The following is a 230,686-nucleotide window of genomic DNA, read 5'->3' on the forward strand; positions in this document are numbered from 1 at the left end:
TCCAGTGTCCGTTTGAATTCTTCTTTGATTTGATCAGGACGAACAAATGTATGACCATCATTTAAGGTCATTTCCCGAACCCGTTGCAACCCTGATAGTGCCCCTGATTTTTCATAGCGGTGCATCATTCCTAATTCAGCGATCCGAATTGGTAGTTCACGATACGAATGGATGTCATTTTTGTAAACCATCATGTGATGCGGGCAATTCATTGGTCGTAGAACCAGCATTTCGCCATCCCCCATATCCATTGGTGGGAACATGTCCTCGTGGTAATGATCCCAGTGCCCTGATGTTTTGTATAAATCCACGTTTGCCATGATTGGTGTGTATACGTGTTGGTACCCAAGGCTAACTTCTTTATCCACGATATAACGCTCGATCGTACGACGGATCGTTGCTCCTTTTGGCAACCAGAAAGGCAAACCCGCGCCGACTTCAGGGGACAACATAAACAATTCTAATTCTTTCCCTAATTTACGATGATCGCGTTCTTTTGCTTCTTCTCGTAAACGAATAAATTCCTTCAAGTCTTTCTTATCGAAAAAGGCTGTTCCATATACCCTTTGCATCATTTGATTATCAGAACTTCCACGCCAATAGGCTCCGGCTACTGATAACAATTTGTACACTTGGATACGACCTGTCGATGGGACATGAGGGCCGCGGCATAAGTCAACAAATTCTCCTTGCTGATAGGCAGTAATCGTTTCGTCATCTGGTAATTCTGTGATCAACTCAACTTTGTATGGATCTTCAGCAAAAAGAGCCAAAGCTTCCTCTTTTGTTAATACACGTCGTTCAATTGGCAGATTTTCTTTAATGATTTTCATCATTTCTGCTTCGATTGCTGGTAGATCTTCCGCAGTTACTGGGTTTTCCCCATTGTCTGTGTCATAGTAAAAACCAGAATCAATTGCAGGTCCTACTCCAAAATGGATCGATGGATAGAGTCTGCGCATGGCTTGAGCCATTAAATGAGCTGTCGAATGACGAAGTAAACCTAAGGCGTCTTCATGATCGGGTGTCACGATCTCAATCGTTGCATCTTCTTCGATCGGACGTGAAAGATCGATCAGTTGTCCATTGACTTTTCCAGCTAAGGCTTTTTTTGCAAGACTTTTCGAGATACTTTCAGCAATCTCTTTAGTTGTTACCCCAACAGCAAATTCTTTTTTTGCGCCATCAGGAAATGTAATAAATAATGACATATGAATGTCCTCCTTTGAATGATTTCAATCAATAAAAAAGTCCTAGTATCGGTTACGATACTAGGACGATCACTCGTGGTTCCACCTATTGTTCGAAAACAGAAAAAGTCTGTTTTCCTCTTCATGAGATAACGGTTCAACCGCCTCCGTTTCGACAGAGGTCTAAAAAAGTGGTCATCCTTTGGTTTTCTTCCAGGAAATTTTCAACCAAGATTTCCCTCTCTTATCGAAGACTCTCAAACTCAGGTGTCTTTTTTATTGATCGATTATGGCTCAATTAAACCACTACCTACAAGAAAAAGCAAGAGAATTATTTCCAATCGCCATTCACAGCATAAGTTCCTTGCTTCATTTCATTGATGATGACATGGATATGCTCCTTAGGGGCACCCGTATTTTTATGGACCGCCTCAGTGATTTCTTTCATCATATTCGTCAGTTGTTCTTGCGAACGCCCTTCAACTAGTTCGACATGAATAAATGGCATACGATTTCCTCCTTTGTTTGCTTTTGATTATACACCTTTTTCAAAAAGACAAAAGCTATTCCCATGATTTCCAAAGAAAAACGTGTCTTTATTCCTCCTGATACACGACAGAAAACTTTTCACAAACGCATAGCATTTGATCGTGAAAAGACAACCCCGCTGAGGCATAAGCTCGTCGAAAAAAAGCTTCATGAACACGGCGCCAATAAGCCAAAGTGCGATCTCCTTCCCCTTCTAAAAAGGCAAACGCTGCTGTCACTTCATCAAATGGCACGATCGACACTGACTCTAAATAAAGAACAGCTCTTGGTACATCCGAACCATCTAAAAGGACACTATACGTTTCTGATTGTGGCAATGCTTCTTGCTCGATTTCATAGAGCGCAGCGGCGGAGGTCGTCGCTGTCTTTTTGCCAGCTAAAACAAGTGCTGCCAGTTCATCCGCCATTTCTGAAGTATCACCAAAGGACCAAGCATCTTCATAGGTCAGAGAAGATTGATTTCTTGGATTTGCTTTTAAAAACCGCTGCCAAAACGCTTGAATCTGACTGTCTTTTATTTTTGGTTCTCTGGTCTCATCTGCCAATTTTTTTCACTCCAATACTTCGTATATGTTTGGACATTCTCAGCTTCTTGCCAATCATAGGCCAACCCTAATTTCTCGCTGATTTTCTTTGCTTGCTTATCAAATCGTTTTTGCATCTTCAAAAGGGACTGACCGCAAGCAGTGATCGTGGAAAAATCAAGCAATGAGGTCAATTCCCGCCACTCCTTTTCCGTTAGAAACGACTGCAGGTATTTATGATTTTTCCCAGTACTCACCTGAAATTGCTGAGCATGGGCAACAAACAAATCTTCAATCCATAACAACTCTTGCCAACAAATGGTATATAAATGATCCGCAGCATAAATCAGCTGCTTTCGAAGCAGCCCTTTCACAACATACGTGCTTACCCACCAAAATTCATTGCAGTGTTCTTGAAAAGCGGCTTGGGTCGGGCGCTTGATCCAGTAATGCGAATGATTTGCTTGATTAGCAAAACTTAGTAATTGGTCTGGATCAAGCAGCGGCTGCAAGCCTGGTTCTTTAGCAAGACGATCGACCAGTGCAAGAGGACAAAGCATGAGATCGATTCGTGCTCCGTCTTGAAAATGCATTAAGTAGGTAAAACAACCACCCAAGCTGGGTGGATAAATCGTGCTAGCTTCCGGTGTTTGCCTGATCATGATTGATCCAAAGGCTTCTAACCATGAAGAATCATCGACCAAAGGCTGAATATCCTCCATCACGAAGACCACGTCAAAATCCTGCAAAATATCTTTTGGCGCCTGTGGATCGGTCCGTGAACCAGATAAACCGATGGCACGTGCCCCAACACGTTTCCCAACAGACAGGATCAATTGGCGCAATTCTGCTTCTTCTCTCACCTTTTCCACCTCTATTTCGTTTCGTTTTTGAACACCTAAGCTCTTTTTATAAATATTAGCATAGTTTCTTTTTTTCCACGACATTCACAGGGAAAATATGCTATAATTTTATGTCGCAATTTTTTTAAGGAGGATCCTTCGTGAACGAACGTCAAAAAGAACAACAACATGTCAATGAAACCATTGCTCTGATCCACAGAGAACAAGCGATCCTTTCGCAGCAAAAACAAGAATTAGCCGCTAAAATGGATGATCAATTAAAAGAAATCGCCGATAAGAAAATTCGCGGAGGCGACAGTGAAGCCTTTTATGAATCAGTTATCGAGTACCAGCAGCATGAACAAGAACTGCTGATCAAGTATCAAACCGCAGAATCACAAGAAAAACGCGTCAAAACCCTAACAACGATGGCAGGCAATCCCTACTTTGCTCGAATCGATTTCAAAGAAGAGCAAGAAACCGAGACCCTCTATTTAGGGATCGCTTCTTTACGAGACAAAGAGGAAGAAACGATCGTCATTGACTGGCGCGCACCGATCGCTAATCTTTACTATGAAGGAGAACTTGGTGAAACATTCTACGAAACAGACACCGACCGTTTTACGGTAGAGCTGCTCTTAAAACGCCAGTTTAAAATTCAAAATGGTGAGATCTTATCGATGGTCGATACTTCGGAGATCATCAATGACGAATTTTTATTGGAAATCTTGGATGAGGCCTCTTCTTCTCAAATGCGTAACATCGTTTCAACGATCCAAAAAGCACAGAACCAAATTATTCGTGATACCACCAATAAATTTTTACTGATCGAAGGGATTGCTGGAAGTGGGAAAACCTCTGCTTTATTGCAACGGGTCGCCTTTTTACTTTACCGTAATCGCAAATGGCTGGACGAAAAACAAGTCTTGCTGTTTTCACCCAATCATTTGTTTTCTGACTATATATCCATGGTCCTGCCTTCATTAGGGGAAAGTGAAGTGCCCACAAGAACCTTCCACCACTTTATCCAATTGATTCTGACTGGCTATGAAGTAACAAAAGAAACCCAACAAGAAGAGAACTTTTTAAGCGGCGACGATGATGCCATTGAAAAAATCAAAAGTAGTCTTTTCTTGGTGGAAAAAATCAACCGTTATGTCCGTTCGATTGCACCGATCGGCCCCTTGTTCCGTGATCTAAAAATCCAAGGGCAAACCTATTTGACAAAAGAACAGATTCGCCGCTGGTACCAAGAAACCAATCATGAATTGCCGATTTACCAAAGAACCCAACTGCTTCAAACAAAATTATTAAAAAAAATCGGCGGCTTGGAAAAAGATGAAGCCAAAAAAGACTGGGTCAAAGAAGCGACCGAAGAGCAATTGCAACAAGTATTTACCAACGATCCTCATCAAGAATACAGCGAAGAAAACGAACGCCGTTTGCGGAAGAAACTCAGACAGCAGATCGTCCGTAAGAAGTTCCGTTCCTTGACGCGGGGAGTGAAAAACTTTCAGTTTATCAACCAAGCCAAGCAATACTTACACTTTTTACAATCGGTTGAGTCTGCTGCAGTCAAAGAAACTGGCATCGAGGCTGCGGCTTGGCAGCAAAGTATTGCCAACATTCGCCAAGGAATGCGCCAAAGACAAATCAAACAAGAAGACGCCGTTTTGTTTTTCTTACTGATCAAACAGCTTTATCCTGTTCACGTCGAAGAAAAAGCTCGGTTTATCTTTATCGATGAAATGCAGGATTTTCCACCAGCACAAGTGGCTCTGCTGCGTCAGCTTTATCCAAAGGCTGGTATCACCCTGTGCGGCGATTTGAACCAAAAAGTTTATGGCAATGAAACGATCGTCGGAGCATTAGCAGAATTATTCCCCCACGAAAGCGTGAAACGTTATCAATTGAAAACCAGCTATCGTTCGACTAAGGAAATCACAGATTTCGCCAATCAATTTTTAGTTGGCAGTGATCAAGTGGAATTGACGGCTCGTAAAGGTGCGGTACCAACAATTGTTAAAGGAACTGAATCTGAAAATCTGGCTTTCCTAGAAACCAGTATTCGAAAGGCAGCGGAGAATCAGCGTTGGCGCACCGCGATCATTTGTAAAACCGCAAAGGATTGCCAGCAGTTATATGCCCAGCTGACAGAAACAATGCAGGAACAAGTGCAGCTGATCACCTCTGAAGAAGACTTCATGAAACGCAATGTCATGATCTTCCCGGCCTTTTTAGCAAAAGGGCTAGAGTTTGACCAAGTATTTGTCTGGACACCAGGTGCCACTTTCGCGACTGAACAAGACCAATTGATTTTTTATACAATGGCGACACGGGCGATGCATCAGTTGACCGTCCTTACCCAAGAAGAATTGCCGCTTCTAGTGAAAGCTGATCCTGCCACTTATCAGTTTCAAGAAGCATCACGGATTGACGAATAACCTAACAAAAAAACATCACAATCGACTGATTCTCAAATGAAACCAGCCGATTGTGATGTTTTTTAGCCTTTTAATTCGCCAATAAATAAGCGGGTTTCTGGATAACGCATCCCAACGATTGTTAAAATCATCTGCAGCTCAGAAACGTGTTCCGGATCTTCTGGAACAAATAATTTTGTATGACGTCCGATACTGCCATTATCGATCAAACGATGGGTACGATTCCATTGACTAAATTCCTCGATCGTTGTAAAGCGACTAAGAGGAAAACCAGCACCGTCGAGAATTTCCGTCAATCGAAAAAGCACATAAGAACTATCGATCACCAATTCTTTTCTGTGAGGTAAAGCACGCGTTCGCTTATAATCAATAATTGCTTTTTCTGGTCGGTGTTCCAAAAGCCAATCCAACAGCATGAAGAACCCTTCCATTCGATAATCATCGATAAAGAGCCGTTCAGAGTATTCCGACATGCGAAAGACCAAAGGAATCAAGAATCGCTCTTTATAAATTAACAAGGGTGCGCGATCAACGACGACATTTAAATAACGATTCAAATAAGAAGAACCACGATAATCGCCTAGACGATACCCTTCCACCCCATACTTTTGATATTTCCGACAAAGAGCCGAGCAGTCAGAAATCGATACAGACACTTCTGCTAGCTTTTCAAAACCACTTAAGATTCGATTAAATGGCTCTAAAACGATTTTTTCTTCCATGTCTGCCCCCCTAACGAGTTGTTTGCTTATGTAGTAAATCATAACATATAAAATGTCTGGAAACCAACTGAAAAGACGATGAATATTGAAGAATTTTCAAGAGAAGTGCTTCTCGCTCTCTTGTTTTTTTCACTTGACTAAACAACGGAAGGTTGATGAAAAAAACACCAAAAACTGGCAGCCAGATCACCTCTAGGCTGCCAGTATGTCTTATTCTTCAGCGTCTGCCACATTGTGATAGACATTTTGAACATCTTCAAGATCTTCTAATACATCGATCATTTTTTCGAATTTTTCTAGATCATCGCCAGTTAAGGTTACTTCATTTTGAGGAATCATTTGCATTTCAGCAATTGAAAATTCGGTGATTCCTTTTTCTTTCAAGGCTTCCTGAATGGCATGGAAGTCACTTGGTTCACCGTGAACGATAATTTGTCCATCTTCTTCAACAACATCACGAACATCGATCTCTTTGTCCATCAAGTATTCTAAGATTTCATCGGCATCGTCACCAGCAAAGCCAAATAATGCTGTGTTATCAAACATATAAGCAACTGCCCCAGAAACACCCATATTCCCGCCGTTTTTACCAAAAGCGGCCCGAACATCGGCTGCGGTACGGTTGACGTTGTTTGTCAAAGTATCGACGATCACCATTGATCCATTTGGTCCAAATCCTTCATATCGAAGTTCTGAGTATTGTTCATCGCCAGAACCTTTGGCTTTTTCAATCGCACGGTCAATAATGTGTTTTGGCACATTGTAGGTTTTCGCACGTTCGATAACAAAGCGTAATTTTTGGTTCGCGTGAGGATCAGGATCACCCGATTTTGCTGCTGCGTAGATTTCGATTCCAAATTTTGCATAAACTCGGCTATTGTTTGCATCTTTAGCAGTTTTTTTCGCTACGATATTTGCCCATTTACGACCCATGATTTCACTTCGCTTTCTTGTTTTTAAAAATCCTTATTCATTATACTTGTCAAATGGCGTTCTGTGAAGCAATTTTCACTTATTTATCAATAAAAAGCGGAATTCTTCGAAAATTTTGTTCTGAGATTTGAGCATTCCCTTGCTGATAAATCTGGTCGATCCGCAATGACAAGCCGTAGCGCTGTGCTTCTTTCTTACCGAATTTAGCGATCAGCGGCAGGGTCAGCTCTTTTTTGACTTCTTTTAAATAGTGCTGCCCTTGCTTTGTATAGCCTAAGACTCGAATAAAGGGATGTGCTTGGGCTTCCTTCATTTCAGCTTTTGTCACTTGGAACAATACATAACAAGCAAGACGCTGCAGTCTCGTTTGGGTATAGCGTTTTGTCTTTAACAACTTGATAAAATCTGCAAACGAATCCGCCGCAGTCACATATTGTTTTAGTCGATATTCTAGTCCTTCTTCCATCTGGTAAATAGCAGCTAATTTTTCGAGGGGGGCAGAAATGATCTGGTATTGAAGATACGGCCAAAAGGCTTCCCAGTCGACTGTTGTTTGCGAAAGAAATTTTTGTGTTGCTTCAGGAACAAAATCCACAACAGCTTCACCTTGTTTGAGTCCTTGACGAATGGCTGTGGCACTAGCGATCGTTGGATGCTTAAATTGTTCTGAATGATAAGAGGCCGCAATTCGTTGAATGGGAACAAGCCTCATTGGTTTTTCATAACACAACACTTCCCGTGCATACGCCATACCCAACAGATGATTCGGCTGGTCTTTTTCTGCATGGTACTCAGGATAAAGCTCACTGAGGACCATACTCATTTTTTGACTATAGGTAGCATTTTGCCTAGCTATGCGTTGAAATGCGTCATCGATCATCCGCTGATTTTCTTTTTCAAACTGAGCGAACTTTGCATAGTCAAAGGGTTGTTTCGCATCTGTACCAAAACACAAAGAATCACATTGCAGATTTTGTAAGATCCTAATCGCTCCCGCTGCAAAAAAATCAGCAGACTGGACGGCCCAAGCGGATGGCAGTTCAACGACCAAATCGACGCCATTTTGCAATGCCGCTTGGGCTCGTTGCCATTTATCGATGATCGCCGGTTCACCACGCTGTAAAAAATTTCCACTCATCACGGCTACAATGACATCGGCGTTGGTTTCTTGCCTGGCTTTGTCCACGTGGTATTGATGGCCATGGTGAAAAGGATTATATTCTACGACTAGTCCGCAAGCCTTCATCGACATCCCTCCTGTTTTACATAACGGTTACTTATGGCAGACAAAAAACCAGCGACGACTTTTTTCATTTGGTTTTGTATCGATAAAATCAGCGTAGCATTCAACATTAGCAAAACCAGCATTTTCTAACATTCTTAAATAGCTTTCGAGAGGATAGGTTCTTTCTTGATGAAGCTCATCTAAGCGTTCAAACAACCCATTCTCTTGTGCAACAAAAAAGGTCAAGAAATGTTCAATGCTATGGTCTTTTTCTCCTTGATAGCTTTCCCAAAGAAAGGCAAATTCATCCGTCTGGTAATGGTAGCTATAATCAGGAAACACTTCATTGATTTGATATAAGGAATGCACATCAAATAAAAAGACGCCATCTTCTTCTAAACAACTGTAAACACCATCAAAAACTTGCTGCACACTCTGCTCGTCTTCCATGTAGCAAAGGGAGTCAGAATAGCAAGTAATAGCTTGATAGGTGCCAATATCTACGAGATCCAGCATGTCACCCGCAACAAATTGCACAGCCGCCTCTTCTTTTTCAGCCCGTTGACTAGCGATCATCAGCATCTCTTCTGAAAGATCTAACCCAGTCACATCAAACCCAGCCTTGGCAAATTCAACGGCTAACGCACCGGTTCCACAAGCCAATTCTAACAGCTGTTTTCTTTTTCCTAAATGACGACAAGAAAAATCCAGCCACTTTTTATAGAGACTGGAATCCATTACTTCGTCATAGACAAATGCGAAGGTTTCGTAAGCCATTACGCCACGACCCATTCATTAAGATCCACAAGCGGCGCATCAGACCATAATTTTTCTAGGTTGTAAAAAGCACGTTCTGAGGCACTGAATACGTGAACGATTACGTCACCTAAGTCGATCAAGACCCATTTTCCACCATCTTTTCCTTCGACACGGCGAACAGATACTTGACTTTCTTCTTCTTTATCGATGACTTCATCAATGATCGCATTGATTTGACGTTCACTATTTCCTGAACAGATCACAAAGTAATCTGCTAGCAAAGAGATTTCCCGCACATCTAATGCCATAATATCTTCGGCATGTTTTGAATCGGCGGCTTTTACAGCAATTTCTAATATTTTCTGACTATCTATGGTAATTCCCTCCTATATTTGGCTACCCAAAAATTGTAGGTTTCGATCGTTTTTGGGTAGATAACTGCTTCTGTTTCGATCAAATGAAGCAAGGTATGTTTCGTTTCGTAAGCAACAGCGGCATCTAAGTCGATCATTGCGATTTCCCTAGCCTCAACGACTCCAGGAAACGTACGCCCGGGTTCGATATAATCTGCTACATAGATGATTTTATCTAGTAGGCTCATCTTGGCAGCTCCGGTTGTGTGCAAACGGATCGCTTGTAAGATTTCTTCGTCATCGATTTCTAATTCTCGTTGAACGAAATCAGCACCGACGAGTCCATGCCAGATAGCATTGTTCCAGTTCAAGAGATCCAATTCAAATCCGTCTCTACGAATGACTAATTGAAATTCTTCATCGCTGCGTTCCTTCGCATAATCATGCGTCAAAGCAGCGATGCTGGCTTTGACCGGTGAAGCACCATATTTTTCCGCAAGGGCAACGGCCGTTTTTTCGACACCCAACACATGCTCAAAGCGCTTTTGACTCATCTGCATTTGGACCTTTTGCATCAAAAGTTCCCGTTCTGCTTGTGTGTAGTGTTCACTCTTCATCCAAGTACAACCCCTTTTCTTGAATATAGTGTAACACATTATCTGGCAATAAGTAGCGAACCGAACAACCTTGTTGCACTTTTTTACGAATTGTTGTTGAGCTGACATCCATTAGAGGAATATCGATCCAAATAATCGGGTATGGGCTATCGATTGGCACTTCCGGGCGGCGAACCCCCACAAAAGTTACCAATTCCATCAGCTCATCGATTTGATGCCATTTTGGTAAATAGTTCACCATATCCCCGCCAATGATAAAATAATAATTAGTATCTGGATTCTTAGCTGTCAATTCCCGCATCGTATCAACCGTATAACTCTTACCTTTTCGTTCCAACTCAATGGTCTCTACAGCAAATCGCGGATTATCGGCGATCGCCAACTTCAACATCGCTAAACGATGCTCAGCGGGGATTGTCTTTTTCTCATCAACATGAGGCGGTAAATACTCAGGCATGAAATAAACTTTATCCAGCCCTAATGCTTGCCCTACTTGCTCACCCATGACCAGATGTGCGTAGTGTACTGGATTAAAATTTCCACCAAGAATGCCCACTTGCTTTTTCGGTACAAGTTCTTGTGTTTGTGTCTCTAAAACCGTTTGTACCTTTCCAAATGTTTGTCCTTGCATGCCTTCTCCCTCCTAAATTGAACGAACTTTGCTTGAAATCGTTTGGTATTTTTCTTTACTAGACGGTTTGAATAAAACGATCACTCGTCCGATGATCTGGACCACTTCACAGCCAACTTTCTCACGGATCGTTTCAGCTGCTTCGTCAGCAACCTCATCGGTATTTTGGAGTAATGAGACTTTGATCAATTCTCGTTTTTCTAGTGCTTCTTCAATTTGCGCCATCATCGCGTCATTCAAGCCGCCTTTGCCGATTTGAAAAACCGGGTTTAGATGGTGCGCTTCACTTCGTAAAAATCTTTTTTGTTTTCCTCGTAAGTCCATATTCTTCCTTCTTCCTTATACTAATGCTTTACGTCTAAGCACATCGACACCCTTTGGCGCCCACCCGGCGATGACACATGGTTTGGTGATCGTGATCCAGCCAAGTCCAGCAAAAACGATATCGGTTTTTTCTTTGATTGAAAATTCGAAACGGACGAGTTCAGGAAAATCCGCCACTTCATCGGCTCGTGGCGGCTGCAGCAGCCCACCAACATGTTTCTCATAAAATTCATCGGCTTTACTTAATTTGGTCCGATGGATCGCCACATCATTCGCTACATAGGCAACAAACGAACTTCGTTCTCCTTGTATGAAATCAAAACGGGCAAGTCCCCCTAAGAACAAGGTTTGTTCAGGGTTCAATTGATACACTTTCGGTTTAATTTCTTTGGCTGGTGCCACGATTTTCAGATCTTTTTTACCTAAATAGTGTGCCATTTGATGACGATGAATGATTCCTGGTGTGTCGATCAAAAAGTGCCCGTCGTCCAATGGAATCTCAATTTTATCCAATGTAGTTCCAGGGAATCGCGAAGTGGTGATCAGCTCGTTGATCCCTGCTGTTTGTTTGATGATTTGATTGATCAATGTTGATTTTCCAACATTCGTCACACCAACCACATACACATCACGACCTTCACGATACGTTTCGATCGCTTGTAGCAACGCTTGGGTTTCACCCGGTTTCTTGGCACTCGTCAACAATACATCGACGGGTCTTAAACCGACTTCGTGAGCCCGTTCCTTCATCCATTGGGTCATTTTCGATTTTTTCAAAGATTTCGGTAAAATATCCACCTTGTTGCCCACTAATAAAACAGGATTATCACCAACAAAGCGGTGCAGTCCTGGGATCAATGAACCATTAAAGTCAAAAATATCGACGACATTAACGATCAAGGCGTCTTTTTCCCCGATTTCATTCAGCAAACGTAGGAAATCATCGTCTGTCAGCGCGACATCTTGAATCTCATTATAATGGCGCAAGCGGAAGCAGCGTTGACAATAGACTTCTCCTGATTCAAGTCCTTTTTCTAATGCAGATTGCGGGGTGTACCCCAATTCGTTAGGATTTGTTGTTTGAATCAATGCCCCGCAGCCGATACAGTGAATTTGTTCGATTCCTTCTGTCATATTAAATTCCTCCACGCCATTTTAACTCTGGGTTGTGTTTCAATAAATAGTTCATGATTTTTCTTTCTGCTGCTCGATTAAACTGGGTTTTCCAAGAATCCGTTGGGATCACTGGTTTCACTAGAATGCTGCGAACACCAGCACGATTGGCACCTCGTACATCCGTCATAATCTGATCGCCGATCATGACAACCTCTTCTTTTTTCAAGCCTAATTGCTGATACCCTTGTTTGATCCCTCTTGAAAAAGGTTTTAATGCGCGGTGTACGTACTTTAAACCAAAAGGCGCAACAGCCCGTGCCACGCGTTCACTATTGTTGTTAGAAACGACAATCACCGGTATGCCAGCGTTTTTCATTTCCAATAACCAGTTTTTTAATTCTTCGGTTCCATCAGGATTATTCCAAGCAATCAAGGTATTATCAAGATCGGTCAAAATCCCTTTGATCCCCTGTGCCTTTAGTTGGCTAGGGGTGATTTTATAAATCGCATCGACCATCCAAGTCGGTTTATAATTTGAAAACATAGAATCTCCTTTACTATCTGATTTCTTCGCATGTTAAAAGTCGGCGACTAGTCATCGATCCACATAGTCGATCTTTAAAAAGAAACCGTACTAGCTGTTGACAAGCAAGCAGGCAGTTTCTAAAAGGATCAGACCTCTTCAACCTGTAATTATACAATAGAATCTTTTTGAATACTAGCAAGTGCGCTAGTTTCTGCAGGTTTCTTGTAAAAGAACTGAAAAACGAAGGTGTCGAAACAACAGTTTGTTCCATCACTTCTTTAAAGTAGTCTTTTTTTCCGTCAAAAAAGCATCCTTTTACTGAAAGGATGCTTAGAAAAAGTCCAAAATTGTCATTTGCAACTGCGAGCTTCTCGCATTTTACAATACTTTACTTAAAAAATCAATGGTTCTCGGGTTTTTCGGATGATCAAAGAGCTGTTCTGGCGTTCCTTCCTCCATAATGATTCCCTGATCCATAAATAAAATCCGATCCGCGACTTCCTTCGCAAAGCCCATTTCATGAGTGACGATGACCATCGTCATTCCTTGCTGAGCCAAACGCTGCATAACGGACAATACTTCGCCAACCATTTCAGGGTCTAACGCAGAAGTCGGTTCATCAAAGAGCATCACATCCGGTTCCATCGCCAAGGCACGTGCAATAGCGATCCGTTGCATTTGTCCACCAGATAGACTTTGTGGATAGGAGTTTGCCTTATCAGGCAGACCTACATCATTCAATAGTTGCTTTGCTAGTGTTTCAGCAGCTGGTTTTGCTACCTTTTTGACTTTCGTCGGGGACAAAGTAATGTTTTCTAAAACCGTCATATTCGGAAAAAGATTGAAATTTTGAAAAACCATGCCCATTTTTTCCCGCATTTTATACAAATCATTCTTTGGATCGGTAATATCGGTTCCTTCAAAAAAGATTTTTCCGCTTGTCGGTACTTCTAGTAAGTTTAAACAGCGTAAGAACGTGCTTTTTCCTGAACCAGATGGTCCAATCACCACAACGACTTCTCCTTGCTCGATCGTCGTTGTGATCCCTTTTAGCACTTGATTGCTGCCAAAGGTTTTGTGTAACTCTTGAATATCTAACATCATAGCTTGTCTTCTCCTTTTAACGACGATAGCCTTTTCCTAGTTTCTTTTCCCATAAACTCAATAGTCGCGAAGTCGTAAACGTCAAGATGAAATAAATGACCGCCGCCACATAGAAAGGCGTTAATGGTTGGAAAGAACTGGTGACAACGATCTGCGCACTGTTCATCAGCTCGTAGATGCCGATCGTTGAAAGCAAAGAGGAATCCTTGATCAAAACGATAAATTCATTGCCTAGTGGCGGCAAGATGTTGCGTAGTGCTTGTGGCAATACGACATAACGCATCGTTTGAAAAGGCCGCAGCCCTAAAGAACCAGCCGCTTCTGTTTGACCGTAATCAACGGCATTGATTCCCCCTCGGACGATCTCAGCAACATATGCCCCAGAATTAAGCGAGAGCGCAATGATTCCAGGAAATAACCGCCCAAAATCAAGACTCAACACACCGATCGAGACTGTCGGCAAGGCAAACATGCCTTGCAAAAGACCAAAAGCGATCAATATCTGCACCAACATTGGTGTGCCGCGGATGACTTCAATATACGCATTAGCAAACCAGCGCAAAGGCGTCACTTTTGATAATTTCATTAGGGCAAAAATCACCCCTAGAATCGTTCCAAAGATCACGGTGATGATAGAGATCACGATGGTGATCACCACACCAGAAAGAAAATAAGGGTAATATATCGCTAAAAAGGATAAATCCATAATTGTGTCTACTCCGTTCTATCTATTGCGCCGCATTTTCGTTGGCTAGATCTGTGTTCTTTTGTACATACTCATCGATTGTACCATCTTCAATCAATTCTTTCAAAATACTGTTTAGCTCTTCTTGTAGTTCGGTACTCCCTTTAGGTAAAGCAATTGCATAAGAATCGCCTTCAGACGCTTCTAATGCTACATCAGTGATCACGAGGTCATCATTTTGTGCAACATACGATTCAGCCACCGCACTTTCAAGCACCAAACCGTCGATCGATCCTTGTTTCAATTCATTGACTAGATTCGGAACTTTGGCGATGGAAACCAATTGCGAATCCGCTAATTGGTCTTGAACGATCATTTCTTGGATCGAGCCTTTTTGAGCGCCCACCTTTTTGCCAGACAAGCTTTCGATTGAATCAAATGCCGACTCATTGTTTTTATTAACAACTACTTTTTGTTCTGGTGTAAAATAGTTATCGGTGAAATCAAAAGTCTGTTTACGTTCGTCAGTTGCTGAGATGCCTGAAACAGCGATATCGGCTTTTCCTTGTTGCAAAGCAGTCAAGACAGCATTGAAATCAAGGTCCAAAATATTCACTTCGACACCAAGACGATCAGCGATCTCATTGACCATATCGATATCTGCGCCCACGATCGTATCTTTGCCATCAATCAAGGCATGAAATTCAAAGGGGGCAAAGTCAGCAGAAGTTGCCACATTTAACACACCGGCTGCTTTGATGGCTTCCAATTGGTTATCCGCCGAACCGCTGGCACTAGAACTGCCAGTACTCGATGAGCCGCCATTTCCACAAGCTCCTAAAACCAAAATCCCCGTCAATACAACAAGTGCTCCAAATAATTTTTTCATTAAAAACGCTCCTCTTCAAAACAAATATTTATGCAATATAATCTTCTTATATTCAGAATATATACATAATAGCACAGAATAATTAAATTTTAAACTAAAAACTTCGTCATTTGCACGATTTATTCAATAACACTTTTAATAAAAAAATACTAGGATACCCTCTCTCTAATCAGAGTGGATATCCTAGTTGTTAAAATCGGCGAAAACGCTGATACCTTGCCTCAAGCAATTCTTCTGTTTGCAACGTAGAAAGTTCAGCGAGTTTCGTTGAAATTGCCGCTTTCATCTGTTCCATCAATTGCTCTTTCGGTAAAAAGGCCTCTTCATGGGTTTCAGCAATCACTTTTTCAATAACGCCTAATTCAAATAGTTCTTGGGCAGTGATCTTCATTAAACCAGCAGCTTCTTTGGCCCGGCTACCATCTTTCCATAGGATCGAAGCAAAGCCTTCGGGAGATAAAATGGCATAGATCGAATGTTCCATCATCCAAACCTCATCGCCTAATGCCAGTGCTAAGGCACCGCCGCTGCCGCCTTCACCAATGATGATTGCCAAGATCGGCACCGTTAAATCGGACATTTCCATCAAGTTACGGGCAATCGCTTCACCTTCTCCCCGTTCTTCCGCGCCAATACCACAAAACGCCCCTGCTGTATTGATCAATGTGACCACAGGTCGCTGAAATTTTTCTGCTTGCTTCATTAGGCGTAACGCTTTTCGATAGCCTTCAGGATGTGGTGAGCCAAAGTTTCTGCGTAAATTTTCAGGTAGATTACGGCCTTTTTGAATACCGATCACGGTCACTGGCTTGCCATCTAAACAAGCTATCCCGCCAACAACGGCTTCATCTTCGCCAAACAGACGGTCTCCATGAAACTCTTCAAACTCAGAAAAAATGCCTTCAAAGTAATCCAGTGCCGTCAAGCGGTCTTTGCTGCGAGCGAGTTCAACGATTTCGTGGGCTGCTCTAGTCATTGCGATTCCATCCTTTCCGCGTATGCAAAGAAATCAAATGGTAGATTTTCTCCCGCAAGTTCGTCCGTGGAACGATTTGATCGACAAAGCCATGATCTAACAGGAACTCTGCCTTTTGAAAATCTTCAGGTAGTTCCTGACGAATGGTTTGTTCAATCACACGTCGTCCAGCAAAACCGATCAATGCTTGCGGTTCTGCCAGGATGATATCCCCTTCCATCGCAAAACTAGCGGTAACGCCACCGGTGGTCGGGTCCGTTAAAACCGTTAGATAAAACAAGCCAGCTTTACTGTGGCGTTTTACCGCCGCAGAGATTTTTGCCATTTGCATCAGTGACAAAATCCCTTCTTGCATCCGAGCCCCACCCGAAGCGGTAAAAAGAACAACTGGTAGCTGTTTTTCGATCGCACGTTCAAACAAACGGGTGATTTTCTCCCCCACGACCGTTCCCATACTGCCCATGATGAAATTCGCATCCATGACACCGATTGCTAACGGCAATCCTCGAACTTTGGCTTCTCCCGTTAGAACAGCCTCATGCAAACCAGTTTTTTCTTGCATTTGTGCGACTTTATCCAGGTACCCTGGGAAATCAAGGGGATCTTTTGTGGTAACATCTGTGTCCCATTCTTCAAAACTTTTTTCATCAATCGTGATAGCGATCCGTTCCCAGGCGCTGATCCGGAAATTATACCCGCAGTGGGGACAGACTTTTTCTGCCCCCATCTCCTTCGTATAAAGCGTTCGTTTGCAACTAGGACATTTCGCCCAAAGATTATCTGGGACGACTGGTTCGTTCGTTGGCAGCTGACCTCGATTAGGATTGATGCGAATGTAGTTTTTTTTCTTAAATAAAGCCACTCAACTTCCCTCCTATTGTTCAGGTGTCCAATTTGGCAAAAATTCCTCTTGTAAAAAGGCGGTTGTATAGTCTCCCGCAATCACTTTCGGGTGACTGATCAAGTCCATTTGGAATTCTGCATTCGTAATGACACCATCGGTCACTAATTCAGCTAATGCCCGCTGCATTTTCATCAATGCTTCAAAACGGTTCTCGCCGTGAACGATCACTTTAGCGATCATGGAATCATAATAAGGCGGGATCGTATAGCCGGAATACATGGCACTGTCTACCCGTACACCCAAGCCTCCACCAGGCAGAAATAAATTGTTGATCTTTCCTGGTGACGGTGCAAAATTGAAGGCTGGATTTTCTGCATTGATCCGACATTCGATTGCCGCACCTGTCATCTTGATGTCTGTTTGTGTCAAGCCTAGCGGTTCACCACTAGCAACTTCGAGTTGTTTTTTGACTAGATCAATGTTCGTCACCATTTCAGTGATGGGGTGTTCCACTTGGATTCGAGTGTTCATTTCCATGAAATAAAACGCCCCAGTGTCTGCCATTAAAAACTCGATCGTGCCGGCATTGCGATACCCTACCGCTTGTGCGGCACGTACCGCTGCTTCTCCTAGCTCTGCTCGTTTGCTTTCAGAAATCACCACAGAAGGAGATTCTTCCAACACTTTTTGGTTGTTGCGTTGCAGCGAGCAATCGCGTTCACCAAGGTGGATAATATTACCAAAAGAATCACCTAACACTTGCACTTCTATGTGTCGAGCAGGGTAAATGATTTTTTCAATGTACATTTCATCGTTGCCAAATGCCGCTTTCGCCTCTTGCTGTGCCGAAGCAAAATGATGTGGTAACGCTTCTTTATCGGCGACTTTCCGTATCCCTTTACCGCCACCGCCGGCTGCTGCTTTGAGCATGACCGGGTAACCAATCTCTTCAGCGATCGTTAAAGCTTCTTCCACATCAGAAATCGCGCCTTTGCTTCCGGGAATGACCGGTACTTCTGCTTCGATCATCAAGCGTCTTGCATTGATTTTGTTTCCCATTGCATCGATAGTCTCACTCTTTGGCCCAATAAAGACGATATTGCATTCCTCGCACATCGCAGCAAAACGGCTATTCTCTGAAAGAAAGCCAAAGCCGGGATGGATCGCCTCAGCCTTTGTGACGATCGCAGCGCTTAGGATCTGCTGTACATTCAAATAAGAGTCAGCTGCTTTGGCAGGTCCGATACAAATCGCTTCATCGGCAAGCTCTGTGTGCAACGCTTCTTTATCTGCTTCTGAATAAACGGCGACCGTTTGAATACCTAATTCGCGACAAGCGCGAATGATACGTACGGCGATTTCGCCACGGTTTGCGATCAATACTTTAGAAAACATGTCTCACCTATCCAATCATGAAAGTCAATTCTGCTTCCGCCACTTTTTTCCCATCAACATAGGCAATTCCTTTGCCGATGCCGGCTGCAGATTTTACTTTGATTATTTCTACTTCTAAGATCAAGGTATCGCCTGGTGTTACTTTTTTTCTGAATTTTGCTTTGTCTAAACCGCCAAAGTAGGCAGTTTTCCCACGAAAGTCTTCCAATGACAATAATGCCACAGCACCTGCTTGCGCCATTGCTTCCACGATCAATACTCCAGGCATCACTGGTTCATGGGGAAAATGGCCTTGGAAAAACGGCTCATTAATGGTAACGTTTTTCTTCGCAATGACCCGTTTGCCTTCTTCTAACTCCTCAACGCGATCCACTAAAAGCATCGGATAACGATGAGGGATGATTTCTTTGATTTCTTGAATCGTTAATGCGCTCATTGCTTTACCCTTCTTTCACACGGAATAATGGTTGATTGAATTCAACGATTTGTTCGCTTTCAACCAAGACTTCAACCAATTCGCCATCGACGTCGCTGACGATTTCATTCATGACTTTCATCGCTTCAACGATACAAAGAATATCGCCTTTTTTCACGTGATCGCCGATTTGCTTAAAGTTATCTTTGTCAGGACTTGGTTTCAAATAAACGACACCCACTAATGGAGAGACAACTTCTTTGCCCTCTAAAACAGGTTTTGCCGTTTCTACTGTGTCCGGTGTTGCTGAGACAGCAGGCGTTGGTGCAACAGGAGTTGACGCAGCATTCGCTGCAGGAGCAGGCGCAGGTGCAGAGGATGCACTTTGTAGCCCACTTGTCGTATTTTTATTAAAATAAAGTTCAAATGTCTCTTTTTTTAATTGAAGCTCAGTTAACGTCGATTGATCGAATTGGCTGAGCAGCTCTTTTACCTCATGTGTTTCCAATTACGCTTCCTCCCAACGTTTCAACAAGATCACTGCATTATGACCGCCAAACCCAAGTGAATTACTCATGGCATAGGTCAATTCTGCTGGTTGGCTTTGATTGATAACAACGTTCAAGTCGATCTCAGGATCTTGTTCTGTCACGTTGATGGTTGGTGGAATAAATTGATGTTGTAATGCTAATAGTGAAGCAATGGCTTCGATTCCGCCAGCCGCCCCAAGCAAATGACCAGTCATTGACTTTGTACTGCTAACATATGGTTTTTTATAGTCTTCGCCCAATCCGTATTGGATCGATGTCGCTTCTGCACTGTCATTGGCGGGCGTGCTTGTACCGTGGGCATTGATGTAGCCAACTTCAGCCGGGGTGATCGATGCTTCTTGCATCGCCAATTTCATTGCTTTTCCGGCACCTGATCCATCAGGATTTGGCGCAGTCATATGGTAGGCATCACAGTTCGCACCGTACCCTACGACTTCACCTAAAATCGTTGCCCCACGTTTTTGCGCATGCGCCAATGATTCTAAAATGAAGACGCCAGCGCCTTCACCCATGACAAACCCACTACGATTTTTATCAAACGGAACGGAAGCTTTGTCAGGGTCTGATTCAGTGGTTAACGCCGTCAGAGACGCAAAACCAGCGATACCGATTTCACAGATCGTCGCTTCTGAACCACCAGCGATCATGACATCTGCGTAGCCATGCTTGATGTTCCGAAAAGCTTCACCGATTGAATGGGTACCAGAAGCACAGGCGGAAACAGTCGTCGTACAAATGCCTTTCGCACCTACCCGTAACGCAATGTTGCCGGCAACCATATTTACGATCGACATCGGTACGAACATTGGTGATACCCGATTTGCTCCTTTGTCATGCATTCGAATCACTTGGTCTTGAATCGTTGGCAAGCCGCCGATCCCCGAACCAACCATCACGCCAAAACGATCCACATCAATGGTTTCTGTATCTAACTTCGCCATTTCCATCGCTTCTAAGGCCGCATAAATTCCATAAATGGAAAAAAGATCCATCCGCTTCGTATCTTTTTTAACGAAGTACTTTTCTAACGGAAAATCTTTGACTTCAGCGGCAACTGAGATCCCTGTTGCTTCTGCGTCAAATTTTGTAATCGGGCCGATGCCGTTGGTCCCGTTTTGTAAACTTGCTAAAAAAGTTTCTGGGTCATTTCCGATTGGAGAAGTGACGCCGTATCCTGTAACTACTACTCGATTCATCTTTTCTTCCTCCTACCCTTGCATTGCCATCCCGCCGTCTACACTGATCACCTGACCAGTGATGTAGGGGCTTTTTGCTAAAAAGACTGCTGTTTGCGCAACATCCTGTGTGGAACCAAAACGCTGTAATGGAATATTTGCCAATGATTGTTCTTTGACTTTATCCGACAGCACTTCAGTCATCTCTGTTTCGATAAATCCTGGGGCGATCGCATTGCAGGTGATCCCCCGAGCGGCACCTTCACGAGCGGCAGATTTCGTAAAACCGATCACGCCAGCTTTACTTGCCGCATAGTTGGCTTGCCCGATATTTCCCGTCAAGCCGACCACACTCGTCAAATTGATGATGCGGCCTTCTCGCAACTTCATCATTTTTTTCAACGCGTGCTGCGTCATATTGAAGGTACCAGTCAAATTGATTTTGATCACTGAATCAAAATCTTCGGGTTTCATTCTCAACAATAATTTGTCATTCGTGATTCCGGCATTATTGACTAAAATGTGGATCGGTCCGACTGCCGCTTCTGCTTCCAAAAGCATGGCTGCCGCTTGATCAAAATCAGAAATGTCCCCATTGATCGCTACACATTTCACGCCGTAGCTGGTGATGCGATCGATCAGTGACTGGGGAATTTCTTTTCGTCCATTTAAAACGATATTCGCTCCTTCTTTGGCAAAGGCTTCCGCGATGGTAAAACCGATCCCTCGCGAGCTACCAGTTACAAAGACGTTTCTATTTTGCAGATCCATAAATTCCTCCTAGTTGAATCGGGCTAGTGTATCTGCCAACGTTTGGCTATCTTCTACACGCGCAGTCTGGATTTCTTTGTCTATTTTCTTCATAAAACCGCTCAATACTTTTCCTGGTCCGATCTCGATGACTTGTTGGATGCCAAGCTGCTTCAGTGTCGCAATGCTTTCGTAAAAACGCACTGGCGATTTCACTTGCAGCGTCAACAGTTCCTTGATTTGGTCTTGCTGCATCGGCTGCGCGGTCGTATTGCTGATGACAGGTACTTGCAACTCATCAAAGGTAATTTGAGCTAATTCCTGTGCTAATTGCTGCGATGCCGGTTCCAACAAAGCAGTATGGAAAGGACCGCTGACATTTAAAGGAATCACCCGTTTGGTTCCAGCAGCTTGTAACAATTCCACCGCTTTATCCACTGCCGGCGCTTCACCGCCAATGACGATCTGCTGCGGCGTATTGTAATTCGCTGGTGTCACGATCCCCACTTGACTTGCTTCTTTACAGATTTCTTCAATCGTTTCAGCGGGTGTGTTCATCACAGCAACCATTTTCCCAACACCTGCAGGCGCCGCACTTGCCATATACCGACCGCGCTTTTGCACCAATGCGACTGCGGTCTTGAAATCAAGCGCGCCACTAGCGACTAAGGCTGTATATTCACCTAAACTTAAGCCAGCAACAGCATCTGCTTCGATTCCTTGCGCATCCAAAAGTCGCCAAAAAGCTGTGCTTACTGTTAAAATGGCAGGCTGTGTATATTCCGTCTGGTTTAAACGTTCGTTTTCAGTAAAGCATAACTCGGCCATATCATATCCTAGAATAGTGCTGGATTGTTCAAACGTCTCACGAACGATTGCTTCTTGGTGATAGAGCTCTTCCCCCATTTTGGGGTACTGTGCACCTTGACCGCTAAATAAAAAGGCTGTCTTCATCTTGCACTCCTTCATTACTTTGTTCGTTGTTGTTGGAGAACATGGATTCTTGCAGTTCGTCTATGAATCAGCAAAAACACGTTCTTAAAAAGGAAAGGCTAGGCTGTCTGCCTAGCCTTTGTTTTATGCTTGTTGTTTTTCTACATATTTAACTAGATCTTCAACGGTTGTGATACCATCTTCTGTTTCGATCTTCACATCGAATTCATCTTCGATCTCGTTAATGATTTGGAAAAGATCCAAGCTGTCTGCTTCTAAATCTTCTTGGATGTTCGTGTTCAATTTGATTTCTTCTTTTTCTTTTCCTAATTCTTCTGCTACGATTTCTTGAATTTTTTCGAATACCATGTGTATATTCCTCCAATGTGTTTTTCAATAGTAATTTTGTTTCGTGAACAAGTTATAAGGTGGCTAACATAGTTCCCCATGTCAATCCGCCGCCAAAACCTGAGAACACCACTTTTTGACCACTGCCAAGGGACAGTGTACCTCGTTTGATTTCTTCATCTAGCAATAACGGAATCGAGGCTGCCGAAGTATTGCCATAATCTTGCATATTTTGCAAAAATTTCTCACGGGGTTGCTTCAGCTTGCGAGCAACTTTGTCTAAAATGCGTGAATTTGCTTGGTGAAGCAAAAAATAATCAATTGCTTCATCTTGTATCAGATCATTGATCGAGGCGACCACATCACGCGTCGCAAAATCAAAGATTTCTCGTCCAATCATTTGCATACAAGCACTATACGCCGGAGCGTTTTGTGAAAAAGGATTCTCATTCGTGCGAAAACCAGATGTTAAGGACATGCCTCGCGTCCCATCTGCTTTTAAAGACTCTTTGAGCAAATGCTGCTCTGAAGATGCTTCCAACAATAGACCGCCGGCACCATCTCCGAATAAAACAGCCGTCGAACGGTCGTTCCAATCCAAGACTTTTGAAAGTACTTCTCCACCGATGACCAATCCTTTTTTAGCGCCCGTTCGAATCAGTTTTTCAGCCATAGACAATGCATACACGAAACCAGCACATGCTGCACTGATATCAAAAGCAAAGGCATTGACTGCCCCAATCGCCCCTTGGACTTGGCAAGCAACCGCCGGTGTATTGAAATCCGGTGTGATCGTCGCTACCAAGATAAAATCCAGACTTTCTGCTGAAAGCTGAGCATCTTGCAAGAGCGTTTGAGCGACGCGAATACAAAGGTCTGAAGTGTTTTCGCCGACAGCGACTCTTCTTCGTTTGATTCCCGTGCGAGAATGAATCCATTCATCTGAAGTATCCATCAAATTTGATAGATCATCATTTGTTACGATTTTTTCTGGAACATAACTTGCAGTCGCGGTAATTTTTCCAAACATATTCATCCATTATTCTCACTTACTAATCTTGTAAAAAGTCATGCAGATTTTTCAGTGCTTTCAACAGTGCCTGTTCCTCTTCAGGAGACATCTGACTCAAGACACCCTTCACCATCTCACGATGAAAATGCTGATGAACACGATAAAGGAGTTTTCCTTTTTTCGTCAAACCTAGTTTGACGACTCGCCGATCATCTTCACTGCGAATCCGTTCTACATATTCTTTTTTCACCAAACGATTGATCGCGATGGTCAAAGTCCCAACAGTGATCGAAAGCTCTTTGGCAACTTCAGTCGTGGTCTTTTTTTTGTACATCCCGATGGCTTCGATGGTATGCATTTCGGTAATTGAAAGGTCTTTGAATTGAGATTTTTTCAATTCAGATTCTTCAATCACTAAGATGTCATTAAAGACGCTGACTAAGTAGTCATTAACTGTTTCTAAATTGGGTTCCATAACCTTCACCATCCGAATACTTTGATAATCAAATCATTTGATAGTCAAACTATATCGGAAGTTATTGAGAAATGCAAGAATTTTTTCGAACTTTTTTTATTTTTAAGCGCATTTTTATTTAAGAATTGATTTTCTAAGATTTTAAAAGCTGCGAGTTGACAAAATAATCCGTTTCCGTTATAGAGAAATTTCCTTTGAATGTCAAAGTTTATCATTGCGTTGCTTCCACTCTATTTCTAATTTTTTCTTGTCAATGGCCAGCAAACGTTGCTCTCTTAAGCTTCATCTGCTACTCTTTGAAGGAAGGAGAGGAAAGATCGATGAATCCGAACAAAGAGTTTCTAAAAAACAAAGCAAATGCACTCCCTGAAAGGCCTGGCGTTTATCTAATGAAAGATCAACACAACGAAGTCTTGTATGTGGGAAAAGCCAAATCATTGAAGCAGCGTGTCGTTTCCTACTTCCGAAAAAACCAGCAGCATGCCAATAAGGTGCTTCGACTTGTTTATAATGTCGTTGATTTTGAAACGATCGAAACAGATACAGAATTGGATGCACTATTACTTGAATGTCGTTTGATCCAAGCTTTTCATCCTATCTACAACCGACAAATGAACCATTCAGCGAACTATTGCTTTGTTGATTTGACGAATCATAGCTTCACGATCACTCAAACACCACAAATTGGCAGTTATGGCCCCTTTCGGCAAACAAAAAAATTGCCTGTGTTGTTTCAATTATTGTCAGAAACGTTTCAATTGCCGACTGTCAACGAACTGACGCTATTAACCTTACGTAAACAACTCCCTCAAATGGAGGCGTATCCCTTGGAAGAGAAGTGGCGAGAGATCGGCTGTTTTTTTGCAGGAAAGAAGACAGACTGTTTTTCACTCCTTAAAAAACGCTTGGCATACCTGATTGATCACTTATTGTTTGAACAAGCTAGTGTACTGCAGCGAGAGATCCATTTAGCAGAAAGCTTTTACCAAGAAATCGTGAGGGTCAATCAGTTCATTCAAGAACCGGAAGTGATTTTTTCGATTCCCCTTGACTTAGAGGAGCCAGTATCACAGACGACTCAACTCAAATACTATCAAGTCAGCTTTGGTAAGTTGATCCAAACAAACATTCTTTCTCCCGAAGAAACATTCCAGCCACTTCCGCCATCAAGCGCTGCGCTGCCTTTAGCCCCGGAAGATCTCGATCCATTAGGGATCATCCTTAATCACCTGTACCGCCAAGAAAAAGCAGCAGATAAATAAAAAACAGCAAGCCCAAGTAGGCTTGCTGTATAGAAATGAGAAAGCGACGACGAACGTCCCACTCATTCTTATTGGATCAAATCATAGATTTCCATGGCTACAATATCAACATTATCAAATTGATAAGATTGACTTGATTCTGCTTCCGTTAATTCAAACGTTTCTGTCGAATTGTCATAAGTAACGGTACATTTTTCGACGCCTTCTTTTTCAAAACGACGTACTTGAACTTCATTGTCTTGCGCTTCGACCATCGCTTCTAAACGTTTGATGATAGCGACTAATTGCGAACTTTTCATTCGTAAGCCTCCTTTTTCTGTCCGTTATATTGTATCAAAACATCCTCTATCTTGCATTGATTTTTCGTATTTTTTTTGTCATTTTAAGATTTTTTTCCATCTTGCCACCAAAGTTTAATCAGCGCCTGCGTTCCGTCATTTTCATAGCCTTTTTCAGCCAACTGATCATACAATTTTTTAGCTAAAGTGGTGCTCGGCAAATCCAATCCCATCTTCTTAGCCTCATCCAAAGCGATCCCCAAATCTTTGATGAAATGTTTGACAAAAAAGCCTGGTGAATAATCCTCTTTTAGGATACGAGGACTGTAATTCGTCATGGACCAATTGGCTGCCCCACCGCCAGAAAGCGTGTCAATCACTCGTGGTAAATCAAGACCGGCTTGGTTCGCATAGACCAGCATTTCTGTCATCCCCGTCATGGTTCCGGCAATCATGATCTGATTGGCCATTTTCGTATGCTGCCCCTTTCCTGCCCCTCCTTGAAGTTGAAACGTCTTTCCTAATACTTCAAAAAGTGGTTTTACTTGTTGGTAAGCTTCTTCATCGCCACCAACCATAATCGTTAGCGTGGCATTTTTGGCACCAAGGTCACCACCAGAAACTGGCGCATCGATACTCGCAGCACCTTTTTCCTTCGCTGTCTGATAGATTCGTTCTGCCAAATCAGGTGTACTGGTGGTAAAATCCACCAATGTTTTGCCCGTCACAGCCGTTTGAAAAATCCCTTGAGGCCCATAGTAAACTTCTTCAACGTCGGATGGATACCCAACCATTGTAAAGATGATTTCACTTTCTGATGCAACTTCTGTTGGGGTGTCACACCAAATTGCTCCATTCGCAACGAGTTCATCTGTTTTTGCTTTCGTCCGATTGTAAACATTCACTGTATGTCCTGCAGCTAAGAGATGACCAACCATCGCTTGACCCATGACACCAGTACCGATAAATCCTAATTTCATGCAGATCCCTCCAAAATAAAAAAGTTCATGTCTTTAGTATACGCTAAAAACATGAACTTGCGAAAATTTTCTGTTTAATCGATCGTTCGGCGAAAAGCCTTTAATTTGACTTTGAATTTTTCTAACGTCTGCTCGGTTTCTTTCTCGATGCGTTCGGTTTCATAATAGGCAACCATATCATGGTAAAAAGACAGCATCGACTCACCAAAGCGTAAAGCCGAGATCTCGTACATCTTCCTAGAAAGAACTTCGGGATCAGCAGGAATCTTTTGTTCATAATAATCAATAAATGCTTTTGCGAAATCCCGATCACTCTCATAGGTGACGCCTAACGATGGATCATCGATCAAGGTGTTTAAGTAATCATTGCCTTCAACGACTAATGGGGTCCCAGCAGCCATTGCTTCCGTGTATGTCAGTCCTTGTGTTTCTGAAGTGGAGGCACTGACGAAGTAATCGGCAGCGTGGTAATAGATCGCCACTTTATCATTCGCCACTTCGCCGACAAATTGAACATGGTCAGTTAGCGCCATATCCACCACTTTTTCTTCTAATTTTTCTTTATGCGGACCTTTCCCAACGATCACTAATTGCGCATCAGGAATCTTGGTTAGAATTTCCGGCATCCCATCGATGATCGCTTGGATATTCTTTTCATAAGAAATACGACTGAGGGAAAGCAGCATGGGTTGATCCTCAGTGATACCTAATTTCTCCCGCAATTCTTTTTTCATTTCAGATGTAATGTCCGGTCGACGAAACTTCTCGACTTCGATCCCTGTGGGGATAATCCGCATCGGTGAAACAACACCATACCCCCTCAGCGTATCGATGACTCGTTCACTTGGACAAACAACACCTGTCGAGTGGTTGGCAAATAGCCGCGAAAGATATTTCACGTGAGACGGCCGTAAGACCTTCCCATTGGCGATGTAGTGCAAGTAGTCTTCATACATCGTATGGTAGGTATGGATCACAGGAATTTGCAATTTGCGCCCCACCATTTTCCCTAACATCCCAGAGCCAAACTCGGTATGGGTATGGATCAATTCCAACTCTAACTCTTTGGCGATCAAATAGGCATACAACATGCCGCGCACTACGATTCGCCGATCTTTGAAGGACACAAACGGGACACTTGGCATGCGAATGATATCTTCTTCGTCCAGATCAGCATTGGGATCGGTCGTAGTAAAGATATACACTTTATGGCCTTTTTTCTCAAGCTCTTCTTTCAATGTCTTGATCGATGTCGCCACACCACTTACCTGGGGGAAGTAGGTGTCTGTAAAAAATCCGATTTTCAAAACGGTACCTCCAAACTTTACATTAGTTTCTTTATTCCGTATTCATCACTTTTGTATAAACTTCTTTTAGCTCATATCCGATTTCATCAATACTCTTTTGCTTGGCCGTTTCATAACCCGCTTCACTTAACTGTGGCAACGTGCCATCTACGATTCCTTTGATTTTCTCGATAAACCCTTGATTGGTTTTCTCCATGTATGCATTGTGCCCATTGCTTAGCCACCCTTTATATACTGGAATATCCCGAACAAGCACATTTTGGTGGCTGGCTAACGCCTCAAGGACCACGATCCCTTCTGTTTCTTCATAGGAAGGAAAGAAAAACAGATCAGCCGCTGAATATGCCCCTTCGATGATGTCTCCTTTGATATAGCCGGGAAACAGCACATTTTCTGGATGGTCTTCATTGACAAGGTCGCGGATCTGCTTAGGAATCGTCATCATTGGTGTATGACCAAACCAGATAAACGTATATTCAGGCAATTGTCTAGCTATTTCTACAAAATCAAGAATGCCTTTTCGTTCAAAAAACAAACCGACCGATATAATGACTTTTTGATCAGGTAAAAGCTGAAAATACTCACGAAAGGCTTTTTCTTTCTCATGATCCGGCTGATATTTGTCAAGATCGATCCCGTTTGAGATCGCTTCTATCGGCACTTGGATACCATACCCTTCCAAAAGTTCTTTCGAATAAGGGGTCGGGGTGATCAATTGATCGGCTCTGGAATAAAGATTGATCAAATATTTTTTATATAATGGCGAAAGCTGATTTGAACCGATAAATGAATTCCGAAAATCCTCTTCTGTAGAATGGGCATGGTAAATCACTTTTTTTCCTTGTCTTTTGGCTTTATTGACCATATGCATACTATTGATTCCATACGTGTTGATGTGAAGAATGTCATAATCCTCATCATTTTTATCAAGAGTAAAAGGAATCCCGACAGATGTCAGCGCTCGTTGCTGATGGGCCAATGCGCGACCGATACCTGATTTAGCTAATAATTTTTCTCCTTCAAAATAAAGAAGTACTTTCAAAGATGATTCCTCCTTGGAAATGCTTATATCTGATATTAGTATACCATAGGCGATCGCAGAGATACTCCTACCATGGTCCTAGATTTTGTTCCCCATTTAACCATGATACGGGAAAAACTCAGGGAATCATAGCTTAATTCCAAGATATGACAAAACTGTTCGTTTTCTGAAAAAAGTAGTAAGTTGTTGCAAGTCAAATCAAACAAAATGTCTTCTTAAAACAAAAAAAGGCAACAAGCAAAAATTGCTTGTTGCCTAGAAATGATTATTTTACATACTGTTCGATTAACTCTACAACTTCTTCCATTGTATCGCAATCTTCTAATGCACGTTTTGCTAATTCTTGCATGTCAGTGGTTGACAAACGTTTCATTAAGCTACGTGTTTTCAGAACAGATGTTGCACTCATTGAGAACTCATCTAAGCCCATACCTACAAGAAGTGGCACAGCAGTTTGATCGCCGGCCATTTCTCCACACATACCAGCCCATTTGCCTTCAGCATGCGCTGAATCGATCACGTTTTTGATCAAGCGTAAGATGGATGGGTTGTATGGTTGGTACAAGTAAGACACGCGTTCATTCATGCGGTCTGCAGCCATTGTGTATTGGATCAAGTCATTGGTACCAATACTGAAGAAGTCAACTTCCTTCGCAAACTTGTCTGCTAAGACAGCTGCTGCTGGAATTTCGATCATGATTCCGACTTGGATCTCGTTAGAAATCTCAACGCCTTCGTCAATCAATTTTTGACGCTCTTCTTCATACATTTTCTTCGCTGTACGGAACTCTTTCAATGTTGCCACCATTGGGAACATAATACGTAAGTTACCATGAGCAGAAGCACGTAACAACGCACGAAGTTGGGTACGGAACATGTCGTCCCCAAGTTCAGACAAGCTGATACGCAATGCACGATAGCCTAAGAAAGGATTCATTTCATGAGGCAATTTTAAGTAAGGAAGTTCTTTATCGCCACCGATATCCATTGTGCGGACAACCACTGGTTTTCCAGCCATTCCTTCTAGAACTGCTTTATACGCTTTATATTGGTCTTCTTCTGTTGGGAAATCAGGAGAATCCATGTACAAGAATTCAGTACGGTATAAACCGACTGCTTCTGCACCATTGTTGTGGACACCTTCTAAATCTTTTGGTGTACCAATGTTCGCAGCTAATTCAAAGTGCTTACCATCAGCCGTAACTGTTTCAGCATCTTTTAATTTTTCCCACTCTGCTTTTTGATCTGCGTAGGCTTTCCCAGCTTCAACAAATTCAGCCGCTTGGTCATCTGTCGGGTTGACGATAACGTCACCGATAATGCCGTTAACAGCTAAGATGTCGCCCGCTTTCACTTTTGCAGTGATCTCCATCGTTCCAACGATTGCTGGGATTTCAAGAGAACGTGCCATGATTGCGGAATGAGAAGTACGTCCACCGATATCTGTTACAAAAGCTTTAACAAAGTTGCGGTCTAATTGTGCGGTATCACTTGGTGTCAAGTCATGCGCAACAACGACTACTTCTTCGTTGATCATTGAAGGATTAGGCAAAGTCACATTCAACAAATGCGCCAAGATACGTTTAGCAACATCTTTGATGTCAGCTGCCCGTTCTTGCATGTAAGCATTGTCATCCATTGCTTCAAACATACCAATATACATGTCAGTAACTTCTTTCAATGCAGCTTCTGCATTGACTTTGTTATCTGTCACGTTTTGTTTGATTTGACCGATCATCTCAGGATCTGAAAGAACCATTAAATGAGCATCAAATACTTGTGCTTCTGCTTCACCTAAAGTTTGCGCTGCTTTGTCGCGGATTTGTTGTAATTCCGCTGTTGACTTCGCTAACGCATCATCTAAGCGTGCTTCCTCTGCTGCAGTATCTTCAACTGATACTTTTGAAAAAGATAAATCAGGTTGTACTAACAGGTAGGCTTTCGCAACGGCTACACCATCACTAGCAGCAATTCCTTTTAGCATCTCAACCATTATTCAGACAAACCTTCTTTTTTCATTGTTTCTACGATTGCAGCGATTGCATCTGCTTCGTCAGCACCTTCAGCAGTGATAGTTACATCAGAACCTTGGCCAACACCTAATGACATTACGCCCATGATTGATTTAAGGTTTACTGATTTACCTTTGTACTCTAAGTTGATATCAGAGTTGAATTTGCTTGCTGTTTGAACCAATAATGTAGCTGGACGTGCGTGAATCCCTGTCTCAGCAACTACGTGAAAATCTTTCTTTTCCATATTGATCAATCTCCTTTATGATACGTTTTTTTGTGTGAAGGCAAAATTTCCATGCATGCAATGATACCCGAAAAAAATCGCCCTTTCAACTGTTAAGATTACCATTTTTTTCCTCGATAGACAACCGTTTTCTCTTAAATAAACGATTGAAATAAATGTCCTATTTATTTTCTTGCACGTAACGGTAGATGATCTTCCCATTTAACCCCGCTTCTCCGACAAAAGAAGACCGGTCTTCCAACTGGAGCCAGACATCTCTAAACGCCAGAAATTCCGGCTGTTGGACAATCAATTCTTGGATCTCTCCATTACGTAAACGTACTACTTCTGCAGCAAAATCTCTGTTCTCCAACGTCTATTCTCACCTCTTTCTTTCTATTATATAGGAATTACTTTTTATTTAAAAGACCGCTTCTATAAGTGAAATCGAAGGGAAAATTTTTAAAGGTAAAATTCTTGCAGTCTGACAAAAAGTTAGTATAATAGAATTATGGTCAGTAAAGGTCAATAACACATTACCTTGAAGGTGACCGTTACTTTGCCCACAGCCCCTTTTCTTTTACAAGCAATCAAATGCGCCGTAAAATAGGGTTGTTGGAACAAATATGAAAGGTCGTGAATCTATGCTTTGTCAAAATTGCGGCAAAAATGAAGCTTCAATTCATTTATATGCCAATGTCAATGGTCAAAGAAAACAACTCGATTATTGTCAAAGTTGTTACCAAAAAATAAAAGCACAATCTGGGAATGCTGCAGCTGCAATGGCGCAAGATCCTTTTGGATTTGGCAATCTTGATGATTTATTCCGTCAAATGTCTCGTCAAATGCAGCAAGGAAATCCCCCTTATGAACAAACCCCACCGACACAAACTGGCGGTAACGGTTTTGTTGGCGGGCAACCACCACGCAATAACCAAGCGCCTGCGGGTCTGCTGGGAGAATATGGCATCAATATCACTCAAATGGCTCGTGATGGTGAAGTCGATCCAGTGGTCGGTCGTGATTCAGAAATCAAACGCGTGATCGAGATCCTTAATCGCCGAACCAAGAATAATCCTGTATTGATTGGTGAACCTGGGGTTGGGAAAACTGCCGTTGTTGAAGGGTTAGCCCAAAAAATCGTTGATGGTGATGTGCCACAAAAATTGATGGAAAAAGAAGTTATTCGTTTGGACGTTGCGTCGCTTGTTCAAGGCACAGGTATTCGTGGCCAATTTGAAGAACGCATCCAAAAATTGATCGAAGAAATCAAGCAAGCGGAAAATGTGATCTTGTTTATCGATGAAGTCCATGAAATCGTTGGCGCTGGTGCAGCCGGCGACGGAAATATGGATGCTGGAAACATCTTAAAACCAGCTCTTGCCCGTGGAGAACTACAAATGGTCGGAGCAACGACGTTAAATGAATACCGCATTATCGAAAAAGACGCCGCTTTAGAACGGCGTTTGCAACCAGTACGTGTGGATGAACCTTCTGTGGAAGAAACCATTCGTATTTTAAAAGGCCTACAACCGCGTTATGAAGATTACCATCATGTGAAATATACGGATGAAGCGATCGCAGCTGCCGCTACCCTTTCTAACCGTTACATTCAAGATCGATTCTTGCCTGATAAAGCGATCGATCTGCTAGATGAAACAGGTTCGAAGAAAAACTTGACGATCCAAATCGTTGATCCAAAAACGATCGAAAAGAAATTACAAGAAGCGGAAGAACAAAAACAAGCTGCCTCTCGAGAAGAAGATTTTGAAAAAGCTGCTTACTATCGCGATCAAATCAACAAGCTTCAAAAAATGAAAGAACGTCAAATCAGCGAAGAAGAAACGCCTGTCATCACCGAAAAAGACATGGAACAAATCGTTGAAGAACGGACAAATATCCCTGTTGGGGAATTAAAAGAAAAAGAACAAACCCAGTTGAGGAATCTTGCGGATGACTTGAAAGCTAAAGTTATTGGTCAAGACGAAGCAATCGACAAAGTTGCAAAAGCGATCCGCAGAAATCGGGTCGGTTTAGGCAAACAAAACCGTCCGATCGGCTCTTTCCTATTCGTCGGTCCAACCGGTGTCGGGAAAACCGAATTAGCAAAACAATTAGCTTATGAAATGTTTGGTTCTGAAGAATCAATGATTCGTTTCGACATGTCAGAATACATGGAGAAACACAGTGTATCCAAATTGATTGGTTCTCCTCCAGGCTATGTTGGCTATGAAGAAGCAGGTCAATTGACTGAAAAAGTTCGTCGGAATCCTTACAGCTTGATTCTATTAGATGAAGTAGAAAAAGCCCATCCTGATGTATTGCATATGTTCTTGCAAATTCTCGATGATGGTCGCTTGACCGATGCTCAAGGACGTACCGTCAGCTTTAAGGACACCTTGATCATCATGACAAGTAATGCCGGAACCGGCAAAGTTGAAGCTAACGTTGGCTTCGGTGCGGCGCGTGAAGGTATCACTCGTTCCGTTTTGAATCAATTGAATAATTACTTTACACCAGAGTTTCTCAACCGCTTTGACGGCATCATCGAATTTAAAGCTTTAAGCAAGGAAAACTTGTTATCGATCGTGTCTCTCATGCTGCATGAAGTCAATCAAACCCTTAGCCAACAAAAACTGCATATCGACGTTCCACAAGACGTGCAAGAAAAATTGGTGGATCTTGGTTACAGTGCAACGATGGGGGCTCGCCCATTGCGTAGAACCATCCAAGATCAAATCGAAGACGGCATTGCAGAATTTTATCTTGAGCATCCACAAGTACATCAACTAAAAGCACAATTAGAAGATGCAGATAAAATCATTGTGACCTCCGCTGAGTCCCCTGCACCTCTTGAAGAAGCCAATCCGGCTTCTGAAGAAGAAGCATCGGAAACAAACGAGTAACAAGCTGCCAAAACGTGTAACGAAACGTTTCCTTTGCCAGACAACCATGTTTTGCCAAAAAATTGGGTAATTCCGAGTTGTCTGGCTTTTCTTTTGAAAAAAAACGCCCTATAATGTTATTAATAAATACATAGAATGTGAGGTGAGTCTGGTGAAATTAATCAATGTTACGAACAGCCATTCTCGACTAGTATTGAATCAACTTGAAAATACCGACGCGGAACTTGTAAAGGTTTACACAGCCGGAGATACAACCGTGATCTTTACCTCAGCGCCGAACCACAATGAAATTTTGCTGATCAATAAAAAAAGAACTATTCGCCCGACGGAAGTTGAAGAAATCAAAAATTACTTCTTGAAAAAATTACCTGATGGCTCTTATGATCCTGCAACGATCTCTGTGATCCAAATGCCCGAAGTGGTGGAAATCTCCATCAAAAAAACATTATCCTCATCACGTTAGCTTTGCCTGATCACGGGTTTAAAAAATATCTATAAAAGGTGACTGTCGCAGCCCTCTTTTATAGATATCTTTTTTTGTCTTCTCTCTTCCTTCTATTGGTTAGTACTTCGACCAACGATACCTGATGTTCAAGTAAAAAAAGAGAGCCATACGCTCTCTTTTCAAGTATATTTATTAGAAATCATCGACTGGATCATCACATTTAGATTGTGCCAATCCTTGGTACTATGAACATTGCCAAAAAATGTGAATTTCTGCGACTCATTATGGATTAGCACGCCATCAGAAACCAATATATCTGAGTCTCCTAAATTCGAACTAAAGTGAATCACATTTTCATTGTAAATTTTCAACAGTTTGTTTTTAATGACCGGAATATATTCTGGATGGTTCAAAAGAGAAATACCAATGCGAATCGGTTCCTCTTCCTGGATAGGTAAATAAGACGCTGTGATCTGAGCGATTTTCCTTAAGAAGAGGGCTTCTTTTTCTATTACAAACGAATGGCGCTGCAAGGCAGCTGCAATCAGCTCTTCCACCTCTAATACTCGTTCGTTCGTAGAGGACAAATCTTCAGTAGACACAAAACTATCCAAAAAGAGATGAAGACAGCCCCATGTATTCATCACTAATTCATAGGTAATGAATTCTTCGATCTCTTTAGAAAGATTATACTTTTGCGACAAGACAGCTACAACATCGGCAGAAAATTCGACCAGCGGATTTCCTAAAAGATTTCTCAGCTTTTGGCCCAAAAGTAGTTTTTCTTGATCCGAGATCGTTTCAGGTATGAAAAGAAAAACCCAGAAATGATAAAAAATCTGTTCTTTCTCAATATCTTGCTGACTTCTGATCGGCAGCAGCTTGATCACTTGCTTTTCCCCATCTAGTTGCTTGATTTGCTCATAAATAGTGATGGAAGCATCGTCTAACTCGTTGACAATATAGCCTCTCAACACCGCATTTTCAATGATTGAAAACATAATGTCGTGCTTCACTTTCGTGGTTTTTAACGGCTCATATTCTTTAGCTGCTAATTCAACGCTGGCACGGGTTCGCTGATTGATGTATACATTACAAGCCATGATCTCAACTAAATAATGGTACATCCTCACACACGGCTCTGCCCCTGTCAAATCAATGGAATCTGTATTGTTATTGATAGTAATCGGAACATTTTGGATAACCAGCATTTTCTTAAGATAGCTGATCAATTTATAACAATAAGAAATACTAAAAATCAATTCTTCCGAGATGTCCACCATACGGGTCTTTCTTTTTCTTAACAAATAGGATAATAGACGATAATAAGGAGATTCTAAGAAATATTTTTTCTTTAGATTCACAAAAATATGCAGGCTTTGTTCTTCATTTAATTCTCGTGACAAATAAACAGTTCTCTTTTTCAGCAAAAAAATTGACTCGTCAAAAGTCGTAAACTCTCTCATATCTTCGGCGATTTCATTGATCAATATTTTCACCTGATACAAAGATTTGTTTGTCGTTTCACATATTTTATCGAGAGACAGCTGCTTCTCCAAAATGATATTTCTAACAACAGTTAATTTATCGACCTGTTTTTTGGTTAAATAAAACCTATACAATTTTTCTATATACTCCAAAATTTTTTACCCGCCTTATTTAAAAAGTATCCCAGTATCCAATTATAGTAAAATAAACTTAAATTCAAGCCTCTTTTTTCATTAAACGGACAATTTTAATAAAAACTTCAGAAAAATCCCCTCTTCTTTAAAACAGTACGGGTGAGAAAAACTTGTGAAACGATTCTTATTTTTTGTAACATAAAAGTGTTGGAAACCATGAAAAAGAACCTGTGAATTAGCTGTTTCCATAAACTTAGAAAAAATTCGTATTCTTTCATTGATTGGTAAGTGACTTGGAGAGTAAAATCATTTTCTAGCTGGACAAACTTCTTTGAGGAATCAAGTTCATTTCAAAGAGCTTGTAATAAAATATCTTCTCTTTTTAGCCAGCAATCTTTGTATTCATAAATGTTGATGATCGACAATTCATCACTCATTTGATTGATTGACCGCATGATTTCTTCATCATCCGAATCAACATTGCCAATGACATGCAAATCATAATGAACACCAGATTTATCCACGCACTCAACGATATAGCTGATCACATCTCCCCAAAAATGTTCCAATCGATGAGTGCCGCCTGCTTTTTCTAACCTTGAACGTTCAGCGATACACAAAACGTTTTTCGAAGAGTATTGCAAGATGTTGATTTCCCCTAATGATTGTGCTAAGTAGTCAAGAACCGATTGGCGATCATCTTCTTGATCCACAATTAAATTTCTCTCTAAAATCGTATTCGTCTTGTTGCTGAAAAAGCGCACAGTCAACATGGTAGCATTCTTTTGTCGACTGAAATTTATTCTGGTTTGCAGCATTTTGATTCACTCCTTAAAAGAACTTTGATCCTCTGCTATTAAGGATATAGTAAGAACCAGCCGATTTTTATCGTCTTTTTTTCAAAAAAACTACAAATAAAATAATCATTGTTCCTCATTTTTCTTTCTACTGACTTAAAGACCTGTTAATTAGAAACGAGTAGCAACTTCATAAAAATAAAAGAGACAAAAAAACTCTAAGGTTTCTTCAAAGAGTCTTATTGTATATTCTCCTAATATTATGAATCCTACTAAAATCTAGTATTGATGAGATAGTGATTCTAAACAGCTAATTTTTTTGAAATATTTTTAAAATGAAACAAGTACGGATTTATAATTTTAAGCTTGAAGCAACCTTTAATATCTCTGTCCCGTTAAGGTAGAAGATTTGTAGGTACAGATTACAAATTGAATAAAAACATTAATTGATAATTTTCAAATCTATGACTTTGATTGCCTATTCAATAGAAATGCATAAATAGAACAATACGTTCAATCCCCACCTATGCAATAGTTCATACTCGTAAAACTACTTCTATAAATAGTATCTTAAAAATGATAGAAGATTGTATTCTACTGAATTGCAGATGTTCACGAAAGAAATAACAGATATGAATCTTCAGAACTGATTCCCCTGACAGCGACTGATTCAGAGCAAATTCTCAGAGACTGCGAATAACAATATAATTACTTTGCTAGGTCGAATCCTAGTTGGAACGACAATTCTTTCAACTCTGAGAAGATCTTGACTTAAAATATTAGCCAAATTGTAAAATTGCAACAAAATTATTTTCATATAAATCATTACCGCACGGACAATTGCTACACAGAAAAATATGTGGACTTGATAATCAACATCACTTGACTACTAGAAAATTTGATTAAATTATTTTATAAAAAATCAGATTAATAAAATACTTTCTACTTTTTCATTAAAAATAGCGCAAAAACGGATAATAACTTAATACATCATCATTGTATACTTTATTTAAGCAGTAAATCATCTGCAAAAATTAAAGTGAGGTTTTATTATGAAAAAAGTTATTTTGGGTACTACATTGGCAACATCTTTACTACTAGTAGGAGGAATCACTGCGTCAGCAGATGTTGCTATGCCAGAGGTTCCCTCTGTTCCATTTGCTGTTACTATAACAGAAGGAACATCTAGTTTTGCATTTAATGATATGAATTTAAACGAAACGTTCGAAATAAGTCCAGCATTATTTGTCAACGGAACAATGACAGGAACTATTGAAAACGTTGGCGGAACATTAACAAACTTAACTCGTTCAGTTAATAAAGTTACAATTACAGTTTCTTCTGATTCTGAAGGAATCGTTATCACCGAAAATGGTGATGTTGCCGTTGAAGCAGAAGCTATTTCCCAATCAGTAGCTACCAGCGTAGATACAACTTTCACATTCAATCGTCAAACTGCTTTGCTAGATGGCACACCCACTATCACAGTTACTGCATCAGATACTACTGACTTAGACAATGGCCAAGACCTTTAATTCTTAAAAAGGATAACATATGGATAAAATATCAAAACACAGAGACTCCTTTCTAAGAGTTTCTGTGTTCTTCCTCATATTGACAATAATCGCAAATATAAATATAAGTATTGCAACAGCGAATGAGACAACGAATACTTTAAAACTATCGCTTAGCAATACCGAATATGAGACATCAAGAAATACTATTACTCTTCCTTCTGATATTGATAAAAAGTATACATTTGAAATTAAATTGGAAAACATCGGAGCTGGTGATTCATCAATAGTGGTCACTCCCTTTGCTTCAACTGCTATTTCAAGAGAATCCTCTATTTTGTACACTTCGAATACAGAGAACCTTCTCGATGATAAATACGACTTTTCAAATTATGTTACTATCGCTTCAGAAGCTATAGACGAAGAGAATCAAATAGAAATTGCTCCTAATGAATCTGTTGGTGTCAGCATTACCATAAATGTTCCAGACGACATAGAGCTTGAAGGTACTGTAATGGGTGGAATTAATTTTAAGCAAATATTAGGTGTTCAAACAGCTGAAGATTCTATTAGTATTGCGTCTGCCTACGAGTCTATCATTTTTATCAACTTAATTTTTAGCAAATATGAGGATATTCAAGATATTATTTATCAAGATTTCTCATTTGTTGCTCTTCAGGACACGATAAACCTACAATTTTATGCCCTCAACTATAATCCTATTTTAGGCAACTTAAACAATGCGCTCTACGAACTAATAAACCCAAATGGAGAAACAATTGCCTCTGGAGAGTTAGCAAATTCCGTTCTTTTAACGCCGTTAACCAAATCAAGAATGCAGATTCCTTTAATAGACGATAGTGAGCTTATTGAAGGCGAATACCGTTTAACAATAGAAACAACTAGAAAAGCGATCACCACTACTTTTTCTTATGAGAAAGAGGACTTGGATAACTTCAAAAAAGAGAACCGTCCAACGAACGCTGCCAACGTTCAGACAAATAATCAAATCCTTATCTGGATCATCTTTGTTCTCATTGCAGCGCTAGCAACTGCAGTCATCTACATTTTAAAATCAAAAAGAAAAAGAGAGGGCTAGTTCCTCTCTTTTGCTCTGCTTCTACTTATTCCATTGGTCATCAATTATTGAGAGATTCCTTTTTAAAGAAATGTTGCGTATCTTCTCTCCATGGTTTCCTCTTTAGGAAGAAATAGAAGAAGTGAGACAAGAAAAACTGCTCATATCAAATAAGCGGTTTTTCCTAATATAAATCTAAACATATTTTTTTCAATGATCATTTCTTTTGAAAAAAATGTTGCTGTCTCACATTGGCTTTTCTTCCCTAAAAAAAACTCAGTACCAGCCTCATCCTCAACATCACTGATTGAATCTTCTAGTTTGGTAGAATCCTTATCAAGCGAGTCTTCTTCCAAGTTTGCTTGCTCGTCGTAAATAGATTCTGCTTCTTCCTTTTGGCTCTCAGAATCATCTTCGATGCCATTGTCTTCTTGCTTTTCATCGTCTTGGTCTTCAGTCATTAAATTCTCATCCGACATCTCTTCTTTTTCCTCATCCGTCTGATTCATTTTTATATCTTTCGTAAAGGTCTCTGAATCATCAATTGCTGTAAAAGTGACTGATAGGTAGTACTCAGAGTTGGAATCAAGATATTCCTTTATGTTCAATGTTGCAGCTACGTTAAGAATCATTGATGCTTCATCAGTATCCTCAATCTGAATGATTTTCTCTTCCGAACCGTTCACGCTGTTTAGTTCTGCTGAAAATGCCTTCCCGACAGCTGTGATCTCTACGCCAAAAGCACCTTCACTGCCGTTGCTATCGACGGTCAGCTGAAGATCTTGTGTGGTTTTCAACAAATAATAGTGTTCGTCCTTAAAGTCAATCGTGTTCAAATCAAAAATCAACGTTTCGGAAACCTCATCAGCCGCAGCCTCTACTGTTGGAAAGAAAAATATCGCCGAAAATATAAATAACAAACTTTTTAGCACTACATGGTCCCCTTTCTTCTTTCAGAAATCACTTTTATTTAACAAATAATCATTCGCTTTAGCAAAATCGATCTATAGATAACTAGTAGACTAGCAATGAGACTAATTCATTTTGGAGTTATGAAGCCATGGTTCACCAACTGAAAACTTAAGCCATCTGTTAGAAGTGCTTCAAATGAAGTTTTAAGGGCTATAACCGAATCATGCTCAGATAAAGAAAGTTTAGTCTTCACTAGTAGCATCTGACAAAAAGAACTTGTCCCTCGATCAAATGATTAAATGACCTCTATCACTGGCAATCTATTCTCTGCTTTCCCTCTACTTTCAAACAAGTGAAAATTTCCTGAATCACCAAATGTGCCTATGATATTTTTCTATTCATTTCAAGTGCACTTCCTTGCGGTCATCTTTAATACTACGCTCTTTTTCCAACTCTTTTTATCTTCTTTTAAAAGAATGTTTATAAATTAGGATAATTGTCTGATCATTGGACCATTGCCCCAATCACACAGCCTTCTTTCTGTATCAAAAGCACGTTTTCAGCAAAAAAAAGCCCCTTCTTATCCATTTTGATAAGAAAGGACTTTCTACGATCGTTCAATTCAAAAAGATCAGCCTTACGTACAGAGTTGCGCATACCTAGACAGGCTCGCGGGAAACGGCTCTTACATCAAACTCTTCAATTCGACATCTGGGTACTTATCTGCGAACCAACGCATCGCAAATTGATTCTCAAACAAGAACAATGGCTGGTCGAAACGGTCTTTCGCTAAAATGTTACGACTGGAGCTCATACGCTCATCCAAGTCTTTCGGATCGATCCAACGGGCGATCTTGTGGCCCATTGGGGTCATGATGACTTCCGCATTGTACTCATTCATCATGCGATATTGGAAAACTTCAAATTGCAGTTGCCCGACAGCACCGATGATATACTCATCACTAAGATACGTCTTGTACAACTGGATAGCCCCTTCTTGGACCAACTGATAGATTCCTTTATGGAAAGATTTTTGCTTCATCACATTTTTCGCAGTAACTTTCATAAAGAGTTCCGGAGTAAACGATGGCAGCTCTTCGTAAGCAACTTTTAGTCTTCCTTCATAGATCGTGTCACCGATTTGATAATTCCCCGTGTCATAGACACCAATAATATCTCCGGCGACAGCTTCTTCAATATTTTCACGGGTATCAGCCATAAATTGAGTCACATTGCTGAGTTTCATTTTTTTGCCAGTACGTTCTAAAGTAACGTCCATGCCTCGTTCAAAGGTTCCTGAACAAATGCGGACAAAGGCGATCCGGTCACGATGGGCAGGATTCATGTTTGCTTGGATCTTGAATACAAACCCAGACATTTCTGGTTCATAAGGACTGACTTCCTCACCAGCTAGTGTTTTATGTCCGTAAGGTGCTGGTGCAAAAGTCAAGAAGGTTTCTAAAAAGGTCTGTACGCCAAAATTTGTGAGAGCAGAACCAAAGAATACAGGGGTTTGATCGCCCCGAGCGATTTTTTCTGTATCAAAGGCGTCGCCAGCTTCTTGCAGCAATTCCACTTCTTCTAAAACTTGTTGGAACAGCCCATCTTCGGCAAATGGATGATCTGCTGGGAATTGACCATTTTCATCTAGGGCAACTAAACGTTCCCCACCGTGATTGTCAGGACGGTAAAATTCGACCCGTTGGTTGTGGATATCATACAGTCCTTCCAAGCCTTTCCCCATGCCGATCGGCCAATTCATTGGAAATGATTCGATCTCTAAAAGATCTTCTAGTTCTTCTAATAATTCTAATGGTTCGCGGCCATCACGGTCGAGTTTATTGATAAAAGTAAAAATCGGAATACCACGTTTTTTAACGACCTGGAAGAGTTTTTTCGTTTGTGCTTCGATCCCTTTTGCGCTATCGATCACCATGACAGCACTATCCACCGCCATCAAGGTACGGTAGGTATCTTCAGAAAAGTCCTCATGCCCAGGGGTATCTAAAATATTGACCCGTTTGCCTTGGTAATCAAACTGCATAACGGAACTGGTAACGGAGATCCCCCGTTGTTTTTCGATTTCCATCCAGTCGGACTTTGCGAAATTACCAGTCTTTTTCCCTTTGACCGTACCAGCTTGGCGAATCGCGCCACCGAATAATAATAATTGTTCTGTAATGGTTGTTTTCCCCGCATCCGGATGGGAAATAATCGCAAAGGTACGGCGACTATCGACTTGTTGTTTTAATTTTGGATTATCCATTGATTCTATTGCTCCATTTCTTGTATTTACAATGCGAACAGTGTCTATTTTAGACTGTCGCTAGTTTTCTGACCAAATCAGTATATCATGGATAAGGGTGATAAAAAAGCAAAAAAAGACAAGAAACCCCTTTGACTACTCTCTTTTAGAGAGTTAGGCAAAGGGCGCTCCTTCCATTTTGATAGAAATAAATTAAAATGCTGGCAATAAGGTATCGCTATGCTCGTTTTCTAAAAACTCACGAACTTTATCGCTAGTCATGGCACGGCGCAATACAGCGATTTTTTCAGAATCTTGATTGTCTTCTCGAGCAACCAATGAGATAGCAAAGCGATCATCGATGGTCTTTTCTAAGAAAAGGGCATCTGCTGGTTTCAAACCGATTTTCGCGATATAGGTTGGGTAATTGTATACCAAAGATACGTTTGGTTCATCATAGGCTTCCGCAAGATTCAGTAAATCGACAGATAACCACTCAAAATTTTTCGGATTTTCGGTAACATCTTTAAGTGTTCCATTGACACCAACGCCTTCTTTAAGGGTGATCAATCCTTCTTCTGCTAAAATCGCTAACGCTCGACCTTCATTGGACACATCATTTGGCAATGCGACTTTCGTTCCTTCTGGAATATCATTGATATTCGTATACTCTTTGGAATAAAAACCGACTTTTGCGTTGTAGATTTTATCTAGTGCCACTAGGTTTGCATCTTTTTCTTCATTATACATTTGCATATATGGTTCATGTTGCGCAAAGTTAGCATCGACCTCGTCATTATTCAGCAACTCATTGTACTGGATATTGTCATTGACTTGGACCAATTGGATTTCCCAGCCATCTTCCACTGCTTCAGCTGCAACCTTTACGACATCGGTCATTGGCGTCGTTTGCGAAGCGACCTTGATGATTTTCTCTTCGCTCGCTTCATCAGAACCTGTACCGCAAGCCCCCAATACACCTAATGCCAATACACTCAATCCTAAAACAAATCCTTTTTTCACTTTCATTCCTCCTATTTTCGTTTATCAAGTTTTCTTGCTGCTTGATTGCCAATCCCTTGCAGGATAAAGACCAAAAGAATCATGATGATAATTGCAAAATACATCACGCCATACTCATAACGCTGGTACCCATAACGGATCGCAAAATCGCCGATACCGCCGCCACCAACGATCCCCATCACCGTCGAATAAGAAACCATGCTGACTGCTGTCGTCGTTAAAGATAAAATCAAGCCGCTTCTAGCTTCCACTAGTAAAAACGACCAAACATACTGCCATTGACTGACACCAAGAGATTTCGCCAAATAAGAAACTTCTTCTGGAACATCCAACAGCACTTGCTCCGTCAAACGAGCAAAAATACTCATAGCAACGATGCTCAAAGGAAAACTGGCGGGAATCGGTCCAAATGAGCTGCCTAAAAGCATCCGCGTCAACGGGATCAACGCTACAACAAATAATAAAAAAGGAAACGAGCGGATGATCGTCACAATGAGATTCAAACACTCATAAAGAAATGAGATTTTTTTCCCTCGGCTGCGACTGAGAAAAAGCCAGACACCTAACGGTAGACCTAAGACAATGGCTGCGAGCATCGAAATGCCCATCATGATCGCTGTTTCTTTCAAAGATTGCAGCAATTCAGGCAGATAATACAAAATACTCTCACTGATCGTCATGCAGCAGACTCCTCTCCACTTTGCTCACATAAGAGCTTTCAATGCGGACGATTGGTTGTGGCTGATTGGCAAACTCCGCCTCAAAGACGGCGTCCTCCAATACAAACACACGTTGACAAATTTGTCGGACGGCCGATAGCTCATGACTGACAAAGACGACAGCTGGTTGAAACGTCTGTTGAACTTTTTGCAGCAAAGCAAGAACATCGGCTTTCGTATCTTCGTCCAGCGCACTAGTGGGCTCGTCACACAGCAAGATTTTTGGCTCACGGATCAAAGCCCGTGCAATAGCCACTCGTTGTTTCTCTCCGCCGCTTAACTTGGCCGGATAGATGTGGGCCTTATCTTCCATGCCAACAAACGAAAGCATCTCAAGTACCATATCTGCTGACTTTCCCATTAACTTCAAGGGCAAATAGACATTTTCGAAAACGGTTCGATTGTGTAACAGATTGTAATTTTGAAAAATCATGCCGATTTCTTGTTGTGCACGTAGCAGATGCTTTTTATTCGATGTATCGATTTTTTTGCCATCAAAAAGTAATTCCCCGCTGTCTGGGGTTTCAATCAAGTTTAAAAGCCGCAACAACGTCGATTTTCCTGATCCGCTTTTGCCGACGACCCCAACGATTTCTCCTGCCTGAACAGAAAAAGACAAACCATCGAGAACCTTTCGATCGTAACGCTTTGTGAGATTGATCGCTTCTAACATCTTTTTCCTCCTAATCAAACAGCAATGCTAAAAATTCAGAAGCGGTCATCTGATGGATAAACTGATCGATGGCGATTCCCTCTAGCAAGCGGCTAATGGTGCTTTTTTCAAAATCAATACCTTGCAACATCGCTTCAAGTTCACTGATCTCTTTTTGTCCAAAAAAATCACCGGTAATTTGAATCGCTGCAATCTTGCCTTTGTTGACAGTAAAATCGACTTCAACAATCCCAACCTGCTCAAACCGCTTTCTTTTTTGCCATTCGAAAGCAGGCGCTTCATTAAAAATCCACTCATTATTGGCATATCGTTCTTCAAACAGTGTTTGGATCGCTTGTCGATCGGTTTCCGTTAAGACGATCTCTTGCTCACTGATTTCATCAATCGATTCTACTTCATAGATTCGGCAAAGCAGTGTATCTCGAAATTCCTTGGTATCCATTGATTGGTATTGCTCTGCCAAAAAGGGCTTGATATTCGTCACACTTTTCCGAACTGATTTCGTGGCTTTAGAAGCAATTTTTTCTTGGGCAACATGTAGAACTTTCGTCAATTCTTCTAGATCCACATCATACATCAATGTGCCATGGGAATACGTCCGGCCTTTTTTTGTATACATCGCATTGCCAGAAAACTTTTTCCCATCAATGAACAGATCATTACGGCCATGTACTTCAACATCCTTGGCTCCCATTGCCGCTAAGCCTTTCATGATAGGTTGTGTTGCACTTTGATAGTCACCAAAGCTCGTGGCATCTTTTTTGGTGACAAAACTAAAACTCATATTGCCTAGATCGTCATAAACCGCTCCACCACCAGACGTTCTGCGAGTCAAAACGATCTTACGGCTTCTTAGATAGTCAAAATCAATCTCTTGATACGCATTTTGATTTCTGCCGATTATAACACATGGTTTTTGTATGTATAACAGAAGACAAGGCTCCGAAACATCTACGTTATTCATCAAATACTCTTCAGTCGCCAAATTGTAACGGATATCTTCACTAAGCATACGGTAAAATTTCATTTCAAGCCCCTCATTCTCATTATATTTCTATGGATATTCTCGCTTTTCTTACGGAAAATTGCAATCAAACTGCTTAACGATAAGATACACGTGTTTTTTTATCTGTTTTTAAACTGTATTATTCAATAAATTTATCGTAACCGTTTCTTCCATACAAATCAAGGGGAATACGTAAAAAAACGAACAAAAAAGACCAAAGCAACTGCCTTGGTCTTTCTCATTTCATTTATACGGAACTTTAACGGCGAGGCTCATCTTCCTCAAAATCTTTACGGAAATAGCGCCGCTCTTCCTCTGGTTCCACTTCCCCTTCTTCCGGGTCGTGGAAAATCACCCGGATCTTCAAGACGCGTGATCCTTCCATTTCTTCAGAGATCAGCTTCACATTGTCCACTTCGAAGGATAGTTTTTCTCCTTCATCGGGGATTAATCCTAAAGCAGTGATCAAATATCCTGCCATCGTATCCACATCACTCATATGCAAGCTCATGTTGAAGGCTTCATTAAAATCATCGATCAACATGCGTCCTTGGATGACATATTCTTTATCAGAGATTTTTTCATAAAGCTCTTCGACTTCATCTGATTCATCATCGATCTCGCCGACGATTTCTTCTAGCAAGTCTTCTAGTGTAACCAATCCAACGACGCCGCCATATTCATCAAGCAAAATCGCCATTTGGTTTTGGGTTTTCTTTAATTCATAAAGCAAATCATCGATAAAGACCGTTTCTGGCACAAACAATGGTTCCTGCAGGATTTGTTTGATGTCCATCATATCAAAGCCGTATTTGTACGCACATTTCAAAAGATTTTTGGTATGTAGAATCCCTACGACTTTGTCTTTATCTTCATTATATACAGGAATACGAGAATAATTTTCTGCTAAAATTTCAGTCAAAATTTCTTCTACTGAGTCATTGATGTCCACCATAAAGGCTGAGGTTCTAGGAACCATGACTTCCCGGGCGACTTTCGTGTCTAATGAAAAGATCCCTTGCAGCATCTCTAATTCATCTTCTTCAAAGACCCCTTCTGTTTCCAACATATACCGCATTTCATCACGGGTCATCTTCGTGTCTTCATCGTCAAATTCCATTGGAGTGATGCGCGCCAATAAACTTGTCGAAGCAGATAAGAACCAGACGAAAGGTTTTGCAATAATCCCGATCGTTCGAATGACACCAGAAGTGAACTGGGCAACTTCTTCTGATTTGTTCATGGCGATCCGTTTTGGATACAACTCACCGAAAACGATCGACACATACGTCAAGATCGCTAAAACAATAATGTTCGCTAAGCTTTTAGCCGCCGTCCCTCCACCTAATAAAGGTGCCAAACGGGTCGACAAGGTATCTGCCAGAGATGCCCCAGATAAAATATTCACCAAGGTAATCCCAACTTGGATCGTTGACAAGAAATTTGTTGGATTATCAATGATTTTCAATAATTTTTGTGATTTGACATTTCCTTCTTCCGCTTTTTGCTCCACACGGTTTTTGTTAACTGAGACAACTGCGATCTCAGAGGCCGCTAGAAAAGCGTTGATCAATGTCAAAACGATCAATAATAAAATTTGCGCTAGAAGCGACTGACTCTCGGGGTCAGCATTCATAATAGCATTCTCTCCTTATTTTTTCATTTTCTAAAAAAAATCGTGGGCTTAGCCCACGATAAAATCCTATCACAAAGTTTTTTTCTTTGCAATAAAAAACACCAGTCATTGATTATTCGATCAACCGTTCCTGATTTTTCTTAATTTTGTCGTCTTTGATCAGGCGAACAATAAAGACGACGATCGTTCGGCAAATCGCATAAAATGGCACACCTAGGAAAATCCCCAGCAAGCCAGCTAGATTTCCAGCAACTAATAAGACCAAAATGATCGTTAACGGATGGATCGCCAATGATTTTCCGATTACATTCGGGTAAATAACATTTCCGTCTAATTGTTGGACGACCAGAACCACGATACAGCATAATAATGCGCGAAATGGTTCATCAAAGACCGTCACTAACACCGCCGGAATCAAACCAAGATATGGACCTAAATAAGGGATCAAGTTTGTGACGCCTGCAATTACCCCAAAAAGAAAGGCATAGTTAACGCCGATCATCCAGTAACCAATAAACGTGAAGGTAGCGACAAAAATACATTCGATCGCTTGCCCACTAATGTAATTGGATAATGTCTTGTTTAAGTCACCTAGCAACCCAACAATCTGATCTCGTCTTCTTTCTGGAAAGACAGTTTTCAGATTAGGAACTAGCTTTTCTCCATCCTTCAACATGTAAAAAAGGATGAATGGGACTGTAACGATGATCATCGTCGCGGAAGCAATCGTACTGACGATCGATCCTAAGCTAGTGGATAACCCACTAAGAAACTGCTGCAGCAAAGAACCATAAGAAAGATTTAGGTTTTCTAACTGCTGCGCGATATCGATTTGTTTGAAAAATGGATCATCTGCGATTCTTGAGATCCAGCTTTCCATATTTTTGGCAAATGTTGGAATATTTTCCGCCAATGAAGTAATCTGACTCACCAGATTAGGAATAACGCTGACGAAAATCAAGATGATTGCTGCTACTAATAACAATAGAACCAATATGACAGCAAACAGTCGTTTTATTTTTGTCGTTTTCATCAAAAATAGGACGATTGGATTTAGCAGATAATACAGAAAGCCAGCAATCAATACTGGTGCAAATAAAGTAGAAAAAAACGTGCCGATCGGTGCAAATAGAAAATTGACTTTACTTAACACAAACACGAGTGTCACTAAAACCAATGCCTCCAATGACCAAAAGAACAGTTTTGATTGTTTGAATTTGTCGAACAAAAGATTCCCTCCCTTTTTTATAACATTATAGTTGATTTTGTAAAAAAAAGCTTGCGACTTTAGCCGCAAAAAAAAGAAATTTGTAAAAAAAGTGGTATACTAATAAAAATAACGGAGAAATCATAGCTGAGGTGAGTTTTTTATGCATGTCGCACAAACAAAAGATACGCTAAGTGAGATCTATTTGGCGTCATTGAAAATACGAAATCAAGTGTTCGTGAAAGAGCAAGGGGTTCCATTAGCATTAGAAGTAGATGAAAATGAGGCATTGGCTGTTCATTTCGTCTTATATGACGATGACAATGAAGCAGTCGCAACCTTACGTTTTTTACCGATCTCTGATCATGAGGTGAAGTTGCAGCGAATGGCGGTCCCCGCTGCTCATCGAGGTTCAGGTTATGGCAGACAACTGATCGAAGGTGCGGAAGCCTTCATTCAAAAACAAGGAATCAAAAAAGTCACTTTAGGGGCACAAATAACCGCCAAAGAGTTTTACTTGAAGTTAGGCTATCAGCCTGAAGGCGATGTCTTTTTAGACGCGGATATGCCCCATATCAAAATGAGCAAAACCTTTAACGAGAAGTGATTCCTTAAAACAGCGACCACAAAACAGATCCTTCCTCTGTTTTGTAGTCGCCGTTTTTTATTTCTCTGCTTCAATGATCTCTTCAATCGCTGCCAGCAACGCTTGCGCCACCCTTTGATCATACCCTTCACTTGTAATCATTGCCAAATCATTGTCACTGTTCAAATAGCCTAACTCCAATAATACTGCTGGAAGATATTGTTCTCGCAACACATAATAGTTACCAAAACGAGTGCCGTTGGAACTCAATGCCACCGAAGAACTCAAATTGGCAGTGATCGTTTCTGCCATCTCTTTTGCCCCAGTATAGTAATAGTAAGTTGTCAGTCCTTGAATACTGTTTGGTATTTCTGAATTATCGTAATGAATACTGATAAATAAATCTGGTTCTTCTGAAAGCGAAGCAGCGGTGATATCAGACAGCGAGAGATAACGATCTTCAGTGCGTGTATAACTGACTTGAATACCTGCTTCTGTCAACACTTCGCCGATCGTTTGGACCGTTGCTAGCGTCAAGTCTTTTTCCATGATCGTTTGATCCGTTGACAGTGCCCCAGAATCTTCGCCGCCGTGACCTGCGTCAAGGACGACTTTGAAGTTCGATAGATCTTTTGGGATTGCCGAAAGCGCGACTTCTTGAATCGATGCTGATTGCTTTTCAATATAACCAGTTACCCCATCGTCTGTTTGAATTTCAACCATGTCTTCTGTTTGACTGATGAAGGTTGCCCAACTTCCCCGATGGATTTTCCCAATGACTGTCTCTTGACTTGTTGACTGATAAATCGGTACATAATCGTTCTCACTTTCAATCACTGCATCGTATTCTGAGGGATCTACATAAATTTGAACCATACTGGCAGTCTGAGCGGTCTCTTCAGTTTGAGCGTTAAGCTCAGTTTGAGAAGTACTTTCTTGACTCTCCTCACGAGCGGATTGGTCGTTTCTCAACACAGCAAACCCCGCTGCAAAAAGCAGAATCATGGTGGTCCCGATAACAAGCTTCCCTTTTTTCTTCATGTGCTTCCCCCACTAATTTTCTTGGTCTCTCTATCATGGGACTGTCAGCTTAAACAGAACTTAAAACCTGCTGATTGAAGCATTCCATTAGAAACACAAAAAAACTTCAACCAACTTGGTTGAAGTTTCTTGGGAAAAATGAGCGATCCGACCCATTTCACTTATTTTTGAGACAACTGCTTGTAGCGATCATACCAAATGTCCACATACCCTTGCGAAAAGGGTCCTTTGCCATTATTGATCCAATCTACTAAAATTTTGACATTTTCTTTCAAGATAAAATCAATGTCTTGCGGATATTGCATAATCTTACTGTGCAATTCATACTCATCCACATCTAGTAAACGTTTCTCGCCATCAGGAAATACTTTGATATCAAGGTCATAATCGATATATTTCAATGCCTCTTCATCAAGTAAATACGGTGAAGCAAGATTACAATAATAGGAAACCCCCTTTTCTCGAATCATTGCAATAACATTAAACCAGTATTTTTTATGAAAATATACAATTGCTGGTTCACGGGTAACCCAGCGTCTTCCATCTGATTCGGTCACTAATGTATGATCGTTGACCCCTATCACTGAGAATTCACTGGTCTTTAAGACCATCGTATCCCGCCACGTTCGATGCAAATTGCCGTCATGTTTGTAGCTTTGAATGCTGACAAACTCTCCTTCTTTTGGAACTCGCATAGCAACCCTTCCCTCAGCAAGAAAACTTGCGTTTTGTTTGGGTGTTCATTACACCGACATCGTTAATATTATAGCAATAAAAGAAAGCTTTGCCTAGAAATCTTTATCGAGTTTCTGATATTTCTTTAATTGATCCACCAATTTCTGCTGGGGTTTTGGGAAAACATAGTTTTGAAAGGATTCTTTTGCTGCCCATTCGCTGTCTTGTAACGTGAGCTCTCCACGTTTTCTGCCGTAAAATAAAAGGACGTGCCATTTCAAATGACTAAAGATATGAGTGATTTCGCCAAAATGTCGTTTTTGCCAAACGACAGGTAGATCAGGAAAAATCTCGAGCGCATCATCTTCGGCAATCAAATCCAACTGCAGCTGCTCCTCTTTTGCCCATGTTCGCTGCAGAGCCTCGTACTGTTCTTTCGTCACTTCTACCAAAGGAAAATGCCACATAGAAGCCAATAAGCCTGTTTCAGGTCGCTGCACGAGTAAAAACGAGCCTTGATCTTCGATGGCGCCTGCGATGTAATAGACATCTTTTGGCTTTGCTTTTTTCGATTTCACTGGAAAGTCTGTTTGTCGATTCTCCGCATAAGCAAGACAATACTGACTGATGGGACACTCTTCACATTTCGGTGTGGTGGGTGTACAGATTCGTGAGCCAAGATCCATCAAGGCTTGATTAAACTCGCCGGGTTCATCGGGAGAAATGATCGTTCTCATCGCCTCGTCGAATGGTCTTCGGCTGCTGGCTTTCGCAATATCTGCTTCGATACAAAATAACCGACTGACGACCCGCATCACATTTCCATCGATTGCCGGTTCTGGCAAGCCAAAAGCTATACTGCCAATGGCTCCAGCTGTGTAGGGACCAATTCCTTTTAATGAGCGAATCTCTTCAATTGATTGGGGCATTTCTCCGTCGAATTCGGCAACGATTTGCTGGGCGGCAGCCTTAAGGTTACGGGCACGAGAGTAATAACCTAAACCTTCCCAAACCTTTAAAAGCTTTTGTTCTTCGGCTGCTGCCAAGTCTTGGATCGTCGGGAATTGTTCCATAAAACGATAGAAATAGCCAATCACTGTCTCCACTCGTGTTTGTTGAAGCATGATCTCTGAGATCCAGATTGCGTACGGATCGTTGGTCGCCCGCCAAGGCAGATTGCGTTTTTCTTTATGATACCAAGTTAAAAATGTTTCTTGGAACGTCTTGATTTTTTCTACATCCCAAGTTTCCCATTGCTTACTCATCCATTACTTCCTCATCTAAGAATCGTTGTATATCATCGATGGCAAACCCTTTTTGATAAAGGCCTTGCTTGATTTTCATTTTTCGTTTCATCAACGGTAACCGCTGATGCCGCCGCATAAGGCGAGCACCTTCTCTTTGGAGCGCTTCATTTTCTTGGTCCTCATCTTTTTCCATTGGTAATTCATCCAAAATCATTTGAATGACTCCTTGATGAAAACCTTTTTGCATCAAATGCATTTTTATCTTTTGGATCATTTCCTTATGGCTTTTGTTGTGAAAACGACGCATCGCTTTTTCAGCCGTATGATAACCGACTTCAAACTGCATTTCCTCGGTATACAAAGGCAATACTTCCTGAATCACGGAATCTTTTAATCCTTTTTTTCTCAATTGCTGACTGATGACCACGGGTCCTTTATCGCTCATGCGGACTTGGGTGCGAATGTAGCTCTCTCCGTAGTTTTTGTCATCGATCAGATTCAGCTCTTTCAGCCGTTCAACGACTAAGTCTCGGTCTTGTTTTTCGATTTCTTTGTCTTTCAAATAGGTACGGACTTCCATTTCAGAACGCAGCTGATAGCTGATATAGTTCATGGCTTGCTGCAAGCCTAAATCAAACCCCGCACTTTTTTTGATTTCTTTTAATTCTTCTTCACTCAGTTCCTTGCCTTTTAATAGCCGAAAACGGACCAAAAGATCTTCTGAGACCCGCAGCGTTTCACCTTCTGATGTCGCCACTTCATAAAATGGTCCTTTCCCTTTGTTGATACGAATAATTGTATTCATCTTCTTCACCTCGCGAACGTACATTCTATTTTACCACAACTACGATAAAATTCCTTCTAATCAAGCTGAAAAAATGTGGTAAAATGAACTGACTATTTTATTTAAGGAGTTCACATGGCAAATACACAAGTCCAGCTTGGACAAAAACTACAACTAACGATCAAACGCTTGGGGATCAACGGAGAAGGCATCGGGTATTACAAAAAGCTGATCATCTTTGTTCCCCGTGTTCTGCCGGGGGAACAGGTCATTGCCGAAGTCACCAAAGCCTCTCCCCGCTTTGCTGAAGCCAAGATGACCAAAATCATCAAGCCAAGCAGCGATCGCATCCAACCACCGTGCAAGTTTTATGACCGGTGCGGCGGCTGCCAATTGCAGCACTTAGTCTACGACAAGCAATTAGACTTCAAAAAAGACCTATTGAAACAAGCACTTGAAAAATTTAAGCCAAAAGGCTACCAACAGTTTGAACTAAGGGATACTTTAGGCATGGATGTTCCTTGGCATTACCGCAACAAAGCGCAATTTCAATTGCGTTACAACAGTCAAACCAAACGAATCGAAGCGGGTTTATACGAAATGGAGTCCCATCGCTTAGTCGCCATTGATGATTGCCTCGTACAAGAACAAGATACACAAAAAGTGATTAACGGCATCGTCCAGTTATTGAACAAATACCAGATCCCGATTTACGATGAACGAAAAAATAGCGGGATTTTACGAACATTGATGGTTCGCATCGGGATCGCCACTGGCGAAGTCCAAGTTGTTTTCATTACCAATTCTGTCAAACTGCCGCAAAAAAATGCGCTGATTCGCGAGATCAATCAGCGCTTGCCGCAAGTCGTTTCCATCATGCAAAATGTGCAAAACAAAAAAACGTCCGTCGTCATGGGAGAGGAAACGATTCATCTTTGGGGCAAAGAAGCAATCGAAGAACGGTTGAATGAACTGACATTCGATTTGTCCGCCCGCGCATTCTTCCAGCTGAATCCACAGCAAACCAGCGTCTTGTATCAAGAAGGGTTAAAAGCCCTTGACTTGAGCAAAAATGAAACAGTTGTTGATGCTTACTGTGGTGTGGGGACGATTGGGTTGAGTGTGGCACCTTATGCCAAAGAAGTCCGCGGCATGGACATTATTCCTCAAGCAATCGAAAATGCCCAAGAAAATGCCCACCGTATTGGTGCCCAAAATACCCATTATGAAACGGGAACTGCGGAGGAGCTATTACCAAAATGGTTCAATGAAGGCTTCAAACCTGATAGCATCATTGTTGATCCGCCAAGGACAGGCTTGGATGAACGATTATTGCAAGCTTTGCTGAAACAACCACCGAAGAAGATGGTCTATATATCTTGTAATGTTTCTACTTTAGCAAGAGACTTAGTCCAATTAGCCAAAGTGTTTCACGTAGAATATCTGCAATCAGTAGATATGTTTCCACAAACCGCACGCTGCGAAGTGGTGGTAAAATTGACCCGCAAATAAACATTCGCCTGACAAATCATTTTGTGATCTGTCAGGCTATTTTATTGCACCTATCGTTTCAGCGTATTTTCAATGGAAAAATGAATCGGTCTGTATGATGAGAATCTTTGTATCATTATAAGCATCATCAAATCCCCAATCATTAAAGCCGAAGAATCGTTCGATCCCTTGAAAAGTAATGGGTCAAAATGTTTTTTATTATATAATATTTAACACTGCAAGAAAGCAATTCTAAGTACAAAAAAAATCGAGAAACATAGAAAAAAAGCCAGAACTGATTCTTTCAGTTCCAGCTTATTTTATTTAGAAATGTGCAACTGCAAGCTTCTTTTATTTTGTAATCAAAGCATCTAAACTAGCCACTGCCAGACTCATCTTCGCGATTTTATCCAACAAGGCAAAACGGTTGCGGCGAATCTGTTCATCTTCCACCATGACCATTGTTTGATCAAAATAAGCTTCAATCAATGGGCGCAGTGCCACTAAGCTTTGGTAGTTTTCTTCCATCGTTTGATGTGGGAACTTGTTCTCTACTGTTAAGACCGCTTCATACAAGGCAGTTTCAGAGTCGTTTTCAAACAAGGCAGGATCAATTGCTGCTTGTTCCAATTCGGCTTTTTTCGCTAAATTGATTACTCGGGTCAAGGCTTCCATCGATGGTTTAAAGTCGGTGTCTTGCAGATGTTCTCTTAACATCTGAGCCGTTTCAAATAGCGTGCTGATATCTGCTTGGCGTGCGCCTAAAACAGCTTCAATGACATCATGACGCGTATTTTTGCTGAGTAAGAATTGACGCAGACGGCCTTTCACAAAATCGGTCACTTGTTCTTGACCTGCGGCAAGTTGAATACCAAAAATTTCCGGTTGGGCATTAATAGCTTCACGAATCTCTTCTTGTAACTGAGCAAATGGGAAATACCAGCGTTTTTCAGCTAGGATGCGGATAATTCCGTACGTTTGCCGGCGGAGTGCGTAAGGATCGTTTGAACCACTTGGAACCATATCGACAGCGAAGAACGCAAGCAAGCTGTCCAATTTATCCGCAATGGCTAAAACAGCCCCGATTTTCGATTGCGGCAGTTCACCTTCTGCTGAGATCGGCATGTAGTGTTCACGAATCGCTTGGGCAACTGTTGGTTTTTCTCCTTGGATCAAGGCATACTTTTCCCCCATGATTCCTTGCAATTCAGGGAATTCTCCCACCATATTTGTCACTAAATCAAATTTATAGATTTGAGCTGCCCGTTGGAGATCAGTCAGTTCTTCTTGTGTTAAACCAACAGTATTCCCGATGATTTGTGCAGCTAATCCAACACGCTGCATTTTTTCATACAAACTGCCAATTTTTTCGTGGAAGGTGACTTGCTTAAGCTTTTCCACGCAATGGTCGATGGTCAATTTTTTGTCCTCATTATAGAAAAACTCAGCATCTTCTAGACGGGCGGTCAGTACTTTTTGGTTTCCTTTGATGACATTATCAATTTTCACGGCATCCCCGTTGCGGGCAGAGATGAAATGCGGCAGCAATTCTCCATCAAGGGTGCGGACATCGAAGTAGCGTTGATGTTCTTTCATAGAAGTAACTAACACTTCTTCAGGTACAGAAAGATATTTTTCTTCAAAGTCCCCTACAAAAGCTGTTGGGTATTCAACCAGATTTGTCACTTCTTCGAGTAGGTCTTCATCTAAATCGATCCGCCAGTTGTTTTCTTGAGCGATCGCATTGATTTGTGAGGTGATCATTTGTTGACGTTCGCTTGGATCAGCAATGACAAACTGATGCTTCATTTTCTCCAAATAGTCGTCCGCATGATCAAACGTGACTGCCTCACCTAAGAAACGATGACCTTTTGACTCGCGTCCGGTAACAATATCAAGGATTTGGAAAGGAATGACTTGCTCACCAAAGAGTGCGACGATCCAATGAATTGGTCGGATATATTCAAAATCGTAGTCTGCCCAGTGCATCGTTACTGGGAACGTCAAACTCGTGATTACTTCCTGCAATCCTTTCAATACCTCAACGGTTGGTTGACCTTGGGTATGTTTCGTTACATAGACATACTCAACACCTTTTAATTCACGGAAGGTGATGTCATCGGTTGTCAATCCTTGTCCACGAACAAACCCTTGAGCTGCTTTCGACCAATTGCCTGCATCATCTAACGCGATTTTTTTCGCTGGTCCCTTGACCTCTTCTTGCGTATCCGCTTGTTTTTCAGGAAGACCGGTGACATAGACAGCCAAGCGGCGAGGTGTGGAATAGGCTTCGATCGTTGTATAAGGCAATGCATGAGCATCTAAGAAAGCTGCCGTTTTTTCTTGTAATTGTTTCATACTTGGGGTTACGACATGCGCAGGTAATTCCTCTAAGCCGATTTCTAATAATAGGTTTTGTGCCATCTTATTTTCCCTCCTCAATCAGTTTTTGCGCCACTTCTGGATCAAGCAATGGATAACCGAGGTTTTCCCGTTCTGCTACAAATAGTTTTGCTACTTGACGTGCCATGTTACGGATACGTGCGAGGTACCCAGCACGTTCAGTGACGGAGACTGCACCACGTGCATCCAACAAATTGAAGGTATGGCTGCATTTTAAGATATAGTCGTAAGCTGGATGAACTAAGCGTTCATCGATACAGCGTTTTGCTTCTTTTTCAAAACGATCGAAGTTCCCTAAAAGCAAGTCTTGGTCACTGACTTCAAAGGAGTATTTTGAATGTTCATACTCAGGTTGGCGGAAAATCTCACCATATTTGACACCTGCAGACCATTCAAGATCGTAGACACTTTCAACTTCTTGAATATAAGATGCTAGACGTTCTAAGCCGTAAGTGATCTCTGATGTCACTGGCTTACACGCTAAGCCACCAACTTGTTGGAAGTAAGTAAACTGGGTGATCTCCATCCCATCTAACCAAACTTCCCAACCAAGACCTGCACAACCCATTGAGGGGTTTTCCCAGTTATCTTCGACGAAACGAATATCATGTTCTAATGGATCGATCCCTAAAAGACGCAAGCTTTCTAAATAAAGCTCTTGGATATTTTCAGGAGAGGGCTTCATCACGACTTGGAACTGGTGGTGCTGATACAAACGATTTGGGTTTTCCCCGTAGCGGCCATCAGCTGGACGGCGAGAAGGTTCTACGTAAGCGGCGTTCCATGGTTCTGGACCGATTGCACGTAAAAATGTGTATGGGCTCATGGTTCCAGCCCCTTTTTCTGTATCATAGGCCTGCATCAGCATACAGCCGTTTTCAGACCAGAATTTTTGCAAAGTCAAAATCATCTCTTGCACAGTTAGTTTACTCATCTTTTTCTTCCTTTCTTATAACGCATTGACGACAGGATAAAACTCGACAACTGATCCGGGGATCAATTTTACTTCGACCACGGCATCTGCTTCTAAAATATCAGATAAGTCGTAAAGCATTTGGTCTGGACTCGTTGTAAATTCATGTAAAAGCTGTTCATCCTTTAAAAGGCGAACCTGCAGTGGAATACTTGCTAATACTTTGAGCTTTTTTTCGGTAAACGCACTTGCTGGAATCGTCATATCAAATAACATAATAAACCTCCTTTATTTTTGGCTATTCTTAGTGTGAAACATAAAAAAGTCCCTATATCTATACAAAGTGTATAGATATAGGGACGATACATTCGCGGTTCCACCCTACTTCCGACAAGTCGGCAGCTTCATTGATCATGCTCACGGACGCCTGCGAAATAAGGTTCCAACTTGGCTTTCACTCTCCCAAGTTCGCTTCATGGAATGGACTTCTTTCTTTCTTCCGATCATTGCACGGATTCGATTACCCTTATGATAGTAGCTGATGCTAGGGTTTGTCAATGATTAATTTGAACTTTTATCCTTCTGGACCTAAATCCGCCTGATCATGAAAGACGATCTCATCAGCGATTTTCCCATCACTTTCAAAAACAATGATCTCATTCATTCCAGTTTTTAAAAATGGCGCCGGGACGTACAAGCGCTGCTGCGGTCCTTTTTCCCAGAAACGGCCGATCATATGACCATTGACTTGGACAAACCCTTTGCCCCAGCCCGGCAATTCGATAAAGGTATCTGCACATTCATCAAAAACACATTCAAAGCGTGAGAAACTTGGTTGGCCTTTTTGCCATTTCCCTTGGAAATCAATGGCATGCAAATTATCCATCGGCAAGGGATAGATTTCCCAGTTGCTTTGGAATGCGCCATTGATGATCACACCGTCTTTAATGCCTTTGTGCTGATGGTTCATTTTAACGGAATAATTAACCCGCCCCATATTCTCCACCAAGATCCCCAACTCGTTTTCTGATTCTGATAGATCGAAACTGTAGGATTGACCGATTTCTCGATCGTAATCGATGCGCAAAAGTTCCTGGTTGATAAACGTATGGGCACGATCCATCGTATTGATCAGACGGTAGTCGGCAATCTTCCGTGCAGGCCCAATCAGTGAGCGATAGTAGATATAACCTGTCGCTTGATTGCAGGCTTCCATCGATAAAGGGTAATTCCTTATGATCGGTTGACTGATCGTGTCGATCGTCGAAAACAAGGAGACTCGTTCTTTCACTGAGAATGTTCCATAAGCTTTTCGCTCAAGTTTCATACTCAAGGGAAACTCAGGAATTTCCGCATAGTCAGCGATCACTTTTTTGAAGGCTTGGTATTTGGCAGTAGGTTCTCCCCATTCTGTCAACAAGGCATCATAATCATAGCTAGTGACATCCGGCGCTAAGCGCTCGTAATAGTTTGACCCGTTCATAAAGCCAAAATTGGTCCCGCCATGGAACATATAAATATTGACAGAACCTTCTGCCAAGCAATCCTGAAGTTCCTTTACTGCATCAGCCGTTGATGTTGTATGATGATGGTCATCACCCCAAGCATCAAACCAGCCGATCCAAAATTCCATGACCATCAGTGGCCGTTTTTCTCCGTGAACTCTTCGAAGTTTTTCAAAGTTTTCCTTGATGTTGGAGCCGCAGTTGATCGTAGGCAATGCCAAGTCTTTGATAGTGCCGTTTTCTAACATATCGTGCCAAGGTCCGTCAGAGGTCACTAACGGCGTTTCTACACCCTGTTGCCGCATCGCAGCCACCATTTTCCGCAAATACTCTTTATCATTGGCGTAGCTGCCGTATTCATTTTCTACTTGCATCATTAAAATCGGACCGCCTTGGGTGATCTGCAGATCCCGCACTTGTGGAAACAAATGGGCGAAATAACGAGTGATTTTTTCCATAAATGGTGGATAATCAAACCGAAGCTTCATCATGGGATCTTGCAAAAGCCAATAAGGCAGTCCCCCAAATTCCCATTCTGCACAAATATAAGGTGCTGGTCGCAAAATGACATAAAGCCCTACTTCTTGTGCCGTTTGGATAAATCGCCGCAAATCAAGGATCCCCTCAAATTGATAGACGCCTTCCTGTGCTTCATGGAGATTCCACGGAACATAGGTTTCCACAGTATTACAACCCATCAAGCGTAGTTTCTCTAATCGATCTTGCCAATATTCAGGAACGACCCGAAAATAATGGATCGCTCCAGAGATCACTTTGAACGGCTTTTTGTCTAGATAAAAGTCATCTTCGATAGCAAAAAGTCGCATCAGTTACGCTCCTCTTTGACGATATAGGTGGTGTATTGTGTCAGCATCATTTCTGAAGAAAGAACCTCACCCGTCAGAAGATCCGTCTTTCCAACAAACATTGCTGGCAACGGTTGTGCTTCTTCGTGGAAATTGATGATAACGAAGAATTTCGCCTCTGCATTTTCACGACAGGCAACTTCTAGTTTTGTTGCTTCCTCGATCACTGGGGTGATATCGTTTTCTTCGACAATCGTTTTGAAAAGCTGATCTTGCAGCTGATCTTCCAACTGTCCACCAAAGTAATAGACGGTGCCATCGCCAAACATATTTTTCGTCACTGCCGGCATTCCTGCATAGAAATTGCTTGTGTAATGCGCTAGCGCTTCGGCGGTTTCTAAATGGATCAAATCGCTGACTAAATTACTGGTTCCTGTCAGTTCTTCATTGACTAAGGAAACGCCGTTTGATTGTTCTGGGGCTAATGCATCGATTTCTTCCACCCAGATGCCAGCTAACTCCCGCAATGGCCCAGGATAGCCCCCTAAGTGAACGTTGTCAGATTGATCAACGATACCGCTCATATACGTGGTAAGTAAAGAACCACCTTGTTTGACGAAATCAGTGAGCCGCTCTTGCATTCCTTCTTTGATCATGTAGAGAACAGGTGCTGCGACTAATTTGTATTTTGATAAGTCAGCATCCACGGGAACCAAGTCGACGGCAATATTTTGTTCATGAAAATAACGATAGTAGCGATGGATCTGTTCTACATACTTCAGATCAACGGTCGGACCACTCGTATATTCTAATGCCCAATAATTGTCCCAATCGAAAATCACGGCAACCTGTGATTGAGTTTGCGTCCCAATAATGTCTGAAAGCTGCGCTAATTCAGCACCAAGAGCTGCCGTTTCTCGGAAAACTCGCGTGTCTTCATGACCGACATGTTCGATAACAGCTCCATGGAATTTCTCACAAGCACCGATGGAACGTCGCAATTGGAAATATTGGATCGTGTCCGCCCCATGAGCGATCGTTTGGTAGCTTTGCGCCCGCATTTGTCCCGGTTTTTTTAATGAGTTATAGGGTTGCCAGTTTTGTTGAGAGGGTGTTTGTTCCATCAGCATAAAGGGCTGTTGTTTCAAGCCGCGCATTAGATCATGTGTCATGGCTACTAAACTCCATGGCGTATTATACGCTGGATAATTATCCCACGAAATAAGGTCCATTTCCTTCGCCCACTTGAAATAATCCAGTCCTTTAAAGGTTCCCATCAAATTCGTTGTAATCGGTGTCGTGGGATCGATTTTCCGAATAGCGTCCCGCTCCATCATATAGTTTTTTAAAAGGCTATCCGAGTTGAAGCGTCGGTAGTCAATAGAAATTCCTGCAAATGCCGTCTTGTCATAGCCGATTCCTTCTGACAGCGCATTTGGCAGAACGATTTCATCCCATTCATATACAGTATGACCCCAAAATTCCATATTCCAGGCTTTATTCAGTGCTTCGATCGTTTGATATTTATCCTTTAGCCAAACACGAAACGCTTTTTCACAGTTGTCGCAATAACATTCGCCGCCGTATTCATTATTGATGTGCCAACAAGTCACTTGTGGATTTTCGCCGTAACGTTCGGCTAATTTCGTTGCCAGACGTTCTGCGTATTTTTGATAAACCAAACTATTGGGACAGGCATTATGCCGTTGCCCAAACTTATGATGGCGTCCATCATAATCGGTGCGAGCGACTTCCGGATACTTCTTAAACATCCAAGCTGGCAAAGCGGCTGTGGAAGTGGCTAAGACGATGTCGAAGCCCTCCGTACTTAATTTTTCGATGATTTGATCCAATTCCTCAAAATCATAACAATTTTCAGAGGGTTGGATCTTTGCCCATGAAAAAACATTGACGGTCGCGCTATTGATACTTGCTTTTTTAAAGATCCGAATGTCTTCTTCCCAAATCTCTTTCGGCCACTGATTTGGATTATAATCGCCGCCGAATAGAATTCGATCAAAAAATTTTGTCATATAAGTGAACGCTCCTTTAAAATAAAATGATTTCTACTCTCTTATTGTAAGGCTTTTCATTTTGTTGTAGTATAATACATGAAACACTATTTTATAACTTTTCGAAACATGGAGGTTGAACATGCCTATTTATTTTTATCAAACAAACCAGCAGTTGCCTTTGTCGCTTGAAAGTATCGGAAACGATTGGCCACAAGATGACGTTGTTCGTCTCGATGGCTACCCTTACTTTCATTGGCTGCAGACAGAACAAGGAGAAGGTCGCGTCACCTTTGGTCAAGAATCCTTTATTTTACGTCCCAGTGAAGGCATCTTGATTTTCCCTTTCACTCCTCATCGCTACTATCCCTTATCAGATTGGAAAACCTCCTTCGCTACCTTTCAAGGACCTTTGGCAGCTGAGATATTAAAACAATTTACAAGTCAACCTTATCTTTTAGTTGAAGAGTCTAAAACTTTTTCCTATATGACTTGGATCAAACAACGCATTAAAGAAGACCAAAAAATAAGCTGGGATCCGTTACGGGCTTCTAGTGAGTGTTATCGTTTTTTGCTGGCGATCATGCAAGAGCGCTCTGGGAATCCAACCGAAAAACACCCCTTGTTTCAACAATATCTGGTCCCTGTTATACAAGAAATCGAAACCAATTATGATCAGGCGATCACGATCAAAAAATTGGCTGGTTTAGTCTATGTTTCGCCTCAATATCTCTCTCGGTTGTTCCAGCGTTTTTTAGGACAATCCACCGCCCAATACTTATTAAACTATCGCATGACCCGTGCCAAAGAGCTTTTGGTGGCACAGCCGGATCTGCCCATTCAGCAAGCCGCTTTTGCTGTAGGGTTTCAGGATGCGAGTCACTTTACCGCATTATTCAAAAAAAGAGTCGGCTTAACTCCATTGAAGTTTCGCCAACTCTATCATTGATTTTTCGGTTTTAAGACGTCTTGCCATTGCCCCATCTGATCGATAAACTTCTTACTTTTTAAATGAATGCCCACATATTCATCATACAATAGATCGATCACTTGTCGAATCGCTGCTTTCGTTTCTGGCTTTAATTTGATCGAAGCAATCTGCTCGTAGGATATTTGCGAAAATAAGCGAATAAAATGGATCGCACGAGAATCCGCATGATAGCGACGTTCGTCCATCCCCCAGTGTTGTTCGCATAAAATACCGCTATACTTTGAGGAATAGTCAAACCGACCGTCGGTTTTTCCGCAGATGGCACAATGGGTCCAATTCGGAGTGATCCCGAAACGGTGCAAAATCTGGATCTCAAAGATATTGGTGATGATCTCTGCGTCGTTCCCTTGATCCATTAAGTGCAATGCCTCATGTAAAAATTGGTATAGATGTGGGTCATAGACCCGATCATCGATAGCAGAATCAGCCAAATTCAACAAGTAGGTCGCATAACCAGCAATAAAAATATCACTTTGGATCGTACGAAAAGGATGGATGTCTTTGGCATTGTTTAAAAAGGACAAGCCTTCCGTTTTGATGGTTCCCATGTAGGTGGCTTCAGTATAGGAGAGCAACGCTGGTGCCAAGGGGTTATTTTTCCGATGAGCACCCTTGACATAAAACATTTGCTTCCCGGCAGATTCCGTAAAGATTTTGACTAGCTTGTCTTTTTCTTTATGGTCCTTTGAAAAAAGCAAAATTCCTTTTGTTTCAACAAGATTCATCGTCGCACCTCATTTCTTGAAAAAAACTGATCCAGTTCGCTAACTGCATCAGTTTTTCCTCTTTAAAGCAGACCGTGATGGATCTGCCTTTCCTTAATACTCATCTTTACGATAGCCGTAATCCGTTAAGAAGGTTTGCTTGTCGCGCCAATCTTTTTGAACTTTCACCCATAATTCCAAGAAGACTTTGTCATCTAGTAAGTGTTCAATATCTAGACGGGCTTTCGTCCCGATCTGCTTCAGCATTTTACCGCCTTTACCGATGATAATGCCTTTTTGGCTGTCACGTTCGACAATGATCGTCGCTTGAATATGCACCTTATCATTATGATCTCGTTTCATGGAGTCAACGACGACCGCTACCGAGTGAGGCACTTCATCTCTGGTCAGCAGCAAGACTTTTTCCCGTACCAACTCGGAAACGATAAAGTATTCCGGATGGTCAGTGATTTGATCTTCTGGGAAATACTGAGGACCTTCAGGCATTTCATCGACCAATAGTTTCATTAGCGTTTCGAAATTATTGCCTTCCGTTGCAGAAATCGGTACGATCTCGGCAAAGTCCATTTGTGAGGAGTAATCTTCAATGATTGCCAATAAAGCATCCGGATGGACTTTATCAATTTTATTGATCACTAGGAAAACCGGCGTCTGGCTTTGACGCAACCGTTCGATGATAAAATCATCACCCTTGCCGCGCTTTTGATCGGCACTGATCATAAATAGTGTCACGTCAACTTCACGAAGTGCGCTATAGGCGGTTTCCACCATAAAATCGCCTAGACGGTGTTTGGGTTTATGGATCCCTGGTGTATCGATAAAGATCAGCTGTGCGTCATCTGTCGTATAGACCCCTTGGATTTTATTACGAGTCGTTTGCGCCTTGTCACTCATGATAGCGATTTTTTGTCCTACAACTCGATTTAGTAGTGTGGATTTCCCAACATTTGGCCGTCCGACGATCGCAACGAAGCCTGATTTGTGTGTTGTCATTGTTGTTCCCCTTTATCTTGTGGTTTTAGTGCGTATCAGAAGAGCTGCAGTAATTTTGGCAAGAAGATGATCGCTGCGACCACTAATGCAAAAACTGCGGTCATCAGCACAGCACCAGCTGCCATATCTTTGATTTTTTTCCCGATTGGATGGAAATGAAAGTCCGTAAACATGTCAACGACATTCTCAAAGACTGTATTGATGATCTCCACGATCCAGACCAAGAAAACGGCTAACAGCAGCCAAAGCCATTCCATTTGATTCAAACGGAAAATAAAACCTGCAATGATCGCAACGATGCCTAACCCAACATGTTTACGCATATTACGTTCCTCTTTAAAGACGGTTTTTATACCGGTGAAAGCAAATTCGATTGACGAGATAAACTGTTTATTTTTCCCAATATTCTTATCTTTTGAGTCCATAGGCATCCAGTATTTCCTTTTGCAATCCAAACATTTCCTTTTCATCTTCTGGTGTCATATGATCATAGCCGTTGATATGCAAGAAACCATGCAGCGCCAAGAAACCAAGTTCCCGATCATAGGTATGCCCATATTCAGCAGCTTGTTCCTTTGCCCGTTCAATGGAGATCATAATGTCTCCTAGATCACGAGGCATCTCTTCAAGGGCTTCGTCAAAAATAATCGGCATCTCCTCCGCCGTTTCTTCTTCGAAGGCAAAACTGATGACATCTGTCGGCATATCTTTGCCGCGATACTCCCGATTGATTTCTTGGATGGCTGCATTGTCCATAAACGTGACGGACATTTCCGTATCCTCTGGAAGGTCTAAATGTCCTGCAGCAAATTGCAGAAGTCCTTCGATCTCTTTGATCTTCGTTTCCCCCACTGAATTTGTCTCATCTAAAAAGGTAATCTCCATTAGCGCTCTCTTCTTTCTTGTTCTTCTTTCATTTTCTCTGCTTCCGATTTCATTTTTGGGTATTTGATCCGTGAATGGAAGGTACTGCATAGTCCGTTGACCAGTGATTTTTCAATCATCCGGATTTCTTTCAACGTTAGTCCCGTTTCATCTAATTGACCGTCTAAGATCCGATCATTGATGAGATTCGCAACAAATTCTTGAATTTTTTGATTGGTCGGATTTTCCATCGCTCGAACAGCTGCTTCACAACTGTCAGCGATACTCACGACACCCGCTTCTCGTGTCTGCGGTTTTGGCCCAGGATAACGGAAATCTTCTTCCGTCACCTCGGGATTACGCTCTTGAGCTTTTACATAGAAATAACGCATCAGAGTTGTGCCATGGTGTTGACGGCAAATATCGATCACCATTCGCGGCATTTTGGCTTCTTCGAGAATTTCCGCTCCGTCGATCACGTGACCGAAGATGATTTGTTTACTGTCTTCCGGCAGCAAAAAATTATGCGGGTTTTCGGCACCAGCAGGTAAATTTTCTACGAAGAAATTGGCATGTTTGACTTTGCCAATATCATGGTAATAACAAGCCACGCGGGTCAGTAAGCTTTGCCCACCGATCTCGGCGACGGCATTGGCGCTAAGATTAGCAACCATCATACTGTGATGATAGGTCCCTGGTGCTTCTTCCAGCAACTGCTTCAATAACGGGTGGTTCGGGTTACTCAATTCATTCAACACGATCATACTTTCATCCGTTACCAATAATTCGATATATGGATGCAGCCCCATCGTCAGCAAATAGCTAAGAAGCGAGCCGGCCAATCCACAGACGAGTGTTGTCCACGTATTGCCGCGGGCCAAATCCATTCCTTGGAAAATGACCAACATGATGCTTAAGAGTAATGGGAAAACGATCACCCACATGACTGCGATTTTCCCTTGACTGGCGATACGTGCTCGTTTGATCATCGTCCCCATCAACCCAGAGAAGAGATAGGTCACTAAAACAGTCGTCAACAAGTTGGTCCCACTGGAATCAAAGTAAATGAAGAGTGCACTGACCACTTGGAAAATCGCGGCTAATATCCCTAAACGTCTGCTGGAGAAAATGCTTAGAATCAGCGGTGTAAAGGCTGCTGGGAAAAAGAGCGGAATAAAGGTCACTAATTCTGATTGGAACAGTTGGAAAAATTTCATGATCAAGATACTGAATGCCATCGCCAAAATATAAAAAGTGACGGCGTTCATTCGCTTTTCAACATCTTTTGTCTGTCTTGTATAATAAAACAGCATAAGCATTTGTAAGCAGGTCGCTAAAACTAAAGCGATTAATGGAAAAACTGAGAAGGTCTGATTGGTCATTCCTAAAAGCTGCAGCTTTTCCAATGCGTTGGCATCGATCTGTGATCCTTCACGAACAATGATCTCTCCTTGATAGATCATTACCGGTGGAACAGCATCCATGGCGGTTTGTCTCGCTTCTTCCGTCCGCTTTTCATTGGGAATATCATTGACGACGATTCCTTGATTGACAATGAAGCGTAAAACGGACGCCATATCCGAAGTAACATCTAGAAATTGGATCTTGTCTTCCGCCTCTGAGCGGAAAGTACTGAGTTCTGTTTGACGGATCTGTTTGGCCATTTGCTCGTCTACTAGCTGCAACGCATAGGTTCGTACCGTATTCAATTCATCGGTACTTAATGAAAACAATGTCGACAAAAAATTATTCGTCAATGACTGATAGAAATCAAGTTCATCATCACTCATTTTTTCAAACTCTTTTTTCAAGGCTGCGATGTATTCATCCGTACTCGGTTTAGGGATATTTTCATCCTCATCCGCCTCAGCAACTTCTTTTGCATGTGCCTCATCCGTTGATTTTTTGACTGAATCAACTAAGTCAAAAAGGTGGTCGATGCGATCGTGCTGTGTCTGCGCTAGAGTATCCTGATAGGTGTACTCTGGCGGAACCGCTTCTGCTGCCAATTTGCGTTTTTGTTCCGTTGCAGTAGTGTTTTCGATCGTTTTATTGGCACGAATGTTTTCTTCCGCCACCTGGCCTTCGCTATAATCGACATTATTCTGTTTGACACTGGTGTACATGATACCAATCGAAAAAAGAAAGAAGAGAAACATCAAAACTGGTAAATAAAACTTCCCGAGTCTTTCTCTAAGTTTCCGTAGTGGTTGAATGATCATAGTTCTCCTCCTGAAAGACGATCAGCGCTTGTCTTTAAGATCTGCTTCTTCATAAGCTCGAATGATATCGGCCACAACTGGGTGCCGCACCACATCTCCTGCTTCAAAATTAGCAAAAGCAATTTTAGGGATCTCCTGCAACGTTCGCTCCGCATGGATCAAACCGCTTAAAGTCCCTTTTGGCAAGTCGATCTGACTCGTATCGCCATTGACGATCATTTTGGAGTTGAATCCTAAACGCGTCAGAAACATTTTCATTTGAGCGATCGTCGTATTTTGCGCTTCATCTAAAATGACAAAGGCATCTTCTAGCGTACGTCCACGCATATATGCCAATGGTGCGATCTCAATGACGCCTCGTTCCATCAGACGGTTCGTATGATCCATCCCAAAAATTTGATACAACGCATCATAAACGGGGCGTAAGTAAGGATCGACTTTTTCTTTCAAATCGCCTGGCAGAAAGCCAAGGTTCTCTCCTGCTTCAACCGCGGGCCGTGTCAAAATAATCTTTTGCACTTGACCTTTCTTTAAAGCAGCGATCGCCATTACGACGGCCAGAAAGGTTTTTCCGGTTCCGGCTGGTCCGACCCCAAAGACCACATCATGTTTACGGACAGCTTCGATATATTTCTTTTGACCGGCATTTTTTGCCCGAATCGGTTTCCCATTACGGTCCTTGATGATTTCTTCTTCATACATATCTTTGAAATAATCAAGACTGCCTTTGTTTACCATGTTCAAAGCTGTGATCACATCAGGAGTACTGATATTGATGCCTCGTTTGATCAACTCTTGCAACGCTCGGATCACGGATTGTGCTTTTTCTGTAGCTTCCGCTTCGCCGACGATTTGGATCAGCTCCCCACGAGTGTGAATGACCGTCCCCGTCGAGTCTTCAATGATTTTAATGTTCTTATCGTGAGCACCTAAGAGTAAACGAACGTCATCGTTCTCACTAAGTGTTATCTCGATCGTCATAGTTTTGTCTGTCAAATATGTTACAGCTCCTTTTTTGGCGTTCTTATTAATAATAACATAAGATGCAAAAAAGAAAAATTACTTATAAAGTCCAAGGGTAGTTTCCTTTTTGTCCTTATGCTTTTTTTAAGTTTTTGAAATCAGAAAAAAAGCCGCGAGCATGTCATCCATACTCGCGGCGTGAGCTTACATTTGATCCAATAATTCTTTAACGATCGCATTGACTTGATTGCCGTCTGCTTTGCCTTTGACTTGCGGCATTACAGCACCCATCACTTTTCCAAATTCTTTGGAAGAAGAAGCACCAGTCTTTTCAATCGCTCCAGCAACGATTTGGCGGATTTCCGCTTCATCAAGTTGTGCTGGCAAATATTTTTCAACAACTGCAATTTCAACTTTGACTTTCTCAGCTAGATCATTTCGGTCAGCTTTCTCAAACTCATGTAAAGAGTCCCGACGTTGCTTCATCTCACGAGATAAAACGGTCAACTCTTCTTCTTCATTCAAGTCAGAACCTTTTTTGATCTGCTCATTTTGAATTGATGCTTTCAACATGCGGATCACCTGCAAGGTTTCCTTGTCTTTGGCTTTCATCGCTGTCTTCATGTCATCATTCAGTGTACTTAGTAGTGTCACACTACCAGCTCCAATTCTCAAAACAGTAGAAAATTAGAATTTTTTGCGTTTTCTAGCTGCTTCAGATTTTTTCTTACGCTTTACGCTAGGTTTTTCGTAAAATTCACGTTTACGAGATTCCTGTAAAGTACCCGCTTTTGACACGGAACGTTTGAAGCGACGAAGAGCATCGTCAAGTGATTCGTTTTTGCGAACGACTGTTTTTGACATGTAAATTCCCTCCCTCCGAGCTTAAAAAGTAACCGTAGTTGTTATTGAAATAAAATCCCAAAAAACACGACTGTCCTTTAAAAATTATAGCTAACCCCTGAAAAAGTGTCAAGGCATTCTGTTAAAAAAGTCTTCGATACTGTCAAGTTTGTTTGGGTTTTCATTGACATTCTTCACAACGACCCAAAATCTCGAAGCGATGACCCTCGATCAAACAACCGGGAAGCTGTTCTTGAAAGAAGTCCATTGGGCAAATATGCAGTTCTTTTGTTTTGCCACAAACCGTGCAAATAAAGTGATGGTGATGATGGTCTTCTAATTCTGCACAACAGTTATAGCGAAACTTCATCTCACCGTTCAGTTCTGTTTCTTCTAAAATACCGATCTCAGAAAAATCGTGCAAATTCCGGTAGATCGTATCATAACTCAAGCCAGGGTACTTTTCCGACATGTATTCGTGAATTTCTTTTGCCGGTAAATAGCGATTGCGTTTCACTAAATAGGTAATGATCGCTTCTCTTTTTTTCGTATTTTTAAAGCCATTTTCTTTCAACGTTGTCATGGCATGCTCTATGAGCGTTTGATTTTTCATCGTAGACCCTCCTGATAAATCAAAATCATTCCGATTCTATCAATCTTAAGTATGGTATAATGAAATCAATAAAAAAGCAAGAGAGGATTTTTCTTATGAAGCCAAATGAACCAGAACAACTAGACTTGCAAGAAAAATTGCAAACCAGTGCTGCAGTGACGATGTTCGTTTTGTCGGACTCTGCCGGTGAAACAGCATCGAAGCTTGCCCAAGCGACAATGGCACAGTACCCCAGCGTCGAATTTAACCTTTTTAGACGCACATTTATCCACACGAAAGAGCACTTGATCAAAGCATTATCAGATGCTAAGAAACACAATGCCATTATTCTTCACACTTTGATCAAAGAAGAACTCGTGGATTTGACGAATCATTTTTGTGAAGAAGCGGATCTCTATCATTTCGACGTATTAACACCGCCTGTCAGTGAAGTGGCACGCCGCACTGGAGTAGCACCTTCACGAGAGCCAGGGGCTTTGCACCACCTGAACGAAAATTATTTCAAACGCATCAAAGCCATGGAATTTGCGGTCATGTACGATGACGGAAAAGACCCTCGTGGCTTCTTGGAAGCAGATGTCGTGTTACTAGGGGTTTCTCGAACCTCAAAAACACCGTTGAGTCTATTTTTAGCGAACAAAAACTTAAAAGTCGCTAATTTGCCTTTGGTTCCACAAGCCCACATCCCGAAACAGCTCTGGGAAATCGATCCGAAAAAAATCGTCGGGTTAACAAACGATCCGAATGTGTTAAACAGTATCCGCAAAGAACGGATGCGTTCTTACGGCCTGAACCCTGACTCTGCATATTCCGATATTGAAAAAATCAAAGCAGAGCTGACGTTTGCTAATGATCTTTATGAGAAATTAGGTTGTGTCGTGATCAATGTCGCTTCCCTTTCCATCGAAGAAACCGCCTCAATGATTTTAAATGCATTAAACTTAGAAGACCATAGCTATTACACTTCAGAGACAAAAGACTGATAACGATAACGCAATAAAAAAAGATGAACAGACTGCCGTCTGCTCATCTTTTTTAGAATATCTATCATTTCAAAGTTTTTTAAAAAACTTGCAGCCCTTCACGATCGATTTGTAATTGTTCGATATACGCATTGCTCTCCAAGGCATGTAAAAGTTTTGAGATTCGTTCTGCCCGTTCCTCTGGGACGATCGCTAAGACCGTTGGTCCAGCGCCGCTTAAGAAACAGCCATAGCCGCCTTCTTCTTCGCAAATCTGGCGAATGGTCGACAAGTGTGGCACAAGCTTTTCCCGATAGGCTTCATGAAAGCGATCCTGCTGCATCAATTTCCCTGCAAGAGGCAGATTGCCATTGATGACCGCTGCGATCATCACGTTGGCGATCGCACTGGCCTCAACTGCTTGCTCGTGAGAAAGTGTTTGCGGCAAGACTTGACGACTTTCTTCAGTCAAAAGTTCTTCATGAGGAATATAGGCAATGATCTCGCACTCTGGAAAATGATGCTTTACTAAATACGTATGCTTGTGCTGATGGTCATAAGCAGCAACTGCAAAATCTCCATAGATCGCTGGTCCAACATTGTCAGGATGCCCTTCAATGGCAGTTGCGATCTCAAGCTTTTGTGCTGCACTCAGATTCATGTGGGCCATTCGGTTGGCTAGTTCAATACCAGCGACGATCACCGAGGAACTACTGCCTAAGCCTCGTGCCAAAGGAATATCCGAACTCATACGGATCTTCAGGGGTTTCATGTCTGGTGCTAATTTTAGTGCCACACGCAAAAGTAAGTTAGTTTCATCGTTTGGGATCTCTGAGCCTAGCTCATGGATGATTTCCCATGTATCGTTTTCTTTTAAAACTTCGATGAACAAATACTTTGACAGGGCAATCCCGCAGGAATCAAAGCCAGGCCCTAAATTCGCACTGGTTGCAGGAACGCGGATCTTCATAGATTGGCAACTCCTTCACGAAGATGCTGACGCATTTCTTCTAAATCACTCATTTTATTGATGGTTACTTCCGTTGCTTTAATTGCTGTATCAGGATCTTTCAGCCCGTTTCCAGTAAAGACAGCAACGACAGTTTCACCTGATTTGATTTTTCCTGCTTTCACGTGCTGGATGACACCAGCAAGCGAGGCAGCAGAGCCTGGTTCAATAAACACACCATCTTGCGCAGCAATTTTACGATACGCATTCAAAATTTCCTCATCGGTTACTGCATCGATGTATCCTTTTGATTCATCACGAGCGGCTTCTGCCAACTGCCAGCTGGCTGGATTGCCGATACGAATCGCTGTAGCGATGGTTTCCGGCTGTTCAATGACTTCCCCACGAACGATGGCAGCCGCACCTTCTGCCTCAAACCCATGCATTCTTGGCAACGTGGTGCCTTTTTTCTCATGCCATTCTTTGAATCCTTTCCAATAAGCCGAGATATTCCCAGCATTACCAACTGGAATTGCAAGAACATCAGGCGCCTGTCCTAGCTGTTCGCATACTTCAAAGGCAGCTGTTTTTTGTCCTTCTAAACGATAAGGATTGACAGAGTTCACTAATGCCACAGCTTCTGTTTTCGCAATATCCCGGACTGCTTTTAACGCTTCATCAAAGTTTCCTGGAATCGAAATGATGTCCGCTCCATAAACGATCGCTTGCGCCAGTTTCCCCATAGCGATCTTGCCCTCTGGAATGACGACATAAGCTTTGATTCCTGCTCTGGTCGCATAAGCGGCTGCGGCTGCACTAGTATTTCCTGTCGAGGCACAAACGATCGCTTTCGCGCCTTCTTCCACCGCTTTTGCCACCGCCATCACCATGCCGCGGTCTTTAAATGAGCCTGTCGGATTCAGGCCTTCGTATTTTCCATACAATTGGATCCCTAATTCATTTGAAAGACTTGGTAATGGAATCAGAGGTGTATTTCCTTCAGCCAGCGACAATGCTGGGGTATTTTCATTAACTGGGAGATATTCTTTGTATTGATGCAATAATCCTTGATACATGTTTATTCCTCCATCACTTTCATTATTTGCACGTTTTGCGTATTCGCGTATGCCTTGAGTGCTACTGTTAGTTCCTTTTCACTGATTGGCTTCGTGATTCCAGCTATTCGTTGGCTTGCTTCATCAAATGCTGTGTGCTTTGATTCAAACCATTCTGGGAAAGAAGCTGCATTAAGGTCTTTACTTGAAAAGGAAACATAGTGTTGCACAGGAACTTCTTGTACCGAAGCCAATGCTGTTTCTTTTTCAAAGGTTAACAAAGGTTCAACGATCCCGAATGTTTTGTTTTTAGCCAATACCGTCAAATCGGCAACCACACTAGTGGCTGTCGGACGCGATCCAGCCCCTGGTCCATAAACCATCGACTGATCAATTCCGTCGCTTTTGATAAAAATACCATTGAACTCATTTTGGATCGTCGCCAAGGCGTGGTTTTTTGGCACTAACACCGGCCCAACCGATACAGTAAGGGAACCGTCATCAGTCTTTTGAGCTGCGCCAATCAATTTCACTTCATAGCCAAAAGCTTGTGCCTGCTTAATATCTTCTACAGCTAATCCGCGAATACCTTTTGTTGCAACATCAGCAACGTCGATTGTTTTCCCAAAAGCAAATTTGGTCAGGATCACCATTTTATAAGCCGCATCGATACCGTCAACATCATTGGTAGGATCTGATTCGGCAAAGCCTTTTGCTTGAGCTTGCGACAACGCATCTTCATAGGTCAGGCCATCTTCCGTCATTTTCGTCAACATGTAATTGGTCGTCCCATTGACGATACCAAAAATTCCTGTGATGGTATCAGGTAGATAGTGGGTGCTCAATGTGCGCAAAATCGGAATTCCTCCCCCCACACTGGCTTCATAATAAAGAGAAACACCGGCTTTTTCAGCAATTGCCAGCAGTTCAGGTCCATGGGTGGCAATCAAATCTTTATTTGCCGTCACAACATGCTTTTTATTTTCTAAAGCAGCTGAAATAAACGCTTTTGCCGGATCGATCTTCCCGATCAATTCCACAATTACGTCGATGGTCTCATCTTCAAACAACTCATTTGCCTCATTCGTCAAAGCAAACCCATACTTAGCTGCTAACGCAGACTTATCCTCATAAGGCGAAGCTAATGCTTTCGTGATTTGCACACTGACTCCTGTGCGTGCCAGAATGGCTTCTTTTTGCTCTGCCAACACTTGGCATACCCCGCTGCCAACAACACCCATTCCTAATAATCCAATGTTCAATTGCTTACCCATAATGCCCCCTAACTGAAAACGTTATTAAAAACCGTTCATCTAATTTTAATATTTCCACTAGCATACCAAAAACAATAAGAAAAAACTAGGACTTTTGAGAAATTCTCGCCCTAGTTTTAACGGTGATGGATATGTTCGAATGTTTTTTGCAAAATATCCACAACATGTTTGTCATCAAGACTATAAAGGATGGTTTTTCCTTGTCTTTCCGACTTTACGATCCGATTATCTTTCAATAGTTTCAACTGATGAGAGACTGCTGATTGTTCCATATGTACTTGTTCCGCGATTGAAGTGACATTGCGTTCACCCTCTTGAAGGGACAACAAAATTTTTAATCTGGTCGGATCACTAAGCATCTTAAAAATCTGCGTTACTTGCTGAATTTCCTCTAATTTAGGCGGAGTCATCGCGCCACATCCTCTCTTATTTCCTTTTGCATTTTAGCCCTTGATAGACGGCTTGTCAATCAGCGGCCGCCAAACAAGGAGAAGTAATTAAATAAAAGACAAGAATAGATCCAAGTGTCAGAAAATTCCCTTTAGAAGCTTAGGTCCCTCAACAACTGTTCGTTGAGGGAAACAAATGCTTCTTTTTCTACCACTCGGATCATTCAGTCAAATTGCAATTTTTTGATTATGAAGGCAGCAGATGACTTTATTCACCTGTGATTTCTTCAATCGCTGCTTGCAGATCAGCAATTTTTTGTTCTGCTGCTTCTGCCGTTTCGCCTTTTACACCAATATAAAACTTGATTTTCGGTTCGGTCCCAGAAGGACGAACCGCAATCCAGCTTTCATCTTCCAAGGTGTATTTCAAAACATCAGAAGGCGGTGTGGTCATTTTTTGTTGGTGACCATCTAAGCCCACACGAGTCAACAGTTTAAAGTCTTCTGTTTGTACGACAGGGGTTCCTGCGAAGACAGAAGGTGCTTTTTCACGGAAAGTCTTCATCAAGGCAGCAATCTTAGTTGCCCCTTCCATGCCGCTCATCGTTACAGAAATCGTTTTTTCTGCATAATAACCGTACTCTTCAAAAATATCTTGCAGACCGTCATACAATGTTTTGTTTGATTGTTTGTAAAAAGCAGCCACTTCTGCTAATAAAACGAGCGCTTGGATCGCGTCCTTGTCCCGTACGAATGGTTTTACTAAGTAGCCATAGCTTTCTTCAAAGCCAAACATAAAGGTTTGAGAATGGTCTTTTTCAAATTGTTGGATTTTTTCGGCAATAAATTTAAAGCCGGTCAATACATTGATCATATCCACATCGTAGGATTTAGCGATCGCTGTTGGCAATTCACTAGAAACGATCGATTTTAAGACTGCTGCATTTTCTGGCAATGTCCCAGCTGTTTTATGGGCTTCTAAAATGTAACGGATCATCAATGCGCCTAACTGATTACCTGTCAACACTTGGTAGTTGCCATCTGGCATTCTTACTGCAGCTCCTAAGCGATCGGCATCTGGATCTGTTGCGATCAACAGGTCAGCACCTTCTTTTTCTCCTAAAGCAATCGCATATTCAAAGGCAGAGTGCTCTTCTGGATTCGGTGATTTTACTGTACTGAAATTTGGATCAGCAACCGCTTGAGAAGGTTCAATAATGAATTGTTGGAAACCAGCTTGTTTCAACGATTTCTCCCCAAGCATCCGCCCTGTTCCGTGAAGTGGTGTATAGACAAGTTTCAAATCTTTGCCCACCGTATCGATCAATTCTTGATCGATCGTGACTTCTTTGATCTCTTTCAGATAGGCAGTATCGATTTCTTCGCCAATAATAGAGATCAAGCCGCTGTTTTTGGCTTCTTCTTCACTTAAAACAGGGATCTCTAACGGATTTTCAATTTCCCGAACGAATTTTGTCAATGCATCCGCATCTGCTGGTGGCATTTGTCCACCATCTTCCCCATATACTTTGTAGCCATTGTATTCGGCTGGATTGTGAGAAGCTGTGATCATGATTCCAGTAAAGGTTTTTAAGTAACGCACAGCAAAAGATAATTCTGGCGTCGGACGTAAGCTTTCAAAGACGAAGGCTGGAATATCGTGTTTTGCCAATGTTTTTGCCGCTTCCATCGCGAACTCAGGTGAAAAATGACGGGAATCATAGGCGATCGCTACGCCACGACGTCTTGTTTCAGGATCTTGTGTATCCATAAAGCGAGCCAATCCTTCGGTTGCTTGACGAATCGTATAAATATTCATCCGATTGATACCAGGTCCTAAAATTCCTCGCATACCGGCAGTTCCAAATTCCAAAGGCATATAAAAAGCGTCTTCTAACATCGCAGGATCTGCTTCTAATGCGGTCAATTGTTCTTTTAATTGTGGATCTAAGTGTTCACTGTTTTTCCATTGATTAAATGTTTGTTCCCATGCCATAAAATAACCTCTCCTTTTTCCGTTAAAATGCTCTAAAATTAGTATAACACTACTTACAGATTTCTCAAAGAATAACCAAACGAAAAATAAAAACAGCTGCTATCAAAAGTGATTGACACTTTAAAAATAACAGCTGATTCCATTAAACTATTTCGTTAATTGAGCATCCTTTTGTGTTTCAATAAAATCAAACACTTGTTGACCAGCAATACTGCCATCGCCGACTGCCGTCGTGATTTGACGCAAGCCTTTTTCACGAACATCGCCAACCGCGTAAACACCAGGAATTGAAGTTTCCATCTGCTCATTGGTTAAAATCCAGCCAGCATCATTCGTGATACCGCTGGCTTTGAATGGTTCTGTCAACGGATCTAAACCAACATAGATAAAGACACCGCCAGCAGCTTCTTCTGTCACTTCATCCGTTTTTACGTTTCTGATTTGCACGCCAGTCACGACCATCTCATTGCCTTTGATTTCTTCAACAACAGAATCCCAAATAAAAGAGATTTTCTCGTTGGCAAATGCGCGATCTTGAATGATTTTTTGTGCTCGTAATTCGTCACGACGGTGAACGATCGTTACTTCGGAAGCAAATTGTGTTAAGTAGATAGCTTCTTCGACTGCCGAGTCGCCTCCGCCAACAACAATCAAGCGTTTGTTACGGAAAAAGGCACCGTCACAAACCGCACAGTATGAAACACCGCGTCCCGCGAATTCTTCTTCGCCTTTGACGCCTAACTTTCTATGTACGCATCCTGTGGCAATGATGATTGTTTTCCCTTGATAGGTTTTGTCTTCGGTGGCAACTTCTTTGAATTCACCTTGATCCGTGATGCTCTGAACGATCCCATAGGCATTTTCAACACCAAATTTAATGGCACCTTCATACATTTTAAATGCTAATTCAGGGCCTAAGATTGATTCGTATCCTGGGTAGTTTTCAACTTCAGCCGTATTGTTCATTTGACCGCCAGGTGCGCCTCGTTCAATCATTAGTACTGATAAATTCGATCTTGACGCATAAAGCGCTGCTGTCATCCCCGCAGGGCCTGCGCCGATGATAATTACATCATACATATATTTCCCTCCAATTTGGACTACCCATACTTTACTTTCAAAAGCAAATTCTTTCAACTCATCTGCTTACAAAAAATAATAAGATATTCCTGCTTTTACTTTTGAAAATTACATTGACTTTCTTTTCAATTTTTGTAAAATTTTCACGATACGTCTATTATATAGAAAATAAGGAGTCCTTACAATTGAATAAGAAAAAACTTTTAGGAAAATCAGACCGTGAACTGCTTTTCCTCAGCTGGCCGATTTTTGTTGAGCTATTTTTGCGGGTCGTTATTGGGAATGTCAACGTTTGGATGATTTCTCATTACTCCGAGCCAGCAGTAGCGGCCGTCAGTGCTGCCAATCAACTATTGAATTTAACGGTCTTTATTTACGGTTTCATCACCGTGGGTACTCAGATCATTATCGCACAATTGATTGGTGCGAAAAAACGCGACCAGATACCGAAAGTCATCAATACCGCTCTTTTTGGCTCATTGTTCATCGGGATTTTGATCAGCTTAATGTTCCTTTTCGGCTCAACCTATCTCCTTCGTTTCATGGGATTGGATGCTGAATTAGTTGCTTTAGGTCATGGATACTTACAAGTGTATGGGGGAAGTCTGTTCCTTTCATCGATCACGGCGGTCATAATTGCTGTCATGCGTAGCCACAGTTTCACAAAACCTGCGTTATTGGTGCCGATGTTTGCTAGTATCCTAGCCGTCATTGGGAATTACTTTGTCTTATATAGCCCCTTTGGTTTACCGAATTTTGGTGTGACCGGATTGGCATTTTCTAGCGTCTTTGGTAATTCGATTGGTTTAATAATTGCCGCAATGTTGCTGAAGAAGCATGTGAATTTTTCTGTTTTATCTGCCCGTTTCTCGAATGTCTCTTGGGGTGTGATGAAAAACATTTTGACTTACGGATTGCCTTCTTCTGGCGAGTCTCTTTCCTATCAAGGAGCGCAAGTCGTAGTGACGATGATCGTGGCTCAACTTGGTGCCAGCGTCTTGATTGCAAAATCTTACGTAACAGCTATCACCCAATTTGTTTATTTGATTGCCTCCGCATTGAGTCAAGGGAATCAAATCATGATTGGCCGCAATGTCGGTGCTGGAGAATACGATCGCGCGCATCAGCGAGGCATGCGCACGATGGTGATCGGGATCATTGCCTCGGTAACGATCTGTTTATTGACTTACTTGTTTATTGAGCCAATCATGGGAATCTTTACCACCAACGCGGAAGTGATCGAGATTGCCAAAGGTGTCTTTTTGGTAGAGATCGTTTTAGAAACGGCGCGTGCAGTCAATATGATCCTTGTGGGTTCCTTAAATGCAAGTGGCGATGTGAAGTTCCCATTGATCTGTAGTCTAGTTGTTCTATGGGTCATCAGCTTACCGTTTTCCTATTCACTGGCGATCGTCTTTAAATTCGGCTTGATCGGCGTTTGGATCGCTTATGCCATTGACGAAGCATTGCGCAGCGTCTTAATGATTTATCGTTGGCACTCCGGTGTATGGAAAACTAAATCTGTCGTTCATCCACAAGAAACAGAACCCGAAGTATTGCCAGAAGCATAATTAAAGTCCAGCGGTCTCGGTGACTGCTGGACTTTTTTGTTTTCCATAAAAAATAAAATGCGCCAAGAAGTTTGCTTGGTTTTTTTGAAGACTTTGCTCTATACTTGTCTCAGAAGCTATCGACTACGATTTACATTAAAAGGAGCGTTTGCTATGTCAATCTTTGACTACCAAGCAACATTGGAAAATGGCGAAACTTATTCGCTAGCAAAATACGAAGGTCAACCGCTAGTGATCGTCAATACAGCTACGAAGTGTGGTTTGAGCCCGCAGTTCAAAGAATTACAAGGTCTTTATGAAACTTATAAAGACCAAGGATTGGTCGTTTTAGGGTTTCCTTCTGATCAGTTCAAACAAGAAGTCGGGTCAGCCGAAGAAGCCGCAGCCGCTTGCCGAACCACCTATGGTGTCGACTTTCCGATGCACAAGTTAACAGTGATCAATGGAAAAGACGCGGATCCCTTGTTTCGCTATTTGGAAGAAGAAGCACCTGGCACGCTAGGAAAAGCCATTAAATGGAATTTCACGAAATTCTTGGTGGATCGCCAAGGTAAAGTCGTTGAGCGTTTCGCTCCCCAGACAAATCCTCAAAAAATGATTCCAGAAATTGAAAAAGTTCTTTAAAAAACAGAGAAAGGCGATTTTGAGGACAAAACATGTCATCCTTAAGGTCACCTTTTTGTGATTGCTACAACATAAACATTATACAACAATCACATTGGCGCTTGTCAAAATATCTGAATGTCTATTTCTTCTTAAAGAAACCATTCGTTACAAAGATTTCAAAAAGACTTTAAAAAAACTGCAGTTGATCCCCTTTGATTTCTCAACGAGATCAACTGCAGCTTCTTTTGATTAGTTATTCGATAAATCTTCACCATTTGAAGCAATCACTTGTTTGTACCAATCAAATGATTTTTTCTTTGTTCGTTTCAAGGTGCCGTTTCCTTCATTGTCACGGTCCACATAAATGAAACCATAGCGTTTTTTCATTTCACCTGTTCCAGCTGAAACTAAATCGATACAACCCCAAGTCGTGTAACCCAATAAGTCGACACCATCTTGTTCAACCGCATCTTTCATTGCTTGGATATGCTCTGCCAAATATTGGATGCGGTAATCATCTTCCACATAGCCATCTGCATCTGGTGTATCCACAGCGCCTAGACCATTTTCAACGATAAACAATGGTTTTTGGTAACGGTCATAAATGTCATTCATTGTAATCCGCAAACCAAGTGGATCAATTTGCCAACCCCACTCACTTGCTTCCAAGTATGGGTTTTTCACAGAGGCAAAAATATTGCCAGCCGTTTGTTCTAACAATTCAGCGTCCGTTGTTGATACGCGTGAAGAATAGTAAGAGAAAGAAATAAAGTCTACGGTGTGAGCTTTCAACAGCTCAAGGTCGCCTTCTTCCATTTTGATTTCGATCCCATTGCGTTCCATTTCTTTCAGCGCATATTGTGGATATTCCCCACGTGATTGAACATCAATAAAGAAATAGTTTTCGCGATCTGCTTTGCGTGATTCCCAGACATCTTCTGGTTTGCTTGTATATGGATAGTACGCGCCAGCAGCCAGCATACAACCTACTTTGTTTTCAGGATCAACTTCGTGAGCGATTTTCGTTGCGATTGCGGATGCCAACAACTCGTGGTGAGCCGCTTGATATTTCACTTGCTCAACGTTATCGCCTTCTTCAAAATAAAGTCCCGCTCCCATAAATGGCGCATGTAGAATCATGTTGATTTCGTTGAAGGTCAACCAGTATTTTACTAATCCTTTGTAGCGGTTGAAAATCACGTTACACAAGTTTTCATAGAATCCGACTAATTCACGAGAACGCCATGCTCCGTATTTTTCAACTAAATGCATTGGGCAATCAAAGTGAGTGATCGTTACTAATGGTTCGATCCCATATTTGTGGCATTCTTTGAAAAGATCTTCATAGAACTTCAAGCCGTCTTCATTTGGTTCTGTTTCATCCCCTTTAGGGAAAATCCGACTCCAAGCGATCGACAAACGGTAGGTTTTAAAGCCCATTTCGCCAAATAGCGCGATGTCTTCTTTGTAGCGATGATACATATCGATCGCTTCTTTTGCTGGGTAGAAATGTTCGTCATCAAAATCGAACATTTTCATTTGACCAGTAATGACTGGAAAACGATCTTTGCCGATCGGTACCACGTCAACGTTTGCCAAGCCGCGTCCGCCTTCTTGGTAGCCTCCTTCACATTGATTGGCAGCTGTTGCGCCGCCCCATAAAAAGTCTTTTCTAAATGCCATGTTTCTTTCCTACTTTCTCTTTATTTAACTAGTTCGCGATCAAGTTCGCGGGCTACTTCATCTTGTACTTCTACGCCTTCTTTTTCAAGACGTGCGATCGTTTCCTTAAATTTAGGCAAGTGATCTTTGTGGGCAATAAACAGTTCGTCCATGACACGTTTTGCCGTATCACCTGATGGAACCAATGGGTTGATGGTGAAGGCTTGTAATGCGATATTGTAATCCCCCGTCACAGCTGCTTCGATCGTTAATAATTCCATTGCTTTCATTACCTGTAACCAACCTTTTTCAGCTGTCGGTAACTCACCAAAGGCAACATTTCTAGCCCCTTGTCCGCCAACGTAAGCTGTTACTTCGACTACGCAATCGGCAGGAAGATCTGGAACGGCGCCTTCATTTTTGGTTGAAACGACGATTTGGGTATTTTTATTGGCATAAATGGAAGCAATCGTTTCACACGCTGCATCTGAGTAGTAAGCACCACCACGTTTTTGCAGCTGTTCTGGTTTATGATCCAATTCAGGATCTTTGTACAACTCAAACAATTCGGCTTCGGTTTGTTTCACTTGCTGTGCGCGTGTACCGACAGTCTTGTACTCTTCGATCGCATGATTCAACATTTCTTCTTGACGATAGTAATAACGGTGATACCCGCAAGGAATCATCTTCATTTGTTCCAGCTGTTCTTTGTAAAATGGTACATCAAAGATATTCTTCGGTAAGCCATTGTCTTCTTCATACATTTTATCAATAATGTCCATCGTTACATCGTTGCCGTGTGAATCAGCAACTTTGTGCCAATGGAAGTGATTCAATCCTGCAAATTTGTAGATCAATTCGTCCGGTTCTTTACCGATCAAGGCTGGCTCAATCATGGTTGCCATGACTGGCACATTACACAACCCGATCACTTTGTCCCATTTTCCGTAACGCACGATTGCTTCAGTCACCATACCGCTTGGATTCGCAAAGTTGATCAACCAGGCATCGGGACACAAGCGTTTCATATCTTCAACGATTTCAAGAATGATTGGAACCGTACGAAACGCTTTGAACATACCACCAGGGCCGTTGGTTTCTTGACCAATCATGCCGTAATAGGCAGGAATTCGTTCATCTTTGATACGGGCATTCAGCAATCCTACTCGGAATTGAGTCGTAACGAAATCAGCATCTTTTAACGCTTCTTCTCGATCCAATGTCATGTGGATTTTTACATCGTAGGGTGACGCATCCCACATCCGTTGTGCCATCGCACCAACGATTGCTAATTTTTCTTTTCCTGCTTCGATATCTACTAGCCAAATCTCACGAATCGGCAATTCTTCATAGCGTTTGATAAAGCCTTCCATTAACTCCGGGGTATAGCTGCTGCCGCCACCAATGGTTGCAATTTTAATTCCTTTTGTCATTGTATTGCTCCTTTGCTATTTTATTTACATTCTTATTATCATTCATAAAAACATTTGAATCAATGTAAATAGCATATTTAGAAAAAGCGTTTGCAAATCTCGCTTCTTCTTGCAGATGTTTTGTAAAAAAGATTTACAAAGAGCATCAAATAAGGAATAATTAGGATGTAAACGATTCGCTAGGTACTGAATAAAAACGAATTTTTGTAAAAACCATTTACAAATAATCATAAAAAAATGTAAAAAGGAGCATATATACCATGTTGTTACAAGAAAAAATGCGCCAAATCAAACTAGCACCAGCGGAACGATCGTTGATCGATTATTTATTAGCCAACCCGACTGCGATGGCGGATCAAACCATTAAGGAATTGTCAGAAAAGACCTACGTTCATCCTTCTACTTTTATTCGGATTGCCAAAAAATTAGGCTTCAATGGTTGGCTCGACTTAAAAACGGCCTTTGTGGAAGAGCAAACTTATATGAGCAGCCATTTTACTGATGTAGATGCGAACTTCCCTTTTTCCTCCCATGACGGCATTATGACCATCGCCAAAAAGTTGGCAAAGCTTGAACAAACAACGATTGAAGATACGCTTTCCTTGATCCATCATGATGAATTACAAAAAGCGAAACAATCGTTGCTCAACGCCAACCATATCAAGATCTTCGCCAGTAATGCCAATACCTTGATTTCTCAAGACTTTGTTTTGAAGATGCGGCGTTTAGGAAAAAACATTCACGTCTGCGACACCTTCGGCGAGAGTGCTTACGAGGCATCTAACTGTACCTCCGATACGACCGCGATCTTGATTTCTTACACCGGTGAAAACAAAATGGTCAAAGAAATCGGTAAGATCCTTGCCGAGCGGCAGGTTTCCATCATTGGCATGACGAGTATCGGGGAGAACTCCTTGGCGAAATTAAGTAATTGTGTTTTGAATATCACGACAAGAGAACGGCTCTACTCAAAGATCGCCAACTTTACGATCAATACGTCCGTTTGCTACTTGCTGGATTTGTTGTACGCAGTCGTCTTTTCGGAGCATTATGAAAAAAACTTGCAGCATTTGATCGATATTGGCATGGCTTATGACAAGCGCCCTACATCATCGACGATAATCGCTGAGCCAACCTACGATAAAAATCTTCATTATAAAGACTCACTTTTTCCCAATTAAATGACTGACAAAAAGCGATCGCTTCACATGGGCGATCGCTTTTAACCTTACGTAGAACTTGTTAGAAAGTTTTTGGCTAAACTAAAGCCGTGATCAAATCATCGGAACAGCCTACCTCACGTTTGTCTGACTCGATGATATCCAAATAATCGGCGGAGTTGGTGACTAACACTGGGGTCTCAATATTAAATCCAGCTTTGATCAATGCATCCTTATCAAAGGTGATCAATTTTTGTCCGCGAGTCACCGTGTCTCCTTGCTTCACATGGGCTTCAAAGTATTCACCGTTTAATTGAACAGTATCTAAACCAATATGGATCAAAAGCTCTAAGCCGTTCTCAGAGATCAACCCAATGGCATGTTTGGTTGGGAACAAGGTCATTACTGTTCCGTCAAAAGGAGCCACAACTTCGCCTTTTGAGGGATGGATCAAGATGCCTTTTCCTAGAATCCCTTGTGCGAAGGCTTCATCTTTTGCACTGCTTAGTGGTGCGATCGTTCCTTCAACAGGGGAAGTGATTACTTCTTTCCGAACAGTCATCGCTGGTTGTCCTTCTGCGATTTCTTCTTCCACCGCATCATCTTTCCAGAAAGCCATCGTCAAACCAAAACCAATCGCTGCAGCGATCAAGATCCCGATGACCGAGAACCACATGCCACTGGCATCGCCTTCTGGAGTGATATAGTTAAAGATTCCAAAGACGCCTAAACCACCAGAGGTATAGCTCGTTGTGCCATTGATCATTAAGAAGGCACCTGCGACCGCCCCACCAATCATTGAGAAGAAAAACGGCATTTTTTTCGGTAACGTGATCCCATAAATTGCTGGTTCTGTTACACCGAAAAGTCCTGAGATAATGGCTGGTGGACATAGAGCTTTTAGTTTTTTGTCTTTAAGTTTAAAGTACATAGCCATCACTACCGCTGTTTGGGCAAAGCTGGCACCAAATGATGCTACCAAAATTTGACTGTAGCCGAGCTGTGTCACTTGCATAATGTGTAGTGGCACAACTGACCAATGCAAGCCGAAAATAACCAAGACTTGCCAGAAGAAGCCTAATAACAAACCATAAATCGCTGGAGAGAAGTCCATCAATGCTTCAAATCCTGAGCTTAAAAGATCCGTCAACATACTGATCACAGGTCCAATCACCAAAAAGCCAATTGGCAATGCAATCAATAAAACCAAGAAAGGCACTAAAAATGTTTGGACAACAGACGGAATGATTTTCTTCGCCAATTTTTGAACTTGTGCAGCGAATGCGATGATAAAGATTACTGGAACCACACTACTAGTATATGTCGCACCAACCCACGGAATCCCTAAGAAGGTTTCATACGCTGGCAAGCCTAATAAGCTATAAGGTGCAGCAGCTCCCTCGCCAGCTCCGGCAACAAATGCCGCTTGCAAGGCTGATCCTTGAATCGTCGGATAGCAAAGCGCCGACCCGATCACGATTCCCACCATTGGATTTAAGCGGAATTTTTTTGCTGACGTATACCCTAAAATCACCGGCATAAACATGAAGATCGAATCACCGATCGCATTGAACATCACATAGGTACCAGTCGTTGTTGTATAATCGATCAAACCTGTTGTACCAATAAAAAGCAACAGTGCGTTTAGTCCTTTGATCATCCCAGCCGCACACAAAGCACCTAAGAAGGGTTGGAAGCAGCCGCTCAAAATATCGATCAAACGATCAAACAAGTTGCCACCTGAGGCTGTTTCTTCAGCATCACCACTGATTCCTGCAACATCGATCACTTCTGCATAGACATCTGGCACATGGTTTCCGATAACCACCTGGTATTGACCGCCACTCTTCATGACCGTCACGACACCTTCCATATTCTTTAAGACTTCATCATTTGCGACGCCTTCATCCTTTAATTTAAAACGCAGGCGTGTGATACAATGCGTCAAGCTATTGATGTTCTCTTTCCCACCGACATTTGCGACAATTTTTTCTGCTAATTCACGATATTTACCCATTTTTGATTCCTCCAATTTTTTTGTATTGAAGGTTTAGCCAACTGAATGTCACTATCCAAAATGTTTCGTCTTTGATATGCTACTTCTTAACTAGCGGTCCTAAAAATACGTTTTAATAAAAATCATTGCCAAAAAATTATTCTTTCTTCTATATCTTGCACTGAGTAAAACTCCTTCTCCTTTCTTCTTTATTTCAATCAACGATTTTTTTGCACAAGTCTGGCAATATGAATCGTTAAATACAAACTTTCGTCACTGGACATTTGATACTGATACTGATTTTCTAATAGTTCAGCGATTTTTTGTACGCATTGATACGCATTTCGGTACTTCACTTTGACCATAGCCAAAAGATCTTCATCGGTTTCATCCGTATGAGGGGTATGGTTTTGCATTCTTGAGACAAAAAATTTCAAATGCGTAGTGAAGCGATAAAAATAAACGGACTCTTCATCAAAGGTGGTTTTGAAAAAATATTTAACAATGTTAATGATGTCTTGCATCGTTTGGGTTAGCTCAGCAATATTGCCTTGGTCACCATTTTCGGTTTGCGCATTGACCAGATGCAGAGCAATAAAGCCAGCTTCATCATCTGGCAGCTGAATCCCGTAATGTTCTTTGATTTTTTCTACTGTTTTGCAGCCTATTTGGTACTCATCGGGGAAAAAACGCTTGATATCCCACAATAAGACATTTTTGACCGTCATTCCTTTTTTCGATCGTTCAATGGCACAGTGCATATGATCTGTCAGCGAGATGTAGATGGAATCATTGATGGGGGATGACAATTCTCGCCGAGCATACTCAATGATCTCATTGGATAATTCAAGATATTCCAGTGGTAAGTCAGCAAGCAGCTCTTGAAATTGAGATAAGATCGTCTGATTTTCTAAGCGATATACTTTATCGACCGTTTCTGAAGAAATGTCATCTCCCACTTTTTTCTTAAAGGCAATCCCCCGCCCCATAACAATAATCTCGTTTTGACTTTGATCGGTAGTGATCACAACATTATTGTTTAACACTTTACTGATTTTCATGTCCTACCCCCACTTACTTTATCATTGCGGATATGGTTCATTGCTTGTCTTTATTGTTTAGCCAACAGTCAACACAGAAAAAACCTCATGAAAGCAGCGCAAATACCGCAGCTTCATCAGGTTTAGCTTGTTAAAAATCAACAATCACTATCCATTAGAACCAGTTCTATTATCTTTATCATAGCAAAGGTAGAAAGCGCTGTCAATCGTTGTTCGTTATTTTTACTGACACCTAATACGAATCTATTGATCGTTTGTTGAAAACACGAGGGATCAATTTTTATTCGTTCTTATCTTAGATAAAGACAAAACCTTAACGAACGATAAAAAACCGCTCCCCAAAGACTTGACTGATCAGTCTAATGATGGGGAGTCGGCTATTATGTCATTTGCTTCTTGTTTTTTCAAAAAAAGCTAATCATCTTGTTTACGATAATTTTTTTTGATGTAAGGCTGGTTTTCTTGGTTCATACGGATAACGATTTTATCAAAACTATTGTCACTCACTTGTGTCGAACCACTCATTTTGATTTTTGGCTGTACTTCGATCACTTTTGGTTTATACTGCATTTTCCCTTTTGAGATCCGCTTGACTAAAAGTTCAGCAGCTTGCGAACCAATTTCATACGACGGTTTTTCAATCACAGACATTTCATGATGATAAAGTTTGTTCCAGCCTAAATCATCATAGCCCCCGATCGCAACGTCTTCTGGAATCCGCAAGCCCAAGCTATAGATCACATGGATCAATGCAAACATCAACTCACTGTTTTCAGCTAATATTGCTAAACGATAGCCTTGATTTTTTTTCAACAATTCGTTTAGTGATTCCTTACACGCGTCAAATGCCACTTGTGTTTCTTCGATCTCAAATGCTAGTTGCTCAGGATTTCTGACTGCGATTTTAGAACTTTCCAGAAAAAGAGCAAGTTTTTTCTTCCGACTAGGCGTTGTGAGCGGTGGTGTAAAGTAAGCGACTCGATCAAAGCCTTCTGAATAAATACGTTGAATCATCTCGGCCGTCGCTTTTTCATTATCAACGATGACTGTATCAATCATCAATTCTTCGATCGTGCAATCAGCCAGCACGATTTTGACCTTTTGCTCAGTCAAGCTTTTCACGAATGCTTCGTCCTGATTCGACGATAGAATAAGCCCTTCCACTTGACGGTCGATCAACGCTTGGATTTGATCCTGCTGAGAAATATTTTTTTGATCGGTTTCAACAAGAATCACCTGAAAAGATTTTCGTATACAATAATCATTGACGCCTCGAACTAAAGCTGCTACTTCCGGGATCATGATATTGCTGACAACGATGCCGATCAATCCCGTTTTATTGTTTTTCAACCCCTGTGCTAGCGCATTTGGACGGTATTCAAGCTCTGCGATCACTTCTTCGATGCGCTTTTTTGTCTCTGCTGACATAAATTCATATTTGCCATTCAAATATCTAGAAACGGTGGTTTTTGAAACATTTGCTTTTTCTGACACCATCTTAATGGTGATTTTCTCATTTGCCATTCAATCCACGCCTTGCTTTTTGCTGTTGGTCAATTATATCATGGAACCCTTGAAAAATGAACAAGGACCGATTTCGTTCGACACGGACTGTCCTATCTCAATAGTGACAGATCGTAAAGAAGCCGCTAAGTGAGCTATTTTCAAAGAACTAGCCCATTGCTTCAATGTGGCGCATTTCTTGCTGCACGACTTCATATATACTTTTTGAAAAGTCCACTTCCAACGGATAGGAAAGCAAAATATCTAATATTTGAGGCACAAAGTCTGCCTCACACAGTTCTTTTGCAAAAGCCATCGCAGCAATTTCCGAAGCACAACCAACCGTTGACCGGTGCTCGTAGGAAAAAAAGCGCCACAGTGGGATCGTTTTGGTGATATGGTACATCGTGGCACCATGTTGCTCTTCTAAATAGTGAAAAATTTCATGGGCGATCAAGATCCCTCGGACAACTTCTGGTTTAGGCAATATTTGCGAAGATTGAGTCAGCACAGTGTAGGCAGCAATGGGTTCAGTGATCAATTCAATGGAGCGCTCCATGACAAACTGCGCAAAGACCATGCGAAACTTCGTCGGTTTTCCAGATCTTTCCGTAATTGATAAACCAAGCTTATTCGCCAAGTACCAGGCACGATCTGCCTTTTCCTGTTTTTTCAAATCAAACTGGTCGAGCATTTTTTGCGCCCATGTTCTACCACATAAGATGGCTTCTTCAATGATTTCGTTTTTTTCCTCTTCCCTCACTTTATTACGTAGCATCTCGCGGGTAAACTCAAATACTCCCCAACTGAATTCGCTGATGGGCATGAGCTGTTCATACCACTTTTCTAATAATGCCAGATCAACCGTATTTTGCTGTTTTAAGAAAAACCTCTGCTTGATCATAGGGAGTTCGCCGCCAGAATCATCACTTCTTCATTAGAATCTAAAGTCGACATTTCGATATCGATCAACAACATCAATGCCTCCAAATCGTTTACTGAAAAATCCATCACCCGAGGTCCGGCACAAATATAGAAATCTGGACGCAAAATCACTTCTGTCTGATAGATCGCCAAATCATCCCATAGTTGCTCGACTGCTTGCACATAATTCTCCGCGGTGGTTTTGATGACCTTCCCTGAAGCTCGTTGTACTTTAATAAAGCCTTTTTTATCAAGGATTCGAATTGCCGGATTGTCTCCTGTAGAAACACGGGTTCCAAACACATAAAAATGCGAGCTTTTCTCTAAAAGATCAATTTCGTTAGTAGGTAGCCCTAAATCGCCCGCTGCTAATTCTTGGGCTTCCTCGACGGTTGCCTCTGCTAAAAGATCCGTCGTCTTGACTTCGGTGGAACCAGTTGCAATGGCTGTGACTTTAGACGTTTGAGGATCGATTTCGATAAAGACTTCCACACTTTCTGGGGTAGCCCCACTCTCAATGGCTTTATTGATAGCCTCTGTTTTGATTGATCGCAAGTCTTCTTTCGAAGGTGAAGGAATAATCCGTTCAACGACATCTCGTACCATCGCTAGGGCGACGCCAATAGAGGAAATCACTTCAGCATTCTCCGGAATCGAATATTTTACGCCCATTTTTTCTGACAAGTAGATAATTAATGACGAAGCGCCGCCGCCAACTCCTACTAATGAAATCTGGCTTTTTTCTAGTTTGTATTTTTCTGCTAAAGCCAAAATGACTGGCTCTAATTTTGCGTAAGAACGCTCCATGATTTGAGTCGCGATATCTTCGATCGTCGTGCCACAATAATCCGCTAATACGCCCATCGCTTTTCGAGCCGCTTCGATATTCCCATAAGAGAAATGTTCCGGTTTGATCAAGCCCAACACGTTTGCTGCACATGAGTTGGTGATGGTTACCCGATCACCATTATCAAATTTGATTGCAACATAATCTGCAGGATCGCCTTCTTTCGGACTAAAGAATTCCACCGTTCCTCCTGTCCAGTTGATTGGATCAGAGTAAACTGCGTAGTCAAGACCGGCAATATGTGCAGAACGAGGTCCTACATCTACCACTCCATTAGCAGTTGCGCGAATCATGGACCCCCCTGCACAGCCCGTGATTCGTACATCCAAACTGGAAATGTATGTTTCATGTCCGCCAACGACAGAATAGTCGATCGCTGGCCGTCCGTTTTTAATGACACCGATATTGGTGGTTGTGCCGCCTACTTCAAAATACACGCCATTTGATGCTCGTAAATACATCAGTGAACCCATTACTGAAGCTGCCGGACCCGAGAGCATGGTCAGAACTGGCCGCTTTTTCATCTCAGCAATCTCCATAACCCCACCATCGCCTCTCATGATCATTAAGGGTACATCTACACCAGACTCCTTCACAGAGACTTCCGTGGAATTTGCGACAGATAACATTTTAGGTAAAATACTTGCATTGATAGTGGCAGTTCGTGTCCTTCTGGTCAATCCGTAAAGTTTCGTGATATCTGAAGCAACAGTACATGGAATTCCTTTTTCTGTACAAACTTCCATCACTAGATTCTCAGCATCATTATTATCTACACCAAAAGCCATACTAGCGACGATCACTTCTGATCCTTGCCTCACTAGATCATCGATCATTTCTTCAACACTCGCTTTATTCATTCCTTTGAGTTTTGAGAAGGCATTGATGATCTTAATGGATCGCTGATTCCCTAGAACGATATCGGCAATTTTTAATTGACGCTTTGCCAGAAATCCTTCGAAACCACCACGAGCCATACCGAAAACACCAATGTCAGCCACATCCCCTTCAATCAAAGCGTTCGTGGCTTGGGTGGTTGAATGAGCAACAAAAATCACACTTTTTGGGTCAATATCATTTTCTTTCATACAATTTTGAAAACTCTCGACAACGCCAGCAGCTACCCCCCGTTCATGATCATGAGTGGTCTTCACGCTGGATTTTCCTATGATCTCGTGAGTCAGATTATCGATAGCGACAGCTTTTGTATGGGTACCGCCTACATCGATCCCCATTCTAACTTTTCTTAATTCACTCATTTCCACTTTCCTCCTACATCCATAGTTGCATGATTTATTGATTAGCTACGTTCTTTCATCGACTAGTTATTCAAACCGAACAAAATGAGCGCAATGATACACAGGATCGCACTAGAAAGCCACCCAGCTGGTATCGAAAACTTCATGAAATCTTTAGAACCAACTTTATGATGTCCTAGACCCCATGCTACCCATGACTGAGTAATATCCAAATGCTGAGGAGCGATCGTGACCACAGCGAAAAGTGGAAAAATGAATGCCAGATCCCAATTTGTGGCAGCTAAGATCACTGCCGCTACTGCGCCTCCTGATCCGACTAAGTTCAAAGGACCGCGGAAGAAACCAAGGGGCGCTAAGATGGCAAATAAGATCGCAAGAGCCACGGTACTATGAGGAACTAGACCGCCAACGATTGGTTCAAAGAAAGGAACCGCTAGACTTGCAGCTGAATTAAACATAGCCAGTACTAATAAGAAACCTACCAGGGGCGCAACATCGACAGCACCATCTGCAAATTGTTTAGCTAACATGCGGCAAATATTCACGAAACCACCTTTTAATTTTCCGCAAGTCAGTAAGGCGTACAAAGCTGCGAGAATAAATGCTGGAATAATAGGAAATTCAGCAAACACAACGAGTAAGACTGGTGCGATCACAGCTACCCAAGAATACCAAGGAGCATCGCCTGAAGTTGCGCCAGGTGTGGAAGCCCACGCTTTGACTTTTGATGATTTCGCACGACTTAAAGCAATATTGGCAAAAACCAATGTCACAAGTAAGGAAACGACTAGTGCAATCATGCCGAATGTGAAATAGTCGGAAAACCCATATTCCATCATGGATTGACTTCCGTCAGGTTGTAATGCCGCTAAAATACCTTGGTATTGCACAAAATTTGTTACATTGGCAAAAATTCCCGCCATGATGGAACCCATAAAAGCGAATAAAGCAATCGCTGTTGGAATACCCAACGCTTGCAAAATTGGCATAACGATCACTGCGATAGAGATTACAGGACCAATGCCCGTCATGGAAGTGAAACATAAAGCAGTAACAGTACATAAAAGGGTCATGGTGATCCGTGGTTTATCCCCACCAAGCTCAACAACCTTGCGAATCAGCGTTGCTGCGATCCCTGTATCCATCAAAATCCGACCAAAGAAGGAACCGAAGAAAATATTGACCAGAATAGAACTAGCAAAACCGGCGGGTCCTGTTTGATAAATATTTGTGATCGTATCGACAAAATTCAAAGCTGTTAAATCCGGACTCAACGCATTGCCAATAAAAGCTAAAACAGTCCAAAGTGTTGCCATAACGAAGAAACCCACCATCAGGTTGAACCCTTTGACGCAGTACCAAACCATTCCTAAGAAAGAAACGATCATTAAAATACCAATTATAATTTCTACCATAAATTTTCCCTCATCTTTCCATTTGAACTTTTTTTGTTCATACATCGTGTTGCAAGTTTCTACGTTTGCTACTTCCCCTATTCTCGCTGAATGCGACCTTTATCATGAAATAATCGGCTAGACTTGTGACCATTTCCCACGTTTGCTTCCCTCCTCTTTTTTGTTAACCGTTTTAGTTAACCGGTTAACAAAAATTTTAAAAAAATAAAACAACGAATAATATCTCGTGTTTATCCACTATCTTTAAGCCTCCACTCGATTCTCCTTCGATCCCTTCTCGATGGGGAGCTGCCACTATTCAAATCAACCTCCATATTCCACTCTCGTCGGTTGGGCTCTTCGTAAAAGATAGGCTCAGGATGCTTGCCTTTTGCTTAGAGCCGCTTCCCTCCTGTTTCTCCTCTATGATTCGATCCTCTTGTTTGCACAACATTTCACATAAGGCTCCTCTGACGCTCGCCTGACCGAGCGTAATTACTAGTCTAAACCGAAAAGGATCATAACCGATTAATCATTTGTTTGACTAGGTGCTAGTTGTTTTAATGTCTACATGATAGCAAAGGGTGAAAACGCTGTCAATCACAAATAGAAATTTTTTGCTTCATTTGTTCAATTTATACAAAATAGACCTTAAAATACCTACGTGGTATTTTAAGGTCTATTGGCCGTTTAAACTTCACTTGCCTGCAAACGGTACATATCGGCATACAACCCTTTTTGAGCCAAAAGTTCTTCATGGGTGCCTCGTTCGACGATCGAGCCTTTATCAAGCACCAAAATCAACTCAGCATCGCGAATGGTAGACAATCGATGGGCGATCGCGATCGTGGTTCGCCCTTGACGCATATTTGCTAAGCCTTCTTGGATCAGTCCTTCTGTTTCAGTATCGATATTGGCAGTCGCCTCATCCAAGACCAGCACTTTCGGATCGGTCACCATCGTTCGGGCAAAGGAAATCAATTGCCGCTGCCCGCTTGAATAACTGGCACCCCGTTCAATCACTTTGGCGTGGTATTTACCAGGTAGTTTTTGAATAAAGGCATCTGCTTGAACAAATTTTGCTGCTGCTTCGATCTGTTCTTCACGAATGTCCTGATTCAATAAGCGGATATTGTCAGCGATGTCCCCATAAAACATGAAAGCATCTTGCAATACGAGTCCAACTTTTTTCCGAAGCTCTTCCATCGTGAAGTCGCGGATATCTTGATCATCGATCAAAATTTGCCCTTCCCCAAATTCGTAAAAACGCATCAACACATTGATGATCGAGCTCTTGCCACTTCCTGTGTGACCGACTAAAGCTACGGTCTCACCTGGATAGGCGATGAAAGAAATATGATTCAATACGTTGTTTTTTCCATCATAGGAAAAACTGACATCGCGAAATTCAATTTTTCCTTTGGTGATGGTTTGACTGGCATCGGAGTTTTGCTGCGGCGTATATTCTTCGTTATCCATAATCTTCAAAATCCGGCTGCCGGCTACCATCCCATCAGTAAAGACGCTGAGAAAATCCATCATCTGTGTCATTGGATTAAAGAATCCTTGAATATAGGTCGTAAAGGCGAAAATTAACCCAACTTCAATCGGCGATTCTAAAGCATCAAACCCAAAGAGCGTCAATGACAAGGCGATCGCTAAGGCATACAACAAACTAATGATTGGTGATAGTAGCAGCGCATTCGTGCGGATCATAGCGTATCTGGTTTTCAAATAATCATCGTTGGTCGCTTCGAATTCTTCATTCAGCCGCGCCTCTTGACGGAATTGCTGAATGATCTGCATACCAGAAATCGATTCATTCAATTTCGTATTCAGCTGACTCAGTTTTTCCCGCATTTGACGATAGATACGAGAGCTGAATTTTTGATAATACCAGATGACTACCATTAGGATTGGCAGAAAAATCAAGTTTAGTAAGGCAATTTTGACGTTGATGCGGAACATGGCGGCAAAAGAAGAAACCACCGCAAAAATTCCTGTCAATACCATCAAGAAGACATACCAAAATTCATACAATGTTTCTGTGTCGTTGCTGACCCGTGAAACGATCGAACCCGCTGGCGTCTGATCGAAATAGCGCATCCCAAGACTATGCAATTTTTCAAATAATTTTGCTCGAATATATTGATAGGTTTTTAAAGAACCCATTGAATAAAGGAACCATTGGAAAAACCAAATCACGGCTTTTACCAACACCCCAAAGAAATACAACGCAGCAAAGAAATAAATGACTTGCTGGGTCGCCGTCTGATTGGTCAAATAATTATCCATAAAGGTTTGAATGATCAAAGGCAACAAGATATTGATGATTGATAGCACAAAAGCAAAAAAGATCGCTGCATAGAAGGTTTTTCGAAACGGTTTGGCAAAAAGAAACATTCGTTTGATGATGTTTTTTTGTTCTTTAAAGGGAATCGATTTGCTCCATTCTGATTCTTGCATTAGGCTTCACTCCCTTCGATTTTGGCTTCTAGTTGCTGCTTGTCCCACATTTTTTTATACCAGCCATATGCAGCCAATAATTGTTCATGGGTCCCACGTTCACTGATTTTCCCATTGTCGATCACGAGAATTTCTTCTGCATGCTTGACACTGCTTAGGCGGTGGGTAGCAATGATCGTTGTCTTATTCTGACGGAATGTCAGTAATTGTTGTAAAATAGCTTCTTCCGTTTTGGCATCTACTGCTGAAAGGGCGTCATCTAAAATCAATAATTCTGGGTCAGTGATCAAGGCACGGGCAATGGATAAACGCTGTTTTTGTCCGCCGGAAAGAGAAACACCACGTTCCCCCACCATCGTTTCGTACCCTTCAGGAAACTGACTGATATCCTCGTGGATCACTGCTAATCTAGCAGCCGCTTCCACTTCTGCTTGAGAAGCTCGTGGTTGCGCAAAGCGGATATTGTCTCGAATCGTCATGGAAAACAAAAAATGATCTTGCGGAACATAGCCAATCGAACCCAAAAGAGCATTCAAGGAGTATTGCTTGCTATCGATGCCCCCGAAGGTGATCGCTCCATCAAATGAATCATACTCTCGCAACAAGAGCTTCATCAAAGAGGTTTTTCCTGCACCAGTTTTCCCGACGACACCTAGTGTTTGCCCGGCAGGCAAAGTAAAGTGGATGTCTTGCAGGGCAAAATCATCTCCTTGATAGTGAAACTCATTGATTTGAACGTTCACCGTTCCTTGGGCTGGGGTATCGACCGCATCTTTGGCTTCAATGATATGGGTCTTTGCCGCCAATAATTCGGCAACCCGATCATAACTTGCATTGCCTCGTTCCAGCACATTGAACAGGCGTCCGATGGCAAACATTGGCCAAACTAACATACCGATATAACTGATGAAAGATACCAATTGACCGATCGAGATGGTACCGTCCATGACATAATTGCCGCCAACGATGATCGTCAGCACATAGGAGATTCCAATGATGATCGTAATAAACGGATCAAATAAGGCATCCAGAAAATTGACTTTGCGGTTTTTGATGATGGCATGGTCGATTTTGGTTTGAAAATCAGCGATGTCCTCTTTTTCCTGTCCAAAGGTTTTGATGACTTTCATCCCAGTAATACTTTCTTGGGCTTTGTCGTTGATGGAAGAAAATGCTTCTTGCGAGTCACGAAACGCATCATGCAATTTGCTACCAAGAACCCGTGCCATGACTGCTAAGAAAGGCAGCGGCAATAGAGCAATGATCGTTAACCGCCAATCGATAAAGAGAACCATCGCAATGATGGTAGCTCCACCAGAGATGAAGGAATCAGCAAAGGTCAAGATCCCCGCCCCTGCCACATTCTGGATGGCATTCAAGTCATTGGTGGCATGGGCCATCAAATCACCTGTCCGATGCTTTTGATAAAACAACTGATCCATCCTTGTAAAATGTGCAAATAACTGTCTGCGTAACGTTTTTTCTAGCCGAGCGGCACTGCCCCAGATATGCGTTCGCCAGACAAAACGAAACACATATTGAGCGATAGCTGAAGCAATCAAGATCATGACCCAAAAAAAGATCGTCTGCATCGAGATCTCTTTTTCCGCAATTTCATCGATGATGATCCCGATAACTTTGGGAGGGGCCAACTGTACCAAGGCGACTAGGACTAAAGAGCCTACGCCTAACAAATAATGTTTCTTTTCTTGTTTAAAAAACCAACCTAACTTCCTAAATATTGACATAACACTCTCCATTTCTTTGTGACCTGTTGCCTAAATTTTGCGATTTTTCCGAATATTTATTAGATTCAGATTCGATTGCTACCCCGCTATTCACAGAACGTAAATAGAAAAAGCAGCCTGGGGACATTCTATTAGTTTCTGCATTTTGCCGCAATAAAAAGCGAGCTGATAAAATCAGCCCGCTTCTTAGAAAAAAACCTACTTTTGGTTTTTCATTTGCTGCATCATCTGACGAATCTTTTTCTCAGAAGGTTTTTGACCCATTGACATCATCATCGAGCGAAGCATATCCTCATTAACGGGAGGATTTTTCTTTAGATAATCTTGCATATATTTACGCGCCAAAAAGAAGCCGCCGACAGCGCCTAGTAATGCTGCAACAACAGCGATCACGATTACGATTCCTACACTAACCATTTGAAAACTCTCCTTTCTCTTGTACTCTCAATGAATCATTTTACTAGAAAAAAACACAAAAAGAAAGAGTGAAAGCTGGATTTATCCAAAAACTTTCACTCGTTTCCTCAACTTAATGCGACATCTCTTTTATTGAATAACCAATTTGTTAAAAGGTAGATTAAAACACTATAAACAAGGATCCCGATCGCCATTTCCCAATAGCCCAATCCCGGATCAAAGCCAGTCATCTGCATGTCAGGACTATTTAATAAACTCGGTATCTGCTCTTTGATATTCATAAAATTAAACGGGTTCCACTTCAGCCATGGGTATTTTTCTTGAGCAAAAAGCATGATCGAGTTGATGATGCTGCTTCCAAACAACATACCCAAGCCTAAGCCAACCGCCAGGCTTTGAGAGCGAATGACGGCTGAGATAAAGATGGTCAATGCAATATAAAAGACAATCAATAGCAAGTTGGTTCCCGCAAAAACAAGGGCAACGAAAATCGCCGCTAGCCCGTTGTAGCCAGTAGCAGCAAAAGGTGATTCAGCTGCTAAAAATAAATTGGCGGCTGCTAAACTACTGATTAGTAAAACAGCAGTCCAAAAAAGCGCAAATAAAAACGTGTTGATGGCTTTTGCTGCTAAGATTTGGCTTCTGGAAAAAGGCCGAATCAATAAGAACTTGATTGTTCCACGACTGAACTCTTCCGCCACTGAAGAAGCTGCCACAATCACCACAAATAAGTTTAAAAAGGAAGTCATGTCGCTCAAAGAAGCGAATAAATCATTGGCACCAATCTCGGGACTACCTAAGCGAACCACATAGGTCAACCCAAAAGTCATTAGAACCAATAAAAGCAGCATGATCCAAGTAGAACGTTTTTTGGTTAATTTGATCCATTCATTTTTAATCAATGTCAGCATGCTTACAAACCTCCTTCTTCGGTCCAAGCCAAGAATGTATCTTCTAGAGAAGATTGCTTTGTCCGTAGTTCTTTCAAGCCGATCCCAGCCGTCACGATCGCTGCAGCGATTGCCGAACGCTGATCTGTTGCTAGAGTGACTTGCAATTCATCTGCAACCTGCAAGACCTCGACCTCAAAGGAAGCTTTTAACAGTGCTTCTGTTTCCGCATTATCATCTGTTTTAATAATCAGTACATTTTTCTCTGCTTTCAACTCTGCCATTGCTACTTGATGAGTGACTTTTCCTTTTTGCACCACGATCAAATGATCGGCAATTTGTTCGATATCGCTTAATTGATGACTGGAAACTAAGACAGAAACTCCTTTTTCTCTCAAAGAAAGAATCATTTCTCGAAACTCCCGCATGCCTTTAGGATCCAGGCCATTCATCGGTTCATCTAAAACTAATAAGTCTGGTTGATGGACCAATGCCTGGGCAACACCTAAACGCTGACGCATCCCTAATGAATAGGTTTTAACTTTTTGATGGATATGTCCTTCTAAATGTACCTGACGAATAAGTGCTTCTAATTCTGCTGTCGTACTTTTTTTCTTCGCCATGCGCTGATATTGCATCAAATTCTCATAACCGGTCATATAATTATAAAACTCAGGATTCTCAACGATCGCTCCGACTGAGGCAATCGCGGTTTTAAAAGAAGAATCCAGTAAATTTCCCATAATGGCAATCGATCCTGTGTTGTGCTTCATCAAGCCAACGATCATCCGAATGATCGTCGTCTTCCCAGCCCCATTAGGCCCTAATAAACCAACGACTTGTCCTTGGTCCACCACAAAGGAAACATCATCAATGATTCGTTTGGTTCCAATCAATTTGGAAACATTTTGCAGTGCTAATACTTCTGTCAAAGTTACCCCTTCTTCCTAACACCATTTCTGCAACGATTTTAAATAAAAAACGTTATGATAATATGTATACCATGCCATCTCTGTAAAAAAAAGTCAAGAAGCGAAAAAGGAACGACGATGTTCCTGTTTTTGCTTCTTGACCTCTTCGTTTAACACTGTTACTTTTAACGTTTGACCTATTGCTACTGGTCAAAAGCTTGGCAAAATTATAAGTTCTATCTGATCGATCTTATAGCGGGATCACTCCGTTTGGGTGAATGCCAGCTGGGCAAACGCTGCCTTGTTCTTGGCACTTCTGATCTGTTTGATCACTTGCTTTAGCTGTTTCCACTCCTTTGCGCTTGGGTGACCATTCCAATAAAAGAGGTACGGCTGTTCTTCCTCAGAAAATTCCTGATGGATCGGATAATCGCTGATCACCAAATCTGGCTTTTGAGACAGCGAATAATGGGCCATCGCTCGATGCGTGGCATTCATTAAGCGGTTCTTGATCCAAAGCTCTTGCGTTTTTCCGTATTTCGAATGGATCGAGAACGTGACCGGCTGTTCATATTTTATAAAAATAACTCTCAGTAACATACAGTATTGGAAAATCAAGCGATCATTCATTTGCAGTAATCTACGCAACGCTGGTAAAGAAACAGTCGCTTCCAAAAAAAACCGTTTCATGGTTGGATAGAGCACCGGAAAAGCGCCTTGCAGGTCTTGCTCGTCGGTTGTTTTGCCAAAACTATCGCTTTTTTGTCGCGTACCAAAACAGCCAGAGGTGGAATGGATCATTACCAGATTAACCAGTAAATAGTTTTTTTCGGCTTCTGTAAACGTCAACCGAAAATACACGGCTAGTTTTTCAACGAGCTGCGCTTCTTGCTGGTACGTTGGCTGAGTCAGCCACGAGATGTTAGCAGCATCGAGATCCTCCTCAAGATAGGTGTTCATTACGCCAAACATATAATACAAGAAGCTGCGTTCATCCTCCGAAATATCAGAAAACGACAGATGATTCCTGTTAAACAATGGTTTCAAAAAGACCTGATCAAACTGATTTTTTTCAATTAATGGGTGCTCAAACGTCAGTACTTCTTTTGGTAAAAACGAAAGCGGATGCTTTTGATGGATTCTTTGCACGGAGATAGCGAATAGATGAAGAAATTTCTCGATATCGATTTTTCTCATATAAGAAGCATGGGTTTCAAACAACGCTACAGCCTGCTCTTTCTCCTTGAGCGATGCCAAGACTCGTGAGTCCTTCTCATCAAAAATTTGCCAATAGGTAAGATGATAAAAATAGCGGATCGCATATTCAGCACCTGCTAAAGGATCACCTTTTTTTAAACTATAGGACAAATGATAGTTCGCCAAAACATGATTTAACTCCTGCAATTTTCGTTGAATCGTGCGGGGACTGCTAAAGGTTTTTTGACTGAGTTGTTCAAGGGAATGATAGTCCCCCTGAAAGAGTGCATCCAGCAAGATAAATCCAACGGTTCCCCGCAACAATACACTATAGGCTTGACTCAATAGGAATCGTGGAGAAAAAGCAATGGACACTTCTTTCTCCAGCCGATCATAGGTCAAAGTAAACTGAGGATAGCGTGCACGAAACACCTCTACTTGCTGAACGATCGACTGCATTTTGTTGGTTTTCCTATCGAAAACACTTGAGAGCTCTTTCATTGTATAGTCTTTCTTGTTCGTTTCGTAACAATAACTTAGAAACGCATAAATTTGTTTTTCTGTCGTATCCAAAAGTGCCTGTAACATGAAATTTCCCTCGCTTGTATAATCAGCAAACGCTGTTTTTACCTTAAATTTGTCATCTTACAAAATTGTAAGCTGTGAATGTTTGGTGATCGTACCACTGTGCCCTCTTTTCTGTCAAATTACTTTTAACAAATTTTCCTTTTGTTATCTGTATATTTTCATAAAAAAAGTCTGACGCCTCAAAACGATCGTCAGACATTTTGTTAAAAACGGTAAAACAAAACGTGATTGTGCTTTCTGGGGAAGAAAATTCCAATCGTGGGTTATCAAGTCTCTCATTTTCCTTGGCTTTTTTCTTTACTGCCTCTCATCAGAAAATAACTTTCGATTCAGCCAGTAAAGGAAGACAGCAAGGATAACCACGCCTAGACCAAAGAGGATATAGTGAATACTCGTATTTTTGCTGCCGGTTTTCGGTAGTACGGCTCCATTGACCTCCTTAGCACTGCTTGTCTTCGTACGTTGTTCCTGTTCCTTTTTCACTGAAGACGATGCTTTAGCGAGTTGTTTGCCTGCGGGATCATTGGAGGAAACACTTAGCTTGCTTGACTGACTTTGGTTCGGCGCTAATTTGTTTGGTTTCGTTTCTGAATCTGAAAGCTCCTCAGATGCAGCTTCACTAACGGTCGTTGTTCCTGTTGTTGCGGTGGTTTCTCGACTCCTAGTTATCTGACTTGATTCGCTCTCACTGACTGGTTGAGTGTTCAAACTTTCTGACTCACTTGAATTGTGACTACTTTCTATACTTTGAGAATCCCGACTTGTGTTTTCCGTAGTAGAAGTCCTTGGATCCGTGGATTGAGAGTCGCTAAATTTCGGTTCGATACTACTAAAGGAAGAGCCCGTTTCTTCAGTCACCTTAGAGCTTGCGCTTATCTCAGAGTTCGTGGTCTCGCTAGAGCTCGGGGGCGTTATTACTTGCCATTGACTGGGCTTCAAGTTCTCAGTTATCGTTGTTTCACCATCATATATGACAACTAAATCAACTTTATCCATACTTTTTATCTCATCAATAACCATCTCAGCATGAATTCTTAAGTAGTTTTCAACACCTGAAAACCAATCGACATTCGTTAAAACTGTTTCGCCGATCACTTTTTCGCTGTGACCGTTCCCATCCCAACCATAAGTTAGTAGGACACGAACCTTTTGTGAAGTCAGCGTTTTGTTCGGCCGTACCGGGATCGTAATGACTTTCAAGGCTTCATCATAGATCACTCGGTTCGTTTGAACAGAAAACGATAAATTCCCTCCGGCTCGTTCTTTTGCTGAAGTATGATCGAAACCAAACACCAGCAGCAATAATCCCGCTAACCGCAAAATCAACACGATTCCAACCAGCTTTCTCATTTCCTCACTTCCTAAATGAATATTTCAAGATAACTTGATAAGGAAATTATAATAAATTCTCAGAGAAAACATGCGCCGAAAAAAAAAGGAAAGTGGCCATAAAATGGCATCTTCCCTTTGCTATAAAGCATCTGAATTTATTTATAATCTTCCACGGAATCAAATTGGGCGTGCTTATTTACACATTTTACGATTGTTCTACTTCCATTTAATCGAAACCACTATTCAAGAAAACCTTTGTTCGATAGATAGTAATAAATTATAAACCGCACCAAGGAGGTTCGCTTCGTTCCCGTAAAGACAAGCTTCGATGCTAATTTCTTTAAAATTCATTTCCAAAAGTGGTAACTGTTTTCGAACTGAACGGTACTGGTATTTTATTTCTTGTATTAAAATCGGTTGGGCACTAATGCCTCCACCAATCACTAGTTTGTCAAGATCAAGTGTCACCTGCAAATTAATAATCATCCGTGCAATCAGCTGACAATAGTCCACAAACAATTTCTTTAACGCCACATTCTCACCTTTGACTAGTTCATCAAAAACACTTTTCCCATCATACTGATCTTCCATATTTAAAAGTGCTGCCCCACTTTGCACGAAGCCTACAGCGGAACCTTTCACTCCAATTAGTTGTTCCAAAGATAGTTCTCCAGTCATATTTGCTAAAAAGCTTATCTCACCAGCCTGAAAATTGCTTCCTTGATAAAGCTTGTTGTCGAGAATAAAACCACAACCAATGCCTGTACCCAAGACAATCGCTGCCCCGTTTGAACAGTCTTTTAGATTTCCAATCCACCATTCTGCTAACGCGGCAGCTTTTCCATCATTTGACAAAGCACAAGTAAATCCGTGTGTTTCTTCGATATATTTTTTTAGTGGGTATTCATGAAGATACGTTAGTGCTCCCCCGAAATACACGACTCCTTTTTTGGTATCAATTTTACCTGGTAGACTTATGCCTACCCCCTTGATTTGGTCATGATAGCTTTGAATAATAGAAGAAATCGTTTCGAGGAAATCGGTCAGATCATTCGGGGTTACACGTTGGTTTTTCTCCACGATGCTTCCTGTGTAGTCGATCAATGCAAATTTGATTGCTGAACCACCAACATCAATTCCTAAATAATTCATCTATCCACTCCTGCTCTTTAATCGAACTGGTTTTTAAATTACATAACTAATAGTTCAGTTTGTTAGTTTTCTGACACTCTCAATTGTTTACTGAAGAAGAATGTGATCAAAGCAAAGCCCGTAAAGACATAGCCTGACGAAAGCATACTGAATGCTGCTGACTGATTAGTAAAAAAGTTGCTGATAGCAGACATAATATACGGGGAAAAGAAAACACCCAAATTAACGCCTACCATGCCAATTGATACTGCTAAATTTGCCGCATTTCTCGGTGCTTTTTGCATTAGTATCCCAAAAGAATAGGGGGTATATAATGCTGCTCCCGCACTTGCTAAAAAGATTGCTACAGTCAATGAGAACATGCTCGAACTGTTCGAGATTAAAAAGAATGAGATCCCCAAAATAAGATAACTAATAGGCATTGTGTAATGTTTCGTATACTTTACAATGTTTCCATACAAAAAATTACAAATAAATGCGACGATCGTCGCCAATGATAGAGCAGTGCCTAAAAACTCGGCATTCGAAAAATTTGCTTCTAAAACAAACGTTGTTGCTTTCGTGTATAAATTCATAACAAATGCAAAGGTGAAAAAGAAGCCTAGCGTCGATAGAATGGTAAAAGGATTTATTTTGATCGTTCTCTTATCTTTCTCATCGCCTTCAGTCTTCGTGTGAATTGTTGGAATAAAGAAAAGAAACAAAACAACTGGTACCAAGGCTAAACCATAAACGATGTATGCATACTGCCAACTAATCACAGCCAACTGACTTGCTAAAAAGGTCATAATCATCTGACCTAAACTCTGAAAAGCAGTTTGGTAGCCTAGCATTTTATTACGAAGCTCCCCTTCATAAAAATAATCAATCAGACTCACAGCCAATGAATTATACATTCCTAACCCCGCACCAAGCGCTAAACGCGACAGATAAACAATTGTATAATTTTCTGTAATCATGGGAACCATTCCACTGATCCCAGCAATCGTCAATCCTAATAATACAACCGTCTTTGTCCCTAAACTTCTAACTAGAAATGTGCTTAGTAAAACAAAGATCATGATGGTAATATTTGGTGCAGTTACTAAGGATTCAACGGCAGTCGCCGAATGATCAACAAAGGTTTCTTTCATTTTAGAGACCGCTATGGCAATTGTTCCGCCCGATTGCAGCATCAATGAAATTGAGAGAAGTGCTAGCTTAAAGCTGGCACTTCTCGGTCTTGTTTTCTCCATAAAAACACTCCTTTTTTTGATTGCTTTCATTACTTTTGAATGAATATTTTGACGTCCCAAGGTTTTAGCTCAACACTCGTTCCGGCAATCGTTGTCTTATTTTCAAAAAGGTCAAAATATTCTTTGGTGAGACAAATTTTTTGAGGATCATTACAATAATTAAAGTAGAAAGATACTTTTTGTCCCTGTTCATTTAAACAATTTTTGATAATTACAGGGAAAGCTTCTGAGGGTCTTTCAATTTGAGCATGGGTCAATATTTCAATGAATAATTTACGAATCACTTCATTTGAAGCAAAGCACCCAATATATGTTGCTGTGCCTTTTCCATAATGATTTTTTGTGATGGCTGCATATTTTCCCCAGTGCTGATGATTGTATGAAGCGATCGTCTCTGCAGTAGTTGGGACCAACAGTTCCATCCATTCAGAAATATCATACGTTGTTGCTTCGTCATCCGCGAATGACAGAGTCACATTCTTTGGCTTAACAAATTGCTGATAGTGGACCCCACAAACTTCCGAGATATAACCTGGCTGAGCGGTGGTCCGAACTTTCACATGCTCATCCGTAAAGCCAGACTTAAAGGTGTAAAGAATATGTCCTCCATTTTCCACAAATTGATTTAACTGTGCCAGTTCTGTGTCAGAAGCAGTGTATAAAGCTGGGACGATCAGCAACTTGTAACGGTTGATTCGTTCATCACCAACACTTATTGCATCAGCACCAACATTCAAATTATAAAGTTCGTCATATAGTTGACGAAAAATATCATTGTAGCCATGCGCACCGTTATTATATAATTCATGACCAGAAAACGGGAACCAGTCATTTATGGCTGTCAAGCTCTCATTGCTGACAACAAAGGCAACTTGATTTTTCTGTTGTAACCCATAAAGTTCTTTTTGGTATTTTTTCAACTCTGAGCCAATAATTTTCGCTTCGTTATAAACTGGATTTGGTTGCAGATCATGGCTTAACAAACCTTTCCAATAGGTTTCAGCGGAATTATGAATCGAATGCCAGTGCCAATAACAGATCATTGATGCACCTGAAGCAATATGGCTGAACGCTTGCACTCGCAACTGATTTTCATAAGGAACCCATTCCTTAAAGGCCTGTGCTTCTGTTTCAACAACAAAATAATTTTGATCTTTTGTTGTCCTAGCAACATCCCCCGCAAATGAAATTTCTCTGCCCGTGAGTTCATCCTGTGAAGGATGGTAAACATCAATTCCAGTAATATCGAGAGGTTTTGCAGCTTCAAAATGATTGACGTCTGGTTGAATGCCGAAAGAATAGCCACGCCATTCAAAATCAAAGTTGTGCATGACAAAATGATGATCTTTCTTATATTCATTGACGATCGAAACTTGCCATGCTAAAAAGTCAGTGACAAGTTTTCTTTGGAATTTTGAAAACTCACTGCCTAAGCTCCCATTGATCGTACCATTAACAGATGGAAAATCTTCCCAAGCATTGATGCGATTGCTCCAATAAGACAAACCAAAGGCTTGATTCATTGCTTCCAAATCATAACTGAACATTTCTTTTAAATATTTTTGAAATTGAATCTGGACATTTTCTCCTGCAGTTCCATAATGTTTCGTTTCATTATCTACCTGAAAACCAATCACCGCTGGATGATCAATTACTTCCTCAATCAGCTTTCGTATAATTCGTTCACTGTAATAAAGAAATTGAGGATTTGTTATATCCATAATTTGTCGCGCGCCGTACGTTTTCTTTCCTTCTTTCGTAGTAACCAATACCTCCGGATATTTTTTACTAGCCAAGTCGGTACAGCATACGTCGGTGTTCCTACGATTACATCAATTCCGGCTGCATGCATTGCATCTAAAACACGATGGACCGACTGGAAATCGAAAACTCCTTCTTGTGGTTCATGGGTACTCCAAGTACTTTCCGCAATGCGCACAACATTAATATTCGCGTCTTTCATCATTTCAATATCTTTTTGCAACCGATCGTAGGGCATATACTCATCATAATAAGCAACGCCGTAGTGAATCTTACTCATAAATCTTCCCCTCTCTTTGAAACCGCTTTATATTTGTGTTTACATTCTATAAAACATTTGCTAATCTGTATATGGACAAATATTTAAAGAATTTGTACATTTTTCAGGTGGTGGATCTATGAGTATATTAAAAGATGCTAAGCGATTACCAGCAATTGATTGGAAATTATCGTTCTTCGGGGGGCATACACAAGAAGTCGATGAGGGATGGTCTGTAGCTGAGGACAAGCACTTGGCTTTTGAATTGATCTATGTCATTCAAGGAAGTGAAGATGTTATTATAGATAAGACTTGTTACCACTTAGAAACAAGTGACATGGTCATTATTCCCCCAAACAGCCTTCACAAAATCCAGGCCGGTCCTAAGCTTCATTATTTTTGCACGCATTTTGATATTGACGACCCAGATTTCGTCTCTGATATGATCAATTACAGCGATATTAAGATTACACCACAAAGTAGTTTTTTTATAGAAATTAAAGAAGTAATCCAACGTTGGATACAATTGATCAATAACCCCACTATCAAAGAATTCGAGAAGAAAATGCACATTCAAATTTTATTATCCCAATTTCTGCTTATATTAAATCATGAGATTGAGAAAAAAAAGCAACAGCAGCTCTTCCAAGAAAACAGCAACTTAACGATTCACTACGCAAAAACTATTTCAAAAAAAATTCAGTTAGAGTTACAGAAAATTTGGAAAGATCCTCAAAAACAGCGCTGTTTGTCTGATGTATCAATCAAGGAGCTGATTGAAGAGATTGGTATCCAAGCATCTTATGGTAGTACACTCTTTAAAAGAGTGTATGGTCTTTCTCCAAAAAAATATGAATCATCCTTAATTTTAAAAGAAGCAAAAAATTTGCTTAAGATCCACTCCCTTTCGATTGATGAAATCAGTGAACAACTGCGTTTTAACTCCCTAGCAAGTTTCAGCAAACAATTTAAGCGGTGGGTCAACATGTCTCCGCAACAATACTGGAATAAGTACTACAAATCACTGAAAGAAAATGATTAGTCAAAAAAGTCGCTGAAAACAAGAGTGTTTTCAGCGGCTTTTTTTCCTTCAATTACTATTTTAATTTATTTCGATTTAACATTAACTAGTAGTAACTGAGGATTATTTTACTTTTTTATCCCAATGGATGGAGACCGCCACTTAATCACGATGACTAACCCTATTAACAATATACCCAATGCAGTCATCCAATTATTGGCAACATCATTTGTTTGGGGCAAGTATTGCTTTCTATTCGAATTTTTTCCTTTGGATGTTTCTGTTTCTTGACTATTTTTGCTGGACGAATAAAGCGGCACGCCCCCTCCACTACTGTTCGAAGTTTGTTCAAAAATACCACTCATACTACTAGTACTACTTCCACTACTTGGTTCGGTTGTACTACTGGTGCTGCTTTCACTACTTGGTTCCGTGATACTACTTGTACTGCTTTCACTACTTTGTTCCGTAGTACTACTAGTGCTGCTGGTGCTACTTGGTTGCGTGCTACTACTGGTGCTGCTCTCACTACTTGGTTCCGTGCTACTGCTAGTGCTACTTTCACTACTTGGTTCCGTAGTACTACTAGTGCTGCTTTCACTACTTGGTTCCGTGCTACTACTTGTACTGCTTTCGCTACTTGGTTCCGTGCTGCTACTGGTGCTGCTTTCACTACTTGGTTCCGTGCTACTACTTGTACTGCTTTCGCTACTTGGTTCCGTGCTGCTACTGGTGCTGCTTTCACTACTTGGTTCCGTGCTACTACTTGTACTGCTTTCACTACTTGGTTCCGTGCTGCTGGACTCCCCTGGTTCACCGGTTCCGCCACCACCGCCACCATAGCGTGGCGTATAGCCAGTAATACTGCTTGTTCTTGGCACATCATTGACCACGGCATCAAGGATGCCCCGATTGGTATATTGTTCCAATGAACCATCCGTTTCTGTTTTGTAGGTAATGTAGATCCGTTCCTCCGTATCCCGCAAAGGAATTTCAAAGGAGCCATCACTATTTAAAACGATCGGTACTTGCTCAACATACGTTGGGTTGGAAACGCTGGGGCCGTAAACCACTCGGGCAGTCGTACTGATGAGTGTCTGATGGGGACCTAAAATATCAATAAACGTTCCATCTTTGATCGTCACTTGATTTGTATCAAACGAGTTGATGTACACACGCCAATCAATAATCCGTTTGGGTTCTTGCGTACCTAAATACAGTCCTTGTTTGGTGAGTAAGGCTCCCTCCCCTGTATCATCCACTGCTTGAATAAAAATAGGCACCGATTGCGTTCCATTTACTGTTTCGAAGTTGATGTTGTTGATTTGGTTCTCTGTCACTTCATCGCTGAACTTTGTCCAAAAATAAAAGTCCCCGTGTACATTGGTATTTTGTTCGACAAATTCCGTGAAAACAAAGGTCAGCTGATTGCCAACTTGGGTAACATTGACCACTAAGTTGTTATTTTCATCGTATAAAGCATACGTATTATTGACGCCTTCAATCTCAACTGGCAAGGTGACAGTCGCTTTGTCACCGGCTTTTAAATCTCCTAAATCCTCCAAACTCCAGGTCATATCTATTTTGAAGGAATCATCCTTTTCAATACTTGTGATGACCTCGTTGCGGCTATTAACGATCGATACATTTGTGATCAGGTTGGCACCCACATCGGTTTCCCCATAAACAATCCGGATACCAGCAAATAAAGGAATCAGCAACAGTAAGACTGCAAATGCTTTTCCAAGTCGTGTGATCATTGGTCTCCTCCCTCAAATAAGTGCTTCCCTAAATCCATCGACCGCAGCCTTCACTGTACTCGAAATGAATTTTGCATCTGACAGTTGTCGTGTTCTAAAAGTGTCTCTTCGTTTGTTTGACAAAATGAGCGTTACTTAATTTTATCTGCTTTTCAATGATTTGCACAATTAAAAGGCTTCATGGATAGAAATTTAGACAAACTAGCTAATAAAAAGCCAAATCCCAATCAGTACAAACTGAAAGAGATTTGGCTTGAAGAATAAATTACTCTGTAGGATCGGCGATCCTATCAATTTGCTGCAAGTACCGATACTGACAAACAAAGTAAAAAACGATTTGGAAAATCAAAAAGAGACTAACAATCACACCATAGTATTGCCATACAGGCAATTCTACTAAAATACGCAAAGCGGTCATTGCCACGACTGTTGGCAAGAAGTACATCACTTGCAGTTGGCGTCGCAGAACTTTGTGACGCTCCTTCGGCGACACACCTAAGATATGCAAGGAACGGTGGTACGCCCCATCTTTATCTAAATCTGCAAATAAACGGAAATAGATAATTGAAGCGGAGAAAATAAAGAAAACCGAACCCAGTAATACCGTGATCATTAAGATGATGCCATTTCCTTGACGATTTTCTTGGAAAACTTGGTATTTCGAGGTATAAGACGTACGCATCGGAATGTCTTTTGCTGCTTCTGCCCACTCTTCATCCGTATAGTCACCTTTGGCTTCAAACTCCTGACTGAGCTCTTCGTATTGCTGATCGATCAAGGCATTTTCTTTATCTAAATTCCCATTGAAATCAAATACCAATTCAGGTGTTTCAGCCCATTCTGGATAGTCTAACCAAATAAAACCAGATTCCATATCGTCGGCGGATTTTTGCAAGAGGGCTTGCCACTCCTCAAAGGTTTTATCTGTCACAACTGACAGTCCAAAGTAATTTAGAGAAAGCATTGAGGGACTGTGGACAATCGTAACATCTTTTTTTATACCGGTCTCTGATCCCAATTCGATTGGATAGATACTTGTACGTTCGTTCTCAGGGACTTCTAGAAGCTGTTTTCGACGTGAATAATTAGCACTAAGTGTCATTATTTGATTATCTGCAACAGAATCAGCTTCCTCACCAATTTGTTTCATCATTTTCTGATAGTCGCTTTCTCGCATAATTGAAAAGCCATTCGTCGTATAGAATGAATCATTCGTAACTGCAGATTCATCAAGATTCGCATATGCCCATAGTAAGGAAACACTATCCGTTACAGGCGCATACCCTTTTTCTTCTATAGCAGTTTTAATTTCGTTTACTTTTCCCTCGGTATGATTGAGGTCTTCTGGCCCAGACCACGGAAACACATAGGCTACACTGATTCCTTGGATCGAAGAAAAAGAAGAGCTGCCGATTGCCAACATCACGGAAATCCCAACGAATGCCACGGAGGTACTAATAGCGATCAGACTATACATCGCCGCATTGTCTCGCATGCGAAAGATCCATTCGCTGATAGTCAACATCCGAGTGCCCCGTAAGAAGGTCGACCGTTTCTTTAATCGTTTCAACAGAAATACGCTGAACTGATGGAATGACAAAATCGTGCCTGCAACAGTCAACAAGACTCCTAGCATAAGTGGCAGCATTGAGTACGTTTGGAAGCTAAAATAAAAGACCAATCCATAGCCAATTAGTAACAGCACAATTCCTGAAAAAGCCAATGCCCAATGACTTTTTGGCTCAGGACGCGGTTTTTCATTTTCCTTGATCAAGGAGATGATCTGCTCTCCTTGCAAAGCCCGAGTACTGAAAAAGGAGATCAAGAGAAAAATAAAAACATAAATCCCAAAGGTCAATCCTAAACCTTCCATAGGAACCATAAATTTCAGTCCTTCTGTTAGATACATGACATTTTGCGCAATCAGCAGCAATAATTTCGTCAATAAAATCCCTAACCCAATACCGGTCACTGTGGCACAGGTTCCTAAAAGGGCATTTTCGACAAACAAAATCTTTCGCAGATCTTTTTCTTCGATCCCCAAAATCAAGTAGATTGCCAGATCACGTTTGCGTCGTTTTAAAAAGACCACAAATGTATACCATAAAAACAACAGCGACAGTAAAGCGATCACCACAAGTGCGACGGATAGACCGACCTTCGCCAATTCTGAAAGTGTACCGCTATTGGACAAATTTTCTTCCAATTGCGGATGAAAGAGCAAAAGACTAAAGATATAAAACACCATCGCCGCAAAGGCGCTACTGACGAAGTAGGCCGCATAGGTTCGAAAATTCCCCCGCAGATTACGAATGATCAACTGTCTGAAATTCATGACGGCGACCTCCTAAATGTGCTAGGACTTCAAGAATTTTTTGATAAAATTGCTGTTGATCAGCCCCGCGATAGACTTCGTTATACAGCTTTCCATCTTTGATGAAAACGACCCGATCAGAAAAGCTGGCAGAATAAGGATCATGGGTGACCATCATGGTGGTGACCTTAAGTTGCTTGTTCATCTGACTTAGTATTTCCATGACATCTCGTGCTGCCTTTGAATCAAGATTGCCCGTCGGTTCATCTGCTAAAAGCAATTCCGGTTGATGGATCAAAGCTCTAGCAATCGCAACTCTCTGCTGCTCTCCACCGGAAAGCTGATAGATGCGTTTGTCTTTTTTCTCATAGATCCCAAGCTCACGTAATAGCTGTTCCGAACGTTCTTTCATCTCAAGAACCGGCACCCGATCCAATGTCAGTGGTAAAATCACATTCTCAAGCACGCTCAATGGCGAAAGTAAATTGTAGTTTTGAAAAACAAAACCTAGTTGCCGACGACGAAACTCCGCGAGTTTTTGCTTAGATAATTCTAGGGGCTGCTCGCCCTTGATGATCACCGAACCTGAAGTCGGTTTATCCAATGTTGCCACCAAATTCAGCATGGTGGTCTTGCCACTGCCAGATGGACCCATAATGCTGATAAATTCTCCTTCTGGCACTTTGAGATCGATTTGCTGTAAAACCTCAACAGACACTTCCCCTGTATAGGTTTTCGATACATTTTTCAATTCTAGTAAAGCCATCATCTTCACTCCTTTGCTACCAGTTTAGCAGGCGGCACCGCAATCAGTTATCGATTTCATGATAGAAAGCTTACAAAATTGTAAGAAAGCCTTCACCTCCGAAATGTTAGGGTAACCGTCGTGCCTTGATTCTCCATAGAGGCAAGCGACACATCGATATCTAATTGCGTACTGATCGTTTCAACTAAATAAAGACCGATCCCAGTTGCCTCTCCTGTTTGCCGCCCATTCTGCCCTGTATAAAAGGGGCGAAAAACCCGCGGGAGATCCGCTGCTGCAATCCCGCATCCTTCATCTGCGATCGTCAAGCTTCTAGAAAACGGATCAATTTCAAAATAGACTTTGCTCTCTGCTGTTGAGTACTTAATGGCGTTGCTAATGAGTTGAAAGAGCAGAATACCTAGCCATTTTTTGTCTGTTGTCACCGTGATATCTGCTTCACTCATCAGCTTCGGATAGACTTCACTGCGAATAAAATTCCGCTTCTGGTCACCGATACTGTGTTTTAACAATTCCAACAGTGAGGCTGACTCGATAACGAAGTCCTCCGTGAAATCTTCCAAGCGCACAAAATTCAGCGCAGTCACTAAGCCACTTTTTAAGCGATCTGTTTCAGCCAAAAGATCATAGCTATCGACTTCTTCACTTTCAGCCATTAGCGCCAAAACTGAGACAGGTGTTTTCATTTGATGAACCCAGATATTCATGAAACGAATATGATTTTGATGGTGCTGATCTAATTCTGTCAGCCGCTCTTGCTCATGCTGCTCTTGTGCATCGAACTGCTTGCGCCATTGCCTGGAAAGGTAGCCATTGCTTCGGTGTGTCGCTCTTCCATGCTTGATATAATGATAAAACGCAGTATTGGAAAGGTAATCTGCCAAATAAACAAGAACAATGAATAGCCCGAATAGAAGCAGACCATAACCAATCACGAGGTTATTTCGATAGCCATCCAACCAAATCACTAAAACGAACAATGAAATGGCTAGGAAGGTAACGAGTAGTTTAGTTAAATGAACACTTACATATGCTCTCATTCTTCTGTACCTACTACCGATAAGGCGTAACCCTTGCCGCGAATCGTTTGGATCGGATCATTGATGCCCATTGCCGCCAATTTTTTTCGCAAACGGCCAACATTGACAGAAAGCGTATTGTCATCAACGAAACGCTCATCATCCCATAATAGATTTAAAATCCGTTCCCGTTTGACCATTTCTGGGTGCGCTGACATTAAAAGGGTCAATAATTCTCCTTCTCGAACAGTCAGCCATTCACTGGCTTCACGATAGACCATCTTCAACGCTTCCGGATAATAGGTCAATTCGCCAGCTTTCAAGCTTCTCGCCCGATCAGACTGTGCATAATTCCCATAGACTCTGCGAATATGGCTCTTCACTTTAGCCAGCAGCAAGTCATAAGAAAAAGGTTTGACCAGATAATCATCAGCACCGTATTCTAATGCCATCACTTGGTCCATATTGCCGTCACGTGCGGAGATGAAGAGAATTGGAACCAATGAATGTTCCCTGATTTTTTGGCACCAATAAAACCCATCATAATAAGGCAGATTGACATCTAACAAAACCAAATCAGGTTGGATCATCAAGAATTCAGCTAAAACCGCAGCGAAATTTTCCGGAACAAAGGTTTGATACGCATAGCGGGATAATTGATTTTCCATCATTTTGACTAACGATTTGTCATCTTCGACCACGAATATTTTCATAGAACCCCTCCTGTTTTCTCTAAAGTTTACCAAAACTACGTGAAAAATACTGCAAAATTCCAGCTTTTTTAAAAAAAGTACACTTATTTATTGTAAGCAAAATTATTTTATAGTATACTACGTTTTGTGATTAAAACTTACTTAAAGTAAAGGTGGAAAAAAATGAAAAATATTTTAGTTGTTAAAGCCAATAACCGTCCTGATGGAGTATCTGCAAAAATGTTTGATACGTTCGTTGAAAATCTTGATACGAACAATGTGGACGTTGTAACCTTTGATGTGTACGCACAACCAATGCCTTATATCGGTCAAACGTTATTTGAAGCATTTGGCAAACTTTCACAAGAACAAGAATTAAACCAAGAAGAACAAGAATTGATGACTGTCCGTCAAGATGTGATGAACAAATTCGCAGCAGCAGATACCATCGTTTTCGCTTTCCCAATGTGGAACCTAACGATCCCAGCAGCTTTGCACACATTCATCGACTATATCTTCCAAGCTGGCTTTACTTTCTCTTATAACGAAGATGGTTCAATGAACCAATTGTTGAAAGACAAAGAAATCGTTCTACTGAATGCCCGTGGTGGTGTTTACTCAGGCGAAATGAGCGCAATGGAAAACGCTGTAACCTTTATGGAAAAAGTTTTCGGTGGTATGTTCGGCATGAACATCACAGAAGAAGTAATCATCGAAGGTCACAATGCAGATCCTTCTAAAACAGCAGAAATCATTGCTGAAGGTTTAGAACGCGTAGCAGCAGCTGCGAAAAAATTCTAATCATTGCTATCGATCAACTCCTCAACAAAGCACTATTGCTGGTTGAGGAGTTTTTTTATCTAAACATGTTGATCGTCCATTGGATCGATAAAACAAAGATGCCCCTTAGAACAGAGCGGTCTAAGGGGCTAAATCTCTTTTTATTTTGATGCTTTCCAATCAAAAGGCAACAGCTCTTCTATCGTCATGATTTTTCCTGCTGCGATCATGACCTGCGTGTTGTGGTTGGCAGGATCCAGCTGGCTGATGAATTCACGGCAACGACCACAAGGTGGGATCGGCTCACCTGCCGAATTGATTGCAACCATCTGTAACACCCGCTGCTGCCCATCGGTGATCATTTGCGCAGCCGCAGCTTGTTCGGCGCAAAAACCCATGGAACAGCTGGTATCGATACAGATCCCTGTATAAATCTGTCCATCTGCAGTAGCCAGAGCTGCCGCGACACTCCCTGCTTCTGCAAATTGAGAGAGCTGTCTGAATCCCAGTTTTTGTTTCGCGGCATCGATCAGCAACTGAAAGTCCATTTTTCTTCCTCCAAAATAAGCTGGTTCATAGTTAAATGAACCGTTTAAGCACCCGCCATGATTTTTGTTAATAGCTCAGGATCAAAGTTCTTTTCCCGCAGCATCGCGATTTCATAGCCATAAGGAGCTTTTTTGTTCTTTTTGTCTTCGCCGACATACGGTGTTTCCAAAATTTTCGGTAACGCTGATAATTGCTCATGATGAACGATCTTATTCAAGGCTTCAAAGCCGATCGTGCCAAAACCAATGTTCGCATGTCGGTCTTTGTGGCTGCCCTGTGGATTTTTTGAATCATTGACATGGATGACCTTCAAGCGATCCAATCCGATGATTTTGTCAAACTCGTTTAAGACGCCGTCAAAGTCTTCTTTGACATTGTAGCCGGCATCATTCGTGTGACAAGTATCTAGTGTAACGGATAATTTTTCATTTAAGGTAACGCCATCGATAATTGCTGCCAATTCTTCAAAGCTGCGACCAATCTCGGTGCCTTTACCTGCCATTGTTTCTAATGCGATCTGGGCGGTTTGATTTTTTTCAAGGACCTCGTTCAAGCCTTTAATGATCTGCTTGATCCCAGCTTCGGGTCCTGCACCGACATGGGCACCGGGGTGCAACGTGATTTGAGTTGCACCTAAAGCTTGGGCTCGTTGGATTTCTTCTTGTAAGAACGAAACGGCAAAGCCAAAGTTTTCTGGTTTGATGGTATTACCTAAATTAATGATGTAAGGGGCATGGACAACGATATTCGAAATTCCCTTTTCCGTCATAAAATCTTGTCCAGCTGCGATCTGCATCTCTTCGATCGGTTTGCGCCGCGTGTTTTGCGGAGCTCCGGTATAGATCATAAACGTAGTAGCTTGATAGCTAGCCGCCTCTTCTGCTGCTCCTAAAAGCATTTTTTTGCCGCTCATTGAAACGTGTGAACCAATCAACATTTTTCTTTTCCTCCTAAATCTAGTCTTCTCTATTATCGATAAAAGCACCTTGTAAAGCGATTATTTTGCTCATTGCCGTATTTTTTTATCAAGCGAGTCCAAATAACATCAGGACACCCGTCATTAGCGGCATACTTATCAAAAAGCTAATGGAAGAAACAAATCCCACCGCCTCTTCCTCCATCCCAGCAATCACGGAATTAATGACCCCAAATAAAGGGATCGGAGCAAACACTAACAAACAAAGTACTGGTTTTAATAAAACTGGGATCGGTAAAACATAGAAAGCCGCGAACAGCACGAAAGCCAGTCCGTAGCGTAAGCTTAAAATTTTGATTACCGTTGGCGTAGTGTGCTTCGGTAAGCGGAAATCCAAAAATAAGCCAATCATAAACATGGACAGAAACGTATTTGCGATCCCGATTGGCTGAACGAGCGCCAAGGCTGACTCGGGAATCCTCCAATCCGCACTGCGGATAATCAGCATCACTAGATAAATGGTAAATGTTGGCGAGCGCAGGAGATTCAAAAAGATTTTTCCTGGTTCAAACGTCGTCCGCTTTCCAATCAAGAACTCGATGAAAATCGTCGTTCCCCCTGCCAACATGATACTGTTCCCCATATCAAACAGCGAAATCAGTGGAATCCCTAAAGGATAAAAACTTTGGGCAAAAGGAATTGCAAAATTGCCGATATTAAAGCCTGACCCGCAGTACATAGCAAACTGTTGCAGCGTGTTCGATTCTTTTTTGGTCAAGAAAAATGCGAAGAGGATCTGGACGATCGTAATGATCAAAGCGATCACAATCAAACTAAGCGCACTGACTTGTACTTGCATTGAAGCTAAATTCAAAATGATTGCTGCCGGTAACGTCACATTCAAAATAATTTTGGATAAGATCGAGCCATCCGCTTTTGAAAGGACATTTAGCCGTTTAAGAAAATACCCTAAGAAGATCATGGCAAATAAGCCGGCGGCATTCAACACTATATTTCCCATTCCAACAAAGACCCTTCCTCTACAAAAATTTGAAAAAAAGCGAACCAACAGGTCGGTTCGCTTTTTGCGATTAAAATGTTAATAAGAAATATTTTTTCTTGCCACGACGAATCACGACGTATTTTCCACCGATCCGATCACTTGCTTGGATCTCGTACGTTAGGGCTTGGACGCGTTCCCCATTGATGTAGATGGCCCCATTTTGTACGTCTTCTCTTGCTTGACGTTTTGATGGTTCGATTTTAGCAGTCGTCAACACTTCAACGATGTTCAAAGAATCATCCGCTGTTACCTGATGACTAGGAACCCCTTTAAAGCCTTGTTCGATCTCTTCAGCGTTCAATTCTTTGATATTGCCGCTGAATAAACTTGCTGAGATGCGTACGGCTTGTTCATAAGCCTCTGCCCCATGAACCAAAGTAGTGACTTCTTTTGCCAAAGCTTTTTGTGCTGCTCGAGATTCTGGTGCAGCGTTAAATTCAGCTTCGATCGCAGCGATTTCTTCTAATGATAAGAAGGTGAAATATTTCAAGAATTTGACTGCATCACGATCATCCGTATTGATCCAGAATTGGTAGAACTCGTAAGGCGTTGTTTTCTTGGCATCTAGCCAAACCGCATTGCCTTCTGTTTTCCCAAATTTCGTTCCATCTGCTTTTGTGATCAATGGCATAGTCAAACCGAACCCTTGGACTTCACGCTCACGACGCAATAATTCGATTCCAGAGGTGATATTCCCCCATTGATCGCTACCACCTAATTGCAACAAGCAACCGTGGTTGTCGTAAAGGTTCAAAAAGTCATAGGCTTGTAAAAGCTGGTATGCAAATTCGGTGTAGGAAATTCCTGTTTCGATCCGACGTTTGACACTTTCTTTGCTCATCATGTAGTTGATGGTAAAGTTTTTCCCCGTGTCCCGTAAGAAATCGATCAGTTTCAATTCCCCTAACCATTCATAGTTATTGGCAATGATGGCAGGATTTTCTTGGTCATCAAAATCAATAAAGCGAGATAATTGGCTTTTGATACTTTGTGACCATTCCAAAACGGTATCTAATGTGTTTAATTGACGTTCTTGATCTTTAAAGGATGGGTCACCGATCATTCCTGTACCGCCACCAACTAATGCGATCGGCACATGTCCGTTTTGTTGGAAACGGCGCAACATCAAAATAGGCAATAAATGACCAATATGCAGGCTATCTGCGGTAGGATCAAAGCCGATATATAGTTTCACAGACTCTTCATTTAATTGTTTGGTCAAGGCTGCTTCGTCTGTGGTCTGATGAACTAATCCGCGTTGCTTTAGTTCTTCAAAAAAGTCTGTACTCATTCTTTCTCCTCCTAATAATTGCTTCATTGTTCATCTTAACTGAAAAAGAGGGCAATGAAAAGTCTTTCTCTCAAAGTCCTTTACCAAAAAAGAAACTTTTAGGCAAATCTGTTCGTTTTCCCTTATTATCGCTGGTTCAATACAAATACCAACTGGCATTTTCTCGCACACTTCTTTCGATAACAGATAGGGTGCTACCCAAGCGCCTTGTTTTTTGCTATAATTACACGGAATCTATTCTAATTTATTGAGGTGACTCTTTTTGTCCCAGAAAACGAAAAATCAAAAGAATACAGAAAACAAAAATAGAGGCTGGTTCTATTTCAATATCAGTCTTAGGGTTTTACATGCCTTGTTCTTAGTGGCTATTTCTTTACTGGTGCTAGGCGGTTCTTTAGCTTTAGGGATCGGTGCCGGCTACTTTGCTTTTCTTGTGGAAGATACCGCAGCTCCTTCTAAAGATGAGTTGCAGAAAGAACTGACCGACATCACAGAGACTTCTCAACTCGCATACGCTGATGGTAGTAAAATCGCAACGATTCGCTCAGATCTGATGCGAACGTCGGTTAATTCCGATCAAATTTCAGACTACTTGAAAAAAGCGATCATCGCAACAGAGGACGAATATTTTAATATTCATAATGGCGTCGTACCAAAAGCAGTCGTGCGGGCGTTATTATCCGAAGCGACAGGCTTTGGCGGCAGCGGGGGTTCCACTTTGACCCAGCAGCTGGTGAAACAACAAATCCTTTCCAGTGAAACGACCTTCAAACGCAAAGCCAATGAGATTTTATTAGCCATGGAAGTGGAGAAATTTTTCGATAAAGATGAGATCGTCACCATGTATCTAAACATCTCCCCTTTTGGCCGGAACAATAAAGGGCAAAATATCGCAGGTGTGCAAGAAGCGGCGCAAGGAATTTTTGGCGTTAACGCAGCTGACCTGTCTTTACCGCAAGCAGCCTTTATTGCGGGTCTGCCACAAAGCCCGATCGTCTACAGCCCTTATACAAATACGGGCGAGATCAAGGAAAACTTGACCGCTGGCTTAGAGCGGAAAGACTTCGTGCTCTTCAGTATGTATCGTAACCACGATATTACGAAAGAAGAATACGAAGAGGCGCTTAATTATGACTTGAAGCAAGACTTCAAAAAACAAGAAGCCATTGAACAAACGGATCAAAGCTTCCTTTATTACACTGTGTTAAATGAAGCAAAAGACATAATTGCCAAACAGCTGGCAGATGAAGATGATGTCAGTGACGAAGAATATGCCAAAGACGAAACCTACCAAAAATACTTCGAATTGGCGCAGCAAAAACTGGTTAATGGTGGCTATACCGTCACATCAACGATCGATAAAGATATTTATAATGCAATGCAAGATGCCGTCGATAAATACGGCTATATGTTAGACAACTGGGGCGACTCCACCATCGAAGTCGGCAACGTCATGATGGACAATGCCACCGGGAAAGTATTAGGCTTTATTGGTGGTCGTAACTATGCTGACAATCAATTCAACCATGCCTTTGATGCTAAACGCCAAGCAGGTTCAAGTATCAAACCAATGCTGGTTTACGGACCGGCGATCGAAAGTGGCTTGATGGGCTCTGAATCAATGGTTTCTGATTATGCCGCAAAATGGCGGACAGGAGAAAACGCCGGTGAGCCGATCGTCAATGCCACAAACCGTGGAACCAATACTTTTATGTCGATTCGCGAATCATTGGAAGTTTCCAGTAATATCGCAGCGACAAATATTTTCCAAGATCTGTGGGAAAAAGAAGGCGATCATTTTTATGCCTATTCAAATTATTTGAGCAAAATGGGCTATCCTGAAGATAACAGCTGGGCATATGAATCAGCGCCATTAGGGGTTACCGATGTCACAGTGTTGAATCAAACAAATGGCTTCCAAACATTTGCCAATAACGGTGTCTATCAGCAAGGCTACATCATCGAATCAATCAAGGATAATGAAGGCGAAGTGCTTTATCAGCATGAAGCCAAACCGGTCCAAGTCTTTTCTGAAGCGACAGCTTCCATTATGACCGACATGATGCGTAGTGTTATCGATGAGCAAAAAACCAGTTCCTTTAAATCGGTTATCAGCGGATTAGATTGGAACCTCGGGAATGCCGATTGGGTCGGTAAAACTGGGTCTACCAATAATTGGTCTGACTCTTGGCTAGTCGTTTCCACCCCATCGATCACAATCAGCAGCTGGTCAGGGCGGGATGACAATAAAGCTACCGATAGTGCAGCAGGAACTCGGACAGCCAATTACATGGCTTACTTGATCAATCGTATCTATCAAACAAACCAAGAAGTCTTTGGTGTAAATCAGAAGTTTGAACTTTCTAGTGATGTCAAAAAAGCTCAAGTTTCCAAGTTTACTGGTACCCAACCAGGAGGAACCGTGCGAGTCGATAATCGAACCTATACGAATCCAAGTAGTACCGTTACTTCTTATTGGGCAACTGGCGGACCAGATACGGTCGATTTCAAATTTGGACTCGGTGGTTCAGATGCAAACTATGCTGACTATTGGAAAAAAGCATCTTCTAGCCGTTCAACAAATCGTTCGTCGAATACATCATCGAATAACGCATCCAACAATGTTACACCTACTGCAAATGATGACGACGAGGACGAGCAAGAAAATAACCAACCTAATACAAATGATGATGATGACTGATCAGCCTTGTGCTGATCAGTTTTTTTATACAAAAAAAGTGTGGGTAGAAAATCCATAGATTTTCTACCCACACGAACGATCGTTGAAGCAAAAAGTGGAACAACAAAGCGTTGCTCCACTAGTCTTTTTATTAAATCGCTGCTTATTTCGTAGAGCTTTTTTCTGAAATACCGTAAGGCAAGACGATCGTTTTTTGTTCTACATCTTCTTTGTTCATCATTTTAGTTAATAGACGCATCGCAACGGCACCCATATCATACAATGGTTGCGTCACACTTGATAAGCGTGGACGAGCTGCTTCAGCCAATAATGAGTTGTTGCTGGTGATGATCTCGAAATCCTCAGGAACTTTAACGCCTTTGTCTAACAAACCATCTAAGACGCCGATGGCTAACTCATCGTCTGTAACATAAGCTGCTGTTGCACCACTGTTGATGATGCGATCAACTAATGCTAAGCCTTCTTTAAAGCTGTATGGTGATTCAAAGATCAACCCTTCAGAATAGTCAAGGTTGTTTTCTTTCAAGGCTTCTTTATAGCCTTTCAAGCGGTTTTGGCCATTGATTGGATCGATCAAAGCACCGCTGACAAAAGCGATTTTTTGATTGTTTTTCGCCAATAATGAAACAGCATCTTTGGCAGCTGCTGTGTAATCGATATTGACACTTCCTACTTGTTCATCAGGATCGATCGAACCAGCTAAAACGACTGGTGTTTTTGAGCGAGAGAATTCCCCGCGAATTTCATCCGTGATGCGATGACCCATGAAGATAACGCCGTCCACTTGTTTTGCTAACAAGTTGTTCAATACGTTGACTTCTTTCATCGTATCGCCATCAGAGTTGGCTAAGATGATATTGTATTTATACATGGTCGCTACATCATCGATCCCACGAGCAAGTGATGAGAAGAACATATTGCTGACATCAGGAATGATAACACCAACAGTTGTGGTCTTTTTACTTGCCAACCCTCGAGCAACTGCGTTTGGACGATAATCCAAGCGGTCGATCACTTCCAGCACTTTCTTACGAGTTGCTGGTTTTACATTTGGATTTCCGTTGACTACCCGCGAAACAGTTGCCATCGATACATTCGCTTCCCGTGCAACATCATAAATCGTAATTGTTTGTTTTTCCATGATATATCTCCCTTATTCTATTTTCAGAAAATCTTATTTACATTTCTTTGTTAGGATAGCAAATTTTTTCTGGATTTGCAACCGTTTTAATTTTGTTTTCATGAAAACTTAGCAATTTCCTACTTTCCCCTCCCCTATTCTCTTCGAAAGCATGATAAAATAGAAAAAGAATACTTGAAAGAAGGTTTTATCAAATGAATGATAAAAAAATCAATGAGTTAAATGCCTGGTTGAAAACCAATGGCGCCGATGTTACCTATATTTCTAATCCAGCAACGATCGCTTATTTTTCTGGTTTTAAAAGTGAACCTCATGAACGGGTCCTTGCTTTGTTCGTCGCACCTGGAAAAGATCCCTTTCTTTTCACACCAGCTCTGGAAGTAGAAGAAGCAAAAAATAGCGGCTGGCCCTTTGACATTATCGGTTATCTCGATAGTGAAGACCCTTGGGCGAAAATCTGCCAAGAATTGACCTCTCGTTACGAGGTTTCTTCCTTGGCATTAGAAAAAAATGACCTTTCCGTCGAGCGCTATGAAGCATTGAAACGGTTCTTGCCAAAAACCGATTTTTCTTTAGATGTGACCCCGGTGATTCAAAAAATGCAATTAACAAAAACCGCGTCTGAGATTGACACCTTACTAGAAGCTGGCAACTGGGCAGATGTTGCTTTTGAGGTTGGGTTTGCTGCCATCAAAGAAGGCGTTAGCGAAATGGAAATCGTGGCAGAAATTGAGTACGAGTTGAAAAAACGTGGGGTTTCCCATATGTCCTTCGATACGACCGTATTAGCTGGTGCCAATGCAGCAAGTCCTCATGGCGTACCTGGGGATCGCAAAGTGACTGCTAATGAACTCGTCTTATTTGATTTAGGAGTCATCTGGAAAGGGTATTGCAGCGATGCAACCAGAACGGTTGCCTATAAAGAACCGACTGCATTACAAAGAAAAATTTATGACATCGTTCTTGAAGCAGAACTAGCGGCTCAAGCAGCGGTCAAACCTGGGATCACCGCTGGAGAATTAGACAAGATCGCTCGTGATGTGATTACGGGTTATGGCTATGGCGACTACTTCAACCATCGTTTAGGTCATGGCATCGGGACCACGGTTCATGAGTTCCCCTCTTTGATCACTGGCAATGATTTAGTGATTGAAGAAGGCATGTGCTTCTCTATCGAACCAGGGATTTATTTGCCAGATCAAGTCGGTGTTCGTATTGAAGATTGCATCTATGTCACTGCAGATGGCTGTGTACCATTTACCAAAACAAAAAAAGAATTGTTGATTTTATCTTGATTCTTTTAATGAAACGGCGCAATATGTTGTAATTACATGAAAAGGAGTGTTCTTATGAGTAAAAAAGTGTTAGTTTTAGGCGGCACGCGTTTTTTCGGTAAATATTTGGTCCAATCTTTAGTGGATCAAGGCTGTGATGTCACGATCGCTACCAGAGGGAAGACGACTGATTCTTTTGGCGATCAAGTCAACCGACTTGTCTTTGATCGCACGGATGAAGAAAGTATCAAAACGACGTTGACACAAGAAACCTATGATGTTATTTACGACAATATTGCTTATACTTCCAACGACATTGAGATTCTACTGCGTCATGTCACACCCAAACGCTACATTGTCACTAGTTCGATGTCTGCCTATCATGAACTGCACTTCGATTTGAAAGAAACGGATTTTGACCCTGCCAAAGAAGCGGTCAAAATTGTCTGCTCTGAGGAAGTCAATTATGCTGAAGGCAAACGAACCGTTGAAGAGATTCTTACCCAAAACTACAGTCAGATTCCGTCCGTTTTTGTCCGCTTTCCTTACGTGATCGGTGCAGATGATTATACAAAACGTTTTGCCTTTTACATCGACCATCTGATAAAGCAAAAGCCAATGGCTGTCGATAATCTAACGCATCAAATGGGCTTTGTGGATGCCCAAGAAGCTGGCCAATTTTTAGCGTTTTTAGGTACCAGCTCTTTCACAGGACCCATCAACGGTGCGTCAAAAGGCACGATTTCTTTAGAAGAAGTGCTGCAATACGTAACGGAAAAAACCGGTCTTTCCCCTCTCTTTTCAGAAACAGGTGATCAAGGCCCTTACAATGGTACACCTGTTTATTCGATCAACGTTGCTCTCGCTGAGGGAATTGGGTTTCCATTCAGTCAACTGCGGGATTGGATCTATCAACTTTGCGATTGGGAAATCACCCAAGCATCAAACGAATAGCTACTGAAGTCACAAAAAACGTTCGCCGATTTAACTGGCGAACGTTTTTATCTTTTAAAGTAATCAAATTTTGTATCCTTGCTTATGCTTCAGGATTGTTTTTTTCTAATGTATCTTTTAATTCTTCTTTTGCATCTTCCAAGTCAGCTTTAGCTTCTTTTGTTTCTGCTTTCGCTGTTTTTTTGGCATCATCCGCTGCTTTTCCAGCTTCTTTTTTCAAATCAGCTGCGGCTGCTTGACCGTCTTTTTTGGCTTCTTCAACTACAGGTTTTGCTTCTTGTGCCCCTTCTTTGACGGTTTGTTTCATATCCGCTGCAGAAGATTTTGCATCAATGATGATATCTTGGACTGTATCATCTGCATCTTCTTTGGCATCTTTCGCTGTTTCTTTCACATCGCTTGCTGATTTTTTGAAGCGTTCTGATAGATCACCTGCTTGTTTCTTTAACTCTTCAACGGTTTCTTCTGATGAACCAGCTGCTGTTTCTTTTAAGTCATCGACTTTCGCTGTTAAAGAACCGGTAAAGTCAGATGCTTGCTCGCTTAATTTTGCTGCTTTATCTTTAGCGATATCGACAAGATCCGTACTTCTTTCTTTGGCTAAATCACCATAATCAGATGCTTTATCTAATAAATCGTCTGCTTGTTTTGCTAATTTATTTCTTAATGTTTTACCAGATTCTGGCGCCAACAAAAGTGCTGCTGCTGCTGCCGCTGTTCCTCCGATGATTGCTCCTAATAAAAATCCGCCTTTTTTACTCATTGAAAGTCCTCCTTTTATTTTTGGTTATTTTTGTCTTTGAAAAATTTCATGGCTGTTTGACCGACTTTTCCAGCTACCGTTGCTTTGGCAGTGGTCCGGCCAAGACTACCCACGCGCGTAATTAAATTTTTTCCAGAAACATTTAGTTCTGAAACACTGGTACTTAGATCTGCAACTGCTGTGAACAAAGGATCGATGGTTGCGACTTTTCCGTTCACATCTTGTAAAAGCTCATTCGTTTTTACCAAAAGACCTTCAACCTCTTTTGAAAGAATATCAACGTCTTTGGTAATGACACGGATGGTTGTGTTTGCTTCTTCGACCGTTTTGTCTACTTTGGTCATTGTCTTGCTGACTTGCATCAACAAACGAACGACGAAAATGACCAATACGACAAATGCGATCGCAGCAATCAATGCAGCTAGTTCTCCTCCTGACATAGAATGGCTCCTTTCCCCATTTACTTATATTAAGAATAGCATTTCACTGCACTTTCTACAAATAAAAGACTGCATTTTTAAGAAAATTATCCGCTTTCAACAGGAAATAATAAAAAAACAAAGCAATTTCATCAGAAATTGCCTTGTTTAGGAGTTTTTGTTATTTTTTTGACTCTTTCGGTGCTTCTTTGACTTCTTTTTGAGCCGGAGCTAGTTCTTTTCCTAACTCGATCAAATACTCTTTCAAGTTGTCCTTGACTTCAGGGTGTACTAAACCATACTCAATACTTGTTTTTAAGAAACCAAATTTGTCTCCTACATCGTAACGCTTGCCGGTAAATTGATGAGCAAACACGCGTTGGGTTTTGTTTAATGTGTCGATGGCATCCGTCAATTGGATCTCGCCGCCAGCACCAGGTTCCTGATTGGCTAAAATATCAAAAATTTCAGGGGTCAGCAAGTAGCGACCAATAATTGCTAAATCACTTGGCGCATTTTCTGGCGCTGGTTTTTCAACAAAGTTTTTGACATTGAACAAACCTTTTTCAACTTCCATACCAGGATCAATGATTCCGTATTTTGATGTATCTTCATGAGGAACATCCATGACAGCGATCGTTGATGCATGCGTTTTTTCATAATTATCGATCAGCTGTTTCGTCAATGGCACTTGATCTTCCATCAAGTCATCACCTAGCATGACTACAAACGGTTCATTTCCGACAAATGCCCGAGCCTGTAATACGGCATGGCCTAATCCTTTCGGATGAGATTGGCGAATGAAATGCAGATTTACGTCAGTTGTTTCTTCCACTAATTTCAAAAGCTCTGTCTTGCCTTTTTCTTTTAGATTCATCTCTAATTCTAAATTGGCATCGAAATGGTCTTCGATCGGACGCTTTGCTTTTCCTGTTACGATCAAAATATCTTCGATCCCTGATTGTAAAGCTTCTTCCACGATAAATTGGATCGTTGGTTTGTCAACGATCGGCAACATTTCCTTTGCCATTGCCTTTGTAGCTGGTAAAAATCGGGTACCTAGACCGGCTGCTGGGATAACTGCTTTTTTGACATTCATGTGACTCGCTCCTTTAATCATAATGATTGATCTACCGTAAATTCGTTTTCTTCTTTGCCGTCTCGCAGCATAATATCTTTAGCTGCTTGCTTGATGTCTTTGCCTTCATACAAGACCGAATAAATCGTTTCTGTGATTGGCATTTCCACTGACAAAGCTTCTGCTAATTCGCGGGCAGCTTTGGTGGTTGAAACTCCTTCAACGATCATGCCCATATTGTCTAACACTTCGTCTAAGCTATGGCCTTTTCCTAATAGGTTTCCGGCACGCCAATTCCGCGAATGGACACTGGTACACGTGACGATCAAATCGCCAACACCACTCAATCCGATAAAGGTTAATGGATTTGCACCCATTGCCACACCGAGACGACTGATTTCTGCTAACCCACGGGTCATGATCGCAGCCTTCGCATCATCCCCAAAGCCCAGTCCAGCAATCGCTCCGGCACCAATAGCGATGATGTTTTTCAGCGCGGCGCCAGTTTCGACACCGATCACATCGTTATTGGTGTAGATTCTAAAGTAATCATTCATAAATAGCTCTTGTACATATTTAGCAGCCGATTCATTTTCTGAAGCTGCCGTGATCGTGGTAATATCATGGACAGCGACTTCTTCGGCATGTGATGGTCCTGACAGGACAACGATTTCTTGCCGTTTATCTGCTGGGATCTCTTCGGCAAGTACTTCTGAGATTCGTTTATGACTGCCTTGTTCTAATCCTTTTGAGGCATGGATGATGACTGGTTTACCGGTTGTCTTCTTAGTGAATTCTTGTGCCACGGCACGAATCGCTTTGGTTGGTACTACAAACAAGACAGCATCTGCCCCTTGGATCGCCTCTTCTAGATTTTTGCAGCCTAAAATATTTTCAGGTAATTTCAAATCAGGCAAATAATGCCGATTGGTATGATACGTATTGATTTCATCGATTTGGGCGGGATTGTTGCCCCAAATAGTCACTTCATGTCCGTTTTCAGACAAGACTTGTGCCAAAGCAGTCCCCCATGATCCGGGACCTAAAACGGCGATTTTCTGTTTCACTATGGAAACCTCCTCTATCCTTTTCGCAAATTCATGCACTTTATCATTTTACCATAATTTCGATAAAATAACTGTTTAGATAATCGTTTGGTTTTTGCCAAAGCTGCGATTGTAGTCTTTTAAAGTTTGGTTTTTCCGACGCCAGATCAATAGCCCAATCGCTCCAAAGAATAATAAAGCGGAAAGTGCTTGTGACACACGGATATCCCCAAATAAGTATAAACTATCGGTGCGCATTCCTTCAATAAAGAAGCGTCCGAACCCATACCAAATTAAGTAGCTCAAGAAAACTTCGCCTTCTTTTAATAACCCAGTTTTCTTGCGCAAGAAAATCAAAACGATAAATCCGATCACATTCCAAACCGATTCATAAAGAAACGTCGGCTGCCGATACGCTTCGTCGATATACATATTATCGATAATAAATTTCGGTATATACAAACTTTCTAAGAAGGAGCGGCTGACTTCGGCTCCAAATGCTTCATGATTCATGAAGTTGCCCCAACGCCCGATGCCTTGTGCCAATAGGACACTTGGTGCAGCGATATCTAAAAAGGTCCAGGGAGAAATAAAATTTCGTTGGCAGAAAAAGTACAGCCAAATCCCCCCGGCAATCAATGCACCGTAGATAGCGATCCCACCAGACCGAATATTGAAAATTTGACTCGGGTCATCAATGTAGTATTGCAAGTCAAATAGAATATAATAAAGCCGCGCACCAATGATCGATACTGGCAATCCAATCAACATAAAATCAGTCACATCATCTGGCTTGAGCCCGACACGAACCGCCTCTCTCGTACTTAACCACATAGCAATGATCACGCCTGATACGATAATGATCGCATACCAATAAATCGGCAAACCAAATAATTCAAATGCGACTCGATTTACTAAACCTAACATCTATCTTATCCTCTCTAGTTTCCAGAATTTTCTTCGATCAATTGCGTCAATCGATTTTCAAAGGTCTTCGTTGCATCATAACCCATCGTTTTCGCCCGGAAATTCATGGCAGCAACTTCGATAATGATCGCAACATTTCGACCAGTTTTCACGGGGATTTTGATTTGTGGTACATCAACGCCACCAATTTCAACCGTCGTATCATCGGTTCCTAGTCGATCATACTTTTTGTCTTTCGCCCAAGCTTCTAAATACACCGCTACTTGAACCTGCATATACCCTCGTACGGCACTGGCACCAAAAAGATTCATGACATCGATGATCCCGATTCCCCGGATCTCGATCAAGTGTTGCAAGATTTTCGGCGGTTCCCCCACCAAAGTCAACTCATCTTGCTTATACACATCCACACGGTCATCAGCGATCAACCGATGCCCACGTTTGATCAACTCTAATGCTGTTTCGCTTTTACCAATTCCGCTATCGCCTTGGATCAAAACGCCCAAGCCATAGACATCCACTAATACCCCATGGACACTGGTTCTTGTTGCTAAACGCCCATCGAGAAAACTAGAAAGCTCTCCTTGCAGACGTGACGTTGAGATGGGCGAACGTAGAATCGTAATCTCATGTTCTTTGCAGGCTTGAATCATTTCTGCTGGTACTTCCAAGCCGCGAGAAACAATAAATCCCGGTGTATCATCGGCACACATTTTGCGCATCACCATCAAGCGTTCTTCTGGCATCATTCGTTCCGCAAAGGTGATCTCTTTGCTGCCGAATAATTGCAGACGATCATGGGAATAGTAATTAAAATAACCCGTCAATTCCAAACCAGGTCGGGAAATATCGCCGGTAATGATTTCTCTTTCTAAACTGTTTTCAGTTCCTTCAACTATCTCTAAATTTAAAGCCTCCGCCAGCTCGCTGACTTTGACGGTTTCTGCCATAGGTTTCCCCTCTTTTCTCAATGATTCTTGCCGCTGCTTCTTGTAAACGACACTCTGGTTCTATTTTATCATTCTATCAGTAAAGTTACTACCTTCGCCAATAGAAGTCCTCATTCTTTTTCGTTTGTGTTATTATTTTACTAAGGAGGGATTTTTAATGAAATTTTCAGCATACACGTATCAACGCCCTGATTTTCCAGTCTATCAAGAAACATTCAAAAAAGCATTAGCAAACCTTCAGTCAGCCGATACCTTCTCGGAGGCGAAGCAAGCTCTTGATGCTTTGAACGAACTAAGAGGAACGATCGATACCGCAATGAACTTGGCTTCGATCCGTTATTCGATCGATACCAACGATGCCTTTTATGAAACAGAAGATACCTTCTGGAATGAATACCAGCCTCATTTTGAAGCTCTGGATTTTCAATTCTATCAAGCACTCTTGGCTTCACCGGTCTTAGATGAATTAAAAGCCGAATATCCAGAAACACTTTTCTTGTTTGCCGAAAGCCGCGTGAAGCTTTTTGATGATGCCTTGATCGAATTGTTTCAAAAAGAAAACCAATTGGCTTCCGATTACAGCAAATTGGTCGCTTCTGCCCAAATCGACTTCCAAGGAGAAACCTATACCCTCGCACAACTGCGACCATTTACCGAAAATAAAGATCGCAGCGTTCGTAAAGAAGCATTTGAAAAACAAACGGCTTTCTTCACGGAAAATGAAGAACGTTTTGACCAAATTTATGACGAGATGGTCAAGGTTCGTACTAAGATCGCCCACAAGCTCGGCTTTGAAAATTATGTTGCCTTTGCGGATACCCAAATGAATCGTTGGGACTATGATCGTTCAATGATCGAGACCTATCGTCGGGAAATTTTAGAAAAAGTCGTCCCAATTACCCAAAAGCTGTACCAAAGACAGGCGCAGCGTAATCAATTGACTCAGGCAACCTTTACCGACTTGCCACTTGTTTATCCTAGTGGTAACGCAGAGCCTAAAGGAACTCCTGAAGAACTAGTAGAAAAAGCCCGTGTGATGTATCAGGAACTATCCCCTGAAACTGGCGAATTTTTTGATTTTATGGTCGAGCATGACCTACTTGATCTACTAAGCAAAAAAGGCAAACAATCTGGCGGCTACTGTACCTTTATCCAAGACTATCAAGCGCCATTTATCTTTGCCAACTTTAACGGTACTTCGGGCGATGTCGATGTTTTGACCCACGAAGCTGGCCACGCCTTTCAAGCCTTTCGCTCTCGTTGGATCAAAGAACCGGAAATTCTCTTTCCCAATTATGAATCTTGCGAGATCCATTCAATGTCGATGGAGTTTATCGCCTGGCCATGGATGGATGCCTTTTTCGAAGAAGAAACAGAAAAATACAAATTTGCGCATCTTGCTAGCAGCCTGCAATTTCTGCCTTATGGCGTTTTAGTGGATCACTTCCAACAAGAGGTTTATGAGCATCCTGAGTGGTCACCAGCACAGCGCAAAGCCCGTTGGCGGGAATTAGAGCGCCAATACTGTCCAGAACGGGATTATTCAGAGTATCCAGACCTTGATCGTGGCTTGTATTGGTTCAGACAGGGGCATATTTTTGAATCACCTTTCTACTATATCGATTACACATTGGCACAAGTGTGTGCGTTCCAATTTTGGTATCGATTCATCGTGGCAAAAGACGAAACCGCTTGGCAAGATTATTTGGCCATTTGCGAAGTCGGCGGCACGAAAACATTTCTTGAGATCCTGGCTCTGGCTCATCTACGTTCACCTTTTGAAAAAGGAGCGCTTGATGAAACGTTACAGGCAGTAGATACGTATCTGTCAGCCATCAAAGAAGAACAGTTAAACTAAAAAAAGACGTTTCCGTTTCTCCACTAGCTTCGTAGCTAGTAGGAGAAAACGTGAAACGTCTTTTTAACGTGAATATTTTTCGATATGGTGTTCGGTCACGATCATATTGATCACTGACATGATCAGTGCCACTAATAAAGCAGCCCCAAACGAGGAAAAGCCGAAGTTGGCTGACCCAACAAAATACGAAGTCAAATTCAGCATGAGCGCATTGATCACAAAGGTGAAAAACCCAAGCGTCAGTAAAGTCAATGGAAATGAAATGACGATCAGAATTGGTTTAATCAAAGCATTCAGGATCGACAGTACAAAACTGGCGATCACTGCAGTCATAATACTTTGAACGTGGATCATATTTGGTAATAGAACCGCCAATGTGACAAACGTCAGTGTATTCATGATAAGCCGTTGAAAATAAGACACTAGAAGTCACTCCAGTCCTCATCCTCTACCTTTTCCGCTTCTTTACGGGGACGATTTGCTTCATTGTATTTGTTTTGTTTGTAATATCGATTGTCATGACCATATCCTGAGGTGCTCTTGCGTCCTGAAGGAATCAAGACCGCCATGATGATATATAAAGTGATTCCAGGAAACGCAGCAGTCACTAAAGATAGAAAGACATAGATCACGCGAACGATAGTTGGATCAATTCGTAAGTATTCTGCCAGACCCCCTAGAGTCCCTGTAATGACAACGTTATTGGCTGATTTTGTTAATTTTTTGTTCATTTATCTACACCTTCCTTCTTTTCTTTAATGAGTGTATACTCAACTATTCTTATTTATCTGTATCTTTGATAAAGACATTTCCTGTTGTTGTGGATAGATCGATTTGTGCGACTTTATCGGCAACCCGACGGAATTGCAATAGTTGGTTTAGGCGTTCTTTTTTCTCCCGTACAACTTCCATCTCACTTAAGCGATTGTTAATGCTACCTAAACTTGTTTTGGCGATCCCTTCAAAACCGATCCCTGCAGGTAATGCTACTTTAACATTGCCATTTACAGAGCTGGCGTTTAATTTTTGGACCGTTTCTTCTTTGTAGGTCACACGGATATTGCCGTTTACTAAAGAAATACCGGTGTTTTGTGGTGTGGCTGTCAACGTCACGTCGCCATTCACTGTTTCGATGATGGCATCTAAAATCTCACCCTCTTGAACAGTGATCGTTCCATTCACGCCTTCAATCTCTAACATCGATGCGTTTACTTTGCGGAAATCGATATTGCCATTTGTTGATTTTGTATAAACATCTTTTGCATCCAATTCATTGAATGTAACATTTCCGTTCAATAGTTTTACTGCCACATGATCATAGGTACGTTTTGGTAAATAGAAAACCAGATCGGCACGAATGCGTTTGTTTGGAATTTGGAAGGAGATGCGTTCATCATCGACATTGATTTGGCTTCTTGCTTCAAAAGCATCGAAAGGCTCCGCCGCATCCATTTTACCATATAGTTTGATTTTGGCATCTACTTTGACACCTGGTTCATCCCATAATTGGAAGGAAACATTGCCGTTGGCTAACTTCACATCGATCAATGTCGCTGCCGTTTCGTCATAGCTGAATGTGTGTTCAAATTTCGTCGCTGCAACACCGGGAACTTTCAAGTTGATATCTTTCCATTCCATGTTGTCGTTAACAGAATCCGTTACTGCTCGAACCGTTTTCTTCAAGAAGTGTCCGAAGTGGGTGCTGGCATCGACCATTTTTTCACTTACTTGATTGATAGTATCGGTCGCTTGCTCTTTCCAATCTTCTGGAATATCTAATTTTTGAGAGATTTTCTCTTTCGTTTGAGACCATTGGTCTTTGCGAATATTTTTTAGTTTTGCTTCCAATTCTGCTTTTTCTTCGGTTAAGCCATCTAACGTTTCTTCTAAGCCAGTAATGGTCGCTTCTGTTTCATGACGTGTTGCCAATTCCTCTTCTGACAATTGATCCAATTCTTCTTTGGTATTCAATTGCATCAGAGTTTCTTGCGCTTCTTTTAATTCTTCTTTGACGCCAAGAATTTCAGCATTGATTTCGTCCAACTCAGCAGATGCTTGGTTGGCTTCCGTTGCTAAGCCATCAAGAATCTTTTCAAGATTTTCTTTGTCTTGCGCTTCGTTTTGACGAAGTTTTTCTTCGCCGTCAAACGTGAACATCTCATCGTCATTTTCAGTATCATCAAATGGGCTTGTCGCATTCTTATCCGCGGTTACCTCAGCAGCAGCTTTGTTAATTTGTTTTTCGTCTTTGGCTTTTGCCATACCTTCTAGTAAATCTAAGGCTTCTTCTGTAGAAAGCACACCTTTTTTTACTAGATCCAATATACGTTCTCTTTCGTTCATGGAAATTGCCTCCTTCAGCAAATGTGTGATTGCAAGTTTAGCTTACGAACCTATTATGCCTTGTTTTTGCAAAAGTGTCATAGGTCTTAAGTACCAAGTTTTTCTCAATCTGCAGATTGGCAAGCAGAACCGGCACTTTTCTTCATTACTTTAGGCACAAAACGATCTTCCTTATCTTAACAGTACCACGAAAAACCATTGGAAACAAAAGTTTCAGCTAATAGCAGCCTTGAGGAATAGGCCTGCTAGAGTAAATGATCTATTGTTCATTTCACTGCGTCGGGGATGAAAAGAGCAGAAGGTTCAACTTGAAAAATTCGGGTACGATAGAATCGATTTCCATTGTCCATCTTTAGGGAAGCCATTTTATAATTTGTCTATCTTGTTCACGTCATCTATTTCAGTGATTCTTCCAAATCAAAAAGACCGCCGAGAGAAGTTACTCCTTAAAGGTCAACTTCTTTCGGCGGTCTGTCCCATCTCTTTTAAAAGAGATAAGTGATCAAGAACCTAAGCTGGTTTCTTAAATCATTTCCGTACGGTTTGTATTCAATTCACTGATTTTCCCAGTAGCAAGATACACGATCCATTCACAAATATTCGTTACGTAGTCACCGATACGTTCTAAGTACTGTGCAACAGATAAATAATCGGTTCCACTAACAACGGTTTCCGGATTTTCTTTCATACTCTCGATCGTTTTGTAATAGATGTCTTTGTAATACTCATTGACCCGATCATCCATTTGGGCAATCATACGGGCATCTTCTTGGTCAGTTTTTACATAGGCAACTAAAACATTATCGACCATTTTCTTCACATAATCCGACATATCAGAAATTTCTTTTTCGATTTCGGCGATCCGTGTTTCACCTTTGACCCGAATCGTTGACTTCGCGATCGATACTGCATGGTCTCCCATTCGTTCCAAGTCAGAGCTGGCTTTCATTACAGTAATGATCATTCGTAGATCGGTGGTTACTGGTTGCTGCAAAGCAATCATTTCAAAGCTCTTTTTCTCCAAACGAACTTCCATATTGTTGATCGCCAAATCATTTTCAATCACTTCTTGAGCAATTGCTTTATCATGTCTGACATATGCTCGTACGGATTTGTGGATCGCGCTGCTGACTAGCATCCCCATCTCATAAAATTGATTGTGTAGATTTAATAATTCTTCTTCAAACTGTGTACGCAACATCCCTTTTCCTCCTAACCAAATCTTCCTGAGATATAATCTTCTGTTTCTTTTTTGCTTGGACTTAGGAACACTTTTTTCGTGTCATTAAACTCGATCAAGTTGCCGTCCAAAAAGAACGCGGTTTTATCTGAGATTCTTGAAGCTTGTGACATGTTGTGAGTCACGATGATCATGGTATAGCGTTCTTTCAGTGCCAAAAGGGTATTCTCGATTTTCCCAGATGAAATTGGGTCTAACGCACTGGTTGGTTCATCCAGCAAAATGATTTCTGGATCGACAGCCAATACCCGAGCGATGCATACCCGCTGCTGTTGTCCACCGGATAAAGATAGCGCACTTTGGTGAAGCTTATCTTTGACATCTTCCCAGACAGACGCTGCTTTCAAGCTTTCCTCTACCGTCTTATCAAGAATCGCCTTGTCCGTGACTCCTTTTAATTTTAACCCATAAATCACATTTTCGTAAATTGAAAAGGGAAATGGATTCGGTTGCTGAAAAACCATTCCGATTTCTTTACGCAAATCAACGATGTCTTGCTTCGGACTATAAATGTCTTTCCCTTTATAGACAACACTTCCTGTAATTGTCACACCAGGGATCAAATCATTCATTCGATTAAGAGAACGCAAGTAGGTCGATTTCCCACAACCTGAAGGACCGATCATCGCAGTGATCTCGCCTTTTTTGATGGAAAGGTCGATTCCTTTTAATGCTTCTTTTTTTCCGTAGTATAAATGCAGATCTTTCGATGTAATAATTTCTTCTGCCATTGTTTTGCCTCCGTTTACTGATCGAATCGGCTCAGCCAAAATGACCGGATACGTAATCTTCTGTTGCTTTAATTTTTGGACGAGTAAATATCTTACGGGTCTCATCGTACTCGATCGCATTTCCTAAGTAGAAAAAGGCGGTATAATCGCTGATCCGAGCAGCTTGCTGCATGTTGTGGGTCACGATGATGATTGAATAGTCGTTTTTCAAGTTGATAAGAGTTTCTTCCACTGTCCCGGTTGAGATGGGGTCAAGGGCACTAGCTGGTTCATCTAGAAGCAAAATATCTGGTTTCATCGCAATTGCTCGAGCGATACACAGACGTTGCTGCTGTCCACCGGACAATGCCAAAGCACTTTTGTCTAAGCTGTCCTTTACTTGATCCCAAAGTGCGGCTTGTTTCAAGCTGGTTTCGACTGCTTCATCCAATTTCTTTTTGTTTCTTTCTCCATGACGTCGCAAAGCAAAGGCGATGTTGTCATAGATCGATTTACTGAAAGGGTTTGGTCGTTGGAAAACCATGCCGATCCGCTTACGCATTTCGAAGACATCGACTTCTTTCGTGTTCACGTCGACCCCTTTGTACATGATGTTTCCTGTGACTCTCGTATTTGCGATTCCGTCATTCATTCGATTCAAGGAACGCAGATACGTTGATTTTCCGCAACCAGAGGGACCGATCAATGCGGTGATTTTATTCTTTTCAAATTGTAGATCAATGCCTTTGATGGCTTCATTTGATCCATACCATACATGCAAGTCAGTGGTATAAAGCGCCACATCTTCTGGTTTATCGAAGGTAATGATATTTCGATCATCCCAATTGTAATCGTTCATACTGTCATTCTCCTTATGCTGACGTCATTTTCTTGTACAACCGTTTGCCAGCTGCACGGGCGCCAAAGTTAAATAGCAAGACGGCAATGATCAATACTGCCGAAGCTCCAGCTGAAACTTGTGCGCCATCAGGCATCGTGCCCTCTGTATTGATTTTCCAAATATGGACTGCCAGCGTCTCCGCTTGTCGGAAAAGACCGATCGGGCTGGAAACACTCAATGGATTCCAGTTTGTAAAATCAAGGGCCGGTGCACTTTGTCCTGCAGTATAGATCAGCGCTGCCGCTTCACCAAAAATCCGACCAGAACTTAGAATGACCCCAGTCAAAATCCCTGGTGTTGCTTCTGGAACAATGATGCGTGTGACCGTTTCCCAACGTGACAACCCAAGAGACAAGCCTGCTTCACGTTGCGTGTAATGAATCGCTTGAAGTGATTCTTCTACATTTCTCGTCAATAGTGGCAAATTGAAGAAGGTCAATGCCAAGGCACCAGAAATAATTGAAAAGCCATAACCAAACTGAATAACAAAGACTAAGAAACCAAAGAGACCGACAACCACTGAAGGCAGTGAGCTCAAAATCTCGATCGATGTCCGAATGATATCCGTTAACCAGTTTTTCTTTGCATACTCTGATAAGTAGATCCCCGCTCCTAAAGAAATCGGGAAGCTAATGATCATTGTTACTAAAAGCAAGTAAAGGGAATTGAACAATTGGATGCCGATCCCGCCGCCTTCTTGATACGCTTTTGAAGAAGAGGTCAGAAATTCCCAGCTAATGTGAGGAACCCCCCGAACCAAAATGTACAGTAATAAGGAAGCCAAAATCAAAACAATGATTCCAGCAACGGCATACAAGACGCCGGTAGCAATTTTATCTGAACGTTTTGCATTCATTATTTCAAGGCTCCTTTCTTCCCAATAAAGCGAATAACAATGTTAAATAGTAAGGACATCAATAACAAGATCAAGGCTAATGACCATAAAACATTATTTTGGACTGTCCCCATGATCGTATTTCCGATACCCATCGTTAGGATAGAAGTCAATGTTGAAGCTGGTGTCACTAAGCTAGTTGGCATCAATGCCGCATTACCAATAACCATTTGAATTGCCAATGCTTCACCAAACGCCCGCGCCATTCCAAAAACAACCGCTGTTAAAATACCAGGAACAGCTGCTCGTAAAACAACTTTGTAAATCGTTTGCCAGCGAGTCGCACCTAAAGCTAACGAAGCTTCACGATAATGCCGTGGAACTGCCCGCAAAGCGTCGACAGTCATCGTAGTCACTGTCGGTAAGATCATGATAAACAGGACAAACGTCCCTGCCAAGATCCCAAAACCAGTACCGCCAAAAACGGAGCGGACTGCTGGTACAACGACAGACAAACCGATGAATCCATAAACAACTGAAGGGATACCGACTAAAAGTTCGATGACCGGCTGCAAGATCTTCTCTCCATTACGAGGTGAGATTTCTACCATAAAGACGGCTGCACCGATGGCAAAAGGTGTTGCCACGATCGCTGATAAGAACGTTACGAAGAACGATCCTAGAATCATCGGCAAGGCACCAACTAACGGTTGTCCATCAGGTCCCACAGCACTCGGATTCCATTGGGTACCAAACAAAAAGTCAAACACATTGACTTTGTCTACAAAGAATGTCGCTAATCCTCGGCTAGCAACGAAATAAAAAATGGAGATCACAACCAAAACAATCAACGCGATACAAAGAAAACTGATTAGTTTTCCTCTTTGTTCCATTCTTGCGCGCTTAGATTTTTTTGTTAACACTTCTTTTACATTTTCCACGAGGGTTCCTCCTCAAAAATCAAACTAAACTCATAACCATTAGTTTATCGGTTCAACATCAATTTCTGTTAAAGCTTGTGTAAATTTTGTGTAAAGATTATTCAACAATGTTGCCTTCCCAGTCTCTTTCCACCTGCATGATGGAAATTGGAATATAGCCTAGATCCCCAACGATATGCTCTTGGACTTCGTCAGAAAGCATATATTCTAAAAACTCAGCAGTTAATCCGGTTGGTTCTCCTTTTGTATACATATGCTCATACGCCCAAACTTTCCAATCATTCGTCGTCACATTTTCAATCGTAGGTTCAACGCCATCAATTGAAAGGACATTGACTTCATCAGTCACATAAGAAAATGCAACGTAGCTAATAGCCCCTGGTGTATCAGAAACGATCGAGCGTACCATCCCACTAGAATCTTGCTCTTGAGAAGGAATAGCGGTTTCGCCATCCATGATCCATTTTTCAAACGTGCTTCTCGTACCACTACCTGTCGCCCGGTTCAATAAAACGATCGGCAGATCATTTCCACCGACTTCGCTCCAATTGGTGATCTTTCCTAAGAAGATATTTTTTAGATCTTCTGTGGAAATGTCTGTGATACCAACTCCTTTGTTAACGATTGGTGTGATTCCCACCGTTGCCACCCGATGATCAACAAGGGCATCAGCATCGATTCCTGGCTTTTCTTCCGCAAACAAATCAGAATTTCCGATATCGACTGCACCGGCTTGGACTTGACTTAGTCCGGTTCCGCTTCCGCCTCCTTGGACATTGATGAACCGTCCTGGATTTGAGTTTTGAAATTCTTCTGCAACTGTTTCTACTAGCGGCTGCAAAGCAGAGGAACCGACTGCGGTGATCGATTCTCCTCTATCTGCCCAGCTTGCACATCCTGAGAGTAAAATAACCAATCCGATAATAGGACTTAGAAGTTTAAATTTTTTCATCATAACGCTCCTTGTACTTTCGTAAGTCATTGATCTTAAAAATCAATTATTTTCATTTTACCATTAGTTGAATTTAATGAAAATTATTATTTGCTTTTTTTTCTGGAACAGCGTCCGTTCGTTTATTTAAAACGCTTTTTTTCTTTTTCAAAATAACTGTTTCGTAAAAAAAATGACAGAATTTCTTAATTAAATTACGTGCATCCAGAAGGTATGCTATGCTATACTGTGAGAGGAAACGTATTTTAAAAGAACATAATTATTAATCTTGCTTCCCCAATCAAGTACAATATGTTGTTATGTTCAGCGTTTTCACGATTTCATCAACATTTCCCCAAAATGTCTGTTGAATCGAAACGGCAGAAAGAAGCATTTCTATGCATCTTCTGCCGTCTTTTTTTACTCTAATTCACTTAGCCACGCAGCCATCTGCACAACGATGGCTTTTTGCTGCGCTTCATTTGATAAATCAGCGGCGGCTTCTCCTTTTTGTAACCCATAGGTACCAAAGCCAGCATGATTGCCGCCTTCGATCGTTTGGAACGTGGTAGATTCTGGAAGGAAGCTGCGGGCAGCTTGCCAATTTTCTTGATTGACCACCTGATCTTGACTCCCTGTCAACGATAGCACAGAAATCGACTGATCAGCCAAAGACCCTTTTTCATCGGGATAGCTTGCGAAGAAAAAGACCCCTTTTAAATCCTTGTCGTTTGCAGCCAATTGATTCGCTGCAAAACGGCTCGCCATTACCCCACCTAATGAATGACCACCAATGACATAGGAGTTATGGGGAATTTCTTTCAAGACCTCTTCTGCACGATTGCCTGATAAAACAGCCATGTTAAAGGGCATTTTAACGATCGCGACAGGATAGCCTTTTTCCGCTAAACCTGCTGCCCATACACTATAGCTTTCCGCATCGACAAGGGCGCCGGGATAGAAAATAACCAATGGCTTTTCTTCATCTCCAACAAAATAAAGGGCATTCCCCTCATCTTCTGCCTCTTTCGCAGCTGTGACTGCAGCATCAACTGCTGGGTAGTGTAGTTGTTGCCAACCGATCCAACCGGCAATAGTTAAAATAACAACGGTGACCAATACACCAATCAAAACTTTTGTTCTTTTTCTCATCATATCCTCCTGCAAAAAAGAAGATCAGGAAAGGATGGCAGACGAAACTTGCTGGTCCATCATCTCCTGAATCTTTCTACGAATGTTTCCCAATTTTTATCGGTGTGCAAGTGCCAATAGTTCTCGTGCATGTTCGATCGTTAAATCGGTGATTTCTGCACCTGAGAGCATACGGGCGATCTCTGCCACCCGTTCTTCTTTAGATAGTTTACGGACGTGGGTTTCTGTCCGTCCTTCTTGGATTGCTTTTTCAATAAAATATTGATTATCCGCTACAGCAGCTACTTGCGGCAAGTGAGTGATACACAAAACTTGCGAATTGGCTGCGATCTTGGCGATTTTTTCAGCAATTGCTTGGGCTACTCGGCCACTAACCCCAGTATCAACTTCGTCAAAAACAATACTGGTGATTCCTTGTTTCCGAGAGAAAATTGATTTGAGGGCCAGTAAGATCCGTGAAAGTTCTCCCCCAGAAGCAACCCGCACCAACGGCTTCATGCCTTCACCAGGATTTGTGGTCAAATAAAATTCTACGGTGTCAAATCCGCTGCTACTCAATTGTTTTGAGCCAGGTGCAAACCGTACTTCAAATTGTGCGTGCTCCATATACAGCTCTTTTAACTCTTGAACGATTTCTTTTTCTAAACGATGAGCCAGTTCACGTCGTTTGACGTGCAAGGCTTCCGCCAGCTGCCAAACTGCTTCAGCTTTTTGGGCAAGCTCTTCTTCTAATTGCTCCAACTGACCTTCTGTATAGGCAGACTCGCTGATTTCTTTACTGATCTCATCATAGTAAGCAAGAATCACAGGAATCGACTCCCCGTATTTGCGCTTCAATTGACGAATCGTTTCCAGCCGCGAAATGACTTCTTCCAGTCGGCCTTCATCTAATTCAAGATTGTCGACTTGCCGCGAAATATCAGTAGCTGCATCTTGCAACAAGTAATACGCACTTTGGATCACTTCACTGATTTTTTCGTAAGCCGGATCAAGATGGGCGATTGACTGGATCTCGGATAAAGCTACACTGACCCCATCTAGGCTATTGACTTCTTCGGCAGATAAGGCACCATAGCTTTGCCCTAGAGCATCCACGATTTTTTGATAATTGGTCAGTTTTTCTCGTTCATCGATCAGCAGTTCTTCTTCATTTTCCATCAATTCTGCTTGGGCGATTTCTTCTTGTTGAAAACGCAACATGTCCATTCGCTGGACATATAGCTGTTCATTTTCTTGAATGGTCCTGACGTGTTTTTCTAAAGAGCGATAGCTTTGATAGGCTTGACGGTAATCCGCAAGCTCCGCTTTAAAGCTATCATCCCCAAACCCATCCATCAAGGTCAAATGTTTTTCTGGCTGCAGCAGCTCTTGATGCTCATTTTGTCCTTGGATATCGACCAAGAATAAACCGATTTGACGCAAAACCGACAAGGTAACGGTTCGACCATTGACACGACAAATATTTTTCCCCGATTGAGAGATATCTCGTTGTACGATCAAAACTTCTTCTTCATCAATACCTAAATCTGCGGTCAAGTCTTTGAACTCCTGCTGATTCGGCCATTCGAAGATCCCTTCTAAACGGCATTTCTCTGCTCCTTGACGCAAATAGTCGCTGGAACCTCTACCGCCTGCTAGCAAACCCATCGCATCGATAATAATTGATTTCCCGGCACCTGTCTCACCTGTCAGTGCCGTCATTCCCTCATGGAAAGATAAGTGCAAGTTGGAAATAATCGCAAAATTTTGGATCGACAATTCTAAAAGCATCCCTTGCCTCCTCTTCTAAACGTAACGTTGGAAATCCCTGAATAGGTTCTCGGTATCTGCTTCTGTTCTAGTGATCATCAAGACGTTGTCATCATCGTTTAACGTGCCAAATAATTCCTTGGCATAACGTTTATCGATTAAATTCGCCAAAGCCGAGGCATTACCTGGCAGTGTGCGCAGGATCACAAATTTGTCCATTCGATCGACAGAAACAAAAGCCGTTTTTAGGATTTTATCTAGTTTACCACTCACGTCTTCCGTTGTCTCTTGTGGGATACTGTAGCGATAGCCACCTTTTTGGGAAGGAACTTTTACTAACTTCAATTCCTTGATATCTCTTGATATTGTTGCTTGTGTGACTGAGACGCCGCGATCTTTTAACAACTCGACAAAATCTTCTTGTTTCTGAATATCTTGTTCACTTAACAATCGTGTAATCAAGCGATGCCGTTCTTTTTTTCTCATCTCTTGTTCCTCCTGAATGAATTCCTACTAATTTTATCCTATTTTGCGCAAGAAAGAAAGAGAGCCGACAAGTAAAATGTCCACTCTCTTCCATTCTTTATTTTGGTTGATGAAAGGTCTCATGTGCTGATGCAACAACTTTCGGGATATCGATCCCTGCTGCGGTACCTTCTTGCAGGCTTTTCTTTAAATGTACGATAAACTCGATATTCCCTTCGCCACCAGTGATTGGTGAAAAACTTAGGTTTAAGACATCGAAGTTTGTTTTCTTAGCAAATGCTAGTACTTCCTCCAACACTCGTTCATGGGTTTTGGGATCACGAACGATCCCATTTTTCCCGACTGCTTCTTTGCCCGCTTCAAATTGCGGTTTAATCAGCGCCATCACTTCGCCATCCGCTACCAAAATATCATATAGCGGGGGTAAAATCAGTTTAAGTGAAATAAAAGAAACATCGATCGTAGCGGCATCTGGAAGACCGTCTAAAAAATCAGTTGGTTTTGCATAACGGAAGTTGACCCGCTCCATTACGATCACTCGCTCATCTTGCCGCAGCTTCCAGGCTAACTGATTGTAACCGACATCCAATGCATAGCTTTTTTTGGCACCATTTTGCAATGCCGCATCAGTAAAACCACCGGTGGATGCGCCGATGTCTAACATGATTTTATCGGTTACGTCAAAATCAAAGACTTTGAGTGCTTTTTCTAACTTGAGACCACCACGAGAAACATAAGGCAGCTTTTTGCCTTTGATCTGCAGCAGTGTATCTGCGGCAATTTTTTCTCCCGGCTTATCTAGGCGCTCATTATTTTTTTCTTTGTACACCAATCCAGCCATCACTCCCCGTTTGGCTTGCTCGCGGGTCTCAAACAGGCCTTGCTGGACAGCTAAAACATCTACTCGTTCTTTCTTCATGCGTTCCCTCGAATCTCAAATCGTTCCACAAATGCCAACAAAACATCCGGCGTAAATTGACCGTATTGACTTAATTGCGCCAGAATTTCTTTGGCCTTGCCTAATTCTTCTGTCAAGGCTTGCTGCGCGCCTGCTAAGCCAAGTAAAGCAGGATAGGTACTTTTCGCCAACTCGTCATCTCGGCGGACAACTTTGCCTAGCTCTTCGGTCGTACTAGTGGCATCTAACAGATCGTCGCGAATTTGAAAGGCTAACCCAATATGCTGGGCAAAGCGATCCAATTCATGCAGAACCTCTTCCGTCTGGTCGGCTAAGACACCACCAGCAATCACCGCAAAGCGGATCAATTCTCCAGTTTTCCGTTCATGAATGGACATCAGTTCCTCAAGACTAAGGGCTTGGTTTTCTCCTTGAATATCAGCTGCTTGGCCGGCGACCATGCCTTGTGTTCCCGCCGCTTTACTCAATTGCTGCAGCAGCAAGACTTTTTGATTGGCTTCGATCTCCGCCATAGCGACTAATTGAAATGCAGCCGTCAAAAGACCATCTCCAGCTAAAATCGCTAAAGCTTCACCAAAAACCTTATGGTTGGTAGGTTTGCCTCGACGCAGATCATCGTTGTCCATTGCTGGCAGATCATCATGGATCAGCGAATACGTATGCACCATTTCTAGGGCTGCCGCACACTGGTACACCGCGGTATTGACGGGTTTGTGAAAAGCGGCGACTGTTGCTGCCAATAAAAGCGGGCGAATACGTTTGCCGCCAGCTTGGATCGAATACTGCATGCTTTTAAACAATCGTTGATCAGAGGTGTGTTCTTTGACAAAGCGCTCCATGACTTCTTCAATCAATGGGGCGTGTTCTTTTGTGAATTCTGTTAAAGCACTCATTGGTTTTCCTCTTCAAAAGGCACTTCTTCGTTAGATTCTGTCATCATTTTTGTTAAGGACTTTTCTGCTTTACTCAAAGTGTCCTTGCATTGCTTACTCAAAAACATCCCTTTTTGAAAAGCATCTAGTGCCTCTTCTAAGGGAACATCCCCTTGTTCCAAACGGGTTACAATTTGTTCTAATTCTTGTAATGATTCTTCAAATGTTGGATTTGCCATGATTAACTCCTTCTGTACTAATAACTTCGACAAGTGCTTGGCCATCTTGGTAATGGATCGTCAGCTGGTCTTCTGGCTCGATCGTATCAATCGATTTGATCACCTGCTCATTTTTCGTGGTATAGCTGTAGCCCCGACCCATGATTTTCAGTGGGCTTAGCAAATCAAGAGATTGGACTGCATTTGCAAATTGATTTTCTTTTGCTGCATAAATATCTTTCATGGCTTTCATTAAGCGTTGGGAAAGATAACTGACCTCTTGGTTACTAGCTTGCAATCGCGCTTTTGGTTGTTGTTGTGCTAACCGTGAAATCAATTGCTGTGCATGGCGATCCTTGTCATAAAGCAAGGTTTGCAGACCTTGCTGCATCCGCTGCTGCAACTGATCGAGTTTGATGGACTGTGCCTCATACAAGCGCTCTGGTTGTCGAAAAACATATGATCCAATCACTCGCTGATAGCGTTCTTGTTTGTACTGGATCTGGTGCATAAAAGCTTGCTCTAATCGGGCTTGTCTTTCTTCGATCCGCAAAATCTCTTCTGATAGGACGGGCACTGCTAATTCGGCAGCTGCGGTCGGAGTTGCCGCCCGCACATCCGCCACTAAATCGGCAATCGTCGTATCGGTTTCATGCCCCACTGAAGAAATAACGGGGGTTTTTGCGTCAAAAATGGCTCTTGCCACTCGTTCTTCATTGAAAGGCCAGAGGTCCTCAATCGACCCACCCCCACGTCCGATGATCATAGTATCAAAGGTACCATCGGCTTCGACTCGTTGGATATTTTTCACCACATCATCCGCGGCTTTGTTGCCTTGTACCACGGTTGGATACAAAACGATCTGAGCAATGGGATAACGCCGCTGGGTCGTCGTGATGATATCTCTGATCACCGCCCCACTAGGACTGGTCAAGACTGCGATGCGTTTCGGGTATTTCGGCAACGACTGCTTCGGTGCAGAAAATAATCCTTCCGCTGCCAATTTCTGCTTTAATTGTTCATAGGCTTGATAAAGGGCACCGACACCATCTGGTTCCATGTGATCGATCACCATTTGGTAATTTCCGCTTGCCTCATACAAGGTGATACGTCCAACCGCCATGACTTTCATGCCCTCTTCTGGTTGAAAGCGCAGCTTGTCAAAAGCGCCCTTGAACATGACGGTCGAAATTTTTGCACCATCATCCTTTAAACTAAAGTATTGGTGATTGGGGCGACGACGAAAATTAGAGATTTCCCCCGTCAAATAAACCCGTTCTAAATACGGATCGACGTCAAACTTACGCTTGATATATTTTGTTAATGCGGTCACCGTTAAATATTCTTGCGCCATTTAGTTTTTCATTGTCTCCTTTGCTGCCTCGATCGTTTGGGCCATCAACATCGTGATCGTCATTGGTCCTACACCTCTAGGTACCGGGGTGATATAGCTAGCGATCGGTTCGACTTCATCAAATTTCACATCGCCGATCAACTTGCCATTGGCATCCCGATTCATTCCTACATCGATCACCACGGCCCCTTCTTTTACGAAGTCTTTTGTGACAAAATGACCGCGGCCGATCGCCACGACTAAAATGTCCGCTTGCTTCGCTAACTCAGGCAGATTTTTGGTTTTTGAATGAGCAATAGTCACGGTGGCATTTGCCCCTAAGAGCAAGTGCGCCATCGGTTTTCCGACAATGTTGCTGCGGCCGATAACTAAAGCATTTTTCCCTTCCAATTCGATCCCATATGCAGCAAACATTTTCATGATGCCATAAGGGGTACAAGGAATTCGGTCAGGTACACCGGCAAATAATTTTCCTAAATTGATTGGATGAAAACCGTCGACATCTTTTTCCGGTTTGATGGCTAACAGCACTTTTTCTTCATTGATATGTTTTGGCAAAGGAAGTTGAACCAAAATGCCGTGAAAGGCATCATCGTTATTGAACTGTTCGATTTCTGCTAATAATTCTGCCTCAGTAATGGATTCAGGATAGCGGGCAACACGGGAATTGATGCCGATTTTCGCCGCAGCTAGTTCTTTATTTTTCACATAAGTCTGGCTTGCTTTGTCTTCTCCAACAAGTAAAACAACTAATCCCGGTGTCACACCCTGCTCTTTTAGTGTTTCTGTCTCTGAAAGAAACGCTGCTTGCATTTTTTCAGCCAATTCTTTTCCATTGATCAATGTACCCATTCTGACAACTCCTCCAACCTGATTATACTGACTTATTTTGTAAAAAGAAACGCACCAATCGTTTGTCGATCTGCTTCTTCATGTTTTCTATCATAGCATTTTCTGAAAAGAAAAACACCGTCTAACGCTCCCTTTTTTCGGAAAAAACGAGGGCAAACCGACAAAGTGTATGCAAAAAAACCGAACGATCAAGCAGGACCGTCAAAACAAGGCGGTTGCTCACAAATCGTTCGGTTTCTGCCTCGATCGAAAAAAGGCTGTTTTCTTTTGATCGATAGTGTTAAGGCTAAAAATTACTCACTTACTTGGTTGTTTTTTGTTTCTAGCTCTTGATTGACAGTCGATAAAATACCGTTGACAAACTTTCTTGACTGATCGTCACTAAAGGTTTTCGCTAATTCGATCGCTTCATTCAAAGCCACACGATTCGGCACATTATCCACATAGATCATTTCATACAAAGCGATTCGTAAAATCGTCACGTCCATTTTTGATAAACGCTGGATTTTCCAACCGGCTTTTAGATGACTTTGAATGACTTCATCCAAGGCTTCTTTATAATGACAGACACCTGCCACTAATTGATCTAAATAAACAGGGACAAAATGCTCTTGTTCTTCATCAATCAATTCATGGTGTTCCAACTCGATGGCATGCATGATGGCATCTTGTTTCGTTAAATCTTTGTTAAAGTCTAGTGGAAATAAAGCTTGTAACGCCATTTTCCGTATTTCATGCCGTGATAATTCTTTACTCATTTTCTTCCTCGTCGTTTCCAAATAATTCTTCGATGTCTGGTAAATCTACTTTTTCTGGCACGACTGCCACAACATGAACATTTACTTCAGCCAGTTGCACATCTGTCATAAATAAGACTTGCTGTTTGACCCGTTCTTGGATCTCCATTGCCACTTTAGGCACTGACATCCCATAAGTGATATAGCAGTAGATATCCACTTTGATCCCTGTTTCATCGATCGTTAAGTAGACTCCTTTGCCATGAGCTGCGCGGCCTAGTAATTCAGTGACACTGTTTGCCAGTGTTCCTCGCATCCCATAGACGCCTTCCACTTTAGAAGCAGCGATCCCAATAATGATCTCGATCACTTCTGGCGCGATGACGATTTCGCCTAATTCAGGACTTGCATTTAATACAAGGTTTTTATCTTCATTCATACGTTTTTGCCTCCATTCTAAACAGCTGTACCGTATTGTTTGTAAAAAAATCGCTCGTTTTTTCCGTTTGAAGCAAGCCAGCGCTTGATTCAATCAATAACATCCATGGCACAGTGTTTCTTCTCGCTCTAAGTTTATCATTTTCTGCACTGAGAATCTATAATAACCCACTATTCTCAATGAATTTTCTGAAAAACAAGGTCGATGAATCAGAGAATGATCAATTCTTTCGGTGAATGTGTCAACACTTTATTACCAGTTTCAGTGATCAAAAGATCATCCTCGATACGAACGCCGCCAATTCCTGGAAGATAGATGCCTGGTTCATCTGTAATGACGTTTCCGACAACAAATGCTTTATCAGCACGGAAGGAGACATTTGGTCCTTCGTGGATTTCTAAACCAATCCCATGGCCTGTTGAATGACCAAAAGCATCCCCGTAGCCAAAGGAAGCTATGTGATCCCGGGCGATCGCATCTAGTTCAATTCCGGTCATTCCAGGTTTTGCTGCTGCCAAGACTTTTTCTTGTGCTTCTAGCACGATTTGATAGATTTCTTTCAATTTATCGCCAGGATCCCCCACAGCAAAAGTTCTGGTCATATCAGACACATAGCCTTGATAGTAACAGCCAAAGTCTAACGTGATCAGATCGCCTTGTTCAATCACTTTTTCACTGGCAACCCCATGGGGCATTGCTGAACGAAGACCACTGGCCACGATCGTTTCAAAAGATACGCTTGTGGCACCTAATGAACGCATAAAGAAATCTAACTGATTCGCCACTTCGATTTCGGTCATCCCTGGGCGGATCATTTTCAAAATATGTTCGAACCCTTGATCGGCGATATGGCAGGCTTGTTGGATCAATGCGATCTCTTCCTCATCTTTGACTTCCCGCAATGCCTCGATCATACCAGATACAGGAGCTAATGAGGATTCCTCAATCAAGTCTTCTAAGACGGAGTATTCAGCAAAGCTGACGAAACTTTCTTCAAATGCTAAGACATTGATTTCTTCCTTTTGGCAGATAGTTGCAACTTCTTCAAAAATCGGTCCACTATTTTTTACGATCTCAAATCCTTGGGCTTGGGCAGCTGCTTGCTCTGTATATCGGAAATCTGTTACAAAAAAAGCTTTGTCCAACGTAATGACTGCTAAACCAGTTGTACCAGTAAAGTTTGTCAAGTAACGCAAATTGTATGGGCTGGTGATCAAGAACCCATCAATCGAATCTTTTCTCATTGCTTCACGTAATTTTTCAACTCTTAACATGTATCGTTCCCTACTTTCTTGTTCTATACGATAGTATTATAACAAACTTCCAGAAAAAGCGGAAAGTAAGCGAAAAGTTTTCTAAAAAATCAAACAATACGAACCTAAAGAATGGTGTTTTAAAAAGACTCTAGTTGGCTCTCTCGTTGTTCTTTTCTAGATAACTTTAATCCACAAAAAAAGCAACCCAATCAACGGATTGCTTCTTTGATAATTATCTTTTACGTCCCAAAAAGAATGATACGACAGCCACGAAAATGACTGCCCCAATGATTGCTGGCACGATTGCCATTCCTGCCACTTGCGGTCCCCAAGTGCCGAATAAGCCTTGTCCGATTGATGCGCCCACAAGTCCTGCCACGATATCAAAAATGCAACCGCGTTTTTCTCCTGCGATGGCGCCACCGATTGAACCGATGACCGCTCCCACGATCAATGTCCATAAAAAGTGCATAATAACCCCTCCTAAACTTTCTTATAAAAAGGGTAACATATTGAGAATCAATTGGAAAAACATATGCTCTCTTGTTATTTTCTACGGGTAATTGCCCGTTTCAAGATATCGAAAAAGCCAAGAGAATGGACCATATGATCTGGGTCAACGTATTCGCGAATTGCCCGCAGAACTTTTTTTGGTTCTTTTGATGAGAAGGTATATGTCCCATTCTTTTTGGTCCGAATCGCATACCGTGGGATCCAGCGTCCTTTGAACAAGACCGAAGCGATCACATAGTCGACATCTTCCCAAGGAATTTGAATAAACTTGCGTTTGTCACGATCATTATAAAACTCAAAGGCATTATCGCCGATCATTATTTTGCCGTATTCATTGATACCTAAAAAAGACGTAGCATCGATCGTCAAATCAACTTTTGTATTAAGGGATTGTACCATTTGCGCTTACTCCATTCTATATCGTCTTATCGTTACCTATTATACGTGTTTGCGGCATGTTTGGCGAATAAATAAAAAGATGCTTGGGTCTCCCCAAGCACCTATCATTGAAAAGATTATAACAATCCGATCAAGTGTCCACCGATACCGACTAAGAATAGACCGATAATAATGACGATTGGAGAAACTTTTTTCTTCAATAACCACATACATAACAAAGTAAGCAATAGTGCAGCTAAACCAGGAATCAATTGATCCAAGTTGTTTTGCAATGTTGTTACTTTTGTATCAGTCAATGCACGGCCTTCAGCTACTTGTTGGAAGGCTTGTTGCAAACCAGCTGAACCAGAAGGCAAGTTCGCCCAGTCGACATAAGCACCTTCATCAAGCGGTACGCTTGAGACAACTGGTGCAAAGGAAATCGATACCCAACGTTGAACAAGTGACCCTAATACGAACATCCCTAAAATAGAAGCACCTTTTGTTACATCTTGTAGCAAACCACCTGAAAGGTCATCTGTGATTTTAGAACCAGCACGGTAGCCGAATTCTTGTGTGTACCACATAAATGCCCAACGGATGATGTTCCAAGCAACGAAGAAGATGATTGGGCCTAAGATGTTTCCGCCTAAAGCAAGAGAAGCACCTAATGCACCTAACATCGGACGTACAGTAAACCAGAACACAGGGTCACCGACACCGGCTAAAGGACCCATCATCCCAACTTTTACCCCTTGGATCGCTACGTCATCGACAGGCGCGCCATTGGCACGTTCTTCTTCTAACGCTAAAGTTACACCTAAGATTGGTGATGCGATATATGGGTGAGTATTAAAGAATTCTAAGTGACGCTTCAAAGCAGCGGCACGGTCTTCTTTTGTTTTGTATAATTTTTTGATTGCTGGAATCATTGAAAATGCCCAACCACCATTTTGCATACGTTCATAGTTCCATGAACCTTGAATGAAGGTAGAGCGCCATGCTACGGCTAAACGATCTTTTTTATTTAATTGAATTTTTTCTGCCATTTTTTTCTCCTCCTTCGATTCTAATAGTCATTCAAGATATCGCCTAGAGGGTCGCCAGTGTTGCTGCCGCCGCCTCCATTTGATGATCCGCCCATTTTAGTTAGGTTCAAGTAGATCAATGCGATTGCTACTGCCAAGGCACCGATAGCGATCAATGTCAATTGAGAGATAGCTGCGATTACGAAACCGATAATAAAGAATGGCCAGACTTCGCGAGTTGCCATCATGTTGATAACCATTGCGTAACCAACGGCAACAACCATACCACCACCGATAGCCATACCATCAGTTAACCATGCAGGCATTGATTCTAAGAAGTTTTGAACAGTTGCAGCAGGGATAGCCAACAATGCAGCTGCAGGAATCGCAATACGAACCCCTTGCATACATACAGCGATCACGTGCCACATTTCGATTTTACGAATGTTGCCTTCTTCAGCAGCAGCATCCATAAAGTGAACGATTGGCACAGCCAATGTACGAACGATCATTGTCAAGAACAACCCAGCAACAGCTAGAGGGATCGCAACGGCAATCGCTGTATCAACACCAGCAGTTCCTTGTCCACCTAAAACTAAAATAATTGCAGATGCGACAGACGCCAATGCAGCATCAGGTGCAACAGCGGCACCGATATTTGCCCATCCAAGTGCGATCATTTGTAATGATCCGCCCAAAATGATACATGCTTCCAAATTACCGGTCACTAAACCGATCAAAGTACACGCGATTAGCGGTTGATGGAATTGGAATTCATCCAAGATCCCTTCCATACCAGCTAAAAAGGCAACGAGTACTACTAATACCATAGATATAATAGTCATGATAGACCTCCTATTTAGTTGAATACGTTTCTATTTATTTGCCAATTCATTTTTGGCTTTGCGTAAGATTTCGTCCATGTTGTCTCGAGAGTCATTTGGTACTTTACGCACATCGAATTTGATGCCGCGTTCTTTCAGATCTTCAAATGTATTCACATCATCTGTACCCATCGACAATACTTTACTTACAACAACTTTCCCAACAGAGTGAGCCATTGAACCAACGTTCACTTCAGTAATATCAACGCCACCTTCAACAGCACGTAATACATCTTGTGGGTTTTCAAATAATAGTAAAGCTTTCGTATTCCCGAAACGAGGGTCTTTAGAAACTTCAATCATTTTGTCCACTGGAATGACGTTCGCTTTTACTCCTGGAGGAGCTGCTTGTTCGATCAGTTTTTTACGCAAGTCATCTTTTGCCACCGCGTCAGAAACAACGATGATCCGAGATGGATTCACTGATTTTGTCCAAGCTGTAGCAACTTGACCATGCAACAAACGTGAATCGACACGAGCAAGTACGATTTTGATTTTGCCATCGCCTAGAACAGTTCCCGGAGGAAGTGATCCTTTAGGTTGATCGTCTTGCACTGCTTTTGGTGCTGAAGCTTCTTCTGGTTCAAGTTCTTCTGGTTTGACCTTGACCCCTTCTTTAGCTGTTTCAACGATATGCGCAGCAATTTCATGCGCTGTATTCATTGAAAAACGTGAAGCATAGGCTTCGATCACCATTGGTAAATTCATACCAGCAACGATTGCCCATTTGTCTTTGTGATCTTCAAACAAGCTGTTCGCTTGGTTGAAAGGAGTACCACCCCAAAGATCAACTAAGAATAATACTTCTTCTTGATCGTCAAATGTAGCAATTGCTTCTTGCATTTTTGCCTTGATGTCATCTGGACCTTCACTTGGCATCAATGTAACAGCTTTAACATTTTCTTGTTCGCCGAAGATCATTGAACCAGATTGCAAAATGCCGTTAGCAAATTCTCCATGACTTGCTAGGATAATTCCTACCATCTTTTTACCTCCTATATCAAAATTGAAAAATGTGACACGAATACGAAAGAAAAAACAACATCGAAAAACTAAGGGTGACTACCTTCTTTTTCCAAAATATCCTTCAAAAAGATTTTACGATCAGCTGGAACTTTGCGTATCTCCACTTCAATGCCTTGGTTTTGCAAGTAAAGCAATGAAGCAAGATCTTGATCATTGACTGACACGAAATTAGTGATCATTCGTTTTCCCATTGAAAAACTCATACCGCCGATATTGACGGAACGAATGTCAATGCCTCCTTTAACCAGAGTCACGACATCTTGAGGGTTGGTAAATAATAACATGACTTTTTGCGTATTAAATAATGTGTTATGCGCCACCTCAAGCATTTTCGCTACTGTCACCACATTGGATTTGATTCCTGGTGGAGCAGCTTCTTTCAAGAGAAACTTTCGTAATTGGTCATTTGCGACTTCATCACTGACCACTATAATTCGATTGATACCAGTCATTTTCGACCAAGCTGTGGCGACCTGACCATGAATCAACCGATCGTCGATTCGGGCAAGACGTATATCCATTCCCATTGTGCAAGCCTCCTACATCCATCGATCCGCTTTTCATATTGAGGATCTGTTCTTTTTTCAATCACCTCCTGTATCCACTTATATAGAAGCAAGAAGCGTGCCAAGTTTTTCCGATACACTATTCTTGAAAAAACCTTAAGAATCAGCATTCAGATAATACACTAAAAAAGATACACTAAAAAATACTGTATCTTTTTTAGTGTATCTGTATTATTTGTAAGAATTAAAAATACATTTCTTTTTCGTGATGGTTTTTGATCAGCTCTAGCAGATAGTACTCTTCAGTCTTGGGCACTTCGATATTCATCAAGCGTGAAAACGATTGGACATGCACATGCAATTGGCCATAAAGCGGATTCTCCTCCATCGCTGCTAAATCAATTTCAGAAACAGTCAATGGCTGCCGCAGTAAGATCCGCTCCAGCATACCTGCGCCATGCATCACAAAATTGATCTGAAAGCCTTGCTGCGCCCCTACCAAATCCAAATCGTGAATGATCTCTTCGCCAAATTTCCACAACGGCTCTACTACTTTTTTCGCATTGACATAGGTAAAGTTTTCCTCTAAATACCGGATACAGATTTCTTTCGCCTGCCGATCATCTAGCTGTACTTCATCTTCAAAACTCAAATCATTCTCTAATAGGATATCATCCAACAGTAGATCAACATCTTGATCAATAAAACGTTCTAATGAAATAAACGGTGCGTCGATATGGGGATCGATGATCCCTGTTGCGGCAATCAGACGGTAGCGCTGTTGAATCTGATCCAAGTCCGTCCTCAGATCCGCCACCGATAACGTCACCACTTCGACATTTTGGTTTTGACGTTTTGACAATGAGCTTTGGATCAATTCTTTGATGCGCTGCGCCGTTCCCTTTCCCGAAGCACAGACCGCTAGAATCGCTTTAGGATGGTGGTTTTGTGTCACTGGTTCTTCCACAGTGACCGCTCCATACCCGCGGAACTTCCGTAATGAATCATAGAGCTGATCGAGGTCCGTGCCGATCACTGACGCTTTACGGACCGTCTCTAGGACGATGGAGGTGGTCACCATATCGACTGTTCGAACAGCCACACCCGTTTCTCGTTGGATTTCATTATTAAAGGTCGCTAAGGACCCCATATCGACTAAGAGGATCACCCCACTGCCATCATTGACTGCCCGTACACTATCCACGATTTTTTTCAACGCCACAGCCGGGGGCATATCTAATGGCATGTCCACCGCTGTCACTTGATCGACTTCCAGCAATTGTTTGACCACTTGTACCATGCTACTGGCTGTGCTGTTGCCGTGGGCTGCAACGACGACGCCGATTTTCCCAGAGGAATGAGAGGTTCTAAGAGAAACCAGAAGAACCGCTAAATAATAAGATTCGCTCTCAGGAATCGCCACTTGGAAACTATCACCAATAAAATCGCGGACTTCTTTGGCGACTTCAAACTCTTGAGGATAATCAGCTACCATCTGACGAATATTGTCATTGGTTTGTCGTTCTTCTCCCAAATGGATTTTTTTCAAAAACGAGCTGATGTGTAAGCTCATGGCATAGATGAAATTTTGCTGAAAATCATAATTTAAGCGTTGTCGAACCAGCTCATAGATTTGATTTGTTACACTGATCACTTTCTGATCGACAAATTCACTTAGTTTATTGACCGAGTTAAAGGAAAACCCATGATCTTTATAAAAAGACTTTAAGTGAACATTGATATCTGTTGAGATAAAATGATTGATCGCTTCTTGATCTAACCCATCTGCTTTTAGCAGAGCAGCCTTGTCGCCGATAATATCGTAAAGATTATAAGGCAATTCATAGGAATCTGATTGAATATTGTTTAAGTTTTGATTCGGTTGAATGCTGATCTTCGGTTCAAGGATCTTAGAAAGCTCTGCCAGCTCATTGCGGCGATTCCCCAAAACGATCAATCCTGAACGAATCCCTTCTGGCAAATCGATCAAATCGATTTCAATCTCATCTTGTTGCATATGATTCAAAAAGCCCCGTGCACAGACTAGCTGGACATTGGATTTCAATTGACCGATATTCCCAAAACTGACACTGCCGATCAACGCTTTGACCACATCTTCTGTCAAGGAGATCGTCCGCTGAATACGGGTCGCCTCTTGCCCGACTAATACCCGAACGAGATCGACTTTTTCTGATGCGGGTCGTTTCTCAAAAAAGGGCAGTTGAATATTGATGGGAATGCGTCGGGTAAAGGTATCTAATAGCGTTGAGTTGGGGTCTTCGGTAGTAGCACCAACGATTCGGACATTCGCTTGATGATTTTTGCCCGTCTCTCCTAGACGGCTAAAGGTACCATGATCCATAAAGTAAAAAATCATTTCTTGCCCTTCTGGCGGCAATCGATGGATCTCATCGAGAAACAACATACTCTCATCCGCTTGATCAATAATACCAATCTTCTCTTGATCGGCACCCGTAAATGCCCCTCGTACATAACCAAACAAATGGCTCATCAAAAGCTCTGGGTTATTTGCATAGTCCGCACAGTTAAAGACGATCAGTTCTTTGTCATCGGCAATTACTTGATTGCTTTTGGCAAACTGGAACATCGCATGGGCAAAGTACGTTTTCCCAGAACCAGTAGGCCCTGTGATCAAGCAGTTTAGCCCTTTCGGCGGATACAAGATCGCTGCTTTCGCCTGCTCAACAGCGTTTTTCATACTTCCGTTGGCACCGATGATCGTCGCAAAAATATCTCGGTCAGAGGGTTTTCCTTGTACTCGTTGAGGGAAGGCTTTTTCTCTTTGCGGGCGACTTTCTTTGTAGCTTGGGACATACTTTTCCTTACTGCTGGGATCGACCCCTGCCGCCCAATAACGAACAGGCCGCGAGTCGCTTTTTTCGACGCGCCCTTCTTTGACAAGCTTATTTAAATCCTTACTGGCATTACTGCGCTGAATGGCTAAATGATCGGCAACTTCTGAAGTAGACAACCCCTTCTTTTCCCCTAAGCCGCTCATCGTATTTTCGACGATATATTGATAAATCCGTTCGATTCGCTTGCCCAACAGCTTCGCCTCCTTGTTTTTTCCACTTGAATACTTTACTCATTTTTCTATAAAAAAGCAACTTTTTTTCCACACAGAAAAAGCAAAATACTTTGTTCGAAAGAATAATAGAACGTCCTTTCACATGCTACTCTCAGCATAAAGCATTTTGCCAAAAAAAGATATTCAAAAGTCAGGATGTGTTAGGCTTTTTCATTGGGAATGAACGTTGGCACCTGGTCTGGAAATCGTTGCAGTTCTTTTTGCATCCAAATCACATCGTGCCATTGATTGAACTTATAGCCGACATGCGCAAAATCAGCAACTTTCCGATACCCAAGCTTCTCATGAAAAGCCTCGCTTTGTTGATTGCCTCCTGTAATACACGCAGTCAGATTGACCACGTTTTGCACTTTTAATTTTTCTTCAAGCCCTTGATAAAGAGCGGTGCCGAGCCCTTTTGCTTTGGCATCCGGCGCTAAATAAACGGTTACTTCAACGGTCCAATCATACGCCGCCCGTTCTTTATAGGCTGACGCATAGGCATAACCGACAATTTCACCAGCCTCTTCTGCAACGAGATACGGGTAGCGTTTCAAGGTCTTGGCGATGCGTTCCGCGAATTCTTGAACCGATGGCACCTCCGTTTCAAAGGTAATCGGTGTATTTTCTACATAATAAGCATAGATTGCTGTCAAGGCTTGGGCATCTGCAATCGTGGCAGAACGTATCGTCATAGAACCCCTTCTTTCAGTAAATTTTTTCCCAGTATACTCTTTCTGAATAAAAAAAACAATCCGCTTTTGACGGATCGTTTCCTAGTTATGAATGATTTAGCGGGCTTTTTCAACTCCGCAATACACGGTGAGATGCTGGGGCAGCACTGTTACTGTGATTGGCAATTCCGGCCCTGGATCACCATCGACATTCGTTTCGATCGTTGCCCCATCCGCCAAACGAATCTTTGCTTTATCAAAAGTTTGATAACCAAGAACATCATTTGATTCCGTAACTCCTTTGAGAAGCTCAGGCACGCTTTTGACAGTTTCCCAAAGATTCGTATCCTTTAAGTAGATCAGATGTAATTTGCCGTCATCGGTACTCGCTTTAGGCAAAAGAGATTCGAAACCGCCGATCGTATTGGATGAACCGACGATCATCGTACTGCTTTCCACAGCGATCGTCGTTTTTTCGCCATTATTTTCGGCGGTCACTTCAAACGGATGACTTTCATTTTTCCGCACTTCCCGTAGACCAGAAACAAAATAGGCCATTTTTCCCAGCTTGGTTTTTTCTTCAACTTCCACATTGTTGATCGCCGCTGGAATCATACCAATCGCCACTACATTGGTAAAATAGTCTTGATTAACCTGCCCAATATCGATTTTGCGGGTGTGATCCACTGCAAATGATTCGATGGCTTCCTTGGGATCTAGTGGAATCGCTAATGCTCTGGCTAAATCATTTACTGTGCCCAGCGGGAAGAAACCGAAATTTGGTCGTTTGTCATGAGGGGCTAAGCCATTGACCGCTTCATTGACGGTACCATCACCGCCCATTGCGAAGACACTGTCAAATTCTGCTGCTGCCTCAGAGGCAAAACGTGTAGCATCTCCTTCTTTTTCGGTATGTTTGACAACGACTTCTGAAAAAGCTTCCCGCAGCTTTTCTTCTGCCATCTCCTCAAATTCTTTCGCTTGTTCACCACCAGAACTTGGATTGACGATCAATAATGCTTTCATAAAACAGCCTCCTTGTTTGGATTCATTTTCTATGAATCCAGTATAACAAGTTTCACGAAACCTGTCTTAAACGACATCCGCCTATCCGCTGCAAAAAAACACAGCCTATGCAGACTGTGTTTTTTCGAGTACGCACCTCATTTTATTAAACCAATCGTTTACGCAAGCGCCCAGAAATAAAATCAATGATCGTGACCGTCACAACGATCCCTAATAAAATGATTCCTACACGGCTCCATGATCGCGCATTGATGGCAAAGATCATCGGCGTACCGATCCCACCTGCCCCTACGATCCCTAAGATCGAAGCTGAACGGACAGCCAGTTCAAAACGATACAAGGTAAAAGAAAGAAATTCTGGAATCAATTGTGGCAATGTCGCAAAGCCTAACACATCCCAACGATTTCCTCCCGCACTAACGACCGATTCTGAAGGACCGTGATCCATGTTCTCGATCGCTTCGCTATAGAGTTTCGCCAACATCCCAATGGAATGGACACTAACTGCCAAAACACCAGCAAAGGATCCGGGACCCACTGTTTTGATGAACATGATCGCTAAGACGATTTCTGGAAACGTTCGAATCGCCGTCAGCACGATTTTACCGAAACCTGATAGCCAGCGAGGGCTGTTTTTGCTGCGCGCCGCCCAAAAGGCAAAAGGAATACTTAATATTGAGGATAAAAACGTACCCACAAAGGCGATCGCAACGGTTTCGATCATCAAACTGATCAAATCTTCGCCATCACCGGTATAAACATAGCCCCAATCAGGATGGATCAGGCCATAAAAGATTGAGCCGACAATTTGACCGACATTTTCTTTAACGCCGGCAAAAGGTACACCAGCGAAAGCCCAAATATAAAGGAGGATAACGACTACTGCGATCAGCCAATTCCGTATTTTTTTCTTTTTCGGTTCTGCTGGCAACATCATAACAATCGCTCCCTTAATCTATTACTGATGGTATCAATCACCAAAACAACTGCAAAAATCACTAAGACGATAATCGACGTCTGGTCATATCGAAATTGGCTTAAAGATCGTTGTAAGAAAACACCGATTCCGCCTGCGCCGATATACCCAAGAATCGTCGATGCCCGCACATTGATCTCAAAGGCATAAAGCAAGTAACTAAGAAAATGGCTCATGACTTGCGGTACGACTGCATAGCGGATGATGTCAAACTTCGATCCTCCAGAAGCCGTGATTGCTTCGATTGGACCTTCATCAATCGTTTCAATCGATTCATAAAACAATTTGGTGATCATCCCAAAAGAAAACACAGAGATGGAGATCACCCCGGCAACGGGACCGATTCCGACAATGGCAACAAATAAAGCCGCCAGCATCAAATCAGGTACCGTCCGAATGATATTCAAAACAAAACGGAAACAACCGCTGATCCAATGATTCGTCATGATATTTCGTGCTGCTAAAAGTGAAAACGGAAAAGCCGCCAGTGCACCAAAGGTCGTGCCGATGATCGCCATTTGGATCGTTTGTAAAATCGGCTCTACAATGATTTTGGCATATGCCCAATCAGGATGAGCCATCTTTTGTAAAATGACATTCATTTGACTGCTATTGCTAAAGAACCGTGCCAAATCAACGCCTGAAATAGAGCCGCTAACGAACAATACCACTAAAAAAATGACGAGCCAAAGAACATTTTTCCATAGTCCGCTGCGTTTCGGCAACGTATTTGTCGTCATTGTCCTGCCCCTTCCTGCTCTTCTATGATCTCGCTGCCATAAATCTGTTTCAATCGCTGATCGGTCGCTTCACTGACAGGGCCATCAAAAACCAAGCCTCCGTCTCGCAACCCGATGATCCGCGTGCCGTACTCTCTTGCCAATTGGACAGAATGCAAATTGACTACGATGGTAATCCCCAGATCTTGATTGATCCGTTTTAAGTCATTCATGACTTTTTCAGTGGTTAAAGGATCTAAGGAAGCAACCGGTTCATCCGCTAAAATAATCTTCGGCTCTTGCGTCAAAGCACGGGCAATCGAAACCCGCTGCTGCTGACCGCCAGACAATTCATCGGCTCGAGTATAGACTTTTTCTGCTAAATTGACCCGCTGCAGCGATTGATAAGCCAGCTCTTTATCCGCTTGCGGGAACAAACCAAGCAACATTTTGATCGTTGGGTGATAAGCTACTCGCCCAGTTAAGACATTTCGCAAGACACTCGAACGTTTCACCAAATTAAAGCTTTGGAAAATCATGCCAATGTCTCGACGAATCAAGCGTAGCTCTCTTCCTTTTGCTTTTGTGATCGACTTGCTATCGATTAAAATCTCGCCACTCGTGATCTCGTGCAGTCGATTGATGGAGCGCAGCATCGTTGATTTTCCTGCTCCTGATAAACCCACTACGATGACAAATTCCCCTTTTTTGATATCGATGTTTAAGTCCTTCAAACCTAATACCCCATTTGGGTATTGCTTGGTCACATTCTGAAATGAAATAATCGTTTCGTTCTCTAGAGCCATGATTCTCCTACTTTCTTTCCATTAGGTAAAAATTGCTTTCCATTCGAAAAGGGTACCTCAACTACCGGTACCCTCCCGATCTATTCATCTATTAGTTATTGTCCGACTTGTTCCGCATACTCTCTTACGATGTCGAAATTGCTGTCTTGTGAAACAACGTATCCTTCATGAGAGTAAATATCAGAGATGATTTGTTTTCCTTCTTCATCTTTACCGATCGCGATAAAGGCATCTTGGATTTTTTTGTCCCACTCTTCACTCATGTCGCTGCGGACACTGATCGTATCGTTCGGGATCGGTTCGGTAAAGTACATTGGTTCTACCTCATCCATGATTTCTGGGTAATCATTTTTGACCGTGTTGCGGGCATCTTCAAAAACGAACGCTGCGTCAACGTCGCCATTCAAGACAGATAAGACCGCTTGGTCATGGCCTTTGACTTGAACAGTCGTCACATCCGTATTGATATCGATGCCTGCTTTTTTCATTTCTGCTACTGGCCAAACATAACCGGCAGAAGAAGTAACATCTTGCGTGGCAATCGTTTTGCCTTTTAAATCTTCCAACTCTTTGATATCGCTGCCGCTTTTTACGACGATCATTGAGCGATAGCTATCAACCAATTCATCCGTTGATTCCCCACCAGGCTGCTTGATGCCATAACGCTGTGCTTGTAATAGCACCTTAACATTGCTTTGTTCATTTGCTAAAACATAGGCATTCGGCGGTAAAAAGCCTACATCTACTTGTTTCGAAGCCATTGCTTCGACGATTGTATTGTAGTCAGTGGAAACACTCACAGTGACTGGAATCCCCAATTCATCACTTAATAATTGCTCAAGTGGTTTTGCTTTTGCTTCTAATGTTTCTGCTGCTTGTGATGGAACAAATTGAACGGTCAACTTTTCTGGTACATATCTTGCTTCTTCAGCCGCCGAGTCAGTACTTGCTCCACCTGAGCCACATGCCGCCAGCGTAACTGCTGCCACCAAACCTAAACCAAACATTGCCGTTTTCTTCCAAACTTTCATCACTTTTTCTCCTTTTCATTAAAAAAATCGAACTCACGGAATTCCGAACTTTCCTTTTTGATTATAAAAAACCAACGAATCAAAAACAATCTTTTTCGAATTACGAACGTTTTCTTTTTTGATAATGTTCGTGTTTCGACCAAAACCATTCGTGAGCACATTCTCAATAATCAACGTTTTTCGAAAGTTTCTTTCCATTTGTTCTACTTCCTCAGAGTATCAAATGAATATAAGGTTTGTGTTGTCAACGTGTAAAGATTCCGTTAATCGCAAAAGGAACTTTGTGAACAACAAAGCATGGACACACTCGTAATTCTTACCCCAAGTGCACAAAATTTCTTGAAAAATCTAGCCAGAAAATGACGGCACACTTTTTGGACCGGAAAAACACCAATAAAAAAAGCAGAGAATCCCCTTAAGAACCTCTGCTTTTGACCTCATTTTTTACTGTAGAAAGAGTCATTTACCCTTGATCCGTTGGCAGCTGCAACAAGAGTACATGCTCGTTATCAATCATTTCACCTGTCAAGACAAAGCCGTTTCGTTCGTAAAGCTTTGTTGCGATCTCGTTGCCATCTACAGCGGAGATCCTTAATTCTTGCGCTTGGATATGGGTTTTGAACCAATCTAACCCAGCAAGAAACGCCTGACTGCCTAACCCTTGATTTTGGAATTTTTCTGCGATCATAAACCGCTCGATCCACCACGAAGCTTTTGGATAATCCTCATCCGCTTCGTAAAAACTAAATAAGAGAAAGCCGACCATATCCTCACCATTGTAGAGGGCAAATGCCTGACGTGGTTCCTCATAGATCGCCTCTAACATTGAGTACCAATTGGGCGCAACAAAATCTTCTTGCTCCTTCGTTGTCTTCAAATTCATGCACGCACGATAGTTTTCCTTCGTGATTTCTTTTAATTGAATCATTGCTTCACTCCTTATCTAAGCCATTATAAATAACTATTTCGTTAAAACGGTTTCATTGGTGTATAAAAAAACACCCAGGTTACTTTTACGTAATCTGGATGTCATTTTCTTATGCTTCTTGCGCTACTGGATAAACAGATACTTGTTTTTTGTCGCGGCCTTTACGTTCGAAACGAACAACGCCGTCAACTTTTGCAAACAATGTATCATCTCCACCGATACCTACGTTTACCCCTGGGTAAATTTTAGTACCGCGTTGGCGATAAAGGATTGATCCGCCTGAAACGGTTTGACCGTCAGCACGTTTCGCACCTAAACGTTTTGATTGAGAGTCACGTCCGTTAGAAGTAGAACCCCCACCTTTTTTGTGAGCGAAGAATTGCAAATTCATTTTCATCAACATGAGATGCACCTCCTAGTTTTCTTTAGTAGTTTTGATTTGGATATAATCGTTGTACTCTTCTTGAACTGATTGCAAGCCGATCAACAAATTTTCTAAAAGAATTTGTGCGATATTCGACTGCTCTTGGGTCAAACGAGAAGGCAGCGTGACTAATAAGTACCCACCATTTTCGTTATCTGCTTCAACTTTTGGCGCAACGCCAGCCAAAGCATCGATCCCATTGACTGCACTGATCGCTAAAGCGGATGCTGCAGCACAGACGATGTCTTTGCCGTATTCTCCTGCTTGTGCGTGTCCAGCTAGTTCAAAAGAAACAATCCGACCAGAGTCATTTCGTTTGAATGTCCCTTTGATCATATTCGTTACCCTGCTTTTCGTAAGAATTAAGCGTTGATCGCGTCAATAACAACTTTTGTGTAAGGTTGACGGTGACCTTGTTTACGGTGTGAATGTTTTTTAGGTTTGTATTTGAAAGTTACGACTTTCTTTTGTTTGCCGTGTTTTTCAACAGTTCCTTCAACAGTTGCTCCTGCAACGATTGGGGCACCCACTTTTGTTGATTCGCCACCTACTAAGATAACTTCATCAAAAGTAACCTTTTGTCCAGCTTCAACGTCTAATTTTTCAACGTAGATTGCTTGACCCACTTCAACTTTTACTTGTTTCCCACCAGTTTTGATAATTGCGTACATGCTCTACAGCACCTCCTTATAATATACTTAGACTCGCCATCCCAAGTGACTTTCGTACTTACTACTTGTTCTGTGCGGTTGTAGCTGTGGAGTCCACAATTACAACAGATTAACTTTATCAAAATGTTTTCCTAAAGTCAATCACTAATTAAGGAAAAGACAGAATTCTTTTGCTACTAGTCATTTCCTTTTGTGCATTTTTTATTTTCTATTACTATAGAAGAAAGAGCACAAGCGAAACAGAATGGGAGGAGTTTTCATGCAATACCCCAAAGAATTAGCCACTGCCGTTCAACAGGCATCCCGCAGTTATCCGTTGGAAGGATTTGTTCCAGGTCAAGGACCGCTGCAGCCCAAATTGATGATCGTTGGTGAAGCCCCTGGTCGAACCGAAATCGAGAATTTTATTCCTTTTAGCGGACAAGCAGGAAAAGAATTGATGAAATCGTTGGCTTTAGCCGGTTTGACCCGTGAGGATGTCTACATCACCAGCGCTGTCCGCAGCCGTCCATATTCCGTCAAAGAACGAATCAACAAGCGCAGCGGTGCCCATGAGATCGTCCATCCCAATCGGACACCTACCAAAAAGGAAGTCTTGCTACACGCACCACTGCTTGACTACGAGTTGTCCATCGGGAATCCGCCCGTCATTGCAACTGTTGGCAATATCGGACTACAGCGATTATTAGGCAACGCCTATTATATCAAAGACCACCATGGCGAAGTGATCCGTTCCAAAATTCAAGAAAGCAATCCGACAAAGGATGGCTATCAATGGTCGGAAAAAGAATATCTGATCGTGCCGATGTATCATCCCGCTGCGATCTTTTATAATCGGACGTTGACTCCGCAAATCGAAGCTGATTGGCGAGGGTTAAGAAACATTCTTTCACAAATACCAGCCGACGAATAACGACCAGTCCCCTAGCCCTACTGCCAATACGCTGGAATCGTCTGCTCATAGGCGGTGATTTTCGCCTCTTCCTGCAAGGTGATACTGATCTCATCGAGACCGTGGATCAATTTGTGTTTCCAGGTAGCATCGATTGCAAAGAAATGCTCCTCCCCGGCAACGATCACACATTGCCTCGGCAAGTCGATGCTGATTTTTTCAGAAGCAGGCAGCGAGGCGATCCTTTGGCGAACAGTCAAAGGCAGCTCGATGGGCAGCAGCCCGTTTTTGGTGGCATTCATATAGAAAATATCACCGAAGCTGCCAGCAATCACGGCTTTAAAGCCGTAATCCAACAGCGCCCATGCCGCATGCTCTCGAGAAGAGCCAGAACCAAAATTATCACCAGTGACGAGGACTTGAGCGGTCTGATATGCTGGATCATTCAAGATAAATGCTGGATTAGGCTTGCGTTGCGGCAAATAGCGCCAATCGTCAAATAAAAATTCGCCAAACCCCGTTTTTTCAACGCGCTTCAAATAATTTTTCGGTAGGATTTGATCGGTATCGATATTGTCATTCATCAAAGGCAGCGTCGTACCTTCAAATTGCGTAAAAGCTTCCATTAACCAACACCTCCAACCACTTCTCGTACATCGACAAAACGCCCATGAATCGCAGCTGCTGCCGCCATTGCTGGACTACAAAGGTGCGTCCGAGCGTTTTTCCCTTGCCGTCCAACAAAATTCCGGTTTGACGTGGAGGCACAGTGGACGCCTTCTGGTACTTTATCAGGATTCATTCCTAGGCACATGGAGCAGCCAGGCTCCCGCCATTCAAAACCAGCCTCAATAAAGACTTTGTCTAAACCGATAGCTTCCGCTGCTTTACGAACAGGGCGTGAACCAGGAACGATAATGCCAGTGACCCCTTCTTTGATGGTCTGACCTTTCAAAATCGCCGCTGCTTCTTGCAGATCAGATAAACGACCATTGGTACACGATCCGATAAAGATGTATTCGATGGGGATATCGGCAGCCGTCTGTCCGGGGTGCAGTGCCATATATTCATAGGCTTGCTGATCATTATGATCTCGCACTTCAGGAAACGTTTCGCTGACCGGTACTCCCATTTCTGGATTGGTGCCCCAAGTGATGTAAGGTTCTAAGGTTGCTGCGTCTAAGGTGATCAGGGCATCATAGTTGGCACCTTCATCGGTATACAGGGTTTCCCAATCCGTCACCGCACTGGCAAACGCTTGTGGCGCAAAGCGTCGATCCTTCACATAAGCAAAGGTCGTTTCATCAGGTGCGATCAAGCCCATTTTCGCCCCACCTTCGATCGACATATTGCAAATGGTCATGCGCTCTTCCATCGTCAGGTTGCGGATCGTTTCGCCAAAGAATTCTACGGCATAGCCACCACCAAAATCTGTGCCATGCGTCGCGATCAATGCCAAAATAATATCTTTGGCGTACACCCCCGGCTGCAGCTGACCGGTGATCTCAACTCCCATGCGTTTCGGTTTTGTCTGCCAAATCGTCTGTGTCGCAAAGACATGCTCCACTTCACTCGTACCGATCCCAAATGCGATCGCGCCGAAAGCACCATGGGTGGCAGTATGGGAATCACCGCAAACGATCGTTTTTCCTGGTTGGGTCAAGCCTACTTCTGGGCCAACCATATGGACAATTCCTTGGTTGGCAGAGCCATTGTCACACAATTCGATCCCAAAATCATGACAGTTTTTACGTAACGTATCCATTTGCTTTTTTGCAACCAGATCGGTGATGGTAAAAATATCTTTGGTAGGTACATTATGATCCATTGTTGCGAAGGTTTTTTCGGGACAGCGAACTGTCCGTCCCGCTTGCCGCAATCCTTCGAAGGCTTGCGGCGTCGTCACTTCATGGATCATATGCAGATCGACATAAAGCAGCTGCGCCTGCCCTTCTTCTCCTGTGATCACATGCCGATCCCATAGTTTATCAAACAGCGTTTTCCCCATAATTGCTCACTCCTAACTGTGCAATAACCGCTTCTGTAAAGGCAGTTGTCGTTGCCGTCCCACCTAAATCACGGGTCAAGATTCCCGCATTCATTACCTCATAACACGCACTTTCGATGGTATCTGCCAGCTGTTCCTCTTGAAAGGACTCTCTTAGCATCATCACGACAGACAAAATCATGGAAACCGGATTGGCACAATTTTGCCTAGCAATATCCGGTGCCGAGCCATGGATCGGTTCATATAAAGAAACCCCTTCTGCACCATGGCTTGCGCTTGGTAGCACCCCTAATGACCCCGGCAAAACCGAGGCTTCATCACTTAAAATGTCGCCAAAGAGATTTTCGGTCACGATTACATCAAATTCTTTGGGATTTTGGATGATTTTCATAGCGGCGGAATCAACATATTGATGAGTCAACTGACAATCCGGGAATTCCTGTGCCGTTTCTTCCGCTAATCGGCGCCAAAGCCGGCTAGTCGCCAACACATTTGCTTTATCGACAGAGAGAACCCGCTTCTTCCGCGTACGGGCGATCTCAAAGGCTTTACGCAAAATCCGTCGAATCTCTGCTTGGTGATAATGATTGATGTCGTAGGCTTCTTCAGGTTTTTCTGCTTTTTCGCCAAAATAGATACCGCCAGTCAACTCACGAACGATGACAAAATCTGTCCCTCGAAGGATCGTTTCTTTGATGGGAGACAAAGCAATCACCGCATCAACTACTTTGATGGGTCGAATGTTGGCGTATAGACCTAACGCTTGACGCAGATTCAAAAGTCCTTTCTCAGGTGTTGTCGGTGCGTTTTCCCAAGCTGGATCACCAATGGCTCCTAAAAGGACCGCATCCGACTGCTGGCAAGCTTGTAGTGTTTCTTGCGGCAATGGCTCTCCAGTAAGTGCCAGCGCCGCTCCACCAAATGGCCGCTGGTCAAAATGAAAGTGCTGGAGATGGTCAGGACAAGCCGCTTTCAATACCGCAAGGGCACTGTCCATAATTTCTGGTCCGATGCCATCTCCTGCTAAAACCACGATCTTTTTCAAACAAGGACACCTCGATTCTTTAGAGCTGCGCTAGCCTGTACATAGGCTTTGGCTGACGCCTGCAAGACATCAAAGTCTAAGCCGATCCCGCTGATTTTTTCATTGGTTTCCTGGCATTCAATGACCACGTGCACTTCCGCTTGCGCATCTTCCCCACTGGTCAAGGCAGTGATTTCATAATTCAACAACTTCGGCTGCTGCTGGAAAATCTGATCGATCGAGTTGTAGATAGCTTGGATACTGCCGGCACCGATGGCTGATGCCACTTGTTTTTCCTCGTCTTTGATGATAGAAACCACTGCTCCTTGATGGCCATTGGACACGTATTGTAGCTGAACGGCGTCCAACTCGCAGCCGCCTTCTTGGCTGCGGCCTTGATCGGCCACCAAAGCCAGCAAATCTTGTTCGGTCACTTGCTTCTTTTTATCTGCCAATTCTTTGAAGCGTTTAAACAATTCGTTGGTTTCTTCTTGGTCAAACTGGTAGCCCAGTTGCTGCATTTTATCGACAAACGCATGGCGGCCAGAAAGTTTGCCTAAAGGCAACGAGTTGGTTTCTACCCCCACCAACTGTGGGGTAATAATTTCGTAGGTCTCAGGATTTTTCAAGACGCCATCTTGATGAATCCCTGATTCATGGGCATAAGCATTGCCTCCGACGATCGCTTTGTTTTTCGGTACCGTGATTCCTGACAAACGTGCCACCAGATCGCTGGTTCGTTTTGTTTCGTTTAATTTGATGTTGGAGGTAGCCTGATAGAAATCATTGCGAATATGCAACGCCAAGGCCACTTCTTCTAATGCAGTATTGCCAGCTCGTTCGCCGATCCCGTTGATCGTTCCTTCCACCCGATCAGCACCATTTTCAATAGCCGCCAGCGCATTGGCTGTCGCCATTCCCAAGTCATCATGACAATGGGAAGAAAAAGTGATCTGCTGCTCGCTTTTGATATTGGCGATCAAATAGGCAAAAAGCGCACCATATTCTGTAGGATTGGTAAACCCTACTGTATCGGGCACATTGATGATCGTCGCGCCGGCATCAATCGCTGTTTGAACCGCCTCAAGCAAGAAGGCTTTATCGGTGCGGGTGGCATCTTCTGGCGAGAATTGAACTTTTTCAAAGCGTTCACGCGCATAAGCCACATGTTCTTTGATGGAAGCGAGTACTTCTGCTTTCGTCATATTCAGCTTGTACTGGCGATGCACCTTACTCGTTGCTAGAAAGACATGGATCTGTGGATCGACGGCTTGATAAAGAGCTTCATAGGCACGATCAATGTCTTTTTTCTGACAACGGGCAAGTCCTGCAACGGTCATTTTCGTCACCGCCCCAGCAATCGCTTTGACTGCTTGAAAATCTCCTTCTGATGCAATCGGAAAACCTGCTTCGATCGTATCGATGCCCCATTTTTCTAATTGCAGCGCCAGTTGAACCTTCTCTTTCGTATTAAAGTTGACTCCCGGGGTCTGTTCACCGTCTCGCAATGTCGTATCAAAAAACTGGATTTTTCTCATCACTATTTCCTCCTTAGCAGTGGTAGGAGCACGCTTGGCGCGACTTCATTCAAACACAATTGAAAAAATGGTATAAAAAAAGCACTCCATAAAGGGTTTCCTTCATGCAATGCGAATAGGACTCTTCAAATGATGCCTTAAAAAAGGCGGGTCATAGAAAAAGAGTCCTTACGATAATAATAATAAAAATGCAGCTGTTTGTTTCAATCGTTTATCCATCGTCGTCACCTATCACTTTTTTTATCTTGTTATGAAGATACCAAACAGCAGGTTCCTCTGTCAACACTTTTCCCTGAATTTTCTGAATATTTCGATAAAAAGTTCGTTTTTGCCCTGTTGATGGGTTGCTTTTCTTCTTGATGAAAATTTAAGCAGAACCTGACGAGATCTTCACAGGATTTTAACCAAACCTCCACATAACACCGTTATGATAGAAATATCCCAAAAATATTTTTCACCCCTTTATCCTGCCAGTCTTATGACTGGTTTTTTTGTTGTTCCAAAGACTCGAAAAGATTGAACTTAAGGTGAGTTATTCGTATAATAGGGGACAGCGATAAATTAGGAGGATGAAGATGCGCAACGAAATGATGCATCGTCCAGTAGTCAAACCAGAACTAGTGGCGTTTATGCGTGAAAAACAAAAACAATTACCCGGCGAACTTGGTGAAATCGAGCAAGCCGCTCATAAAAAAGAAGTGCCAATCATCCCACATGAAACAGTGGTCTTCTTGCAGTTTTTATTAGGACAACTCCAGCCAAAAGAAATCCTTGAGATCGGCACAGCGATCGGTTTTTCTTCAAGCTTGATGGCGCAATGTGTGAAAGATGGTCATGTCACAACGATCGATCGCTTTGACGTCATGATCCGCAAAGCCAAAGAAACTTACGCTCGCTTAGGAAATGAAGAAAAAATCACGCTATTAGAAGGACAAGCGGCAGACGTTCTACCTACATTGAGTGGCCCTTATGATTTTATCTTCATGGACAGCGCCAAATCAAAATACATTGAATTTTTACCAGAATGTCTGCGTCTATTACGCAAAGGCGGTGTGCTGATGGTGGATGACGTATTTCAAGCTGGAACGATTCTACAACCCATCGAAGAAATTCCTCGCAACCAGCGAGCAATCCATCGCAAATTGAATCTTTTCTTGGATACTGTGATGAACCATCCTCAGCTGACCTCCACGCTTGTCCCTTTGGGAGATGGCGTGATTCTCATTACGAAAGAAGCAGATAGCGTAATTCTTGAGGAACCTGAGAAAGGTTGAGTGCAGCTGCGCTTCCTTTTTTCAAAGAAAAAATAAGAAAAGGGCGAAAAGCGATTGACATTGCTGCGCCCTTTTTCTATAATGTTATTTGTTGCTGATTGATTTCAACAGCTTAGGCGAAGTGAGCATTCGCTGAAAATTATTTGTTCCAGTAGCTCAGCCGGATAGAGCATTCGCCTTCTAAGCGAACGGTCGGGGGTTCGAATCCCTCCTGGAACGTTATTTAACCGTCGAGAACCCTTGTTCTTGGCGGTTTTTGTTTGTTCTTGTGCCAAATTGATCTAATTTTTTTGCCATAGCAATTTGGTGACTAATCAACAGCCTGTTCCCTTCCTCATCACAAAGCAATCAAACGATCGCTTCCCATCCGCTTCAATCTTCAGCAAATTTCTTTCATCGGTATCATAATTTCAGTGTTTATTCTTATTATCAGTAATCCCCCCGTAAACTACTTGTTCTCTAGTTAAAGGATGCCTCATCATGTTACTATTGGTCACTGCTCTCACGGGTGAAGGCTGGGCTTATTTTAGCATAGCCTTAACGGTTTTTACTAAATGATTTAAGTAAATGAGAAAGCAAGAGGGATGCTGCGTTCTCATTTGCTTTTTTGATAGCTAAAATATTCACTGGTACCTATAAAATAATAGTTGACGAGAAAGGTTGGAATGCTCAAAGAAACGTTTTTGCTATAGTATGATTAAATACCGCACTCTTTGAGCACCCATGTTTTTTTCATTTCATCGGCTCTTCATGATTAATCGCTTACCCAATCCGTTTTCATATCCTCCTCCTGCAAAAATTATGCTATGCTTAACAAAAACAAAGAAAGCAGGTGTCCTATGGAGATAACGGTACATATTGCAAGCGGGTTTAGTAAAAATCAAACAGGTGGCAACAAGGCTGGAGTCGTCTTGTTGGAACAGCCTCTTACGCCACAACAAAAGTTAGCCGTCGCAAAAGAGTTAGGCTTTTCAGAAACAGCTTTTTTATCGAAATCCCCGCAGGCCGATTTCCGATTTGACTATTTTACGCCAAAAGAAGAAGTTGACTTATGCGGACATGCAACAATTGCCTCCTTTGCACTATTATCGTATCTAAACAAACTTTCCAAGCAACAGTATCGCATCGACACCAACGCCGGACGTTTGTCGATCACCATCAAAGACGGTGTCATTTTCATGGAACAGAACAAACCACTGTTTTCAGATGTACTTTCACTAGAACAATTAACTGACTGTTTTGATACCAATGCTATCAATGATCAAATTCCTATTCAAATCGTTTCTACTGGATTAAAGGATATCCTTATTCCAATCAAAACAACGGCCCAGTTGCAGCAAGTTACACCTAATTTTGAGGAAATAAAAAAAGTAAGTGCGCTTCAACAAGTAGTTGGCATGCACTTATATGCAATGGAAAAAGAACGAATCGTTTGCCGTAACTTTGCCCCATTGTTTGACATCAATGAAGAATCTGCCACAGGAACTTCCAATGCCGCTTTGGCTTGCTTCTTGTATCAAAAGTGTGCCCTCGAAAAAGAAGTGTATCGCTTTGAACAAGGCAGCAATTTAGGTGAACCTTCTGAAATCTTTGTCAAACTAGCTACGACTTCGCGAAAGGTAATCCAACATGTTTACGTTGGGGGCAGAGGGCATTTTTGCGAGACAGTAACCATCGACACGGATACACTGGCATAATCACGACAATTTGGGGCTGATCTTCAATCAGCCTTTTTTCTTTTCCTCTTCACACATCACGTTCTTTTTTCCATAGCAGCCCATCAGTACCTCGAATACTAGTTTTCTCATAAAAAAAGAACCCAATTCGGGTTCTTTCCTTCACATTGTTTTCTATGGCTTACCAACAAGTTTTGCTAACAGCTCACTGACTTTAGGCAGTGGCTCGTTTTGTAGCGCTGCTACGATTTTTGAACCGATCACTACCCCCTCACACACACTGGCAAAGCGCTGCACATCTGCGTGGGTCGAGACCCCGAAACCAGCTAATACTGGAATCGGACTTTTTTCCGAAATGGCTTGCAAATGCTGATCCAGCTGTTCGTTGTATTGGCGATCTTCTCCAGTGACACCGTTCACTGTCACAGCATAGACGAACCCTTCTGCTTCTTCGATCAGCGTCTGAATTCTGTCTGGAGGACTGGTCAAAGAGACCAGTGTGATCAGCGCGAGATCCGCCGCATCAAAAGTAGGGGTTACTAGTGATCGATGTTCAAAAGGTAAATCTGGAATAATCAACCCTTTCACATTTGTCGCTTTTAACTCATTTGCTAACTGTTCAATCCCATAATGAAAGAATGAATTGGCATACCCCATCAATACCAGTGGAACCTCGGAATGGATGGTTTGCAGCGCAGCAATGATCTTTTTTAAAGTGGTCCCATTGGCTAATGCCTGCATTCCAGCTGCTTGGATGACCGCTCCATCTGCGACTGGGTCTGAAAAGGGCACGCCGATTTCAATGGCGGCTGCGCCATGTGTCGTCAACAGTTCGATTTCTGCTGGCAGGCGTTCCAGTCCGTTGGCACCCGCCATAATATAAGGAACAAATAGTGGCTTGCCTTGTTTTTGGCGCTCCTTTAGTTTCATCGTCAATGTTTTGCTGGTCATTTCGCTGCTCCTTTCCGGTCTTTGATTTGTTGAACATCTTTGTCCCCTCGCCCAGACAAGCAGATCACTAAGCGTTCTTCGGGTGTCATGATTGGGGCTAGCTTTAGGGCATAGGCAACGGCATGAGCACTTTCCAAAGCAGGAATAATGCCTTCGATTTGAGACAAGAGATAAAAGGCGTCAACGGCTTCTTCATCAGTGACCGCGAAATACTCCGCTCGCTCAATCTCCTTCAAGTAAGAATGCTCGGGACCGACCCCTGGATAATCCAAACCAGCTGAAATCGAATAAGGTTCGATCACTTGCCCATCATCGTCTTGCAGCAGATGCATTTTTGTACCATGTAAAATACCGATACTGCCTTTCGTCAAGGTCGCCGCATGCTCAGTAGTATCCACACCTTTCCCAGCTGCTTCAACGCCAATCAAACGAACGGTCTGATCATCGATAAAAGGGTAAAACATTCCCATCGCATTGCTGCCGCCGCCAACACAAGCAACGACTGTCGTCGGTAGTCGACCTTCTTTTTCTAATAGTTGCCGTCGTGTCTCACTGCCAATCACACTTTGAAAATCTCGAACGATCTCTGGAAAAGGATGCGGACCGAGTACAGAACCCATCACGTAATGGGTGTCCTCGACGGTTGCGACCCAGTAGCGTAGCGCTTCATTGACAGCATCTTTCAACGTCTGATTGCCTGAAGTGACTGAAACCACTTTCGCTCCCAACAATTCCATTCGAAAGACGTTTAGTGCTTGCCGCTGAACATCTACCGCACCCATAAAAATCGTGCATTCCATACCGAACAACGCGGCCGCAGTCGCTGTGGCGACGCCATGCTGTCCAGCACCGGTCTCCGCTACCACTTTCTTTTTCCCCATCCGCTTTGCTAATAACACTTGCCCTAGCGCATTATTGATTTTATGGGCGCCCGTATGATTCAAATCTTCTCGCTTCAGATAAATTTTGGCACCGCCTAAGTGTTGTGACAAGCGCTGTGCATGATAAAGGGGGGTCTCTCTTCCTACATACTCTTGCAAATATTCCTGTAATTCTACTTGAAAACTTGCGTCCGCTTGTGCTTCACGATAGACAGTTTCCAATTGCTTGACTGCATACATCAATGTCTCTGGCACAAACTGGCCACCATAGGGACCATAAAATCCTGCTTCTGTGGGGTATTGGGTCATTTTATCTTCTCCTTTACTAAGTAAATAAATTGTTCGATTTTCCGACTGTCTTTCTTGCCCTGGGATTCCACGCCTGAAGAAACATCGACAGCATAGGGCCTAAAAAATTGGATCGCCTCTTCTACATTTTCCGCGTGCAAACCGCCAGCAATAAAAAAACGCTCAGACAACGGCAACGGTTTTCTCGCCGCTTTTTGCCAATCAAAGGATTGGCCGTTGCCGCCAGCATAAGGGTGATCTCTTACTGGAGCGTCCAATAACCCAAAATCTGCATCGCAGCTTAGGAAATCTTGTTCTAAAGTCTCAGCTTCTCCATCAAAGGCTTGGATCACTGCGATCTTTTGATGCGCAAAAATGCCTGTCTGGATGGCTGTTTGCAAAGATGGCAGAACCTTTCCATGGAGCTGAATCGCTGTCAGCTGGGCGGCTTGAATTGCCGCTTGCACTTCTTCAAAACTTGGAGAAACGAAAACCCCGACTTTCCCTACATTTTGGGGTACTTGCTCCGTTATCTTGCGGACTTGTGTCGGATCGATTCTCCGACGGCTTTCGGCAAAAACAAAGCCAAGGTAATCTGCTCCTGCACTGATGGCAGTTTCGACATGCAGCCGTTCGGTGAGTCCACAAATTTTCACTTTGGTCATCGGCGGCTCACCTGCAAATCTGCCGCTGTTTCAGCAATTCGATTGCTTCTCATCAACGTTTCTCCAACGAGGACTCCATGATAAAACGGTGCAAGCTGCAGCACATCGGAGGCAGTTCGAATACCAGATTCACTGATGTAAACCGCCTCTGACGGCTGAGGTGCTAAAGCAACACCGACATCCAAGGAAACGTCAAAGGTTTTTAGGTCACGATTGTTGACGCCGATGATTTTGGCCCCTAAGGCTTGGGCTTGTTGAAATTCAGCCGCATTATGAGTCTCAACGAGTACTTCCAACCCTAGTGCTATTGCCTCTTGATGAAGTATGGCTAAGCGTTCTGGTTTTAAAGCGGCCACGATCAATAAAACAATACTGGCACCCGCATTCTTGGCGCGAATCAATTGTTTTCTGTCGATAATAAAGTCTTTGCATAGTATAGGCACCGAAACGGCATTACTGACTGCTTCAAGATCTGCCAGCGAGCCTTTAAAAAACTGCTGGTCGGTCAAAACGGAAATCCCGCTGACACCCGCGGCTTCATAAGCTTCCGCTTGTGTGACTGGGTCGATTCCTTGGTTGATGTCTCCTTTTGAGGGTGAAGCACGCTTGATTTCAGCAATGAGGTGCATTTTTTGTGGTCGGTCCTTGACTTGCTGATAAAATGATGGACGTTTCGCTACGACCTTTTCGATTTCTTGTGGCATCGCGGCAACTTCTTCAACTTTTTTCTGGATGATCGTTTCTAAAAAATCCATGATTCTCCTCCTTACAGCTCTCGTAGTTAATGGCTATTTGACTGACGAATCAGCATCTGCAGTTTGTCGTAGGCCGCGCCCGAAGCGATACACGCTCGTGCCATCGCAAAGCCTTCCGCTAGGGTGGCGGCTTTGCCGTTGGTATAAAAGCCTAACCCTGCATTTAAGACCACTGTCTCTAGATAAACGGAAGGGTGATTTTTCAAAACTGCTGTTAAGATCGCGGCGTTTTGAGCCGCATCTCCGCCGACGATCGCCTCGATCGGTGCTGGCGTAAAGCCATACGCTTGCGGATCCAAAGAAAAATTCGTCACCTTTCCTTCGTGATAAAAACTGATCGCCGTTTCACCAGCCAAATTGGCTTCATCCATCCCATTACATCCATGGATCACCATTGCTCGTTGCCGACCAAGACTGCCTAACGCCTGAGCGGTGTCTACCAAGCTCTCGCCAGCGTAAGTACCGATCAGTTGCGTAGTCAACGGAACAGGATTGATCAAAGGGCCTAATAGATTAAAAATCGTTGGTGTCGCTAATTCTTGCCGTATTTTCATCACTGCTTTCATGCCCGGATGCAACGACGGGGCGAAGAGAAAAGCGATGCCGACTGTCGCTAATAGATCGGCGATTTTTTCTGGTGATGCTTGAATTGCCACCCCCAAGCATGCTAAGACATCGGCACTGCCTGAACGACTAGAGATACTGCGATTGCCGTGTTTTGCCATCGTGATTCCCCCAGCTGCTAAAACGAAGGCAGCCGTAGTGGAGACATTAAAACTATTGGCGTGGTCGCCACCAGTGCCGCAATTGTCCATGGTGTCTCCTCCTTCATAAGGAATGGTCACGGCATGCTCTAACATAATTTCTGCTAAAGCAGTCAATTCGGCAGCTGTGATGCCGTTGATCTTCATCGCAACTAATGCTGCGCCCAATTGACTTTCTGAAAACACCCCGCTTAAAATTCCTTGAGCAAAGTGACGCATCTCCTGATAACTTAAATGACGGCCATTAAATAATTGCTGAGTGATTTGTTGCGGCGGCTGCTTTTTTAGTGCTTGCATTAAAGATTCCTCCTTTTTTCATCTTGTGTTTTTTCTGTATTATCCGAGACGAGTTTAAGAAACTGTTCTATGAAAAATGCCCCCTCGTTTGTTCCCATTGATTCTGGATGGAATTGGAGTCCTACGATTGGTTTTTCGCGATGCTGAATCGCCATGATGATCCCTTCTGTTTCAGCCAACACCTCAAATTCCGCTGAAAGTGTCGCTGGCTCAATGACAAGCGAGTGATAGCGCATGACAGTCATGTCTCCTAGGTAGGTTTCGAATACGCCTTTTTTCTGATACGTAAGGGTCGATTGCTTGCCGTGCATAATAGCTGGTGCTTGGACCACTTTGGCACCAAACGCTTCACCAATGGCTTGATGACCTAAGCAGATGCCTAAAAGCGGCTTGCTATCATGGTATGTTTTGATCAAAGAAATCATGAATCCTGCCTCTTCGGGACGGCCTGGTCCCGGGGAAAAAATGATGCCATCTGCTTCTTTAGCAACAATGAAAAGCTCTGGATCGTCATTTCGCAAGACGATCGTATCCGCTGGACATTGCTGGACTAAGTTATACGTAAAGGAATCATAATTATCGACGAGTAAAATCATTGGCTGACACCTCCAATAGTGCTTTGGCTTTGTGTAATGTTTCTTGGTATTCAGATGAAGGATCAGAATCATAAACGATCCCCGCCCCTGCTTGGACATAAGCGATCTCGTCTTTCAATACCAATGTCCGAATCCCGATGGCAAAATCCGCTTGATCATTTCGTGAAAAATAACCAACTGCACCAGCATAGACCCCTCTTCGAACAGCTTCCCACTGATAGATGCGAGTCATGGCACGAATCTTTGGTGCCCCGCTGACCGTGCCTGCTGGCAGGGTTGCTTTCAAGGCATCCATTGCCGTCACACCTGCTCTGCGCTTGGCAGCCACTACCGAAACGATGTGCATGACATAGCGGTATTTCTCGATCACCATGTATAAAGGAACATGAACCGTCCCATGTTCAGCGATCCGCCCTAAATCATTGCGCCCAAGATCGATCAGCATCTGATGCTCTGCACGTTCTTTTTCATCTGCCAATAGTTCATTTGCCAAAGCTTCGTCTTCTGCTTTGGTTGCACCTCGTTTGCGGGTACCAGCGATCGGATTCGTGGTGATTTCGTCGCCTTGAACGCGAATCAGGCTTTCAGGTGAGCTACCAATCACTTTAAATCCGTGATCGAAATCAAGATAATAGAGATACGCGGAAGGATTTGTCACTCGTAGTTTGCGGTAATAGTCAAAGGGCTCTTGTTTAAATGACGCTTTCAGACGTTGCGAAGGAACGACTTGGAACATGTCTCCCGCCGTAATTCGGGCTTTCGCCTCTTGAACGATCGCTTCATAGGCATGTTGAGTAACATTGCTGGTAAAATGCAGTTTTTCATTTGACAATACACGGGTCTCAGCGGCGACTGGTGTCCTTAACTGCTGCTTCACTGCTTGCATTACCTGCTCCATCTCGACGGTTCCTCTTTGGCTATAGCCATTTTCAAGAATGATCGTTAAAGTTTCCGTCTGATGGTCCAAAACGAGAAAAGTTTCGAAAAGCCAAAAGGCCATATCAGGCACTTGCAATTCATCTGCGGGCAGTTGTCCGATGTCTTCATAGCAAGCGGCGATATCATAGCCCGCATACCCGATAGCCCCACTTTGCAGCGGTAGATTCGGTAAAGCGCTAATTTCCTTTTTGACTACATACCCTTCCATTTCTTTTAAAGGGTCCTGACACGGGTACTTGTTGACCGTTTTTTTCAAAAGATCCTCCACTTGAAAAACACCATCCTTAAAGGTCATTTTCTGAACGGGATCAAAGGTAAGGATCGAATAGCGTCCGGTATCTTCTTCTCTGGGAATACTTTCCAATAAACATTTATGCGCCCCTTGAATCCGTAAAAAAACTGAGACAGGTGTCAAACAATCGCTGTTGATTCGTTCCATTCGATACATAAGCTGCTCCTTTCTTTGTAAACAAAAAGCCCTCAAGCAAACGCCATAAAAACGTCTGCTTGAGGGCGAATGATCGCGGTACCACCTCAATTGAAGTTGCCCAAATAAACAACTTCTTCTCTATCAACCGTCTAACAACGGTCTTCCTCGATAACGGGAGTTCCCGCATTTTCCTACTGCCAAAAAAGGGTTCAAAAAATGATCGGCTAAGGCCATTTCCTTGATTTCTTGGTGCCGGACTCTCATCACCGCCGACTTTCTGTAACCAAAAAAGACTCAAGTACTTCTCTTAGTTTGATTTTACGTTTATTTTTTTATTGGTTGAAGGGCAAGAAAAACAAAAAAGCCCTCAGGCAAACAAACTTGTCTGCCTGAGGGCGATTACTCACGGTGCCACCTCAATTGGTTCTCTAGATCGTCTATCAACGATCGTTCTCTGTAACGGGAGTTCCCGGAAAAAGCCTACTGATTTCAGCCTTTCGACACAAAAGTCCATTTCTGAAGCGTCAATCTGCTGATTTGCACCACCATCAGCTCTCTGCAAGACGAACGTCCTCATACTTCTCTTTTGTTTAGTCTTAATGAGTTATTGGTAGCTATATTACGCGGCTTTTGTTGATCTGTCAACAGGAAAAAGCGAATTTTATTTTTTTGACTCCTTTTGACAAAACAAGAAAACATCCTGCAACGGTTTGTCTTAACCAAAATGACGACACATTCTTTAGGCCAAAAATGCCCTTCACTTCTTTCAGATTACTTAATTATAGTTGCTGATCCATTTAAATAATATTTGTTTTTTTATAACCCTTACGTGAAGATCAAGCTACGAAATATTCGCTATCTTTTACCAAAAAATCGACATTTACCCAAAATTTTCATGACATCATGAAAAAACAGAATTGTTATTCAAAATATTATTCTATATGATTGAACCGGATATAAGAAAGGGTGATTAAATGCACATAGACAAATTATATTTCTCCACCTTTATTTATAAAATGAGCTGCTTAGAATTTACTTACTCTCTCATTCAATCCAATGAGAAAAATGCCGATTTATCAGAGGAAGAACAAGCAGAAATTGAATGGATCATCGACTCTGCTCTCCATCGAAAACTCTACGCCTCTCGCAAAAAGAGTCTTTTTTCCTCAAAAATAAAATTATCGAAAGAAAGTTATTCTTTGTATTTGCGAATGAAGAAATACGAACATATGATAGACCTCTAACCGTTAAAACACATAAAAAACCTCATTCCTTTAGACAGTTACTCAGAAGGATACCCATTCCATCTTTTTTAATAGAAAAACATCATTCGGTGAATTGGAAATAGCAAAACTTGCCTTTTTCGTATAAAATCAAAAAGAACACGAAAGACTCAGAAAGGAAGTTTTTGTCATGGATGGGATGATGAAAAAAATCATTACCGAGAAGGATTTATTACGTCAGATCCTTCTCTTGGAACAACTGGCGAATCACAAAATGATCACTGCCAAGCAACTAGCAAAATTGATCGATACGACGGAACGAACGGTTTTTTCTGATATAACCTATATTCGTCAACAATTACCCGAAGGTTGGCAGATTGAAGCCGCCAGTAATGGCTTTGCTTTGACCCATGATGGGCCATTGTTGATGAGTCAGCTATGGGAAACGTTTTTCCCTCAATCGATCGGTGTTTCTTTAATGAAAGCATTGCTTTTTTCCAGCGAACTTAGCACGCAAGAAATTCTTGGCCAAGCGGGAACTTCCTATGAAACTTTGCGGCGGCATATTACAAAATTAAATAAAAGTTTGACGGATTTTTCCTTACGGATTCGCATCACAAATCGCGTGATCCGCTTTGAAGGAAGTGAGATCAATATTCGGGTCTTTTTCCATCGACTTTTACTGCCTTATACCCATAACAATTACTTTTTTGAGGAATATACAATTCATGAGTCCCACTATCAACATTTTTTACAGCGTCTGGGCAAAGATAAACTCCAAATCGACGTAGAACAAATCTTCGGTACTTGCTGGTTTTTTATCAATACAATCCGTATCAAGGCCAATTGCCGCATGGATTCCTTCGAATTTAATGGGGATGATCCCCTCTACGGTCTTTTCCAACAGCCATTAAGTTATCTCTACCAAAAAGAAGGCGTATATTTAGAATGCAGCGAACACTTCTTTAGCTTCTACTGTTTTTTAGAAAGCTGGAACTACAATAACGATTGGTCCCAAACGATTCAAGCGACTCTTGAAACGTATCAAACCATTCACGATAAAACGACCCATTTTGTCGAACAATTAGCCCGCTCGTTGCAGCTACCTCTCGCTAGCGGGACGCAGCTGATTGAGAATCTGTTGCTGCTCTTGATCAAAACGCAAGAGTCTGCCAAACTCTCAGAATGGTTTGGGTTAGAATTTCACGAGATCCAGCGCTTGAATCAGCCCTATTCGCTACCGATAGAAGCAACGATCCATGACTTTTTAGAAGAACAGACAAACAGTCAAAGGGAAACGAGTTTTCCTTTATGGTCAACCACCACCTTGTTGATCCAACAGGCTATTTTACAAATCAACCCTATCCGGGCAAAGGGATACTTTATCTTTCAAGGGGAGCCAGCATGGAAAGCTTACCTTATGCAAGAATTGAATGACTTTCTCGGAGCACGTATTCTACTATCGGCGATCGAACCAGGTCAACTAGATGGGCTATCGGCAACCGACGTTGATTTTGTTTTGTCAAATTTCCCATTAGATGATGCCCCTGTCCCAGTCTTTTATTTATCGATGGTACCGACCAAAAATGAGCTCAATCAAGTGACTGAGCTCATTCAAACCTATTATTTAAGTTATCACTAGAATCATCAAGCTGCCTTTATTGTTTCACTGGGGCAGCTTTTTGACGTCCTTGCAGCTTGTTTGTAATAAATTTCTCACCTTCGACGACTGTGAAAAGAAGTGCCCCGTTGGCTGCAATACTCAACTGCTGCATCAGCGTCAAAGAACCAATCCCTAAAAGCTGGTGTCCGATAGGTGTTAGGAAAATCGCTGCCTGCAATACAATCAGTAGTGCCAGGGAGACTAAGAGTGCTTTATTGGCAAAGAGTTGGCGATTCAACGCCGGCTTTACCAGCTCACGACAGTTCAGTAAGTAGACTGCTTGAGCAAAGACGATACTTTGCAGTAGCATGCTTTGTTGAAGGACCGTTCCTTCAAACTGAATCGCTAAGACGTAGGAAGGAATCATGATTAACAGCGAGACATAGAAGATGCGGAACAGACTGTACCAAGATAAGATACCTTCTTTGATTGGCCGTGGTGGTCGATTCATGACATCCGCACTTGCCTTCTCAAAACCGAGTGCGTAAGAAAGCGTGATGGTTGTCACCATATTTACCCATAAAATTTGTACAGGTGTCAGTGGCAGTGGTCGGTTCAACAAGAGTGCCGCAATAACGATCAATCCTTGTGCAACAGCCGTTGGTAAGAAGAAGTTGATGGTTTTCTTCAAATTATCGTAGATCCGTCGACCCACTCGGACGGCATTGGCGATCGTATGAAAATTATCGTCTGCCAAAACCATATCGGCTGCTTGCTTGGTTACTTCACTGCCTTTGATCCCCATAGCGATCCCAATGTCGGCTTTTTTCAGCGCTGGTGCATCGTTTACACCATCGCCGGTCATTCCGACAATCTCTTCATTCGCCTGCAAAGCACTAACGATCCGTAATTTATGCTCTGGGGTCGTTCGAGCAAAGATATCTGTCTTTTGGACTGCTTGCTGCAACTCCTCCTCAGACAGCAGATCGATTTCCAGCCCTTCCAACACGTGATTCGTGTGCTTCAATCCAATTTGCTTGCCGATAGCTTGAGCGGTCTTGCCATGATCTCCTGTGATCATTTTGACTTGGATGCCCGCTTGCAAGCACTCTTTTACTGCTTTGATGGCACTGTCTTTCGGAGGATCAATGATGCCAGCGATCCCAACAAAGGTTAAATTGATGAGTGCTTCGTGGGACAAGGACTCCTGTGCCGACAGCGTCAGATGCGCAAAGCCGATCAGTCGCTGCCCTTTCGCTGCTAATTTTGCACTTTCATCTAACCACCATTGCTTTTGATCTGAAGTCAGTTGGCTTTTCTCAAGCAACACTTCGGGCGCACCCTTGACAAACACTACCGAGTCATTCGGCTCTTCTTGATTTTGATGGCGTGTTGCCATGTACTTGTAAGAGGAACTAAAAGGAATTTTATCGACTGTTTTACGCAATGGTTGCTGCGCTAATTCTGCGTATTGTAACAAGGCTTTTTCGGTTGGGTTTCCAACGAGTTCAGCCGCCTTTTGTCCTTCGTCTTGCTTCAAATCTTGACAATTTGCCATGATATCAAGCACCGTTGCTTTATCCACGTTTGACTCAACTAAGACATCGACGACCGTCATTTCATTTTTGGTCAAGGTTCCTGTTTTGTCTGAACAAATCACCGTCATGGCACCTAGTGTCTCCACTGATGGCATCGTTTTGATGATTGCTTGCTCCTCAGACATTTCCTTGACACCCATCGATAAAATCATGGTCAGCACGGCTGGCAAGCCCTCTGGAATCATTGCTACAACTAATGCGATACCTGATGAGAACAAGAGATCAAGATCAAAGCCGTAGCGGAAGGTAGTAAAGAAGATCAAGAAAATCACTAATCCGATAATGCCTTTAAAGATTTGGTGATTCAATTGCTTCATTTTTTTGATCAACGGGGTTTCTTGCGCTTTCACAGACTGAATTGCTTGATTGATCTGGCCGATTTGTGTATCGTCTCCTGTTTCAACGACGATCCCGCTGGCAGTTCCGCTTTCTACATGGGTACCAGAAAACGCCATGTTCCGCTGGTCACCAATCGTACTTTCTTGAGTAATGGGTTCGGTCATTTTTTGAACTGGCTCAGATTCGCCGGTTAAGATAGACTCTTCAATCACAAGATCATGGGTTTCGATCAAGCGCATATCTGCTGGTACGACATCTCCTGGTCCTAAAACGACTAAATCTCCGTTTACTAAGGAAGAAACAGCAATTTTCTTCTTGCGGCCATGAACATAAATTGTTGCTTCTTGCCCCATGAATTGCTTCAACCCATCCAGTGACTCTTGGGCTTTACGCTCTTGCCAGTAGCCGACTAATCCATTGATGACGACGACCGCCATAATAATGCCGCTTTCGATATAATCACCCGAAACCCCTTTTAAGACGGCTGCGACGATTAAGACCAACATCAGTAAGTCTGTAAAATGCTTGCCGACTTTCTTCCATGTAGGGATCTGCGCAGCCTCAGTGATTTTATTTTCACCTTGCTTTGCTAAACGCTGGTTGCGTTCTTCGGAGGAAAGGCCCTGCCGTGTTGTTTGCAACGTATGTAATAGTTCTTCTGTTGTGTTTTTGTACCAATTCATATTTTTTTCCTCCTTGTTTATTTATTTGATCTGAACATAGTATAAGACATTAAAACCATAAAATTCTGGCGATAATTTCAGTGGAGCCTGAAAAAAATGAGTGTTTTTATTAAAGGGGAAGGGCGGCTTCGTCCCGTGGTTTCACAAAACCAACAGAAAACGTTTGTTGATTGTTTTTGCAGGTGTAATCAAGTAAACTAAGACACACCCAATCAATTGCTATCTGTCCCCATCATCCAAAGGTAAGATAGAAGAAAGGAGCCAAATTAATGGCAATCTATACCGATACAAAAATCACGCAGGGACCTTTTCTTTTCATTTCTGGTCAAACGCCGTCACAAGACGGAGCCACACCTGAGGACCCGCAAGAGCAAACAGCCATCGTTTTGAAGAAAATCGAAGAGCATTTATCAGCCAATCAACTGTCTTGGTCATCAGTGGTCAAAATGACCGTCTTTTTAACGGATGCTGCTTACTTAGCTGCTGTCCGTACGGCATTCACAACCATTTTGGCAGAAAACAAACCGGCCATGAGTCTCGTCATCGTTGCCGGCTTGGTTGCCCCTGAATTTAAAGTGGAGATTGAAGCACAAGCCACCTTGGCTTAAAAAGGCGCAACACCAAAAAACTTCGTACTGGCGATTGCCTTCCCTACGAAGTTTTTTGGTGTTTGCTTCTTATTTGGTTGGAAAATTAGTGCCTTCTGAAGGAACTGATCCGGTCTTTTTTTGCCACTGCTCCACAAAGCCGGCGATGGCTTGAGCAGTCTGTTGAGCATTAATCAAGGTTCGCTTTTTTTCCATCGCTTCTGCCAAGGAAACTGGTCCTTGTTGGATACTGAAGACTGTTGGAAGCAATTGCGACAGTTCGCCGAGACGTTCGGTTCGGGAGCCACAGATTGCAACAATTGGGAGTTGGCGTTTTTGAGCGAGCAAAGCGACACCATAGGGTACTTTCCCCCTAGCTGTTTGGCCATCGATACGACCTTCACCGGTGATCAATAAGTCTGCTCCTTTGATTTTTTCCTCAAATCCAATCAAGGAAGCAATCGTCGAAAATCCCGGAACCAACTGACCACCTGCCAAATAAACCGCACCACCAAGGCCCCCAGCTGCACCAGAACCAGGGACTTCCAAATCGATCCCCGTGGTCCGCTTGATGTGTTCAGCCAAACGCTTTGCTTGTTGATCCAACTGCTGGATCGTTTCTTTGGTTGCCCCTTTCTGTGAACCAAAAACTGACGCAAATCCTTGTTCACCTGAATAAGGATTTGTTACATCGGCTAAAGCAAACAGGTCAATTTGTGCAAGCAGAGGGTTCAACTGGCTGAGCTCCAGAGATTCTGCCTGCAGCAAAGGATTGTTTTCCATTCGCACGTTTCTTTGAATGGTTGCTCCTAACGCAAGTAAAAAGCCTACGCCCCCATCAGAAGTGCCGCTACCGCCAAGGGTCAGGTAAATTTTTTTCACTCCTTGTCTGCAAGCTGCTAAGACCATTTGGCCTAAACCAAAAGAAGAGCTATTGCGGGTGGTCTCGTCACTAGGTTCCACGAGTTGCAATCCGATCACTTCCGCAGATTCAATCAAAGCGATTTTTTCTTCATTGATTTTTGTGACCAACATACGGGCTTGCAACTTACCACCTAATGGGTCGGTCACTGGAACCGTTTCGTAATTGCCTCCAAACGCAGCAAAAACTGCTGCCATCGAGCCTTCTCCCCCATCAGCGATGGGAATACTACATTTTTCCCACTGGTCTGAAAACCCGCTTAAGACCGCTTGATTTAATTCTGCGGAAGTGGCGCTTCCTTTGAAGGAATCAATCGCTGCTATAATTTTCATCATTCTGCCTCTCCTTCTAGATCATCTCTTTGTCAGAGATGGGGGCACCTACGTTAATAATCAACCTATGGTTAATCAAATCAACCAAAAGTTAACTAGTAATCCATTGTAAGTTATCCCTTCTCCTCTTATGATAGAAGTATATCAAACAAACCTATCGGAGGTGTACTATGGACTTACCAATTGGCGAGGAAATCGCCCGGAGAAGAAAACACAGAGGCGTTACGCAGCAAGAATTAGCAGCATTTATGAACGTGTCAAAAGCATCCGTTTCAAAATGGGAAACGGGACAGACGTATCCAGATATCACTTCACTGCCCTTATTAGCGGCGTATTTTGATTGCAGCGTCGATGAATTATTGATTTTAGATTCGCAGCTATCACCTAAAGAGATCCAGCGAATCTACCAATTATTAAAAGACGCCTTCCAAACAAAAACACCAACGGAAGTTCTCGCTCTTGCTCAAAGTTTTACCAAACGGTATTACTCTTGTTATCCATTCTTATTACAAATGGGGTCCTTTTACTTGAATCATTGGGATCTGTTGCCGGATGTCCCCGTAGAAGGCGTCCCGAAAGGGCAAACTTACGAAGACGCTTTGATGGAAGCAAAGAAAAATACCTATTTGAAGGAAGCAGAAACCCTGTACCAACGGATCATGGACCAAGGAGACAGTGAGCTGGCACAACAAGCGAAACAGATCGATGCTTATTGTCTTCTGATGAGAAACAAGCCAGAAGAAGTCTTGGCGATCCTTGGCACGAAAACTCTCTCTTTTTTACCTAGCGAACCGTTGATTGCCGCAGCATTTCAGCAAAAAAATCAGTTGCAACAAGCTGAGATCGTTACGCAAAGTGCGATTTACCAGTACTTAATTATTTTTATGAGTTTGCTAACGAATTATTTAGCAATGCTCACACAAGACGAGGAGCAACTGGAAAAAAACTATGCACGTGGACTGGCACTCAGCGAGAGCTTCCAACTGGCCGAATTGCATCCCCTTTCTTTACTGAATTTTCTAGCCGCTGGGATGGTTTCGTTTGCTGCTTTAGGAAAAGAAAGCTTATTGTTACAAGCATTAACGCTGTATGTCAAAACATTAGAAGCTACTCCAGAGGAAATCGTTTTGAAAGGAGATGATTATTTCAACAGCATCGATGAGTGGATCAGTGAATTAGAATTAGGGAGTCAGATCCCGCGTAACTCAGGTAGTGTCAAAAAACAATTTCTTGCAATAGCACAGCTGACACCCTTGTTTGAACCGTATCAAGAAAAACCCTCATTTAAAGAGTTGTTTCAGCGCTTGAGCAATTTGGCTGAACAAGTATCTAATTCGCAAAGGAGTGACTCACATGAATAGTTTTTCACTAAACGTACCAGAAAATATATCTGATTATTTGCCCATACTGATCCCTCTGATTCTTTTGCAATTGATCTTGATCGTTTTGGCAGTTCGAGATATTTTAAAACAAGAACAATTTAAGTTCGGCTCTCGTATTCTTTGGCTCTTCATCGCCTGTTTTGTTAGCCTGATCGGTCCTATCCTTTATTTTGCTTTTGGAAAAGGGGATCAACAATGAAGATGATCGAGATCAATCACTTATCCAAACATTTTGGGCATAAACAAGTGCTACAAGACCTATCCTTTTCGGTCCCCAAAGGGAGTGTCGTGGGATTTGTAGGGGAAAACGGCGCCGGCAAAACAACCACCATGAAAGCGATTTTAGGGTTACTCCCTATTGATGAAGGCGAAATCACTGTCTGTGGCGAACCAGTACAATTTGGCTCAACCAAGACCAATCGCTGGATCGGCTATTTACCAGATGTGCCGCAGTTTTACTCTTTTATGACAGCTGTAGAATATTTGACTTTCTGCGGAAAAATTCAGCCAAATAAAGAATCTTTTCAGCCTCAGCGAGTGATGGAAGTCTTAGAGTTGGTAGGCCTGAAAGCTTCGAAACAAAAAATCGCTGGCTTTTCTCGCGGCATGAAGCAACGTCTAGGGTTAGCCCAAGCTCTGATCAACCGCCCCGCCATCTTGATTTGTGATGAACCAACATCCGCACTAGACCCTCTAGGACGCAAAGCATTTCTTGATGTATTGGAAAAAATCAAAGAAGAAACGACAGTGCTTTTTTCCTCTCATATTCTCGCAGATGTCGAACAGCTGTCAGATTATATTGCGATTTTGCACAAAGGTCAGATCCGTGCGTTCGAAACGATGGATTCCTTAAAAAACCGTTATCGAAAAACCGTCTTTGGGATTGTCTTTACCGACGAAGGTGACCATTTAAAATTTGCCAAAGTGTTAGCAATCCACGGCATATCGGCAAAAAGAAAGAACAATCAATTACTGATCGATGAACAAACTGGAACCAATATCGGTTCACAGCTGCTACAATTGCTGAACGAACAACACATTGTCCCAGAATCCTTTCAAAGAATCGAACCATCGTTAGAGTCGATTTATTTGGAGGTGATCAAATGAATGCGTTTCTTGTTTTCTTAAAGAAAGAGTTTCTCGGCGGTCTTCGCAGCAAAAAACTACTGATTTGCTTGATCCTGTTTGCCCTGATTGGTATGCTTTCTCCCTTTACTGCCAAAATCATGCCAGATCTGATGGCCAGTATGATGCCGGAATCGATTGAAATCACGATTGCTGATCCGACATCGATCGATGCGTGGCTTCAGTTTTACAGCAACATCGGCACGATTGGCCTGCTAGTATTTGTGATTCTTTTTACCGATACGCTCTCAGCCGAAATAAATCAGGGTACCTTTATTCAGCTGATCACCAGAGGCTTACCAAAAACCACGATCGTCATAGCAAAAGCTTGCTATTTAATGATTCTTTGGTCTTTGAGTTACCTCATAAGTGCCAGTGTCAGTGCTTTTTATACGAAGATTTATTTCGATGATTCCAGCGCTGCTCAAGTCCCTAGCGCTTTGGTCAGCTATTGGCTTTTCGGTTTACTAGCAATCAGCATCCTGCTGCTAGGTTCCAGCTTTGCTAAAAGTATCTATCAAGGTTTGTTGTTTATTGGCGTTTGTTATCTGATGGGCATGTTAGGCAACCTATGGAGTCAAGTAACAAACTGGAATCCATATTCCCTTTCCAGCCAATTTCCTAACTACTTAACCGACCAAATCAAACTAGGGGAACTGCTGCCAGCACTGTTGTTAACTTGCTTTTTGATCATCGCTTGTTTGACTGGTTCCATAGCTGTTCTAAGAAAAAGAAAATATTAAAAAACATCGGTGCAGATTTTTTGCACCGATGTTTTGCTTCTGAAATGTTACTCTATTTTGCTGTTCCTTGGACTTTCACAGATTTCTTGGCCTGCATTTTTTGTTCGATTCTCATGAAGAGCCGCATGAAGAAGGCAATCAAGTAGATTGAAAAGGCAGAAATAAGTGCTTCTTGCCAAGAAAAGATCAGAAGGTTCAATAAGATGATGATCAAATTGGTTAAGAAAACCCCACTAGATCTGCGAATGCCATAGTATTTTTCCAAAATTAGTGGCGGAATCGTCACGCCGCCATTAGACGCACCAATTTTGTAGAGCGAAAAGATGCCGAAGCTAAAGAAGAAACTACCTAAAATCAATGAGATGGAATAAAAGCGCAGCAGCATAATTTCTGGTAAAAGTGCTAGAAGAACGGGAAATGCCAAACTACCGATAACCGTATTGACAAAGACCTCTCGTTTCAAAAGTAAAAACGCAAGGGCCAGCATCAATAAATTTATACCCCAGACAACGATATGGCGATTGATCGACCAGCCAGTTTCGATGAGGTAGCCAATCGACCCGACGCCGGCAGAAGCAATGCTGTGAGGTAAAAGGAAGAAGTTTAATGCGATGCAGATCCATAGCACCCCAAGCAATAAAGCAAGATTTTTTTTGATAAGTGTTTCCATCAACGTTCTCCTTTCGATCTGGCAACTATTTTTATGTATAAAAGCTTCTGTCTATTCTATCAAAAAAATCGTAAAAGAAAGAACCAATTTTTTCATGAAAACATGAAAAAATTGATTCTGACCTTCAAGAAAGTATTCTGCTATTTTTTCATTCCTTTAAGATTGCTGTTAAGCTGCACAGCAATCACAAGCGGAAAGGATTTCTTCTACAACAGATTCCCGCCATGCTCTTCTATTCGCCATACGTTTCTTCTCTGACGGCAAATGAACAAAGTAAACCGACAATTCTGATCCTTTAATCAATTGATAGGACATCAAGCGATTTTTTTGCTGCAATAACAGCTGATGCTTTTTCGGGGAAAGGGAAAGATCAGTTGCGGACACCAATTGCTTTAATGCCTCTGGATGACAAAGGTTTCTTTCTGGTGCGACACTGATCAATTGGCTGACCTCTGCTAATTTCATCGCCTCGATCACCCGCAGCGTTGCCCGCGGATCATGGATATCCGTCAAAAAAACCGACTGGCAACCTTGCAATGCCCGAACGAGTCGTCCTAAATCGAGAAAGTCACCATCAATGATCGTCTCACGCGCAGCATCAATCTGTTGCAAACGCTCCGTTGCCTGGCGGGCATAGAGTACTAGGGAGAAATTGGTTCTTTCTAAAAGTGTTTGGCGTGTCAGCTGCCCAATCGTTCCAGCAGCACCTAAAATCGCAAGTCGTTTCATAAGCTTCCTTTCTATTGGATTCCATTGAGCAGAACGTTTCAATTTCCATAGTAGCGAATTCAGTCATTAAGACTTAGTGACCAAATTGGCTTTTCGTTGACGCAATCGTTCTTCTGTCGGCAGAACATGCTCGTCGTAATGTTCTAGTTTGTATTCTAAACGTTCAACAGCTTCCGTCATATCTGAGATTTTCTCCCTGAGTACCGCAATTTGTTCTGCTAAGAGCTGCTTGCGCTCAGGAACCGTCCCTCGCCCTTCTTCAAATAAAGCCAGGTAATGACTCAACCCATCAATCGATAGTCCAGCATTACGCATTTGCCTAGTAAAGGTGATCCATTTTAAGTCGTCATCATCAAATTCACGAACACCGTTTTTATTGCGTTTGACCGGCGGAATCAGCCCAATTTTTTCATAGTAACGGATGGTATCAGCTGAGACACCGCTCAGTTCACTGACTTTTTTGATATTCATGACTTCACTTCCTTGTTTTGCATTTTTTCCTAGATCGTTTTGTATGCTACGAGCCAGAAGCCCTTTTGTTACTCGTTATTCCGCTCCTACCACTGCATGAGGCAAGTAAGGCTCTTCCAAATAAGCAATCTCTTCGGCAGTCAGCTTTAGATCAAGGGCAGGTAAAGCATCCAATAAGTGGCTTTCTTTTGTTGCGCCAATAATTGGTGCGACCACTTGTTCTTTTTGCAATAACCAAGCCAAGGCGATTTGCGACCGTTTGCTTTGGTGATTGTCAGCGATCTTTGCGACTCGTGCCACGATCTCCCGGTCTTGTTCCATCGTTTTGTCGTACTTTTGATTGGCGGTTTTATCCGTTAAGTACCGTTTGGTCTCTGCACCCCAATCTCTTGTTAAACGTCCAGCAGCCAAAGGACTATATGGCGTCACGGCAATTTTTTGATCGGCACACAAGGGCATCATTTCTCGCTCTTCTTCTCGATAAAGCAAGTTTAAGTGATTTTGCATCGAAACAAATTTGGTCCAGCCATTTTTCTCTGCAACTGCTTGTGCTTTGGCAAATTGCCAAGCGTACATCGCGGATGCACCAATATAGCGCACTTTTCCAGAAACCACCAAATCATGTAAGGCCTTCATGGTTTCTTCAATTGGCGTGTGGTAATCCCAACGATGGATGATATACAAATCAATGTAGTCCATTTGTAGGCGTTTTAAGCTTTGTTCGACTTGATAAAAGATCGCTTTTCGAGACAGCCCTCCACTGTTTGGCCGTTGCTTCATTTTTGAATACAGTTTTGTGGCAACCACGATCTCATCCCGCGGAGCAAAATCATTCAATGCTCGACCGACGATTTCTTCGCTCGCTCCATAAGAATAGACATTTGCCGTATCAAAAAAGTTGATGCCTAGATCCAAGGCTTTTTTGATGACTTCGCGACTATCTGCTTCTTCTAACACCCACTCATGAAAGCCACTATTGGGATCGCCAAATCCCATTGTCCCTAAACATAATGGTGACACATCAAGTCCCGTATTGCCAAATTTTACATAGTTCATTTGCTCGTCCTCCTGTTTTTTAAGTTACACTAAGCATACAGGTTGAAGTGCACTCTAAGTCAAGCGAATCAGCAAACTTTTTTTCATTTTACTCGCAAATGACTCATAATGACATGCTTTTTGTCTTGCGTTTCATTTCGAATCAGCTTTTGGTACACTAAAGATAAGTATCGATACGCTATCTAGCTGAGAAAAAGGAGCGGAAGATTTTGACTTGTATTTTTTGTACTGCCTCAAAACATGCGATCATTGAAAACGAACGCTTTTATGCGATCTTTGATAAGTTTCCCGTCACCCCTGGACACCTGCTATTGATCCCCAAAGAACATCGAAGGGATTATTTTGCCCTCACCCAAGAGGAATTACAAGACTTGCAGGCTTTGTTGCAGGAAGGCAAAGCCTATTTGTTGGAAACCTATCGACCAGACGGCTTCAACATCGGCTTCAATTGCGGGGAGGCTGCCGGACAGACGGTCTTTCATTGCCATTGTCATTTGATCCCACGCTACCAAGGCGACGTGGAGGAACCAAAAGGCGGCGTTCGAGGCGTGATTCCTGACAAGCAAGCCTACTAAATACAAACAAGCCGTTTCTTCCAGCAAAGGGAAACGGCTTGTTTGTGTTTGTTAAAAATGAGGACGCTTAGGAATTGATCGCTGAATGGTTCATCAACCGATTGATATGAACGCCTAGATAGACGATTTCATTGACAGGGATCTTCGTTTGATATTCTTTATCGATATAGGCTTTGACTTTTGTCGCGATCTCCATAGCATTTGGATAAAGAGCCCACATTTGACGGTATAGTCCTTCGTCTTCTTCTTGCAGCAGACCATCCAAAAAGAACCGGTCAACGAAGAAACGCACGTGGGTGATAAAGCGATTATAATGGATCGAATTGGTGTTGACGTCTTGCTGGATCGAGTAGCGTACCATATTGACGATCAACCCGATCAATTTGGCTTTTTTCAACCCATCTTGATTTTCCTCGGTGTTCGACTGGGCATTGATCAAATGAAACGCGATATTGGAGGATTCTTCTTCCGGCAGATCAATTTGATACTTCTCTTTCAACAAGCGTAGTGCCTGTTCGGCGGCTCGAAATTCCTCCGTATAGTAATTCTTGATTTCCCAATAGAGTCGATTCGTCACACTCAAGCCTTTTTGCTGACGTTCCACAGCAAAGTGCAAGTGATCCGATAAGGTAAGGTAAATCGTTGAATTTAGCGGATAGGGCAGCATTTTTTGCGCCAGCTGAACGATTTCTTTGGTCATTTCAAAATAGTACAACGGAATCTCATCCACCAAATCGGCAAACTGACCCGATTTTTTTTCATCGATTGGCAGAAAAACTTGATCGATCTGGGTATCGGCTATGCTGTCGCCGACTTTCTTTCCATAGCCGATCCCCTTCCCAAGTGCAATCATTTCCTGGCCTTCCTTATCAACAAGTACGACACTTGAATTTAAGACTTTCTTGATGTAAATCATGCACTCTCGCTCCTCACTGTTTATTCTGCCAAACTTGCGCCATTGGTAGCGATCACTTCTTTGTACCAATCGAAGGAATCTTTTTTCAAACGGTCATAACTGCCGTTTCCTTCATCATCGGCATCCACATAAATGAAGCCGTAGCGTTTCGTCACTTGTGACGTCCCAGCACTGACCAGATCGATCGGTGCCCATGAAGTATAACCAATCAAATCGACTCCTTCATCGATGGCTTCCTTCATTTGTTTGAAGTGTGCCTTGAAATAATTGACCCGATACGGATCATGCACTTGACCGTCTTCAAGGACATCCACGGCACCCATACCATTTTCAACGATCATCAATGGCACTTGATACCGATCATACAATGAAAGCAAGGAGATTTTCAAGCCTTTAGGATCGATCTGCCAGCCCCATTCAGTTGACGGCAGCTTGGGATTTTTTACCCCTAAAACCGTATTGCCCGGTGTCCGTTCCGCATGTGGGTCGCCTGATTCAGCCATAGACATATAATAACTGAAAGAAAGAAAATCAACGGTGTGATCTTTTAAGATTTGGCGGTCTTCTGGTGCCATTTCAATCTTGATGCCCCGTTTTTCCAGATCTTTTTCAATCATTCGCGGATAAGCACCTTTGACTTGAACGTCCGCATAAAAATCATTTTCCAAGTTTTTCTTTAAAGTTAATTCAACATCCAATGGGTCACAAGTCAATGGATACGTCATCAACTTCGTGATCATACAGCCGACTTTGTTGTCGGGATTTATTTCATGGGCGATTTTTGTCACTAATGAGCTGGCCACAAATTGGTGATGGAGGGCTTGATATACGTCTTGCTCTTCCTTACCAGCTTCTGATTGCTCAGGAATGAGACCTGCTGTTGTAAAGGGATGACGATGGATACTGTCGATTTCGTTAAAGGTCAGCCAATACTCCACATACTCCCCAAATTCTTCAAAGCAGACAGTCGCAAAACGGACAAAGTCATCGATCACTTTACGTTCCACCCAGCCATTGTACTTCAAGCTCAGCGCTAACGGCATCTCATAGTGAGACAACGTTACGATCGGTTTGATTCCCAAACGCTGCATTTCTTGGAAGACATTGCGGTAAAAAGCGATCCCTTCTGGATTAGGTGTCGTTTCTTCCCCAGTTGGGAACAATCGGGTCCATGCAATCGATAAACGCAATACTTTAAAACCTATCTCCGCAAATAAAGCCAAATCTTCTGGATAGCGATGATAGAAGTCGATCCCTCGGCGTTTTGGATAGATGGTATCCGTTGAATCCGCCATTGCTTCTTTGACGGCTTCAACAGTCACGCTCATATGTGCTGCAAAGTTTTTCACGTCGACATGAGGTTTGTAAGTAGCCACATCCGCTACCGACAAGCCTTTGCCGCCAAGATTCCATCCCCCTTCTACTTGATTTGCGGCGATAGCGCCACCCCATAAGAAGTCCTTTGGAAAAGTTGTTTCAGTCATTTTTTCAATCCCCTTTTACATTGTTTTTGTTGCATTGCTCATTGGTTTAGACGATCGGTGCAATCGATAAAACACCTTGTTCGTTGCGCTCATCGGTTGATTCGATCGGTTTGACCGTAAAGTTCTCTTGATTGGTGACCACACAGATCACGATTGGATCAAACCCAGCTGCTTTGATGGCATCTAGATCAAATTGAATCAGTGGTTGCCCTTGTTTCACTTGATCCCCCGCTTTCACGTAAGGGGTAAAGTGTTTGCCTTCTAATTGAACGGTATCCAAGCCGATATGAAAGAGCAATTCTGCGCCATTACGAGTTTTTAACCCGATCGCATGGTTGGTTTCAAACAACATCGTGATTTCGCCATCTTCCGGTGCGATCAATTCGCCAGACGTCGGTATGATCCCGAAACCTTCTCCGATCATACCGCTTGAAAAGACTTCATCGTTGACTTCAGATAGGGCTACCACTTGGCCTTCTACTGGTTTACTCAATACTTCGGCTTTCGGATCGGCAACTGTCGTCTTATTTTCCACTGTTTTGTCTTTGAATAAGAAAAGGACAAGGACGAAGGAAACAGCAAAGGATACCCCTAACGTGACTAATGCCCACACAAGATTCATCGGGTTGGCTTCATCGACGAACATAGTGATACTTGCTAGACCGGGACCAACTAATGCGAAGGCCTTGATGGCAAATAACCCAGCCACTGCACCACCAACTAGGCTGGAAGCCATCACGCCGTAAAGCACTCGTTTGTGCAGGATCGTCACCCCATACAAAGCAGGCTCGGTTATGCCAAAAAGGGCGGAGATGCCTGCAGAAACAGCGGTTGAACGAAGTTTTTGGTCTTTGGTCCGAACACTCACCGCAAAACAAGCACCGGCTTCTGCGATGTTATGTGCCAATGAGGCAGGTAAGTATAACAGCTCTGCCCCCATCTCACTCATAGACGAAACAGCATAAGGAATCATAGCTTTGTGCATACCGGTAACCACCATCAATGGTAAAACAGCGGCTAAGATCCCTGTTGCCACCCAACCTAAATGGGCATACAGCCAAATGATCGCTGCTGAAAAAATCGTTCCGACTTCAAAGCCTAATGGGCCTAAAATCAATAAAGCAACTGGAACCGTAATAACTAAGCTCATCATTGGAACAAAGAAGATACGGATCGGTTTTGGTGAGATTCGGGTAAACAGTTTTTCAATTTGAGCGTAAAATAAAACCGTTAAAATGGCTGGAAATACTTGTGACGCATAGGCGATATTTTGTAAACCGAAGCCCATGAAAGCTGCGCCATCTGTCAATATTGTCGTTAGTTCAGGCAAAATCAAGGCACCGACAGCGGAAACCGCCACCAATTGGTTGACCTTTAATTTATTTGCCGTGGTGATCGCCACTAAAATCGGTAAGAAATACAATGGTGCGCCACCGATCAGATTCAAAATTTGATACGTCTGGCTCGTATTGTCCATCAATCCAGTGACAGAAGCAAGTAACAGTAAGGATTTCAAGACGCCCCCTCCAGCGACTGCTGGAATCAACGGTTGAAAAATCGAGATAATAAAATCAAGCAGGACCGCACCCCACGATTGTTTTTGTTTGCCTTCACTTCCTCCATCCGCTGTTAGCTCATGACCTAACACGTTCATAACCTCATCATACACTTCGACGACATCATTGCCGATGATGACTTGGCATTGGACATTTTGTCGCACCCCAATCACGCCATCGACTTTTTCCAAGGCATCTTTTTGTACGAGGCCATTGTCTTTTAAGGTAAAGCGCAAGCGTGTGGAGCAATGTTCCAAATGTGCGATATTTTCTTTTCCGCCAATCAACTCAACGATGGCAGTTGCCGTTTCTTTTACATTCATAATTTTCTTCTCCTTTAATTAGTTTTCCTTTGTTGGCCAAACAAAGAAAAAAGCAGACAACACCTACAAAAACATTGAACGGAATCCAACGATCCCTTCCATGTTTTTTATAGGTCCTGCCTGCATTACCAGTCACATGCCTGTTTTATTACTTGCATAATACCATGCTTCATTTGAAAACGCAACCACTGTTTTTTAAAAATTTTCCTCAAGTCTTTTTCTGAATCTGGAAGTTTGTTACACTTAGTGGATAATCAGTTGTTTCGTCTACCTTGGCTTGCACCAGAAGCAAGAAGAACACCGCTGGCTAAACGTATCATAAGAAAGGATGAATAAGGATGACGCCATTGAATCACTCACTGCATGTTGCCGTCCCCACAGCATTTGACCATGCAGAAAGACTTGACACGAAAAGGACGATCGCTCATATCTTGCAACTGCAAAAACAAGGGATCAAATCGGTTTTGGTGTGTGGCTCCACCGGTGAACAGCATTCATTGACTTTAACAGAAAAAAAACAGCTTCTACATGCCTTAGCGCAAGAAACCAGCTGGGCAGCCGATTTCGAAGTCCTCTTCGGTTTAGCTGGCATTGTATTTCATGAAACGCTCGCGTTGGCAGAAACAATCAGCAAAAATCCCCGAATCGATGGTGTGGTTTTAGGCTTTCCCCCTTATCTTTGCCTGACCCAAAAGGAAGCCGTCCTCTATGCTCAGGGATTGATCCATACTTGCGAAAAACCAGTTATTTTATACAACAATCCCCGCCGCACGGGCTTTGATTTATCTGCAGAAAGTCTCTTGACCTTGATCGCTGACCCTCGGGTGATCGGCTTAAAAGAAGCTGGCAGTAAGGAGCGAGTGCCTCAACTAAAAACAAAGACGGCTGCCGATTTTCGTTTTTATGCTGGTGGTGAAGCGGACTTGGCGGAAAAGGTCGCACTAGGGTTTAACGGGCTGTCATCAATGGCAGGAAACCTTTGTCCCGAGGAGATCCAGGTGATTTGGCAAGGGTTACTCAAAGGTGCTGCAACGATTTCTACGTCGAATGAATGGCAGAAAATGGAACAAGCAGCTGCCGGCGATCCAACAGATACCATCAGCTATCTTCCGTGGCTCAAGCAGCAAATCACCATTGATGGACAGCCCTTTGGCTTTTGTCGTCAGCCGCTAGGTCTAGAAACGAGTGATCGGTTTAGCACTGGCTCAATTCCTCCTCATCTAGCATAAGAAAGGCAGGAGAACCAGATAAATGAAGATTGATCCACAACTAAAGCACTATATTGAAAGCTCCATCATCCCACAATACAACCAATTGGATAGCAGTCACTCCCCAGCGCACGTCCACCAAGTGATCCAAAATAGTTTTGAGATTGCTGAAACATTGCCTGTTGACCTGAATATCGTCTATACGGTAGCTGCCTACCATGATATCGGCTTGCTCTATGGCCGCAAAAACCACGAAAGCAATTCCCGCAAGATCGTTGAACAAGATGCTGTGTTGCCACGCTTTTTCTCTCCTCCAGTCATTTCAATGATCGGCGAAGCAGTAGAAGACCATCGCGCCTCGCTGCCCTATGAGCCTCGCTCGCTTTATGGCAAAATTATTTCCGAAGCCGATCGTGACTTAGATTTTGAGCGAATCCTCAAGCGAACCTTGCTTTTTGCTTATGAGAAAAAGCAACTCACAGATCTAGAACAATTGCACCAAGAAGCGTATCAGTACATTTCAAAGAAATATGGTCCTCAAAGTGAGCTGAAGGTTTGTTTGGATTATCGCAAAAACCAAGACGGTTTGGCGATCATTTATCAAAAGTTAGCACAACCTGAAAGCTTTCGTCACTCCTTTGAAAAAATCGTGCCGTTAGTTATCGCTACAAGCAAAGAAACTGACGATTGACACTTTGATCCAGCACCAGACTTTAAATAGAAACCCTCTGATTTCAAAATACGCCAAGTGTTTGCGTGCGCTGAATCAGAGGGCTTTTATTGTTATTCTAGTTCTTTTTTCACGGAAGTCTCCCCTCTCCTTCATTGCTCAAACGATTCTATCGAAATAAAAGAGCAGTAATTGGTTTTCTTCAATCGACAGACGCCCTTCTAAATAACCTTCCTTTTTTCACCGAATTTACTCTTTGTAAGCAAGATAGTTTGCTGAAAATAAAAAAAATGGTATTTTTATTTTATCAAGTGATAAAATAATAGGAGGAATCGTTATGTTTTTGGCAATCAATGAAATACGCCATTCCAAATTGCGTTACGCCCTAGTCACAGGAGTCATGTTTTTAATCGCCTATCTGGTCTTTTTTTTAACTGGCTTAGCGTATGGGTTGGCTCAAGATAATCGGATGGCGGTCGACAAATGGGAGGCAGATCAAATTTTGTTGACTGAAGAAGCAAATGATAATTTAAACATGTCGATGCTTCCTCGCAGTCTTTATGACGAAGTCGATGCACCAGAAAAAGCTGTTTTGGCGCAAACCGCTGGGGTAGTGACTAAAGAAGACAACGGTGAAAAAGTCGATGTCACCTTTTTCGGCATTGATCCAGATCAATTTCTAGCACCAAATATTACCGATGGCGAGATGTTTGCGTCAGATGATGAAGCGGTCGCAGACAGCAGCATTGAGGAAGAATACGGGATTTCCATTGGTGACACCATCAAATTAGCCGGCAGTGACAAAAAATTGAAAATCGTCGGTTTTACAGATAACGCCCGCTTCAGTGTTGCTCCGGTCCTCTACACCTCGATCGGTGCCTATCAAGAAATTCGTTTTGAAAAAGAAGATGATTCAGAAAATGCCCGTATCAACGCGATCGTAACTCGTGGCAAAATCAAAGAAGTGCCAGATGATCTAGTCGCTACGGATATCAGCAAATTTATTAATGAATTGCCTGGTTACAACGCACAAGTGCTGACCTTTGGCTTTATGATCGGGTTCTTGATCGTGATCGCTGCCATCGTTATCGGTATTTTTATCTATGTGCTAACGATGCAAAAATCAGAAATTTTCGGTGTCATGAAAGCCCAAGGGATCTCTAGCCGCTACATTGCTTTTTCGGTGATTGCCCAAACGTTCTTATTGGCAACCTCGGGTGTTTTGATCGGTGGGTTGGCAACGATCGGTACCGCCCTCGTGTTACCTGCAGCAGTGCCATTCCAAATCAATCTATTATTCTTTGCTAGTATCAGTGTAATGATGATTCTGATCGCGATGCTAGGTGCTTTCTTCTCGGTGCGAACGATTGTAAAAATCGACCCATTGAAAGCAATCGGATAGGAGGAAAAAACATGAGTGCCATTGAATTCAAACAAGTCAAAAAATCATTTAAAGATGGGGACGCGACGATTGAAGCCTTGAAAGAAACCAACTTTTCGGTAGAAAAAGGCGAATTTGTCGCCATCATCGGTCCTTCCGGCTCTGGGAAAAGTACCTTTCTGACGATTGCCGGTGGTCTACAAGCTCCCTCTGAAGGCGAAGTATTTATCAATGACGAACCCTTTAGTAAACAAAAAGAAAAGCAAAGGGCAAAAACTCGTTTCAAAAAGATCGGCTTTATTTTACAAGCTTCCAACCTTGTCCCTTTTTTGACGGTCAAAAAGCAACTTCAATTGGTGGATAAGGTCAGCAAAGAACCCCAAGAGCAATCAGCTACTGAATTGTTTGAACAACTAGGGATTGAAAAGCTGCAGAACAAATACCCCGATGAACTATCTGGTGGTGAAAGGCAGCGTGTGGCTATTGCCCGAGCGCTCTATCATGATCCCACCATCATTTTGGCAGATGAACCAACGGCGAGTCTTGATTCAAAAAAAGCCGTCGAAGTCGTCAAAATCTTAGCAAAAGAAACCAAAGAAAAACAAAAAGCCACCATTATGGTGACCCATGATACCCGTTTGACAGATTATTGTGATCGGGTCCTCGTCATGAAGGATGGCGTTTTAGAAGAAAAAGAACACACGAAAAAAGAAGCCGAATCAAGTGATTCGCAGAAGGAGCAAGCATGAAAAAAATTATTGTTGTCGGTGCGGGCGTGTCAGGATTAGCTGCTGCTGTCCGTTTGCAAAAACTTGGCTATGACGTCACCCTCTACGAAAAAGAAGGTCAACCTGGGGGCAAAATGAATCAGATCAAGGAAAACGGCTTTACCTTTGATGTGGGACCCACCATCGTGATGATGCCTGAAATTTATCGTGAAGTGTTTGAATTTGCTGGCGTTGATCCGAATGACTATATTCCTATGGAGAAAGTCGATCCGATGCTGCAGCTGTATTTTGCTCAAGACGAACCGCTGACCTTCTCAAACGACTTAGTAGAATTGACCAAAACGCTAGAAGCGATCTCGGAAGAAGATGCTCAAGGCTATTTTGCCTTTTTAGCAGATATTTACAAACGCTATGTGATCGCCAAAGAGTCCTTCATCACCAAGTCGTTTCGGACATGGCGAGACTTTTACAATCCCAAATCATTATGGGCAGGGTTAAAGCTGCGAACGTTTAGTGACGCCTACTCTTCCATTTCTAAATTTGTCAAAGATGATCGCCTGCGAAAATCATTGGCGTTTCAAACCTTGTATATCGGTGTCTCCCCTTACCAAGGGCCGTCCCTTTATACCATCATCCCTATGATCGAGTTGATGTATGGGGTCTATTTCATCAAAGGCGGCATGTATACATTAGCCACTGGTATGGCACGTTTGTTCCAAGAATTAGGCGGAACGATCCATTACAATACCCCAATCGATGAATTATTGATCGAAAACAAGCAAACCAAAGGCGTTCGTGTCAATGGAGAAACGATCACCGCAGATGCCGTGATTTGTGCGGCTGATTTTCCTTATGCTATGGAAAGCTTGATTCCTGATGAATCAAAACGCGGCAAATACACCAATCAAAAAATCGCTTCGATGGATTACTCTTGTTCTTGTTTCTTGCTTTATTTAGGACTGGACAAAAAATATGAAGATAGCGCACTCCATAGCATTTATTTTGCCAATGATTTCAAACGCAATGTAGACGATCTTTTCGAGGCTGGCAAGCTGCCAGAAGATCCATCCTTCTACTTGTATCGTCCAACCCTGAAAGATGCTTCCTTAGCACCTGATGGTCAAGAAGGTCTTTATGTTTTAGTCCCAGTACCTGAATTATCTAAATTTGATCAATGGACGGATGAAACGATCCAAAGCTACCGCCAGCAGATCATTGGATTATTAAAAGAAAAAACGATCTTTACGGATATCGATGAACACATCGTGTATGAAAAAATGTATACGCCAGATACGTTCAATGATCGGTTCAATGCTTACAACGGTGCGACATTTGGCTTGAAACCAACCTTGGCGCAAAGCAATTACTATCGTCCCCATAATAAATTTGATTATGCAGAAGGCCTATACTTCTGCGGCAGCAGTACGCATCCGGGAGCGGGTGTGCCAATCGTGATGCAAAGTGCCAAGTTAGCTGTGGAGGAGTTGTTAAAAGATGACCGTTAAATCATTAAGCGTCTTTGATGAATACGACAACGATTTTTTATACTGTGAGGCCATCATAAAAAAGCATTCGAAAAACTTTCATACCGCCTTTTCTCAATTGCCAAAAGACAAAGCACGCGCCGTCTATGCCGTCTACGCCTTTTGTCGACGTGCCGATGATGCCGTCGATGAAAAGCAAGACCCATTGTTGATCGAAGCCATGAAAAAACGCTTGGAAAAAATACAAGAACTATTAACCGGCGATGCGATCGACTTGCCGCAAGCCATCAAGGAAGAAGATCCTGATGAAGCCATTTGGCGGGCATTGACCCTTTCTTTCCAACAGTTTGACCTACAGTTTCAGCCCTTTTTCGATCTATTGGTGGGACAAAAACAAGACCTTGACTTCCAGCAGCCCACCTCTGAAAAAGAGCTTTCCGACTATAGTTACTACGTAGCCGGCAGTGTGGGTCTGATGCTCTTGCCGATTCTCTCACAAACAGCCGCTGCGATTCAAGAGCCCGCCATAAAATTGGGTGAAGCGATGCAACGCACCAATATTTTACGTGATATTGGCGAGGATCTGCGAATGGGCCGCATCTATTTGCCACAAACGGTCTTGGCGCAATTCAACCTTTCGCGAGAGGCATTAGCAGCTGGCAATCAAAACCAGCAGTTTATCGAGATGTGGGAACACGAAGCGCAACTTGCTGAGACGCTTTATCAGGAATCTTTTGTCATGATGCCGCAAATCGATGAAGATTGCCGTGAAGCTCTATTAGCAGCTGCTTTGATCTATCGGGAAATCTTGACCGTGATCCGCAAAAACAACTATCAAGTATTTGCTGAAAAAACAGCGGTACCGAAACAACGGAAAATCCAACTTTTGTTTACCGCGAAAAAAATGCTTCGTCAGGAACGTTGGGAGGGCTGACTTTGAACTTGCGAGAAAAAATATTACGAGTCGCAGAAAACCTGTTTATGCAGCAGGGGTATCAAGCAACTTCTACTAGACAGATCGCAGAAGCCGTCGGCATCACCCAACCCAATCTTTATTATCACTTCAAAGGCAAAGAAGCCATCTATTATGAAGTGATGGTCTCTTTGGCACAAGAGGTTTCTGGAAAACTAAATCAGACTGTTGAAGATACTTCCTTGACGATCTCTGAAAAAATCTTAAACATGTTTCTTTTTTTAAGAAGTCGGCATCGCATCAATTTTTATATGATGATGCACGACATTCAGCATACCGTTTCTGAGGACACTTCAAAAAAACTGTACTTGCTTTGGCGGAAAAATTACAAAGAACCGTTTCTTGACTTGTTCCGTCGCAGTGATTCCAATCTTCGTTCGGATGTCGATCCAGAATTTGTTACCAGCCAGTTGTTAGTGCTGATGGCGGCTCACTTGGACTCACCGGGAAAAGAAGACAAAATGCCAGAAGCGATCGATTTGTTTTTATTCGGTGCACTAGGCAGTGGGCCAATTGCGAAATAGCGAGTCCAATTGGGTAATGCGCGAGAAAAATTATTAGACGAATTTCTGACAATCGCGTACACTGATCCTGTAAACTGGAACATAAAAGGATGGATGTACATGTCAAAAAATCGAATCGAAGCCTTTACGGATGCGGTCATTGCGATCGTAATGACCTTATTAGTACTGGAATTGCACCAGCCCGAAGGCGATACCTTTGCTTCTTTTTTAGGAGTGGAACAGCAATTTATTATTTATTTGATCAGCTTTGTGATGTTAGCGATCTACTGGAACAATCACCATCATCTATTTCAAGTAGTATCTAAAATTGACGGTTGGACCTTGTGGGCGAATCATTTATTGATCCTGGCACTAACCCTCTTTCCTTTTGTAACGTCATGGGTCAGTCGTTATCCAGTCGCTCTTGCCCCTCAGCTGCTATACGGGTCTGTCATTTTATTGACGGATTTCAGCTATTTCCTTGTAGGAAAGTCTTTGGTGCGTGCCAACCCTGACAATCAAGCCATCGTAGAACTGTTTCGCGGATACAAGAAACTCTACTTTACGTTGTTTATCAACGTGCTGGCATTGCTCCTCGGCTGGCTGGTCCATCCACTACTTATCATCACGCTGGATAGTCTCGTGCTATTGTTGTGGGTGATCCCTGAGAAAAAAGTAGAAACCTTTTTAAAACAATAAAAACACTTGCGGTCTTCTCCTAAAATCGATGGATGATTGCGCAAAAGCAGCCGATTGTTCTGCTTTTGCGCAGTTATCCATCAAGAGAAGGACGCAAGTGTTTTTTCTAGCGAATCAAGTCTTTTCCTGGTGCCTGTAAGACTTGTTCCACTTGTTCTTTGGTGGTTAATGGGACATCTCCCAGCATCGTATGAGCCAATACAGCATTCGTGATTGCAAAATCAGCGGTGCGTTGGAGCGACCATTTTTCGGCATAGCCTAATAATACACCAGCGGCATAGGCATCCCCTGCCCCGATCCGATCCAATACTTGCAGCAGCTGCGGTGCCGTTTCATAGGCATCCTGCGCCGTAATGATTCTTCCACTGATAAATTGCTTGTCTTCCACGGCTAGACGGCGTGTCCCGCAGAACCATTCTAGTTGATACTGGTCAATAAAGGATTGGATCAACGCAAGCTCGGCGCCTTCTGTTTCCTCTAAGGGATATGCCAGCAGCTCCTCCAAGTCACGGACAGAGCCGAAAACTAGATCAGAATAAGGTAGAATCGTTTCATACCGTTGTTTTAGTACCTCACGATTTAATTCTTCATTCAAGCTTGGGCGGAAGTTAAAATCAAAGCAGACGCGAATCTGCTTTACATGGGCCTGTTTCGCCAAAGCCAATGCAGTTTGCCAGGTTCTCTCAGTCAAACTAAGAGAGATCCCGCAAATATGAATGAGATCGACTGTTTCTAGAAATCCATCGATGGCATATTCTTCTGGACCTGAAACGCCAAAGGAACTATGATGGCGATTTTGATAAGTCACGTAAGTCGGACGAGCGCCGTAGCCGATTTCGGCGAAATAACTGCCGATATGGCTGTATTTTTTGCCAACAAATGCTGTTTGAATCCCATAAGAACGCAAGCTGGCTTTCGCCGTATCCCCTAAACGGTTGGCTGGCACTTGTGTCAGCATCGAGGTGGTCAAGCCGAAATGCGCCAAATTACCTAACAGATTGACCCCTGTTCCTGTAAAATCCATCCGCAAAGAGTGGGTCTGTTCCAGTGTTCGATATTCTGGTGGCGTCAATCGCATCATTACCTCACCGTAAGCACCGATCCGCATCATTGATCCCCCCCTATTTGGCTGCTGCCAACACCTTTTTCGTCATTTCTGCTAATGTCTGTACATCTTCAGGGCGTGTGTCCCCTGTTTCGCCATCGATGATCGAGCTGTAAATATGTGGAATGATTTTTTTTACTCCTGCATCAACAGCGATCTGCAAGATTTCTTCAAAGTTTTCTAAATCGATGCCGCCGGTCGGTTCCAAATAAAAATCATTCGCAGCACAAGCCTCTGCTACTGCTTGATACTCTGCTTTATGAGCCAACCCTTTCATTGGAAAATACTTGATAGAACTAGCGCCCATATCTTTTAATAAAGCGATCGCTGTTTCGACGGGGACTTCTGCAGCTAGAGTTTGTGAACTCAATGGTCCAGTAGCAATATTGACATAGCCGACTTTTCCCGTTGGTGAAACAAGGGCATTGACGATCGTTTCAGATTGTCCTAACAAAGCTCGTGAGGTCCCTGCCCCCGTGAACACTTGGTTAACATGCTGTGGTTGAAGAACAGCGGAAATTCGGGAGACCATTTCACTTTGATTGGGGTCGCCAGCACCAAGCCCTACAGAAAGGGCATTATTTGTTGCCGCTTGATAGTTCTTCATGTCAGCGATAGCCGCCTCATCACTATCATAGTTTTTTGATAAAACACCTAGGACGATGTTGCCCTCTGCTGCTTCGTAACAAGCTTTCGCATTTTCAATAGAGTTTGCTAACACATTCAGACAGACACGGTCAGCGAAATAATTGGGTGAAGTTTTCATTTTTGGGTTGCTCCTAACATAATTTCTTGTAAGCGATCGGTGATCACTGCCATTTCTTGTTCATTGAATGCTCGGATATCAAATTCAATAATGCCGTTATTGGCTTGGTATTCACGGGTATAAATCGCTGGCTCTCCCGCTTTTAGCGCGTCGATCACTGCTTTGGCACTTGGTTCTTTCACTTTAACACTCGCTCGATAAATGTCTCTGCCGGCGCTGTCTTGAACGATTTTTGCTTCGAAACCAGTGATTTCATTGATTGCCGCAATAAATGGTTGTAGGCGCTCTTGCATCGAAGCGCCAGATTCTGTTCCCTCCGTTAGATAATCCGTCACGGCTTGGGTAAATCCGAGAATATTGTCTTTACCGATTTTCATTGCTCGACCAATACCTTTGGATTGCAGGCGCACCCAAGAGACATAGGGCTGCTTGCCGATCACTAAGCCAGCACTTGGTCCTGACAGTGCTTTCGCACCTGAATAGATCACTAAATCAGCACCTGCTTGGGTATAGGCAAACAAATCTTCCTCAGCAGCCGCATCAACGATCAATGGAAGATCGTGTGCCTTGGCAACTTGGGCCGTTTCTGCTACCGTCAGCATACTTTTTTGAACGGTATGATGACTCTTTATGTAGAGGATCCCCGCCGTTTCGGGCGTAATCATCTGTTCAATGTGCTCGGGTGTGCACATATTGGCATAGCCTGCTTCTACGACTTTTCCGCCGCCTTGCGCCACCATCACTTCCACCGGTGTGCCATAATCTACGTTGTGGCCTTTGGGCAAAATGATCTCCCGCTTGCTGATTTTCTCACTATATGGGTGGTACAAATGATAGCTGTCTCCTTGACCGATGAGTGCCGCCACTGATTGGGCGATTCCCGCCGAAGCGGAAGAAACGATTTGCGCATCTTCCGTTTTCAACAATTTTGCTAAATAGGCACCGGTTTTTTCTGCTAGATCTGCCATTTCAAAGAAATACTCCCCGCCATAGCGCTGGGCTGCAAGCACGCCTTCGCTGACTTTCGAGACACCTAGAATCGTCATTTTGCCAGAAGCATTGATGACTTCTTTCAAGCCTAATTCTTCAATATTCAGTGTCAAAAAGTTCCCCTCCTATCACCGCTTTTTGCGGCACGATCTGTTGTGTCGTGATTCGGCGATTGCCGTTAGAATCCGTCAATTCCTTTTCGCCCTCTTCAAAGCGGAAAATCGTAAAATCAGCATCATATCCCAATGCGATCTCGCCTTTGTTCTGTAAATGAAATTGCTTCGCAGGGGCACTGGTCACCTTCTCGATGATCTCACGCCAATCATACCCTACGACCGCTAATTTTTCCATAGTCGTCGCTAAATCAAAAACAGGTCCATTGGTACGATTGCGGATGTAGATATCCGTACTAATGGAAGAAGCCTTTAGCTGATTGGCAAAGGCCGTCTCCGCCACGTCAAAATTGAAACTGTCTGTCCCATGACCAATATCGAAGACCAAGCCTTTTTCATAGGCAGCAAAGACGAAAGGCTTGATGGTTTGGTTCGTCTGATCCAAAATCCCATTGGCTTTGCCGTTAAAGCAATGGGTCACCACATCACCTGCTTCCAATTCAGCGAGAATCTCTGCTAAATTCGGTGGTGCTGAACCAATATGGACCATCAGAGGCAACGGTTGATTTTCAGCTTGGATCGCTTTGGCTAATTTCAACGGCGTGATGCCATTTTCGCCGATCACCGTTTTACTCATTCGGGCTTTGATCCCGACGATAAAGTCAGGAAACTTCTGCAACGCTTCTTTGACCAATTCTTTTTTGACTTTTGACAGATCCGCAAGTTCATCCTGCTCTACGATCCCCCATTTGGAAATATTGACTAAAGCAAAGACATTGGTTTTGGCTTCTTTGGCTAAATCATAAAACCGATGGATATTTTCGGCGCCAGTCGTCCCCGCATCGATAACGGTCGTGACGCCTTGTTTGACACCGATCTCGTCTGGATAATCATAATAGAGCGTCATTTCCTCGAAACAATGGACATGGTCATCGATCCAACCAGCTGACAAGAACTCCCCTTCTGCTAAGGTCAGCTCTTGTTTCGCCTGCTCCTTCAACATGGGTGCCAGAGCAGTGATTTTGCCGTCTTGAATCCCAATATCAAATACTTTTTCATCGATCGTGCGGGCTTGACGAATAATCAAATCAAACATTTCGTTACACCTTCCTCTCTGTGAAAGTGAATTTCGACCAAGGATGGATAAAGGGCAGCAGAACTAACTCTTGTTCGACGATCGAACCGATTTTATTTTTTCGTGGGTCTGAGTGAGGCTCTAGCACGACTTGCAGCTCGTTTTTGTACTTGCCAAAACGATCATTGCCGATCACAACATCCCCTCGTTGAAAGACTCCTTCGTGGTCATGGGCAGGATTGTCATGGTTCTTATACTTTTTACGAACTTCTGTGGAACGGATCATCCGGTCAGTGATGTCGCCTCGGCGGTAATGCTGCTCGTCAAGGGCAATTCGGCGTTCAACTTCATTGATTTCAGGCACAAATTCAATCGCAAATGCCGTCTGGTAGCGATCAATCGCTCCTAGTGCCGCCAATTCTGCTTCCGAAGCATAAGCATTGCCGATAATGACATCATCAATCAAGCCTGTGGCAAACAAATGCTTTGCGGCAGTTTCTACAGGCATTCTTCGGTGCATTTCTAAGGTCGGTAAGCCATCATTGATATCCCAAGGTCCGATCGTTCCCGTTTGAGAAGAGATAAATGCGGCGGTTCGAATGCCTTTTTCCTTGAAACGACGACTGCATTTTTCAAAGAAATCATAGGGTAAGGCAGTCCCTTCTTGTGGATAGAAATTGTGGCAGCCGTATAAGTAAGGAATGTTGGCTTGATAGGTCAAAATATTGTCTAAATACGCCACATCATTGCTCATATTCAATTCAACAGCTAAACCAAAGGGATTGTAGGTCAACATCGCTTCTTTGTTGCCGTCAAAACCTAAATCTAAACGAATCCCATCGGCACCTAGTTCATGAAAAAAGGTCAAGTCATCATAGGAGATGCCTAGTTCAGAAAAGATGGCTGGTGCCACGTCTAAAATCGTTTCATAGCCTAATCCTTTGGCAAAATCAATCAACGCTTTAAATTTTTTCTGCACGTTTTCTTTGCCGTCGCTCACTTCCAACATACTCATAAAAATGCGGCTAAAGCCATAATCATGGGCTAATTGCAGATAGGCTTTATCTGTTTCAAAATCACTGTGATCGGGATACACCGATACTCCTAGTTTTCTTTTCAACTTATCTCATCCTCATTTCTTCATAAAAAGCAGTAAAACGTGTCAGTAAAAGCGAACTGCAAACAATCGTCGCCGTCATCGTCAAAAATGGTCCCCACGGAAACTGACGGCTCAGTAGGATCGCTGCAGCAACGCCAAGAATCCCGAACAAAAGCATCCGCCAAAACGGCACTTCTTGAATTTTTTTCCCTTGTGCTGATTTTGTTAACCAAATTTGACAACCAAAAAATAAACAAATGGCATAAATCCCCATGTTTGCACCTCACTCTTTTTGTTTTGCTTAAGCGGCTGTTTCTTCTTCTTGCTCTCGGGCAATCTGCTGTTTCTCAAAGACTTTAAAGAATGGGTAATAGATTGCGAGTGTGATAAAGAAGTTGACGATCACTAAAATCGCTGCTGCGATACTCCAGTCCGTACTCATCCAGGCGGCGATTGGTGCTGGAATGGCAAACCCAAGTCTGGCAGCCATCATCGGTACAACACCGGTAATGGTAGCGAAGTAAGAAATCGTTGTCGTAATCAACGGTGCCACCAAGAAAGGAATACCTAAGATTGGGTTCATTACGATCGGTGCACCGAAAATCACTGGTTCATTGATATTGAATAGGCCTGGCAAGATGGACAAACGGCCCAATTGTTTCAAGTATTTTGATTTGGAGAAGAAGAACAAAACGACCAACGCTAAGGTCGTACCGGCTCCACCGATCCATACGAACCATTGTAAAAATTGTTCCGTAAAAATATTAGGCAATTCATGCGCATTGCCAGATGCTTGGAAGGCTTCCATATTTTCAGCGATGGAAATATCCCAGAAGGGACGAATGACAGGACCCATGATGGCTGGTCCATGAATTCCCAGTACCCAGAAGAAACAGATCAAGAAGACAGTCAGCAAACCACCAAACAAGCTATTACCAGCAAGCACGTCTTTTAACGGCATCAACAAGTTACTTAAAAAGCCATTGATGTCAAAGCCTAACATATGACGGATCACCCAGAACAAAATCAGGATCGCTCCTCCAGGAATCAACGCCATGAATGAATTCGTCACTTCTGGTGGCACGCCATCTGGCATTTTGATGGTAATGTTTTTTACGATAAAGAAACGATAGATTTCAACGGACAAGATTGCCGTGACGATCGCGCCAAACAAAGAGCCGGAGCCTAGGTTGGCCACATTGATATAACGTCCCGCATCAATGATACCTTCCACAGAATCAAAGACTCGCAACGGTGGTGCAGCGGTTACAAGAAAGGACATCGTTGCTAAAATACCCGCAGTCAATGAATCCAGCTTGTAGCTTTTGGCTAGCGATGAAGCAATCCCATACGTTGCATACAATGCCAATAACCCGACTGTATAACGAAAGGGAATATCCAAAACTTCCCGATACGGTTCGATCACGGCAGCGACTGATTCGATGGGAAAATTCAGTAAGATCGTGAAGAAAGACCCAACGATCGTTAATGGTAAAGTAGCGATGATCCCCTTACGAATCGCTACCATGTGCCGTTGCATCCCCACTTTATTTGCAATCGGCATCAATTTCTGTTCAATAAATTCTACAAACCCTTTCATAATTGCCTCCTTAGTTTATAACATTATAATGTTTATACAAGGATAATAGCACAGTGCTTCCTGGGAGTAAATATGTTTTTTACGAATAGACGAAACTATTTTAACAGCTCAAAAGAACATTTATTCATTGTAATTTTACACAGTAGCACGACTTAAAAATTTATATGTTGATAAGGAATTTTAGAATTAGCTAGATACAAAAAAACCTATTGGCAATGTTTCCCAATAGGCACGATATTAAAATCAAAAATAAGATTCTTGATTCATTTAATGTTTTTTGGTTTATCAAATGAATTTTCTACTTAATTATACTTTCTTCTCATAAATAAAATCATCCATAACAAATCCCGAACCAATCGTAACGGTGCGTTCAGAAACGCGTTCAAAGCCACGATGTTCATAAACAGCGATCGCTTGCTGATTTTGTTTGTTGACGTTTAAATGCAACGTTTTGCCTGAGGCGATTTCCTCATACCAATCAAAGACTTGGCTGGCATAGCCTTTGCCTCTTGTGGATAGGTGGAGATACAATTTACTTAAATAAATCTGCTGCGGCGTTTCTTCATACGCTGTATACCCCACTGCTTGGTCACCTTCCATTAGTAAAAGATAGACGGCTCCTTGCTGGACTTCGTTTTGAATCGCTGCTGGTGATTGATAATGAGCCAGCATATACGCGACTTGATCCGAACCAATGATTGATGTAAACACTTCTGGCCAGATTTCTTTGATCAAACGATCCAACGTTTGGAAGTCTTCTGGTGATTGAATGATTTTTTGTGTAATTGCCATAAGAATCCCTTCTCTCTGTTGCTGTGCGAAACAGAAACTCGCTTATAAATATCTCTATTATAAGGGAAGAACCAAAAAAAGAAAGGGCACGTTGAATAAAGATCCCTAAAAGTTTAAAAAGATGGTAAACTAGAAGTGAAAAAAAAGGTGACGAAAAGGAGGTAGCAACACGATGCAACTCTTACAACTACTTTTACTGGCAATCATTTTTGTTTCTTTCTTCATGGTGTTGATTGGATGGGTTTTATCGATGACCAATGGCTTGATCTTTTCTCGTTCTCCTCAGCAATTTAAAGCACACGCTCATGATTCTAACTATGAAAAAGAACGACAAGCAGGCAAGCGCTTGAAAGAGATTATATTTCGACGCATTATTCCATTAGGTATAGCCTCTTTGCTCGTCTATGGATTAACCGCACTATTAAACGTCCTTTAAAAGTTTTTAAAAAGACTTGAACAAATCGAAAAATAACCGGCATCTTTTCCTGTTGATCAATGCTCCTTCGCTTTCGCTGCGGGGAACATCAATGCATAAGATGCCGGTTTTTTTTATTTGCTTACTGCTGCTTTAGAGGCTTGAACTTTTTTCAGTAAAGCGAAGAGGACTTGGCTATCATCGATAGCCGCAATATATTGTTGGCAAATTGCCATCATTTCTGTTTCATCCATTTTATCTAAAGAAATAACTAATTCATTTTCTACTACCTGCTTATTATTCATAGGGCTCCCTACTTTCTTCCTTTGTTACCTCTAGTTTGCCATGAATGAGCAGGTTCCGTAAGAACTTTTCAGTTTACAAACAGGAAACGGGTGGTTTACATCCTTGTCCTACCAAGGTTTTGCCAGAAAATTTATTCGGTAGCTGGCTCAATGTGGATGTCAGTATCAAACACCTGAAAACGATCAGCTAAGAGATCTTCAATAGCATCTGCCACGTTATGACTCTTTTCAACCGTCAAAGATTTGTCCATCGTCACGACGACATCGAGAAAAACATTGGCACCATACATTCTTCCTCGAATCGATTTAACAGATTTCACTTCAGAAAAACCAGCGATTGCCGCTTCATACTCCACGACTAACGATTCATCAAACCCATCAGAAAGTGAAAAGGCACTCTCGCGAAAAATGTCAACGGCGGTTTTGATAATCAAAAGAGCTACCACGATCGCAGTCAAACTGTCTAACCAACCGATACCAAATGAGGCGGCAAAAATAGCGATCGCCGTTCCAATACTCGTCCACGCATCGCTGCGGTTGTCTTTAGCAGCTGCTAGCAAAGCGGAGCTTTTTACGCGAGCGGATAATCGCTTATTGTAGTAATACATACTATACATCAAAATAGCTGAAATGATACCGACGACTGCCGCGATCATATCGGGACTTTGCGTTTCACCGAGTAGAATCGTTTGAATGGAGGACCATAAAACCTGCAGACCGACCGCCAGCATAATCAAGGATGTTACGAGACTCGCCACATTTTCTGCTTTCCAATGACCATATTTATGGTCTTCATCTGCTGGCTTTTGAGCCAAACGCAAACCGATCAAAACAGCGATAGAAGCTACGATATCCGTCGCATTGTTTAATCCATCCGCCCATAATCCTTCAGAGTTTGCCAAACGACCAATAACTAGTTTGGCGATGGAAACAAAAATGTAGGCAACGATACTTAAGATAGCGCCTCTTTCTGCTTGTTTTAATTCTGCATATCTTGTTTGATTCATGTCATCCCCTCCAATTAGTCAACTTGAAAATAATAGCTGAAATTTTCATCAATTGCATCATTTATTTGAGAGATTTTATTTTTTAGGAGTGGCAAACATTCACTTCTAGTGAAACGAATTTCTGTTCTGAGGTTACCAAAAAAACAGGACTCCCAAGGGAATCCTGTTTTTTGCTTTTTTTCTTTCAAAAAGAATCGCTGCTACTCGTTCACCAGCAGCTGTCGATTTCTTTCACTGAATTTCTCATTATGGGAAGAAACCATCGCCTGTGGGACACTGGTCGGCTCTAAATAGTGTTTGATTTGGTTGACTGCTTGCGCAGCATCTTGAAAGGCGCCTGCCAAAAGATTCACTTTGCCTTTGAAGTAATGGATGTCACCAGCTGCAAACACACCGGGATGGCTGGTTTTTGTTGGAATCTCACAGTTCAAATAAAAATCTTCATGACGTGCGAGATCAAAGGAAACTTTATCTAACAAGGCACTGTCCCGGTCATAGCCATGTTGGATCAACAAATGATCGCATAAAAAATCGATCGTTTCTTGGTTAGCACTGTTTTTTAATCTTAGAACCATATTGAAGGTTTCGGCTTGATTCACCCCGTCAATCGTGTGATTCATCAGCACTTGAATCCCTTCTGCTTTCATCTTCTTTACTTGTGCTTCATGGGCCTTCAATTTCTCGCCCCGATAACAAAGCGAAACTTTTGCCCCATAAGACGCCGCTTCAATCGCATAATCAACTGCTGCATCCCCGCCGCCAGAGATCACAAGATGTTTGCCTTGGATCGCTTGCTGGTCAGGAAACTGATAGTGGATATAGTTGTCGACATTATTATGGATGAAACAAGGCAATTTTTGCGGAGAAACGACACCGCCGCCAATACAAACTAAAACGGTGCGTCCAACATGGGTCCTCCCTTGGTCATCCACTGCATAAAAAAGATCGTCTTCCTTGGTCAATTCGATGATTTTCGTTTTCAGATAGATCGTTGGATCAAACAACTTAGCCTGTTCAATCAAGTGTTCTTTGACTTTCTTCCCCTTGGTTGGCGGCAATGCACCCACATCCCAGACCATTTTTTCAGGATAAAAATTGATCTTCCCGCCTAATTCGGCTTGTGCTTCAAACAATACGACCGATAGATCACGTAATCCAGCATAAAAACTCGCATAGAGCCCCGTGGGCCCTCCTCCGATAATCAGAACATCTGCTATAGTGGTCATTGGCTAGCCTCCCTTTCATAAATGAAAATCATTCTCAATTAGTTAGTTCGATTATAGTCAACGAATACGTGTTTGTAAAGAATTTTCTGAAAACAAATTAATTAACTTAGTCGATTATTTTTATTTACATTGTAAAGAAAAAAGCCTTTTCCTAAATATCTGCTAAAAAAAAAATGAGTAGAATGTTATTTTTCCTCATTTTATCTAGTGATATGTTTGTGATAGCTACTGACTTCAAGGTATACTCTTAGAAAGTAGGTGAAAAAATGAAAGTTGAAAAATGTTACGCACCCTTACCGGATGGGTCTGTCCTCTATTATGAAAAAACCGGTTCAGGATGCCCTCTTTTTTTATTGCACGGAAATGGCGGTAGCAGTGCCTATTTCTCAAAGCAGGTCGATGCATTGCGACAAAAACATCAATTGTACTTAATCGATAGCCGTGGGCATGGCAAGTCCACTAACACACAGAAAAAGATCGATTTTTTTAAAATGGCAACGGATCTTTTAGCAATCATTCAGCAAGAAAATTTGTCTAAAATCGCCCTATTAGGATTTAGTGATGGGGCTAATCTAGCAATGGTCTTTTGTCATCTTTACCCTGAGTATGTTAGTTGTATGATTTTAAACTCGGGCAATACTGAGCCACGGGGAGTTAGACTCTTTTCTCGAATGGGGAGTGTCTTGCAATATCTGATCGTTTGGCTTTGTTCCCCATTCTCAAAAGGAATGCGGGGCTTTCTCCCTATTTTGGGATTGTTGTTTCGTCCAATCGGTTTATCTACAGCCGATTTGAATCACCTCAGTGTGCCGACATTGATTTTGGTCGGCAAACGTGATTCGATCAAGCTTTCCCATTCTTTTTATATTGCAAACAGTATCCCTCAGTCCAATTTTATCGTCGTCAAAGGACAAGGACATAGTTTTGCACGAAAGAATCCAGAGGTATTTAACACGAAAGTATTATCTTTTTTAGAAAAGGTCGGTGAATAACTATGAGAATCTTTACTTGGCTCCGCGACCACCGCTCACTGTTTAAAACACTCTTCTTGATTGCAGTAGCCGTGATCGTGTTGGGCGAACTGCTTTCATTAAGCAAGACGATCTCCATTGATCAATTAAAAGAGTTGTTTGCGCAACTGGCACTTTGGCGAGTGGCATTAATGGCTGTCATTGGGTTATTATGTGTCTTGCCAATGGTCTTATATGACATTGTCTTGAACCGCCTATTAGGGGACAAACCTGATCGCCGTTATTTGCTGGAAACCAGCTGGATCATCAACACTATGAACAACTTAATCGGCTTCGGCGGCTTCATCAGCATCGGATTACGCTCGGAATTTTACGGCAAAGGAAAAAAAGGCAAAGAAGTTGCCCAAGCAATTTCGAAGATTTTTATTTACCTGATGTCTGGTCTTTCGATTTTATCCCTTGCTGCACTAGCCTTCGTCTTATTTGGTCCAACGACAGATTATCTGCAACAGTATTGGATCTGGCTTTTAGGCGGTAGTCTTTATTTTCCAGTTGTCTATGCCCTTAGTTTTTCCAAAAAAAATGCTTACTTAGGTGGACTGCAACGGCGTGATCGTCTGCAGTTGATCGCCGCTTCCTTATTAGAATGGCTAGGTGTTTTTGCAGCCTTCTTTACGACTGGTCTCTTGATGGGCATCTCGGTGGATGTGTTTCAATTGTTGCCACTTTTCATCGCTGCCTCCGTGATTGGGATCGTTTCGATGATTCCCGGAGAACTTGGAACCTTTGATGTAATGATGATCATGGGAATGGGCTCACTGCAGATTCCCCGTGAAAGTGTCATTGCTTGGCTGTTGCTTTTCCGCCTGTTTTATTACATCATTCCCTTTTTGATCGGTTTGCTTTTTTTCTCAAAAAATGTCGGCGTCTCCCTCAACCAGCGCTTTTCTGGTATTCCAAAAAGCTTGTTGTTGGAAGTGTTCCACAAGATCGAAGTGTTGCTGCTTTATTTGACGGGAACGATGTTGGTGCTCTCCGCCACGATTCCAGAAGCCTTTGATCAAATCAAATGGTTAGCCCACCTCAATCCGATTCGCTTGAATTTTGTGATGCAGTACCCGAGTATTTTTCTCGGTTACCTCTTTTTAATTGCCGGTCGAGGGATATCTGCCCGTGTCAGTCGCGCGTACGTGCCGACGCTTTTGTTGATTGCAGCAACAATCGGTTATGCTATTTTTGCTGGCTTCCGTTTTTCGACCATGCTGTTTCTTCTATTATTATTAGCAATCATGATTTTTTCAAAAAGCGAGTTGTTCCGTAAACAACTCGTCTTCTCGTGGGAATGGCTGACGATCGATGGTTTGTTAATTGGTTCGTTGACGATCCTCTATGTCATTATCGGGGTCTACAATATGCCTCATATCAATCGACATCCAACGCATCACCATTCGATGGATTTTTTGCTTTTCCCTTCTGAAAAATTATGGCTGCAAGGGTTCGTTGCGATTTTATTCGTCGCCATTGCGATGCTGCTGTTTGCCCGGTACTTGATGGGACCAAAACACCAATTAGGCGTCAGTGCTGCCACTGATAAAGTGAAACATGTTTTAAATACTTACGGTGGCAACAGCGACAGCCATCTGGTGTATCTAAAAGACAAGAAAGTATACGTGTATCCAGAAATTGGCGAGCCGACGGTCTTTTTTCAATTTACGACCTTTAATAACAAATGTTTAGTCATGGGGGATCCTTCTGGGAAGCAAGCAGACTTTCCACAGGCACTGGAAACTTTCTTAACAGAAATGGATCAATGGAATTATCTGCCGGTCTTTTATGAAAGTAGTGAAGAAATGGTGATGCTGCTGCATGAATTTGGGTATGACTTTATCAAATTCGGTGAGAAAGCTTATGTGGATCTACCTAGCTTCACCCTCTCAGGAAAGAAAATGAAGGGACAGCGGGCATTGAACAATAAGATCACTAAAGAAGGCTTTACTTTTGATGTGCTCACCCCACCCTTTTCAGCCGAAACATTTGCAACGCTTAAGGAAATTTCTGACAACTGGCTAGATGGACGGAAAGAAAAAGGGTTCTCCCTTGGGTTCTTTTCAGAATCCTATCTAAGCACCGCACCAATTGCTGTCGTCCGTAATCAGCAACAGGAGATCGTCGCATTCGCTTCCTTTATGCCCACCTATCAAACAGGCCTAGCATCCATTGATTTGATGCGCCACGATCCTGAAAAAGCGCCGAATGGAACGATGGATTTCTTGTTTATTCAGCTATTCGACTATTTTAAAGAACAAGGCTACCAAAAATTTGATTTAGGCATGGCACCATTAGCCAACGTTGGTACTTTCCGCAGCAGTTTCTTGCAAGAGCGGATCGCCTATCTCGTTTACACCTTTGGTTCTCGTTTCTATTCTTTTGAAGGGTTACGCGAATACAAACAGAAATATGCCGCTTCTTGGTCCCCTCGCTACATTTTATACTCTCGGGATAGTTGGATCGGGTATGTCATGATGGCCCTCTTGATCGTCGATAATCAATCGGCGGAAAAAACGAAGTAAAAAAGGTTCCCATACTCCTCTTTCTTCTCGGAGTATGGGAACCTTTTTCAATTGTTGTGCTTAACTTATTCAGCCGATTTAGATGGTGCATTTTCCCAAAGTTGTTTGACGACTGGAATATTTCCCAGTTCCGTCATATTTGATGGCAGAATGACCGTATTGGTATTGCTATTCACCACATCTCTGAAGGCTTCGATCCCTAGATATGATAGTGAGCGCTCGTCGAGCTGGCTTTCTTTGATTGCTTCATTGATGGCTAAAATCCGTTTGCGTTCAGCTTCAGTGATTTTCGCGATTCGTTCTGCTTCCGCCTCGGCATCAATCCGTACACGCTTTGCCCGCGCCTCGGCATCGATTTGAGTTTGTTCCGCTCGGGCTTCGGCGTCGATCGTCATTTGAGAAGCTTTGGCTTCTGCACTCAAGACTGAAGAAGATTTCTCACCTTGGGCTCTTGTGATCATCGATTCTTTGTCTCTAGAGGCAGTGATCAATTTGTTCATTGATTCAATGATTTCTTGCGAAACTTTGATTTCCCCAATGTTGATTCGGTCGATCGCTAACCCATAGCCTGCCGTGATATCTTTGATTGAAGTAAACAATGCTACGTTGATTTCTTCAGTCCCATTTAAAACTTCATTTAAATCCATTTTCCCGATGATTCCCCGCAAGTTCGATTGGGCATCTTGGATCATTGAAACAACGGAGTTTTCATTTTCGTAGACAAAGGCACGCACATCTGTGACATGGTATTTGATTGCTTCATCAATTTGAACGATTACATTATCTTTTGTGATTGCACTTTGGGGTTCGATCTCCAAAGGAATCTGTTTCAAGGACACTCTTTCTCTAACTGTATACAAAATCGGAACAAGAAAATGAAGCCCTGGTTCCAACGTTCGAACGTACTTCCCAAAACTTTCGACAACTTTGACTTCCCCTTGACGAACGATCACAGCAGTGCTTGCAATCAGCCAAATCAGAATCACTAATACTAAAATAACTAAAATAATTTGGATAATGATCATTGTAAAAACCCTCTTCCATTTTCAAATAATGTATTGTTTACACGGGTCAATAAGACACCGTTTTCAACCCCGATAATCTCTAACATGACATTTTCAGCAGGAATCCCTGCAATCACCCGATATTCTGTATAGGTGCCATAAAGCCGTATATAGCCTGAATAATGATCCGTCAACGATCGAAAATAGCGCCCTACCGCTCGTTTTTCCATATAATCTACGATGATTTTCACCCTCTTTGCCTTCATGCAGTAAATTTGAAGCTTCAAACTCATTTGTTAATCTATTACAAGTGTTACTAACTATGATAGCACGTTTCACCCAAGAGAACAGTAAACTTATGCTGATTCCGCTTTTTTTTAGAAAAAAAACATAGAACGAAAACCAATTCCTTGCATTTTTCAATTAAATTGTATACAATTTAATTGTACAAAATATAAAAATCAGGAGTGAAGAAATGATGAAAAAAATGTATTCGACTAAAATGATCAACACTGGTGGCCGTTCAGGAGAAGTACACAGTCCCGATCATTCATTTGAGCTAAACATCACTGCACCTGGCAAACGTGTCGAAAATGCTACCAATCCAGAACAACTTTTTGCGGCTGGTTTTAGTGCTTGCTTCAACAGTGCCCTTGAATTGGTGAAAAGCAGCAAAGGAATCGATGGTGCTTCTACGGTGAGCGCACAAGTGACCTTATACGCAGAAAGCGAATCCAGTTTTGTCTTGGGTGTTGAGATCGAAGGTCAAATCGAAGGATTGTCAACAGAAGAAACACAAGAATTGCTTGAGATCGCTCATACCGTATGTCCTTATTCAAAAGCCACAGCTGGCAACATTGAAGTGACTGTCAAAGCCGTTAGCGAGTAGACTTTCGTTGAAAAAACAGCTATGATAAGAGGCGGATATTAGAAAAAGGGGTGAAAACATGAATGTCTTAGCGTTAGAAAACCAATTGTGTTTTCCTCTATACGCCGCTTCAAAAGAAATTATCAAACAGTACAAAGACTTACTGGACCCGTTGAATTTGACCTATACCCAATATTTAGTGATGTTAGTGTTATGGGAAGATGAAGCGATCAGTGTCAAAGCATTGGGGAAGCAATTATGTCTCGATTCTGGCACACTGACACCGGTTTTAAAAAAGCTTGAAGCAAAAGGCTACCTAGTAAGAAATCGAAATCAAGACGATGAACGTTCTTTGAGGGTCACATTGACTGACTCAGGCAAAGCGCTTCATGAACAAGCGTTAGAGATCCCCTACAAAGTGACCGAATTCTTGCCTCTTGAACCGGAAGAACTGTCCGTGCTCCATCAATTGACGACAAAAATGGTACAAAGATTTCAAGAACAAGAAAAATGATCCGCTGTTTTCACAGCGGATCATTTTTTTATCATGCAAACGAGTATTCTTTAAGAAGCTTTATTTTTCAATTCACCAATCACATTTAGCAACTGGGTTAATTGTTCAGGATCTTCGATTTTTCTGATGGCGATTTTCACTAATTCAAAAATCTGGTCATCGGTTAGGCCTGTCTGTAATATCTCCAATTCACTTACAGCTGGCTGAAAGCGACGAGCCAAGACTGATCCGCTCATTTTGATACTTGCAATCTCCAGAACTCCTTTGTTTACTAACTTGCGAATCACGGACAGTGATGTGTTACGGTTTAAGCCGAAACGTTCACTAAATTCTGTACAGCACAGAGGTTCATCCACAGCCCAAAAACAAACTAAGACTTCCCACTCTTTTTTTGAAAAACTCAAGTAATCCATAATTGCTCCTTTCCATGCCGATGAGGCTGGTTCTTATTTTCTAAATTAAAACAATCGCAGCTATTTCAGTCAGCTGGCTTTCCTCTTCCTTTTTTCGATTGTTTTTTCTTTCACTAAAAGGATTATATACCAATAATAATCTATTTTATTCATAATTTCAAAATAATTTTTATTTTAATGATAAATAACATGTTTAATTATTCTTTTTCTTGATAAAAAAAAACGACTAGATCAGCTAGTCGTTTTCTTACTCTACTTGATATTCCTACGAGAAGTGTTTATTGAACACTGAAGATCAAACTCTCATGCTCTTGTTCTTTTAAGGAATAGCCACAAAATTCTTTATTCAAATTCGGAAAATCACGTTCGATCATCTGAATAATCTCGATTTCCGTCAACAGTTTGTCTTCTGACAATTGCAGCGAGTTCAACAAAACAAAGCGAGAATCATAGCCTAAAATTTCCGGCATCAACCGCCAAAAATTTGTGCTGTCAATTTGTTGGATCGTTTGTTCCATAGCAACAATCAAGTTTTGCACGTGTTCATAGACTTTAGGATAATCAGATTTTAGTAGATCCAACAGTGCTTGGTCTAGCACTTTATCTAAATAAGCCTTTGTATCGGTATAAATTATTGAAGAAATCACTTATTTCATCAATCCTTTCATTCAAATGCCATATTCGACATTGTCAAGGATGGCTCCTTGTTCTTATATATAGCATACTATCGGTGATTTTCGTTCTCAGATTAAGGATAGAATATAGAAAAAAAAGAGAAGCGTCTTTTCTTGTCCCCTAATCTTACTCCACAATAGCAAAATTTTGCTAAACTGATAAGCAAAGCGATTCAGCACCTATCGAAAATGAGAAAATTGTCAGATTTCCTTCCTTTTTTATCTATAGCGATTCCTACCCATCGGGCTCTGTAACTGCCAATAGCCTCGCAATTACACACTTCCACGCCTCTCCCCAATAAACGTAGGTTTTTTCTCATTTTAACAAACGTCTTACACAGCATAATTTCAGACAGAACCTTATACAACATGTATAATTAAATTATAGAAAGTCATCAAAATAAAACGAAACGAGGAGTGGATCACAGATGAAGAGTCATTGTAAATGTGGAAAAAAAATGAATGCCCATGAAAAAAGCTGTCCAGACTGCAACCACAAAAAACAGCAAACCTTAGAATCCTTGGAAAAATTCGTTAAATACGGCAGTTTTGCTTTAGCAGGCCTATCATTAGTTTTAAAAATTGCGAAAAGCCGCCAAAGTTAAAGGGACCGACATAAACTTTTAGACGAAAAAAACGCCTTCTAGGCGTTTTTTTTTTGCTATTCATTAATGATTGTACTCTCCAACAGCCAGTTGACTGTGCCTGTATAGGTACCTGGTAAAATCAAATCTAACTTGGGGACAAAGCGAAAGTAGCAATCATATTCCTGAAGATCCAAGGTTAAGTCCGTTGCTCCTGTTGGCTCCTGCTGGAAAATCACTTGTTCTTCAGAAGTGACAGAAGCCACCAGCTGATTGGTCACCGGATCATAGAGTACCAACTGAATTTCCTCTGCCAATAGTTGCTGCTCTTGCATAAAATCCTTTATCTGTCCACTTAACTGCCAGGTTCCTTCGCTGGTATTGCTGATAGACAAAAGGGCTTCTTGACCAAAAGCAATCGCTATATAAGCAAAGCCATCGTCTCTGATGGATCGTACCAGTTCATTCAAGGTCACTGTCGCTGTGATTGAAGCAGGCGCACGCTGAAATTCTACAATCCCACGAAAGTCAATCCCATAATAACGTGTCGCCGATCGATTGCCTTCTGTATCGATCACATAGGAAGCCAGATAATAGGTTGTGCCTGGTTCTAGTTCTTCGGTGTCTAACACCAATGTATCCGTTAGCGGCTCCGACAATGTTCCCCGTTCAACCAACGCTGCTTCAGAGAAATCGGTTTCGGTGATTGTCACATCCTCCGTAAAGAACTCCGTGACATATATTTTGGCTTGGGTCGAGTTTTGGTCATCAATCGTGATCGGTATATAGGAATTGCGCTTTTGCCGCACGATCTGCAGGTCTGCTTTTGCTTCTGCCAATGACGCCGAACCTGTTGTAAGCGTTGGTGGAAAGATTCCAGTCATTTGATAATAATGAATTTCTGGATCACCTGACGTCATACTGGAAACAAAAGCATTTCCATTAAAAACAGTTTGGACAGGGATGGCTATATCTAAATTCTGATTGAGCGGCGCTTCTGTGTAATTGACGGAAAAGTGAACGATGTATTCATTCCCTTTGACCATGTCAGGCAGTGTCGCAACCAATTGCCCATTTTCAATGACAAAAGGTAAGGCAGTTCCGCCTTCCGGCATGCCATTAACCATGATTTCACTGGCTTTTCCAAAATAAACCGCCTCGGGAACTAATGATAGTCCTTCTGGAAAAAGCGATGAGAGCAAGATTCCCGATTCCAAGTCAGCTAGATCACTGGTGCTTTTATAGGAGAGATAGGTCGCATAAGTAATGGTTTTGCTATTGTCGACAGTGGCTGGCTGGGAAAGTGTCGTACCAGTATCCAACAATAGTTTGACTGGGTCTTTTTCAAAAACACCGGTTCGCATCTCAAGTTCTACTAATCCTTCAACATCGACAAACGCCACTGCTTTTTCTTGAACATAGCCCCCGTTTGCACCAGTAAAACCAAAATAGACCGGTGCACTATTAGTCAGGTTCAAATTTGATTTGAAGGTGTCATCAACAGGTACCGTCACATCAACACCGAAATCTGGTACGGTGTAACGCAACGTTTGCGTTGGCTGATCAAAAACTACTGTAAAACTATGCCACACCCCATCGGAAATATCACTCACTGATACCGTATCACGATGATTTAAGACTTTATCGATAATCAGCCAGCCATCGGTGGTATATGCGTCATTTGAGCCGGGAAAATTCCATGCGATATGATGGCCGGAAGGAACATCGCGATCCATCATACCGTCCCCAGTCAAACCGGCATTATTATAGAACGTATCGAATTCAATCGCAAAACTTTGCGGGATTGCCCCCGTATTTAAAGGAGTCGTTCCTCCTGTATTTGACCAGACGCCAATCGTCGGTCCTGCTTGTTCTGCCAGCGCATTTAAGCCATTGCTTTGCATCACAAAAGCGAGCCCATCGCTGTCCGTTGCTGTATTATCGATACAAAATGCCATTTCTAACCGAAAAGAGCGAGTAAAAGAAACCGGCTTATTGAACCAGACACCACCACTGGAGTTGGTAGTAGCTCCATCATTAATCTGAACATAATTAACGCCCGGTTCCCCTTGTGGCGACCCCGCTTGTCCCACAGGAGTGATCAGAGAATCGTCAATCGCTAACGTAGGAAAATCTGGCGCAGATACCGCAGCATGGACGATTTCTTGTTTCCCACATAGCAGCAAAATGCTAAAAAAGAACACATAGCCCCATCGGATAATGCCAAACTTTTTCATCACTGTCCTCCGCTTTCTTCATTCTGATTCTTCTTGCACTGACAGCCTAACATCTGCTTCTGCTTTTTTACGTCTCCTATATAAAATGAACAAGAGAAGTAGGACAAACAGGAAGAGAAGTAGCCCTCCTGCATAGAGCCAGTACTGTTTTTGAAGATACGCTGCACCTAACGTTGTCTGACGGTTGATAAGGTTGGCTTGCTTGCGATCAACCACCACCGAATCCTCAAACACCCATGTTCCTTTAGGCGCATTCAACTCAATCCGTAATAGATAGGTCCCCGGTTCGAGAATGTTCTGATCAAAGGCACTAAACAGCTCCAAAACCGAATTCGGAGCTATTTGAAAATTCTCTGCAGAAAACCCACCGACCTTGTTGCCGCTATCTTGCTCACGTATCACTGTTCTGACAGTGATGTTGCCAAAGGCTGTGGGCTGATCATTGCGGATCCTACTTTTGAGAGCTGTAGAACCATATCTTTCCACCGCCTCAGAATTGACCAAAGACAACTGGGGGTCAGGCATGGTTGCTACATTCTGACGCAAGCGGACCCCTTGTTGAATTTTATAGTTGGCTTGCAGATTTGTTTGCTGACTTTCAGTTGTTTCCGCCGGTTCTTCTTCAAAGTCAAACACACCAAGTATTTCTCCTGCAAATTCTTTTGCCTTCATTGAAAGGGTAAAATGGACCTGACGACTTTCTCCAGGGTCAAGCTGGATCGTCTGTCTCGGATTTTCAATCAATTGACTAAACGAGATTCCTTGGTTCTCTTCGGCGGTCTGTTCTGCTTGGTACGCGATGATCCCAGTAGAGGCCGTATAACTATTTAGTGCTGCTGCTTTAATGGTCAACGGCTCTGAACTTGTATTATGAAGGGCAACGGTCAAATTCTGTTCGGTCTCATGATTTACCAGTAAGTCGAAATAACTGACGTCACTGACTTGATTTTGGGGAAGTTCTGGGGTTACAGTGAACCGTGTGGTCTGTGCATGACCGGTGACTTTCGTAAAGCAACACAAACTGATAAAGAAACTAATGAGTACGAAGCACTTGATTTGTTTTTTCATTGTCGCCCTTTCCTTGCTATTCTGCTTGATAGGTGTTTGATAATGTCCAAGTGATCGTTCCACTATAAGTGCCGCTGTTCACATTTTGTTTTGGTACGGTTAATGAAGCATTGGAAAAGTTAAAGTCATTGGTTGCTAAGCCGGTCGTCCCATTAGCAGAAGCGATCAATGTAGGTTCTGTTGCCCCTACCATCAATTCGGTGCCCGATACTAGCGTTGCATCGCCCGAAGCCGTTGAACCATTTAAAGTGACTTTGGCATTTGCTAGCTCGTTATCGCTGGCATTCGTCATTTTCGATAATTGCGCAGTCAACTGCCAGCCAGCTTGATTTGGTCCACGGTAATCCGTGATCGATGTCACTTCATCCGACGTTGTTTGAATCACTTGTTCATCGGTAGCGATATCTTGGATACTGCTTGTACCGAAGTTAAAATTGGTCACCTGATCCAGTGACAAGATTCCTTGTTCGATCGTTAGTGTTGCTTGACTCGTCATTGAAGCCGTTGGATTCGCTTCTGCTGCAGCTGCCGCAGTGGGCGCCATTCCTAAACCCATTCCGACCAAACCTAACATTCGTACCTTTTTGTTCATTTTCATCTCTTCCTTCACTTTTTTTAATGAGAAACCGAGGGTCATCGAAAAAACAGCCTTAAAAAATAATAATTTAATTGGTGTTTTTTCATTCTATTCTCATCTATCATAAGTATAATCCATCATGGTTATCATACGGTTCACAGATTTAGCGTAAAAAAACGCCAAAAAGGAGAATCCTTTATGTATCGAGAATTCATTTCTCCCGCAGAAGAAAAGAAATTAGAGATTTTCAAAGTTGTCTGCAATTCCAACGGAGTGACATTGGTCCAACTGTCAGAAGTTTTGAATATCCCGCAAAAAAGCCTGCAAAAATATATCTATTTTTTAAATGAAGATTTGCAGCTGCTCTCACCTCACCTGCTTCTATCAAAAAATCATTACAATCAGTATTTTCTTGATCGAACAGAGGATGATGAACCTTTTTATGCACAATTGATGTATCATTACTTGCTCAACTCCACACAATACAACCTGATTCATTACTTGATTGGGCGCCCGCAAATGACCTTGACTCAATTATGTTTGGATTTGCATGTCAGCCAATCGCATATGTATCGGTTGATCAAGAAAATCAACCAACTATTGGAAAAATTTCAAATCCGAATTCGAACAGACCTGAATAATCGCATCGTTCTTGCTGGAAAAGAGCTTGATATCCGTATTTTCACCTACAGTTTCTTGACCCAAAGTGCGCCTGCTGATTTGTGGCTTTTGCCGAGTGTTTCCCATAAAAATGTCGAAGAATTTACGGCATTCTTTGCTGTTTCTCACTTTGATCCGTTGACGAAAAATAAACTCGCTGCATTTTGGCAAGCAGTGGTCAGCCGAACGATCCAGAAAAAATATTTGCCGCCGATTCCTGAAAAATACATGGGATTGATGAATTTCTATTGTTTTTTACCAGAAGAAATTCTCGAATCACTTTTTTTGAGTGCCGATTATGCCTCAGAAAAGATGCTTCAGTCAGAGTATCTTTACTTGAATTTCTTTTTGCATGTCTTTTTGCCAGGGGTTGTTCCCCAAGAAAAGAATCAAACGATCATCCAAGAGATCAAACATTCTGATACTGATCTTGTGCGCTTTTTCACTGCAATGATCAAAGATTGGCACGATACCTTTGCTCCAAGTCAGGAAGCCGCCGAATTCGAAAAATTATTAAGCAGCTGTCTACTGGTCTTCAATCTATCGATCATTATCGGCATCGATCTTCTGGAAGTGTGGCAGCTAGAACACCAACTGTTGACCGAAAACACTCCTTCGAAAGACAAAACCTATGAAGCAATCTGCAAGCTTTTACTGACCCATGTTGAAAGGTATCCATTTGCTGACTTGGACAAAGAGTATTTTGAACAGACACAGTTGCCTTATCTTGCGCATCTCTTGTTTTTAGAAACACAGATGAATACGCCCCCGACCGTGTCGATCTATATTCAAACGACGATCCAATACCGCACGAAGCAAATGATCGAGACAAGGATCCGTTCGATTTATTCCAAAGCTTCAGTGACTTTTGTTAACCAGATGGAAGCAGCCGATCTATTGATCACCGATAGTTATGAAGAAGTGATGTTTTCCGAAAACTTAGTCTTACTGTCTAACCTGCAAGCCGAACAAGAGTGGGCAGCCGTTTTTGCAAAGATCAATCAACTGATGATGTCCAAGATGTTTGCCAAACAAGGAAAGTAAGCTGCCGATTCCATTTTCATCCCAAAAAAAAGCCCGAGCATCTTTGCTCGAGCTGTTTTCCTACAAATTTAGCCAGGGATTGTTAAGCGAAGAAGCTACCACCCGTTACACTGTACACTTGACCAGTTACATAGCTTGCTTCATCAGAGGCTAAGAAAACATAGACTGGTGCTAATTCGACTGGTTGTCCAGCACGTTTCATCAGTTCTTTTTGACCAAATT

222 protein-coding genes, 1 tRNA gene, 1 pseudogene and 3 other annotated features (2 of these 227 only partly in view) are annotated in these 230,686 nt (G+C 42.3%); of the genes and pseudogenes, 45 read left to right on the plus strand and 179 right to left on the minus strand.

Annotated elements, in window-relative coordinates; all coding sequences use genetic code 11:
- The 4 genes from thrS to IGI92_RS09135 all read right to left on the minus strand — a co-directional run.
- A protein-coding gene (thrS, locus tag IGI92_RS09120; protein ID WP_005235617.1) for a threonine--tRNA ligase crosses the window boundary here: on the minus strand, positions 1 to 1,211 show its 5' portion. Its footprint begins 730 nt before the window's first position; the window shows 1,211 of its 1,941 coding nt (coding positions 1-1,211); it begins with the start codon at positions 1,209 to 1,211; its stop codon lies beyond the left edge, outside the window.
- Between the two features lie 310 nt (positions 1,212 to 1,521).
- Positions 1,522 to 1,698, minus strand: a complete 177-nt coding sequence (locus IGI92_RS09125; RefSeq protein ID WP_005225916.1) for a 2-hydroxymuconate tautomerase — start codon at positions 1,696 to 1,698, stop codon at positions 1,522 to 1,524.
- An 88-nt stretch (positions 1,699 to 1,786) separates the two neighbouring features.
- Positions 1,787 to 2,284: an ASCH domain-containing protein gene (locus tag IGI92_RS09130; RefSeq protein WP_005235615.1), complete on the minus strand. Its 498-nt coding sequence runs from the start codon at positions 2,282 to 2,284 to the stop codon at positions 1,787 to 1,789.
- Complete coding sequence (locus tag IGI92_RS09135; RefSeq protein WP_042890922.1) at positions 2,254 to 3,126, minus strand: aminoglycoside 6-adenylyltransferase; 873 nt, start codon at positions 3,124 to 3,126, stop codon at positions 2,254 to 2,256. Before IGI92_RS09135 ends, IGI92_RS09130 begins: the two co-directional genes overlap by 31 nt.
- Positions 3,127 to 3,266: 140 nt before the next feature.
- Here IGI92_RS09135 and helD point away from each other — a divergent pair, with 140 nt between their 5' ends.
- Positions 3,267 to 5,549: an RNA polymerase recycling motor HelD gene (gene helD / locus IGI92_RS09140; protein WP_086299382.1), complete on the plus strand. Its 2,283-nt coding sequence runs from the start codon at positions 3,267 to 3,269 to the stop codon at positions 5,547 to 5,549.
- Between the two features lie 62 nt (positions 5,550 to 5,611).
- Here the strand turns inward: helD and IGI92_RS09145 are convergent, their stop codons facing one another.
- The 24 genes from IGI92_RS09145 to fabT form a co-directional block, all read right to left on the minus strand.
- Entirely contained in the window at positions 5,612 to 6,271 is a 660-nt protein-coding gene (locus IGI92_RS09145; protein ID WP_008378159.1) for a hypothetical protein, read from the minus strand.
- Between the two features lie 210 nt (positions 6,272 to 6,481).
- Positions 6,482 to 7,204, minus strand: coding sequence for a YebC/PmpR family DNA-binding transcriptional regulator (locus IGI92_RS09150; protein WP_005225911.1), 723 nt, complete (start codon positions 7,202 to 7,204; stop codon positions 6,482 to 6,484).
- Between the two features lie 79 nt (positions 7,205 to 7,283).
- Positions 7,284 to 8,450, minus strand: a complete 1,167-nt coding sequence (locus tag IGI92_RS09155) for a nucleotidyltransferase (RefSeq protein WP_061054242.1) — start codon at positions 8,448 to 8,450, stop codon at positions 7,284 to 7,286.
- 27 nt (positions 8,451 to 8,477) lie between these two features.
- Entirely contained in the window at positions 8,478 to 9,206 is a 729-nt protein-coding gene (locus tag IGI92_RS09160; RefSeq protein ID WP_016612181.1) for a class I SAM-dependent DNA methyltransferase, read from the minus strand.
- Complete coding sequence (gene rsfS / locus IGI92_RS09165) at positions 9,206 to 9,547, minus strand: ribosome silencing factor (RefSeq protein ID WP_034878521.1); 342 nt, start codon at positions 9,545 to 9,547, stop codon at positions 9,206 to 9,208. Before rsfS ends, IGI92_RS09160 begins: the two co-directional genes overlap by 1 nt.
- An 11-nt stretch (positions 9,548 to 9,558) precedes the next feature.
- The gene (gene yqeK / locus IGI92_RS09170) at positions 9,559 to 10,158 is read right to left on the minus strand and encodes a bis(5'-nucleosyl)-tetraphosphatase (symmetrical) YqeK (protein WP_008378167.1); all 600 of its coding nucleotides are present in this window, start codon (positions 10,156 to 10,158) and stop codon (positions 9,559 to 9,561) included.
- A complete protein-coding gene (locus IGI92_RS09175) occupies positions 10,148 to 10,789 on the minus strand; it encodes a nicotinate-nucleotide adenylyltransferase (protein ID WP_016620357.1) in 642 nt (213 codons plus the stop codon). Before IGI92_RS09175 ends, yqeK begins: the two co-directional genes overlap by 11 nt.
- A gap of 12 nt (positions 10,790 to 10,801) precedes the next feature.
- Positions 10,802 to 11,113, minus strand: a complete 312-nt coding sequence (gene yhbY / locus IGI92_RS09180; protein ID WP_301389688.1) for a ribosome assembly RNA-binding protein YhbY — start codon at positions 11,111 to 11,113, stop codon at positions 10,802 to 10,804.
- A gap of 15 nt (positions 11,114 to 11,128) precedes the next feature.
- Positions 11,129 to 12,247, minus strand: a complete 1,119-nt coding sequence (gene yqeH / locus IGI92_RS09185; RefSeq protein ID WP_061054243.1) for a ribosome biogenesis GTPase YqeH — start codon at positions 12,245 to 12,247, stop codon at positions 11,129 to 11,131.
- Between the two features lies 1 nt (position 12,248).
- Positions 12,249 to 12,773: a YqeG family HAD IIIA-type phosphatase gene (locus IGI92_RS09190; RefSeq protein WP_008378174.1), complete on the minus strand. Its 525-nt coding sequence runs from the start codon at positions 12,771 to 12,773 to the stop codon at positions 12,249 to 12,251.
- A gap of 360 nt (positions 12,774 to 13,133) precedes the next feature.
- Complete coding sequence (locus tag IGI92_RS09195) at positions 13,134 to 13,859, minus strand: amino acid ABC transporter ATP-binding protein (protein WP_016612186.1); 726 nt, start codon at positions 13,857 to 13,859, stop codon at positions 13,134 to 13,136.
- A gap of 16 nt (positions 13,860 to 13,875) precedes the next feature.
- Positions 13,876 to 14,565 (minus strand): amino acid ABC transporter permease, encoded by a 690-nt coding sequence (locus IGI92_RS09200; RefSeq protein WP_005225900.1) that lies wholly within the window; start codon positions 14,563 to 14,565, stop codon positions 13,876 to 13,878.
- 22 nt (positions 14,566 to 14,587) lie between these two features.
- Positions 14,588 to 15,433, minus strand: a complete 846-nt coding sequence (locus IGI92_RS09205; RefSeq protein WP_005235588.1) for a transporter substrate-binding domain-containing protein — start codon at positions 15,431 to 15,433, stop codon at positions 14,588 to 14,590.
- A 190-nt stretch (positions 15,434 to 15,623) separates the two neighbouring features.
- Positions 15,624 to 16,409: an acetyl-CoA carboxylase carboxyl transferase subunit alpha gene (locus tag IGI92_RS09210; protein ID WP_005235587.1), complete on the minus strand. Its 786-nt coding sequence runs from the start codon at positions 16,407 to 16,409 to the stop codon at positions 15,624 to 15,626.
- The gene (gene accD, locus IGI92_RS09215) at positions 16,402 to 17,271 is read right to left on the minus strand and encodes an acetyl-CoA carboxylase, carboxyltransferase subunit beta (RefSeq protein WP_005235586.1); all 870 of its coding nucleotides are present in this window, start codon (positions 17,269 to 17,271) and stop codon (positions 16,402 to 16,404) included. The genes IGI92_RS09210 and accD overlap by 8 nt, the downstream gene beginning before the upstream one ends.
- Before the next feature lie 12 nt (positions 17,272 to 17,283).
- A complete protein-coding gene (locus tag IGI92_RS09220; RefSeq protein WP_016620360.1) occupies positions 17,284 to 18,648 on the minus strand; it encodes an acetyl-CoA carboxylase biotin carboxylase subunit in 1,365 nt (454 codons plus the stop codon).
- A gap of 7 nt (positions 18,649 to 18,655) precedes the next feature.
- Complete coding sequence (gene fabZ, locus IGI92_RS09225) at positions 18,656 to 19,084, minus strand: 3-hydroxyacyl-ACP dehydratase FabZ (RefSeq protein ID WP_061054244.1); 429 nt, start codon at positions 19,082 to 19,084, stop codon at positions 18,656 to 18,658.
- 4 nt (positions 19,085 to 19,088) lie between these two features.
- Positions 19,089 to 19,571, minus strand: a complete 483-nt coding sequence (gene accB, locus IGI92_RS09230) for an acetyl-CoA carboxylase biotin carboxyl carrier protein (RefSeq protein WP_061054245.1) — start codon at positions 19,569 to 19,571, stop codon at positions 19,089 to 19,091.
- Positions 19,572 to 20,810: a beta-ketoacyl-ACP synthase II gene (gene fabF / locus IGI92_RS09235; RefSeq protein ID WP_005235583.1), complete on the minus strand. Its 1,239-nt coding sequence runs from the start codon at positions 20,808 to 20,810 to the stop codon at positions 19,572 to 19,574. It lies immediately after the preceding gene.
- Positions 20,811 to 20,822: 12 nt separating this feature from the next.
- Complete coding sequence (fabG, locus tag IGI92_RS09240) at positions 20,823 to 21,560, minus strand: 3-oxoacyl-[acyl-carrier-protein] reductase (RefSeq protein WP_008378189.1); 738 nt, start codon at positions 21,558 to 21,560, stop codon at positions 20,823 to 20,825.
- Between the two features lie 9 nt (positions 21,561 to 21,569).
- Positions 21,570 to 22,493 carry an ACP S-malonyltransferase gene (gene fabD / locus IGI92_RS09245; RefSeq protein WP_034878519.1) on the minus strand — a complete coding sequence of 308 codons (924 nt, stop codon included), beginning with the start codon at positions 22,491 to 22,493 and terminating at the stop codon, positions 21,570 to 21,572.
- 123 nt (positions 22,494 to 22,616) lie between these two features.
- A complete protein-coding gene (locus IGI92_RS09250) occupies positions 22,617 to 22,841 on the minus strand; it encodes an acyl carrier protein (protein WP_005225890.1) in 225 nt (74 codons plus the stop codon).
- A gap of 52 nt (positions 22,842 to 22,893) precedes the next feature.
- Positions 22,894 to 23,856: a beta-ketoacyl-ACP synthase III gene (locus IGI92_RS09255; RefSeq protein ID WP_005235580.1), complete on the minus strand. Its 963-nt coding sequence runs from the start codon at positions 23,854 to 23,856 to the stop codon at positions 22,894 to 22,896.
- Positions 23,857 to 23,872: 16 nt separating this feature from the next.
- On the minus strand, positions 23,873 to 24,307 hold the full coding sequence (fabT, locus tag IGI92_RS09260; RefSeq protein ID WP_430606807.1) for a fatty acid biosynthesis transcriptional regulator FabT: 435 nt from the start codon (positions 24,305 to 24,307) through the stop codon (positions 23,873 to 23,875).
- A 320-nt stretch (positions 24,308 to 24,627) separates the two neighbouring features.
- Here fabT and IGI92_RS09265 point away from each other — a divergent pair, with 320 nt between their 5' ends.
- Positions 24,628 to 25,569, plus strand: coding sequence for a GIY-YIG nuclease family protein (locus IGI92_RS09265; RefSeq protein WP_144330611.1), 942 nt, complete (start codon positions 24,628 to 24,630; stop codon positions 25,567 to 25,569).
- A gap of 68 nt (positions 25,570 to 25,637) precedes the next feature.
- Here IGI92_RS09265 and IGI92_RS09270 read toward each other — a convergent pair whose 3' ends face one another.
- The 7 genes from IGI92_RS09270 to IGI92_RS09300 all read right to left on the minus strand — a co-directional run bounded on the left by IGI92_RS09270 (position 25,638) and on the right by IGI92_RS09300 (position 31,787).
- Complete coding sequence (locus tag IGI92_RS09270; protein ID WP_005225886.1) at positions 25,638 to 25,868, minus strand: YkuJ family protein; 231 nt, start codon at positions 25,866 to 25,868, stop codon at positions 25,638 to 25,640.
- An 83-nt stretch (positions 25,869 to 25,951) separates the two neighbouring features.
- Entirely contained in the window at positions 25,952 to 26,827 is an 876-nt protein-coding gene (locus IGI92_RS09275; protein ID WP_087664005.1) for an NAD(P)-dependent oxidoreductase, read from the minus strand.
- 74 nt (positions 26,828 to 26,901) lie between these two features.
- Positions 26,902 to 28,134 carry a glycosyltransferase family 4 protein gene (locus IGI92_RS09280; protein WP_008378207.1) on the minus strand — a complete coding sequence of 411 codons (1,233 nt, stop codon included), beginning with the start codon at positions 28,132 to 28,134 and terminating at the stop codon, positions 26,902 to 26,904.
- 31 nt (positions 28,135 to 28,165) lie between these two features.
- Complete coding sequence (locus IGI92_RS09285) at positions 28,166 to 29,176, minus strand: glycosyltransferase (protein ID WP_005235568.1); 1,011 nt, start codon at positions 29,174 to 29,176, stop codon at positions 28,166 to 28,168.
- Between the two features lie 265 nt (positions 29,177 to 29,441).
- Complete coding sequence (gene ptsP / locus IGI92_RS09290) at positions 29,442 to 31,169, minus strand: phosphoenolpyruvate--protein phosphotransferase (RefSeq protein ID WP_008378209.1); 1,728 nt, start codon at positions 31,167 to 31,169, stop codon at positions 29,442 to 29,444.
- Complete coding sequence (locus IGI92_RS09295) at positions 31,169 to 31,435, minus strand: phosphocarrier protein HPr (RefSeq protein WP_003126335.1); 267 nt, start codon at positions 31,433 to 31,435, stop codon at positions 31,169 to 31,171. Before IGI92_RS09295 ends, ptsP begins: the two co-directional genes overlap by 1 nt.
- A 160-nt stretch (positions 31,436 to 31,595) precedes the next feature.
- Positions 31,596 to 31,787, minus strand: coding sequence for a hypothetical protein (locus IGI92_RS09300; RefSeq protein WP_005235564.1), 192 nt, complete (start codon positions 31,785 to 31,787; stop codon positions 31,596 to 31,598).
- Positions 31,788 to 32,058: 271 nt separating this feature from the next.
- Here IGI92_RS09300 and IGI92_RS09305 point away from each other — a divergent pair, with 271 nt between their 5' ends.
- Complete coding sequence (locus tag IGI92_RS09305) at positions 32,059 to 34,320, plus strand: ATP-dependent Clp protease ATP-binding subunit (protein WP_034878864.1); 2,262 nt, start codon at positions 32,059 to 32,061, stop codon at positions 34,318 to 34,320.
- A 151-nt stretch (positions 34,321 to 34,471) separates the two neighbouring features.
- Positions 34,472 to 34,783, plus strand: a complete 312-nt coding sequence (locus tag IGI92_RS09310) for a DUF1827 family protein (protein ID WP_008378223.1) — start codon at positions 34,472 to 34,474, stop codon at positions 34,781 to 34,783.
- Positions 34,784 to 34,944: 161 nt separating this feature from the next.
- Here IGI92_RS09310 and IGI92_RS09315 read toward each other — a convergent pair whose 3' ends face one another.
- Complete coding sequence (locus tag IGI92_RS09315) at positions 34,945 to 36,264, minus strand: helix-turn-helix domain-containing protein (protein ID WP_223347168.1); 1,320 nt, start codon at positions 36,262 to 36,264, stop codon at positions 34,945 to 34,947.
- Positions 36,265 to 36,737: 473 nt separating this feature from the next.
- Positions 36,738 to 37,205, minus strand: coding sequence for a hypothetical protein (locus tag IGI92_RS09320; protein WP_005235556.1), 468 nt, complete (start codon positions 37,203 to 37,205; stop codon positions 36,738 to 36,740).
- A 1,031-nt stretch (positions 37,206 to 38,236) separates the two neighbouring features.
- Here IGI92_RS09320 and IGI92_RS09325 point away from each other — a divergent pair.
- Together IGI92_RS09325 and IGI92_RS09330 are read left to right on the plus strand one after the other, a co-directional pair.
- Positions 38,237 to 38,719 (plus strand): hypothetical protein, encoded by a 483-nt coding sequence (locus IGI92_RS09325; protein WP_005235554.1) that lies wholly within the window; start codon positions 38,237 to 38,239, stop codon positions 38,717 to 38,719.
- A 19-nt stretch (positions 38,720 to 38,738) separates the two neighbouring features.
- Positions 38,739 to 39,797 (plus strand): WxL protein peptidoglycan domain-containing protein, encoded by a 1,059-nt coding sequence (locus tag IGI92_RS09330; protein ID WP_430606811.1) that lies wholly within the window; start codon positions 38,739 to 38,741, stop codon positions 39,795 to 39,797.
- 140 nt (positions 39,798 to 39,937) lie between these two features.
- Here IGI92_RS09330 and IGI92_RS09335 read toward each other — a convergent pair whose 3' ends face one another.
- The 8 genes from IGI92_RS09335 to IGI92_RS09370 form a co-directional block, all read right to left on the minus strand.
- On the minus strand, positions 39,938 to 40,708 hold the full coding sequence (locus IGI92_RS09335) for a hypothetical protein (RefSeq protein WP_430606812.1): 771 nt from the start codon (positions 40,706 to 40,708) through the stop codon (positions 39,938 to 39,940).
- A 665-nt stretch (positions 40,709 to 41,373) separates the two neighbouring features.
- Positions 41,374 to 42,954, minus strand: coding sequence for a peptide chain release factor 3 (locus IGI92_RS09340; RefSeq protein ID WP_301387738.1), 1,581 nt, complete (start codon positions 42,952 to 42,954; stop codon positions 41,374 to 41,376).
- A gap of 192 nt (positions 42,955 to 43,146) precedes the next feature.
- Positions 43,147 to 43,962 carry a MetQ/NlpA family ABC transporter substrate-binding protein gene (locus IGI92_RS09345; protein ID WP_016620418.1) on the minus strand — a complete coding sequence of 272 codons (816 nt, stop codon included), beginning with the start codon at positions 43,960 to 43,962 and terminating at the stop codon, positions 43,147 to 43,149.
- Between the two features lie 5 nt (positions 43,963 to 43,967).
- Positions 43,968 to 44,636, minus strand: a complete 669-nt coding sequence (locus IGI92_RS09350; RefSeq protein WP_005235530.1) for a methionine ABC transporter permease — start codon at positions 44,634 to 44,636, stop codon at positions 43,968 to 43,970.
- The gene (locus tag IGI92_RS09355; protein WP_005235528.1) at positions 44,623 to 45,348 is read right to left on the minus strand and encodes a methionine ABC transporter ATP-binding protein; all 726 of its coding nucleotides are present in this window, start codon (positions 45,346 to 45,348) and stop codon (positions 44,623 to 44,625) included. Before IGI92_RS09355 ends, IGI92_RS09350 begins: the two co-directional genes overlap by 14 nt.
- Before the next feature lie 10 nt (positions 45,349 to 45,358).
- Positions 45,359 to 46,375, minus strand: coding sequence for a lipoate--protein ligase (locus IGI92_RS09360; RefSeq protein WP_005235525.1), 1,017 nt, complete (start codon positions 46,373 to 46,375; stop codon positions 45,359 to 45,361).
- A 238-nt stretch (positions 46,376 to 46,613) separates the two neighbouring features.
- Complete coding sequence (locus IGI92_RS09365; RefSeq protein WP_430606814.1) at positions 46,614 to 47,990, minus strand: hemolysin family protein; 1,377 nt, start codon at positions 47,988 to 47,990, stop codon at positions 46,614 to 46,616.
- 112 nt (positions 47,991 to 48,102) lie between these two features.
- A complete protein-coding gene (locus IGI92_RS09370; RefSeq protein WP_008378242.1) occupies positions 48,103 to 49,218 on the minus strand; it encodes an AI-2E family transporter in 1,116 nt (371 codons plus the stop codon).
- A 142-nt stretch (positions 49,219 to 49,360) separates the two neighbouring features.
- Between IGI92_RS09370 and IGI92_RS09375 the strand changes: the two genes are divergently transcribed.
- Complete coding sequence (locus IGI92_RS09375) at positions 49,361 to 49,804, plus strand: GNAT family N-acetyltransferase (RefSeq protein ID WP_430606816.1); 444 nt, start codon at positions 49,361 to 49,363, stop codon at positions 49,802 to 49,804.
- Between the two features lie 57 nt (positions 49,805 to 49,861).
- Here IGI92_RS09375 and IGI92_RS09380 read toward each other — a convergent pair whose 3' ends face one another.
- The 4 genes from IGI92_RS09380 to recX form a co-directional block, all read right to left on the minus strand.
- Positions 49,862 to 50,824: an N-acetylmuramoyl-L-alanine amidase gene (locus IGI92_RS09380; protein WP_301387729.1), complete on the minus strand. Its 963-nt coding sequence runs from the start codon at positions 50,822 to 50,824 to the stop codon at positions 49,862 to 49,864.
- A gap of 161 nt (positions 50,825 to 50,985) precedes the next feature.
- Positions 50,986 to 51,519, minus strand: coding sequence for a nucleoside tri-diphosphate phosphatase (gene ntdP, locus IGI92_RS09385; RefSeq protein ID WP_005225863.1), 534 nt, complete (start codon positions 51,517 to 51,519; stop codon positions 50,986 to 50,988).
- A 93-nt stretch (positions 51,520 to 51,612) separates the two neighbouring features.
- Positions 51,613 to 52,764 (minus strand): A/G-specific adenine glycosylase, encoded by a 1,152-nt coding sequence (mutY, locus tag IGI92_RS09390; RefSeq protein ID WP_074535750.1) that lies wholly within the window; start codon positions 52,762 to 52,764, stop codon positions 51,613 to 51,615.
- Complete coding sequence (recX, locus tag IGI92_RS09395) at positions 52,757 to 53,551, minus strand: recombination regulator RecX (RefSeq protein WP_034858009.1); 795 nt, start codon at positions 53,549 to 53,551, stop codon at positions 52,757 to 52,759. The genes mutY and recX overlap by 8 nt, the downstream gene beginning before the upstream one ends.
- Positions 53,552 to 53,665: 114 nt before the next feature.
- On the opposite strand from recX, the gene rlmD reads away from it, so the two are divergent.
- Entirely contained in the window at positions 53,666 to 55,042 is a 1,377-nt protein-coding gene (gene rlmD, locus IGI92_RS09400; RefSeq protein WP_008378249.1) for a 23S rRNA (uracil(1939)-C(5))-methyltransferase RlmD, read from the plus strand.
- A 330-nt stretch (positions 55,043 to 55,372) separates the two neighbouring features.
- Here the strand turns inward: rlmD and glyS are convergent, their stop codons facing one another.
- From glyS to IGI92_RS09425, 5 genes are all read right to left on the minus strand, one after another.
- Positions 55,373 to 57,445 carry a glycine--tRNA ligase subunit beta gene (gene glyS / locus IGI92_RS09405; RefSeq protein ID WP_301387723.1) on the minus strand — a complete coding sequence of 691 codons (2,073 nt, stop codon included), beginning with the start codon at positions 57,443 to 57,445 and terminating at the stop codon, positions 55,373 to 55,375.
- Position 57,446: 1 nt separating this feature from the next.
- Positions 57,447 to 58,358: a glycine--tRNA ligase subunit alpha gene (gene glyQ, locus IGI92_RS09410; protein WP_005225852.1), complete on the minus strand. Its 912-nt coding sequence runs from the start codon at positions 58,356 to 58,358 to the stop codon at positions 57,447 to 57,449.
- Between the two features lie 15 nt (positions 58,359 to 58,373).
- Positions 58,374 to 58,613, minus strand: coding sequence for a hypothetical protein (locus tag IGI92_RS09415; protein ID WP_008378255.1), 240 nt, complete (start codon positions 58,611 to 58,613; stop codon positions 58,374 to 58,376).
- 298 nt (positions 58,614 to 58,911) lie between these two features.
- A complete protein-coding gene (locus IGI92_RS09420) occupies positions 58,912 to 60,669 on the minus strand; it encodes a glycoside hydrolase family 35 protein (RefSeq protein ID WP_142437111.1) in 1,758 nt (585 codons plus the stop codon).
- Positions 60,669 to 62,681 (minus strand): beta-galactosidase, encoded by a 2,013-nt coding sequence (locus tag IGI92_RS09425; protein WP_086316205.1) that lies wholly within the window; start codon positions 62,679 to 62,681, stop codon positions 60,669 to 60,671. Before IGI92_RS09425 ends, IGI92_RS09420 begins: the two co-directional genes overlap by 1 nt.
- Before the next feature lie 121 nt (positions 62,682 to 62,802).
- Between IGI92_RS09425 and IGI92_RS09430 the strand changes: the two genes are divergently transcribed.
- Positions 62,803 to 63,609: an AraC family transcriptional regulator gene (locus tag IGI92_RS09430; protein WP_008378261.1), complete on the plus strand. Its 807-nt coding sequence runs from the start codon at positions 62,803 to 62,805 to the stop codon at positions 63,607 to 63,609.
- On the opposite strand, the gene recO is transcribed toward IGI92_RS09430, so the two are convergent.
- From recO to IGI92_RS09475, 9 genes are all read right to left on the minus strand, one after another.
- Complete coding sequence (gene recO / locus IGI92_RS09435; RefSeq protein WP_005235491.1) at positions 63,603 to 64,376, minus strand: DNA repair protein RecO; 774 nt, start codon at positions 64,374 to 64,376, stop codon at positions 63,603 to 63,605. The two genes, IGI92_RS09430 and recO, sit on opposite strands and share 7 nt — an antisense overlap.
- A gap of 93 nt (positions 64,377 to 64,469) precedes the next feature.
- The gene (gene era, locus IGI92_RS09440) at positions 64,470 to 65,369 is read right to left on the minus strand and encodes a GTPase Era (protein WP_008378264.1); all 900 of its coding nucleotides are present in this window, start codon (positions 65,367 to 65,369) and stop codon (positions 64,470 to 64,472) included.
- 35 nt (positions 65,370 to 65,404) lie between these two features.
- Positions 65,405 to 65,794, minus strand: a complete 390-nt coding sequence (locus tag IGI92_RS09445) for a diacylglycerol kinase family protein (RefSeq protein WP_016612211.1) — start codon at positions 65,792 to 65,794, stop codon at positions 65,405 to 65,407.
- Complete coding sequence (gene ybeY, locus IGI92_RS09450) at positions 65,778 to 66,254, minus strand: rRNA maturation RNase YbeY (RefSeq protein ID WP_008378268.1); 477 nt, start codon at positions 66,252 to 66,254, stop codon at positions 65,778 to 65,780. Before ybeY ends, IGI92_RS09445 begins: the two co-directional genes overlap by 17 nt.
- Positions 66,254 to 68,455: an HD family phosphohydrolase gene (locus tag IGI92_RS09455; RefSeq protein WP_008378271.1), complete on the minus strand. Its 2,202-nt coding sequence runs from the start codon at positions 68,453 to 68,455 to the stop codon at positions 66,254 to 66,256. The genes ybeY and IGI92_RS09455 overlap by 1 nt, the downstream gene beginning before the upstream one ends.
- Positions 68,456 to 68,476: 21 nt before the next feature.
- Positions 68,477 to 69,436 carry a PhoH family protein gene (locus IGI92_RS09460; RefSeq protein ID WP_016612213.1) on the minus strand — a complete coding sequence of 320 codons (960 nt, stop codon included), beginning with the start codon at positions 69,434 to 69,436 and terminating at the stop codon, positions 68,477 to 68,479.
- A gap of 186 nt (positions 69,437 to 69,622) precedes the next feature.
- Positions 69,623 to 70,072 carry a GatB/YqeY domain-containing protein gene (locus tag IGI92_RS09465; protein WP_005235483.1) on the minus strand — a complete coding sequence of 150 codons (450 nt, stop codon included), beginning with the start codon at positions 70,070 to 70,072 and terminating at the stop codon, positions 69,623 to 69,625.
- Between the two features lie 33 nt (positions 70,073 to 70,105).
- A complete protein-coding gene (gene rpsU, locus IGI92_RS09470) occupies positions 70,106 to 70,282 on the minus strand; it encodes a 30S ribosomal protein S21 (protein WP_002356740.1) in 177 nt (58 codons plus the stop codon).
- A gap of 160 nt (positions 70,283 to 70,442) precedes the next feature.
- The gene (locus tag IGI92_RS09475) at positions 70,443 to 70,874 is read right to left on the minus strand and encodes a Fur family transcriptional regulator (RefSeq protein ID WP_008378408.1); all 432 of its coding nucleotides are present in this window, start codon (positions 70,872 to 70,874) and stop codon (positions 70,443 to 70,445) included.
- Positions 70,875 to 70,969: 95 nt separating this feature from the next.
- Here IGI92_RS09475 and IGI92_RS09480 point away from each other — a divergent pair, with 95 nt between their 5' ends.
- Complete coding sequence (locus IGI92_RS09480; RefSeq protein WP_008378409.1) at positions 70,970 to 71,857, plus strand: pyruvate, water dikinase regulatory protein; 888 nt, start codon at positions 70,970 to 70,972, stop codon at positions 71,855 to 71,857.
- 79 nt (positions 71,858 to 71,936) lie between these two features.
- On the opposite strand, the gene thrB is transcribed toward IGI92_RS09480, so the two are convergent.
- The 6 genes from thrB to trxB all read right to left on the minus strand — a co-directional run bounded on the left by thrB (position 71,937) and on the right by trxB (position 78,579).
- Positions 71,937 to 72,806 carry a homoserine kinase gene (thrB, locus tag IGI92_RS09485; RefSeq protein ID WP_005235477.1) on the minus strand — a complete coding sequence of 290 codons (870 nt, stop codon included), beginning with the start codon at positions 72,804 to 72,806 and terminating at the stop codon, positions 71,937 to 71,939.
- Entirely contained in the window at positions 72,803 to 73,861 is a 1,059-nt protein-coding gene (gene thrC, locus IGI92_RS09490) for a threonine synthase (RefSeq protein WP_086316211.1), read from the minus strand. The genes thrB and thrC overlap by 4 nt, the downstream gene beginning before the upstream one ends.
- Positions 73,862 to 73,863: 2 nt before the next feature.
- A complete protein-coding gene (locus tag IGI92_RS09495) occupies positions 73,864 to 75,114 on the minus strand; it encodes a homoserine dehydrogenase (protein ID WP_301387707.1) in 1,251 nt (416 codons plus the stop codon).
- A 116-nt stretch (positions 75,115 to 75,230) separates the two neighbouring features.
- Entirely contained in the window at positions 75,231 to 75,524 is a 294-nt protein-coding gene (locus IGI92_RS09500) for an ArsR/SmtB family transcription factor (protein WP_005235473.1), read from the minus strand.
- 247 nt (positions 75,525 to 75,771) lie between these two features.
- Entirely contained in the window at positions 75,772 to 77,499 is a 1,728-nt protein-coding gene (locus tag IGI92_RS09505) for a phospho-sugar mutase (RefSeq protein ID WP_301387705.1), read from the minus strand.
- A gap of 147 nt (positions 77,500 to 77,646) precedes the next feature.
- The gene (gene trxB, locus IGI92_RS09510; RefSeq protein WP_008378419.1) at positions 77,647 to 78,579 is read right to left on the minus strand and encodes a thioredoxin-disulfide reductase; all 933 of its coding nucleotides are present in this window, start codon (positions 78,577 to 78,579) and stop codon (positions 77,647 to 77,649) included.
- 185 nt (positions 78,580 to 78,764) lie between these two features.
- On the opposite strand from trxB, the gene IGI92_RS09515 reads away from it, so the two are divergent.
- Positions 78,765 to 80,150: an MATE family efflux transporter gene (locus IGI92_RS09515; RefSeq protein WP_008378420.1), complete on the plus strand. Its 1,386-nt coding sequence runs from the start codon at positions 78,765 to 78,767 to the stop codon at positions 80,148 to 80,150.
- Positions 80,151 to 80,303: 153 nt separating this feature from the next.
- Positions 80,304 to 80,774: a glutathione peroxidase gene (locus IGI92_RS09520; protein WP_196044432.1), complete on the plus strand. Its 471-nt coding sequence runs from the start codon at positions 80,304 to 80,306 to the stop codon at positions 80,772 to 80,774.
- A gap of 231 nt (positions 80,775 to 81,005) precedes the next feature.
- Here the strand turns inward: IGI92_RS09520 and IGI92_RS09525 are convergent, their stop codons facing one another.
- Complete coding sequence (locus IGI92_RS09525; RefSeq protein WP_008378424.1) at positions 81,006 to 82,439, minus strand: 6-phospho-beta-glucosidase; 1,434 nt, start codon at positions 82,437 to 82,439, stop codon at positions 81,006 to 81,008.
- A gap of 20 nt (positions 82,440 to 82,459) precedes the next feature.
- Positions 82,460 to 83,851, minus strand: a complete 1,392-nt coding sequence (locus tag IGI92_RS09530; protein ID WP_005235456.1) for a 6-phospho-beta-glucosidase — start codon at positions 83,849 to 83,851, stop codon at positions 82,460 to 82,462.
- 260 nt (positions 83,852 to 84,111) lie between these two features.
- Here IGI92_RS09530 and IGI92_RS09535 point away from each other — a divergent pair, with 260 nt between their 5' ends.
- Complete coding sequence (locus IGI92_RS09535; protein WP_005235454.1) at positions 84,112 to 85,032, plus strand: MurR/RpiR family transcriptional regulator; 921 nt, start codon at positions 84,112 to 84,114, stop codon at positions 85,030 to 85,032.
- A 76-nt stretch (positions 85,033 to 85,108) separates the two neighbouring features.
- On the opposite strand, the gene IGI92_RS09540 is transcribed toward IGI92_RS09535, so the two are convergent.
- The 16 genes and pseudogenes from IGI92_RS09540 to IGI92_RS09615 all read right to left on the minus strand — a co-directional run bounded on the left by IGI92_RS09540 (position 85,109) and on the right by IGI92_RS09615 (position 107,972).
- The gene (locus IGI92_RS09540; RefSeq protein ID WP_005235453.1) at positions 85,109 to 87,028 is read right to left on the minus strand and encodes a beta-glucoside-specific PTS transporter subunit IIABC; all 1,920 of its coding nucleotides are present in this window, start codon (positions 87,026 to 87,028) and stop codon (positions 85,109 to 85,111) included.
- A gap of 197 nt (positions 87,029 to 87,225) precedes the next feature.
- Positions 87,226 to 88,068, minus strand: coding sequence for a BglG family transcription antiterminator LicT (gene licT / locus IGI92_RS09545; RefSeq protein ID WP_005235451.1), 843 nt, complete (start codon positions 88,066 to 88,068; stop codon positions 87,226 to 87,228).
- Between the two features lie 414 nt (positions 88,069 to 88,482).
- Entirely contained in the window at positions 88,483 to 89,592 is a 1,110-nt protein-coding gene (locus IGI92_RS09550; RefSeq protein WP_005235448.1) for a LacI family DNA-binding transcriptional regulator, read from the minus strand.
- A gap of 148 nt (positions 89,593 to 89,740) precedes the next feature.
- Entirely contained in the window at positions 89,741 to 90,475 is a 735-nt protein-coding gene (locus tag IGI92_RS09555; protein WP_005235446.1) for a hypothetical protein, read from the minus strand.
- Complete coding sequence (locus IGI92_RS09560) at positions 90,472 to 92,601, minus strand: hydantoinase/oxoprolinase family protein (protein WP_016612222.1); 2,130 nt, start codon at positions 92,599 to 92,601, stop codon at positions 90,472 to 90,474. The genes IGI92_RS09555 and IGI92_RS09560 overlap by 4 nt, the downstream gene beginning before the upstream one ends.
- Before the next feature lie 62 nt (positions 92,602 to 92,663).
- Positions 92,664 to 94,016 carry an SLC13 family permease gene (locus IGI92_RS09565; protein ID WP_008378434.1) on the minus strand — a complete coding sequence of 451 codons (1,353 nt, stop codon included), beginning with the start codon at positions 94,014 to 94,016 and terminating at the stop codon, positions 92,664 to 92,666.
- Positions 94,017 to 94,685: 669 nt separating this feature from the next.
- Entirely contained in the window at positions 94,686 to 96,461 is a 1,776-nt protein-coding gene (locus tag IGI92_RS09570; RefSeq protein ID WP_144330589.1) for an ABC transporter ATP-binding protein, read from the minus strand.
- The gene (locus IGI92_RS09575; protein WP_301387698.1) at positions 96,461 to 98,209 is read right to left on the minus strand and encodes an ABC transporter ATP-binding protein; all 1,749 of its coding nucleotides are present in this window, start codon (positions 98,207 to 98,209) and stop codon (positions 96,461 to 96,463) included. Before IGI92_RS09575 ends, IGI92_RS09570 begins: the two co-directional genes overlap by 1 nt.
- A gap of 198 nt (positions 98,210 to 98,407) precedes the next feature.
- Entirely contained in the window at positions 98,408 to 98,626 is a 219-nt protein-coding gene (locus tag IGI92_RS09580; RefSeq protein ID WP_005235432.1) for a YneF family protein, read from the minus strand.
- Between the two features lie 107 nt (positions 98,627 to 98,733).
- A complete protein-coding gene (locus tag IGI92_RS09585) occupies positions 98,734 to 99,537 on the minus strand; it encodes an ABC transporter permease (protein ID WP_301387697.1) in 804 nt (267 codons plus the stop codon).
- Positions 99,538 to 99,539: 2 nt separating this feature from the next.
- On the minus strand, positions 99,540 to 100,448 hold the full coding sequence (locus IGI92_RS09590; protein ID WP_144330586.1) for an ABC transporter ATP-binding protein: 909 nt from the start codon (positions 100,446 to 100,448) through the stop codon (positions 99,540 to 99,542).
- Between the two features lie 240 nt (positions 100,449 to 100,688).
- A complete protein-coding gene (locus tag IGI92_RS09595; protein WP_301387693.1) occupies positions 100,689 to 102,212 on the minus strand; it encodes a helix-turn-helix domain-containing protein in 1,524 nt (507 codons plus the stop codon).
- Positions 102,213 to 102,509: 297 nt separating this feature from the next.
- Positions 102,510 to 103,562: an LPXTG cell wall anchor domain-containing protein gene (locus tag IGI92_RS09600; RefSeq protein WP_301387691.1), complete on the minus strand. Its 1,053-nt coding sequence runs from the start codon at positions 103,560 to 103,562 to the stop codon at positions 102,510 to 102,512.
- Positions 103,563 to 103,787: 225 nt separating this feature from the next.
- The gene (locus IGI92_RS09605; protein WP_430606835.1) at positions 103,788 to 104,696 is read right to left on the minus strand and encodes an ROK family protein; all 909 of its coding nucleotides are present in this window, start codon (positions 104,694 to 104,696) and stop codon (positions 103,788 to 103,790) included.
- 62 nt (positions 104,697 to 104,758) lie between these two features.
- Positions 104,759 to 105,931: an MFS transporter gene (locus IGI92_RS09610; protein ID WP_301387687.1), complete on the minus strand. Its 1,173-nt coding sequence runs from the start codon at positions 105,929 to 105,931 to the stop codon at positions 104,759 to 104,761.
- A gap of 29 nt (positions 105,932 to 105,960) precedes the next feature.
- A pseudogene (locus IGI92_RS09615) lies at positions 105,961 to 107,972 on the minus strand (beta-galactosidase).
- A gap of 118 nt (positions 107,973 to 108,090) precedes the next feature.
- Between IGI92_RS09615 and IGI92_RS09620 the strand changes: the two are divergent.
- On the plus strand, positions 108,091 to 108,993 hold the full coding sequence (locus IGI92_RS09620) for an AraC family transcriptional regulator (protein ID WP_301387683.1): 903 nt from the start codon (positions 108,091 to 108,093) through the stop codon (positions 108,991 to 108,993).
- A gap of 107 nt (positions 108,994 to 109,100) precedes the next feature.
- On the opposite strand, the gene IGI92_RS09625 is transcribed toward IGI92_RS09620, so the two are convergent.
- The 5 genes from IGI92_RS09625 to IGI92_RS09645 form a co-directional block, all read right to left on the minus strand.
- Positions 109,101 to 110,732: an LPXTG cell wall anchor domain-containing protein gene (locus IGI92_RS09625; protein WP_301387681.1), complete on the minus strand. Its 1,632-nt coding sequence runs from the start codon at positions 110,730 to 110,732 to the stop codon at positions 109,101 to 109,103.
- Between the two features lie 265 nt (positions 110,733 to 110,997).
- On the minus strand, positions 110,998 to 113,067 hold the full coding sequence (locus tag IGI92_RS09630) for an ABC transporter permease (protein WP_430606839.1): 2,070 nt from the start codon (positions 113,065 to 113,067) through the stop codon (positions 110,998 to 111,000).
- Entirely contained in the window at positions 113,039 to 113,815 is a 777-nt protein-coding gene (locus tag IGI92_RS09635; protein WP_008378452.1) for an ABC transporter ATP-binding protein, read from the minus strand. Before IGI92_RS09635 ends, IGI92_RS09630 begins: the two co-directional genes overlap by 29 nt.
- An 89-nt stretch (positions 113,816 to 113,904) precedes the next feature.
- Positions 113,905 to 114,852 (minus strand): sensor histidine kinase, encoded by a 948-nt coding sequence (locus IGI92_RS09640; protein WP_301387677.1) that lies wholly within the window; start codon positions 114,850 to 114,852, stop codon positions 113,905 to 113,907.
- Positions 114,849 to 115,544, minus strand: coding sequence for a response regulator transcription factor (locus tag IGI92_RS09645; protein WP_301387675.1), 696 nt, complete (start codon positions 115,542 to 115,544; stop codon positions 114,849 to 114,851). The genes IGI92_RS09640 and IGI92_RS09645 overlap by 4 nt, the downstream gene beginning before the upstream one ends.
- 162 nt (positions 115,545 to 115,706) lie before the next feature.
- Here IGI92_RS09645 and IGI92_RS09650 point away from each other — a divergent pair, with 162 nt between their 5' ends.
- Positions 115,707 to 116,324 (plus strand): FMN-dependent NADH-azoreductase, encoded by a 618-nt coding sequence (locus tag IGI92_RS09650; protein ID WP_005225804.1) that lies wholly within the window; start codon positions 115,707 to 115,709, stop codon positions 116,322 to 116,324.
- 140 nt (positions 116,325 to 116,464) lie between these two features.
- Here the strand turns inward: IGI92_RS09650 and IGI92_RS09655 are convergent, their stop codons facing one another.
- From IGI92_RS09655 to tyrS, 4 genes are all read right to left on the minus strand, one after another.
- Positions 116,465 to 116,851 carry a cytidine deaminase family protein gene (locus IGI92_RS09655; protein WP_034872565.1) on the minus strand — a complete coding sequence of 129 codons (387 nt, stop codon included), beginning with the start codon at positions 116,849 to 116,851 and terminating at the stop codon, positions 116,465 to 116,467.
- Between the two features lie 44 nt (positions 116,852 to 116,895).
- Positions 116,896 to 117,789, minus strand: coding sequence for a deoxyribonuclease IV (locus IGI92_RS09660; protein ID WP_008378462.1), 894 nt, complete (start codon positions 117,787 to 117,789; stop codon positions 116,896 to 116,898).
- A gap of 88 nt (positions 117,790 to 117,877) precedes the next feature.
- On the minus strand, positions 117,878 to 118,789 hold the full coding sequence (locus IGI92_RS09665; protein ID WP_016612232.1) for an AEC family transporter: 912 nt from the start codon (positions 118,787 to 118,789) through the stop codon (positions 117,878 to 117,880).
- A 70-nt stretch (positions 118,790 to 118,859) separates the two neighbouring features.
- Positions 118,860 to 120,122, minus strand: a complete 1,263-nt coding sequence (tyrS, locus tag IGI92_RS09670) for a tyrosine--tRNA ligase (RefSeq protein ID WP_087663992.1) — start codon at positions 120,120 to 120,122, stop codon at positions 118,860 to 118,862.
- Positions 120,123 to 120,384: 262 nt separating this feature from the next.
- On the opposite strand from tyrS, the gene IGI92_RS09675 reads away from it, so the two are divergent.
- A complete protein-coding gene (locus IGI92_RS09675) occupies positions 120,385 to 122,823 on the plus strand; it encodes a transglycosylase domain-containing protein (protein WP_016612234.1) in 2,439 nt (812 codons plus the stop codon).
- 142 nt (positions 122,824 to 122,965) lie between these two features.
- Here the strand turns inward: IGI92_RS09675 and ccpA are convergent, their stop codons facing one another.
- A complete protein-coding gene (gene ccpA / locus IGI92_RS09680) occupies positions 122,966 to 123,964 on the minus strand; it encodes a catabolite control protein A (protein ID WP_008378470.1) in 999 nt (332 codons plus the stop codon).
- A 194-nt stretch (positions 123,965 to 124,158) separates the two neighbouring features.
- On the opposite strand from ccpA, the gene IGI92_RS09685 reads away from it, so the two are divergent.
- A complete protein-coding gene (locus IGI92_RS09685; RefSeq protein WP_008378471.1) occupies positions 124,159 to 125,259 on the plus strand; it encodes a M24 family metallopeptidase in 1,101 nt (366 codons plus the stop codon).
- Positions 125,260 to 125,313: 54 nt separating this feature from the next.
- The gene (locus IGI92_RS09690) at positions 125,314 to 126,192 is read left to right on the plus strand and encodes an NAD-dependent epimerase/dehydratase family protein (protein ID WP_086299372.1); all 879 of its coding nucleotides are present in this window, start codon (positions 125,314 to 125,316) and stop codon (positions 126,190 to 126,192) included.
- An 82-nt stretch (positions 126,193 to 126,274) separates the two neighbouring features.
- On the opposite strand, the gene IGI92_RS09695 is transcribed toward IGI92_RS09690, so the two are convergent.
- The 6 genes from IGI92_RS09695 to hprK form a co-directional block, all read right to left on the minus strand.
- Positions 126,275 to 126,955 carry a YtxH domain-containing protein gene (locus tag IGI92_RS09695; RefSeq protein WP_005235400.1) on the minus strand — a complete coding sequence of 227 codons (681 nt, stop codon included), beginning with the start codon at positions 126,953 to 126,955 and terminating at the stop codon, positions 126,275 to 126,277.
- Between the two features lie 14 nt (positions 126,956 to 126,969).
- On the minus strand, positions 126,970 to 127,395 hold the full coding sequence (locus IGI92_RS09700; RefSeq protein ID WP_005235398.1) for a DUF948 domain-containing protein: 426 nt from the start codon (positions 127,393 to 127,395) through the stop codon (positions 126,970 to 126,972).
- A 160-nt stretch (positions 127,396 to 127,555) separates the two neighbouring features.
- Positions 127,556 to 128,473, minus strand: coding sequence for a UTP--glucose-1-phosphate uridylyltransferase GalU (galU, locus tag IGI92_RS09705; RefSeq protein ID WP_008378473.1), 918 nt, complete (start codon positions 128,471 to 128,473; stop codon positions 127,556 to 127,558).
- A 17-nt stretch (positions 128,474 to 128,490) separates the two neighbouring features.
- Positions 128,491 to 129,519: an NAD(P)H-dependent glycerol-3-phosphate dehydrogenase gene (locus IGI92_RS09710; RefSeq protein WP_008378474.1), complete on the minus strand. Its 1,029-nt coding sequence runs from the start codon at positions 129,517 to 129,519 to the stop codon at positions 128,491 to 128,493.
- 75 nt (positions 129,520 to 129,594) lie between these two features.
- Positions 129,595 to 130,425 carry a prolipoprotein diacylglyceryl transferase gene (gene lgt / locus IGI92_RS09715; protein ID WP_005235390.1) on the minus strand — a complete coding sequence of 277 codons (831 nt, stop codon included), beginning with the start codon at positions 130,423 to 130,425 and terminating at the stop codon, positions 129,595 to 129,597.
- Positions 130,426 to 130,439: 14 nt separating this feature from the next.
- A complete protein-coding gene (hprK, locus tag IGI92_RS09720) occupies positions 130,440 to 131,375 on the minus strand; it encodes an HPr(Ser) kinase/phosphatase (RefSeq protein WP_005235388.1) in 936 nt (311 codons plus the stop codon).
- Between the two features lie 157 nt (positions 131,376 to 131,532).
- Here hprK and IGI92_RS09725 point away from each other — a divergent pair, with 157 nt between their 5' ends.
- Positions 131,533 to 133,233 (plus strand): M3 family oligoendopeptidase, encoded by a 1,701-nt coding sequence (locus tag IGI92_RS09725; RefSeq protein ID WP_086332456.1) that lies wholly within the window; start codon positions 131,533 to 131,535, stop codon positions 133,231 to 133,233.
- A 63-nt stretch (positions 133,234 to 133,296) separates the two neighbouring features.
- Here the strand turns inward: IGI92_RS09725 and IGI92_RS09730 are convergent, their stop codons facing one another.
- The 37 genes from IGI92_RS09730 to rplU all read right to left on the minus strand — a co-directional run bounded on the left by IGI92_RS09730 (position 133,297) and on the right by rplU (position 165,846).
- On the minus strand, positions 133,297 to 133,656 hold the full coding sequence (locus tag IGI92_RS09730; protein ID WP_005225788.1) for a phage holin family protein: 360 nt from the start codon (positions 133,654 to 133,656) through the stop codon (positions 133,297 to 133,299).
- Positions 133,656 to 133,964 (minus strand): PspC domain-containing protein, encoded by a 309-nt coding sequence (locus tag IGI92_RS09735; protein WP_086332457.1) that lies wholly within the window; start codon positions 133,962 to 133,964, stop codon positions 133,656 to 133,658. The genes IGI92_RS09730 and IGI92_RS09735 overlap by 1 nt, the downstream gene beginning before the upstream one ends.
- A gap of 49 nt (positions 133,965 to 134,013) precedes the next feature.
- Entirely contained in the window at positions 134,014 to 135,576 is a 1,563-nt protein-coding gene (gene liaX / locus IGI92_RS09740; RefSeq protein WP_016612240.1) for a daptomycin-sensing surface protein LiaX, read from the minus strand.
- 523 nt (positions 135,577 to 136,099) lie between these two features.
- Positions 136,100 to 136,777: a phosphate signaling complex protein PhoU gene (gene phoU, locus IGI92_RS09745; protein WP_008378477.1), complete on the minus strand. Its 678-nt coding sequence runs from the start codon at positions 136,775 to 136,777 to the stop codon at positions 136,100 to 136,102.
- Between the two features lie 11 nt (positions 136,778 to 136,788).
- Positions 136,789 to 137,547 (minus strand): phosphate ABC transporter ATP-binding protein PstB, encoded by a 759-nt coding sequence (gene pstB / locus IGI92_RS09750; protein WP_005235379.1) that lies wholly within the window; start codon positions 137,545 to 137,547, stop codon positions 136,789 to 136,791.
- 31 nt (positions 137,548 to 137,578) lie between these two features.
- Positions 137,579 to 138,385, minus strand: a complete 807-nt coding sequence (pstB, locus tag IGI92_RS09755; protein WP_005225783.1) for a phosphate ABC transporter ATP-binding protein PstB — start codon at positions 138,383 to 138,385, stop codon at positions 137,579 to 137,581.
- A 13-nt stretch (positions 138,386 to 138,398) separates the two neighbouring features.
- Entirely contained in the window at positions 138,399 to 139,283 is an 885-nt protein-coding gene (gene pstA / locus IGI92_RS09760) for a phosphate ABC transporter permease PstA (protein ID WP_008378478.1), read from the minus strand.
- Complete coding sequence (gene pstC / locus IGI92_RS09765; RefSeq protein ID WP_005235375.1) at positions 139,283 to 140,203, minus strand: phosphate ABC transporter permease subunit PstC; 921 nt, start codon at positions 140,201 to 140,203, stop codon at positions 139,283 to 139,285. Before pstC ends, pstA begins: the two co-directional genes overlap by 1 nt.
- A 97-nt stretch (positions 140,204 to 140,300) precedes the next feature.
- Entirely contained in the window at positions 140,301 to 141,155 is an 855-nt protein-coding gene (locus IGI92_RS09770) for a phosphate ABC transporter substrate-binding protein PstS (RefSeq protein WP_008378479.1), read from the minus strand.
- Positions 141,156 to 141,554: 399 nt separating this feature from the next.
- Positions 141,555 to 142,286 (minus strand): alpha/beta hydrolase, encoded by a 732-nt coding sequence (locus IGI92_RS09775; RefSeq protein ID WP_172634716.1) that lies wholly within the window; start codon positions 142,284 to 142,286, stop codon positions 141,555 to 141,557.
- A 96-nt stretch (positions 142,287 to 142,382) separates the two neighbouring features.
- Entirely contained in the window at positions 142,383 to 144,056 is a 1,674-nt protein-coding gene (recN, locus tag IGI92_RS09780) for a DNA repair protein RecN (protein WP_005235363.1), read from the minus strand.
- Positions 144,057 to 144,071: 15 nt separating this feature from the next.
- A complete protein-coding gene (gene argR, locus IGI92_RS09785) occupies positions 144,072 to 144,521 on the minus strand; it encodes an arginine repressor (RefSeq protein WP_005235362.1) in 450 nt (149 codons plus the stop codon).
- Positions 144,522 to 144,618: 97 nt separating this feature from the next.
- On the minus strand, positions 144,619 to 145,440 hold the full coding sequence (locus IGI92_RS09790) for a TlyA family RNA methyltransferase (protein WP_016620449.1): 822 nt from the start codon (positions 145,438 to 145,440) through the stop codon (positions 144,619 to 144,621).
- The gene (locus IGI92_RS09795) at positions 145,437 to 146,333 is read right to left on the minus strand and encodes a polyprenyl synthetase family protein (RefSeq protein WP_005235358.1); all 897 of its coding nucleotides are present in this window, start codon (positions 146,331 to 146,333) and stop codon (positions 145,437 to 145,439) included. Before IGI92_RS09795 ends, IGI92_RS09790 begins: the two co-directional genes overlap by 4 nt.
- Entirely contained in the window at positions 146,330 to 146,551 is a 222-nt protein-coding gene (locus IGI92_RS09800; protein WP_301387652.1) for an exodeoxyribonuclease VII small subunit, read from the minus strand. Before IGI92_RS09800 ends, IGI92_RS09795 begins: the two co-directional genes overlap by 4 nt.
- Positions 146,532 to 147,884 carry an exodeoxyribonuclease VII large subunit gene (gene xseA, locus IGI92_RS09805; protein ID WP_005235354.1) on the minus strand — a complete coding sequence of 451 codons (1,353 nt, stop codon included), beginning with the start codon at positions 147,882 to 147,884 and terminating at the stop codon, positions 146,532 to 146,534. The genes IGI92_RS09800 and xseA overlap by 20 nt, the downstream gene beginning before the upstream one ends.
- Positions 147,885 to 148,736, minus strand: coding sequence for a bifunctional methylenetetrahydrofolate dehydrogenase/methenyltetrahydrofolate cyclohydrolase (locus IGI92_RS09810; RefSeq protein WP_144330573.1), 852 nt, complete (start codon positions 148,734 to 148,736; stop codon positions 147,885 to 147,887).
- A gap of 293 nt (positions 148,737 to 149,029) precedes the next feature.
- Positions 149,030 to 149,494: a transcription antitermination factor NusB gene (nusB, locus tag IGI92_RS09815; protein ID WP_005235350.1), complete on the minus strand. Its 465-nt coding sequence runs from the start codon at positions 149,492 to 149,494 to the stop codon at positions 149,030 to 149,032.
- A complete protein-coding gene (locus IGI92_RS09820) occupies positions 149,487 to 149,912 on the minus strand; it encodes an Asp23/Gls24 family envelope stress response protein (protein ID WP_005225770.1) in 426 nt (141 codons plus the stop codon). Before IGI92_RS09820 ends, nusB begins: the two co-directional genes overlap by 8 nt.
- Before the next feature lie 209 nt (positions 149,913 to 150,121).
- Positions 150,122 to 151,186: a M24 family metallopeptidase gene (locus IGI92_RS09825; RefSeq protein WP_005235349.1), complete on the minus strand. Its 1,065-nt coding sequence runs from the start codon at positions 151,184 to 151,186 to the stop codon at positions 150,122 to 150,124.
- A 214-nt stretch (positions 151,187 to 151,400) separates the two neighbouring features.
- Complete coding sequence (locus IGI92_RS09830) at positions 151,401 to 151,640, minus strand: GlsB/YeaQ/YmgE family stress response membrane protein (protein ID WP_005225767.1); 240 nt, start codon at positions 151,638 to 151,640, stop codon at positions 151,401 to 151,403.
- 74 nt (positions 151,641 to 151,714) lie between these two features.
- Positions 151,715 to 152,080, minus strand: coding sequence for a DUF956 family protein (locus tag IGI92_RS09835; RefSeq protein WP_005235348.1), 366 nt, complete (start codon positions 152,078 to 152,080; stop codon positions 151,715 to 151,717).
- A gap of 116 nt (positions 152,081 to 152,196) precedes the next feature.
- Positions 152,197 to 153,108 (minus strand): PTS system mannose/fructose/sorbose family transporter subunit IID, encoded by a 912-nt coding sequence (locus IGI92_RS09840; RefSeq protein ID WP_005235347.1) that lies wholly within the window; start codon positions 153,106 to 153,108, stop codon positions 152,197 to 152,199.
- A 20-nt stretch (positions 153,109 to 153,128) separates the two neighbouring features.
- On the minus strand, positions 153,129 to 153,932 hold the full coding sequence (locus tag IGI92_RS09845; RefSeq protein WP_008378492.1) for a PTS mannose/fructose/sorbose transporter subunit IIC: 804 nt from the start codon (positions 153,930 to 153,932) through the stop codon (positions 153,129 to 153,131).
- A gap of 30 nt (positions 153,933 to 153,962) precedes the next feature.
- Positions 153,963 to 154,955 (minus strand): mannose/fructose/sorbose PTS transporter subunit IIA, encoded by a 993-nt coding sequence (locus IGI92_RS09850; RefSeq protein WP_008378493.1) that lies wholly within the window; start codon positions 154,953 to 154,955, stop codon positions 153,963 to 153,965.
- Positions 154,956 to 155,023: 68 nt separating this feature from the next.
- The gene (locus IGI92_RS09855) at positions 155,024 to 155,518 is read right to left on the minus strand and encodes a PTS system mannose/fructose/N-acetylgalactosamine-transporter subunit IIB (protein ID WP_026008065.1); all 495 of its coding nucleotides are present in this window, start codon (positions 155,516 to 155,518) and stop codon (positions 155,024 to 155,026) included.
- A gap of 229 nt (positions 155,519 to 155,747) precedes the next feature.
- On the minus strand, positions 155,748 to 158,522 hold the full coding sequence (locus IGI92_RS09860; RefSeq protein ID WP_086333089.1) for a sigma-54-dependent transcriptional regulator: 2,775 nt from the start codon (positions 158,520 to 158,522) through the stop codon (positions 155,748 to 155,750).
- A 230-nt stretch (positions 158,523 to 158,752) separates the two neighbouring features.
- Positions 158,753 to 159,286 (minus strand): GNAT family N-acetyltransferase, encoded by a 534-nt coding sequence (locus IGI92_RS09865; RefSeq protein WP_301387649.1) that lies wholly within the window; start codon positions 159,284 to 159,286, stop codon positions 158,753 to 158,755.
- A gap of 96 nt (positions 159,287 to 159,382) precedes the next feature.
- The gene (locus IGI92_RS09870; protein WP_429967848.1) at positions 159,383 to 160,291 is read right to left on the minus strand and encodes a diacylglycerol/lipid kinase family protein; all 909 of its coding nucleotides are present in this window, start codon (positions 160,289 to 160,291) and stop codon (positions 159,383 to 159,385) included.
- 145 nt (positions 160,292 to 160,436) lie between these two features.
- Positions 160,437 to 161,228 carry a phosphonate ABC transporter, permease protein PhnE gene (gene phnE, locus IGI92_RS09875; protein WP_008378503.1) on the minus strand — a complete coding sequence of 264 codons (792 nt, stop codon included), beginning with the start codon at positions 161,226 to 161,228 and terminating at the stop codon, positions 160,437 to 160,439.
- Positions 161,225 to 162,007, minus strand: a complete 783-nt coding sequence (gene phnE / locus IGI92_RS09880; RefSeq protein ID WP_005235330.1) for a phosphonate ABC transporter, permease protein PhnE — start codon at positions 162,005 to 162,007, stop codon at positions 161,225 to 161,227. The genes phnE (IGI92_RS09875) and phnE (IGI92_RS09880) overlap by 4 nt, the downstream gene beginning before the upstream one ends.
- Complete coding sequence (gene phnC / locus IGI92_RS09885) at positions 162,004 to 162,792, minus strand: phosphonate ABC transporter ATP-binding protein (RefSeq protein WP_005235328.1); 789 nt, start codon at positions 162,790 to 162,792, stop codon at positions 162,004 to 162,006. The genes phnE (IGI92_RS09880) and phnC overlap by 4 nt, the downstream gene beginning before the upstream one ends.
- 95 nt (positions 162,793 to 162,887) lie before the next feature.
- The gene (gene phnD, locus IGI92_RS09890; protein ID WP_301387644.1) at positions 162,888 to 163,823 is read right to left on the minus strand and encodes a phosphate/phosphite/phosphonate ABC transporter substrate-binding protein; all 936 of its coding nucleotides are present in this window, start codon (positions 163,821 to 163,823) and stop codon (positions 162,888 to 162,890) included.
- 463 nt (positions 163,824 to 164,286) lie between these two features.
- Positions 164,287 to 164,751 carry a GNAT family N-acetyltransferase gene (locus IGI92_RS09895; RefSeq protein ID WP_005235322.1) on the minus strand — a complete coding sequence of 155 codons (465 nt, stop codon included), beginning with the start codon at positions 164,749 to 164,751 and terminating at the stop codon, positions 164,287 to 164,289.
- A gap of 109 nt (positions 164,752 to 164,860) precedes the next feature.
- Positions 164,861 to 165,154 (minus strand): 50S ribosomal protein L27, encoded by a 294-nt coding sequence (gene rpmA, locus IGI92_RS09900; RefSeq protein WP_003126181.1) that lies wholly within the window; start codon positions 165,152 to 165,154, stop codon positions 164,861 to 164,863.
- Positions 165,155 to 165,166: 12 nt separating this feature from the next.
- Positions 165,167 to 165,511 carry a ribosomal-processing cysteine protease Prp gene (locus IGI92_RS09905; protein WP_005225752.1) on the minus strand — a complete coding sequence of 115 codons (345 nt, stop codon included), beginning with the start codon at positions 165,509 to 165,511 and terminating at the stop codon, positions 165,167 to 165,169.
- A 26-nt stretch (positions 165,512 to 165,537) separates the two neighbouring features.
- On the minus strand, positions 165,538 to 165,846 hold the full coding sequence (rplU, locus tag IGI92_RS09910; protein ID WP_005225751.1) for a 50S ribosomal protein L21: 309 nt from the start codon (positions 165,844 to 165,846) through the stop codon (positions 165,538 to 165,540).
- Between the two features lie 19 nt (positions 165,847 to 165,865).
- Positions 165,866 to 165,936: a sequence feature (ribosomal protein L21 leader region), on the minus strand.
- A 169-nt stretch (positions 165,937 to 166,105) separates the two neighbouring features.
- On the opposite strand from rplU, the gene IGI92_RS09915 reads away from it, so the two are divergent.
- Entirely contained in the window at positions 166,106 to 166,759 is a 654-nt protein-coding gene (locus tag IGI92_RS09915) for a uracil-DNA glycosylase (protein ID WP_301387629.1), read from the plus strand.
- Between the two features lie 17 nt (positions 166,760 to 166,776).
- Here the strand turns inward: IGI92_RS09915 and leuD are convergent, their stop codons facing one another.
- The 4 genes from leuD to IGI92_RS09935 are packed head-to-tail and all read right to left on the minus strand — an operon-like array spanning position 166,777 to position 171,308.
- Positions 166,777 to 167,364 (minus strand): 3-isopropylmalate dehydratase small subunit, encoded by a 588-nt coding sequence (leuD, locus tag IGI92_RS09920; protein WP_016612252.1) that lies wholly within the window; start codon positions 167,362 to 167,364, stop codon positions 166,777 to 166,779.
- Positions 167,364 to 168,746 (minus strand): 3-isopropylmalate dehydratase large subunit, encoded by a 1,383-nt coding sequence (gene leuC, locus IGI92_RS09925; protein ID WP_016612253.1) that lies wholly within the window; start codon positions 168,744 to 168,746, stop codon positions 167,364 to 167,366. Before leuC ends, leuD begins: the two co-directional genes overlap by 1 nt.
- Positions 168,727 to 169,791: a 3-isopropylmalate dehydrogenase gene (gene leuB, locus IGI92_RS09930; RefSeq protein ID WP_016620456.1), complete on the minus strand. Its 1,065-nt coding sequence runs from the start codon at positions 169,789 to 169,791 to the stop codon at positions 168,727 to 168,729. Before leuB ends, leuC begins: the two co-directional genes overlap by 20 nt.
- Entirely contained in the window at positions 169,788 to 171,308 is a 1,521-nt protein-coding gene (locus IGI92_RS09935) for a 2-isopropylmalate synthase (RefSeq protein ID WP_016612263.1), read from the minus strand. Before IGI92_RS09935 ends, leuB begins: the two co-directional genes overlap by 4 nt.
- 575 nt (positions 171,309 to 171,883) lie before the next feature.
- Between IGI92_RS09935 and IGI92_RS09940 the strand changes: the two genes are divergently transcribed.
- The 3 genes from IGI92_RS09940 to IGI92_RS09950 all read left to right on the plus strand — a co-directional run bounded on the left by IGI92_RS09940 (position 171,884) and on the right by IGI92_RS09950 (position 174,279).
- Complete coding sequence (locus IGI92_RS09940) at positions 171,884 to 172,582, plus strand: O-methyltransferase (RefSeq protein ID WP_008378512.1); 699 nt, start codon at positions 171,884 to 171,886, stop codon at positions 172,580 to 172,582.
- A gap of 145 nt (positions 172,583 to 172,727) precedes the next feature.
- A tRNA-Arg gene (locus IGI92_RS09945) sits at positions 172,728 to 172,801 on the plus strand.
- A 620-nt stretch (positions 172,802 to 173,421) separates the two neighbouring features.
- Positions 173,422 to 174,279, plus strand: a complete 858-nt coding sequence (locus IGI92_RS09950; protein WP_087663975.1) for a PhzF family phenazine biosynthesis protein — start codon at positions 173,422 to 173,424, stop codon at positions 174,277 to 174,279.
- A 153-nt stretch (positions 174,280 to 174,432) separates the two neighbouring features.
- Here IGI92_RS09950 and trpA read toward each other — a convergent pair whose 3' ends face one another.
- Genes trpA through trpE form a run of 7 tightly spaced genes read right to left on the minus strand, consistent with a single transcriptional unit; the run spans position 174,433 to position 180,842 of the window.
- Positions 174,433 to 175,209 (minus strand): tryptophan synthase subunit alpha, encoded by a 777-nt coding sequence (gene trpA, locus IGI92_RS09955; RefSeq protein ID WP_301387622.1) that lies wholly within the window; start codon positions 175,207 to 175,209, stop codon positions 174,433 to 174,435.
- Positions 175,206 to 176,399: a tryptophan synthase subunit beta gene (gene trpB / locus IGI92_RS09960; RefSeq protein ID WP_010747974.1), complete on the minus strand. Its 1,194-nt coding sequence runs from the start codon at positions 176,397 to 176,399 to the stop codon at positions 175,206 to 175,208. The genes trpA and trpB overlap by 4 nt, the downstream gene beginning before the upstream one ends.
- On the minus strand, positions 176,396 to 177,043 hold the full coding sequence (locus IGI92_RS09965) for a phosphoribosylanthranilate isomerase (RefSeq protein ID WP_301387618.1): 648 nt from the start codon (positions 177,041 to 177,043) through the stop codon (positions 176,396 to 176,398). The genes trpB and IGI92_RS09965 overlap by 4 nt, the downstream gene beginning before the upstream one ends.
- A complete protein-coding gene (locus IGI92_RS09970) occupies positions 177,040 to 177,798 on the minus strand; it encodes an indole-3-glycerol phosphate synthase TrpC (protein ID WP_301387617.1) in 759 nt (252 codons plus the stop codon). The genes IGI92_RS09965 and IGI92_RS09970 overlap by 4 nt, the downstream gene beginning before the upstream one ends.
- A 26-nt stretch (positions 177,799 to 177,824) precedes the next feature.
- Complete coding sequence (gene trpD, locus IGI92_RS09975; RefSeq protein WP_086373063.1) at positions 177,825 to 178,859, minus strand: anthranilate phosphoribosyltransferase; 1,035 nt, start codon at positions 178,857 to 178,859, stop codon at positions 177,825 to 177,827.
- On the minus strand, positions 178,859 to 179,455 hold the full coding sequence (locus tag IGI92_RS09980) for an aminodeoxychorismate/anthranilate synthase component II (protein WP_005235288.1): 597 nt from the start codon (positions 179,453 to 179,455) through the stop codon (positions 178,859 to 178,861). Before IGI92_RS09980 ends, trpD begins: the two co-directional genes overlap by 1 nt.
- Positions 179,436 to 180,842, minus strand: coding sequence for an anthranilate synthase component I (gene trpE / locus IGI92_RS09985; protein WP_430606855.1), 1,407 nt, complete (start codon positions 180,840 to 180,842; stop codon positions 179,436 to 179,438). Before trpE ends, IGI92_RS09980 begins: the two co-directional genes overlap by 20 nt.
- A 58-nt stretch (positions 180,843 to 180,900) precedes the next feature.
- Positions 180,901 to 181,146: a binding site (T-box leader), on the minus strand.
- A 66-nt stretch (positions 181,147 to 181,212) separates the two neighbouring features.
- Positions 181,213 to 181,425 (minus strand) — a binding site (T-box leader).
- Positions 181,426 to 182,237: 812 nt separating this feature from the next.
- Between trpE and IGI92_RS09990 the strand changes: the two genes are divergently transcribed.
- Positions 182,238 to 183,689 carry a helix-turn-helix domain-containing protein gene (locus tag IGI92_RS09990; RefSeq protein WP_301387613.1) on the plus strand — a complete coding sequence of 484 codons (1,452 nt, stop codon included), beginning with the start codon at positions 182,238 to 182,240 and terminating at the stop codon, positions 183,687 to 183,689.
- Between the two features lie 16 nt (positions 183,690 to 183,705).
- On the opposite strand, the gene IGI92_RS09995 is transcribed toward IGI92_RS09990, so the two are convergent.
- Positions 183,706 to 186,270 carry an HAD-IC family P-type ATPase gene (locus tag IGI92_RS09995; protein ID WP_086299354.1) on the minus strand — a complete coding sequence of 855 codons (2,565 nt, stop codon included), beginning with the start codon at positions 186,268 to 186,270 and terminating at the stop codon, positions 183,706 to 183,708.
- A 269-nt stretch (positions 186,271 to 186,539) separates the two neighbouring features.
- Between IGI92_RS09995 and IGI92_RS10000 the strand changes: the two genes are divergently transcribed.
- The gene (locus IGI92_RS10000) at positions 186,540 to 186,878 is read left to right on the plus strand and encodes a RidA family protein (protein WP_008378531.1); all 339 of its coding nucleotides are present in this window, start codon (positions 186,540 to 186,542) and stop codon (positions 186,876 to 186,878) included.
- 69 nt (positions 186,879 to 186,947) lie between these two features.
- Here IGI92_RS10000 and IGI92_RS10005 read toward each other — a convergent pair whose 3' ends face one another.
- On the minus strand, positions 186,948 to 188,114 hold the full coding sequence (locus tag IGI92_RS10005) for a glycerate kinase family protein (RefSeq protein ID WP_301387609.1): 1,167 nt from the start codon (positions 188,112 to 188,114) through the stop codon (positions 186,948 to 186,950).
- Positions 188,115 to 188,281: 167 nt separating this feature from the next.
- On the opposite strand from IGI92_RS10005, the gene IGI92_RS10010 reads away from it, so the two are divergent.
- Genes IGI92_RS10010 through IGI92_RS10025 form a run of 4 tightly spaced genes read left to right on the plus strand, consistent with a single transcriptional unit; the run spans position 188,282 to position 191,361 of the window.
- The gene (locus tag IGI92_RS10010; RefSeq protein ID WP_005235276.1) at positions 188,282 to 189,472 is read left to right on the plus strand and encodes a helix-turn-helix domain-containing protein; all 1,191 of its coding nucleotides are present in this window, start codon (positions 188,282 to 188,284) and stop codon (positions 189,470 to 189,472) included.
- Positions 189,465 to 189,692: a PLD nuclease N-terminal domain-containing protein gene (locus tag IGI92_RS10015; protein WP_005235274.1), complete on the plus strand. Its 228-nt coding sequence runs from the start codon at positions 189,465 to 189,467 to the stop codon at positions 189,690 to 189,692. Before IGI92_RS10010 ends, IGI92_RS10015 begins: the two co-directional genes overlap by 8 nt.
- A complete protein-coding gene (locus tag IGI92_RS10020; RefSeq protein ID WP_005235273.1) occupies positions 189,689 to 190,600 on the plus strand; it encodes an ABC transporter ATP-binding protein in 912 nt (303 codons plus the stop codon). The genes IGI92_RS10015 and IGI92_RS10020 overlap by 4 nt, the downstream gene beginning before the upstream one ends.
- The gene (locus tag IGI92_RS10025; protein WP_301387606.1) at positions 190,597 to 191,361 is read left to right on the plus strand and encodes an ABC transporter permease; all 765 of its coding nucleotides are present in this window, start codon (positions 190,597 to 190,599) and stop codon (positions 191,359 to 191,361) included. The genes IGI92_RS10020 and IGI92_RS10025 overlap by 4 nt, the downstream gene beginning before the upstream one ends.
- Positions 191,362 to 191,413: 52 nt before the next feature.
- Here IGI92_RS10025 and IGI92_RS10030 read toward each other — a convergent pair whose 3' ends face one another.
- From IGI92_RS10030 to IGI92_RS10045, 4 genes are all read right to left on the minus strand, one after another.
- Positions 191,414 to 192,031 (minus strand): YitT family protein, encoded by a 618-nt coding sequence (locus tag IGI92_RS10030; RefSeq protein ID WP_008378566.1) that lies wholly within the window; start codon positions 192,029 to 192,031, stop codon positions 191,414 to 191,416.
- A gap of 168 nt (positions 192,032 to 192,199) precedes the next feature.
- Positions 192,200 to 192,760: an NAD(P)H-binding protein gene (locus tag IGI92_RS10035; RefSeq protein WP_008378567.1), complete on the minus strand. Its 561-nt coding sequence runs from the start codon at positions 192,758 to 192,760 to the stop codon at positions 192,200 to 192,202.
- Between the two features lie 66 nt (positions 192,761 to 192,826).
- The gene (locus IGI92_RS10040) at positions 192,827 to 193,231 is read right to left on the minus strand and encodes a MerR family transcriptional regulator (protein ID WP_005235261.1); all 405 of its coding nucleotides are present in this window, start codon (positions 193,229 to 193,231) and stop codon (positions 192,827 to 192,829) included.
- Positions 193,232 to 193,306: 75 nt separating this feature from the next.
- The gene (locus tag IGI92_RS10045) at positions 193,307 to 194,287 is read right to left on the minus strand and encodes an aldo/keto reductase (RefSeq protein WP_005235260.1); all 981 of its coding nucleotides are present in this window, start codon (positions 194,285 to 194,287) and stop codon (positions 193,307 to 193,309) included.
- A 173-nt stretch (positions 194,288 to 194,460) separates the two neighbouring features.
- Here IGI92_RS10045 and IGI92_RS10050 point away from each other — a divergent pair, with 173 nt between their 5' ends.
- On the plus strand, positions 194,461 to 194,862 hold the full coding sequence (locus IGI92_RS10050; RefSeq protein WP_254905026.1) for an HIT family protein: 402 nt from the start codon (positions 194,461 to 194,463) through the stop codon (positions 194,860 to 194,862).
- A 67-nt stretch (positions 194,863 to 194,929) separates the two neighbouring features.
- Here the strand turns inward: IGI92_RS10050 and IGI92_RS10055 are convergent, their stop codons facing one another.
- From IGI92_RS10055 to IGI92_RS10065, 3 genes are read right to left on the minus strand one after another with little or no spacing between them, the layout of a single operon-like run.
- Positions 194,930 to 195,778, minus strand: a complete 849-nt coding sequence (locus tag IGI92_RS10055) for a PRD domain-containing protein (RefSeq protein WP_430606859.1) — start codon at positions 195,776 to 195,778, stop codon at positions 194,930 to 194,932.
- A gap of 20 nt (positions 195,779 to 195,798) precedes the next feature.
- Positions 195,799 to 197,262: a glycoside hydrolase family 1 protein gene (locus IGI92_RS10060; protein WP_008378571.1), complete on the minus strand. Its 1,464-nt coding sequence runs from the start codon at positions 197,260 to 197,262 to the stop codon at positions 195,799 to 195,801.
- Between the two features lie 46 nt (positions 197,263 to 197,308).
- On the minus strand, positions 197,309 to 199,141 hold the full coding sequence (locus IGI92_RS10065; RefSeq protein WP_301387599.1) for a beta-glucoside-specific PTS transporter subunit IIABC: 1,833 nt from the start codon (positions 199,139 to 199,141) through the stop codon (positions 197,309 to 197,311).
- Positions 199,142 to 199,479: 338 nt separating this feature from the next.
- Here IGI92_RS10065 and IGI92_RS10070 point away from each other — a divergent pair, with 338 nt between their 5' ends.
- The 8 genes from IGI92_RS10070 to IGI92_RS10105 all read left to right on the plus strand — a co-directional run bounded on the left by IGI92_RS10070 (position 199,480) and on the right by IGI92_RS10105 (position 206,787).
- Entirely contained in the window at positions 199,480 to 200,370 is an 891-nt protein-coding gene (locus IGI92_RS10070) for a dihydrodipicolinate synthase family protein (RefSeq protein ID WP_016620475.1), read from the plus strand.
- A 22-nt stretch (positions 200,371 to 200,392) separates the two neighbouring features.
- Entirely contained in the window at positions 200,393 to 201,040 is a 648-nt protein-coding gene (locus tag IGI92_RS10075; protein WP_086299345.1) for an HD domain-containing protein, read from the plus strand.
- A gap of 316 nt (positions 201,041 to 201,356) precedes the next feature.
- Positions 201,357 to 202,421, plus strand: coding sequence for an ABC transporter permease (locus IGI92_RS10080; protein WP_005235249.1), 1,065 nt, complete (start codon positions 201,357 to 201,359; stop codon positions 202,419 to 202,421).
- Between the two features lie 11 nt (positions 202,422 to 202,432).
- Positions 202,433 to 203,149: an ABC transporter ATP-binding protein gene (locus tag IGI92_RS10085; RefSeq protein ID WP_005235241.1), complete on the plus strand. Its 717-nt coding sequence runs from the start codon at positions 202,433 to 202,435 to the stop codon at positions 203,147 to 203,149.
- A complete protein-coding gene (locus IGI92_RS10090; protein ID WP_005235239.1) occupies positions 203,146 to 204,633 on the plus strand; it encodes a phytoene desaturase family protein in 1,488 nt (495 codons plus the stop codon). Before IGI92_RS10085 ends, IGI92_RS10090 begins: the two co-directional genes overlap by 4 nt.
- Complete coding sequence (locus IGI92_RS10095; protein WP_016620479.1) at positions 204,623 to 205,546, plus strand: phytoene/squalene synthase family protein; 924 nt, start codon at positions 204,623 to 204,625, stop codon at positions 205,544 to 205,546. The genes IGI92_RS10090 and IGI92_RS10095 overlap by 11 nt, the downstream gene beginning before the upstream one ends.
- A gap of 2 nt (positions 205,547 to 205,548) precedes the next feature.
- Positions 205,549 to 206,109 (plus strand): TetR/AcrR family transcriptional regulator, encoded by a 561-nt coding sequence (locus tag IGI92_RS10100; protein ID WP_008378578.1) that lies wholly within the window; start codon positions 205,549 to 205,551, stop codon positions 206,107 to 206,109.
- 99 nt (positions 206,110 to 206,208) lie between these two features.
- A complete protein-coding gene (locus IGI92_RS10105; RefSeq protein WP_042890962.1) occupies positions 206,209 to 206,787 on the plus strand; it encodes a TMEM175 family protein in 579 nt (192 codons plus the stop codon).
- 106 nt (positions 206,788 to 206,893) lie between these two features.
- On the opposite strand, the gene IGI92_RS10110 is transcribed toward IGI92_RS10105, so the two are convergent.
- From IGI92_RS10110 to IGI92_RS10145, 8 genes are all read right to left on the minus strand, one after another.
- Positions 206,894 to 207,898, minus strand: coding sequence for a sugar kinase (locus IGI92_RS10110; RefSeq protein WP_301387589.1), 1,005 nt, complete (start codon positions 207,896 to 207,898; stop codon positions 206,894 to 206,896).
- Positions 207,899 to 207,908: 10 nt separating this feature from the next.
- A complete protein-coding gene (dagF, locus tag IGI92_RS10115) occupies positions 207,909 to 208,658 on the minus strand; it encodes a 2-dehydro-3-deoxy-phosphogluconate aldolase (RefSeq protein WP_061054289.1) in 750 nt (249 codons plus the stop codon).
- Positions 208,655 to 209,761: a DgaE family pyridoxal phosphate-dependent ammonia lyase gene (locus IGI92_RS10120; protein WP_430606867.1), complete on the minus strand. Its 1,107-nt coding sequence runs from the start codon at positions 209,759 to 209,761 to the stop codon at positions 208,655 to 208,657. Before IGI92_RS10120 ends, dagF begins: the two co-directional genes overlap by 4 nt.
- Complete coding sequence (locus IGI92_RS10125; protein WP_005235227.1) at positions 209,745 to 210,857, minus strand: amidohydrolase/deacetylase family metallohydrolase; 1,113 nt, start codon at positions 210,855 to 210,857, stop codon at positions 209,745 to 209,747. The genes IGI92_RS10120 and IGI92_RS10125 overlap by 17 nt, the downstream gene beginning before the upstream one ends.
- Before the next feature lie 4 nt (positions 210,858 to 210,861).
- On the minus strand, positions 210,862 to 211,956 hold the full coding sequence (locus tag IGI92_RS10130) for a DUF871 domain-containing protein (RefSeq protein WP_035006620.1): 1,095 nt from the start codon (positions 211,954 to 211,956) through the stop codon (positions 210,862 to 210,864).
- A gap of 1 nt (position 211,957) precedes the next feature.
- On the minus strand, positions 211,958 to 212,209 hold the full coding sequence (locus IGI92_RS10135) for a hypothetical protein (protein WP_005235223.1): 252 nt from the start codon (positions 212,207 to 212,209) through the stop codon (positions 211,958 to 211,960).
- 27 nt (positions 212,210 to 212,236) lie between these two features.
- Entirely contained in the window at positions 212,237 to 213,535 is a 1,299-nt protein-coding gene (locus IGI92_RS10140; RefSeq protein WP_005225702.1) for a PTS sugar transporter subunit IIC, read from the minus strand.
- A gap of 306 nt (positions 213,536 to 213,841) precedes the next feature.
- The gene (locus IGI92_RS10145) at positions 213,842 to 214,327 is read right to left on the minus strand and encodes a GNAT family N-acetyltransferase (RefSeq protein WP_430606870.1); all 486 of its coding nucleotides are present in this window, start codon (positions 214,325 to 214,327) and stop codon (positions 213,842 to 213,844) included.
- 172 nt (positions 214,328 to 214,499) lie between these two features.
- Here IGI92_RS10145 and IGI92_RS10150 point away from each other — a divergent pair, with 172 nt between their 5' ends.
- The gene (locus IGI92_RS10150) at positions 214,500 to 214,763 is read left to right on the plus strand and encodes a hypothetical protein (RefSeq protein WP_275626638.1); all 264 of its coding nucleotides are present in this window, start codon (positions 214,500 to 214,502) and stop codon (positions 214,761 to 214,763) included.
- Positions 214,764 to 214,876: 113 nt separating this feature from the next.
- Here the strand turns inward: IGI92_RS10150 and IGI92_RS10155 are convergent, their stop codons facing one another.
- The 3 genes from IGI92_RS10155 to IGI92_RS10165 all read right to left on the minus strand — a co-directional run bounded on the left by IGI92_RS10155 (position 214,877) and on the right by IGI92_RS10165 (position 217,280).
- The gene (locus tag IGI92_RS10155; protein WP_005235207.1) at positions 214,877 to 215,047 is read right to left on the minus strand and encodes a hypothetical protein; all 171 of its coding nucleotides are present in this window, start codon (positions 215,045 to 215,047) and stop codon (positions 214,877 to 214,879) included.
- 131 nt (positions 215,048 to 215,178) lie between these two features.
- Positions 215,179 to 216,054, minus strand: a complete 876-nt coding sequence (locus IGI92_RS10160; protein ID WP_086332491.1) for a cation diffusion facilitator family transporter — start codon at positions 216,052 to 216,054, stop codon at positions 215,179 to 215,181.
- A 200-nt stretch (positions 216,055 to 216,254) separates the two neighbouring features.
- Entirely contained in the window at positions 216,255 to 217,280 is a 1,026-nt protein-coding gene (locus IGI92_RS10165; protein WP_005235204.1) for an NAD(P)/FAD-dependent oxidoreductase, read from the minus strand.
- Between the two features lie 266 nt (positions 217,281 to 217,546).
- Between IGI92_RS10165 and IGI92_RS10170 the strand changes: the two genes are divergently transcribed.
- Both IGI92_RS10170 and mprF read left to right on the plus strand, forming a co-directional pair.
- A complete protein-coding gene (locus IGI92_RS10170; protein ID WP_005235202.1) occupies positions 217,547 to 218,272 on the plus strand; it encodes an alpha/beta fold hydrolase in 726 nt (241 codons plus the stop codon).
- A gap of 2 nt (positions 218,273 to 218,274) precedes the next feature.
- Positions 218,275 to 220,821 (plus strand): bifunctional lysylphosphatidylglycerol flippase/synthetase MprF, encoded by a 2,547-nt coding sequence (gene mprF, locus IGI92_RS10175; protein WP_430606874.1) that lies wholly within the window; start codon positions 218,275 to 218,277, stop codon positions 220,819 to 220,821.
- 65 nt (positions 220,822 to 220,886) lie between these two features.
- Here mprF and IGI92_RS10180 read toward each other — a convergent pair whose 3' ends face one another.
- Together IGI92_RS10180 and IGI92_RS10185 are read right to left on the minus strand one after the other, a co-directional pair.
- A complete protein-coding gene (locus IGI92_RS10180; RefSeq protein WP_005235198.1) occupies positions 220,887 to 221,846 on the minus strand; it encodes an SPFH domain-containing protein in 960 nt (319 codons plus the stop codon).
- On the minus strand, positions 221,843 to 222,118 hold the full coding sequence (locus IGI92_RS10185) for a hypothetical protein (protein ID WP_016620494.1): 276 nt from the start codon (positions 222,116 to 222,118) through the stop codon (positions 221,843 to 221,845). Before IGI92_RS10185 ends, IGI92_RS10180 begins: the two co-directional genes overlap by 4 nt.
- Before the next feature lie 185 nt (positions 222,119 to 222,303).
- Here IGI92_RS10185 and IGI92_RS10190 point away from each other — a divergent pair, with 185 nt between their 5' ends.
- Positions 222,304 to 222,714 carry an organic hydroperoxide resistance protein gene (locus IGI92_RS10190; protein ID WP_034872372.1) on the plus strand — a complete coding sequence of 137 codons (411 nt, stop codon included), beginning with the start codon at positions 222,304 to 222,306 and terminating at the stop codon, positions 222,712 to 222,714.
- A gap of 58 nt (positions 222,715 to 222,772) precedes the next feature.
- On the plus strand, positions 222,773 to 223,207 hold the full coding sequence (locus IGI92_RS10195; protein ID WP_086373082.1) for a MarR family winged helix-turn-helix transcriptional regulator: 435 nt from the start codon (positions 222,773 to 222,775) through the stop codon (positions 223,205 to 223,207).
- Positions 223,208 to 223,257: 50 nt separating this feature from the next.
- Here the strand turns inward: IGI92_RS10195 and IGI92_RS10200 are convergent, their stop codons facing one another.
- The gene (locus tag IGI92_RS10200) at positions 223,258 to 223,620 is read right to left on the minus strand and encodes a hypothetical protein (RefSeq protein ID WP_430606876.1); all 363 of its coding nucleotides are present in this window, start codon (positions 223,618 to 223,620) and stop codon (positions 223,258 to 223,260) included.
- A 278-nt stretch (positions 223,621 to 223,898) separates the two neighbouring features.
- Positions 223,899 to 224,267 (minus strand): DUF7006 family protein, encoded by a 369-nt coding sequence (locus IGI92_RS10205; protein ID WP_005235188.1) that lies wholly within the window; start codon positions 224,265 to 224,267, stop codon positions 223,899 to 223,901.
- Between the two features lie 455 nt (positions 224,268 to 224,722).
- Between IGI92_RS10205 and IGI92_RS10210 the strand changes: the two genes are divergently transcribed.
- A complete protein-coding gene (locus tag IGI92_RS10210) occupies positions 224,723 to 224,899 on the plus strand; it encodes an acetyl-CoA carboxylase (RefSeq protein WP_430606878.1) in 177 nt (58 codons plus the stop codon).
- A gap of 56 nt (positions 224,900 to 224,955) precedes the next feature.
- Here the strand turns inward: IGI92_RS10210 and IGI92_RS10215 are convergent, their stop codons facing one another.
- The 3 genes from IGI92_RS10215 to IGI92_RS10225 are packed head-to-tail and all read right to left on the minus strand — an operon-like array spanning position 224,956 to position 228,820.
- Positions 224,956 to 227,115 (minus strand): lectin-like domain-containing protein, encoded by a 2,160-nt coding sequence (locus IGI92_RS10215; RefSeq protein WP_430606880.1) that lies wholly within the window; start codon positions 227,113 to 227,115, stop codon positions 224,956 to 224,958.
- 18 nt (positions 227,116 to 227,133) lie between these two features.
- Positions 227,134 to 228,183 (minus strand): DUF916 and DUF3324 domain-containing protein, encoded by a 1,050-nt coding sequence (locus IGI92_RS10220; RefSeq protein WP_430606881.1) that lies wholly within the window; start codon positions 228,181 to 228,183, stop codon positions 227,134 to 227,136.
- Between the two features lie 16 nt (positions 228,184 to 228,199).
- Positions 228,200 to 228,820: a WxL domain-containing protein gene (locus tag IGI92_RS10225; RefSeq protein WP_005235179.1), complete on the minus strand. Its 621-nt coding sequence runs from the start codon at positions 228,818 to 228,820 to the stop codon at positions 228,200 to 228,202.
- 138 nt (positions 228,821 to 228,958) lie between these two features.
- On the opposite strand from IGI92_RS10225, the gene IGI92_RS10230 reads away from it, so the two are divergent.
- Positions 228,959 to 230,464 (plus strand): helix-turn-helix domain-containing protein, encoded by a 1,506-nt coding sequence (locus tag IGI92_RS10230; RefSeq protein ID WP_430606883.1) that lies wholly within the window; start codon positions 228,959 to 228,961, stop codon positions 230,462 to 230,464.
- A gap of 82 nt (positions 230,465 to 230,546) precedes the next feature.
- Here IGI92_RS10230 and IGI92_RS10235 read toward each other — a convergent pair whose 3' ends face one another.
- A protein-coding gene (locus tag IGI92_RS10235) for an SDR family oxidoreductase (protein WP_005235175.1) crosses the window boundary here: on the minus strand, positions 230,547 to 230,686 show its final stretch. 748 nt of this gene lie beyond the right edge of the window; the window shows 140 of its 888 coding nt (coding positions 749-888); the start codon falls outside the window, past its right edge; the stop codon is at positions 230,547 to 230,549.

Source organism: Enterococcus sp. DIV2379 (assembly GCF_050542965.1).
Lineage (GTDB): Bacteria > Bacillota > Bacilli > Lactobacillales > Enterococcaceae > Enterococcus_D > Enterococcus_D entomosocium.

Bases quoted from the DNA above. Each gene is read 5' to 3' on its own strand.
- rpsU (WP_002356740.1), bottom strand. From the start codon at position 70,282: ATGTCAAAAACAGTCGTTCGCAAAAACGAATCACTTGACGATGCTCTT.
- IGI92_RS09980 (WP_005235288.1), bottom strand. From the start codon at position 179,455: ATGATTTTACTCGTCGATAATTATGATTCCTTTACGTATAACTTAGTC.
- IGI92_RS10040 (WP_005235261.1), bottom strand. From the start codon at position 193,231: ATGAATATCAAAAAAGTCAGTGAACTGAGCGGTGTCTCAGCTGATACC.
- IGI92_RS10105 (WP_042890962.1), top strand. From the start codon at position 206,209: ATGTCAAAAAATCGAATCGAAGCCTTTACGGATGCGGTCATTGCGATC.
- IGI92_RS10085 (WP_005235241.1), top strand. From the start codon at position 202,433: ATGAGTGCCATTGAATTCAAACAAGTCAAAAAATCATTTAAAGATGGG.
- IGI92_RS10030 (WP_008378566.1), bottom strand. From the start codon at position 192,031: ATGGAAACACTTATCAAAAAAAATCTTGCTTTATTGCTTGGGGTGCTA.
- IGI92_RS09495 (WP_301387707.1), bottom strand. From the start codon at position 75,114: ATGGGTAAGCAATTGAACATTGGATTATTAGGAATGGGTGTTGTTGGC.
- ptsP (WP_008378209.1), bottom strand. From the start codon at position 31,169: ATGGTTGAGATGCTAAAAGGAATTGCTGCTAGTGATGGTGTAGCCGTT.
- IGI92_RS09210 (WP_005235587.1), bottom strand. From the start codon at position 16,409: ATGACTAGAGCAGCCCACGAAATCGTTGAACTCGCTCGCAGCAAAGAC.
- IGI92_RS10170 (WP_005235202.1), top strand. From the start codon at position 217,547: ATGAAAGTTGAAAAATGTTACGCACCCTTACCGGATGGGTCTGTCCTC.
- IGI92_RS09655 (WP_034872565.1), bottom strand. From the start codon at position 116,851: ATGGACTTTCAGTTGCTGATCGATGCCGCGAAACAAAAACTGGGATTC.
- IGI92_RS09340 (WP_301387738.1), bottom strand. From the start codon at position 42,954: ATGGATAATCCAAAATTAAAACAACAAGTCGATAGTCGCCGTACCTTT.
- IGI92_RS09125 (WP_005225916.1), bottom strand. From the start codon at position 1,698: ATGCCATTTATTCATGTCGAACTAGTTGAAGGGCGTTCGCAAGAACAA.
- IGI92_RS10055 (WP_430606859.1), bottom strand. From the start codon at position 195,778: ATGATTTACATCAAGAAAGTCTTAAATTCAAGTGTCGTACTTGTTGAT.
- IGI92_RS09305 (WP_034878864.1), top strand. From the start codon at position 32,059: ATGCTTTGTCAAAATTGCGGCAAAAATGAAGCTTCAATTCATTTATAT.
- IGI92_RS09155 (WP_061054242.1), bottom strand. From the start codon at position 8,450: ATGAAGGCTTGCGGACTAGTCGTAGAATATAATCCTTTTCACCATGGC.
- IGI92_RS10155 (WP_005235207.1), bottom strand. From the start codon at position 215,047: ATGAATAATAAGCAGGTAGTAGAAAATGAATTAGTTATTTCTTTAGAT.
- IGI92_RS09570 (WP_144330589.1), bottom strand. From the start codon at position 96,461: ATGCAAGAATCAGAATGGAGCAAATCGATTCCCTTTAAAGAACAAAAA.
- IGI92_RS10195 (WP_086373082.1), top strand. From the start codon at position 222,773: ATGAATGTCTTAGCGTTAGAAAACCAATTGTGTTTTCCTCTATACGCC.
- hprK (WP_005235388.1), bottom strand. From the start codon at position 131,375: ATGGCAGAAACCGTCAAAGTCAGCGAGCTGGCGGAGGCTTTAAATTTA.
- recX (WP_034858009.1), bottom strand. From the start codon at position 53,551: ATGAATACAATTATTCGTATCAACAAAGGGAAAGGACCATTTTATGAA.
- argR (WP_005235362.1), bottom strand. From the start codon at position 144,521: ATGAGAAAAAAAGAACGGCATCGCTTGATTACACGATTGTTAAGTGAA.
- IGI92_RS10000 (WP_008378531.1), top strand. From the start codon at position 186,540: ATGGCAATCTATACCGATACAAAAATCACGCAGGGACCTTTTCTTTTC.
- IGI92_RS10165 (WP_005235204.1), bottom strand. From the start codon at position 217,280: ATGACCACTATAGCAGATGTTCTGATTATCGGAGGAGGGCCCACGGGG.
- IGI92_RS10185 (WP_016620494.1), bottom strand. From the start codon at position 222,118: ATGAGTTTGAAGCTTCAAATTTACTGCATGAAGGCAAAGAGGGTGAAA.
- rplU (WP_005225751.1), bottom strand. From the start codon at position 165,846: ATGTACGCAATTATCAAAACTGGTGGGAAACAAGTAAAAGTTGAAGTG.
- thrB (WP_005235477.1), bottom strand. From the start codon at position 72,806: ATGAAGATCCGCGTTCCTGCAACCAGTGCGAATTTAGGGCCTGGCTTT.
- IGI92_RS09475 (WP_008378408.1), bottom strand. From the start codon at position 70,874: ATGAAAAATCAAACGCTCATAGAGCATGCCATGACAACGTTGAAAGAA.
- IGI92_RS10160 (WP_086332491.1), bottom strand. From the start codon at position 216,054: ATGAATCAAACAAGATATGCAGAATTAAAACAAGCAGAAAGAGGCGCT.
- fabG (WP_008378189.1), bottom strand. From the start codon at position 21,560: ATGGATCTGCAAAATAGAAACGTCTTTGTAACTGGTAGCTCGCGAGGG.
- IGI92_RS09585 (WP_301387697.1), bottom strand. From the start codon at position 99,537: ATGCTGACATTGATTAAAAATGAATGGATCAAATTAACCAAAAAACGT.
- IGI92_RS09560 (WP_016612222.1), bottom strand. From the start codon at position 92,601: ATGAGTGAATTAAGAAAAGTTAGAATGGGGATCGATGTAGGCGGTACC.
- nusB (WP_005235350.1), bottom strand. From the start codon at position 149,494: ATGAGTAAAGAATTATCACGGCATGAAATACGGAAAATGGCGTTACAA.
- IGI92_RS09365 (WP_430606814.1), bottom strand. From the start codon at position 47,990: ATGAATGCTGACCCCGAGAGTCAGTCGCTTCTAGCGCAAATTTTATTA.
- licT (WP_005235451.1), bottom strand. From the start codon at position 88,068: ATGAAAATCAGTAAAGTGTTAAACAATAATGTTGTGATCACTACCGAT.
- phnE (WP_008378503.1), bottom strand. From the start codon at position 161,228: ATGATGTTGCCAGCAGAACCGAAAAAGAAAAAAATACGGAATTGGCTG.
- IGI92_RS09895 (WP_005235322.1), bottom strand. From the start codon at position 164,751: ATGATTCAATTAAAAGAAATCACGAAGGAAAACTATCGTGCGTGCATG.
- liaX (WP_016612240.1), bottom strand. From the start codon at position 135,576: ATGAACGAAAGAGAACGTATATTGGATCTAGTAAAAAAAGGTGTGCTT.
- IGI92_RS09550 (WP_005235448.1), bottom strand. From the start codon at position 89,592: ATGGCAAATGAGAAAATCACCATTAAGATGGTGTCAGAAAAAGCAAAT.
- ybeY (WP_008378268.1), bottom strand. From the start codon at position 66,254: ATGGAGATTACCTTTTTAGATGAGACAAATTCAGTGGGGGAAACGAAG.
- IGI92_RS09725 (WP_086332456.1), top strand. From the start codon at position 131,533: ATGAAATTTTCAGCATACACGTATCAACGCCCTGATTTTCCAGTCTAT.
- ntdP (WP_005225863.1), bottom strand. From the start codon at position 51,519: ATGCGAGTTCCAAAAGAAGGAGAGTTTGTCAGCATTCAAAGCTACAAA.
- yqeK (WP_008378167.1), bottom strand. From the start codon at position 10,158: ATGAAGAGTGAACACTACACACAAGCAGAACGGGAACTTTTGATGCAA.
- pstB (WP_005225783.1), bottom strand. From the start codon at position 138,385: ATGAACGATTACAATTGGGATGATCGAAATATCATTACCTTCGATAAA.
- IGI92_RS09150 (WP_005225911.1), bottom strand. From the start codon at position 7,204: ATGGGTCGTAAATGGGCAAATATCGTAGCGAAAAAAACTGCTAAAGAT.
- IGI92_RS10065 (WP_301387599.1), bottom strand. From the start codon at position 199,141: ATGAATGTAAAAGAAACGGCAACTGCCATCGTTGAGTTGATTGGCGGA.
- IGI92_RS09265 (WP_144330611.1), top strand. From the start codon at position 24,628: ATGAATCCGAACAAAGAGTTTCTAAAAAACAAAGCAAATGCACTCCCT.
- trpB (WP_010747974.1), bottom strand. From the start codon at position 176,399: ATGACCCAATACCCCACAGAAGCAGGATTTTATGGTCCCTATGGTGGC.
- trpE (WP_430606855.1), bottom strand. From the start codon at position 180,842: ATGTATCGAATGGAACGAATCAACAGCGATTGTTTGACACCTGTCTCA.
- IGI92_RS09855 (WP_026008065.1), bottom strand. From the start codon at position 155,518: ATGGATATACGTCTTGCCCGAATCGACGATCGGTTGATTCATGGTCAG.
- mprF (WP_430606874.1), top strand. From the start codon at position 218,275: ATGAGAATCTTTACTTGGCTCCGCGACCACCGCTCACTGTTTAAAACA.
- IGI92_RS09645 (WP_301387675.1), bottom strand. From the start codon at position 115,544: ATGAAAATATTCGTGGTCGAAGATGACAAATCGTTAGTCAAAATGATG.
- IGI92_RS09355 (WP_005235528.1), bottom strand. From the start codon at position 45,348: ATGTTAGAAGCGATCAATCTCACAAAGCGTTACGATCGAAAGGTTCTC.
- fabT (WP_430606807.1), bottom strand. From the start codon at position 24,307: ATGGAACCCAATTTAGAAACAGTTAATGACTACTTAGTCAGCGTCTTT.
- recN (WP_005235363.1), bottom strand. From the start codon at position 144,056: ATGCTTTTAGAATTGTCGATCCAAAATTTTGCGATTATTTCCAACTTG.
- IGI92_RS09205 (WP_005235588.1), bottom strand. From the start codon at position 15,433: ATGAAAAAATTATTTGGAGCACTTGTTGTATTGACGGGGATTTTGGTT.
- IGI92_RS09380 (WP_301387729.1), bottom strand. From the start codon at position 50,824: ATGAAGAAAAAAGGGAAGCTTGTTATCGGGACCACCATGATTCTGCTT.
- lgt (WP_005235390.1), bottom strand. From the start codon at position 130,425: ATGTTAGGTTTAGTAAATCGAGTCGCATTTGAATTATTTGGTTTGCCG.
- IGI92_RS09665 (WP_016612232.1), bottom strand. From the start codon at position 118,789: ATGGGAAATATAGTGTTGAATGCCGCCGGCTTATTTGCCATGATCTTC.
- IGI92_RS09565 (WP_008378434.1), bottom strand. From the start codon at position 94,016: ATGGTAGAAATTATAATTGGTATTTTAATGATCGTTTCTTTCTTAGGA.
- phnC (WP_005235328.1), bottom strand. From the start codon at position 162,792: ATGGCTCTAGAGAACGAAACGATTATTTCATTTCAGAATGTGACCAAG.
- IGI92_RS09610 (WP_301387687.1), bottom strand. From the start codon at position 105,931: ATGGAGAAAACAAGACCGAGAAGTGCCAGCTTTAAGCTAGCACTTCTC.
- IGI92_RS09270 (WP_005225886.1), bottom strand. From the start codon at position 25,868: ATGAAAAGTTCGCAATTAGTCGCTATCATCAAACGTTTAGAAGCGATG.
- IGI92_RS09360 (WP_005235525.1), bottom strand. From the start codon at position 46,375: ATGAAATTTTACCGTATGCTTAGTGAAGATATCCGTTACAATTTGGCG.
- IGI92_RS10015 (WP_005235274.1), top strand. From the start codon at position 189,465: ATGAATAGTTTTTCACTAAACGTACCAGAAAATATATCTGATTATTTG.
- recO (WP_005235491.1), bottom strand. From the start codon at position 64,376: ATGAATCTTGTTGAAACAAAAGGAATTTTGCTTTTTTCAAAGGACCAT.
- IGI92_RS09500 (WP_005235473.1), bottom strand. From the start codon at position 75,524: ATGACTCCGCCTAAATTAGAGGAAATTCAGCAAGTAACGCAGATTTTT.
- IGI92_RS10210 (WP_430606878.1), top strand. From the start codon at position 224,723: ATGAAGAGTCATTGTAAATGTGGAAAAAAAATGAATGCCCATGAAAAA.
- leuD (WP_016612252.1), bottom strand. From the start codon at position 167,364: ATGGAAGCTTTTACGCAATTTGAAGGTACGACGCTGCCTTTGATGAAT.
- IGI92_RS09790 (WP_016620449.1), bottom strand. From the start codon at position 145,440: ATGAAGAAAGAACGAGTAGATGTTTTAGCTGTCCAGCAAGGCCTGTTT.
- IGI92_RS09820 (WP_005225770.1), bottom strand. From the start codon at position 149,912: ATGAATGAAGATAAAAACCTTGTATTAAATGCAAGTCCTGAATTAGGC.
- IGI92_RS09530 (WP_005235456.1), bottom strand. From the start codon at position 83,851: ATGACAAAAGGAATTAAAATTGCAACCATTGGTGGCGGCAGCAGCTAT.
- IGI92_RS09905 (WP_005225752.1), bottom strand. From the start codon at position 165,511: ATGATCAAAGGGACATTCAAACGAAATGACTCTGGTCGGATTGTTTCT.
- IGI92_RS09455 (WP_008378271.1), bottom strand. From the start codon at position 68,455: ATGATCATTCAACCACTACGGAAACTTAGAGAAAGACTCGGGAAGTTT.
- IGI92_RS09810 (WP_144330573.1), bottom strand. From the start codon at position 148,736: ATGGGTACATTGATCAATGGAAAAGAATTGGCTGAAAAAATGCAAGCA.
- IGI92_RS09685 (WP_008378471.1), top strand. From the start codon at position 124,159: ATGAATGATAAAAAAATCAATGAGTTAAATGCCTGGTTGAAAACCAAT.
- IGI92_RS09145 (WP_008378159.1), bottom strand. From the start codon at position 6,271: ATGGAAGAAAAAATCGTTTTAGAGCCATTTAATCGAATCTTAAGTGGT.
- IGI92_RS09525 (WP_008378424.1), bottom strand. From the start codon at position 82,439: ATGGCATTTAGAAAAGACTTTTTATGGGGCGGCGCAACAGCTGCCAAT.
- IGI92_RS09555 (WP_005235446.1), bottom strand. From the start codon at position 90,475: ATGATCAAGCAGAGGTTTTTCTTAAAACAGCAAAATACGGTTGATCTG.
- IGI92_RS09835 (WP_005235348.1), bottom strand. From the start codon at position 152,080: ATGGTACAATCCCTTAATACAAAAGTTGATTTGACGATCGATGCTACG.
- phoU (WP_008378477.1), bottom strand. From the start codon at position 136,777: ATGTTGCGTACACAGTTTGAAGAAGAATTATTAAATCTACACAATCAA.
- IGI92_RS09635 (WP_008378452.1), bottom strand. From the start codon at position 113,815: ATGATGGCTTTACTAGAATTGAAAAATGTATCGAAAACCTATACAGGG.
- IGI92_RS09795 (WP_005235358.1), bottom strand. From the start codon at position 146,333: ATGAGTGCTTTAACAGAATTCACAAAAGAACACGCCCCATTGATTGAA.
- IGI92_RS09350 (WP_005235530.1), bottom strand. From the start codon at position 44,636: ATGACGATCAGTGAGAGTATTTTGTATTATCTGCCTGAATTGCTGCAA.
- IGI92_RS09535 (WP_005235454.1), top strand. From the start codon at position 84,112: ATGTTGTTACAAGAAAAAATGCGCCAAATCAAACTAGCACCAGCGGAA.
- glyQ (WP_005225852.1), bottom strand. From the start codon at position 58,358: ATGAGTAAACTAACTGTGCAAGAGATGATTTTGACTTTGCAAAAATTC.
- phnE (WP_005235330.1), bottom strand. From the start codon at position 162,007: ATGACGACAAATACGTTGCCGAAACGCAGCGGACTATGGAAAAATGTT.
- IGI92_RS09295 (WP_003126335.1), bottom strand. From the start codon at position 31,435: ATGGAAAAGAAAGATTTTCACGTAGTTGCTGAGACAGGGATTCACGCA.
- IGI92_RS09940 (WP_008378512.1), top strand. From the start codon at position 171,884: ATGCGCAACGAAATGATGCATCGTCCAGTAGTCAAACCAGAACTAGTG.
- IGI92_RS09630 (WP_430606839.1), bottom strand. From the start codon at position 113,067: ATGAATTTCAGACAGTTGATCATTCGTAATCTGCGGGGGAATTTTCGA.
- IGI92_RS09990 (WP_301387613.1), top strand. From the start codon at position 182,238: ATGGATGGGATGATGAAAAAAATCATTACCGAGAAGGATTTATTACGT.
- IGI92_RS09870 (WP_429967848.1), bottom strand. From the start codon at position 160,291: ATGAAAGCATTATTGATCGTCAATCCAAGTTCTGGTGGTGAACAAGCG.
- IGI92_RS09690 (WP_086299372.1), top strand. From the start codon at position 125,314: ATGAGTAAAAAAGTGTTAGTTTTAGGCGGCACGCGTTTTTTCGGTAAA.
- IGI92_RS10025 (WP_301387606.1), top strand. From the start codon at position 190,597: ATGAATGCGTTTCTTGTTTTCTTAAAGAAAGAGTTTCTCGGCGGTCTT.
- IGI92_RS09580 (WP_005235432.1), bottom strand. From the start codon at position 98,626: ATGGTTAGTGTAGGAATCGTAATCGTGATCGCTGTTGTTGCAGCATTA.
- IGI92_RS10070 (WP_016620475.1), top strand. From the start codon at position 199,480: ATGACGCCATTGAATCACTCACTGCATGTTGCCGTCCCCACAGCATTT.
- IGI92_RS09935 (WP_016612263.1), bottom strand. From the start codon at position 171,308: ATGAGAAAAATCCAGTTTTTTGATACGACATTGCGAGACGGTGAACAG.
- glyS (WP_301387723.1), bottom strand. From the start codon at position 57,445: ATGGCACAAAACCTATTATTAGAAATCGGCTTAGAGGAATTACCTGCG.
- IGI92_RS09445 (WP_016612211.1), bottom strand. From the start codon at position 65,794: ATGGACTCAAAAGATAAGAATATTGGGAAAAATAAACAGTTTATCTCG.
- IGI92_RS09520 (WP_196044432.1), top strand. From the start codon at position 80,304: ATGTCAATCTTTGACTACCAAGCAACATTGGAAAATGGCGAAACTTAT.
- IGI92_RS10200 (WP_430606876.1), bottom strand. From the start codon at position 223,620: ATGGATTACTTGAGTTTTTCAAAAAAAGAGTGGGAAGTCTTAGTTTGT.
- tyrS (WP_087663992.1), bottom strand. From the start codon at position 120,122: ATGAGTACAGACTTTTTTGAAGAACTAAAGCAACGCGGATTAGTTCAT.
- IGI92_RS09275 (WP_087664005.1), bottom strand. From the start codon at position 26,827: ATGAAATTAGGATTTATCGGTACTGGTGTCATGGGTCAAGCGATGGTT.
- IGI92_RS09460 (WP_016612213.1), bottom strand. From the start codon at position 69,436: ATGACGATCGAGATAACACTTAGTGAGAACGATGACGTTCGTTTACTC.
- IGI92_RS10060 (WP_008378571.1), bottom strand. From the start codon at position 197,262: ATGACTGAAACAACTTTTCCAAAGGACTTCTTATGGGGTGGCGCTATC.
- IGI92_RS10225 (WP_005235179.1), bottom strand. From the start codon at position 228,820: ATGACCCTCGGTTTCTCATTAAAAAAAGTGAAGGAAGAGATGAAAATG.
- dagF (WP_061054289.1), bottom strand. From the start codon at position 208,658: ATGAAAACTTCACCCAATTATTTCGCTGACCGTGTCTGTCTGAATGTG.
- IGI92_RS09620 (WP_301387683.1), top strand. From the start codon at position 108,091: ATGAGTATATTAAAAGATGCTAAGCGATTACCAGCAATTGATTGGAAA.
- fabD (WP_034878519.1), bottom strand. From the start codon at position 22,493: ATGAAGACAGCCTTTTTATTTAGCGGTCAAGGTGCACAGTACCCCAAA.
- IGI92_RS10190 (WP_034872372.1), top strand. From the start codon at position 222,304: ATGAAAAAAATGTATTCGACTAAAATGATCAACACTGGTGGCCGTTCA.
- IGI92_RS09420 (WP_142437111.1), bottom strand. From the start codon at position 60,669: ATGCGACTTTTTGCTATCGAAGATGACTTTTATCTAGACAAAAAGCCG.
- IGI92_RS09770 (WP_008378479.1), bottom strand. From the start codon at position 141,155: ATGAAAAAATTTAAACTTCTAAGTCCTATTATCGGATTGGTTATTTTA.
- IGI92_RS09195 (WP_016612186.1), bottom strand. From the start codon at position 13,859: ATGATGTTAGATATTCAAGAGTTACACAAAACCTTTGGCAGCAATCAA.
- IGI92_RS09830 (WP_005225767.1), bottom strand. From the start codon at position 151,640: ATGCACTTTTTATGGACATTGATCGTGGGAGCGGTCATCGGTTCAATC.
- IGI92_RS10075 (WP_086299345.1), top strand. From the start codon at position 200,393: ATGAAGATTGATCCACAACTAAAGCACTATATTGAAAGCTCCATCATC.
- IGI92_RS10125 (WP_005235227.1), bottom strand. From the start codon at position 210,857: ATGTTTGATTTGATTATTCGTCAAGCCCGCACGATCGATGAAAAAGTA.
- IGI92_RS09540 (WP_005235453.1), bottom strand. From the start codon at position 87,028: ATGGGTAAATATCGTGAATTAGCAGAAAAAATTGTCGCAAATGTCGGT.
- IGI92_RS09970 (WP_301387617.1), bottom strand. From the start codon at position 177,798: ATGGATTTTTTAGAAACGATCATCCAGAAAAAAGTTGAAGAAGTTGCC.
- IGI92_RS09915 (WP_301387629.1), top strand. From the start codon at position 166,106: ATGCAATACCCCAAAGAATTAGCCACTGCCGTTCAACAGGCATCCCGC.
- xseA (WP_005235354.1), bottom strand. From the start codon at position 147,884: ATGGCGCAAGAATATTTAACGGTGACCGCATTAACAAAATATATCAAG.
- mutY (WP_074535750.1), bottom strand. From the start codon at position 52,764: ATGAGTAAGCAATGGGAAACTTGGGATGTAGAAAAAATCAAGACGTTC.
- IGI92_RS10080 (WP_005235249.1), top strand. From the start codon at position 201,357: ATGTTTTTGGCAATCAATGAAATACGCCATTCCAAATTGCGTTACGCC.
- IGI92_RS09735 (WP_086332457.1), bottom strand. From the start codon at position 133,964: ATGAACAAAAAATTAACAAAATCAGCCAATAACGTTGTCATTACAGGG.
- IGI92_RS09840 (WP_005235347.1), bottom strand. From the start codon at position 153,108: ATGGCAGAAAAAATTCAATTAAATAAAAAAGATCGTTTAGCCGTAGCA.
- IGI92_RS09695 (WP_005235400.1), bottom strand. From the start codon at position 126,955: ATGAGTAAAAAAGGCGGATTTTTATTAGGAGCAATCATCGGAGGAACA.
- IGI92_RS09190 (WP_008378174.1), bottom strand. From the start codon at position 12,773: ATGTTTTCAAATTATAAACCGACTTGGATGGTCGATGCGATTTATAAA.
- IGI92_RS09775 (WP_172634716.1), bottom strand. From the start codon at position 142,286: ATGAGAAAAAGAACAAAAGTTTTGATTGGTGTATTGGTCACCGTTGTT.
- IGI92_RS09640 (WP_301387677.1), bottom strand. From the start codon at position 114,852: ATGAGAGCATATGTAAGTGTTCATTTAACTAAACTACTCGTTACCTTC.
- IGI92_RS10020 (WP_005235273.1), top strand. From the start codon at position 189,689: ATGAAGATGATCGAGATCAATCACTTATCCAAACATTTTGGGCATAAA.
- IGI92_RS09320 (WP_005235556.1), bottom strand. From the start codon at position 37,205: ATGCTGCAAACCAGAATAAATTTCAGTCGACAAAAGAATGCTACCATG.
- phnD (WP_301387644.1), bottom strand. From the start codon at position 163,823: ATGAAAGTTTGGAAGAAAACGGCAATGTTTGGTTTAGGTTTGGTGGCA.
- IGI92_RS10140 (WP_005225702.1), bottom strand. From the start codon at position 213,535: ATGAAAGGGTTTGTAGAATTTATTGAACAGAAATTGATGCCGATTGCA.
- era (WP_008378264.1), bottom strand. From the start codon at position 65,369: ATGACAACACACAAATCAGGCTTCGTTGCGATCGTCGGACGGCCAAAT.
- IGI92_RS09480 (WP_008378409.1), top strand. From the start codon at position 70,970: ATGAAGCCAAATGAACCAGAACAACTAGACTTGCAAGAAAAATTGCAA.
- IGI92_RS10220 (WP_430606881.1), bottom strand. From the start codon at position 228,183: ATGAAAAAACAAATCAAGTGCTTCGTACTCATTAGTTTCTTTATCAGT.
- IGI92_RS09250 (WP_005225890.1), bottom strand. From the start codon at position 22,841: ATGGTATTCGAAAAAATTCAAGAAATCGTAGCAGAAGAATTAGGAAAA.
- IGI92_RS09995 (WP_086299354.1), bottom strand. From the start codon at position 186,270: ATGAATTGGTACAAAAACACAACAGAAGAACTATTACATACGTTGCAA.
- trpA (WP_301387622.1), bottom strand. From the start codon at position 175,209: ATGACCAGCAAAACATTGACGATGAAACTAAAGGAGCGCCAAAAACAA.
- IGI92_RS10035 (WP_008378567.1), bottom strand. From the start codon at position 192,760: ATGAAACGACTTGCGATTTTAGGTGCTGCTGGAACGATTGGGCAGCTG.
- IGI92_RS09865 (WP_301387649.1), bottom strand. From the start codon at position 159,286: ATGACGATACGTTCTGCCACGATTGCAGATGCCCAAGCCTTGACAGCA.
- IGI92_RS09575 (WP_301387698.1), bottom strand. From the start codon at position 98,209: ATGTCAATATTTAGGAAGTTAGGTTGGTTTTTTAAACAAGAAAAGAAA.
- IGI92_RS09860 (WP_086333089.1), bottom strand. From the start codon at position 158,522: ATGAGCGGCTTAGGGGAAAAGAAGGGGTTGTCTACTTCAGAAGTTGCC.
- IGI92_RS09965 (WP_301387618.1), bottom strand. From the start codon at position 177,043: ATGACCAAAGTGAAAATTTGTGGACTCACCGAACGGCTGCATGTCGAA.
- leuC (WP_016612253.1), bottom strand. From the start codon at position 168,746: ATGGGGAAAACGCTGTTTGATAAACTATGGGATCGGCATGTGATCACA.
- yqeH (WP_061054243.1), bottom strand. From the start codon at position 12,247: ATGACAGAAGGAATCGAACAAATTCACTGTATCGGCTGCGGGGCATTG.
- IGI92_RS10150 (WP_275626638.1), top strand. From the start codon at position 214,500: ATGCAACTCTTACAACTACTTTTACTGGCAATCATTTTTGTTTCTTTC.
- IGI92_RS10230 (WP_430606883.1), top strand. From the start codon at position 228,959: ATGTATCGAGAATTCATTTCTCCCGCAGAAGAAAAGAAATTAGAGATT.
- fabF (WP_005235583.1), bottom strand. From the start codon at position 20,810: ATGAATCGAGTAGTAGTTACAGGATACGGCGTCACTTCTCCAATCGGA.
- IGI92_RS09800 (WP_301387652.1), bottom strand. From the start codon at position 146,551: ATGGCAAATCCAACATTTGAAGAATCATTACAAGAATTAGAACAAATT.
- IGI92_RS10005 (WP_301387609.1), bottom strand. From the start codon at position 188,114: ATGATGAAAATTATAGCAGCGATTGATTCCTTCAAAGGAAGCGCCACT.
- yhbY (WP_301389688.1), bottom strand. From the start codon at position 11,113: ATGGACTTACGAGGAAAACAAAAAAGATTTTTACGAAGTGAAGCGCAC.
- IGI92_RS09845 (WP_008378492.1), bottom strand. From the start codon at position 153,932: ATGACTATTATATCTATGGTATTAGTAGTACTCGTTGCCTTTTTAGCT.
- rlmD (WP_008378249.1), top strand. From the start codon at position 53,666: ATGGCAAATACACAAGTCCAGCTTGGACAAAAACTACAACTAACGATC.
- IGI92_RS09950 (WP_087663975.1), top strand. From the start codon at position 173,422: ATGGAGATAACGGTACATATTGCAAGCGGGTTTAGTAAAAATCAAACA.
- IGI92_RS10010 (WP_005235276.1), top strand. From the start codon at position 188,282: ATGGACTTACCAATTGGCGAGGAAATCGCCCGGAGAAGAAAACACAGA.
- IGI92_RS10180 (WP_005235198.1), bottom strand. From the start codon at position 221,846: ATGATCATTATCCAAATTATTTTAGTTATTTTAGTATTAGTGATTCTG.
- IGI92_RS10135 (WP_005235223.1), bottom strand. From the start codon at position 212,209: ATGGGGATTTATGCCATTTGTTTATTTTTTGGTTGTCAAATTTGGTTA.
- IGI92_RS10145 (WP_430606870.1), bottom strand. From the start codon at position 214,327: ATGGCAATTACACAAAAAATCATTCAATCACCAGAAGACTTCCAAACG.
- IGI92_RS09595 (WP_301387693.1), bottom strand. From the start codon at position 102,212: ATGTTACAGGCACTTTTGGATACGACAGAAAAACAAATTTATGCGTTT.
- IGI92_RS09325 (WP_005235554.1), top strand. From the start codon at position 38,237: ATGAAAAAAGTTATTTTGGGTACTACATTGGCAACATCTTTACTACTA.
- galU (WP_008378473.1), bottom strand. From the start codon at position 128,473: ATGAATGTCAAAAAAGCAGTTATCCCAGCAGCCGGTCTAGGTACCCGA.
- rpmA (WP_003126181.1), bottom strand. From the start codon at position 165,154: ATGTTGATGAAAATGAATTTGCAATTCTTCGCTCACAAAAAAGGTGGG.
- pstA (WP_008378478.1), bottom strand. From the start codon at position 139,283: ATGAATGCAAAACGTTCAGATAAAATTGCTACCGGCGTCTTGTATGCC.
- IGI92_RS09160 (WP_016612181.1), bottom strand. From the start codon at position 9,206: ATGGCTTACGAAACCTTCGCATTTGTCTATGACGAAGTAATGGATTCC.
- IGI92_RS09600 (WP_301387691.1), bottom strand. From the start codon at position 103,562: ATGAGAAAGCTGGTTGGAATCGTGTTGATTTTGCGGTTAGCGGGATTA.
- IGI92_RS09700 (WP_005235398.1), bottom strand. From the start codon at position 127,395: ATGTCAGGAGGAGAACTAGCTGCATTGATTGCTGCGATCGCATTTGTC.
- IGI92_RS10090 (WP_005235239.1), top strand. From the start codon at position 203,146: ATGAAAAAAATTATTGTTGTCGGTGCGGGCGTGTCAGGATTAGCTGCT.
- IGI92_RS09220 (WP_016620360.1), bottom strand. From the start codon at position 18,648: ATGTTTTCTAAAGTATTGATCGCAAACCGTGGCGAAATCGCCGTACGT.
- IGI92_RS09415 (WP_008378255.1), bottom strand. From the start codon at position 58,613: ATGTTATTTGATATGACGATTCCAGCAAGTGCGTTTACCGAAAAAAAG.
- IGI92_RS09175 (WP_016620357.1), bottom strand. From the start codon at position 10,789: ATGCAAGGACAAACATTTGGAAAGGTACAAACGGTTTTAGAGACACAA.
- IGI92_RS09200 (WP_005225900.1), bottom strand. From the start codon at position 14,565: ATGGATTTATCCTTTTTAGCGATATATTACCCTTATTTTCTTTCTGGT.
- IGI92_RS09345 (WP_016620418.1), bottom strand. From the start codon at position 43,962: ATGAAAGTGAAAAAAGGATTTGTTTTAGGATTGAGTGTATTGGCATTA.
- IGI92_RS10095 (WP_016620479.1), top strand. From the start codon at position 204,623: ATGACCGTTAAATCATTAAGCGTCTTTGATGAATACGACAACGATTTT.
- trxB (WP_008378419.1), bottom strand. From the start codon at position 78,579: ATGTATGATGTAATTATCATCGGCGCAGGCCCTGCGGGGATGACAGCA.
- pstB (WP_005235379.1), bottom strand. From the start codon at position 137,547: ATGGCAGAAGAAATTATTACATCGAAAGATCTGCATTTATACTACGGA.
- IGI92_RS09330 (WP_430606811.1), top strand. From the start codon at position 38,739: ATGGATAAAATATCAAAACACAGAGACTCCTTTCTAAGAGTTTCTGTG.
- IGI92_RS09850 (WP_008378493.1), bottom strand. From the start codon at position 154,955: ATGGTAGGAATTATCCTAGCAAGTCATGGAGAATTTGCTAACGGCATT.
- fabZ (WP_061054244.1), bottom strand. From the start codon at position 19,084: ATGAGCGCATTAACGATTCAAGAAATCAAAGAAATCATCCCTCATCGT.
- IGI92_RS09255 (WP_005235580.1), bottom strand. From the start codon at position 23,856: ATGAATATGTTTGGAAAAATTACCGCGACTGCAAGTTATGTTCCAGAA.
- IGI92_RS09375 (WP_430606816.1), top strand. From the start codon at position 49,361: ATGCATGTCGCACAAACAAAAGATACGCTAAGTGAGATCTATTTGGCG.
- IGI92_RS09425 (WP_086316205.1), bottom strand. From the start codon at position 62,681: ATGACAAAATTTTTTGATCGAATTCTATTCGGCGGCGATTATAATCCA.
- IGI92_RS09430 (WP_008378261.1), top strand. From the start codon at position 62,803: ATGCCTATTTATTTTTATCAAACAAACCAGCAGTTGCCTTTGTCGCTT.
- IGI92_RS09605 (WP_430606835.1), bottom strand. From the start codon at position 104,696: ATGAATTATTTAGGAATTGATGTTGGTGGTTCAGCAATCAAATTTGCA.
- IGI92_RS09825 (WP_005235349.1), bottom strand. From the start codon at position 151,186: ATGTTAAGAGTTGAAAAATTACGTGAAGCAATGAGAAAAGATTCGATT.
- IGI92_RS09650 (WP_005225804.1), top strand. From the start codon at position 115,707: ATGAAAAATATTTTAGTTGTTAAAGCCAATAACCGTCCTGATGGAGTA.
- IGI92_RS09660 (WP_008378462.1), bottom strand. From the start codon at position 117,789: ATGTTGATTGGTTCACACGTTTCAATGAGCGGCAAAAAAATGCTTTTA.
- trpD (WP_086373063.1), bottom strand. From the start codon at position 178,859: ATGCAAGCACTAAAAAAGCAGCCGCCGCAACAAATCACTCAGCAATTA.
- IGI92_RS10045 (WP_005235260.1), bottom strand. From the start codon at position 194,287: ATGAACTATGTAAAATTTGGCAATACGGGACTTGATGTGTCACCATTA.
- IGI92_RS10110 (WP_301387589.1), bottom strand. From the start codon at position 207,898: ATGATGCGGATCGGTGCTTACGGTGAGGTAATGATGCGATTGACGCCA.
- IGI92_RS09505 (WP_301387705.1), bottom strand. From the start codon at position 77,499: ATGGCATGGGAACAAACATTTAATCAATGGAAAAACAGTGAACACTTA.
- IGI92_RS10215 (WP_430606880.1), bottom strand. From the start codon at position 227,115: ATGAAAAAGTTTGGCATTATCCGATGGGGCTATGTGTTCTTTTTTAGC.
- thrC (WP_086316211.1), bottom strand. From the start codon at position 73,861: ATGTATCAAGGATTATTGCATCAATACAAAGAATATCTCCCAGTTAAT.
- IGI92_RS09625 (WP_301387681.1), bottom strand. From the start codon at position 110,732: ATGATCACACGACTTGGAAAAGCATTTGCAGTCTTACTGTTGCTGATT.
- ccpA (WP_008378470.1), bottom strand. From the start codon at position 123,964: ATGGAAAAACAAACAATTACGATTTATGATGTTGCACGGGAAGCGAAT.